We start from the raw sequence: 230,686 nt of genomic DNA, 5'->3' as shown, positions 1-230,686 counted from the left end.
TAGTCGCTTTCGACCCCGAGGTCGGTGAAGTAATCGGGCAGGCTCGACGTGTGGTTGAGCAGTTCGCGGATGGTGATCTTCGAGCCGTCGTAACCGTTCGCGTCGACCGCGCCCGGCAGCCACTTGGCAACTGAGTCGTCCAGCGACAGTTTCCCCTCACCCTCCAACTGGAGAAGCACGGTGGCCGTGAATGCCTTGGTGTTGCTGCCGATCCGGAACTTCGCCTTCGGGTCGGCCTCCGTCTTGGTGCTGAGGTTCCCGACGCCCGCGTGCACGTACTCCGTGGAGTCACCGCGGCGGATCAGACCGATCACACCCGGATAGCCGTCGGAGACGCCTTGCTCGGCACCGGCCTGGAGGATGCTCGACGGTGTCTCGTCGTCGGCCTGCGCAGTGTTCAGGGTGACACCTGTCAGCAGCACGCAGCTAAACGCCGCGGCGCCGGAAGCCACCCACCACCGACGGGCCGTCAGGGGCCTTCTGTGCCTGCCGTCGGACTGCTCCTCCTTCCCACCCGGAGAGGGAGATCCGGTGGCCTGGGACATGCTCAATTCCTTTTTCCCTTCTCGACGCCGGTCAGCCTCGGTGACCACCGGCTACAGGACGATGGCGCCCACGGCCCGCGAGCACCTGCCGCCGCTCGCGGGCTGGGCCGGTCGGGATTCCCACCGTGGTTTCCCGCTGCGGGTGTCCATCGGAATCTCCGCCACGAGTTCCGGCCGAGGGCCGCCTACTTGGCCGCCGTCTTCGGTGCCGGGCAGTCCCCGCCACGGTGATTCAGTCGGCGACGATGCCATCGATGCTGTTCAGAGCACAGCTCATGGGGCGGTCATATGTGACCGGTCGCCACTAAGCTTGTCCAACAGCGCGCTTGGCGGGGGAGGAGACTGGCACGTCATGGACGAACTCGGCACGCTGCTCCGTCCACTGCGGGTCCGCGCCGGGCTGACGCAGGAGGAACTGGCCGCACGGTCCGGGGTGAGCATCAGCACCATCCGCCGTCTGGAGACCGGGAAGTCCCGCGACCACCGGCTCAGCACGCTGAACCTGCTGGCGGACGCCCTGGACGTCGGCCCTGGGGACCGCCGGCGGCTGACCGCAGGGCTCACCAAGGCGGGCGGCGGCGACGCCGCCGGGATCCCCGTGGACTCCGAAACCGCCACGGACGCCAAGACTCCCGTGCCCGCCGGGACCTCCGTGCATGTCGAGCCCCCCGGCGTCCGCCCGCAGGTGCGGGAGGAGATCATCGCCGCCGCTGACGCACTCGGGAATGAGGTCAGGCGGCGCTGGCGGCAGGAGGTGGAGCAGCGCCGCATCCACGACCCGTTCCCCCTGCCGGTGCGCTGGCACCCCGCGCCCCCGGCCCTCACCGACCGTCCGGAGACCGTCCAGCGCCTCCCGCCGGGAGCCCCACCGCGCCCCATGGACCTGACCAGCCGGGAGGGGAGCGTGGCCGAGGTGTACCGGCGGATCCCCTCCGGGCGGCTGGTGATCCTCGGCCGGGCCGGTTCGGGCAAGTCGGTCCTCACGGGCAGGTTCGTCCTGGACCACCTGGCGGCCCGGACTCCCGCCGACCGGGTGCCGGTCGTCTTCAGCGTCGGATCATGGGACCCGACGGCCGTCGCGCTGCGGGACTGGCTGGTCGACCGCCTGGTACGCGACCACCCCCACCTCACCGCAAGCGCGCCCGGCGGGTCGAACCTGGCCGTCGCGCTGATCGACGCAGATCTCATCCTCCCGGTCCTGGACGGCTTCGACGAGATCGCGGAGGGCTTGCGGCGGGTCGCCCTCGAAACGCTCAACACCACCTCGATGCCGCTCATCCTGACCAGCCGCCAGGCCGAGTTCACCGAGGCCGTCCAGGACGTGGGCGCCCCGCTGGTCTGGGCCGCCGGCATCAGACTCGCCGAACTCACGCTCGACGACCTGGCCGCCTACCTGCCCCTGACAGCACGCCCGGCCGCCCGCCGCACCGGCCCGGGCGAGGAGCCCGTCGGCGGTGGCCGCACAGAGGACGGATCGGTCTGGGACGGCGTCCTGGCGGAACTCCTCGCCTACTGGGACGCCCACCGCGACCCGGCGCAGGTGCCGCTGGCCGTGGTCCTGCGGACGCCCCTCATGATTAGTCTGGCCCGGACCATGTACAGCGAGGCGTCCCGCAGGAACCCCGCGGAGCTGCTGGACACCGAGCGCTTCCCCGACGTGAGTGCCCTGGAGGAGCACCTCCTCGCCGGATTCGTCCCGTCCGTCTACCGGCGCCCCGTCGCCGAGCGCGCCCCCGGCCGCCGCAGCCCCGGACAGGGCCCGGCCCCGGAGCACGCAGAACGCTGGCTCGGCTACCTCGCCCACCACCTGGCCCGGCTCGGCCGCGAACAGCAGGACCTCGCCTGGTGGCAGATCGGTGCCTCGCTGCCGCTCGCCACCCGCATCCTGACCGTCGTGGCGGCCTCCGCGCTGTGCGTCTTCGTCCCCGAACTGCTCGTCTGCCTGGTCCTCCTGCCACAGGCGCTCGGGGAGACGCTGCTCCTGGCAGGGCTGACGGGGCCGATCACGGGGCTCGCGTTCGGGTGCGTGTTCTGCGTCGTCACTGCCTTCGGCCGCGAACCCTTCGAGCCGGCCCGGGCGCGACTGCGACTTCCCGGCACCGCGAGACGCCCCGGCCGCGGGACGGGGCGCACCTTCGCCGCCCGGTTCGGGACCAGCCTGCTGGGCGGTTTCCTCGTGGGCCCCGGATGCGCCTGCACCCTCACCCTCGACCACTGGCTGTACTACGGACAGCCGATGGCGGACGCCGCGGTGCTGAAGGACACCCTCATCGACATGCTGGCCTTCGGCCTGATCTTCGGGCTCGGTGCCGGGCTCGTCTTCGGGCTGCTGGCCACCCTGGAGACGCCCCTGGACATCGCCTCCGCCGCCACCCCGACGCGCCTGCTGGCCTCGAACCGCATGACCGTGGGCCGCCAGATCCTCGTCCTCGCGCCCGCGCTCGCCCTCACCATCGGCGCAGGCGGACAGCTCGTCGTCGACCTGCTCCAGCCCCTCTTCGGCCCGATGGCGTGGGGGGCGGGCAGCGCGCTGGTCTACGGCGTCGTCGGCGGAGTGGGCGGCGCGCTGGCCTACGCGCTGTCGTTCACCGCTTGGGGGCAGTGGCTGGTCCTGTGCCGCGTCTGGCTTCCGCTGACCGGCAGGCTCCCCTGGAACACTGCCGCGTTCCTGGACGACGCCTACAGCCGCGGTGTGCTGCGCCAGACTGGCGCGGTCTACCAGTTCCGCCACGTCCGGCTACAGCACCACCTCGACCGCTCCTTCCGCGAACAGCAAGTCCACCACGAGGCAGCCGCCTTCCGCACGGCACCGGTCGAGCAGACCGCCTAGACGGTGCGGATGACAGGGGCGGGTTTCCTGTCCGGTGTCCGGGCCGTCGATGAGGGTGCGGATGTCGTCCGGGTCCGAGGTCCAGATGATGGCACCGAGGCCGGCTGCCATGAGGTGGGCCAACGCGTCGGGATCGTCGAACGTCCGGTCCAGGAGCTCGCGGCGGCAAGGTCTGTACCCACCATTCCGTGATCGAGTTCATTCTTGGGATCTGGATGCCGCTGAGGACGACGTCGATCCCCGCGTCCTTGAGAACGGCGTCGCAGAGGTCGGGGAAATTGTTGCACCTGCCGTAGCGGCATGTGGTGTTGTCGAGGTACCACAGCACGAAAGGCTCCGTCTGCGATGTACCCCTCCGTCACACCGCCCCGCCAGGTCAAGATCGGCGCTGCTGCCGCGTTCGCCGGGACCACCCCGCGCGCTATCCGCCACTACCACCAGATCGGTCTGCTGCCGGAACCCGAGCGCGGTGGAGACGGCCGCCGCCGCTACGGCTACGACGACATGATCCGCCTGATGTGGATCCGCAGAATGGCGGACGTCGGCATCAGTCTGGACGACATGCGAGCTGCCTTCGACGAATCCGGGGACATGGAGGAGACCCTGGGCCGGCTGGAGGAATCCCTGGCTGCCCAGGAGGCCGACATCAAACGTCAGCGCGCGGCCGTCGGGCGCCTGCGGGCTGTGGGCAGCCCGCAGGGCCTGCTCTCCGAGCTGGTGACGGATCGGCTCAGCCACCTGCCTCCTGGCGCATTGCGCGCCTCCGACCTGGAGGCCCTGCTGGTCACGGAACGGATCTTCGGTCCGCTCGGCTCCGCAATACAGGCCGGCGTGTACATCGTGCTGGCCACTCGTCCCGACCTACGGGCCGAGGAGGACCGTCTCGACGAGGCCGAGGCCGCCCTCGACGACGGCGTCGACCCCGATGACCCGCGCGTCGAGGAAATCGCCGTACAGCGATACACCCACCACATGGCCCTCGTGCGGGCCGCCACGGCAGCCGGGCTGGACACGGCCGATGACGAGCTCTTCGAGACCTACGACGCCGACCTGACAGAGGAGGAGGACACGCGGATGGGCGTCTTGGAGGCGATCACCAAGATGCCCTACGACTTCTCTCCTGCCCGGATGCGCTGCATGGAGCGCGTGGCACAACTCGTCGGCCAAGACGCCTGCGCAGACAGTTGATCGCCTGTGCCCGGTACCGACCTGGCAGGCAGCCCATCGCGTCCACCTGTACGTGACCGGCCACATCAGGATCCGGTCAATCCGAAATCGAGAGTGACATCTCAACTGGCCGTACGTGGGGATTCCGGACCGGCCGCTGACACCCCATGCCCTCATCAGCCCTGAAGGGCTGGCAACTCCACGTGGACCGGCTGTCGTCGCGGGCGGTGCCGGCGCGACATCAACCAGCGGTGCGCGTGTGCACCGCGTCGGCCGAAGCCGAGTTATCGGTACGGGTTCCTCCGTCGAGGACGGGGTCGCGCTCTGCGGTGAGGTAGTCGTGGGCCCGGATCGCCAGCAGGACGGTGCCGGCCTGATCGCCGTCCTGGACGTGGGACTCGAGGAACGGGCGCAGTTCGTTTACCCGGTACTTGACCGTACTGTGATGCACGCCGAGATCGGCGGCAACCGCCTTGAGCCTGCCCCGGTGCCGCAGATAGGACGCCAGCGTGGGGAGTACCCATGCTCGCTCGGCCAGGCGACCGAGCGATTCCATACGGCCTTGTACGAAGCGGCGTGCCTGTTCGGGGTCGGCGACCAGCGCCGCCAGGGGCGCAAGCTCCTGGTAGTCACATACGCGGGTGGCAGCCCTGTCCAGCCGCCCCCCGATGTGCAGGGCCTGGAGCGCCTCGCGATGGCTCTGGCGTATCTGCGTCGTCCCTCTCGCAACCCCGCCCACAGCGACACCCAAAGGGGCGCGGGTGTGCACGAAGCGCTCCAGCCGGTGCAGAAGTTGGCGTCGTCCCCCCTGATGCACCGGGCAGGCAGCCAGGACACTGCGGTGACGAGTGGTCCAGTACGTCGCCCACGCTTCCCGGACGAGCCCTGCGGCCAGTTCGTCCAGGGACAGCCTGGTGGTGCTCGGCAGTACGTCGAGCACCACCACACAGTGGTCCGACTCCAGCACGTCCGCGTGATGGTGCTGCTCCCGGTACTGGTCGGCCAGGATGGCTTCGAACAGAGCGGAGGGGCCCGCTGCCGGTACCCGACTGGCCTGGAGAGCTTCGGTGGTGTGCGCCTCCTCGGTCGCGGTGGTCAGCCGGTCCACGAACTCGAGCATGCGCTTCGACAACGGAGCCACCAGTTCCTGATCGACCGGTAATGCGAGGATCTCCTGCCACACCGCGTGGGTGGCGATCCGGTAGGCGCGCAGCATGGCATCCATGCCCACGCCCTGTAGCGCCCGCCGCCTCCTCGCCTCCAGTACGGGAAGCAGCAGTTCCTCGTCTATGGGCCGGGCCAGGTCGAGTGCTTCGATCCAGCACCGTATGCCGGCGAGTGATACGGCCTTCATGTCCGCGAGCACCAACGGATCCGTGATGGCCGCGTACTGCGGGATCTGCGCCTTGTATGTCAGAACCATCCGCGCCACCAGGGAGTCGAGGCGAGGGCGGATCTGCTCGGCGAGTTCCCGTACCCCCGCCTGTTGCCGGGCCGACAGCGGCAGGGAGGTCTCGTACCCGGCCTCGTCGCCCTCGTAGCTGAGCGCCACCGATATCGCCCTTTCGACCACTCGGACCTCCTCTGAGGTCGGCCCGCGTGCCGGGCCTGTGCGTGCGTTGCCGTGGTGAGTCTTTCGAATGCACGGCAGGCTCGATCAGGGGACAACTACCCGTGTCCGCGTCATGGGGTGCTGTCGATGGGCGGTCGCTCGGCCGCGTCTGTCCCCAGACGGCGAGTTGGGCGCGGGACCGGAAGCCCAGTTCGGCCAGGACATTCTCGATGTGTCCTTCCGCGGTCCGCTGGGCGACGACCAACTTGCTGGCGGTCTCCTCGCTGCTCATGCCGAGGCCGACGAGCTCGGCCACCTCCCACTCTCTTGGGGTCAGACTTCGGGGAGTGGCCCGGCTCCCTGGGGCGGGGCGGCCGTCCGGCGGGTCGGCGTCGTGCCGGACGTCTGATCCTCGATGACATGTAGTCCACGCGAGGTTCGGTGGGTTCGGCCGCCCGCTGGCGGAGGAACAGCCGCTCAGCGCCGGCATGGCGGATTTTGTTGGCAAGTTCCCCTACTCGGATATATTGCCAGGCTTGCGGAACCGGCCAGGGCTGACGACGTGACAGAGCACGGCCGTGCTGTGCCTGCCTCGTGCGGGGGCTGCCATCCTGGGACCGCGGAGCGTCAGACCATTGCGGCCAGGTGATGGATGTGAAAGAAGTGTGCAGGCGAATATGCGGAAAGGGCGACCGGGGTGCCTGCTGATCTCACCCCTTTGATCGGCCGTCGCCGTGAGACGACTCTCGTCAGACGGCGACTCTCACTGTCGCGCCTGGTAACCCTGACCGGAGTCGGGGGCGTGGGCAAAACCCGGTTGGCTCTGGATACCGCTGCCAAGGTTGGCCGCATGTTCCCCGACGGGGTGCACGTGGTGGAACTCGCGACTGTCCGTGAGGGGGAGCTGGTTCTCTGGAACATTGCCTCCTGTTTGAGGCTCCCCGACAGGCCGGGACACGCGACGCTCGAGATGGTCGTGGATCATCTCCGTGACAAACAGCTACTGCTCGTTCTGGACAACTGCGAGCACCTCGTCGATGCGTGTGCCGCCACGGTGGACACGCTGCTGCGGGCCGCACCGGCGGTGCGCATCCTGGTGACGAGTCGGCAGGTACTGGGGATCACCGGAGAACAAACCTTCTCGGTGCCGCCGTTGCCCACCCCTGTCCCTGGCCGCGGCACTTCGGCGGGAGACCTGTCGCGGTACCCGGCCGTCGTCCTGTTCGAGCAGCGTGCCGCAGCCATTGTTCCCGGCTTCCAGGTGGGCCGCGAGAACGCCGAGGCGGTGACGCGTCTGGTACACGCACTGGAAGGGCTTCCACTGGCGATCGAACTCGCCGCGGCCTGGATGCGCACTCTGACGGTGCAGGAGATCCTCTCTCGCCTGGAGGACCGTTTCGGTCTGTTGCGGCTGGGCAGCCGCGCTGCCTTGCCACGCCAGCGGACGTTACGCGGCCTCGTCGACTGGAGCTACGAGCTGTGCACGGAGCAGGAACAGGCGCTTTGGGCGCGTGCGTCTGTCTTCTCCGGAGGCTTCGACCTGTGCGCCGCGGAAGCCGTATGCGCCGGCGAGGGCCTGGCCGCGGACACGATGGTCGAGGTGGTGAACGGCCTGGTGGAGAAGTCTGTTCTGAGCCGTTCCGAGCGCTATGGGCGGTCCCGCTACCGTATGCTCGAAACCATTCGCGAGTACGGCCAAGAGCGATTGTCCGGAGTCGGAGCCCTGACCCGTTTCCGCCGCCGCCACCGAGACCACTATCTCGGCCTCACCGCGCGGGCCGAAGCCCAGTGGTTCGGGCCCGAGCAGGAAGCATGGTTCGCGCGGCTACGTGGCGACCACCCCAACCTCCGCGTGGCACTGGAGTTCTGTCTACAGACACCCGGTGAGGCGACAGCAGGTCTGGCCCTGGCGGTGGCTCCGCGTCATTACTGGATCACCTGTGGCTCTTTGGGCGAGGGCAGGGACTGGCTCTCCCGCCTGCTGGAAGCCGACAGCGCCAACGGGGCAGCGTCCGCGATCCGTGCCTCGGCCCTGGCGACCCACGCCTACCTGGGAATTCTGCAAGGGACTGCGGATGACATTCTGGGGATCCTCGATGAGGCCCAGACCCTTGCCGTACGCATGGGGGACCGGTCCACTCTGGCCTGGGTATGCCACCACCGCGCGGTGGCCGCCACCTGGAACGGCGACATCGCCCAAGCCGCCGCGCTGTTCGAGCAAGCCGCGACCGCTCTGCGCGAGCTCGGCGACATCGGGGGCACCACCGAGTGCACGACGAAGCTGGCACTCGCACTTGCCTTCGTCGGAGATCTTCCCCGTGCTGCCGCCCTGTGCGATGAGTGCGAAGCGGTCATCTCGAAGCACGGTGAGTCGTGGCTGAGGGGGTTCAATCTCTTCACCAGGGCGCTGCTGTGCTGGCACAAGGACGAATTTTCGACGGCGGGGACACTGGCCCGGAACGCCGTTGGGCTGCTCCGCCCCTTCAACGACTGGTGGGATATCGCCATGTGCGTGGATCTCGCCGCCTGGAGCGCGGCCCGGACCGGCATGCCGGAGCGTGCGGCGGGCCTCTTTGGCGTGGTCCGGTCCCTGTGGGCATCGATTGGCGCATCCCTGCACACCGCGCCCTTCATGGCCGAAGCCCACGAGCGGTACGAGCGGGACGTGCGCGGAGAGCTGGGCACCAAGGCGTTCCAGCGGGCCGCCCGGCGTACGGCGGATCTATCCCTGGCAAACGCACTGGACTACGTCGTCGGTGATCAAGTGGCCGGTACTTCGTCGACCAGGCGGTCAGCCGAGCAGCACGGTCGGAGCGTCTCGCAAGCGCTGACCCGGCGAGAGCGGGAGGTGGCCGAGTTGGCCGCCCTCGGTATGAGCAACAGGGAGATCGCCACCAAGCTGGTCATCGCACAACGCACCGCGGAAGGGCACATCGAGCATGTCCTGGCGAAACTGGGCTTCCGGTCCCGCGCTCAGCTCGCCAACTGGGTACACCAACAGCACAGCGCGTCGGAGCGGCTGCCTTCCAACGGCACACCTCGTCGCGGCGGGTGAAGCCCGCTGCGGGCCGGCGCGGCGGCGTCCATCTTGCCGAACGCGTTCCGCGAGGTCCGCTCGCCCGGGGCGGTGAAGCATCCGGCGAACCGGCGAAGGGACAGCCGAGACGAGCCAGTCCCGCCTGATCGCAGCGCCTGCCCCACTCGACAATCGCGGTCAGGGAGTTGTGACCGGGCTCGTTCTCGCGCACGGCCCAAGCGTCGGCGGCGTCGCAGGCCGGTAGCGTAGGCCGCGCGGATCACGCGGATCACGCGGATCCACGCGCGTACACAACCACCAGGAACTCGCACCGCTGGCCATGCTGGTCGCCGATTCCGAGCAGGCACACCGCTTCGTGCAGGGCGTGAAATCAAACGAACTGCGTCCATTTCTCCAGGCTCACGCCGATAACGGCGACCAAGCCGGGGCCGCACTGCTGGCGGTCAGTGCCCACGCATACCTTGCTGGAGAGCCTGAGCTGTCCTCGATGGGCGAAGCGGTACCGCGAACTTGGCCTCGGCAGACGAAGTGATCAGGCCCACTTCTCGCTAGCGTCTCGCCCGGCGGTTGCTTCCCTATGCGGCGCTTCGTAGATCCGTCGATTGGACTGGTGTGAAGTGAAGATCAAGGTTGGTCAACTGTTGAGACATCTTCTGGTGGTGGCGGTCCGGAGACGGCTCGCCGCCGGGGTGGGCGTGGTCGCGCTGCTGGCGGCCGTCCTCACCGGCACGGCCGTCGGTACGGCCAGTGCGGCGCCCCAGACGGCGCGGGGCGCTGCCGCCGCTCAGGCGTCCACCGGATGGGTCTGCCCCGGCACGCCCATACCGGATGGTTATGTGGTCACCCTCCGTGCTGCGAACGGGTGCAATGGTGCGGGTGCCTGGTACATCCAGCCCGTGCATAACGGGATCTGGGTGTGTGCCACCTCGCCGATCCCCGCCGGCTATGTGGTCACTCTCCACACGGCCAATGGCTGCAACAGCAACATCGACACCTGGTTCCTGGAGACGGCCCGCGATGGCCAGTGGGTCTGTGCGGGCTCGCCGATCCCCTCCGGTTACGTGCTCACCGGCCACATAAGCAATGCTTGTGGCAATATCGGCTCGTGGTTCCAGCAACAGGCCCGCGCCGGCCAGTACATCTGCCCTGGCGTGGCCGCGCCGGCCGGCTTCCGCACCGATGTCTTTAACGCGAGCATGTGCAGTGGCCTCGGGGGCTGGCTCCTGGTCAGCGCCTGATCCGATCGGGATCCGCCGGGAGGCGCCGCGTGATGCGCGGTGCCTCCCGGCGTCGCACACGTGTGGTGAAACTCCGGCAGATCCCGCAGTGGCGCTCAGCGCACCGGGTTGCCCGAGCAGCGGGGCCGTCAAGGCTGGTCCGACCTGTACCGTGCACATTGAGGTGACGGCCCTGAGGCTTCCAGCCTGAGCGTTGGCGTGGCGGGATCGACGAGGAAGCGGTTTCGCGGCCGGTTGCGGAGCATCCCCGGGTTCCGCTACAGGCCATCGTCATCACTCACGTCCACGCATTGATCACGGACGGTTCATTCGGCGGCCGTTTCCTTTTCTGTGTTTTCGGGGGTTGTGGTCGCATGCGCCGGACAGGTGCCTGGAGCGCTGGCGTAACTCGTAGCCTTGGCCGCGATGCCTTGCTCACAGTGATCTGGTTGTGGAGCCGCGGCAAGCTGGACGGCGCGGCCGCGGACGACCGCACGGAGTCGGTCTGGACCGTGCCGGTCTTCGGCGACGACGCCGGCAACGTCGGCCCTGCCTTCTTCACGCGCAAGCGCCTGTCGGACATCACCACCTCAACGGCGACGCCGAGGTGTCGGGCAGCATCAGCGACCCGTGGTCCAAGCGCACCGCCACCCACACACGTCCTACGCGGACACCGAGGGGTACTACGTTCGGACCAAGGCCACCCACGATCGCACCAGGATCACCAGCGGCATCAGCCCGGTGGACAGGGTCCGCACCCAGACCACCACCTATGACGACTTCGGCATGCCCGCCACCGTCGAGGACGACGACGACGCGGTCAGCGGGCGACGAGACATACACCCGCAACTGGCCGGTGGTCGGCTACCGACCTCGCTGTCCAAAACGCGTACGACCAGGTCAAAGCGGTATGGGCGGCGGCCGGCATCCGATGCTGAGCACGCCTCTGGCCTGTCCGCCGGAGGAACCGCCGACGTGAGACCTATGCGGCACACATCCCATTTCCGCAGGCGGGCGGGGTGACCTGTGTTCTGTGGATTGGCTGGGCCTCTAATGCGGTTGGTCGGAGGGTCTGCTGACCGAAGTGTCGAAAAATGGTTGGCCGGCCGGCGGCCGCTCTGGTCAGATTGAGCGGGTGATCGCCACGTCGCCCCAAGGACCTGTCGAGCCTCCACGTATCGTTGCCGAGCTCGCGGCGGGGCAGCCGGTACGGGCCGTATGGGAGAACGAACTCGGCGGGTTGACCTTCCAAGTCGGTTTGGGGGATACGCGGCGGTTTGTGAAGTGGACGCCGGTCGGCAGCGGTATCGACCTTGCGGCCGAGGTGGCACGCCTGCGGTGGGCGGCGAGGTTCACCGTGGTGCCGCGGGTACTCGGTGAGGGCGCTGACGAAATGGGGTCCTGGATCATCACCCATGGCTTGCCCGGACGTGCGGCGGTGGACGATCGCTGGAAGCGCGACCCCGGTACCGCAGTACGCGCGATCGGCTCCGGGCTGCGGGTGCTCCATGACGCACTGCCCGTCGCGAACTGCCCGTTCGACTGGTCGGCCGAAAATCGCCTGGAGAGTGCGCGGTCACGAGCGGCGGCGGGCCTGACCAGTCTGGCGGACTGGCCTCCAGACCTTCAACACTTCGGCACGGTCGAGCGCGCGCTCGGCGTGCTCACTGACATCCCGCCCGTCGACCGGCTCGTCGTCTGCCATGGCGACGCCTGCGCTCCCAACACCCTGGTCGGTGACGACGGCACGTGCACGGGACACGTCGACCTCGGCACGCTCGGTGTCGCGGACCGCTGGGCCGACCTCGCTGTTGCCACATGGAGTACACAGTGGAACTACGGTCCGGGATGGGAAGAGCCACTGCTCGAAGCCTACGGAGTCGAGCCGGACCTGGAACGGATCATGTACTACCGGCTGCTGTGGGAACTGTCGGACTGAGCATCCCTCCGTGCTCAGGCCCACACGCTTCTGGCTTGTGACTTCATACACGCGTCACTGCCCACCCTACGGGCGCTTGGGTCACCCAACTTGCCCGCAACTTGCTCATGGACCTCGAAGACAGAGCTGGGTGCTTCCGGTTCCTCATCCGTGACGCCAGGCGCAGGACCAGGGAACGGATCGAGCGGATGGTGCGTGGGCGTCCGCGTCGTCTGGGTACGCAGGTCGCGGCATGGCGCCGCCTGAGCAGTTCACGATGCCGACCTCACGCTGAAGGACCAGCAGTTGGTGCCGAGAAAGTGTCACGGTGACAGAAGTTCTCTCGGAGTTCGGCGGTCCGCAGATGTCGAGAACGTGCCACCGGCGCGCCCAAGGCGGCGCCGCCCGCACCGTCCGCCTCCTCAAAAGGGGCCCCACAAAGATCGGTTCAGCGCCGGACGGCGGCGAGCCTGTGCGACCTGCTGGAGGAGGCGGTGCGGCAAGCGAGGCCCTTGGCCGGGCCCGTGGCGGGCTTACCACCAAAATCCATATCGCCGCGGAGGGTCGCTGCCGCCCGTTGTCCCTGCTCATCACGCCGGGCCAGCGGGCGGACTGCACACAGTTCGAGCCGGTCATGGACAAGATCCGCGTCCCTCGCAGGAGATCTGGTCGCCCGCGCCGCACGCCGGACAGCGTCGGAGCGGACAAGGCGTACAGCAACCGCAAGATCCGCAGCTCTCTCCGCAAGCGTGGGATCCGGCATGTGATCCCGGAGAAGAAGAACCACAAGGCCGCCCGCCCGCGCCGGGGTTCACACGGCGGACGGCCTCCGGGATTCGACAAGGTGCGGTACAAAGATCGCAACACGGTGGAACGGGCCATCGGAAAGCTAAAACAGTTCAGAGCCGTGGCCACCCGTTATGACAAGCGCGGATACGTCTACCTCGGCACCGTGACAGCCGCTGCCCTCCTCATCTGGCTCCGGTCATGACCCTCGCGGTGGGACGTTAATCAGTTGTCGTCAGCCCATGGGCGACGGATACCGTCGCGTTCATGGACGAACAGGCCCTGCTCGAGCGCTCCGATGGCCCAGTCACCCGCAGTCGGCTCATCCATGACCTGACCGCGCTCGGCCTCACCGACGGCGACATCGTGATGTTCCACACGCGGATGTCCGCCCTCGGGTACGTGGCAGGCGGCCCTCAGACGGTCATCAGTGCCCTCCGCGATGTCGTGGGAGAGCAGGGAACCCTGATGGTGACCTGCGGTTGGAACGACGCCCCGCCCTATGACTTCACCGACTGGCCGCAAGCCTGGCAGGACGCCCTGCGCGCAGAGCACCCCGCATACGATTGCGAACTCAGCGAGGCAGACCACAACAATGGACGGCTCCCAGAAGCACTGCGCCGCTGGCCAAGTGCTGTACGCAGCCGACACCCCGACGCCAGCTTCGCCGCACTCGGTGCGGCGGCAACCATGCTGATGGCCGACCATCCCTGGGACGACCCGCACGGCCCCGACAGCCCGCTGGCCCGGCTGGTCACGATGGGCGGCCGGGTTCTTCTCCTGGGCGCCCCGCTGGACTCTCTCACGCTCCTGCATCACGCCGAGGCGCTCGCCGAAGCCCCCGGCAAGCGATTCGTAGACTATGAGCAGCCGATCCTCGTTGATGGGGAGCGGGTCTGGCGGCGTTTCCACGACATCGACTCGGAAGACGGAGCCTTTGACTACTCCTCTGTAGTGCCTGAGAGACAGGACCCCTTCGAGGCGATCGCCCATGACATGCTCGCCGCCGGAATCGGCAGCATGGGCATGATCGGCGCCGCCGAAAGCTACTTGTTCGAAGCTGGCGAAGTCGTGAACTTCGGCATCACCTGGATCGAAGAGAAACTGGGCAAATCCCGGTAACCCGGCCAACGACAGACTGTTCACTCGGCTCTGTCCATGATCGACGAGACAAGACCTAGAGGCGCGACCTTCCCGTTGACGCGTCCGACGAGCCGGCCCTGGCTGTTCGGGGACGTCGAGTCCCTGTGTCTTTGCCGTCGGCGAACTATCCGGGGCCCGTAAAGCACGGACTGATGTCTCCGTTCGGGCGGCGACCGTCATCACCCGACCTCACGCCGGGCGAGCTTCTTGAGCTCCATGCGCGCGGCCGGTGTGGCCAAGGGGCCGCACCAGTACGGGTGTCCGGCGATCTGTCTCGACGGCTCGTGCAAACGTCGGCGGTTCCTCGTGGTGCTCGCCGTCGGACCGGATTCGGCGAGCGCCACCCAGGACGGGCAGTGCCGGGCCACCATCGGTATCTGGCGCTCGGCGTATAGCCCGGCAAGAACTGAACGTCGCCGATCACCGCGAATCCCGCCTCAAGCCGCCGCAGCGCAGTTGGGTTCTCCCCTCGCAGAGCAGCCCCGATCCGATCCATCCGCCAGTCACCGGTCATGGCCAGAACCTATACATCGAAGCCTCAAGCGGCACCGGCCGCGTCCTGATCCCATCACTTTCGGTTCCGGCTGCCGAGCGACAGGTGCCCGGGGCCGGGGCGTATACCGCGGTACCGCGCTTCGCGGAGGCCGTCCCCTTCACCGCCGGTCAGGCCGCGGAAGCGATGCCTGCCCGGCGGCCCGGGAAGATCCAGGGAGTGCGAGGTTGGTGGCGGTGTTCATGTTGTCGCGGTTCGCGACTGGTGACAGTTGAATGGGCGAACTCACCAGCATCCCCCCGTATACCGCCAAAACCTAAGCCAGTTTTAGCCATTAATTGGAAATTTGCTTATATCGGATGGGGGTGCATCGCATGATCGGACCCAGAAGCCATAGTGAGTGCCTCTCGGTCGGGGGATATCGATGAAGAAGCGCACCTACGCAAGCCTTGGCTCCGTCGGCGCCGCAGCCGTACTGTTCGTCACCGCCTCTGCGGCCTCCGCCAACTGGAGCAGCCACATCGACAGCACGGAAGTCGGGGCCGCAGCGGCTTGGGACTGTCCCTCACAGTCGATCTGCTTCTATACAAGCAAGTTCGGTCAGGGGAAACGCTGTGTCTGGCCGGCGCGGCAGAACGACCCCGACTGGACGAGCGGCGACCTGAAGTGCTCCTGGGCTTCTTCGGACCCCACAGTCAGGTCAATTCGTGTCATGCCCGCCCTTGGATCTGTCTCTTATTACCCTCGCAAGAACTACGGCGGCTCTCGCGGTTGCGTGAATGGAGGCGCCCCGGGCGCCAAGAAGTCGTTCGCCGCCGCGCAACGGGTTCTGTCGCACACCACCACCGGTTCCGGCTGCGAAATCTGAGTCCGGGCGTACCGCGTCAGGAGGCGGGTCGGAGGGGCGCAAGGGACACGTGCACGGTGCCCGGGCACCCGCCCTGACTCGCATCCTGCGGCAGCACATCGAAGACGAGGGGCTCTCCAAGCGGATGTGTTGGCCCGCCCTGTCTACGGCGAGGTGGGCGGGTGCGGGGAGCGGAGTACGAGGAGGGTGATCTCGCTGGGGGCGAAGACGCGGAACGGCGGGCCCCAGAAGCCGGTGCCGCGGCTGGTGTAGAGGAGGGTGCGGGGGCCGTGGTGGCTGAGGCCGGCGAGGGCGGGCTGGTCGATGCGGACGAGGTGGTGGAAGGGCCAGATCTGGCCGCCGTGGGTGTGGCCGGAGAGTTGGAGGTCGATGCCGGCGGCCGCTGCCCGGTCGATGAACTTGGGCTGGTGTGCCAGGAGCAGGACGGGTAGGTCGGGGTCGGCTCCGGTCAAGGCTCCGGCGAGGTGGGCGCGGTGGCCTGCCAGGCCGGAGGACTCGGCGGTGACGTCATCCACGCCGGCGACCACGAGGGTGTCGCCTCCGCGCTCGAGCAGCAGATGGCGGTTGCGCAGTGGCTCCCAGCCCAGCTCGTCCATCAGGTCGACCCAGCCCTGGGCCTCGCTGTAGTACTCGTGGTTGCCGGTGACGTATACCCGGGCCCGGGTGGCTCGCACGGTACCGAGTGGGGCGGCCTGGGCGCGGCGGCGTTCGGCCGTGCCGTCCGCGATGTCGCCGGTGTGGCAGACCAGGTCGGCGTCCAGAGTGTTCACCGTCTCGCATACCCGTGCCGACCAGCGAGCGCGATCGAGTGGGCCGTAGTGGGTGTCGGTGATGAGGACGACGCGGATGCCGTCCAACCCGGCGCCCAGCCGTGGGAGTTGCACGTCGAGTCGGCGCACGCGTGGCACGCGGCGGGCCTCGGCGTACCCCCAGGCGAGCAGTACGGCGGTTATGCCGAGGGCGGCCCAGGTGACGATTCGGGCCCGGTCCTGGCTCTCGCCGACGCCGGCCACGGTCAGGGCGAGCCGCAACAGGACGCCGGTCAGAACGGACCAGGTGAACAGGATCCAGATGGTGCCCAGCAGGGTGGCGCCGATGATCGCCGCCCGATCCTGCTGGCGGCGGCCGTGGCCGCGCACCAGCAGGAGCGGCATACCGATGAGACCGAGGGCGAACAGGGCGGTGCCGACCAGCGTGACGGGCAGCGGCCAGTGCTGGCCGGTGTGCAGGAGCACCCAGCAGGGCACGGCCCACAGCAGGACGGGGGCGATCAGGGGGATGTACTGCATCAGGCGGCGCAGTGGGCTCTGCCGCGGCGCTTGCGCTTCACCCTCGGCGGGCCGGGTGTTGCTGGTGTCGGTCACGCTTCCCCTCCCTGACCAGACTGCCGTCTCGCGCACTGTATCCGGTCGCCTTGGGCCGGCAGCCGCGGTCATGCGCTGGGGAGGGCGAGCTTGCGCAGGCGCTGGTCGCCGATCATGGCGAGCATGTCGGGCTGCTCGGGCTGCCAGCCCAGTTGCCGGCGGGCGTTGACAGAGCGGATGCGGCTGGAGGCGGCCATGATGAGGGTGCCGAAGGGGCCCCACGCCTGTTCGGCCTCTTCGACGGTGACGCTGCGGGCCTTGACGCCGAGGTCCTCGGCGACCTTCTCCGCGATCCAGCGGTTGGGGGTCTCCCCGGCCGCCGCGTGGTAGAGCCTTGCCGGGCGTCCCTTGTCCAGGGCGAGGCTGAACAGGCGGGCCACGTCGTCGATGTGGACGTGGCTGTAGGTGTTCAGCCCCTGCCCGATGTAGATGGCTGCCCCGGTCGCGGCGACCGACTGGTAGATCATCGACATATGGCCGTGGTCGCCGGGGCCCCAGATCTGACCGGGGCGGATGACCATCGCGCGCACGCCGTCGTCGGCGGCGGCCAGGACGGTGTCCTCGGCGGCCTTGCGGAAGCCGGCCAGGGGTTCGGGGATGAAGGAGTCGTCTTCGGCGAAGACGTCCGGGCTCCAGGCGCCCGCGGTGCGCTGCATCAGCACACCGCTGCCGGACAGGAAGATCAGCGACTTGCCCGTCCCGGCCAGCGCCCGCGTCAGGTCCTGCACGGTTGCGGTCTCCTGCTCCGGATCGGCCTGGGCGGCGTAGATGACCGCGTCGGCGCGCAGGGACGCCTCGACGGCGGTGGCGCGACGCGTGTCCAGATCGGCGGCGACGGGGGTGACGCCCTGGGATTCGAGGGCGTCGGCGGCCGCGTCGGTGCGGGCCAGGCCGGTGACCGTGTGCCCTTCGGCGGCCAAGTGACGTGCGAGGCTGCCGCCGACGAATCCGGTGGCGCCGATGACGAAGATGTTCATGACAGGGTCCTTCAGGCGGGAAGGGCGCTGCGCTCGCCGCCGTCGGCGAACAGGACGGCACCGTTGACGTAGGAGCTGGCCGGGCCGGCGAGGAACGAGACGATCTCGGCGATCTCGGCGGGGTCGCCGGCGCGGCCGCGGGCGTTGGTCGTGTCCAGGACCGCGATGTGCTCGCCGAACATCGCCTGGGTGCCCTCGGTGTGTACCGGGCCCGGCGAGACGGTGTTGACGCGGATACCGCAGGGCCCGTATTCGGTGGCCCAGTAGCGGGTGAGGATCTCCGCACCGGCCTTGGAGGCGCCGTAGGCGGCACCGACCGGGGCCGGCTGGCGGGCCGCGCTGGACCCGACGAGCACGATCGAACCCCCTCCGCGCTTGGTCATGCCGGGCGCCAGTGCGCCGACCAGAAGGAAGGGGGCGCGGGTGTTGACGGCGATGTGCCGGTCGAAACTCGCCGCGCCCGTCGCGGCGGTCGGGGCGAACTCGTACAGGCCCGCGTTGCTCACCAGGATGTCGACGGCTCCTGCCTCGGCGGCCAGCCGCAGCGTGTCCTCGGCGTCGGTGAGATCGGCGGTGACGAAGCGGGCGGCGCCGCCCTCGGCCGCGATCTCCTTCACCAGGGCCGCGCCCCGGGCCTGGTCCCGGCCGTGCAGCACGACCTCGGCGCCCTGGCGGGCCAGATTCAGGGCAATGGCCTTGCCTATGCCCGAGGTGGCTCCGGTCACGAGCGCGGTGCGGCCCCGCAGAGCGGTGCTGGTGCTGGTCATCGTCGTCCTTCGCGGGAGTGGACCGGGGCGTGCCGCGTCGGTCACGCGAGCGCCTTCCGATTACCCAATCCACTATGCATTGCAGATGTTCTGTCCGCAAGAACATCTGTGGGGAATCGCATTGTGGTAGGCTTCGCGGGTGAGCGCATCCATGTCGGAGAAGAAGCACAGCGGCGAGACCGCGGACCTGACGCTGGACACCGATCTGGGCTGGGCGATCCGCATGGTCTCCTCGGCATTCCGCAAGGTGGCCACCGAATCCGTCGCCACCCTGCCCGGAGGGGCGCGCGCCTACCTCGTCCTGGTCGCTCTCGCCGGCGGCGAGCCGCCCTCCCAGCTCGCCCTCGCCAAAGCCGTCAGCCTGGACCGGACCGTGATGACCTACCTGCTCGACGACCTCGAAGCGCACGAGCTGGTCACCCGCAGACCCGACCCCCGCGACCGCCGCGCACGCCAGGTCCTCCTCACCGACACCGGACGCACCCGCCTCGACGAGGTACGCCGGAACCTCGCGGCCGCCGAGGCGCGCCTGCTCACCGACCTGCACGACCACGACGCCCGCCAACTGCGCACCCTGCTCGCCCGCGTCGCGCAGACCGCACAGCGCGAATCCCTCGCGCCCGACGAATCCGACTGCTGACCAGGCGGCCCCTCACTCGCGACATCTGTCGGCAAACGATGGTTTTGTGGGGCGGGCGCTCGGGGCGCAGATGCACCGCGTCCGCCGGTTTCTGTACCAGAGCGGTGGCGTCCGTCCGGCCCCGCGGTAACGGGCACAGCGCCACCTGACCGGCGACGAGCGTGAGGAGATATCCGCCGTATCGCGGCTGGGGAGTCCGCCCGGCAACTGGCGAAGCTCGTCCAACGGCCCGCTCCGCGCGCGCTGGTGGCGGCCAAGCCGGCCCTGTGCTGGTCGCCAGAGCAGATCGCGGGCCGGCCGCGGCGCCGCTTCCCCGACCACGCCTCCATGCGGATCTCTCACGAAGCGATCACTCACCGCCCCTGCTCGCGCGGCGGGTGTGCCGGAGGCTTTCACGTCGGTGCCGGCCGTCGGACTCGGAGCCGTGGGCTACGACTTCGGGGCCTCACTCGCCGCGGCCGACGTGAACGACGACGGTTACGCGGACGTCCTCGCCGGGGTGCCCGGTGTCCCGGTGTCCCGGTGTCGGTGAGCCCGTTGGCCGAGCCGGGAAGGGTGGCGATCTCACCGTCGGCACCCGCGTCGGGTCGGTCGACGGCGAGGTCGGTGTAGCTGTCACCGTTGAGGTCACCCGCGGCGAGCGCTGTACCGCCCGTGCCGAGTAACACGTCGGGCGCGTCGGTGCGCAGCCCGCTCGCCGAACCGTGCGGCACCACGAGCGGGTCGGCGTCGCCCGTGGTGCCGAAGGTGAGGGCGACGTCCGTGTACGCCGGACCGTGGTCACGGAGAGACCGGTCTCCGCCGCCAGAGCCTGCTCAGTGGGCATCTTGCTGCCCTGAGGCCAGGTGCCGTCGAGGACTCTCCGGCGCAGTTCGGCGGCCAGGCGCCGGAACTTCAGTTCGCGAGCCGTCTGCGGGCGGGTGTCCACCATCCGTGCTCTCCCCACGGCCGCTGGTCTACGGGCCAGCGGTTCCAAGACATCATCGACGACGCCAGCGGGGCGTCATCGCTGTGCTTCCGCGAGCAGGTCCCAGGCGAGCAGGGCCACGCCCTGGCAACTGGCGGTGTCCTGCAACGCGGCCGGGACCACTTCGGGTGGTGCCTGGAAGGTCAGTCGCTCGGCGATCGCGGCCCGCAGCGGGACAAAGAGGAGGTCGCCCACCGCGGCCAGTTCGCCCCCGACGACGACCGTCCGAGGATCCAGCAGGCCGACCCCCGCCACGACGGCATCGGCGATCGCGGCGACCGCTTGTGTCCAGATCCGCCTGGCTCGGGGAGCTCCGTAGGCCGCGGCGCGCGCGGCGTGGACCGCGGTGGCGGTCGGGTCGCCGCTCGCGCGCGCCCATGCCTCGGCGATAGCGGGGACGGAGGCGACCGTCTCCAGGCAACCGACCGCCCCACAGGCACAACGCCTCCCGCCCGGGCGGACTCGGAGGTGGCCGAACTCGCCGCCGAAACCGTGCGCCCCGGATTCGATCCGGCCGTCGGTGACCACTGCACCCGCGATGCCGTCACCGAGGGAGAGGAACAGGAACCGGTCCTTGTCCTGGGCCGCACCCAGCCGCGCCTCTGCCAGTCCGGCGGAACGGACGTCGTGGCCGAGAGCGACCGGCAGGTTCCGCAGGGGTCGGCTCAGCAAGGAGCGCATCGGAACATCGCGCCAGCCCAGGTTGGCGGAGAACAGGGCCAGGCCGCGGCCCTCGTCGACAGCCCCGGGAACCGCGACGCCGACGCCGCGTGCCGCCTCCCCGTACTTCCGCAGTCCACAGCCACGCAGTTCGGCGATGAAGTCCAGGACACCCTCGGCCACCGCCTGGGCTCCCCGCTCGTGTCCGGAGGCGCGCCGCATGTGATCGAGCACGGTGCCGTCCCGTGCGATCAGGGCGGCTCGCGTGCCGGCTCTTCCGATATCGAGGGCGATGACGTGCTTCACGGTCGAGGACGTGCCGTAGGGCATGAAGGGACTCCCGGGGGCGACTCATCTGAAGGTGGCGCGAGACTCCACGCAAGCCACCCTGAAAGGAGGAATGCTCAAAGTTGATTGTTGCACCGCTATAACATGCAGTAAAGAGCAGAGGCGGCGCCGTCCCGTCCATGACCACCCATGACCACGAGAGCCGTGGACAAAGCGAGTTGTCCATGCGGGGCGACCACGGCCCCGTGGGCGAGGAGGGGCAGGCGAGTCAGCCGCGGCGCGGTTGCGGTCCGGCCATGGCCGCCTCGGCGGGAAGTGGTTCGCGGTGGTCGGCACGCAGACCGGCGAGGGAGATGTGCAGCAGCCTTTGCCACATATGCGGGCGGCACTCGTCGGTGACCTGCACGGCGTGTCCCAGGGAGACCAGCAGGAGCAGTAGGTCGTCGGTGGTCACGCCGGGGCGCAGCACGCCGGTGGCGCGGGCGCACAGTTCCTCGATGACGAGGCGAAGCTGATGGATGCCCTCCAGGTCGGGGACCGACCAGGTCAGTGCGAAGTTCTCCATGATCGCGCTGTGGCGTGCGTAGCCGGTCAGGGCTTGCTGGTAGAAGTCGGTCAAGGCCACCCAGGGGTCTTGGGCGTCGATGGCCGCTTGGCGTGCGGATTCCGCCCATTTGGAGAAGTCTCTGCGCAGGACCGTCTGGATGAGGTCTTCCTTCTTGGGGAAGTGCCGGTAGAGGGTGCCCATGCCCACTCCGCTGCGGCTGGCGATCTCGCGCACGTCCACCGTGGTGCCCTGTGCGGCCAGGACTTCGGAGGCGGCCTCGATGATCGCTTCCCGGTTGCGGATCGCATCCACGCGCGGCGCGCGGCGCCTGGTGGTGCCTTCCGGTTCAGCCACTGCCATGGGGCGAGCCTACCCCCGCTTATGCGGAGCATGTGCTCCGCCCTCGTGTTAGCTTTTGGGGAGCAAGTGCTCCGCATAGCGAAAGGGATGCCATGTCCGCCCTGTCCACGACCAGTGCGAACGATGCCACCGTGCCTGACGGCAACACCTGGAACGAGCGGATCATCGCCGAGTTCCGGGCGAATGCCGGGTACGTGTCCTGGAGCAGCGAAGAGGAGTTCGCCGCCGGCCGCCCCGTCCCGCCCTGGATGCCCGGTTTCGACGAGCGGGGCATGCCGCTCATCCTGGTGCACAACATCGGGGCCAAGAGCGGGCGCGAGCGGATCAACCCGTTGTTCTTCCAGCCGGTCGACAACGGCTGGGCCGTCTTTGGAACCCACGGCGGCAGTCCGCGTGATCCGGTGTGGTACCGCAATCTCATGGCGAACCCTCGGGTCACCGTCGAGGTGGGCACGGAAACCGTGTCGGCCGTAGCCCGGCTCGCGCAAGGAGAGGAGCGCGAGCGGATCTGGGCGAAAGAGGTGGCGCTCGTCCCGAAGTTCGCCGAGTTCGAGACAGCCGCGGGCAGGAAGATCCCCGTCGTCGTGCTGGAGCCCGGCTTTCCTGCGGCCAGGCACGCGCCGTCCTCGACGTGGCGACCTGCGTCAGCGGCAAGGTGAGCACCGGGCGGGACCTGCACGAATCAGGGACTTCCACACCAGGCCCCTCAACCAGGGAGAGGCACATGCCCCATCTCGCTCTGTACACGTTCGGCGTCCTGAAGTCGCCCCTCACCGACCCCGCACGTCTTATGCGGGAGTTCCACGAAAGCGGTGAGGCCGTTTACCGGGAGATCGGCCAGCACCCCGGATATATCGCTCAGGCTGAACCGGCGGACAACAGCCGGGGCACACTGTTCGACTGGAACTGGGGTGAATGGGGAGAGTTTACTGTTCCGGCCTGGTACGAGAAAGGCCGCACTGTGGAAACCACCGCCCTGATAGCGACCCTCTCCCTCTGGACCGACCTGCAATCCGCCTTCGACTCCATCTACACCGGTCTGCACCGCGCGGCGCTCAACAGGCGTTACGACTGGTTCGAGAGGACGGGACACCCGGGTTATGCGTTCTGGTGGGTTACCGACGGCACGATACCCACCTGGCAGGACGGGGTTACCAGGCTGGAACACCTCCACGATCACGACTACGCACCGTACGCCTTCACCTTCCACCACTCGTTCGATCCAGCCGGAACACCGACCAGGCTCAAAGGCATCCGTGATCAGGCTCCGGACCTGCGTGGATGATGTATTGACCCCCGCAGAGTTCGCGCACGGTCGCCATGTCGCTGAACGGGAGCAGCCGCTCACCGACGATCTGGTACGGCTCGCTGCCCTTTCCGGCGATCAGGACGATGTCGTTCCGGTCGGCGGCGGACAGGGCGTAGGCAATCGCCCGACGGCGATCGGTCAACCGCTCGAACGCCGTCCCGGTCGCCGCGAGACCTGGGGCGATCTGGTCCAGGATCGTCTCGGGATCCTCGTTGCGAGGGTTGTCCGAGGTGAGGACGCACAGGTCGGAGTGGGTCCCGGCGATCTTCCCCATCCGGGCACGCTTGGTGACGTCACGGTCCCCGCCACAGCCGAAGACGGTGATGACCCGGCCGGAGGCGAAGGCCCGGATGGTGGTGAGGACCTGGTCCAAGGAGTCCGGGGAGTGGGCGTAGTCCACGATCACGGACGTGCCGCTCGGGGTTTCGAATCGTTCGAGCCGACCCGGGATCGGAGGCATCCGGTCGAGTGCGGTGACCAGTCCCTCCAGGTCGTGCCCCAGGACGTGGCAGGCGGCCACGGCCGCCAGCGCGTTCGCCACCGAGAATCGGCCGGGAACCGGGATCGCCGCCGGATACTTGCGACCGTCGTGGTGGAGAGTGAACCGCGTACCGAAGGCATCCATGATGAGGTCGGTGGCCCGGTAGTCCGCCTCGGCGTCGAGGGCGTATGTGGTCACCGCGCCGGGCATCATCACCGGGATCCCGGCGCCCACCGGATCGTCGACGTTGACAACCGCGTGTCGGCACAGGCCCTGGAACAGGCGCAGCTTCGCGTCCCGGTAGTTCTCCATCGTTCCGTGGTCGTCGAGGTGGTCCTGCGTCAGGTTGGTGAAGACCCCGACATCGATGAACGAGTGGTCCACTCGGTGTGTCAGCAAACCCATCGACGTGGCTTCCAGAACCACGCTCCCGACCCCGCGGTCGCGCATGCACCCCAGCAGGTACTGGAAGTCCGGCGATTCCGGTGTGGTCAACACCGACCTCGGCATGGGGATCGGCTCGTCGCCGATCCGGTTGCCGGACGTTCCGATGACGCCCACCTTGGCACCCTCGGCGATCCGCAGGACGGACTCGACCATGTACGACACCGACGTCTTCCCGTTGGTGCCGGTGATGGCCACCATGTCCATACGCCGCCCCGGATCGCCGTAGTAGCGGGAGGTGACGACCGCGGCCGCCGTCCGCGTATCCGGGACCCGGACGACACACACCCCCGCGGCCGCGGCCCGGACCGGCGCCGGGAGATCCGGCGCTGTCCCGTCGACGAATACCGCCACCGCTCCGCGCGCGAGGGCGGGCCCAACCGACTCGGGACCGCCCTCACCATGGCCGGGCACCGCGATGAACAGCGACCCCGGCGAGACCCGGCGGGCGTCGAAGCACGCTCCCGCAGTGATCTCCGTATCGGGGTCGCCCTGAAGAATCTCGTGGTCGTGCCCGGCCAGCAGCTCGCTCAGCTTCACAGGAATCCTTATCGATGACGCGGCTCGTCCGGCCGTGCGGCCGTGCGGCCGTCGCAGGCAGACGGCGGGGCCGACGGCGCGCCGAAGCCGGGGGGCGGAAAGAAACGGGCCTGGCAACTACCGGATCGGGCCGGAGGCCACCACTCAGCCCGACAGGTGGAGTATCACGGGGAGACGGGGAGCGGACCGCGGCGAAAGAAATCCACGGTCAGGCGGCCCGGCCGGACAGGGGTCCGGCCGGACAGGGGCCGTGGGAAATCGCTAGCCGTGGCCGTGCAAGGCCCGGCAACTGGTCTGCGGCACCTCGGCGTAGAGGGCGGTGGAGCACAGCGTGCGAGGCGCCTGTCGGCACTCCCTCACCCTCACAGCACGCGTGCAACCCATGTGGTGAGTGTACGTCCAACGCAACGGTCCGAGATACGCGTAGGCGCCCGTCCCGAGGCAGCGGCGTAAAAGCGCTGTCGGATGCCACCAAGCGGTGCATGACGGAAGTGCAAGCGAAGCTGGCGTATGGAGGCGCTGTCGTGGGGACCATTTGGGGACCACGTCCGGGACACCGGCGCAGGCCGCCCGCTCGTCGGTCGCCGCTGCGACCGACCTCGCCCTCACCGGCCGGCCGGGACTTGTCGTCGGCCCTGACGGCCTGCCGCTCTCGCCACCGCGCCGGGCGACCGACCCTCGCCTGGCCGAGGCCGTCCGCACACTCAGCCGATGCCTCGCGCCGCCGACGGACGGAGACTGATGCAGCCCTCCCCTTGGCGGCCCGGCCACCGTGACGGCTGAACCGACACAGGGTCCGTGCCGTTGGGGCCGGGTCCGCGACGAGGCTGGCGCGGAACACGGTTCCGTCCAGGTTCAGTTGTCACGGGCGAGTCGGGGGCTGGTGGGCCGTCGGCGAAGCCGTGTGGTCCGTGCGTGCCGGGTCCGGGGCCAGCTCTCGCAGGAGGCCGGGGGAGAAGTTGCCGCCGGTGAGGACCGTGGCCAGGGAACCGGCACCGAGGTCGTGACGGAGTGCGGCGGCGATGCCGACCGCGCCCGAGGGTTCCAGGATCAGGCCCAGGGTGTCCCGCACCAACCGCAGTGCCCGCCGGATGTCCTCCTCGTCGACGAGAAGAACCTCGTCGACGACCTCGCGCATCCAGGCCACCGCCGCGGGCACCGGCACCCGTACGGCGATGCCGTCCGCCATGGTGTGCACCGGTCCCGTGGTCTCGGGCGCGCCGGTGCGCCAGCTCGTCGCCATGGCGGGGGCTCCCGTCGCGCACACCCCGATGATCCGGGTACGAGGTGAGCGGGCCTTCGTCCAGCAGCCGATGCCGCTGATGAGTGCGCCGTTGCCGACCGGGACGACGATCGCGTCGAGGCCGAGCGGGGCCAGTTCCACGGCGATGGTGCCGGCGCCCTCCGCGATGAGCGGTTCGTCGCCGTCCTCCACGAAGACGCACTCCGGGCGGGTGCCGGCGTACGCCCGGGCCGCGTCCTTGGCGGCGTCGAAGTCGGCTCCCGACAGCAGGACTTCGGCGCCCAGTTCCCGCATCCGCGCCACCTTGTTGGGGTTGGCGTCATGGGCGGCGAACACCGTCACCGGGATACCGCGGGCCCGTCCGACATACGCCATGGCCTGGCCGAAGTTGCCGGCCGAGGCGCAGACGACATGCCGCGCGACCGCCGCTTGCCGCAGAAAGAGGTCCACTCCGCGGCCCTTGAAGGACCGGAGCGGGTTGAGTGTCTCCACCTTGACCACGGTGTCCCGGCCGAGCGCGCGGGAGAGCGAGGGCTCCGAGAACTGGGGAGTGTGGAGGAAGACGGGGTCGATGAGACGGGCGGCCTCGTCGATGCCGTCAGGAGACAAAGGCGTTACGGTCATGACTCATCCTAAGTCGGCACCCGGCGCGGCCGAACTGGGCCCGGGGGACGAGATGGACGAATGGCAGAACGCCGTGCGGTAGGTCCGCTTCGTGGACTGCTGTGACCGGGACACCCCGGAGCGAAGCTTGTCGGCGTAGGACTGACCTTCATCACGCAGCGGATCGAATCCCGCCGTGACGAGGTGCGCCTGCGGCGTGTCCCGGGCGACCTCACCGTAGACGACCGACACATGCCACGGCCGACGACGGGGCCACGATCCCCTTGCGCCGGTACCGGCGGCAGGCGCCCAGGTCGGCAATCGCGCACGGGCACTGGGTGCCTTGTGAGCACCGGCCAGCGGCGAGCGTCCAGTTCGGGCGGGTCCGGGTCACGCAGGGCTCGTAGGGCGCCGAGTCGCGCGGTCGGCGGCTTCCCACAGGGCCGTGCCGAGCTCCTGGCTGTGGAGCTGGGCGGAACCCTTGGCGTGGCGGGTGTGGACGAAGTACGCGCCGTCAAGGGGCTGTTGGCGGGTGGCCAGTTCAATCAGCCGTTCGGCGCCTTGGCGAGGGGTGCCGATGAACGGGCGGGCGGCGGTCTTCAGGAGGCTGCCGGTGCGTCCCATGTACCGGCCGAAGTCCGAGGCGATGATGCCGGGGTGGAAGTCGCCGGCGTCCACGTCCGGGTTGCGGCGGTGGAACTCGCGTAGCAGCACTCCGGCGGCGAGCTTGGCCCGGGCGTAGGTACGGTGGCCCGACACACGCGGCTCTCCCGCGAGAGTGGCGGCGAGGTTGTACAGGGGAAGGACGGCATTGTTGTGGGACCGGGAGTTGGTCAGCAGGACACGGCCGGTACCGAGCTGCCCGGCCAACTGTGTCATCAGCAGCCACGGCGCCAGGGCGTTGGCCTGGAAGGAGGCGTCGATCCCGTCGTCGGTGAGGCGCGGGGGCATGACGCCTCCGGCGTTGAGTGCCAGTACGTCGATGTTCGGCACGGCGAGGGCCAGCCGCGCGGCCAGAGTGCGGGTCTGGGACAGGCTGGTGAAGTCGGCCGTGTAGGTGGGCGCGTGCAGTTCCTCGCCGATGGCCCTGGTGCGTTTCTCGTCGCGGCCTACGAGGTGCAGTGCGGCGCCTCGGGCGCTGAGGAGGCGGGCCGCCTCGGCGCCCAGGCCCGAGCTCGCCCCCGTCAGCACGATGGTCTTGCCCGTGAGGTTCATGGGAGCGTCATCCTTTCGGTGCGCCGCTGACCGAGAGGCGGTCGGCGGCGGGGCTGGGGGATTCGGCGGCGTCCAGCAGGCACTGGGCCAGGTCGGCGCGGCTGATCGCCAGGGGCGAGGGGGTTTTGATGTCGGGGCGGGCGGACCAGGCGGGTGAGGCGGGCTGGTCGGTCAGCGAGCCGAAGTAGGCGATGGTGAAGTCGAGTCCCGAGGCGGCGAGGATCGCCTCCGCGGTGTCGAAGTCCTGGTAGTCGCGGCGGATGAGCAGCCGGGTCAGCGCCTTGAGCGGCCACGCGGTGTGCTGTCGTGAGGCGCCGCTTCCCCAGGCCAGCGGCATGGCGATACGCCGTACCCGATGCAGATGCATGGCGGCCACCAGATTCGCGGTGGCCCGGGCCATCACCGCGGAGCCGGTACGTGCCTTGAGCCAGAGCGGATTGCCCAGTGCGCTGACGATCGCGTCCTGCCCGTCGACGGCGCGGCGTACGGCGGCCAGGTCGTCGCCCACAGCACCCTCCACGATGCGCGGCCCCGGCGTCTCGGCCTGCCCCGCACCCTGTCGTACGAGTGCGGTCACCTGGTGTCCGCGCTCCAGGGCGTGGGTGACCACTTGCCTGCCCAGGCCGCCGTTGGCGCCGACCACGAGGAGCTTCATCTCCGTCATCTCACTTCATCTGAACCCGTCCCACGTTTCAGCTTGCCTGAAACTCGGGGCGTAATCCCGCGCCGGGTCCGCTCGAACTGGAGACTGCCTGGAACTCCAGTTAAAGTCAAACTGAAACTTTCCGAGGAGGAACGAGGAGTCGTGACCGCCCAGCCCCCGCCCACCAGCACCGCCTTCCTGCTCGCCGCCCTGGGGCGGCGAGCACGCGAGGACGTCGAACGGGCACTCAAGCCGACCGGCTATACGCTGCGTCATCTCTCGGCCCTCGGCCACCTGTTGAGGGAGCCGGGCATGTCCTACAGCGAACTGGGCCGCAGGGCAGGGATCACCGCACAGAGCGCCCAGGCCACCGTCCGGCAACTGGAAGAGCGCGGTGCCGTCGAGCGCCGCACCGACCCCGGACGAGGCCGCACCGCGGAGCTCCACGTCACGGCGAGTGGCCAGGAACTCCTGCGGGCGGGGCGCGATGCCTACGCCGAGGTGGACGCCGTCCTGGAACGCGTGCTCGGGAAGCAACGGTGCCAGGACCTCACCGGGCTTCTCCTGTCGGCGTTGTCCGGGGGCTCTTCAGAGAGGGGCTGAGCTGGTCCGATCGCCCCCGTCAGGCCCCTTCGGGCTTGCGGGCCAGCAGGCAGGCTTGCGGTCTGTTCGCCATTCCGCCGGGCTCCTGTTCCAGCCTTGCGGTGACGACGAGTCCGGCCCGCTCCAGCAGGCCGACCATGCGCTCCAGTGGCAGGAGGTACGACTCGTAGGACACCGGACGGCCGTAGCCCTGGGTCGGCTGTAGCCGTTCATCGCCGACATAGTCTCCCCAGAGCAGGTAGCCGCCGGGCGCGAGCGTGCGGTGAAACTCGGCGAACACCGCCGGCAGCCACTGCGGGGGCGTGTGGTGGGTGGAGTACCAGGCCAGGATGCCGCCGAGCTCGTCGTCCCGCATCTCCAGGGCCGTCATCGAGCCCTCGGTGAACCGCAGGTCCGGATAGGCGTGCCGGGCCAGCCCGATCATCTTCGGTGACAGATCGACACCGAAGGCGGACACTCCCAGCCCGGCCAGGTGCGCCGTCACACGGCCGGGGCCGCATCCCAGGTCCGCGACCGGCCCCAGGCCAGCCGTCCGCACGAGCTCGGCAAACCCCGCCAGCATCGCACGTGACAGCGGGTCCATCGCGGCTGGAGGCGGGACGCGTTCGACGTAAGCAGCGGCGACCGTGTCGTACGACTCGCGCACATCGGTCAGAAACGAGGGCTCGGCCATGCGGGCGACCCTAGACCCATACGGCCCGCGCCACGCTCCCGCGAACCTGTGCCGCTCGAAGCGGGGAGTCGTAGCTCACCGCCCCGCCCGCTCCAGCTCCCCGCGCAGCTCCGCCGCGCTCCCGCAGCCGATCTCGGGGCGCTCCCGCAGCGCCGTGTCGATGACCTCCGCGAGGCGTCGTGGGATGGCCGGGTCGCGGCGGCGGATCGGGATCGCCGGCTCCTGGAGGACGACCTGCCAGGGGTCCTTGGCGCGCGGGAACTCGCGCGGGGTCCTTCCGGTCAGCGTGTGGTAGAGGCAGGCGGCCAGTGCCCAGACGTCCATGGCGGGGGTGGCCTTGCGGAAGTCGATGACCTGTTGGCGCGGCATGAACATCGGTTTGCCCGCCGCGGTGCCGGTGCGTGTCAGCCCGCTCAGGCCCGCCTGGTCAAATGCCTTTCCGATGCCGAAGTCCGCGATCTTCGCCGTCGTCGAGCCGTCGGTCTCCCGGTGCAGCAGGATGTTGGAGGGGCTCAGGTCGCGGTGGACGACGCCCTGTCCGTGCGCGTGTTCCAGGCCCTTGAGCGCCTGCACCGCGATGGGCACCGCCTCCTCGACCGGGAGTCGCCCGCCGCGTTCGGCGACGAGCCGGTCCAGGCTGCCGCCGGTGCAGAACTCGGTGGTCAGATAGAAGGTTCCGGATCCGAAGCCCGCGTCGTGCAGCGCGACGACGTGCGGATGCTTCATGGCCCGGGTGAGCGCCACCTCGCGCAGGAACCGGGCGCGCGCCGTCTCGCTCGCCGCCACCTTCGGCAGCATCACCTTCAGCGCCACCTCGACGCCGGTGGCCTCGTGCCGGGCCAGATACACCGCGCCCATGCCGCCACGGCCGAGCTCCCGGATCACCGAGTAGCCGCGGATGGCCCTGAGGTCGGCGCGGCCGCCGTGCGCCAGCTCGAGCAGCAGCTTGAGCACGGCGTCGGGCCGGGCCTGACAGGCGGCGCACAACAACTCGCCGGGGCGGCCGCCCGCCTCGTCGCCCAGCTCGCGCTCGCACTTGGCGCAGCGCGCGAGCCTCAGCGTGGCGACCTGGGGCCGTGTGATGTCGACGCGGAACACGGTGTCACCGAGGCGGATCCGGTCGCCGTCCTTGAGGTCGTGCTCGGGGTAGGAATCCGCGACGGCCTCCTCGGGAGTGAGGCCGCGGCGCCGCTGGCCGATCTTCTCGCCGTTGACGTACGTGCCGTTGAGGCTGCCGAAGTCGCGGATGCGGATGTCCGGCGGGTTGATATCGAGCAGGCAGTGGTGGCGGGAGACGGTCTTGTGGTCGGGGTCGTCGGGCAGTTGCGGCGAACAGTCGGTGGAGCGGCCGAGGACGCAGGTGGTGCGCTCCTCGAAGACGTACGCGCCGGGCTTGGCCCGGCCCTCGACGAGGGTGAGCGTGATGGTGGCCGAGGGCGTCACGGAGGATCGTCTCCTTGTGGGTGAGGGAGGACTTCGGAGGGCTTCGGGGGCGAGACGGTGGACGTGAGCGTGCCGCGTGCGGCGTCGGACCGTACGCGTCCCGCTCCGCTCAGTCGGCCGTCAGCTCCCAGTCGAGGTCCCAGAGCCGGATGCCGTCGTCTCCCGCCGTGACCAAGTTGCGCAGGTCGGGGGTGAGTTCGAGGTGCCGGATGCGTTGTTGGTGCCCTTCGAACACATGCAGGCATCGGCCGGTGGCGACCTCCCACATCCGTACGGTTCTGTCGTGGCCGGCCGAGAAGGCGAACCGGGCGTCGGGTGTGAACCGCACGGCCGAGACCCAGCCCTCGTGCCCCGCGAACTCGCGTACCGACCGCCTGGCACCGGCGTCCCACAGCCGGATCGGTTCGTCCTCGGCGCCCGAGGACATGACCTGGTGTGTGGACATGGCCAGGCGGCCGTCGGCGCTCAGACACGCCGACAGGATCGGTTCCCGGGGGCCGGTCCAGGTCCGCAGGCAGGCTCCGGTGTCGAGATCCCGCAGCCGGACCACGCCGCCTGAGTCGCCGACCGCCGCGAGCCGCCCGTCCGCGGACGTGGAGATCACGTTGACCGGGCCGTTCCCGGTGATCGTCGTGACGCAGCGGTCGTCGTCCAGGTCCCATCGGCGCAGGACACCGTCGCCGCTGCCGAACCAGGCGTACCTCCCGTCGCCGGTGAACCTGATGGTCCTCCTCATGTCCCAGTCCGGAATCAGCCGACGGCACTCGCCGTCCGCCAGTCGCCGCCGGATGACCGCGAGTGGCTTGGTGCCCTCGCACAGGACGTACTGGCCGTCGTCGCTCAACGCCACGCCGCCCACCCTGCCCGGGTGATCGTCGAGGACGCGTGTGCAGTCGCCGCTGTCCAGATCCCAGATCCGTACGGTGCCGTCGCTCTGCCCGCTGACGGCGAGCCGGACATCCGCGGCGACACCGATCGCCGTGATGGCGCCGAAGGAGAGGTGGCCGGCGTCCAGCGGCCGCGACCAGGCGGAGCGCAGCCGTACGTGGCGCGCCGAGCGGCCCAGTTCGTGCCAGGCGGCCAGGACCTGGGGCGCACGCTCGTATCCCGGTATCTCCCGTGCGCGGGTCAACAGGCCGAAGGCTGCCCGGTGTCGGCCGTTCGACATCGCCCGGTGTGCTTCGGCGAGCAGTTCCTCGGCCAGTCCGCCGAGCCGGCTGACCTCCGCGTACTCGCGCGGCTTGATCACGTGTGGTTCGGCGGCGTATCCGGTACCGGGCAACCGCCAGCGGTGCATGGGCAGTTCGGGATGCCCGCCGACGGAGCAGCCGAACCGGTCGTCGCCGTCCGGGAATCCGACGTGGTGCATTCCGTACGCGTCGGTGGTGAAGGTCCGCAGACACCGGCCGCTGCTCAGCTCCCAGATCTGAACGGTGTGGTCGCCGGTCGTTCCGGACAGCAGCAGCCGCCCACTGTCGCCGAAGGCCAGGTGACCGGCCGCGGCGGTCAGCCCCGTCAATGTACGCAGCGGACCGACCTGCCGGCCGTCCCCCACATCCCACACCCGGATCACCCGGTCGTCGCAGGCCACCGCGACCATCCGCCCGTCGGGACTGAAGCACAGCGCATGCGCCGCCGAGCCGGCGGCCAGCACCCGGCACCGGCCATCGGCCACGCTCCACAGCCGCGCCCCGTCCTCCTCGGCGGTGAGCACATGGCGCCCGTCGGCGCTCAGCTCGTACTGCGAGCCGTCCAGGTAGTTGGCCTTGAATGCCTCCCCGAGCATCCACCGGCAGGTCCCGGTCCGCGGTTCCCAGACCTGGACGCGCCCGTCCGCACCCTGCCACACACCGATGCGCCCGTCGGCGCTCAACCTGACCGGGCACCCCGTGGCGCGTGCGACGGAGCGCATGACACGGGTACACCTGCCCGCCCCGAGATCCCAGAACTGCACCGTGCCGTCGCGGCTCGTGGACAGCGCGTACGAGCCGTCAGGGGTGAGGTCGACGCCGAGCACCTGCGTGCGGTGGCCCTTGACCGCCGACCGCTGTGCGCCGGTCGCCGTGTCCCACAGCCGGAGCACGCCGTCCCAGTGGCCGCTGAGCGCGAGGCGTCCGTCGGGAGCGAACCGGATCGGCAGGTAGCCCATCACCTCGTGCCGGGCGAGCAGTTTCACCGGCGCGAACGGCAGCGCGAACGGCTCGCGGAACTCACGGGTGCCGGTGTGCCGGGCATCGGCCACGGTTCCGGAGGCCGCCACCCGCAGCGCCGCCCGTACGTCGGTGTCGTCGGGCCGTTCGCGCGCGAGGGTGTCGAGCAGGTCGTGTGCCGCCGCGAGGTCACCGCGTTCGAGGTGGACCCGGGCCAGAAACAGCCGCACCTGCCAGGAGGACGCACCGGACCCACCCGGGATCGCCTCCAACCGGGCCACGAGTTCCTCATCGGTGATCGCCCCCGTACGCCACCGGAACAGGCCACCGTTGTACACGGCCCCGACGTGGTGCGGGTCGACCGCGAGCGCCTGGTCGAAGGCATGCTCGGCGTCGGCGGGCCGGTTCAGGTCGAGGAGCGACAGGCCACGGTTGTTGAGTTCGTCGGCGCGCAGATCGGCGGCCTGCGAGATGGGACGCGGATACGCCGAGCCGGTCGCCTGCTCGTAGATCCCGGTCAGTACATCCGCGATGTCCGCCATCGAGGCCGGCCGGCGGGCCGGGTGCTGCCGCAGGCAGCGCCGGAGCAGGTGGGCGACTTCCGGCGGCGCCGCGACCGGATTCGAGGGGTCGGCCAGGTATTCCTCCAGTGCGAGACCCGCGACCGAACCAGCCGCCCAATGCACACCGCCGGTGAACATCTCCAGGACCGAGACCGCGAAACTGTAGACATCGCTGCGCCGCCCGACGGGCTCGCCCGCGAGCTGCTCCGGGGACGCGTAGCCGACCGTCATGCCGCCGAATGGCACCAACACGCTTTCACCCGGCGTCACTTGGAGTTCGGTCGGGGCCGTGGCGGCCTTGGACCGGGCGAGACCGAAGTCGGTGATCTTCGCGGCGCCCGTGCCGTCGAGCAGAATGTTGGCCGGCTTCACGTCCTGGTGCACCAGGTCTCTGCGATGGGCGTGTTCGAGCCCACGGGCCGCTTGGACCGCCGTGTCGAGAACACGGGCGAGGGCCTGCCGTGCGTCCCCGGCGTGGAGGCGCCCGTCGCCGATCCACTCGGCCAGGCTGCCGCCGTCGACGTACTCGGCGAACACGCGGGGGACACCGTCGATCACCCGCACGTAATGGCAGGCGCAGACGTTCGGATGGAGCCCGAGGGACACCCATGCCTCGGCCTCCCTGACGAACAGCTCCTGATCGCCGGGGCTCCGGAACAGCTCGGGCCGCGAACTCTTCACCGCCATGTCGATGCCCCAGGCGAGATGCCGTACCCGGTGCACGACGCCCATCCCGCCCCGGCCGAGCTCGCCGACCACCCGGTACCGGCCGTCGACGGTCTCGCCGGTCACCCAAACCGCCGGCGACGTAGGTGCGTTCACTGCGATTCCTCATCGTGATCGCGGCAGAAGCCGCCGTCCTGGAAGGCCCGGACGTGGAAGGCCCCGTTGTCGGATTTCGACGAGGGTCAGTATGTGATGTCGTCGATCCGGTGTCGATGTCTCGGGCTCACCGCGGGGTGCGGCAGCGCGCCGTTCACAGGCCCCGTGAACACGCGCTAGTCGCGTGTGATGTCCGAGTTCTGGATCAGGGCGCGGAATCCGGTCAGCAATGCGTTGAGGCCGACTTCGAACTCGTCGTCGCTGCTGACCTCCGCGAGGGTGTCGGCGTGCTGGACGAGCAGGGGGAAGGCCGCGGCGTCCCGGGAGCGGAACAGCAGGCGTCGGTGACGGCTCTCTCCGGGATCCGACATGTCCAGGCCGAGGTTGAGATGCACCGAGCCGAGGACGAAGGTGGCCAGCGACGATGCGGCGGCGGACGCGAGCCGGGGGCTGAGGCCGGCCCCGATGAACAGGTCGAGGGAGTATTGCATTCCGGCCAGCGAGTTGGGGCCGAGCCGCTCGGTCCCGCGGAGGAGCGAGGCCACGCCGGGGTGCCGGAGCAGGTGCTCGCGGAACAGGCGTGCGGACCACGCCGCCTTCTCGGCCCAGTCCGCGCCGTCGGGCGGAACCGCGCTCGCCACGGCGATGGCCCGGTCGATCAGCAGGGTCACCAGTTCCTCACGGTTGCGCACATGGCGGTAGAGGGACGCCTGCGTGCAGCCGAGCGCATCGGCGATGTTGCGCATCGTCAGCGCGGCCGCGCCACGCGTGTCGAGCAGGGTCATGGCCGCGTCGAGGACGGCGTCGAGGGTCAGTGATCTGCGCCGCCGCTGTCGCGCGGGTTCGCTCTCCCGGGCAAGCCACCAGGCCGCCGTGCCCGGCCTCGGTTCCGCCTGCTGGTTCTTCCGCGGGTCCTCCGGCGGCAGTTCGCCTGCCGTGGCTTTCGTCATCGGTTCATGCACCGGACAAGGATAGGCGTTAGGCGAACTCCGATCACTTAACATAAGCTAACGGCGTTCGCATAGCAGCGGAAGGTCGACGAAGGGGTCACCATGCGCGCAGTACGCAACACCGATCAGGGCATCCTCGTGGCCGAGGCCGACGAACCGGAGGTGCCCGGGGTACGCCTCACCGTCGCCTCGGCGGGCATCTGCGGGACCGACGTGAACTTCGCGGCCGGTGGCGTTCAGGGCTACACCTATGGTCACGAGTTCGCCGGCACTGCCGCCGACGGCCGGTGCTACGCCGTCGAGCCCACGGTCTACTGCGGAGAGTGCGACCAATGCCGCGCCGGCCATGTCCAGCGGTGTGCCGCCCCGGAGCACGGAACGCTCGGGATATTCCGGGACGGCGGCATGTGCGACGCGGTGACGGTCCCCGAGAACATGCTCGTCCCGCTTCCGGACGGCCTGGACGTACGCGACGCCTGCCTCGTGGAGCCGGCGTCAGTGGCCTGGCACGGTGTCCGCAGCGCGGCGCTCACACCGGGGGAGCGGGTGGCAGTCGTCGGCGGCGGCAGCATCGGGCTGCTGGCCGCGGCCGCGGCCCGGCAGCGCGGCTTGGACGTCGATATCGAGGTGCGCCACAAGCACCAGAGGATCGCGGCGGAACGCCTCGAAGTCGGCTCGGCCGAAGGCGTCTACGACGTCGTGATCGACGCCGCGGGCAGCGAGACCGGTCTCGCCCGGTGCGCCGAACTGGCCCGCCCCGGCGGTCGCGTCGTGCTGCTGGGCGTATACCAGCACACCATTCCCATCCCGGGCATCGTCAGCCTGGTCAAGGAACTCACCTACGTCCACTCCATCGCCTACAGCCGGCACGACGGCATCCGCGACGCCGAACAGGCGGCGGCGCTGCTCGCCGGCAATCCCACGATCGCGCAGGCCGTGATCACCCACCGCTTCCCCCTCGACGAGGCCGCGGAGGCGTTCCGCGTGGCCGGTGACCGGGCCTCCGGAGCCATCAAGGTCGTCCTTCACCCCTGACGGCGGCCCGCTCGGCAGCGGGCCGGACACCAGCACGGCCGGAGCGTGGCTCATCCGCCCGCCCCGGCCCGTCACCCCCGCGCCGTCGGCAGGGCCCGCCCGGGGGCATGTCATTCGCCCGCGGCGTCCTCGGCCTCCCAGCGCAGCAGGTCGCCCGGCTGGCACTTGAGCACCTCGCAGAGCGCGGCGAGCGTCGTGAAACGCACCGCCTTGGCGCGGCCGTTCTTGAGTACCGCCAGGTTGGCGGGCGTGATCCCCCCGCGGAACCCGGCGTGACCTGTGCGGTCACAGCACCTGGCCGAGTGGATTCCAGTCGAACCAGCCTCGGGAGGTGTCGTAGAGGTTCGTGGGTTCGTCGCAAGTCTGGGATGTCGAGATCTGGAGGGCGACGGCATCCGCGCGCGCCGCATGGTCGTCCGCCAGAACCACCAAGATCAGAACCGAAGACAGCATGAGCACGGGAAGAACTCGTCCGCGGCGTGCGCGTGAGACGGCCAGTGCTGCCACGGACACCACGAGGCCGGCGAGCAGGAGCCACCGGTTCACGCTTGCTTCCCGGTCGAGTCGTGTGGACAGCTCTACAAGGTCATCGCAGAGTATGTACGTCTCCGGTCCACCGAACAGCGACAGACAGCGTTCGAGGACGGCGGCCAGCACGATGAACACCCCAAGGGCCGGCAGCAGACTCGGATCTCTCTCCGACTCTGCCCCCGACCCCGTCCTGACCTGCCGCGCAACCCCCATTGCCCCGTACCCTTCGACTGCCCGGCGGAACATCCAGCCGAGCGCAGAGATTACCGCCACATGTGCGTCGGCCGACCTCGCTCCCGCCCGCGCCCAGCACATCCACAAACCCGGTCGACGGCCACTTGGTTAGGATGACATGTAGGGACTGATCCCGATGCTCTGGCCAGGGGGATGGCCAGGCTGGTGAGTTCGGGCCGCGGGCTGATGGCTCCGGCGGAGTCGTGCAGGTCAGGGGCGGATGTCCGGGGGGCGGCTTGAGGGTGGGGCGGCGTTGCTACCGCGGGTCGACCGGGCGCGGTGGGCGGGTGACCGGCCGGTCGGCGGCTGCGGTGCTGCCCCCGTCGCTGCGCGTGTGGCTCGGGCCGATCGCGGCCCTCGCCGCGCTGGTGGTCGTCGTGCTGGGGGTCCGGTATGCCGGGGACAGCGGGCCCGGCATGGTGGACGCGCGGATCTGGGCGGCGGTGGACACTACGGGGTCGCCGTGGCGGCATGTCGCCCTGGCCATGGACTTCTTGGGGGAGCCAGTGGGGGCGGCGACGCTGGTCGTGGCCGCCGTGACGGGCTGTCTGCTGCTTCGGCGTCCTCGCGCCGCGGTGCTCGTCGTCGTCGGCGTCGGCCTGACCGTGGGGACGGCGACGCTGCTCAAGCACGTGGTGGGACGCACCATCCACGGCGCCGACAACCTGTCCTATCCGAGCGGGCACACCGCCTTCCTCACCGCGCTCGCCCTCGCGGTGGCGCTGCTCGCGACCGGCCGGCTCGGCCCCGGCAGGACGGTCGGCACGTCACTCGTGCTTGGCGCGGGGCTGGTTGCCGGCGTTGCCATGGGCTGGGCGCAGGTCGCCCTGGGCGCGCACTACCCGACCGACGCCCTCGGCGGCTGGTGCACCGCGCTTGCGGTGGTACCGGCGACCGCGTGGCTGGTCGACCGGATGGCCGACCGGCTGGTCGATGGGATGGCCGACGCCGGTCGGCGGGAGCGTCGCTGACGTCACATCACGTGACGTCACGCCAAGCGGCGGAATACGGGCTTCACCGGTCGTCCGGCCAGCCAGGGGGTGGGGTCGGCGGCGTCCAGTGCCTTCCGGTACACCGCACATGCCTGGGCCACCACCTCGACGGTGTGATCGATGTCGGCGTCGCCGAGCGCGCTGCTCACCACGAATGACGGGGCCAGCACCCCGCCCGCGAGGAGCCGGCGCAGGAACAGGGTGCGGTACCGCTGCGACGGCTGCCGGTTCTCGTCGAGGGTGGCGAAGACCAGGTTGCTGGCTCGGCCCCGGACGACGAGGTGGTCGCCGACGCCCATGGCGGCCGCGGCCTGCCGGACGCCCGCCGCCAACCGCTCGCCGAGGGCGTGCAGTCGGGCGGTGATGGCTTCCTCGGCATAGGTGGTCTGCACGGCCATCGCGGCTGCCAGGGAGTGCGTCTCCGCGCCGTGCGTGGTGGACAGCAGGAACACCCGCTCGCCGGAGTGCCGCAGTCCGCCCCGCTCCATCAGGTCGCGGCGCCCGGCCAGTGCGGAGACGGCGAATCCGTTGCCCAGCGCCTTGCCGAACGTGGAGAGGTCGGGGACGACGCCGTACAGGCCCTGGGCGCCCGCCTCGGACCAGCGGAAGCCGGTGATCATCTCATCGAAGATCAGTACGCAGCCGTGCCGGTCGGCCAGCGCGCGCAGTCCGGCGAGGTACCCCGGAGTGGGGTCTCCCCTGCTCGAACGAAGTTGAGAGCTTGGGGAAGGCTCGGTGTGGGTGGCGGGTTCGAGGATCAGGCAGGCGACCTCGCCGGCGTACCGGGTGAGCAGCTCCTCCGTGGCGGCCAGGTCCCCGTACGGGAACGCCACGGTGAGGTCGGTGGTCGCCGCCGGAACACCGGCGGACATCGGTGTGGTGCCGATGAACCAGTCGTCGACGGAGAAGAACGGATGGCCGGCGCAGATGGCCACCCGCGGGCGCCCGGTGGCGGCGCGGGCGAGGCGCACCGCGGCGGTGGTGGCGTCGGAGCCGTTCTTCGCGAACTTCACCATCTCGGCGGTCGGCACCGTGGCCAGGAAGCGCTCCGCGGCCTCGACCTCCACGATGGACGGCCGGACGAAGTTGCTGCCGCGGTCGAGTTCCCGCCGCACCGCCTCGTTCACACGCGGGTGGGCGTGGCCGAGGCTGACCGACCGCAGGCCGGAGCCGTACTCGATATAGCGGTTGCCGTCGATGTCCCACACATGGGCACCGCGGCCGTGGCTGATGACCGGGGCCAGGTTCTCGGGGTACTGGTCGTCGCCCTTGGCGTAGGTGTGCGCGCCCCCGGGGATCATGGTGTGCAGCCGCTCGTTCGCCGTTCGCGACCGAGGCAGGTCAAGCTCTTCGGTGGCCGCGCTGTCTTCGGTGTCCACGGGGACCTCAACTCTCGCTGTGCTTGCGGACCTCGGCGAGGCTCGGCGCCTCCCGGTCCCGCTGGGACATCGATGTGACCGGCAGCGGCCAGGGAATGGCGAGCTGCGGGTCGTCGAAGGCGATCGTCACGTCCTCGGCCGGATCGTGCGGGCGGTCGATCCGGTAGGAGGTGTCGGCGGTTTCGGTCAGCGCCTGGAAACCGTGCGCGCACCCCGCCGGGATGTACAGGGTCGTCTGCGTCTCGCCGGACAGCTCGAAGAAGGCCCGGCCCAGGTAGGTCGGCGAGTCCGTCCGCAGGTCCACGACGACGTCGAAGATCCTCCCGTACGAGCACCGCACCAGCTTGGCCTCACCGGCGCCGGAGCGCAGGTGCAGGCCGCGCAGTACGCCCCGGACCGAGCGGGACAGGCTGTCCTGGACGAAGGCGTCCGGGTCGAGGCCCACCGAGCGGACCACGTCGGCGTCGAAGGTGCGGCAGAAGAAGCCACGTTCGTCGGCGTACGGCGTCGGCTCGAACAGGTACGCACCCGTGATCGCCGGAACTTCGATCGCTTTCATGGAGCCTCCTGGCGGGCGTGGGTGTGGGCATCGGCGTGGGCATGGGCGTGGTCGGGCGCCGGGAACAGGGCCGCGGTCAAGGCGGTGAAGTGCTGCTCGAGTTGCCGGGCGGCGGCCAGGTTCCGCTCGGTGAGGGTCTGCCGCAGCTCGGCCGACCGCTTCTCCAACGTCCGGAACTGCTCGAGCAGCCGGTCGGCGTCGACCTCGCGCGCCGGGTGGCAGTACGCCCCGAGGCCCATCCGCGCCATGAGCGCGTCGCTCTTCGCCGCGTAGCTGAGGGCGAGCACCGGTGTGCCGGTCTTCAGCGCGCAGATCAGGTTGTGATATCGGATCGCCACCACGGCATCGGCAGCCGCCATCTCGCTCATCAGGTCGGCCAGTGAGGCCGGTTCGGCAGCGGTGACCAGCGGTGAGCCGACCGCGTCGAGGATCGCGGCGACCACCGACGCATCGCACTCGTCGCCGGTGAGCAGCCGGACCGGCCTGCCCTCCTCGACCAGCGCACGGACGAACCGGATCGTCCCGTCGAGGTAGCGCCGGTATATCTCATCGGCCCGGGCACGGTCGTCGTTGCCGCCGTGGAAGTCCATGACACCGACGCAGACCGGGCCCGGCGGGCCCGACGTGGTCGACGGGTCCGAGGCCGCGCTCGCCCGTGGCGTCGGCAGGGCGAACGCCAGGTCCGGGTGGACCTCGTCGCGCGCGGTGTCCACGCCCATCGCCCGCATCGCGTCGCGGGACTGGGTGTCCCGGTAGGACCGGTACGCGGCCAGCCGCGCCGACCAACGCACCAGGGCCCGGGTGGGCCGGTTGCCGATCTCGGCGGCGCCGACGCCGACCAGCGCGACCCGGGTGTGCAGCAGCCGCCCACTGGCGCAGAGCAGGAACAGCGAGTACGGGAAGCCCCACGGCCGCAGCGGCAGCGTGGCCTCCAGGACGCCCATGCCCGGCACGATCACCACGTCGTGCCGGCGCACCCAGGCGGCGGTGCGGAAGACGTCGACGAGTTTGCCCAGGCCCTTCCCCGCGATCGCGCCCGCGCGGGACGCGGTCCGGTACTCGCCGCGGTACCAGTGCAGCCGTGTCGCGGGGATCCGGAACCGGGCCGTCACGGCCTCGGGTCCGCCGCACAGCGCGTCCACGACCGCCTCCGGGTGCTCGGCGCGGAGGTACCCGAGGACGGCCTCCAGCGAACCGTCGTTGCCGAGGTTGCCGGAGCCGAGCAGGCCGAACACCCCGACGCGCACCGGATTTTTGTCCGCGGACGTCATGCCTGCCTCCCCTCGCGGCCGGCGACGAGGGCGTCGACGGAGACCGTGAGCAGGGCCGGGTCGACCGGGGCGCGGTCCTCGACCCGCTCGCCGGCGCCCGGCCGGACCCGGCTGGTCATCCATGCGGCCAGGTGGCGGTAGCACGCGCGGCGGTCGGCCGGGGGCAACGGCGCCCGCCGGATCGCCGAGGCGAAGCCCCAGAGGTACTCGGCGAGCAGCCGGGGCGTCGGGTGCAGCGGGCCCGCCCGGCGCGGGTCCAGGTTGACGCACCGGGAGCGCTTGGACGGGTTCGCCCGCTCGGCGCGGGTGGGGTGGTCGCGGCGGAAGTACAGCAGCTCCGGCACCTGGTGGAAGGGCCCGTGCAGGGTGATCTCGGCGACGAAAGTGCGGTCCGCGTGGTGGTAGCTGTCCATCGGCTTCACCCGGCGCAGCACATCGGCCCGGATCACCCCGTAGAAGTCGTCGCCACCCGGCTCGAACAGCAGACTGCGGAAGCGCTCCGGCGGGTGCGGCGAGCCGGTGGCGAGCGTGTACTCGTAGGGGACCTTGACCTGGCCGTCGCCGTCGATGACCGCCTGGTCGGCGTGGGCGAGGATGACCTCCGGCCGTTCGTCCAGCGCCTCCACGCAGCGCCGCAGCAGGTCGCGGCCGTACAGGTCGTCGTGCGAGGCCCACTTGAACAGCTCGCCGCGGCATTCGGCGAACACATGGTTGTGGTTCGGCGTGGCGCCGATGTTCCGGGGCAGCCGGAGGTAGCGGATGCGTGAGTCCCGCGCGGCGTACTCGCGGCAGATGCCCTGGGTCCCGTCGGTTGAGGCGTTGTCGGAGATGACCAGCTCGAAGTCCTCGTAGGTCTGGCCGAGCAGGGCGTCGAGCGACTCGGCGAGGTACTCCTCGCCGTTGTACACGGGCAGGCCGATGCTCAGCCTGGGTCGGTCGGTCATGCGGTCCTCACTTCGGGGATGGGGGAGTGGTGGTGCTCGCGCAGGGCGGACCGCAGTTGCAGCCACCACACGGCCGAGCCGCTGACGGTCGCGGCGGCGACGCCCCAGGCCGAGCCGGCCGTGCCGGCCACGGCCGCCCCGCCGAGCCCGCCGCCGACATAGCAGGCGGAGGCGAACAACTGGCAGCGCAGGCTGCGCCGGGCCGCGCCGAGCGCGCGCAGCCCGGCCGCCGCGCCGGTGCCGAGGCCCGCTCCCGCGACGCTGAGGGTGATCTGCACGATGAGCTGCGAGGAGGAGTGCCAGACGCCGCCGAGTGCCAGCTCGCCGAGCCGGCCGGGCATCAGCAGCAGCGCCGAGCCCCAGAGCAGCGCTCCGGCGGCCTGCCCCCCGCCGAGGAGGAAGCAGAACCTGCCCAGTTGATGCGGGGCCTGCCGCAGCACCCGTGCCGCCTCCGGGACGGTGACCAGCGAAAGCCCCATCAGCACCGCCAGGAACGGGCCGAGCAGGAGCTCGGCGCCCCGCACCGCTCCCACCGCGCCGACCCCGACGATCACGCCGAGCCCGTACGCCCGCACCTGGCTGGCGCCGCTGAGGCTGACGTTCTCGACCAGGTACCGGTAGCCGAGATCGCGCTGCTCGCGAAGCCAGCCACGGGCGTCGGTCAGCCGGGGCCGGATGCCGGACTGGAGGCAGCCGTACGCCGCCGCCACCGTGGCGGACGCGCCCCAGGCGAGCAGAAACGCGGCCACGCTGCCCACCCGGGCCGCCACCACCATGGCCGGGACGAGCGCGACGCCCCACACCACGTCGTTGACGAACGCCTTCCGCCCGGTGCCGGCGGCGAAGAACGCGAACCGCCAGGCGTCCTGGAGCAGCAGCCCGGGCAACATGACACCGAGGGCGGCGAACGCGGGCCCCACCCGGCCGCCGAGGCCGAGCCCGGCCATCAGACACACCGCGCCGATGGCCGCACCGACGCCCAGTGCGGTACCCGTCGACCGGGCCACCGCCCCGCGCCACGACGCGTCCGGCACACCGCTGAAGCGCACCACGAGCGGGTCGGTGGCAAGGCCGCGGGAGACGTTGAGCACCACGCCGTAGGTCACCCAGGCCAGGCTGAACACGCCGAACGCGGTCACCCCCAGCGAGCGGGCCACGTAGATGCCCACCACGAAGTTGCTCACGCTGGAGGCCGCCTGGTCGGCCAGTCCCCAGGACAGCCGGCCGACGAGGGCCCGCTTGGCGGACCGGGCCGGTGGCGCCGTCTTCCGCGGATTCTCCCCCTCGGTGGTCATCGGCCTCATGCCTTGATCAGCCCGGCGCCGTGCAGCGCGTCGGCCGCGTCGGCGACGGTGGCGAACGGGAGCCCGGACCGCTCGGCGACGTCCAGCAGGCTGTGCTCGCCGTCGGAGAGGTTGAGCACCCAGAGCATGGCCATCTGGGCCTGCTTGGTGTCGCTGCGGCCGCCGAGCGCGTCGTACAGCCCGCGCCGGCCCAGTTGCGGTTCGCCGTAGGGGCTGAGGTTGAGGTACCGCCGGTTGCGGTCGAGGACGGCGAACGCCTCGCGGCAGACCGTGAGGGTGTCCGCCATCGCCTCCGGGGAGACGAAGTCCAGGTTGTCCGCCGAAGTGTGGTACTCGGGGTACCCGGCGTACGGAGTCCGGGTGAGTGAGCCCACGCCGAGATTGAACCCGGGTGAGCAGTACTGCCGCTCGTCGTAGCCGTACGGAGTGAACTCCTCGACGTGGTGCGGGCGTTCGGAGGCGGTCAGCACATGCCGCAGCACCCGGTCGATCTCCGCGTCGCCGCGCCTGCTCTGCTTGTACGTCAGCCCGCCCGGGTCGCCGGCGCAGGCAAGCACCAGCCCGTGCTTGACGTGCTCGATCCGCTCCGCGTTGCGGGCCAGCCAGGTGATCGCCCCGATGGTGCCGGGCGCGTAGATGAACCGGTAGGTGTAGTACGGCGTTTCCCGCGCCAGCGCCCGGGCCAGGAACGTGGCCACCGCGATGCCGGCCAGGTTGTCGTTGGCCAGCGACGGGTGGCAGACATGGCAGGAGACGATCACCTCATCCGGGACCTGCCCGGGGACCACATGCTCGGCGTAGGTGAGGTGGCCGTCTTCGAGGGTGGAGTCGATGCGTACCTCGTACTCGCCGTCCGGCAGCGCGTCCAGGGTTTCCTGGGCCAGACAGAATCCCCATTCCGGCTGGTAGTAGCTGGTGCGGTAGGGAACCCAGCTCGGGTGGTCCGGCAGGGTGTGCAGGTGCGCGCGCAGCTCGGCCAGCGGCATGGTCGTCGACACCGGCACGCTGTAGCCGAGCACATGCAGGCTGGACGCGGCGAAGTCGACGACCCGGTGGCCGGTGGAGTCGGCGATGTAGGCGTCCCGGATGTTCCACTCCCGCGGCACCGTCCAGTCGAGCACCTGAGTCCCGGTCGGCACCTCGCGCACCTGGAGCGGGATGTACTCCCCGACGATGTCCAGGGTGGCGCGCACACCGTCGCCGGTGATGCTGCGGCAGAGCGGGTACATCCGCTCCACCAGCGCGTGCATCTCCTCGCCGGTCGAGGTCATCGGCGCCACCGCAGGGTGTTGTCGACGGCGCCGGTGTCGGACGCCGCGCGCAGCACGGCGAGCCGGGTGAAGCGCTGCTCGAAGTCCTCCCGGGTCAGCCCGAACTTCCGGTAGGCGTCGGCGAGTTCGAGCGCGCCCCGCTTCACCGTCCACTCGCAGTCGAAGCCGGGTACCGCGGTACGGAACCGGGCGAAGTTCACCCGGTAGGACCGCGGATCGGCACCGGTCTCCCCGGTGATCACCACCTTCGCGCCGGACACCGCCTCGGCGACCTGCGCGGCGATCTCGGCGACCGTGACGTTGTTGGTCTCGCTGCCGATGTTGAACGCCCGGTCGTGCACCGCTTCCCGCGGCGCGGTCAGCGCGGCCGCGAAGGCCCGTGCGATGTCGGCGGCGTGCACCAGCGGGCGCCACGGGGTGCCGTCGGAGAGCACAAGGACCTCGCCGGACAGGAGCGCGTGGCCCACCAGGTTGTTCAGCACGATGTCGGCGCGCAGCCGGGGCGAGTAGCCGAAGGCGGTGGCGTTGCGCATGAACACCGGGCTGAAGTCGCCGTCGGCCAGCGCGTGCAGATCGTCCTCCACCCGCACCTTGGACTCCGCGTACGGCGTCACCGGGCGCAGCGGGGCGTCCTCGGCCACCAGCTCGTCACCGCCGGCGGCGCCGTAGACCGAGCAGGTCGACGCGTACAGGAAGCGCCGCACTCCGGCGTCCCGGGCCAGCCTGGCCAGCCGTACGGACGCGTGGTGGTTGATGTCGTAGGTGAGTTCCGGCGCCAGCGAGCCGAGCGGGTCGTTGGACAGCGCGGCCAGGTGGATCACGGCATCGACCCCGGCCACGTGTTCGGCCGTGATGTCGCGCAGGTCCACCCGGTGCCCTGCCGGGTCCGCGGGCGGCTCGCCCAGCACACAGTCGGCGAACAGGCCGGCGTCGAGGCCGACGACCTCGTGCCCGGCGGAGCTAAGGACCGGGGCCATCACGGTGCCCAGATAGCCCTGGTGTCCGGTCAGTAGTACGCGCATGGTTCAGCCCCCCAGGTTGAGCGTGAGTTTGGTGACGGCGAACGCCTCGGCGTAGCGCGCGTGGCATTCGATGCCGCGGATCCGGGCAAGGCCGAGGAATGCCTCCCGGTCGTACCAGGGCCGGTGCCGCTGCGAGGGGTAGTGCTCCTGAAGCAGCCGCACCTTCTGCTCGGCGGTCCCCGGCGACAGCGGCTGGTAGGCCGCCGGACGGCCGAGATCGCCGTCCCACTTGACGATCTCGTAGCCGAGCACCAGGTGGTCGCGGAACGCGGTGGTCATCAGTTGCGCCAGGCCGCGGTGGTCCTGGTGCGCGTCATCGGTACGCGGGGCGAGGACCAGCTCCGGCTCGGTCCGCGCGCGCAGCTCCTCGACCGCGGCCTTGGCCTCTTCCCAGTGCGCGGGCATCCGCCCGTCCGGCAGCTTGAGCACGGTCAGCCGCAGATCGGCGCCCGGGCAGAAGGCGGCGAGTGCGGCCCGCTCCTCCTGCTCCCGGTCGGTGCCGCCGCCGGAGAGCACCAGCGCGTCGATACGGATGCCCGGTCGCGCGCCGCACAGCGTCAGCAGTGTGCCGCCGGCGCCGATGGCGATGTCGTCGCAGTGCGCGCCCACCGCGACGATCCGGTCCAGGGGCCCGGCCCCGAGCCGGATCATGCGCCGACCCCCGCGCCGTCCCGCTCCCATACGGCCCACGGCCGGTCGCCCCGGGCGTAGGCGGCGTCGAGCCCGGCCCGCTCCTTCACGGTGTCGGTCGGCTTCCAGAAGCCGCGGTGCTGGTGCGCCACCAGCCGTCCGCGCTTGGCCAGTTGGGCGCATCCGTCGGCGACCAGATCCCCGTTCTCCGGTATGTGGTCGAAGATCTCCTGGCGGAGCACGAAGTAGCCGCCGTTCTCCCACAGTGGCAGTTCACTCACCGCGGTGATGCCACCCACCAGGCCGTCCTCGCCCAGGTCCACGCAGTGGAACGAGGACTGCGGCGGCACCACCATCATCGATGCCCCGGCGTCGCGCCGGGCGAAGTTCTCGATCATCTCCGGCAGCGGGGCGTCGGTGAGCACATCGGCGTAGTTGGCGAGGAACATCTCGTCCCCGTCCAGGTGGTGCCGCACCCGGCGCAGCCGCTCCCCGATCGGGGACTCGATACCGGTCTGTGCGAAGGTGATCGTCCAGTCGGCTATGTCGGTGGACAGCAGCTCGGTCCGCCCGCCCCGCAGCACGAAGTCGTTGGACGTCGTCTCCTCGTAGTTGAGGAAGAAGTCCTTGATGTGGTGGGCCCCGTAGCCGAGACACAGGATGAACTCCGTGTGCCCGAAGTGCGCGTAGTAGCGCATGACATGCCAGATCAGCGGACGCGGCCCGACCATCGCCATCGGCTTGGGCACATCGTCCGCGGCACCGCTGCGCATCCGCATCCCGTAACCGCCGCAGAACAGGACGACCTTCATGGCTTGACCTCGACAATGCTCAGTTCCGGGATGGGGAAGACCAGCCGGCCGCCCCAGGCGTGGATGAAGGACAGTTGCTCGATCAGCTCGTCCCGCAGATTCCACGGGAGGACGAGGACGTAGTCGGGCTTGTCGGCGGCTATCCGCTCGGGCGGCAGGATCGGGATACGGGTGCCCGGGGTGAACCTGCCGTGCTTGTAGGGGTTGCGGTCGACCGTGTACGCGAGCAGGTCGGGCCGGATACCGCAGTGGTTGAGCAGGGTGTTGCCCTTGCCCGGGGCGCCGTAGCCGACCACCGTCTCGCCGCGCTCGGCCGCCTCGATGAGGAACCGCAGCAGGTCCCGGCGCACCTTGGCCACCCGGGCGGAGAACTCGGTGTACCCGGACAGCTCCTGGAGCCCGGCTGCCTCCTCCCGGGCCAGCACGTCGGCCACCTGCCGCGTCGGCTCACCGGCCGCCTCGACGGGCCGGGCCCACAGCCGGATGGAGCCGCCGTGTGTGGGCAGCAACTCGACGTCCACGAGGGCGAGTCCGCCGCTCGCAAGGGCCCGGATCGCGGACGCGACCGTGTAGTACTGGAAGTGCTCGTGGTAGATCGTGTCGTACTGGTTGTCCTCGATCAGGGTCAGCAGATGCTGCACCTCGATGGAGACCCAGCCGTCGTCGGCGACCAGGGCGCGCAGCCCCCGGGTGAACCCGACCACGTCGGGGATGTGCGCGTACACGTTGTTGGCCACGACCAGGTCCGCCGGGCCGTGGTCGGCGCGGACGCCCGAGCCGGTGGCCGGGTCCAGGAACTCGGTGAGCGTGGGCACCCCCGCCTCCCGCGCCGCGGCGCCGACGTTCACCGACGGCTCGATGCCGAGGCACCGGATCCCGCGGTCCACCACGTGCCTGAGCAGGTATCCGTCGTTGCTCGCCACCTCGACCACGAAGGCGTCGGGGCCGAGCGGAAGCCGCCGTACGGCGTCGGCGACGAACGTGCGCGCGTGCTCCACCCAGGAGGTCGAGTAGGACGAGAAGTACGCGTACTCCTTGAACGTCTCCTCCGGCGTGATCAGCGGCGGGAGCTGCGCCAGCCAGCAGTCGGCGCAGACCCGCAGGTGCAGCGGGTACGCCGGCTCCGGTTGATCCAGTTGGTCCGCGGCCAGAAAGCTCTCACATGGTGGCGTCGCCCCGAGGTCGACGACGCTCGCCATGGCTTCCGAGCCGCAGAGTCGGCATCGTGTCATCTACTGTCCCCATCCCCCCTGCTCGCGCGGGTGTCCCCGCCGCGAGCCAGTGCTGACCGACCCGCGATCGCGGTGCGGTACCCCTCCACCAGGCGCTCCAGCCCGACGGCCGGGCTGAAACCCTGTTCGTAACGGCGCCGGGCCGCCTGCCCCATCTCCCGGCCCAGGGCCCGCTCGGTCGCGATCCGGCGTATGCCGGAGGCGAGCGAGGCGGACTCGCCCGGCCGGTGCAGCAGCCCGGTCACCCCGTCCTCGACGAGTTCGACGAAGGCGCCGTGACCGGCGGCGACGGCCGGGACCCCGGCCGCCATCGCCTCCACGACCACCAGGCCGAACGCCTCCAGCCACGTCGAGGGAGCCACCACGGCGACCGACCGCGCGATGGCCTTTCGGCACTCCGCCGGGTCCAGCAGGCCGACGTAGCGCACATCGTCCCGGCCCGCCGCCCAGGCGGTCACCTCCCGCTCCAGCGGCCCCGTGCCGGCGATCACGAGCGGGACGCCCACACCGCCGCCCGCCGTGATCTCGTCCCACGCGGCCATGAGCAGCCGTACGCCCTTGGCCTCCGCGAGCCGGCCGAGATAGAGCAGATGCTCTCCGCCGCCTGTCCGGCAACTGCCCGGCTCCGGAACGAAGTTGTGCTTCACCGCCAGCCGCTCGGCCGGCATGCCGGACCGCACCAGGACCTCGCGCTGCGCCGCGGAGATGCAGAAGAACCGCTCCACACCGGACCACCACCGCCGCCGGTTGACGGACAGGCTGACCGCGAGCGGCACCGTCGCGAGGCGGGAGCCGCGGTAGCAGCCGTGCCGGACGGCGGGCAGCGGCGCCGATCCGACGCACTCGGTGCACGGCCGGCCGTCCCGCTGGAGTGTGCCGGGCGGGCAGACCTGGGTGTAGTTGTGCAGCGTGGCGACGGCGGGCACGCCGACGTCGGCGCAGGCGGCGAGCACCGCGGGGGACAGGAGCGGGAAGACGTTGTGGATATGCACCACATCCGGCCGCTCGGCGCGCAGCCGGGCGGTGAGCTCCGCGCGGACCGCCGGGTTCCATGGCACCAGCAGCGGCACCTTGGCCTTGCCGAGGAGGGACCGGGCGGCGATGTCGTCGCTGCGCCGCTCGAACACCTCGACCCGGTGGCCGGCCGCGCGCAGCAGCGCCACCTCCTGGTCGACGACCTTGTTCTCCCCGCTCGGCTGCGCCGAGGCGTATCGGTTGTGCGCCACCAGGACGTGAAGGCCGTGCATGCTCAAGGAACCTCCGATCTACGGGCCCAGCGAGGGATGTGCCGTCGAGGGGCTTCGGGCGCCGCGAGCGGAGTCGCCGCGGCGGGTGCCGCCAACAGCGAGGCGGCCAGGGCCAGATGGAGCAGATACGGCGAGGCGTCGCCCAGCCCGGCCTCGGTGTACGACGCGATGGCGCAGTAGCTGATCAGGAAGATCGCGCAGGCCCGCTCCAGCGACGGTGGCCGCAGCAACGCGACGCCGCCCAGCACGATGATGATCGCCGAGACGAGGGTGACGCCGATCAGACCCTGCTCGTGGTAGACGGCCAGCCAACTGTTGTCGATCGGCAGCCCGCCGAACGACTTGTCGCCCAGGCCCATGCCGAACAGCTTCTCCGAGGTCGACCGGGGCGCGGCCAGGAGGGCGTCCCAGACCTTGGCCCGGCCGGTGAGGTTGGAGAAGTTCTCCTTGCTCTGTCCGCGAAGGAACCACGCCTGGAGCGCGGAGGCGAACGCCACCGCGGCCACCGCGGCGCACAGCACCGCCCAGGCGAAGAACCGGCGGGCGGCGGCGCTGGTCAGGACGAGCGAGCCGATCGCCAGCGCCAGCCCGATGAACAGGCCGAGCGTGGCGGTGCGGGTATGGGTCAACGCGAGCAGGACGAGTGAGGGCACGATGACCACCGCGGCGCTCGCCTTGTCGGTCCGGCGGCCCAGTAGGAGCAGTGCGGTGAGCCCGATGATCACCGCGGCGTACTGTCCGATCTGCGGCGGGGTGAGCGGCCACAACGCGCCGACCAGCCGCCCGCCGTACAGCTCGGGCAGGGCCGCGCCCGGTGAGACGACCAGTCCGGCGGCCACCGATCCGAGCACCGCGAAGTACATCCGGATGTGGTGCCGGACGAAGGCCGGGCCGCCGTCCCACCAGCGGCTGAGCAGCCACAGCGTGCCGACGAAGAGGGCCAGCCGGGTGCAGCGGAACAGCGCACCGAACCCGGACTCCAGATCCGCGCTGGAGATCACGCTCGGCACCAGCAGCAGGGTGAGCAGGAGCAGGCAGGCGCTGGCCCGGATGCGCAGCCGGAGATTGACCGCGAGCGCCAGCGCGAACGCGGCGACCAGCGCACCCATGGTCACCATCTGGATGAGGGAGCGGGGCAGCGGGACGATGGTCTTCGCCCCGGCGGAGCCGAGCGTGTTGAGGATCAGCAGCCCCCAGACCGTCCCGACGGTCTTCGGGGTGTGCGACGCGTGGTCGGTGCTCATCTCAGCCACCGTCCCGTGCCCGGAAGGTGCTGCCCGCGTCCTGCTGGTACGGCGTGCCCTGCCACTGCCAGGTGTCGAGTGTCCGGCTCGGGTCGTGGGCCACGAATTTCCATGGCCCGAGGTAGACGTTGTCGTGCCAGCGGTTGTGCTGCTTGCGGGTGATCGCCTCGGCCACCCGCTCACCCTGGTACGGCGACCAGTCCGGATAGGTGCCGTAGTTGGCCAGCACCGCCATGCGGTCGCACTTCCCCGCGCAGTCGACGGCGGACTTGTCCAGCACGAAGCGGTTCTGGTGGATGTCCACCCGCTGGGTCTTCCACCGGCAGTCGGCGTAGAGCGGTGCGGTGGCGATCGCCGGCCGTGCGCAGCGGTGGGTGTTCTTCACCAGTAACGTGCAGTCACCGGAGGAGGTGTTGGCCGGGCTGTTGCAGAACCGGTCGGCGTTTTCCCACAGGGTGATCCCCGACCAGTTGTCCGCCAGCACGTTCCGGTAGATATCGATCTTGTCCGTGCGGGCCCGGATCCGTGGTTCGCCGCCGGACTCGGACAGGTAGATGGCCGGATACGGAAAGGTGTCGCCGCGGTCGGCGTAGCCGCGGCCCTCGACCCAGTTGTTCCGCCGGATGGTGTTCTTCCGGATGACCGCGTTGTAGCTGGTCTCATAGATCAGCGCGGCGCCGTCGTTGGCCTCGAGCAGGTTGTTCTCGATGCGGAAGTCGTTGTTGTTGGTGTCCGCCCACAACCCTGTGCCGCGGTTGTCGTGCACCCAGTTGCCCCGTACGTCGGCGCCGTTGACGGCCCAGAACTTGATGCCCCCGGTGCAGCCGCAGCCCTCCCGCCGCCGCTCCCAGTCGCCGGTGTTGTTGCCCACGATCTCGTTGCCCTCGACCACCAGACCGCTGATACGGCCCTTGGCCTTGTACGCGTTCATGCCGTACTGACCGTTGTCGCGCAGACAACTGGCGCGGACCTGCTGGCGGGCACCGGCCATCAGCCCGGCCCCCGAGTTGTTCCGGATCGTCGTGTGCTCGATCACCCATCCGTCGGCCGAGTCATGGTTGACCACGCCCTCGTCGTGCGGCGCGACGAAACCCCGCACGGTCAGATAGCGGATGGTGACGTCGCGGGCGGTACCGCCGAACGCGTACTGGTTCTTCTTCCGGCCGTCGAGCACCGCGCCCGGCGCACCGAGGTAGCGGTCCCCCTCCTTGGGGATGACCTGGGCGTACCGGTCCGGCTCGAGCCTGTGCTTGCCGGGCCGAAGCCAGAACGTGGTGTTCCGGGGGCTGCTTTTCGTTTTCGCGGCCAGGTCACCTGCCACCGCGGGGTCGACCGTCACCGCGCCCGCCGGCGCCTTCGCCGGCCCGGCCGCGGGCTTGGCGCACACCCGGGCCACGGACGTGGCCGGCCCAGCGGTCGGCTTGGCCCGGGCACCCGGCGTGCTCTCACAGCCCGTCGCCGTCAGCAGGGCCAGCGCCAGCGGTGCCGCCAGCGCCCAGTGCCGCCTCCTGATCCCCACGCGCCCCCCTAGCCGCGGAACCTGAGCACGGTGGTGAACTCCCCCGACAGCGCGGTGCCGTCGGCGAAGCCGGTGCCGACCAGCGTGGTGGCGGGTTCCTTGCGCCCGAATCCGGCGGAGTACCAGCCCAGCGGCGGGTCACTCTCGCCGCGATGCGCCCGCCAGGACAGTTGCCCGGGCAGGTCGAGCACCGCGGAACGCCCCTCGCCGTCCCGGATCCAGGTGAGCACCGCCCGGTTCCCCACCAGATCCGCGGCGATCGCCGGGCCGAGGTGGAACGCCAGCCGTACGTCCCGGCGCGGGCCGCGCACCTCGTCGACCACCCTCAACTCCCGTTTCGCGGAGGTCAGTTCCACCCGGCGGCGGTGCATGGACCGCTGGTAGCCGTCGTGCTCGGCACACCAGCGGGCCGTCCCTGCGTCCGAGGTGTCCGAGGTGTCCGCGGTCAGGACGCGGCTGCGGGCATGCCGGGTCCACAGGAACGGGCCGCCGGAGACGGACTGGTCACCGCCGTCCACTTGCAGGGTGTTGTGGCCGAGGGTGGACCGGAAGTACTGCCGCCACTTTGGCTGCCCGTGGTAGCAGAACGTCCCCGGGTCGGCGAGCACATCGACCCCGTCGTGCCGGACCTCCACGGACAGCGCGTCCGCGTGGGCATGCGCGGCGATGGACAGGAAGCCGTGCGGACCGCCGTCGCAGCGGCACCAGATCTCTCCCGGACCGCGCAGGATGGTGAGCCCCGCGTCGGCGAAGTGGCCTGGTCGGCTCGGCGGGCGGAGCACGACCGGTGCGGCCGCGATGTCCGGGTACGGCCGGATGAGCGCGGCCAGCAGCGGGGTACGCACATCGGTACCGGTCACCTCCGGCCACCAGGCGAGCCGGCCGAACACGGCGTCCCCGGTGGCCAACAGCGAGGCCCAGCGGTCGGTGCCCGCGCCGTCCACGACCAGACCGTGCCCGTCGTCCGCGTCCCCCTGGCGCGGCGGACGCAGGTGGCTGTCCACGACGGCCGCGAGCGCGTCGGTCATCCGCAGCAGCACCAGCCGGATGGACGCGGGGACCGGCACGCGGGCGGCATCCGCCTCGGCCACCGCGGCCAGGCCCAGCTCCAGTACCAGCCCGTGATACTCGGTGGCCAGCTCGCGGTTGAGGCCGGAGTCGAAGGTGTTGCCGCGCAGGTGCCGCTCCAGCGACCGCAGCGCACCGGCCCGCCAGCGCGCCGAGGAGGGGAACCAGCCGAACGCGCAGGCCGCGGCGAACTGCCCGGCGGCCTCGGCGATGACGTGGTTGTTGGCCGAGGATCCCCGGCTGGGGAAGGCGGCCAGCCAGCGCTGGTGGTGCCAGATCTGGTTCAGCGCCACCGGGTTGCCCTCGAACAGCCCGGCCACGCCCGGCCAGCCGTCGAGCAGCCGGCGGATCCACACCCAGGACAGCAACCGGATCCCCAGCTCGATGCCGCTGATCCAGTGCACACCGCGCAGCGGTGGGTTGGCCGCCCACCACGACCGCAGGTGCGCGGCCACCCGCTCGGCGTACCGCTCGTCCCCGGTGATCGCGTAGGCGGCGGCGAGCACGGTGAGGTACTGGTGCCGGGACAGCTCCCAGATCTGCTTGATGTCCCCGACCGCGTCCTCGTTCCGGTACGGCAGGTTGAAGGCGTAGCCCCACGGAGCCCGGCGCCCGGTCTTCGGGTCGTACCACCAGTCCGGGTCGGCCAGGTCGTCGCGGACCACCCCGAAGTACTCGGCGTGCCCGTACATCAGCCGGTCCGCCTCGGCGATCAGACGCTTCGCGGCGTCCGGTGGCACCGCGGCGATCGTCCCGGCGGGCAGTACCGCGGTGAACCGGGCGCCGGTCACGCTTGGGCAGTCCGGCCGCGCCGACCGCCACCGCCGTCTGCGCACCGCGTCGGCCACCCGGCCCGCGACCTCCCGCGGTCCCATCCGGGACAGCCGCCGCAGATACCAGCTCGCGGTCATGGTCATCGCGCCCTCGCCAACGTCACCGGCGCACCGCCGGCCAGACCGGTCCGCACGGCGAGGGTGGCCGCCGTGGTGGCGACCAGCGACTCCAGCGGCACCGGCATCGGCCCGCCGGTCCGCACGGCCTTGATGAACGCGGCCAGCTCGGCGGACTGGCCCTTGTCCCGGGCCTTGGGCAGCCGCGAACTGATCCACCGCTTGCGGCCGCCGTCGTAGACAGCGGCACGGACGAAGTCGTCGAGCCGCAGCGCCTTGCCATCGGCGACCAGGTCCAGCGTCTCCTTGGGAAAACCGGCCGGGCCGGTGGTGACGTAGCTGATGGTGGCGGTGGACCCGTCCGGGTAGCGCAGCACGATCTGGAGGTCCTCGTTGCCGGACGTGGCGACCGCGTACACCGAGACCGGGTCGGAATCGAGCAGCCAGCTCGCCGTGTCGATGAAGTGTCCGCCCTCCCCGGCGAACCGCGAGCCCTCGGTGCCCTGCTGGAGGTACCAACTGCCGTGCGCGAGGCGGCCCGCGTTGACCAGGTAGCGGAGGTTCGCCGGACCGGTCCGGGTGCCGAGCCGCCTCTTGGCCTCCTGGAGCAGCGGCGCGAACCGGCGATTGAAGCCCACCTGGAGCCGGTCGTTGCCGGACTCCTCCACCGCCGCGAGCACCCCGGCCAGCTCGTCCTCGGTGAGGGCCAGGGGCTTCTCCACGAACACGGGCTTGCCGGCCAGCAGTGCCCTTCGGGTCAGTTCGGCGTGTGAGCTGTGCCGGGTGACCACGAACACCGCGTCGATGGACGGGTCGCCGAGCACGGCGTCGAGATCGGTGGTGGCCTCGGCGAAGCCGAACTTCCGCTGCGCGTTGGCCGCGGACAGCGCCGTCGTGGTGACGACGGTCGACAGCACGACTCCGTCGCGCGGTGCCAGATGCGGCAGCAGCATCGACGTCGCGTAGTTTCCCGCGCCGACGAACGCGAGGCGCACCGGCGTCGGGATGGCCCGGGCCGGGGCGGACGCGCCAGCGCCGCGTTGCTTCACCGCGGGCACGGCCACCGCCGGAGCCGCGGCCTCCGCTGTTTCCCGCGCGGGTTCGGGATACCGGAACAGCACGGCCACGGCCTTCAGGTCGCCGTCCTTGAGGCGCTGGTACGTCTCGACGGCGTCGTCGAAGTCGGCGACGTGGGAGACCAGCGGCTCCACGTCGACGCTGCCGCGGGCGAGGAGATCGAGGAAGCACGCCAGGTTGCGGCGCTCGGTCCAGCGCACATAGCCGATCGGGTAGTCCCGCCCCTCCAGCTCGTACTCCGGGTCGTAGCGACCGGGGCCGTAACTGCGGGAGAACCGGACGTCGAGCTCCTTCTCGTAGTACGCGTTCCACGGCAGGTCCAGGCGGCACTTGCCGATGTCGACGACCCGGCCGCGGTCCCGGCAGAGCCGGGCGGCCAGCTCGACGGGCTGGTTGCTGCCGCCGCCGGCGGCCAGATACACCTGGTCCACGCCGTGACCGCCGGTGAGCTCGGCGACGGCGGTCTCCACGGTCGCGGACGCCGGATCGCCGCAGGCCGCAGCACCCAGCCGCGCGGCGAGCCCGCAGCGCCCCGGGTCGGGGTCGGCCCCGACGACGCGGACTCCCGAGGCGGTGAGGAGCTGCACCACCAACTGCCCGATCAGCCCGAGGCCGATGACCAGGGCCACCTCGCCGAGCCGGGACTCGCCCCGGCGCACGCCCTGCATCGCGATCGACCCGACGGTGCCGAAGGCCGCGTGCCGCGGCGCGAGGCCGTCCGGCACCCGGGCGTAGAGGTTCTTCGGCACCCAGTTCAGCTCGGCGTGCAGCGCGTGCTCATTGCCGGCGCAGGCCACCAGGTCGCCGACCTTCACATCGTCGACCCCGGCGCCGACCTGCTCGACCACCCCGCACAGCGAGTAGCCCAGCGGCGTATAGGAGTCCAGCTTGCCCATCACCTTGCGGTAGGTGGCGGGCACCCCGTTGGTGGCCACGCTCTGCATGACCTTGGCCACCTGGTCGGGCCGGGAGCGGGCCTTGCCCAGCATCGACATGCCGGCCTCGGACACCTTCATCAGCTCGGTCCCGGTGGAGATCAGCGAGTAGGCGCTGCGGACCAGCACACCGCCCGGCTTGCACCCCGGCACCGGCACATCGAGCACCGCCAGCTCGCCGCTCTTGTAGTTCTGCACAACCTGTTTCACCCGAACTCCTCCGAATTCCTAAGCCGTTAACCGAGTGCTCTGGCCGGACCCGGAGGTCGCGTCGCGATACCAGTACTCGAGGGTCAGCACATGCCACAGATGCTTGGAGAAGTCCCGCTGTCCGGCGGCGTCCTCGGCGACCATCCGCGCCAGCGCGTCGCGGCGCAGGAACCCGGACCGGACGAGCACCCCGTCGTTGACCACCTCGCGCACCAGCGGTGCCAGATCCCGGCTCATCCAGGCCCGCAGCGGGGCGCTGAACAGGCCCTTGGGCCGGTACACGATCTCCCGCGGCAGGATCGAGGTGGCCGCCTCCTTGAGGACGGCCTTGCCCTGCCGTCCGACGATCTTGCGATCGCCGGGCACCGCGAACGCCGCCTTGACCACCTCGACGTCCACATACGGCACCCGCACCTCGGTCGAGGCGGCCATGCTCGAGCGGTCCGTGTACGCGAGGTTCAGGCCCGGCAGGAACATCCGGGCGTCGCCCAGACACATGCGGTTGACGAAGTCGTCGAGGTCATTGTCCTGATAGACGTCCGCATGTTCGGTCAGCACGTCCTCGACCGTCCCGGCCAGGTCCGGGTCGACCAGGGCGAGCAGCTCGTCCTGGTCGTACATGGTGTAGCTGCGCCGGAACGCGGTCTCCTCCGGCAGATCGGCGAAGGAGAGGAACCGCTTCGCGAAGCGCACCGACCGGTACCCCCGGCGGGACGTGGCGACCGGCAGCCGGTCCACGGCCGCGGACACCCCGCGCCGCAGCGGCCTCGGGACGCGCTGGTAGCGCAGCGCGAGGACGTTGGCCAGGTGCTTGCGGTACCCGGCGAACAGCTCGTCGGCACCCATCCCCGAGAGCATCACCTTGACCCCGGCCTCCCGGGCGGCCGAGCAGATCAGAAAGGTGTTGATCGCGGCCGGATCGCCGATCGGCTCGTCCAGGTGGTACGTCATCTCCGGCAGCAGGTCGAGCACGTTCGGAGCGATCTCGATCTCATGCAGGTCGACGCCGAACCGCTCGGCCACCCGCCGGGCATGGCGCAGGTCGTCCGGCATCGCCTCGAACCTGGCGTCCTCGGCGCGGAACCCGATCGTGTAAGCGGAGATCCCGGGCTGGTCGCGGGCGGCCAGCGCGGTCAGATAGCTGGAGTCGAGACCGCCGGAGAGGAAGGTCGCCACGGGTACGTCGGAGAGCAGATGGCGCCGCGTCGACTCCTCGACGATGGCGGCGACATCCGGCCGCTCGCCGGCCCGGGCCCGCTCCCGCCCCTCGGCGGCGACGTCCCTCAGGTCCCAGAACCGGCCGCGCTCCACCCGGCCGTCGGCCCGCAGGCGCAGCCAGTTCCCCGGCGGCAGCTTCTCCGCCTCGCGGAACGCGCACCGTGAGTCCGGCACCCAGTAGTACAGCAGCGAGGCCACCAGCGCCGCATGGTCCACCTCCAGCGACCCGCCGGTGGCGGCGGCGAGTGCCTTGAGCTCGGAGGCGAACACCAGGCCCGCACCGCGCCGGAGCAGGAACAGCGGCTTGATGCCGAGCTGGTCGCGGGCGAGCACCAGGTCGCCGGTGCGCTCGTCGAAGATCCCGAACGCGAACATGCCGCGCAGCCGGGGCAGACAGTCCGTGCCCCAGCGCCGCCAGGCTTCGAGCAGCACCTCGGTGTCCGAGGTACCGCGGAAGCGCACCCCGGCGGCCGTCAGTTCGGCACGCAGCTCGGGCGCGTTGTACAGCTCGCCGTTGTACGTCAGGGCGAGGCCGTCCGAGACCATCGGCTGGGCGCCGGTCCCGGACAGGTCGACGATGGCCAGCCGGCGGTGGCCCAGGTGCACTTCGCCGTCACCGGCGGGGTGGCTGTACCGGCCGGACCCGTCCGGACCGCGGTGGGCGAGGGTGTCGGTGAGCCGGTCGGTCACGACCTTCCCGTCCGGCCATCGGTAGGTGCCTGCGATGCCACACATGTCCTACTGCGCCTCCTGGTCGCTGTCCGGGACCCGTGCGGCCCACATCGGCGGCCGCTCCGTCCGTAGCCGGCCCTTCACGTTCTGCCGGGCGGGCCGCTCGCCATGGCCCCGCAGCGCGATATGCAGCCCGTCCCACAGCGTGCCGTCGGTCCGGTCCCGCGGATCGGGGTCGATCAACACCACACCGATCACCGGAATGCGCTGGTCCGCGAGCTGCCGCGCCACGGTGTGCAGCCATGCGGCGCTGCCGTGCCCGGCACGCACGACGAGCACGGTCCGGGTGCCGAGGTACTGGAGGTCGGTCCACGCCGTGCCGGGCGCCACCGAGCCGACTCCGAGCCGGCGCTCCTGATCCGGCATGGCCGCGGCCTGCTCGCCGCTGACCACGGCCGGGTCTCCTGGCTTCGCGCGGCGGCCCGCGAGCTGCGGGCCGGGCAGACCATCGACGATGACCACCGGGCCGTCCGCCGCCAGTGCCCCGGCGACGTCCAGGGCGATCGCGCTCGTGCTGCGCGCACAGCCCAGCTCCAGCAGCGACACCGGTTCCGCACAGTCGCGCACGGTGCGGGCCAGGGACGTGGTGAGCCTTGTCCGGGCCGCCCGGGTGCGTCGGCGCTGCCACAGCCCGCCCGTCCGGCGGGGCAGCTCCGCGATGACCGAGGCGCCGAGGTTCGCCGCGATCTCCCGGCGCAGCACGGGGCGGTCCGCCACCACCGTGCCGACCGCGGCCAGCGCGAGCCCGAGGACGAGCCCGAGGACGAGCCCGACCGCGGCGTCGGTGACGGCGGCCTTGGGCAGGGAGTACCGCACCGCGCGCGGGGCGTCCACGATCTGGGTGCCGGAGACGACCTGGGGTGTGCCGGTGCGCGCCTCCGCGGCGCGCTGGTCGAAATCGGCGATCCGCGAGTTGAGTTCGGCGCGGCGGGCGAAGAGCGACTCGGTGCCCGCCGACGCCTTCGGATCGCTGTCCGGCGATCGCTCTCCGATCTCCTTGTTGACCCGGGCGAGCTCGCCCCGCATGCGGTCACGCTGATCGAGCAGGGCCTTGGCTTCGGCCTTCGCGGTTTCCCGCATCCGCCGCACATGGTCCGCGACGAACGTGTCGGCCAGCGCCTTGGCGCGGGCCACCGCTTGCGCGTCGCTGTCGCCGGTCACGGTGATCTGGAGCAGGTTGTTGGTCAAGCCGGTACCCCGGTAGTCCTGCATGAAGTCCTCGGGTTTTTCCGGGGACTTGAGGGACTGGAGGGCCTTGTCGGCGATCCGCGTGGTCTGAAGCAGTGCGACGTCGGTACGGATCAGCGTTCCGGTGTCGTTCGGCTGGTCCTCCTTGTGCGCGACCAGCACCTTGGTCACCGCGGTCGGCGGCGGCGGAAGCAGGACCGCCACCGCCGCGCCGGCCAGCAGCCCCAGCAGCGCCAGGGAGCACCACAGGCGGCGGCGCCTGCGCACCGCCACCACCAGTGCCTGGAGGTCCAGCAGCGGAGCGGAGGCCGACGACTCCGAAGTCTTGCTCGTCGTCACACCGAACCTCCCGGCGCGTGGCCGCGAGCCGTGAGCGCGGGTGTGGCGGCATCCCGGGGAGGGCCGGCGGACCGTGCCGGACGGGCCCGGACCGTGGCGGCGACGACGATGCCGACGACCTCATGCCTCGCGTCCGCACACGCCTCGGCGACGTCGGCGAGCTCCTCCGCGGTCCGCGTGCCCGCGCTGAGCACGACCAGGGCACCGGACTCGGCGTCGCGGTCCGGCACCACCGGCTGGGACACCGAGACCGCCACCACCCGCAGCATGGGGTATCCCCTGCTCGAAGAGGTCGGGGAAGCATCGCTCTCGGCCTCGGCGACGAGCTGTCCGGCGGCCCGGCGGGCGACCTCGTCGCCGTCCGGGACGACAACCAGCAGCCGCCGGGGGCCCGGCAGTTGGTCCCGGAGGCGGGCGCACACCCGCCGGTAGCGGAGCTGCCTGCTCGCCTCGTCGCCGGACGTCCGCGGGGTCGGCAGGTCCCACCGGATGTCGACGCCCAGCAGCCGGCGGATCCGGGCCCGCGGGCCACGGCCTTCCGGCCGCCGCGCCCGCCGTTCACCGGGTACGTCGACGGTGCCCAGCAGCGGGGAGCCCAGCGCCGCGGCGATCTCCGGTCCGGTGCGCGGTCGGCGGCTCACCCGTGCGGCGGCGAGATGGCCGATGACCGCGATCAGGAAGAACAGCAGCGCCCCGGCGACGATGAACTGCGTCCTGGTCGGCGCCGCCTCGCCGGTCGGCCGGGCCGCCGGCCCCATGACGACCATGGTGCCCCTGTTGGTCGCCGGGTCGGCCTCGTCCAGCTTTTTCACTGCCTCCTGAAGCGCGGTACGCAGCTTCGCCAGCTCGGTGCGGGCCTGCACGCCCTCCACGGTCCGCCCCGGATCGGCCGCCTCGGCCAGGTCGGTGATGCGGCGGTTGGTCTGCACCACCATCTTCCGCAAGTCCTCGGGCCCGGCCGCCGTACCGGGGTCGGTGTTGTCGCCCGCGAGCCGCGCGGCGAAGGTGACGAACTGCTGGGCCACCTGGTCGGAGAGCTGCCGGGCACGCTCCGGGGTGTCGGCCGTACCCGAGATCTTGATGATGTTTCCGTCGGCGGCCTTGGCGCTCACCCGATCCCGCAGCCCGCTGCCGCCGACCCCGGGCCAGCCGAGTGTGGCGGCCACCCGGTCGACCACCACCGAACTGGTCGCGATCTCCGCCTGGGTCAGCAGCTCGCGCTCCTCCCACTGCCCCGGCAGCAGTACCGATGCCGACGTGGTGTACCGCGGCGGAAACAGCAACGAGGTGCCGTAGCCGACGAGCGCACCCACCACGGCGAGGACGGTGAGCAGCCGCCAGCGCCGACGGAGCATCCGCCCGATCGTGACCAGGCGTATCGTGTCATCGCTCAACGGTGCGGCCTCTTCCTCGGCCGCACCGGGTCGCCCGCCGACACCGGAGTGTGGTCGCGGCAGGCGGCGGCGTAGGCGGCGAGCAGCGACGCCTGCGAGTTCCGCCAGGAGAGCGGCCCGCCGATCCGCTCCTGGCCGATCTTCCCCATCCGGGCCCGCTGCTCCGGATCGTCGAGGAGCAGCGCGATGAGCCCCGCGAACGCGGCCTCGTCGTTGGCGGGCGCGTAGACGGCGGCGTCACCGGCGGAGACGCGCGCCTCCTTCAGGTCGAACGAGACGATCGGCCGGCCCATCACCATGTACTCCAGGACCTTGTTCATGGTCGACACGTCGTTGAGCGGATTGCGCGGGTCGGGGGAGAGACACACATCCGCGGTGGACAGATAGCGCACCAGGTCGGCGTCCGGGATACGGCCGGTGAACCGCACCTGCTCGGAGAGCCCGAGCCGCCGGGACAGCTCCACCATCGCGTCGAAGGCGTCGCCGGCGCCGACGAACACCGCATGCCAGTCGGTCCGTCCGAGCTCGTCGCGCAGCTTCGCCAGGGCCCGCAAGGCGTAGTCGACGCCGTCCTGCGGGCCCATGACGCCCAGATAGCACAGCAGATGGGGCTTGCCGCGCTTCAACTCCGGTTCGGGCGGCACCGGTTGGAACCGGTCGGTCCGAGGCGCGCTGCGCACCACGAAGACGTCCTCAGGCCGCTTTCCGCCACGGCGCAGCGCGACGTCCCGGTAGCTCTCGTTCGTGGCGAGCACGATGTCCGCGGCCCGGTAGGTCCGCCGTTCCAGCGCGCACACGGCGCGGTAGAGCAGGTCCTCGCCGCGGTTGAACCGGGAGAGGTACAGCTCGGGTACCAGATCGTGCTGGTCGAAGACGAACCGCGCGCCGCGCCGCTTCAGCCACCACGCCGCCAGGAACAGCAGGTCGGGCGGATTGCAGGCGTGGACCACATCGACCGGGCCGACCTTGCGGGCCAGCCGGGCCGTATGCCACAGCGCCGATCCGTACTCCCGCAGATACCCGGCCGGTCCTCCGGTGGCCGCGCGCAACGGGTAGCGGTGGATCCGCACCCCGTCGATCTCCGCCTCGGGCTCCGTGTCCCGCTTGTCCCCCCGGGGACAGATGACGTGCACCTCCCAGCCCGCCTCGCGCAGCGTCGTGCACTCCTGCCACACCCGCCGGTCGAACGGCACCGACAGGTTCTCCACCAGGATCAGCGCGCGACGGTTCAGCGCGCCACCGCCGGTCGTGTCACCAAGCAAGGCCCATGTACCCCGGTTCGGCCCGGCGCGCCTCGGCGTCGGGAAGGCGGATGAGATCGACAAGCACCGGACCGTCGCCCTGCGGCAGCGCCGACAGCACGTCCGGATCCCTGGTCCCGACCAGGCACACCTCGGCGTGCTCCAGCACCTCGCCGACGGATTCCGCGAGCAACTGCGCGAGATGCGGCAGCCGGTTCTCGATGTACTCGCGGTTCGCCCCGATCAGCCGGGAGAGGTTGACGTTGGCGTCGTAGATCCGCAGGTCGTAACCCTTGCCGAAGAGCCGCTCCGCCAGTTCGACGAGCGGGCTCTCGCGGAGATCGTCGGTGCCGGGTTTGAAGGACAGCCCGAACATGCCTATCCGGCGCTTGCCGGTGCGCTCGACCAGGTCCACCGCGCGCTGGAGATGGTCGGAGTTGGAGGGCAGTACGTGGGCGAGAATGGGAACCGAGACATCGGCCCGCTGCGCCGCATAGACCAGGCTGCGCAGATCCTTGGGCAGACAGGAGCCGCCGAAGGCGAAGCCGGGCCGCAGATAGGCGGGGCTGATGTTCAGCTTGCGGTCGGCCAGGAACACGTCCATCACCTGGTGCGAGTCCACCCCGAGCGCCTGGCACACCGAGCCCAGCTCGTTCGCGAAGCCGATCTTGAGGCCGTGGAACGCGTTGTCCGCGTATTTGATCGCCTCGGCCGTCGGGACCGGCACCCGGAACACCTCGCCGGGCACGCCGTCGTACAGCGCCATCACCGCGTCGCCGCTCGCCGGGTCGAGCTCGCCGATGACGGTCTTGGGCGGGTCGAAGAAGTCCCGCACGCTCGTGCCCTCGCGCAGGAACTCCGGGTTGACCGCGACCCCGAAGTCCACCCCGGCCGTGCCGCCGACGTTCTTCTCCAGGATCGGCACCAGCAGGTTCAGGCAGGTGCCCGGGAGCATGGTGCTGCGGAACACGACGGTCTGCCGGCCCCCGTGCCCGGCCCCCTCGGCCAGCGCGGCGCCGATCTGCTCGGTGACCCGCTCCAGATATGTGGTGCACAGGCTGCCGTTGGGCTCCGACGGCGTGCCCACGCAGACCAGCGACACCTCGCTGTTCCTGATCGCCTCGCGGACGTCGCCGGTGGCGCGTAACGCTCCGGTCCGCACGACCTCGGCGATGAGCTCGCCGATCCGCTCCTCGACCACCGGCGCCTTGCCGTCGTTGACCAGGTCCACCTTCACCTGGTTGACGTCCACCCCGATGACCTCGTGCCCCATGCCGGCCAGGCACGCGGCCGATACACAGCCCACGTAGCCGAGCCCGAAAACGCTGACTCTCATGCCCCGTCTCTCCCCCCAGGCAGGCCCTCGCGGCCTGCGGTCCGCGCGCCGGTCGGTCGACCTGCGCGCATCAATAGGCCCCCTGCCCGTGCAGCACCGCACGCAGCGTCTTCCACAAGATCACTGTGTCCAGGGCCAGCGACCAGTCCTCCACGTACCGCAGGTCGAGGCGGACCGCCTCCTCCCACGGCAGGTCGCTGCGCCCGCTGATCTGCCACAGACCGGTGAGCCCGGGCTTGACCAGCAGCCGCCGCCGGATGTCCGGGCCGTACGCGGCGGACTCCTCCGGCAGCGGAGGCCGCGGGCCGACGAGCGACATCGATCCGGTGAGCACGTTGAAGAGCTGCGGAAGCTCATCGAGCGAGTACCGGCGCAGCACCGCTCCCACCCGGGTCACCCGCGGATCCCGGCGGACCTTGAACAGCAGACCCGCGCCCTCGTCGCGGTCGGCCAGCTCCGCACGTGCCCCGTGGGCCCCGGCGACCATGGTGCGGAACTTGAGAATGGTGAACTCGCGGCCGTCCTTGCCGACTCTGCGCTGGCGGTAGAACGCCCCACCCCGACTGTCCACCAGCACAAGCAGTCCGACGAGCGCCATCAGCGGCGCGAACAGCACCAGCAGGACCGCCGCGCCCACCCGGTCGACAACCCCCTTGATCGCCCGGCGGCCCCCGGTGAAGGTGGGCATGCTGACCCGCAGCAGCGGGATTCCGAGCACCGCGTCGACGTGCAGCCGCGGCCCGGCCACCTCCATCAGCACGGGGGCCACGACCATCTCGGCATCGCTGCCCTCGAGATTCCAGGCCAGCCGCTGCAACCGGTCCGGTGACCAGTGCGGATCCGGTGTGACCGCGACGACACGGTAGCCGTCGTGGCGGACGTGCTTGGCGACGTCCGTCAGCCGGCCGACGACCCGCACTCCGTCCAGGTGGTCACTGTCGGGCCCGCGACCGTCCGTCGTGCACACCGCCTCCACCCGCCAGCCGAGGTGCGGGAACTTGCGGGTCCGGGTGATCAGATCGCGCACGGTGGCCGGGCTCCCGGCAGCGAGTACCGGTCTCAGACACCGTCCTTCCTTGCGCTGTTTGTGCAGCCAGAGGCGGAGCACATACCGCGCGGTCATGGTGATCAGCGCGATCGCGGGGATCGCGACGAAGATCCAGAGCTTGATGTTGCGCGAGGTCAGAGCGATCCCGCCGAGCGCCAGGACGACGGTCGCCGTGAACAGTGAGCGGCCGAGCCGGCGGAATTCCTCGGCGCCCTGGCCGAGCACGGCCGGAGCCCATGACCGGCTCACCGCAAGCGCCCCCAGCACCAGCAGCTCGGTGCCGAAGGCGAGAATTCCCCACTTCTCGTGCCAGTTGGCCGCGTCCCGGGCCCCGAAGAAGTTGCCGATTGCCGCCACCACGAAGGCGGTGGCCACGGTATCGCTGGTGATCACGGTACGGCGGTACCGCTGCTCCCAGTTGCTCGCGGGCCGGCTGACTGCCCCGTTCGCCAGACGCCCGCGCACTGACGAAAACGGGCTGACTAATCCCCCTCGCCGCACAGAACCCCCCCAGGTCCCCAGTGGTTCGACGTGTTCGCCTAACACTGTTCCTCCCCCTCGGGAGGCCCCCCCTCCCGCACTGTTCCTCCCCTCGGGAGGCGTTCCTCCTCGCGGGAGGCCCCCGCCCCCGTGAGTGACATCCCGGATAGCGCAGCGCTACGTGGACACCCGAGACCCCACCCGGACGGGTGCGGACTCGCATGTCTTGCCAGACGCTGGAGGTGCGTGGGAACCCGTCGAAACCTCGGGTGCTCCCCACACCCAAGGCCGCCCCTCTCGGGCTCCCGAGAACTGACCAACCCCACGTCCGGCACCCGGGACGCGCCTGCTGGCCGCCCGTAGCGCCGGAGTTGTAGATCATTATTTGTCGCTCGTGTCCAACATGTGAAGCACGGGTCAATCTAGAACATGAGGGCCTGTCTGAAGAAGAGTTGTGTGCAATTTGTGCTCAAAGTTTGAAGCCGGATCCACCGAACGGTGACTGCCCGCGGGGTCTTGGCGCCGAAAACGGGCCTTGTGGCCTGTGATGACGGGAGTTCTCCGGGCTGCCGGCACCGGGCAACCCCGAGGCGTCTGTCCACACATCCAGCCTCTGTGTGCACTCCTCTACGTCGATGGCGGTGCGATGAGTTACCGCCGCGGAGTGATGTGAGGTGCTGCGCGTCGCTTCCGGAGTACTACTGCCTCGCGGTGATCACCGGCGCCAGCGCCGGGATCGGCGCCGCGATCGCACACCGTTTCGCCGCTGCGGGTGCGGCGGTCGCTCTGCTCGGCCGGCGATCCGGGCTGCTGGACGACCTCGCCGCGACCCTGCGGGCGGAACACTCCGCCGAAGTCCTCCCGGTCGCGGTCGATGTCGCCGGCCCCGCCGCGCTGACCGCCGCCGCGTCGACGATCCGTGCCACCCTGGGCCGTCCCGATCTGGTCGTCGCCAACGCGGGGGTGATGCTCGGAGCGCCGTTCGACGAGGCGGATACGGCCGAGTGGGACCAGATGATCGATGTGAACCTTCGCGGTCTGCCGGCGACCGGCCGGGTCTTCATCGCGGACCTGCTCGCCGCGGCCGAGGCCGGACGGGTCGCGGACCTGGTGAACCTCGGCTCGACCGCGGCGGAAGTGATTTTCGCCGACTACCCGGTCTATGGCGCGACCAAGGCGGCGGTCACCCAGCTCACCCGCAACCTGCGTGCCTCTCTCGGCCCTCGCGGCGTACGGGTGCGGTCCGTCGACCCGGCCTTCGCCGTCACCGAGCTCGGCTCCGACATGACGCACGAGGCCACTCGGGTCGGGCTGGACGAGATGCGGTCGGCCATCACGACCATCACCGCGGAACACGTGGCCGATGCCATCACGTTCTCGGTGGCGGTACCGGGCCGGGTCGACATCGCCGAGCTGACAGTGGTTCCCACTGAGCTCGGCTGAGAACGGCGGGTGGGCGCCCTCGGCGCGGCCTTCCGCCGGGACACGATGCGGTGGCCGGTCAGGCGGTGGCGGGGGTCATCGGTCGCTCGGGCTGTGCCGGGATCCGGCGGTGAATGTCCTCGAGCAGGGCCCGCATCGCCATGCGGAAGATCTCGGCCTGGTGCTCGCCGATGAAGGAGGTGTGTCCGAACACCTCCAGGACGACCATGCCGTGCAGATGGCCCCATGCGCCGAGCAGGAGCGCGGTCGCCGGGGGCGGCAGGGTTTCCGGGCCGTGCGGAAACAGGGGTTCCAGATGTGCCTCAAGAGCCGGCGAGAGCCCCCGGGTGTCGGCCGCGGCCAGTTGTGCCGTGGTGAACCCGTCGAACATCTCGTACTGGAATATCTCGCACATCCGGCGCATCGCCTGCGTGGTCGGGCCGTCGTGGGGCGCCGCGTAACGAGGCAGCGGCGCTCCGTAGAGCAACTGAAATCGCTCGACGTGGGTGATGGCCCATCGGCGATAGCCCTCGGTGGCGGCCATGAACCGCACCTCGGCCGATTCGTCCGCCGCTGTGTCGACGGCTGCCGTCACGGCGTCTGCCAGGTCCCGGTACGCCTTGGTGACGAGCATGGTGAGGAGGGCGTCCCGGTTGGGAAAGTAGTGGTAGAGCCCCTGGACCGTCATGCCCAGGTTGCGGGCGACGCCCCTCAGGGACAGGGCGTGCGGCCCGTGTTCGGCGATGTAGCGCTCGGCGGCCTCCACGATCTCCTGGGTGGCGACGGCCCGGCGCCGCTGGCGCAGGGATGGCACAGCCGTCGTATACGGGTCAGCGGACATGCGGCGATCCTACGACGGCCCCTCCGACGAGGTATCGGAATGCGGCGCCACGTTGAGACGCCGAACATGGCGGCCCGAATTTCCTCACAGGTGTCAGGTAAATCTCCTACTGCTCAAACGGCGACGGTCTCACTAGCGTCGTGCTCGGCGACGAAGAGCGCGGCACCGCACCCCCTCTGACGGGGTGAAGGGGCTCTGTGACGCATTGCGTCGGCTCCTGCCTGGCTCCTGCCCGGCCGACGCCCCTCGCCTATTTCGCAGAACGCACTGAAGGAGATCCTCCGTGTTCGAACGTATGGCCGAGCTGGCGATTCGCCGGTCCCGGCTGGTGCTCATTGTCGCCGTTGTGGCCGTGGCTCTTATGAGCGCGGTAGGTGCGGGTGCCTTCGACAAGCTGAAGGGCGGCGGCTTCGACGACCCCGCCTCCCCGTCCACCCGAGCGGCGGAAGTCATCGACGACAAGTTCGGCGGAGAGACGAACCTGGTCCTGCTGGTCCGCTCCGCCAAGGGGCGCGTCGACACCCCCGCCTCCCGCGAGAGTGGCCGGGCCCTGGTGGCCGACCTCAAGCAGGAGAAGGAGCTCAGCAACGTCGTCTCGTACTGGGAGACGAACAGCCCCGACCTCCGTTCCAAGGACGGCCGCGAAGCCATGGTGCTCGCCCATGTGACGGGCGACAGCACGGAGCAGCGGGACAACGCCCAGAAGATCCTGGACGCCTACACCGGCACCTACGAGGACAGCCTCACCGTCCAGGCCGGAGGAGGCGCCGCCGTAGGTGCCGGGCTGTCGAAGCAGGTGGTCGACGATCTGGTCCTCGCCGAGGCGATCGCGATACCGCTGACCCTTGTACTGCTCCTGTTCGTCTTCGGCAGTGTGGTCGCGGCCCTGCTGCCGCTGGCCATCGCGGTCATCGCGGTCATGGGCTCGTTCGCCCAGCTCTTCCTGCTCGGCAGCGTCACCGATGTCGCCGACACCGCGACCAACCTCACCACCGCCCTGGGCCTCGGACTGGGCATCGACTACGCCCTTTTGATGGTCAGCCGCTTCCGGGAGCAGCTCGCGGCCGGGGTGAGCGTGGACGACGCCGTCCGGCGGACGGTGCACACCGCGGGCCGCACCGTCGCCTTCTCCGCCGCCACCGTCGCGGCGGCCCTGGCGGCACTCCTCGTGTTCCCGCAGTACTTCCTGCGCTCGTTCGGCTTCGCCGGAGTCGGTGTCGTCGCCATCGCCGCCCTGAGCACCCTGTTCGTGATGCCGGCCCTGCTGAAGGTGCTGGGGCACCGGGTCAACAGCGGGCGGCTGCCGTGGGTGAAGTCGCGGCGCGCCGGTGCCCACCAGGTGCCTCTGTGGGGACGACTGGCGCGCGCCGTCATGCGGCGGCCCGCGCTCACCGCACTGCCCGTCCTCGCCGTGCTGCTGTTTGTGGCGAGTCCCCTGCTGAACATCACCTTCGGTACGCCGGACGAGCGCGTGCTGCCCGAGGACGCCGAGAGCCGCCAGGTCTCACAGGTCCTTCGGACAAAGTTCGGCGGCAGTGACGACTCTGCCCTCCACATCGCCATCGACCAGGCCGTGGACAAGGCCCCGCTGGCGTCGTACGCGGGCCAACTGTCCAGGCTCGAGGGCGTCGAGCGGGTCGAGACCAGTACGGGGACCTACACCAAGGGACAGTCCGCGGCGACCGGCCCGGCCAACTCCGCCTTCGGCAGGCCCACCGCACAGCGGATCAGCGTGGTGAGCGGCCTGACACCGAAGTCGGACGCGGCCCAGAGTCTGGTCGAGCAGGTGCGCTCGGTCACCCCGCCCCCCGGGACCCACCCCCTGGTCGGGGGAACGGACGCGGTGCTCGTCGACGCCAAGGATTCCATCGCCGACAAGCTCCCCGTGGCCGTGGCCCTGGTCGTCCTCACCACGTTCCTGCTGCTCTTCCTGTTCACCGGCAGCATCGTGCAGCCGCTGCGCGCACTGCTCCTCAACCTGATCAGCCTGGGCGCCACCCTCGGCGTGATGACCTGGATCTTCCAGGACGGCCACCTCTCCTCACCGCTCGGCTTCACCGCGCAGCCGATGGAGGTGTCGATGACGGTGCTGATGTTCTGCATCGCCTTCGGCCTCTCGATGGACTACGAGGTCTTCGTCACCAGCCGGATCAAGGAGCTGCACGACCACGGGGCCGACAACGAGACCGCCGTGGTCAACGGTCTGGGCCACACCGGACGCATCGTCAGCGCGGCTGCCTTCCTGCTCGCGGTGAGCTTCTTCGCCTTCGGCACCGCCAAGATCAGCTTCATGCAGATGTTCGGTCTCGGCAGCGGACTGGCCGTCCTCCTCGACGCCATCGCCGTCCGCGGTGTCCTCGTCCCCGCCGCGATGCGTCTGCTCGGGAAGACGGCCTGGTACGCGCCCGGCTTCCTGCGCGAGCTCCATATGCGGTACGGCCTCGGCGAAGGCGGCCCCGAGCCGACATCCGCACCCGGACCCGTGGCAGCGGCTCCGACCCGCACCGAGGACTCGGCCAGGGTCTGACCAGGGCCTGTATCGGATCCGTGGGCACAGCCACTCGCTCATGTCCGCTACGGGGGAGGGCGCCCGTAGCGGACCGCGAGTGCGTCGTGTCCCGTGGCCACGGTCCGGGGTGGTGCTAGCGGCTGATCGTGTCGAGGGTGGCGTCGAGGTCGGTGGTGCGGGGCCGGTTGTGGGGCAGTTTGGCAAGCAGCATGGCCATGCCGCAGGTGTCGGTGAGTGCGGAGAAGACCAGGCCGCCGCCGATGGCGGCGGACAGCCAGCGGGCGGGGCGGTAGCGGGTGCCCAGGGCGAGGCCGGTGACGACGAGGGAGCCGGCGGCGAGGCGGACCTGACGTTCCATGGGCCAGGCGGCCTTGGTGGTGCCGTCGCGGTGGACGGGGTGGCCGTGCTGGATCCAGGCCGTGGTGCCGCCGGTGAGGGTGGCGGCGGGGATACCGGCGGCGGCGAGCCGTTCGCAGGCGGTGGTGGAGCGGTTGCCGGAGGCGCAGACCATCAGCAGCGGGCCGCGGACGGCTGCGGCCTTGAGGGCGGGCAGGGCGATGTCGAGGTGGTCGAGGGGGATGTTGTGGGCGCCGGGGAGGCGGCCGGAGGCGTATTCGCCGGGGGTGCGGACGTCGATGACGGTGTAGTGGTGCAGTTCCTCGGCGGCCTGGGCGGGGTGGAGGGCGGTTGCGGTGTGCATGGGGCGGACGTTCCTTCTCGGTAGCTGTGCCGAACGGACTAGAATACCTGCGGGGGTATCGATAGCAGGAGGCAGTGTGGAGCTGGAGATGGCGGCCGACGAGCTGAAAGGTGTGCTCAACCGGCTGCGACGGGCTCAGGGGCAGATCGCCGGGATCATCAAGATGATCGAGGACGGCCGGGACTGCGAGGACGTGATCACGCAACTGGCGGCGGTGTCCCGGGCGCTGGACAGGGCGGGGTTCGCGATCATCGCGACGGGTCTCCAGCACTGCGTGGCCGAGGGCGGGCAGCCGACCGCGGACCGGCAGCAGATGCGGGCGCGGCTGGAGAAGCTGTTTCTCTCCCTCGCCTGAGGTGTGGGTCGTGCTTGCCTGAGGTGTGGGTCATATCAGGGCGTCCGGCGGGGCGGTCGAGGCCGACCCGGACCAGTTCCCGCTGGGCGGCAGCGATCTGCCCGGGGGTCTCGGCGAGGAGGGTGACGGGCTTGCCCCAGGGGATCAGCCACGCCAGGTAGGTGGCGAGCTTGCCCGCGCCCTCGAAGTTGAAGGTGCCGGCCACATGGCCCTCGGCGAAGGCGACCCGGCTGCGCAGGTCCACCACCCATTCACCCGCCGCCAGCCGCCCGGCGATCTGTGCGGCGTCGGCGGGCTCGGGCGGGGTGAGGTCCACGGGTGCGGGACCGGCGGCGTTGGCCGGGCCCATATGCGTGTAATAGGCGGGCACGTCCTCCAGCCCGGCCAGTGTGCGGGCGACGAAGGTGTCCACGTCCAGGGTGAACGCGTCGTTGTTCGCGCGCTCCTCGCCGATCGTGGTGGCGTCCCCCCTCCGCCTGGGCGGACGAGCAGAAGCTGCCGACCCCGTGCGTCGGCAGCACGGGCACCTCGTCGTCGAGTTCATCGGCGAGCCGGTGGACGGAGGCGTGCTGGTCGCGCGCCAGGTGCTCGGTCAGCCGGGGTGCCACCAGGTCCGGGCGGCCCACCGAGCCGATCAGCAGCGAGCCGCCGGTGAAGACCGCCACCCCCCCGGCCGTCCTCCGTCAGCAGGTAGGAGGTGTGGTGCGGGGTGCGGCCGGGAGTGGCGATCGCCCGCAGCGTCAGGTGCCCGTCCACGTCCATCGTGTCACCGTCGGTGACGGGAGTGCGGGCGTAGGAGACCTCCGCGGCGGCCGGGACCAGGTAGCGGGCGCCGGCCAGCCGGGCCAGTTCCAGGCCGCCGGTGACGTAGTCGTTGTGCACATGCGTCTCCGCCACATACGCGATCCGCACCCCCCCGCCGGGCCGCGGCGGCCACCACCTGATCCACGTCGCGCGGCGGATCCACGACGACCGCGGCACTCGGACCGCCGGCCAGATAGCTGCGGTTGCCCAGGCCCTCGAACTCCAGGGTGTCGACGAACAACACGGGTATGACTCCTCTCCGTAAGGATTTACCCCCGGGGGTATCTGCTCCGCACTCTAACAGAGGTACCCCTGGGGGTATTTATTCGGGCGGAAAGCGCCTACGGCCGCTGTGAGACCGACCACAGGGTCCGGCGCCCGTCGGATGGCGCCGCCGGGCCGTGAGCGAGGCCGGAGAATCCGCCTCCCATCAGGCGCGATACAACAGGGACGGCGGCGATTGGCGGCGGCGCGCCACCCTGCCGCGCGGCCACGGGCCCGGACCACCGACGCCCCGGAAGACGAGCGGCTCCGGTTAACGCTGGGTAAACTGCCTGTTCGGCGTATGCGGGCGTCGGTTCGACCGGAGGGGGCGGAACATGTCCGTCCGGCCACCGGTGCCCGCGATTCGAGCCGGCCGCTGGACGGCCGAGCCGAGTGGTCGCCCTCGCGGAAACCATCAGCCGCGAGCGGGTGTTCGGGACCCGGCTCAGTGTGGAGCCGGATGGCAGAGGCCGATGGTCCGGGTCGACCGGGCGGTGTCGCCGAACATTCGGTTCACCGACTGCGGAGAGGCCGGATGGCCGTAATAGACGAGTCCCAAGCACTGATCGACGAGCCCCGAGCACTGATCGACCCGCTGCTCGCGCCCGGCGAGGAGGGGCCCGCGGCACCGCCCGCCCTCTTCCCCGGACACGGCGCCCACGCCGAGCGCACCCTCATGGACGTCCTCGGGGAGACGGCCCGGCGCCACCCGAACGCGCCCGCCGTCGACGACGGTACGGCGGCACTCAGCTACCGTGCGCTCCTCGCCGAGGTGGAGAGGGTACGGCTGCGGCTGGTCGAGGCGGGCCTCGGCGTCGGTGACCGGGTGGGCATCCGAGTCCCGTCCGGGACCGCCGATCTGTACGTCGGGATCCTCGCCGTGCTGGCCGCCGGCGCGGCCTATGTGCCGGTGGACGCGGAGGACCCGGACGAGCGGGCCGAGCTGGTCTTCTCCGAGGCCGCGGTGAGCGTGGTCCTCGGCGACGGGCTCGAGATGACGGTGCGCGCCGAGCCGCACGGCGTCCCCGGCCGCCCGGGGCCCGGCGACGACGCGTGGATCATCTTCACCTCCGGATCGACCGGCAAGCCCAAGGGCGTCGCCGTCACCCACCGCAGCGCGGCCGCGTTCGTGGACGCCGAGGCCGGGCTGTTCCTGGCCGATGAGCCCATGGGGCCGGGCGACCGGGTGCTGGCCGGGCTGTCGGTGGCCTTCGACGCGTCCTGCGAAGAGATGTGGCTCGCCTGGCGCAGCGGCGCCTGCCTGGTGCCGGCGCCCCGGTCGCTGGTGCGCACGGGCGTCGACCTCGGCCCCTGGCTGGTCGAGCAGGAGATCACCGTGGTCTCCACGGTCCCCACGCTGGCGGCGCTGTGGCCGGTGGAGGCGCTGGACGACGTACGGCTGCTGATCTTCGGCGGCGAGGCGTGCCCGCCGGAACTGGCCGAGCGGATGGCGGTCGAGGGCCGCGAGGTGTGGAACACCTACGGTCCGACCGAGGCCACTGTCGTCGCGTGCGCCGCGCAACTGACCGGCGAGGGCCCGGTGCGGATCGGGCTGCCGCTCGCCGGCTGGGAGCTGGCGGTCGTGAACGCCCGGGGCGAGGCCGTGCCCATGGGCGAGGTCGGCGAGCTGGTGATCGGCGGGGTCGGGCTGGCCCGGTATCTCGACCCGGCGAAGGACGCCGAGAAGTACGCCCCGCTGCCGTCGATGGGCTGGCCGCGGGCGTACCGCAGCGGTGACCTGGTGCGCGCCGAGGAGGAGGGGCTGCTGTTCGTCGGCCGAGCCGACGAACAGATCAAGCTGGGCGGCCGCCGGATCGAGCTGGGCGAGGTGGACTCCGCGCTCCAGGGGCTGCCGGGCGTGGCGGGCGCCGCGGCCGCAGTGCGGACGACCAAGGCTGGCCACCAGTTGCTGGTCGGCTATGTCGTGCCCGAGGACACCGGTACCGGCTTCGACCAGGCGGACGCGCTGGAGCGGCTGCGGCAGGCGCTGCCCGCCGCGCTGGTGCCGCTGCTCGCGGTGGTCGGCACACTGCCCACCCGTACCTCCGGCAAGGTGGACCGGGCGGCGCTGCCCTGGCCGCTGCCGGGCATCGGCACGGACGCTCCGGCGGACGAGCTGACCGAGACCGAGAGCTGGCTCGCCGAGCTGTGGGGCGAGGTGCTGGGCACCCCGGCGGGCCGGCCGGACGCCGACTTCTTCGCGGCCGGCGGTGGCAGCCTCGCCGCCGCCCAGCTCGTCTCGCGGATCCGGGACCGCTACCCCAGCGGATCGGTCAGCGACATCTACCAGAACCCGCGGCTTGGCGCGCTCGCCCGGACGCTGGAGGAGTCGGGCGGCGAGACGACGGCACCGCGCACCGTACGGCCCGCGACCAGGCGTACCGGTGTCGCGCAGACGCTGCTGATGCTGCCGCTGCTGACGGTCGCCGGGCTGCGCTGGGGCGTGGCCGCGGCCGCGGTCTTCAATGCGCTGAACCTCGTCGGTGCCGCCCCTTACGCGCCCACCGTCTCCTGGTGGTGGATCCTGCTCGGCTGGCTGTTCTGCGTCTCGCCGCCCGGCCGGATCGCGATCGCCGCGGGTGGTGCGCGGCTGCTGCTGCGCGGTCTGAAGCCGGGGACGTACCCGCGCGGCGGCGGCGTCCATCTGCGGCTGTGGACGGCCGAGCGGCTGGCCGAACTGAGCGGTGCCACCGGCCTGTCCGGCAGTTGGCTCACCCACTACGCCAGGGCGCTGGGCGTGCGCGTCGGCGACGATGTCGATCTGCACGCGCTGCCGCCGGTGACCGGGATGCTCAAGCTCGGCAAGGGCAGCGCGGTCGAGCCCGAGGTCGATCTGTCCGGCCACTGGCTGGACGGCGACTGCTTGCGGATCGGCCGGATCCGGATCGGCGCGGGCGCCACGGTCGGCGCCCGCAGCACGCTCTTCCCCGGCGCCCGGATCGGCAAGCGCGCCGAGATCGCCCCGGGGTCCGGGGTGACCGGTGCGGTGCCCGCGGGGCGCCGCTGGGCGGGCGTGCCGGCGGCCAAGTCCGGCAAGGCGGCGCACCGCCGGCCCGAGGGCCGGCCGGTCCGCACCCGCCGCTGGGCGTTTGTGTACGGGCTCACCTCGCTGGGGCTGAGCCTGTTGCCCGCACTGGCGCTGCTGCCCGCGCTCGCCGTCATCACGCTGTTCGTGCGGGGCACCCGCGACGCGGGCACGGCGCTGCTCCACGCGCTGGCCGCCGTGCCGCTCGCGACGGTGACCGGAATGGTGTGCTATGCGCTGTTCGTCCTGGCCGGGGTGCGGATGCTCGGCCTCGGCCTGCGCGCGGGTCACCATCCCGTCCACGGCCGGATCGCCTGGCAGGCATGGGCCACCGAGCGGTTGATGGACATGGCGCGGGTGCATCTGTTCCCGCTGTACGCCAGCCTGTTCACCCCGGTGTGGCTGCGGGCGCTCGGCATGAAGGTCGGGCGCGGGGTCGAGGCGTCCACCGTGCTGGCCCTGCCGTCGATGACCACCGTCGGCGACGGCGCGTTCCTCGCCGACGACACCATGGTCGCCTCCTACGAACTGGGCGGCGGCAAGCTGCGGATCGCGGAGTCGCGGGTCGGCAAGATGGCGTTCCTCGGCAACTCGGGGATGGCCGTGGGCGGCAGTTCGGTGCCCAAGCGCGGTCTGGTCGGTGTGCTGTCCGCCGCGCCCAGGGGTGCCAAGGCGGGCAGCTCATGGCTCGGGATGCCGCCGATGAAGCTGCCGCGGGCGGCCGAGGAGGGCGACCAGAGCCGTACCTACCGTCCGGCGCGGCGGCTGAAGTGGGCCCGCGGCGCGGTCGAGCTGTGCCGGATCGTCCCCGTGATGGGCGGCGCGGCGCTCGCGGTGCTGGTGCTGGCCGCCTTCGGGACCCTCGCCGCACGGTGGGGATTCGCCGCGGCCATGGCGGCCGGCGGGGTGCTGCTCCTCGCGGGCGGTCTGGTCGCCTGCGCCGTGGCGGTGCTGGCCAAGTGGCTGCTGATGGGCCGGTTCCGGGCGGCCGAACGCCCGCTGTGGAGCTCGTTCGTATGGCGCAACGAGCTGGCGGACACCTTCGTGGAGGTGCTGGCCGTCCCCTGGCTGGTCGGGGCCATCTCCGGTACCCCGCTGATGAACTGGTGGCTGCGGGGGCTCGGCGCGCGCATCGGGCGCGGGGTGTGGTGCGAGACGTACTGGCTGCCGGAGGCCGATCTGGTACGGATCGGCTCGGGCGCCAGCGTGAACCGGGGATGTGTGGTGCAGACCCATCTCTTCCACGACCGGATCATGCGCATGGACCAGGTGGTGCTGGAGGAGGGCGCCACCCTGGGCCCGCACGGCATCGTGCTGCCGGGCGCCACGGTCGGCGCGTGTGCCACGGTGGGTCCGGCGTCGCTGGTGATGCGTGGCGAGACGCTGCCCGCGGGCACGTCGTGGCTCGGCAACCCGATCGCGGCGTGGAAGCCGGAGAAGGCGCGGGACATGCGGAAGACGGAGGGTACGGCGAAGTGAGCAGGGGCAAGAGCGGCCGGGCGCAGGCCGCGCCCGGCGGCGTGGCGGGGGCGGACCGGTCCGGTGACTCGTATCTGCCCGGGCACGGCAACGGCGGCTACCGGGTGACCCATTACGACCTGGAGCTGACCTACCGTCCGAACACCGGCCGGCTCTCGGGCCGCGCGCGGATCTCGGCGGTCGCCGAACCGGTCGCCGAGCAGGTCGCCGAGCCGGGCGCCGCCGGCGAGCCGCTGTCCGGGTTCAGCCTCGACCTCGGCGCGTTCCGGGTCGACGGGGTGCTGGTCGACGGGGCCCGCGCGGCCCGCTACACCCACCGGGCGGACAAGCTGCGCATCCGCCCGGCGCGCCCGCTGCCCGCCGGGGCGCCGTTCACCGTGGAGGTGCGGTACGTCGGGGTGCCCCGGCCGGTGAAGACCCGGCACTGGGGTGACCTGGGCTGGGAGCAGTTGGAGGACGGGGCGCTGGTGGCGGGCCAGCCGATCGGCGCGCCGTCCTGGTTCCCGTGCAACGACCACCCGGCCGACAAGGCGTCGTACCGGATCGAGGTGACCGCGCCGTCGCCGTACACGGTGATCGCCCCCGGGACCCTGGACTCGTGCACGGTCAGCGCCTCCACCACGACCTGGGTGTACGAGCATCCGGCGCCGATGTCCAGCTATCTCGCCACCGTCCAGATCGGCCTTTACGACTTGGTCGAGCTGACCGACGCGGCCGTGAGCCCGGTGCTCCAGCGGGCGGCGGTACCGCCGCGGCTGCGCGACCGCTTCGACCACGACTTCGCCCGCCAGCCCCGGATGATGGCCGCCTTCGAGGACCGCTTCGGCCCGTATCCGTTCGACGAGTACGCCGTGGTGGTGACGGACGACGAACTGGAGGTGCCGGTCGAGGCCCAGACCCTCGCCATCTTCGGCGCCAACCATGTCGACGGGCAGCGCGGCTGTGAGCGGCTGGTCGCCCATGAGCTGGCCCACCAGTGGTTCGGCAACAGTCTGAGCGTCGCCGACTGGCGCCACATCTGGCTGAACGAGGGCTTCGCCAAGTATGCCGAGTGGCTGTGGTCGGAAGCCTCCGGCAGCGTCCCCGCCGCCGTCATCGCGGCCCGCACCAGGGCCAGGCTGGCGGATCAGCCGCAGGACCTGCTGGTCGCGGACCCGGGCATGCCGCGGATGTTCGACGACCGGGTCTACCAGCGGGGCGCACTGACACTGCACGCGCTCCGTACGGTCCTCGGCGACGACACGTTCTTCGCGCTGCTGCGGGAATGGACGGCCACGTACCGCCACGCCACCGTCACCACCGAGGAGTTCACCGCTCTCGCCCGCCGCCGCGCCACACAGCCTCTCGACGCACTGTTCACCGCCTGGCTCCACACCCCGCGCCTGCCGGAACTCCCCGGCCCCAGGTGATCGGCCCCAGACGGCATGGACTACGGCCGCGGGCCGCTCCCGGCGGGGCGGGAGCGGCTTACGCGGAGCGAAAGTCGATGACGGGGATGACGGGGATGACCTGGTGCTAGGCGTCGGCGACGGCTCGTAGGGGGCTGAGGGCGGCGGCACGGCGGGCGGGCAGGGCGGCGGCGACCGCGCCGACGGCGAGGGAGAGCAGGACCACGAGGGCCAGGGTGGGCCAGGGCGGTGAGAAGGAGTACTGCGGGATCGCGCCGTTCATCAGGCCGCTGACCTTCCACGATCCGAACAGCCCGCCGGCCAGTCCGAGCAGGGTGCCGAAGGCGGCGACGCAGACGGCCTCCAGGCGGATCATGCGGCTGATGCCGGAGCGGTCCATGCCGATGGCGCGCAGGACACCGATCTCACGGGTGCGTTCCGAGATCGACATGGCGAGGGTGTTGATCATGCCGAGGGCGGAGATCAGTACGCCGATGGCGAGCAGCCCGTACATCATGGTCATCAACTCGCCGGCCACGCCGGCCTGTTCCTGGACGAGCTGGTCGCGGTCCTGGACCTTGAGCAGCGGGCTGTCGCTCACGGCGGCGCGCAGGTGCTTCTCCAGGTCCTTGGACACCGCGCCGTCGGTGGTGCGGACCAGGACGCGCTGCACGGAGTGGGGCAGGTAGCTGTCCTTCTGCACATCGGCGCGACTGCCGAGGACGTCCTGGGCGGTGGGGTTGTCCTGGTAGACGCCGACGACGGTGTACGGCCGGTCGCGGTCGCCGGTTCCGGGGCCGATGCTCGCCTTGATCCACTCGCCCGTGGTGACGCCGTGGTCGTGGGCGAAGCTCTGGGAGACGGCGACCCTGCCGGGGCCGAGGTCCTTGGCGGAACCGCTGAGGAAGTGGAGCTTCATCACGTCGTCCACGCTCTTCGGGGCGACCCCGGAGATGTCCTTGGCGTAGGCGCCGGCACTGATGACGGAGTCCGCCACGGCGGAAGTGGTCCGCACACCGGGCACGTCGGTGACGCGCTGGATGAACAGCGAGACGGCGGCGAAGATCAGGGGCAACCGCTCGTAGCTGTGGGTCCTTCCGCCGATGTAGACGGACTGCTGCTCGGCCTGGGCGCTACCGGTGGTGGCCTCGGCGCGGTCGGCGGGCAGGACGGCGGTGATCCGGTCGGCGAGTTCGAACTGGCTGGTGCCCGGCTTGGCGGTCAGGTCGATCCGGTTGTAGTGCCCCGGGGCGGCGAACAGCTTCTGGGCGGTGGCCTTGTCGAGCACGGCCAGGTTGCCACCGGCCTTCACCTGGCTGTCGTTGGAGGACACCAGGCCCACCAGGCGCTTCTTGAGAACCGGTCCGTCCTTGGCGAGGGTGACGGTGTCGCCGAGTACGTAGCCGCCGGCGGCCGCGGTGCCGCGGTCCAGCGCCACCTCGCCGCTGTTGCGGGGGGCGCGGCCGGCCGTCAGTGGGTAGCGGCTGTCCTTGCCGTCGGCACCCGGAATGTAGGAGTCACCGAACTTGCCCTGCATGCTGTCGGCCCGCATCGGTGTGCCGTCCTTGGCGGACGGGGTGACCGAACCCTCCGCGGCCGGGCGGACGGAGGCGACGCCGGGGACGGTGGACAGCTTGCTTACCAGAGTGTCGTCCAACGCACTGGACTGCTCGTTGAGGGAGGCACCCGGAGGGTCCTTCGGCATCACTCTGACGGCGATGTCCGCGAAGTCCCGGGACATGGCGGCGCGGTAGGCGGCGGTGGTGGAGTCGGCGAAGACCAGGGAGCCGGTGATGAACGCGACGCCGAGGCAGACCGCGAGCACGGTCATGATCAGACGGGCCTTGTGCGCAAGGACGTTGCGCAGGGCTGTTCGCAGCATGGTGAGCTTTCGACGGGGGAGAGAAGGACGACGGCGGGCTGACGGGTTCGGTCAGGAAACGCGGCCCTGGGCCTCGAACGCGAGCATCCGGGCGAGTACGGAATCGGCGGTCGGGGCGTCCAGCTCGTCCACAAGCCGGCCGTCGGCCAGGAAGACCACCCGGTCCGCGTAGGAGGCGGCCAAGGGGTCGTGGGTCACCATCACCACGGTCTGGCCCAGTTCCCGCACCGAGTCGCCCAGGAAGCCCAACACCTCCGCACCGGAACGGGAGTCGAGGTTGCCGGTCGGCTCGTCGGCGAAGACGATCTCCGGCCGGGAGGCCAGGGCGCGGGCCAGGGTTGCGCTGGAGGAAGGGAAGGCGTGTGACATGGAAACTCCGCCGGGGGTACGACGGCCCGCGAGGAGTTCCGCGAGCCGGTGGACGTATCCATCCTCACGGCCCTGAACTGCGGAAACATCGTGCTGGAGGCGGGAGTTGGTCTCGGTCGAAGGGTCGGCTTCCGCCGGCCTTTCTCTGCCAAAGGTCAGGGACCCGGCCGGGAGACCTCTGCCTTGGGGGAGGAACGGAGCGGGAACGCCACCGGCGGCCGGGCGGCGTGGATACGGCATGGCCCGGCGGGCGGTCGCGTCCGGAGGCCAGGTTGGTCCGGAGGCCAGGTCGCGTCCGCCTCGAAGGTGCCGCCGAGCAGCTCGACCCGTTCGCGCAGGCCCGGCAGGCCGCGCCCGGTCCCGGCCTCGCGCGGCGCCGTGGCCGGGAGGGGGGACGCGCCGTTGCGGACCGTCACGCCCACCGTCCGGTCGTCGTGCTCGACCCGCACGGTGACATGGGAGGCCGCCGCGTACCGGTGCACATTCGTCAGGGACTCCCGCACCACCCGGTGCACCGCGCGCCGCACCTGCGCCGGGCGCATGTCGAGGTCGGGGCCGCGCCATTCCAGCCGCACGGCGATCCCGCCGTCGCACGACCCCGCGACCAGCGCCTCGACATCGGCCCGGGTGCCGGTGGCGTCGGTGAACGCGTCAGGACCGGTGTCCCGGCCGAGCGGACCGAGAACCCCGAGCGCCTGACGCAGTTCGCGCATCGCGTCCCGGGTGGCGCCCCGGACCAGGACGGCCTCCTCGCGCAGCTCGGAGTCGGCCTCGCCGAGGGCGAGTTCCAGGGCGCCGGCATGCAGCGAGATGAGACTGAGCCGGTGGCCCACCAGGTCGTGCATCTCCGCGGCGATCCTGGACCGCTCGTGGGTGCGGGCCTCGCTGTCCGCGGACCGGCGGGCTCGCTCGGCCGCGTCCCCGCGTTCGCGCAGCGCCCGCAGCAGCCGGGCCTGCTGCCCGTACACCGTCCCGACCAGGCCGGGTACGACCACGGCGGTCACCGCCAGGACCAGCCCGAGCTCCAAGCCGTATGCGGCGGCCCGGCCGGTGCCGAGTGAGGGACCGGTCGCGGTCGCGGACGCCATGATCAGCAGACTCGCGCCGCCCAGCAGCCGGACCCGATGGCGCGGACGTACCGTACCGATCGCCACCGTGTACGGCGGCGGCCGCCGTCACCGGGCCGACGACGGGCGCCGCCCCGGCCAGGACGGCGAGGACCAGGAGCGCGGCGTCGGGCCGACGCCGCCGCAGTGGGAAGATCGCGATGGCGACCGGGATCACGGAGAGCTGGAACGTGGCGTGCGGCAGCTCCCATAGCCGCAGGGCGACCGCCCACAGGCACAGGGCGGCCACCGCAACACCGGCCGTCTCCCCAACGACCCGGCCACATCGTCCCGAAGGCGTGGGTGATCTTCGACTCGGTGAATCCACCCGGTACCCGACGGTCGGCCGGGGCGTCGGCGTCACCCAGGGCGGCGATGGCCGGCGCGGCGACCCCGGCCAGGCTTATGGCCAGCAGCGGCGCCATCACCAGCGCTGTTCGTCGTCGGCTGCGTCGGCGTCGGCCATGCGGAGACGTCATGGGAAAAGCTCCTCCCGGGCGGCGATGATCGACCGTCCCGAAACGGTGAGTGGTACTCAAGGAACCGGTCGGGGGGCGATCCGGGTTGCCTCACACCGCCGTGTCCAGCGACTCCCGGATCCGGGCCGCGGCCGTCCGCAGGTGGTGCAGGGCGAACCGGGCGGTCGACGTGGGGACTCGGCCGACGGGTACGGTCACCCCGACCGTCTGGCCTACCATCTCCAGCGCGGTGGGCAGAAGCGCCAGTTGGTCGTCCTCCTGTGCGACGAGCTGTGGCAGCGCGGCCACCATATGGGTCTCCCGCAGCAAGGTGCGCAGGGTCAGGATCGAGGTGCACTCCACCCTGTTCTCGGGCAGCGACAGCCCTCGCCGCCACAGGGCGTCCTCCAGTTCGTGACGCAACGCCGTCTGGGTCACCGGCACCACCCATGGGTAGTCCAGCAGGTCCTCCAGAGCCGGTGCGCCATGGGACAGCACCGGGTGGCCGACGCCGGTGACCAGCCGGATCGGTTCCTGGTAGAGCGTGTGCTGCCGCAGCCGGGACTCTTCCGTCGGCACCAGCCTGCCCAGGGTGAAGTCCAGCCGCCCGGCCAGCAGATCCTGGGTCAGCAGGTCGGGCGTGGCCTCCCGGACGACCACCGTCAGGCGGGGACGCTCCGCCTTGAGCGCGGCGATGGCCCGGGGAAGCAGCACATTGGCCCCGGCCAGGTGGGTGCCGATGGTCACCGTGCCCGCCGTACCGGCGGACAGTTCGGTCATATGCCGCCCGGCCTGGCGCAGCTCGGCGACCACGGTCCGGGCGTGGTCGAGGAACGCGCGTCCATGCGGCGTCGGCGTCATGCCGCGCGGGCCCCGTTCGAAGAGCTCCACCCCCAGCAGCGACTCCAGCTCGCGCAGGCCACGGGTGAGCACGGGCTGCGTCACATGCAGTTGCTCCGCGGCGCGCATCAGGCTCCCCTGGTCGTCGATCGCGGTGAGCATGACGAGGTGGCGCAGCTTCAGCTTTCCCTTGAGCAGGTCGTCGGGCCGCATGGATGTCTTCCTCGCCTTCGTCACCAGCAGCTATGTCGGTCGGACATGGCTCCGAACCGAATAGGCATTATCCAGGCATGCCGCGTTCCCGCAATGCTCTGTTCACCGGAGGCACAGCCGACGGCGAACGCTTGGAGGTCATCGGCACATGAACGACGTACAGCCCGCACCCCGGCAGGGGCGGGGGCCCGCGCACTATGTCGGCGGACGGTTCGACGACTCGGGAGCCCGCTTCCCGCTCGTGTCACCGGCCGACGGAACAGAGATCGGCTCCGTCCCGGAGGCCGATTCCCTCACGGTCGACCGCGCTGTCCGTGCCGCACGTCAGGCTCTCGCCGGTCCGTGGGGCGACACCACGGCCGAGGAGCGGTGCGCGGTGCTGCGTCGTATCGCCGACGGCATGCAGGCCCGTTTCGAGGAGTTCGTCGCCGCCGAGGTCGCCGACACCGGCAAGCCCGCCGCACTCGCCCGCGGCGTCGACATCCCCCGCGGTATCGCCAACTTCCGCGCGTACGCCGACCTGGCCTGGGGCCGCGCCGAGCGGTCGTTCGCCACGCCGACCCCGGACGGCGCGGGCGCCCTGAACTACACGGTGCGCCGCCCCCTCGGCGTGGTCGCCGTGGTCTCGCCGTGGAACCTTCCGCTGCTGCTGCTGACGTGGAAGGTCGCCCCCGCGCTCGCGGCGGGCAACGCGGTCGTCGCCAAGCCCTCCGAACTCACCCCCTCCACCGCCACCCTGCTGGCCGAGGTCATGGACGAGGCCGACGTCCCGTCGGGCGCCTTCAACCTGGTCCACGGTTTCGGCGAGAACAGCGCGGGCGCCTTCCTGACCGCCCACTCCGACGTGGACGCGGTCGCCTTCACCGGCGAGTCCGCCACCGGTACCGCCATCATGCGGGCCACCGCCGAACGCCTCGCCCCCGTCTCCTTCGAACTCGGCGGAAAGAACGCCGGGATCGTCTTCGCCGACGCGGACTTCGAGGCCGCCGTCGAGGGGACGGTCCGCTCGTCCTTCACCAACGCCGGCCAGGTCTGCCTGTGCACCGAGCGGGTCTATGTCGAACGTGGCATCTACGACGACTTCGTCCAGGCGGTCGCCGAGCGCGCCCGCGAGCTGCGCCTGGGCCTGCCCTACCAGGACGACACCCAGATGGGCCCGCTGGTCTCCGCGCTCCACCGGGACAAGGTCCTCGGCTACTTCCGTCTCGCCAAGGAGGAGGGCGCGAAGATCCACGCCGGCGGCGGCGTGCCGGTCTTCGGCGACGAACGCGACGGCGGCTTCTTCGTGGAGCCCACCGTGCTCACCGGCCTCGGCCAGGACGCTCGCGTCGTCCGCGAGGAGATCTTCGGCCCCGTCTGCCACATCGCACCCTTCGACGACGAGGCCGAGGCCGTACGCCTGGCCAACGACAGCCCCTACGGGCTCGCCGCCACCGTATGGACGACCTCGCTCTCCCGCGCCCACCGCGTGGCGCCCCGCCTGCACTCCGGAGTCGTCTGGGTGAACTGCTGGAACCTGCGTGACCTCCGGACTCCCTTCGGCGGTGTCAAGGCGTCCGGCATCGGCCGCGAGGGCGGCGAGCACTCCCTCGACTTCTTCTCCGAGCCCGTGAATGTGTGTGTGAAGCTCTGATGACCGCCGAGAACACAGGAACCGCCGAGCCGATGAGCACCGTGACACCGGACGTGGCCACCCTGGCGCGCACCCTTGACGACGCGGCTCTGCGGGCGCGCGCCGTCCCCCGCCTGACCGACACGGCCGACCTCGACGTCGAGGCCGGGTACGCCGTGCAGCGCGCCCTGGTCGAGCGGCGGCTGGCCCGCGGCGAGCGCATGGCCGGCGTCAAGCTCGGTTTCACCAGCGAGGCCAAGATGCGCCAGATGGGTGTGGACGATCTGATCTGGGGCCGGCTCACCGACGCCATGCGCTTCATCGACGGCGCCACCGTCCGTCTGGACCGGTTCGTCCACCCGCGCATCGAGCCGGAGATCGCCTTCCTGCTCGGCAGGCCGGTCACCGGCCACATCTCCGACGAGGAGGCTGCCGCCGCCGTCACGGCCGTGGCGCCCGCGTACGAGATCATCGACTCCCGCTACGAGGGGTTCCGCTTCTCCCTGCCGGACGTCGTCGCGGACAATTCCTCCTCCTCGGGCTTCGGCGTCGGACCCTGGCGCGAGGTGCGCTCCTTCGACCCCGTGACCGGGCTCGCCGACCTCGGCATGGCACTCGAGGTCGACGGACGCGCCGTCGAGACCGGCAGTTCCGCCGCCATCCTGGGCCACCCGCTGCGCTCGGTCACCGCCGCCGCCCGGCTCGCCGCGGACGCCGGGCTCGTGCTGGAGAAGGGCTGGGTCGTGCTCGCCGGAGCCGCCACCGCCGCCGTGCCCCTGGAACCCGGCCGTCAGGTGAGGGTGAACGCGGGGCGGCTGGGATCCGTCGACATCATCACCGAGGGGGAGCGGGGCCGATGAGCGAGCAGCACACCGTGTCCACCGGCGCCATCACCGTGAACGGCAAGGCCCGCCCCCGCGGACGCTTCCCGCATATGCGCCGCGCCGGAGACTTCGTCTATGTCTCCGGAACCAGCTCACGCCGCCCGGACAACACCTTCGTCGGCGTCCAGGTCGATGAACTCGGCACCACCCGACTGGACATCGCCGCCCAGACCCGCGCGGTCATCGAGAACATCGGCGACCTCCTCGAAGCCGCCGGCGGAAGCCTCGCCGACGTGGTCAGCGTGACCACGTACCTCGTCAACATGAACGACTTCGGCGGCTACAACGACGTCTACGCCGAGTTCTTCGACGAGAACGGCCCCACCCGCACCACCGTGGCCGTCCACCAGCTTCCCCACCCCCACCTCCTCATCGAGATCTCCTGCGTGGCGTACCTGCCCCGCATCCGCACGGAAGGCTGACACATGGTCATCAAGCACGACCTCAAGCCGTTCAACTTCCAGCAGTGGATCGACGATCACCAGGACCTCCTCAAGCCGCCCGTCGGCAACGTCCAGATCTGGGAGGACGCCGACCTGATGGTCACCATCGTCGGCGGTCCCAACCAGCGCACCGACTTCCACGACGACCCGGTCGAGGAGTTCTTCTACCAGCTCAAGGGCAACATGGTGCTGCGGGTGATGGAGGAGGAAGGCCGGCCCCCGGTCGATGTGCGGATCCGTGAGGGCGACGTCTTCCTGCTCCCCGCACACGTGCGGCACTCCCCGCAGCGTCCCGAGCCGGGCAGCATCGGCCTCGTTGTCGAGCACGCCCGCCCCGAGGGCGCGCTGGACGGCTTCGAGTGGTACTGCACCGAGTGCCACCACCTGGTACACCGCTCCGAGGTCGCGCTGATCTCCATCGTCGACGACCTGCCGCCGCTGTTCGCCGCGTTCTACGGCGATGAGAAGCTCCGTACCTGCGGGCACTGCGGGGCCCCGCACCCCGGCAAGGAATGGCCCGAGCATCTGCGTCCCGTGCCGCGCGCCCCCGAGCGGTGACACCACCGCCCCCACGTCTGCCGAGCCTGAACGGAGCACCAGTGACCGTCGTCGATGTCCACGCGCATGTCTTCCCGCGCATCTCCCGCACCGAGTCCCGCATCCTGGACGCCGAGAACGGCCCCTGGCTGCGCGAGGACGAGGGCGGGGCCGGGATGATGATGAGCGGGACCACCGAGTACCGCCCGGTCGGCGTCGAACTGTGGGACGCCGCGACGCGGATCGAGCAGATGGACCGCCAGGGCGTCGACATCCAGGTGGTGTCCTCGACGCCGCTGATGTTCGGCTACAGCGCGGATGTGTCCCGGGCCGCCCATTGGTGCGAACTCGTCAACGACCGCATCCTCGGCCTCTGTTCCCACGCCCCCGACCGGCTCGTGCCGCTGTGCCAGGTGCCGCTCCAGAACACCGAGGCGGCCTGCGAGGAGGTCACCCGGGCGATGGCCAAGGGCCACGCGGGCGTTCACATCGGCAACCACATCGGCGACCGGAATCTCGACGACGGCGCGCTCCGTGAATTCCTCGCGCACTGCGCCGGCGAGAACGCCGCGGTGTTCGTCCACCCCTGGGACATGCTCGCCCCGGAGCGGATGCCGAAGTACATGCTGCCCTGGCTCGTGGGCATGGCGGCGGAGACCCAGCTCAGCATCCTCGGACTGATCCTCTCCGGCGCCTTCGAGGAACTGCCGCGGAACCTCCGGCTCTGCTTCGCCCACGGTGGCGGCAGCTTCCCGTACCTGCTCGGCCGGGCCGACAACGCCTGGCACCGGCGTGACATCGTCCGCAAGGACTCGCCCCAGCCGCCGTCGGCCTACCTCGACCGCTTCCACCTGGACTCGGCCGTCTTCGACCCCGGCGCCTTCAGACTCCTGGTCGATGTGATGAGCCCCGAGCGGGTCATGCTCGGCACCGACTACCCCTTCCCCCTCGGCGAGGAGGAGCACGGCGCCCTCGTCCGCGGCAGCGATCTGTCCCCGGCCGACCGCGATCTGATCCTCGGCCAGAACGCCCTGAAGTTCTTCGGTATCGGCAGCCCCCGCGACGGCATGACCCAGGCGCGGGCATGAGCGGGACCGAGGCGACGGCCTGGCCCGGGCCCGGCGCCTGAAGGCCGCCACCACCCACGAGCGCCTCGACGGTCCGATCGCCGGCGCAGCGGATAAGTCCGAGTCGTAGTAAGCCAGCCCCCCACATCTCGCCGCACCCGCCCCACGGGCGGGTGCCCGTCCCCCGAGGTGAAGCCCGCATGACTCCGACCGACAGCAGAACTTCCGGTAGCCATCAGGCCAGGCGTGTCGCCTGGGCCGCCTTCATCGGAAGCGCCATCGAGTGGTACGACTTCTTTCTCTACGCCACCGCCGCGGCGCTGGTCTTCAACGCGCAGTTCTTCCCGTCCGCGGACCCGGCTGTGGGCTCCATCGCCGCTTTCGGCACGCTCGCCGCCGGCTTCGTCTCCCGGCCGCTCGGCGGTCTGGTCATGGGTCACTTCGGTGACCGCTACGGGCGCAAGAACACCCTGATCGCCTCTCTGTTGATCATGGGCCTGTGCACGGTCGCCATCGGCCTGATACCCACCTACTCCGCCATCGGCGTGGCGGCGCCGATCCTGCTCACGCTGATGCGTGTGATCCAGGGCATCGGCCTCGGCGGCGAATGGGGCGGAGCGGTCGTGCTGACCCTCGAGCACGCACCGGAGAACCGCCGCGGCCTCTACGGCGCTGCCCCGCAGATGGGTGTGCCCGCGGGTCTGATCGCCGCCAATCTCGCGGTGCTGGGGCTCACCCGCGCTCTGGGCGAGGACGCCTTCAACTCCTGGGGCTGGCGCATTCCCTTCCTGCTCAGCCTCCTTCTGGTCGCTGTCGGCATGTACCTGCGGCTGAGTATCGAGGAGAGCCACGCCTACAGCGAACTCGCCGAGCCCGCCGTGCGGCAGAAGCTCCCGGTCGCCGAAGTCCTCCAGGAACACTGGCGCTCGGTCCTGCGCGCCTGCTTCGTCGTCGTCGGCAACTCCAGCGTGGCGTACGTCTTCATGACCTATGTGCTGTCCTACGGCAAGCAGACCCTGCACATCGACGCGACCTTCCTGCTGCTGAGCGTGATCGGCGGTGCCGTGATGTGGCTGGTCTCGGCCCCGTTCTGGGGACAGCTCGGCGACCGGTGGGGACTGCGCAGGCTGTTCCTGACCGGCGGGTACATCCGGGTCGCGTGGGCGCTGGCGTTCCTGCCGGTGGTGGACACCGGGAACAAGCCGCTGATCTTCGTGTTCATGCTGTCGATGGGCCTGGTCCTGTCGATGACCCATGCCTCGGTGGGCGTGATGACGGCCCTCATGTTCCCGCTGAAGGTCCGTTACACCGGTTCCTCCGCCGCCTACCAGATCGGCTCGTTGCTCGGCGGCGGCATCACTCCGCTCGTCGCCGCCTCCCTGATGAAGGCCACCGGTACCTCGATGAGCATCACCCTGTACATCCTGGCCGTCGGCCTGATCAGCCTCGCCGCCACCAAGGGGCTGTCCAAGGACGACGTCGGCGAGGGCGTCAGCGCCGCCGAGCGGGAACCGCAGCCGCAAAAGGTCTGATGACAGCCGGAAAGGACAATCATGGAGCTCGTCATTCTGGGCAGCGCCGGCGGTCCACAGCCGCATCCCGGCAAGGCTGCCCCGGCCACCGCGGTCGTCGTCGACGGCGACATACACGTCATCGACTGCGGCAATGGTGTGGGACGGCAGATCGTCTCGGCCGGCCTGGAGCTGACCGATCTGCGGTCGGTCCTCGTCACCCATCACCATGTCGACCACAACGCCGACCTCGGCGCCCTGGTCCACCTGGCGTGGACCGCGCCCCGGTGCGAGCCGGTCGACGTCTACGGGCCCGCCCCGCTGGAGTCGATGATCAAGCAGTACCTCGAGCTCAACGAGCCCGACATCAGCCACCGCGAGGGCCTTGGCCGGCCGGCCCTGGCAGGTGTCTTCCGGCCCCATGAGGTCTCCGGGCCCGGCACCGTCCACGAGGCCGACGGCGTACGGATCAGCGCCGCCGTCGCCACACATCCGCCGATGCCCTCGTTCTCCTACCGCGTCGACGCTCACGGAGGCTCCGTGGTCGTCTCCGGCGACACCGCCCGCTGCGACGAGGTGGTCGAACTCTCCCGGGGCGCCGACGTCCTCGTCCACGAGGCGTACTCCCCGGACCACCTCGCCGAGTTCATGGCGGGCTCCAACACCAGGATCGAGCGCCTGCGACAGCACTTCGCGCAGGCCCACACCAGCGCCGAGGACGCGGGCCGGGTCGCCGCCGAGGCCGGAGTGCGCACCCTCGTCCTGTGGCACCTGATCCCATGGCAGCTCTCCGACGAGGAGTACGCCGCCCAGGCCGCACGGACCTTCGACGGGGAGATCGTCGTGGCACACGACCTCCAGCGCATTCCCGTCTGACTCCGCTCATGGAACCTGGCCCCGCACTCTGCCCGGGATGCCGCGGACAGGTGACGGCGCCCCTCCCGCGACTGGGAGGGGCGCCGTCGGGTGTTCCGCCGTCGGAGCGGGTGGGGTCAGCCGTCCAGCATTCCCGAGGTGTCGATGACCTGACGGATCGCCCGGCCCGAGGCCAGCTCCTCCATCGCCGTGTTGATGCCGGTCAGCGGCAGGGTGCCGGTGTGCATCCGCTCCACCGGCATCCGGCCCGCCCGCCACAGCTCCAGGAACCGCGGAATGTCGCGGCGTGGTACCGCGTCGCCCATGTACGAGCCCAGCAGGGACTTGCCCTCGCCCGCGAACGTCAGCGCCGGAACCTCCAGCACCCGGTCGGGGGCGGGCAGGCCCACCGAGACGGCCCTGCCGCCCCGGGCCACGGCCGTCAGGCATTCGGCCATCACCTTCGGGCTGCCCACTGCCTCGACGGCCAGCTCGGCACCGCCGGAGGTGAGGTCATGAATCGCCTCGACGGCCTCGCCGGGGGCGTAGGTGTGGCTCGCGCCGAGCTGGAGCGCCAGCTCGCGCTTCTCCGGTACCGGGTCGACCGCGATGACCGGGTACCCGCCCGCCGCGTGGGCACCCAGCACCGCGGCCAGGCCCACACCGCCCAGACCGTAGACCACCGTCGACTGGCCGGGGCGCAGGGACGCGGTGTTGACGACGGCTCCGGCGCCGGTCAGGACCGCGCAGCCGAACATCGACGCCACCGTGAACGAGATGTCCCGCGGGATCGGTACCACCGACTCCTGGGCCAGCACCGCGTGCTCGGAGAACGCGGAGACGCCGAGCTGATGGTGGACCGGGTCGCCGGAAGCGTCGGTCAGCAGCGACGGGCCGTGCAGCAGCGCACCCGACCCGTTCGCCGCGGCGGCCTGTGCGCACAGGGCGGGCCGGCCTGCCGCGCAGTCGGCGCAGAAGCCGCAACTGGGCACGAAGACCAGGGCCACATGGTCACCCGGGCGGACCCGGGCGACGCCCGGTCCGGTCTCCTCCACGACGCCCACCGCCTCGTGCCCCAGCGCCATCGGCAGCGGGCGGACCCGGTCGCCGTTGACCACCGACAGATCCGAGTGACAGAGCGAGGCGGCCGCGATCCGGACCAGCACCTCGCCCTCGCGCGGGGCGCCCAGCTCCAGCTCCTCCACCTCGACCGGGCGGGTCTCGGAGTAAGGGCGGGCGGTCGATATGCCGCGCAGCACCACCGCACGGGTCTTCATGCCCGCACCTGAGGCCGCGGGGCGCAGCGCAGTACGTCACGGCTCTCCAGCAGCGGGACGACCTTGCCGAGCACGATCTCCTCGAAGTGCGAGGTGGCGCAGTGTGCGGTGAAGGCGGCCTCGGAGACGTACTCCTCGTACAGCACGATCGCCCGCGGGTCCTCGGTGCCCTGGTGGACGCGGTAGCCGAGATTGCCCGGCTCCTGGCGGGACGCGGCGGCCATCGCGTCGAGCAGGGGGAGGACGGTGTTCTCCTCGCCCTCCTTGGTGCGGTAGCGGGCGACGACGACGTATGACATGGGGGCTTACTCCTGGGAGGGGGCGGCAGGTCGCTTCAGTGCGGAGGGCGGCACCGGCGGCAACTGGTCGCGGCGCAGATGCCAGAGGCGGGCGTCGGACGTGGCGGTCGCGGCCGACCCGAGGGCCAGCGCGAGCGCCACGTCCGCGGGGGTTTCCACGAAGCCCGCGGCGACCGAGGGGGACATCGCGCGCTGTGCCCGCGCGGTCATCCGGCCGATGATCGGCGCGGGCATGATCTCGACCAGGTCCGGTGTCCCGCGCGAGATCGCGTCCAGGGAGCGGGACAGATTGGACCGGTCGGTGACGAACACCTTCATCATCGTCAGCAGGCCCAGCGGCCGGCCCTTCTCGATGAGGGAGAGCCGGGTGCTGACCACGCCGTGCGCGCCCAGGCTCTTGATGTAGTCCAGCGCGCCCCGGTCCTGAGCGAGACCGGGGGTGCTGTCCACGTTCACGAACACGGTCTTCCCCGCCCGGACCAGTGCCGGCACCACCTTGGGCAACTGCCCCACGGTGAACGAGGCGAGAATGCACACCTTGGCCGGTGCGGTCAGGAACTGCCGCAGCGGCTCGGTGCCGATCACCGACGCGACGACCGGCACCTCGGCGAAGGCGGAGGCGAGCCGCGGCACGAGCGGGGCACCGGAAGGGGACGGGGAAGGGGCCATGGTGAGGACCTGCCTGGGGAAGGAGGGGAGACGTGGCTGATCAGGTCAGTTCAGCGGGGATGCGCCGAATCGACTGGGAAGGCCCAGCTTGCCAGGGTTGAGAATGCCCGCCGGGTCCAGGGCCTGCTTCACCGCGACGAACGTCGCGAAGCCCGCCCCGAGGGATTCCTCCAGGTAGGGGCCGCGCAGCAGACCGCAGCCATGGTGGTGGCTGAGCGCCGCCGCGTGCTTGATCAGTACGGCGTTGGCCGCGTCCCACACCGAGCGGTACCAGTCGCGGCGAGACTCGGGCGCCACATCGCCGCGCAGCGAGAAGTAGACGCAGGCGCCGTCGGTGTACGCGTGGGACTGGTGGGCCGAGGCGGCCAGGGTGCCCGGCACCGACTGGATCGCGGCGACCACCTCGTCGTAGATCACCGGGAGGTCGGTCCAGGACGCGGCCATCTCCAGGGTGTCGGCGACGAAGCCCGGACCCGGCTTGAAGCCGTCGGCGGACTTGCCGACCAGCATCCGCTCGTCCAGCCAGCGCTCGAAGACCGCCTTGCTGTCCAGCTCGGGGCCGTACGCCGCGCAGACCTCGGTGGCCACCTTGATCGAGGCATCGACGATGGCCGGTTCCCCCTCGTCGGCGATGAGCAGCAGGTTGGTCTCCGGGTGGCCGAAGTGGGTGCCGGACTCCAGGGTGTCGTACAGCCGCAGGACGGCCGGGGTGGCACCGCGCTGCATGATCCTTCGGCAGGCGTCCAGGCCCTCCGCGAAGGTGGCGAAGCCGAACGCGACGGCGCTGGCGTACTGCGGCAGCGGGTGGACCCGCAGGCGCGCCGAGACGATGACACCGAGGGTGCCCTCCGAGCCGACGAACAACTGGCGCAGGTCCGGGCCGACCGCGGCGCGGGCGTAGTCGCCGTAGGTGGCACGGGTACCGTCCGCGTGCACCACGTCGACGCCGACGACCATGTCCTCGATCTTGCCGTAGCGGGTGGAGAGCTGACCGGCGCCGCGGCAGGCGATCCAGCCGCCGACCGTGGAGACGGCGAAGGCGGACGGCCAGTGGCCGGTGGTGACGCCGTACTCCTCCTGGAGGTGCTTCTCGAAGAGGTCGCCGAACATGCCCGCCTGGACGTCCACGATGTTCGACTCGGCGTCGAAGTCGGTGATCCGGTTCAGCCGGCAGACGTCCAGGACGACGCCGCCGAAGACGGGGAGCGCCGCGCCCGTGACATTGGAGCGGCCCGCGGAGGGGGTGACCGGGATGCCGGCCTCGTGGCAGATCCGCAGCACGGCCGCGACCTGGTCGGCGTCGGCCGCCTCGACGATCACGGCGTTCGGGGTGGCGGGACGGCCCTCGGTCTCGCCGATCATCGAACCGGCCCACCAGTCACGGGTCCGGGTGACGACCTCGTGGCGGGAGGTGTGGACGGTGTGCGCGGCCTCGCGCAGCGCCTCGACCACGCTCTCGGGGACCTCGACCGGGTTCACCTGGAGGGCGGCCTCGCCCGCCCCGATCGGGGTGTTGCGCGCCCACTTGGCGGAGCTGGGGGCGCCGACGGTGTAGTCGCCCCGGTTGAACGGGTGGGTGATGGTCTGGCGGCTGATCATGCTGCTGCCCCTTCGAGGAGTACGGACTTTTCGTGGTGGACGGCCGCGAGGTACTCGGCGACCGAGCGGTCGACCTCGGCCTCCGAGAGGTTCAGTTCCTGGCCGAGGATCGCGCCGACGGCCTCGGCGGCGTCGAGGGAGGCGTCCCGGGCGAACAGCCGGGCGCGCGTCCGGCGGGAGAGGACGTCGTCGACCGAGCGGGCCAGCTCGGCGCGGGCCGCGTAGACGACCTCGGCCTTGGTGTAGGGGAGTCCCGCCACGATCGGCTCGGCCAGCGCCGGATCGTCCTGGATCAGGTCGCCGACGAAGCGGGCCTCGGTGCCGAAGCGCTCGCCCAGGTGCGCGGCCAGGCCACCGGACGCGGCGACGGCTTCGGCGTCGTAACCGGCGCCGCCGAGCAGCGGGAGGTCGGTGGTGCGGCTCTTCCCCCTGCGGCCGAGGACGGTCATCACCTTGTTGATGACCAGCTCGCCCATGTGCCGGCTGGTGGTGAGCTTGCCGCCGGTCACCGTCACCATGCCGGTGCGGCCGACGGTGATGTGGTGGTCGCGGCGCATATCGAGCGTGGCGCCCTCGCCGCCGCCCACCAGCGGGCGCAGACCGCCGATGGAGCCGACCACATCGTCCGGGGTGAGCTTCCCCTCGAAGGCGGTGTTGGCCCCGTCCAGCAGGAAGTCCATCTCCTCGCGGGTGCAGTGCACATCGTCCGGGGAGCCCTGGTAGTCCTCGTCGGTGGTGCCCAGCACGACGCTGTTGCCCCAGCGGGTGCAGGTCGCGCGGCGGGCCCGGCCGGGGATCGGCACGGTCACCGTGCAGTTGATCCGCACCTTGTCCCAGGGCACCACGATGTGCACACCCTTGGCGGGGCGGACCTGCGGCCGGTGACCGTCGTCCGCCTTCGCGTCGAGCTCGTCGGTCCACACCCCGGTGGCGTTGACGACGGCCCGCGAGCGGATGTCGAAGGTGTCGCCGTCCGCCGTGACCCGGGCACCGGCCACCCGGTCCGTCTCCATCAGCAGGCCCTCGGCCCTGACACCGTTGAGGATCGTCGCACCGAGCGCGGCGGCGGTGCGGACGATGGTCAGGACGAGCCGGGCGTCATCGGCGCGGGCATCGAAGTACATCAGCCCGCCGCTGAGGTTCTCCGCGCGCAGGGTCGGCGCCTGCGCGAGAACCTCGGGGACGGTGAGCCGCTGGTGGAGCTTGCCGATCCGCCAGCCGCCGACCAGGTCGTACGTCCACAGCAGACCCTCGAAGCCCTTGGCGAGCCGGGCGTCGAAGATGCCGTCCTTCTCCAGGATCGGGAAGAGGAACGGCAGCCGGTGCACCAGATGCGGCGCGTTCTTCCGGAAGCGGTGGCGCTCCAGGAGCGAGTGGCGGACCAGATTGACATTGCCCTGCTCGATATAGCGCAGACCGCCGTGCACCATCTTCGAGGACTTCGACGAGGTGCCGGAGGCGAAGTCGTCCTTCTCGATCAGCGCCGCGCGCAGCCCGCGCGAGGCGGCGTCGAGCACGGCATACGCACCGGTGATGCCGCCGCCGATGACAAGCACGTCGTAGGTGTCGTCGGCCAGTTGGCGCTTGATGGCGGCCCGGTCGAGCAGCAGCGGCGTCCGACGGGTCGCCGCGGCGGTGCGCCGCGGTTTCCGGGCGGGCATGGTGATCACAACATCAACTCCTGGTGTTTCGGTACGGCGGCCGCGTGGTCGGCGGGCCGTCAGTGCGACGGCCGGTGGGCCGTCAGTGGGGGGTGTGCGGTTCGGGCGGGCCCTCCCGCAGGGGGAGCAGCCCGGGGTCGTTCAGATGGGCGATCAGCACATCGCGCCAGGCGGCGCGCAGTTCGCCGCGCTCGGCCGCCGTGATCGACGGCTCGAATACCCGGCCCTGTGGCTGCGCCTCGACGATCTCTTCGAGCGAGGGCCACAGGCCCTGGGCGACACCCGCCAGATAGGCGGTGCCGCGCAGGCTCGCGGTGGCGGAGTCGGCGACCCGCTCCAGCGGCAGGCCGGTCAGATCGGCCTGGATCCGCAACAGCGGGTCGCTGCCGGCGACACCGCCGCCCACCCGGAGCCGGGTGAACGGGGTGCCCATGGTGTCGGCGACCCCGTCGATCAGATCGCACACCGAATGCGCGATCCCTTCGAGCACGGCGCGGGCGAGATCGGCGCGGGTGGTGGCGAGGGTGAGCCCGGTGAGGGACGCGGTGGCCTCCGGATGCCAGACCGGCGTACGGACCCCGGCGAGCGCCGGGACGAAACGCGGGGTGCGGCCCGGCCGGGTGGGGACCCGGCCCGCTTCCTCACCGAGCTCCTTCGGCGACGCGAACAGGCCCAGATCGTCACAGAGCCAGCGCAGCGCCGAACCCACGGTGGAGGTGTATGCCTCCAGGCTGTAGTGGCTGATGTCGCCCTGCCGCCGGCCGGGCTGGGCGAGCACCCCGGAGATGTCCGGCCGGGGCAGGGCGGGCGTGGTGCCGGTCGCCGCGTCGACGAAGGCGCCGGTCCCGTACATGCACATGCCCTGCCCGACGGCGAGACCGCCGAGCGCGACGAGTGCGGCGTGCTGGTCGCCCATGGAGGCGGCCAGTGGGACGGTGATCCCGAGGGCGGCCGGGTCGGTGGTACCGAATCCGGTGTCATCGGAGCGGAGCTCCGGCAGCAGGTCGAGGGGGAAGCCGAGGTGGCTGATCCACTCCTCGTCCCAGGCGTGCCGCTCCAGCAGATAGCCACCGGTGGACGCGGCGTTGGTCGGCGTGGTGGCGTGGACGGCGCCGCCGGTGAGGCGCCAGATCAGCCAGGTGTCGACGGTGCCGAAGAGCAGCCGGCCCCGGCGGTGCGCGGCGGCCACCTCGGGGTGCTCGGCGATCTGCCGGGCGGCCCAGAGGAACGGGGCGCGGGCGCCGACCGGCCGGCCCTGCCGGGCCAGCAGGACGGCGTCCCACTCCGCCTCGTAGGCGGTGAGCTCAGGGGCGTACCGGCGGTCCTGCCACACCACCGCGGGCAGTAGCGGCTGCCCGGTGACCCGGTCCCACAGCATGGCGGTGGCCCGCTGGGTGGAGAGTGCGACGGCGGTGATCTCGATGCCGTCCTCGCGTGCCCCGCCGACGGCCCGGCGCGCCACCTCGAGGGTGGCGGTCCAGATCTCCATCGGGTCCTGCTCGACCGAGAGGTCATTCGGATGGCTGACCTTGATCGGCCGGTAGAACACCTCGTGGGTGGCGCCCGAGTCGAGCACGACTCCGGCCCGGGTGCCCGTGGTGCCCTCGTCGATGGACAGCACACCACGCCGTGGGGCGGCGCCGGGGAACGTCTGGGTCATGGCAGCTCTTTCATTCGAGCACCGCGAGCGAGCCGTGCGGAGGGAACGGATATGGAGGGGAACGGATGTGGAGGGGACGGATATGGAGGGGACGGAAGGCGGACGGGAAGGGATGGGGAAGCTTTGGGGAAGGGACGCACACGGAGAGGAGAGGGCCACCGGGCGGTGCGCCGGGTCCGCGGTGGGTCAGCGCGCCGTCACGGAGAGCGCCGCGGTGGCGGCGTCGCGGTCCTGCCCGGCGACCTCGTCGGGCGAGGCGGCCTTCGTCGGATCCCACTTGATCACCAGGCAGGTGATCAGGCCGAGCAGCGGCACGACGGACAGCGTCAAGAAGGTGTCGGCGAGTCCGAGCGAGTCCTTGATCTGCGGGAAGACATACAGGCCGGCGACACTGCCGAAGCTGCCGACCATCCCGGTGACACCGGTGCCCAGGGCGCGGACATCGCTGCTGTACGAGAGCGCCGCGATGGACTTGCCGTTGGCGCCGGGGCCCGCGGAGTGGCAGAGGATGAACAGCACCGGCAGCAGGAAAGCCACCGCCATGGGCACCTTCTCGAAGGTTAGTCCCATCGCCACCAGGGCCACGAAGACCCCGGCGAAGCCGGCGGCGGAGCTGAGCCGCAGCCCGAGGCGGCGGCCGAAGTACGCGGACAGCAGTCCGCCCGCGATACCGAAGGCGTTGAAGACCATCGAGCCGATGGTGGCCTTCTCGAAGCTCTCGCCGAAGATCGTCAGGCTGATCAGCGGGAGGTACCAGCCGACCGCGAAGTACTGCATCGACTGCCCGAGCGAGATCGCCGAGGAGAGGATCGTGCGCGGCAGATACTCGCCCTTGAACAGCAGCCCGGTCTGGCGGAACCCGATGACGGGTGCCTCGGCCGCGGTACGGGTCACCGTGTCGGGCGTACCGACGACCGCCTTGATCCCGTAGATCCGGTCCAGGTTGGTGACGGACTCCTCCAGCCGGCCCTTGCTGGCCAGCCAGGTGGGGCTCTCCTTGAGCATCAGCGCCTGGCTGAGCAGCAGCGCGACGGCGACGACCGCGGCCGAGCCGACCGACCAGCGCCAGATGTCCGAGCCGACGTCCAGGTTGAAGAAGAGCAGGGCCAGGGCGAGGTTGCTGGTGGTGGCGACGTACCAGACGGCCTGCCACAGGTTGAGCCGCCCGCCCAGCTTCGCGGGCGTGTACTCGGCGAGCAGCGCCATGGCGACCGCGAAGTCGACGCCGTACGCGACACCCACCATGACCCGGCCGAGCCACACGACGGTGAAGTCACCGGCGAACGCGGCGAGCAGGGCGCCCGCGATGGCGAACACCTTGGCGATCAGCAGCGGGGGGACGCGGCCGATGCGGGTGGCGAGCCAGCCCCCGAGGGGGTTGAAGATGATGGCCAGCGCCGGAGCGGTGGCCGTGAGGATCGAGACTTGGGTGCTGGTGAGCTCCATCTGGGTCGTCATGGGTCCCAGACCGGCGCTCAGCGCCGCGTTCGAGTAGGCGTCGAGGAACAGCCCGCCGAACACGAGGAACCAGATGATCTGCGCCCGGCCGGTGATCTTTCCCAGCCCATCGATGAGCGCAACGACATCGGCGACGCCTTTGACGCTCGTACGTTGTGCCATGAATCCGCCTTCGGGGAAGACCCATCGGCGGCACGGGGAGCGAAACAGGCATCACAAAACCACCGACAGGTGGTCTATGTCTGTGCCTGTCAAAACTCTGCGGAAAGCGCCGCAGCACGTGAACTGCTGAAACTGCCCGATTGAGCAGTGCAGCGAGACTAAGAACGAGCCCTGACGAACGTCAAGAGGTTCCGGCCAGGTTACCGAAACGTGACGGGCCGGATTCAGGGGCCTCGCGAGCGCACCGGCCGGTGGACGGCAGCCGCCCTCCGATCCGGCCAAAGGGAGGACTCGGCAGCCCAGGTCCGCCTGGCCTCGGAGCGGCTGTGGCCCGGAGTGCCTAGGCTGTCACCGCTGCGGAAGGGCGGTGCCATGGATGCTGACTCCCGGACCAGGGCCGCGATCGAGGAGCACTGGCGGGCCTCGGAGCGCGGGGACACCGAGGCCGAGCACGCCATCTACGCCACGGACGCGATCCTGGACTACCCGCAGTCGGGTGAGCGGTTCCGGGGCCGGGCGACGATCTCGGCGCAGCGCGGCGGGCACCCGGCCGACCGGCACTTCACCGTCCAGCGGATCACCGGCCAGGCGAATCTGTGGGTGAGCGAATGCCTCATCACCTACGACGGTGTGCCTTCGTACTCGGTGAGCATCATGGAATTCGCCGGCCGGCACGTGGTGCACGAGACGCAGTACTTCGCCGACCCCTTCGACGCGCCCGCCCGGCGGGCCGCGCTCGCGGAGCCGATGCCGGGCCGGACCATCGCCGAAGCCTGATCCACCACGGCACCGCGGTCAGGTCATGCCGGTGCGTGGGTGAGCTCGTGGGCCCGCTGCCACAGCCGGGCGGCGAGGTCCGGGTCCGCGGCGGGGGCGCGCAGGGGCTCCGGCTCGAGCCGGTTGTAGAAGACGTTTCTCAGTTCGCCGCGGTCGGTGGTGGCGATCTTGATGATCGGCTCGGCGCCCTCCTCCGGTGACTGGGTCAGGCGCCGGCCGATCCGGCTTGCCTTTGCCGCGGTGATCAGTGCGGAGTCGCGGTCGAGGCCGGAGCGGACGGTGCCGGGGTGGAACGCGACAGCGGTCATGGTGTCCGGTGCCCGGCGGTTGATCTCGGCGGCATGCAGGACACTTGCCAGCTTCGAGGCGTTGTACGAGCGCATCTGTGCGTAACGGCGCCGATTCTGGTCCAGATCGTCCGGGTCGAGCCTGCCGAACCGATAGAGGCTGGAGCCGGTGTTGATGACAAGGGCGGAGGGAGCCCGCAGGAGCTTCTCCTGGAGAAGCGATGTCAACAGGAAAGGCGAGAGGAAATTGACCTGCACGGTCAATTCATGACCGTCTGGCGTCGTTTGGCGCTTGGGCGAAACGACACCGGCGTTATTGACCAGGATGTCGATCCGCGGAACGCGGGAAATCAGATGCCGAGCGAGTTCGCGTACTTCGCTGAAGCGCGCGAAGTCCGCGGGAAGGGCGGTGCCGCCGACCTCGTCGGCGACAGCGCGGGTTCTGGTCACCGCGCGGCCCACGACGACGACTGACGCACCCCTCGCGGCCAACTGCCGTGCCGCGGCCGCGCCGACGCCGGAACTGGCGCCGGTGACGACGGCGGTCAGGCCGTCAAGTGTTTCTGCTGCCATGGACCGGACGCTAGGTCCCGCGTCGCGGCTGAGGAAGTGAGCCGTGACCCTGGTGCTGCGGGCACCAGGGTCCTGGGGTCGTTCCGGCCTACTCTTGCCCTCATGAACGACCGCACCGCGAATCTGCTGGGCGATTATCTGCGCGCTCGTCGCGAGGTGCTGCGCCCTGCGGATGTCGGCCTTCTTGAGACCGCACGTCGGCGCGTGCCCGGCCTGCGCCGCGAGGAAGTCGCGACGCTCGCCGATATCAGTGTGGATTACTACCTCGGTCTGGAGCAGGGACGTGACCGGCGGCCGTCCGTGGAGATCCTCCGGGCGCTCGCCGAGGCTCTACGGCTCGACGAGTCCGCGACCACGCACTTGTTCGCGCTGGCCCATTCTGTCCCGCGTTCGGGCGGGCGTGCTCACCGTCATCGGGTTTCTCCCACCCTGGCCCGGCTGATCGACTCCTGGCCGGCCACGCCCGCGTTCGTGCAGACGCAGACGTTCCTGGTGCTGGCGGCGAATCCGCTGGCCCAGGCCCTCTCGCCCGCCCACACACCGGGGAACAACCTCCTGCGGACCGTGTTCCTGGACCCGGACGACTTCCCGGTCGAACCGGACCCGCGTCCGGACTTCGTGGCCTGCCTGCGCGGGCTGGCCGGCGCGGACGTCGACGATCCGGACCTGGCGGCGCTGGTAGCCGAATTGTCCATGCGCAGCGAGAGCTTCCGACGCCTTTGGGCCAGGCACGATGTCCGGGGCCGCACCAATGGCAGGGCCACGATCGCTCACCCACGGGTCGGTCCCCTCACCCTCGAGCTCGAACGGTTTCTCGTGCCCTCCGCACCCGGCCGGCAACTGGTGGTCTATTCCGCGGAGCCGGACAGCCCGTCGCATGAGGCACTGCGTCTGCTCGCGGAAACGGCCGACTGAGGCAGTGCGCGAAAGCCGGCTCGACCAGCCTGACCGGGCAGTGTGAGCGCGCTGGGACGGCTTTATACGCATCAGGTGTTCTCGCCTCCGATAAAGCCTTCGCGTGTGCCGCCGTCCGGATGATGAGGTGGCACGGTGACCAACCACGATGAGGCGGCGGCTGTCCGTCCGTTGACCCTGGCTTGGGCGAACCGGCACCTGGAGGCCGGTGAACGGATCGTCGGAACCGAGGCGCTGCACGGCGGCATCACTGCCGAAATGCGGCGGCTGACCATCGGCACTCGGGACGGCGGCACCCGTGACCTGGTGCTGCGGACCTTCGTCGACCCGTTCTATGTGGAGCACGCCGAGGACTGGCTGAACCGGGAGACCGGCGCCCTGACCCTGCTCGCGGGGAGCGGTGTGCCTGCTCCCGGGCTGGTCGCGGTTGACCCGACCGCCGCGCAGTGCGAGTACCCCTCGCTCCTGATGACCCATCTGGCGGGCCGGGCCGTCCTGGACGATGAGGGAGTGGAGGCCCGCGTCCCTGTGCTGGCCCGTCAGCTCGTGGCGATCCACGCGCTGCGACCCGCCGTACGGCCCCGCGAGTACGTGGCGTTGACGACCGCCGACACCGTCGTGACTCCCAAGAGCGCCGACGCGGCGGTATGGGCCGCGGCGATCGACGTGATCCGCGAGCCCGCGCCGCCCTATGAAGGGCGATTTCTGCACCGGGACTTCCACCCCGGCAACGTGCTGTTCGACATGCCGCCCGCACATCCGGCAGGTGCCCGGATCACCGGCGTCGTCGACTGGGCAGGGGCCTGCCGGGGCCCGGCGGATCTCGATGTGGCGCACTGCTCCACCAATCTCGCGCTGCTGCACGGCCCGGCGTGGGGGCAGCGGTTCGCCGAGGCGTACGAGGAGGCCGGTGGGGTGCTGGCCGCGGCCGCGCGCGAGCGGCTGTACTGGCGGGTGCGGGACGGCCTGGCGTTCTCGGAAGAGCTGCGATTGGTGGCGCGGTCATGGCGGGAGGCGGGGAGGGCAGAGCTGACGACGCGGGCCGTGGAGGAGCGGCTGGACGCCTATGTCACCGTGCTGATGGACGCCCTGGCCTGAACATCAAGCCTCAAGCCGGTGGGGCAAAGTCACATCGCCCTCGGGCCAAAGTGAGGATTACGGGACTAGCCTTGGGTGGCATACTTTCCGGCTTCCTCGGGGCCGTAAGGGCGGCTGATGGGTGTTTGTATTCCGCTGCCTTGGAAGGCTGCCTCAGAAGTCGGCGCCGTGGGAGTGGGCTCGCTGTGCGTTCGCTACGGAGAGTTGTAACCCCCGGTAGCGGGCGGGTGTTGGGCTGAAGAATCGCGTGATCTGCCGCACATTTCAGTGAGGTTATTGCGACGCCCGTGTTTCTGCCACATGACGCATTCATATCGCGGGCACTCCCGCGTCGTGCGGTGTTTCAGTGGATGTCTCGGGGTGGCATCCGGCGTGCGTAGTTTTCGGTATTCCAAAGGGGATGGTCTGCATGGCGAGAGGTGGGTTGTCACTCTCAGTGACGAGTTGACCGCTTGTCATGACCCCCAGTTGACTATCGATCATCCCTCCCCCACAGGAGACCCTCATGCGGACGCCCGCCACCCCTGCGCCGTCAGAGGCACCGGCAGACGCCGTCCTCGCGGTCAACCCGCTGCATCGCCCCTCGCCCCGCCTCACCGCCGCGGCCGGCCGGGCAGGCGCCCTCGGCGTGCTCGAACTGTCCGAGCGCCGCCGCGATGCCATCGAGGTTCTGCGTCGCACCGCCCGCTGGTCCGGCGGCCGTCCCTTCGGGGTCCGGGTCCGTCCCGGCTGCCCGCTCGGCGTCGCGGACCTTCCCGAGGACGCCACGACCGTGCTGCTCGCCGACCCCGCACGGACCGCCGCCGACTTCCCCGGGCGCCGTGTGCTCGTCGAGGTCACCAGCCTCGCCGGGGCCACCGACGCCGTTCGGGCGGGCGCCGCCGGGCTGCTGCTGCGCGGGAGCGAGTGCGGCGGCCGGGCGGGTGAGCTGAGCACGTTCGTCCTGCTGCAAGGGGTTCTCGCCGACCCGGGGATCGCCGTGCCGGTCTGGGCGTGGGGCGGCATCGGCCCGCGTACGGCCGCCGCCGCGGTCGCCGGTGGAGCGGCGGGCGTGGTGCTCGACGTCCAGCTCGCGCTGCTCGACGAGGCCGAACCGGACGCCGAGACCGTCGAGGCACTTGGCTCGCTGGACGGTTCCGAGAGCGTCCTCGTCGACGGGGTGCGCTTTCTGCGCCGCCGCGGGCCGCAGGCCCCCGAGCCGCCCGCCGACAGCGCCGCCGCCGAACGCGCCTTCGCCGCCACCGATCCGCTGCGGCGCCTCCTGCCGGTCGGTCAGGACGGCTACCTCGCCGCTTCCTTCGCGGCCAGGTCCGCCACCGTCGCCGAGGCGGTCCGAAGGGTCCGCGACGCGATCGGCCGGGCCGCCGTCGACGAGCGGGCCGCCGCCGCGCTGGCCGAGGGCTCCGCCGGGGCCCGCGCTCTCGGCACCCGACTGCCCGTCGCCCAGGGCCCGATGACCCGGGTCAGCGACGAGCCCGCGTTCGCCGCCGCCGTGGCGGCCGACGGCGCCCTGCCCTTCCTCGCCCTCGCCCTCGCCGACGCCGCGCGCACCCGGGCCATGCTGGAGCGCACCCGGGACTCGCTGCCCGAGGGCGCCTCCTGGGGTGTGGGCATCCTCGGCTTCGCCGACGAGCGGGTAAAGGAGGCCCAGCTCGCCGTCGTCCGGGAGCTGAAGCCCACGCACGCCGTCATCGCGGGCGGCCGTCCCGCACAGGCCGCCGCACTGGAGGCGGAGGGCATCTCGGCCTTTCTGCATGTGCCCTCGCCGGGGCTGCTGCGGCAGTTCCTCGCGGCGGGCGCCCGCAAGTTCATCTTCGAGGGCGCCGAATGCGGCGGTCACATCGGGCCCCGCAACAGCTTCCCGCTGTGGGAGGCGCAGACCGAGGTGCTGCGCGAGTTCCTCGCCGAACAGGGCCCCGCGGCGGCCACGGAGCTGACCGTGCTCTTCGCCGGCGGCATCCACGACGCCCGGTCGGCCGCCATGGCCGCCACCGTCGCCGCCCCGCTGACCGAGGCGGGCGCCGCCTTCGGCGTGCTGATGGGCACCGCCTACCTGGTCACCGCCGAGGCGGTCGGCGCCGGCGCCATCCGGCCGCTCTTCCAGCGGCGGGTCCTCGCCGCCGACCGCACCGACCTGCTGGAGACCGCTCCGGGCCACGCCACCCGGTGCGCGGCCAGCGAGGTCACCCGCGACTTCGCCGAGCTGCGGGACGAACTCATCGCCCAGGGCGTGCCGGACCGCGAGATCTGGGAGCGCCTGGAGCGGTTCAACGTCGGACGGCTGCGCATCGCCTCCAAGGGCGTCGAGCGGGTCGGGGACGAACTGCGCGCGGTGGACGAGGAACGCCAGGGCGCCGAGGGCATGTTCATGGCCGGCGAGGTCAGCGTGCTGCGCGCCGAGGTCACCACCGTCGCGGCGCTGCACCGGGAGGTGACCGAGGGCGCCGCCGCCTGGCTCGCCGAGCGCGCCGCCACGGCCCCCGCCCCGGCCGCCGAGGAGGCGCCCGCGCCGCTGCGCGTCGCCGTGGTCGGCATGGCCGCGATGTTCCCCGGCGCCCGCGACCTGGGCGAGTTCTGGGCCAATGTGATGTCCGGCACCGACAGCGTCACCGAGGTGCCCGCCGAACGCTGGGACCCCGAGCTGTACTACGCGCCGGACGGCGACGGCGAACGCACCCCCTCCCGCTGGGGCGGCTTCCTGCCCCGGATCCCGTTCGACCCGCTGAGCTACGGCATCCCGCCCGCCTCCCTGCCCAGCATCGAACCCGTACAGCTCCTCGCCCTGGAGGCCGCCCGGCGCGCACTGGCCGACGCCGGCTACGAGGGGCCGGAGGCCGACCACCGCCGCACCTCGGTGATCTTCGGCGCCGAGGCGGGCAGCGACCTGGCCAACGCCTCCACCCTGCGCACCGTGCTGCCCGCCTACGTCGGCACGCTGCCGCCCGGACTGGAGGAGCAACTGCCCAAGCTGACCGAGGACTCGTTCCCCGGCATGCTCGCCAACGTCATCGCGGGGCGCATCGCCAACCGGCTCGACCTCGGCGGCGCCAACTACACCGTGGACGCGGCCTGTGCCTCCTCGCTCACCGCCGTCGACGCCGCCTGCAAGGAACTCGTCACCGGCACCAGCGACCTGGTGCTGTGCGGCGGCGCCGACCTGCACAACGGCATCAACGACTATCTGCTCTTCTCCTCGGTGCACGCGCTGTCGCCCTCCGGCCGCTCGGCCACCTTCGACGCGAGCGCGGACGGCATCGCCCTCGGCGAGGGCGTCGCCTGCGTGGCCCTCAAGCGCCTGGCCGACGCCGAACGCGACGGCGACCGGATCTACGCGGTGATCGACGGCGTCGGCAGCGCCAGCGACGGCCGTGGCCTCGGCCTGACCGCGCCCCGCCCCGAAGGCCAGCGCGCCGCCCTGACCCGCGCCTACGCCAACGCCCGGATCTCCCCGGCCGAGGTCGGCCTGATCGAGGCACACGGCACCGGCACCGTCGTCGGCGACCGCACCGAACTCGCCACCCTCACCGAGGTGTTCCGGGAATACGGGGCCGAGCCCGGCTCCTGCGCCATCGGCTCGGTCAAGTCGCAGATCGGGCACACCAAGTGCGCCGCCGGACTGGCCGGACTGATCAAAACCACCCTCGCGCTCTACCACGGCGTCAAGCCGCCCACCCTGCACCTGGGCAACCCCAACCCGGCCTGGCAGGCGGACACCAGCCCCTTCGCCTTCCACACCTCCACCGCCCCCTGGGCCGTCGAACCGGCCGACCGGATCGCGGGCGTCAGCGCCTTCGGCTTCGGCGGCACCAACTTCCACGTCGTCCTGCGCGCCCACGACCAGGCGCCCGCCGCACACGCCCTGGACGCCTGGCCGGCCGAGCTGTTCACCTTCCGCGGCCACCAGGAGCAGGCCGCCGTCAAGGCGGTCCGCGCCCTGCTCGCCCTGATCGACCAGGACGGCGGCCACGCCCGGCTGCGCGACCTCGCGCGCCACGCCGCCCACCGCAGCGACCAGGCCGCCGTGCGCGGCGAACCCGTACAGATCGCGGTGGTCGCCCGCTCGGCGGCCGAACTGCCGGAGCTGCTGCGCCGGGCCGCCGAGGGCGACCACGCCCCCGCCGACGGCATCCACCTCGCCCGCGCCGTGCCGCGGGAGGTCGCGGAGGGACAGCTCGCGCTGCTCTTCCCGGGCCAGGGCAGCCAGCGCCCCGGGATGTTCGCGCCGCTCTTCGCGGCCTTCCCCGGCCTCCACCGCCATCTGCACCTCGGTGCCCGCTGGGCCGACGCGCTCTTCCCGCCGGCCGCGCTCGACGCCGAGACCGCGGCCCGCGCCAAGGCCCGGATCACCGACACGGCCGTGGCCCAGCCCGCCCTCGGCATCACCGCGCTCGCCGCCACCGAACTGCTCGGCTCGCTCGGGGTGCGCCCCGCGATGGCCGGCGGCCACAGCTACGGCGAACTCGCCGCGCTCGCCGCCGCCGGAGTGTTCACCGCCGACGAACTGCTCGCCGCAAGCGCCGCCCGCGCCGAGGCCATCCTCGGCCGGGTCCCGGAGGGCGACGCGGGAGCCATGGCCGCGGTCGGCACCTCCGCCGACCGGGTCGAAGAGGTGCTGCGCCTCGCGGACCTGGCCGGTGACGTGGTGGCCGCCAACCACAACTCGCCCGCCCAGACGGTCATCTCGGGCCCCAGCGAGGCGGTCGCCGCCGCCGTCGCGGGGCTGAAGGACGCCGGATACAGCGCCAAGCCGCTGAGCGTGGCCTGCGCCTTCCACAGCCCGCTGCTCGACGGCGCCGGTGCGGACTTCGGCGGCCACCTCGCGGGACTGGAGCTGCCGGCCCCGGCCTTCCCGGTCTGGGCCAACCGCACCGCGGCCCGCTACCCCGACGATGCCGAGGGCATCCGCGCGGAACTGGCCGCCCAGCTCGGCTCCCCGGTCCGCTTCGCCGAACAGATCGAGGCGATGTACGAGGCGGGCGCCCGGGTCTTCGTCGAGGCCGGGCCCGGCCGGGTGCTCAGCCGCCTGGTGGCGGACGTGCTCGGGGACCGCCCGCACCGCACCGTACCGCTGGAGGACGGCCGCGACGGCGGACTGCCCGCCTTCCTGACCGCGCTCGCCCAACTCGCCGTCAGCGGCACTCAGTTGCGCACCCGGCCGCTGTTCACCGGCCGCGACACCGTCGATCCCGCCACCGCCAAGGCCGTCCGGCGGGCCGGGTTCACCGTCGACGGCCATCTGCTGCGCCGCGCCGACGGCGCCTTCCCGCCGCACGCCCTGCTCCCCGCCCGACCCGTGACGGAGTTCACCGTGTCCGACCCGCGTCACCTCCCCGCGCCGGCCGCCGGCCCCGAAGCGCTGATCGCGGAGTTCCTCCGCAGCAGCCGGGAGATGGTCTCCGCCCAGCGCGACGTCCTGCTCTCCTACCTGGGAGCACCCGAACTTCCGCCCGGGACGACGACGCGGCCGGCCGCGCAGGCGATACCCGCGGCACCCATAGTCCCGGCCGTCGCCACCTCGTCGGCCATCGCCCCGGCGCCCGTCCCCGCGCCCGCCGCCGCGCCGGGTGTCTCGGTCCTGGACACCGTTCTCGAGGTGGTCGCGGGACTTACCGGCTATCCGGTGGACATGCTGGAGCCGGATCTCGATCTGGAGGCCGATCTCAGCATCGACTCCATCAAGCGGGCCGAGATCGCCGGTGAACTGGCCGCCCGGCTGGGCGTCACCGCCGAGGGCGGCGAGCGACTGGAGGAGCTGAGCGGCGTCCGTACCGCCGAGGGCATGGCCTCGCTCCTGGCCGCCCGGCTCGGCACCCCCGCCGCCGTCCCGTCCGCCGCGCCCGCCCCCGCCGCGCCCGCCCCCGCCGTGGCAGGCGCCCCGGCCCGTGATGTGCCGGTCCTGGACACCGTTCTCGAGGTGGTCGCGGGGCTCACCGGCTATCCGGTGGACATGCTGGAGCCGGATCTCGATCTGGAGGCCGATCTCAGCATCGACTCCATCAAGCGCACCGAGATCGTCGGCGAACTCGGCGCCCGGCTCGCCCTGGACGCCGCCCGGGCGGACCTCGAAGCGCTCAGCGGCGCCCGTACGGTCGCCGCGCTCGGCGCACTCCTGGAGGCGGCCCTCGGCTCCGCTCCGGCGCCCGCCGAGGCCCCCGCCGCCACTCCCGCTCCCGCCGTCGACGGACCACGCCCGGAGATCATCGCCCCGCAGCGGCTGCTGTTCGCCGAACACGTCCTCGAACCGGTCACCGCCCGCCCGAAGCCCGGCCGCCGGGTACAGCTCCTCGGCGGCGGCGAGACCGCCATCGAGCTGTCCGCGCTGCTGGCCGAGGCGGGCGTCGAGACCGAGCTGGTCCCCGACGGCGAACCGCCCGCCGCGGGCGAGGAGACGGTGGTGCACCTGACGCCGCTGGACGCCGAAGGACCCGTACTGCCCGAAGCCTTCGCCCTCTACCAGCGGGTCCTCGCCGCCGGGCCGCGTCGCCTGCTCGCCGCCGACCGGCGGGGCGCCGGGGCGCCCAGCGGGCTGCGCGGCTTCTTCCGCACGGTGGCCCGCGAGTACCCCGATACCCACGCCACGCTGGCCGAGGTCCCCGACGGGGCGAGCGCCGCCGAGGCCGCCCGCGCCCTGTTCGCCGAACTCGCCGCCCCCGAGCCCGAGCCGGTGGTGCTGCTGGACCAGGGCGGCGGGCGCCGCGCCCCGCGCCTGGCGCTCACCCCGCTCGGCTCGATCGCCACCAGCGGCGCCGGACCGGCGGGCGACGGCGCCGCCGAGGCCGAGGCCGTCGGGCTCGACCGTGAGTCGGTGGTCCTCCTGGTCGGCGGCGCCCGGGGCATCACCGCCCGCTTCGCCCGCACCCTCGCCGCCGCGGCCCGCTGCCGCCTGGTCCTCTTCGGCCGCACCCCGGAACCCGCGGCCGCCGAGGACCCGGCCACGGCCGGCGCCACCGACCGTGCCGCGCTGCGCGGCGCCCTGCTGGCCGCGAAGCTCACCACCACGCCCGCCGATACCGAACGCCGGGTCTCGGCGATCCTCGCCGAGCGCGAGGTACGCGCCACCCTGGCCGCCCTGCGAGAGCTGGGCGCCGAGGTCGAGTACCAGCGGGTGGACGTGATGGACACGGAGGCCGTCGGCGCCGCGGTCAAGGAGGTGTACGCCCAGTACGGACGGCTCGACGGACTGGTCTACGCCGCCGGGCTCATCGAGGACAAGCTGATCGCCGAGAAGACCCCGGAATCCTTCGCCCGGGTCTTCACCACCAAGGCCGACGGCGCCGCCACCGTCCTGGACGCGGTGGACCGGCTGCCGGTGAGCCCTCGCTTCGCCGTCCTCTTCGGCTCCATCGCCGCCGCCCTCGGCAACCGCGGCCAGAGCGACTACGCCGGCGCCAACGACGCCCTGGAGGAGCTGGGCCGCCGCTGGTCCGGTGCCGAGCGGCGCGGTCTGACCGTGCACTGGGGCCCCTGGGCCGCCTCCGAGACCGGCGGCGGCATGGTCGGCCCGGAGCTGATGCGCTCCTACGCGGCCCGCGGCATCAAACTGATCGACCTGGAGGAAGGCCCGCTCAGCCTGTTGCGCGAACTCGCCTATGGCGCCCCGGACGAGCACACCGTCGTCTACACCGCCTCCGGCTGGTGACCACGATGCCCACCCCCGAACCCCTCGGCGGGCCCGAGACGCAGGGTGAGCCGGTCGCCGTCGTCGGCATGGAGGTCTTCCTCCCCGGTGCCCCCGATCTGGCCGCCTACTGGCACAACATCGCAGCCGGCGTGGACGCGATCACCGAGGTGCCCGCCGACCGCTGGGACCCGCTCTTCTACGACCCGGCGGCGGCCAGCGACCCGGCCGCCGGGCGACGCAGTGACCGCTTCTACTGCCGTCGCGGCGGATTCGTCGACAGCGGCGCCGAGTTCGACCCGACACGCTTCGGGATCATGCCGAAGTCGGTGCCCGCCACCGACCCGGACCAGCTCATCGCGCTCGACGTGGCGTACCGCTCGCTCCAGGACGCGGGCGGCGAGTCCGTGCTGCCCGCCCGCCGCGAACGCGCCGGGATCGTACTCGGCCGCGGCGGGTACCTCACGCCGGGCCTGGTCCGGCTGGACCAGCGGGTCCGTACCGCCAACCAGCTCGTGCACACCCTGCGCGAGCTGGCTCCGCAACTCGACGAGGCCCAACTGGAGTCGGTGCGCGCCGGGTTCTGCGAACGGCTCGGACCCGAGGAGCCGGAGTCCGCGATCGGCCTGGTGCCCAATCTGGTCGCCTCCCGCGTCGCCAACCGGCTCGATCTGCGCGGACCCGCCTACACCGTGGACGCCGCCTGCGCCTCCTCGCTGGTCGCCGTGGACCACGCGGTACGCGAACTCACCTCCCGGCGGTGCGACGTGATGCTCGCGGGCGGGGTGCACCACTGCCACGACCTCACCCTGTGGAGCGTCTTCACCCAGCTCGGCGCGCTGTCCCCGAGCCAGCGCAGCCGCCCGCTGCACCGGGACGCGGACGGCGTCCTGATCGGCGAGGGCACCGGCGTGGTCGTCCTCAAGCGGCTGGCGGACGCGCGGCGCGACGGGGACCGGGTCTACGCGGTGATCCGCGGCACCGGAGTGGCCAGTGACGGCCGCTCCGCGAGCCTGTTCAACCCCGACCCGGGCGGTCAGATCCGTGCCGTCCGCCAGGCGTGGGAGGCCGCCGGGCTCGACCCGCGCGCCGCCGACGCGCTCCAGCTCCTCGAGGCGCACGGCACCGCGACGGCCGCAGGCGACGGGGCCGAACTCCGCACGGTGGCCGAGGTGTTCGGCCCCGCGACCGCCGGGCGCGCCGTCATCGGCTCGGTGAAGTCGCAGATCGGGCACACCATGCCGGCCGCCGGCGTGGCCGGTCTGATCAAGGCGGCGCTCGCCCTGCACCACGAGACGCTGCCGCCCACCCTGCACTGCGACGACCCCAACCCGGCCCTCGAAGCGACCCGGTTCACCCCCCTCGCCACCGCCCGCCCCTGGGACGAGGTCGCGGGCGGCGCCCCGCGCCGGGCCGCGGTCAACGCCTTCGGCTTCGGCGGCATCAACGCGCACGTGATACTCGAACAGCCCGCCGCGGTCCGCGGCCGCCGCCCCCGGGTGACCGTCGGTGAGCCGGAGCGCGTGCTGCGGCTGGCCGCCCGGACCCCCGGGGAACTGGCCGCCCTGCTCGACGCCGAGGACGGCGCGGTGCTCGCCGCGAGCCTGCCCGAGACGGGCTCGCCCGCCGCGGGACCGGTGCGGCTCGGCATCGTCGACCCCACGGCACGCCGCCTGAAGACGGCGCGCCGGGCGGTCGGCAAGGGCGAGCCCTGGCGCGGGCGGGGCGATGTGTGGTTCACCCCGCGCCCGGTGCTCGGCCCGGCCGGTGGGCGCACCGCCTTCGTCTTCCCGGGCCTGGAAGCCGAGTTCACCCCGAAGGTCGACGAACTCGCCGCCCGGCTCGGCCTGGACTGGTCCTACGACCAGGAGGCCGAGGTCGGCGACGTGGGCCGGCACGGCGCCGCCGTCTTCCAACTGGGCCGGCTGCTCGACACCGCGCTGCGCCGCCTGGACGTGGCGCCCGACGCGGTGGCCGGGCACAGCGTGGGGGAGTGGACCGCGATGGCGGCGGCCGGGGTGCACACCGCCGGGGAGGTGGACGCCTTCCTGGCCGGTTTCGACCCGGACGCGCTGCGGGTGCCCGGCCTGGCCTTCGCCGTCCTCGGCACCGCCGCCGACCGGGTCCTGGACCGGCTCGCCGGCCGCGAGGACGTGGTTCTCAGCCACGACAACGCCCCCAACCAGTCGATGATCTGCGGACCGGAGGAGGCGGTCGCCGACCTGGTGGACGGCTTCCGCGCGCAGGGCGTCATCGCGCAGGTGCTGCCGTTCCGCTCCGGCTTCCACACCCCGATGCTCGCCCCCTACCTGGACCCGATCCGTGAGGCGGCCGAGCGGTACACCCTGCACCCGCCGCACACCGCCCTGTGGTCCGCCACCGTCGCCGCGCCCTTCCCGGCCGAACCGGAGGCGGTCCGCGAGCTGTTCGTACGCCATCTGCTCGAACCGGTCCGGTTCCGCGAACTCGTCCTGCGGATGTACGAGGCGGGCTTCCGGGCCTTTCTGACCCTGGGCGCGGGCCAGCTCGGCTCCCTCATCGACGACACCCTCGCGGGCCGCGATCGGCTGGTGGTTCCCGCGCACTCCACCTCCCGCGACAGCCTCGCCCAGCTTCGCCGGGTGGCGACCGCGCTGTGGACCGAGGGCGCAGACCCGGACGTCACCCCGCTCAACCCTCCTGCTGATCGGGCTCGGGCGAGTTCGAGCATCCGTCCGGTACGCCGTGCGGGGATGAAGCTCGACCTCGGCGGCGCCCTGGTCTCCCTCCCCGCCGCCGGGCACGGTCTCCTCGTCACGACACCGGACCGCACCGCGCGGCCCTTGCGCCCGGCCGTCCCGGCCGCCCGGACCGAGGCCCACGCCGACGCCGACGCGCTCGACCGGCCCGGCCGCGCCGGTGGACACCACCCGGTGGCCGCCGAGTTCTCCGCGCTGCTCACCGACACCAACGCCGTCGCCGCGGAACTCCTCGACGCGCTGGGGCAGCGCCGCGGCCCCCGTGTCCCGGCGCGGCACCGGCCGCCGACCCCGCGATCCGGTGCCGTCGCACCGCGGGCGGTCGGCCCGAACGGCTCTGGTGGTCCGAACGGCTCCAGCGGCGCCGACGGCCTCGCGACCGTCCCCGCCGCCCTGCGGATCGACGTGGACCGGATGCCGTACCTCCGCGACCACTGCTTCTTCCGGCAACGGCCAGGCTGGCCCGACGAGGCCGACCGGTGGCCGATCGTGCCCGCGACCACCGTCATCGACCACCTCGTCCGGATCGCGGAGGAGGCGATGCCCAGCCGGAGCGGACAGCGGGTGGTGGCCGTGCACAATGTGCGGCTCCAGAAGTGGATCGAGGCCATGCCCGCCCGTGACGTGCCCGTCGCGGTGCGCCGCTCGGCCCCGGACCGGATCGAGGTCGGGCTCACCGGCTTCGCGGGCGCCGAGGTCCGGTTCGCCCCGGGACCCGCGACCCCGCCCGCCGTATGGCCGGTGGACCCGGCCGCCGAACGTGTCCCCGAACTGGCCGCCGAACAGCTCTACACCGAGCGGTGGATGTTCCACGGCCCCGCCTTCCAGGGCGTCACCGAACTCACCGCGATCGGCGAACGGCATGTGCGCGGCGTCCTCACCGCGCCCGGACCACCCGGCGCGCTCCTCGACAACGTCGGCCAGCTCCTCGGCTACTGGATCATGGCCACGCTGACCGAACGCACCACGGTCTTCCCGGTCGGCATGGCCCGGATCGACTTCCACGGCCCCGAACCGGCCGCCGGGACGGCCCTGGACTGCCATATCCGCATCCGAGAGGTCACCCCCACCACCCTCACCGCCGATATGCAGCTCGTCCACGCGGGCCGCGTCTGGGCCGAGTGCACGGGCTGGACCGACCGGCGCTTCGACACCGACCCCGGTATGCGGCTGATGGACCGCTTCCCCGGCCGGAACACCCTCTCCGAGGAGCGCACCGGGGGATGGAGCCTGGCCCATGAGCGCTGGCCCGATCTCGCCACCCGCGACCTGATCATGCGCAATGTGCTCGGCGGCGCCGAACGCGACCGCTACGCCGGCCAGCCCCCGACCCGTAAGCGCCGCCATCTGCTCGGCCGGATCGCCGCCAAGGACGCGGTCCGCAGGCTGCTCTGGGCGGAGGGCGCGGGCGACATCTACCCGGCCGAGATCGCCCTGCACAACGACGCGGCCGGGCGGCCCGTGGTGACCGGTGTGCACGGCCGCGCCATCGGTCCGGGCCTGACGGTCTCCCTCGCGCACAGCGCCGAGGCGGCGGTCGCCCTGGCCCGCCGCGGACCCTGCGGTATCGACCTCGAAGAGGTCACCGCCCGGCCCGCCGCCGCCGTCGCGGCGGCCTGCGGCCCCGAGGAGCGCGCGCTCCTCGCCCGTACCGTCGCCGCGGGCGACGAGAGCGAAGACCTGTGGTTCACCCGGTTCTGGGCGGCGAAGGAAGCCGTCGCGAAGGAGCGCGGTACGGGGCTGCGCGGACGACCTCAGGAGTACCGGGTCACCGCCGCCCGTCCCGGCCTGCTGCGGGTGGAACACGCGGGCCGCGCCTGGGAGGTGCGCTGCGATCAGGTGGCGGCCCCCGCGGGGCTGCCCGAACGGAACTATGTCGTCGCCTGGACCACGGGCGGCGCCGAGCCAGTCAGTCAGGAGAGCCAGCATGACCAGTGAGGCGGCCACCCCCACGGCCCTCAGCACCGATGAGGACACCGTCCTCGCACAGATCGCCGCGACGCTGCGCGAGCTGCCCGACGCCGGTCTGGAGGATGCCGAGATCAGCCGCGAGACGCTGTTCCACGACGATCTGGAGCTGGAGAGCATCGACCTGGTCACCCTCGCCGGCCTGCTGCGCGAGCAGTACGGCGAGCGCGTCAACCTCGCCCTGTTCATCGCGGACCTGGAACTCGACGAGATCATCGCGCTGACGGTGGGCCAGCTCGCCGACTACGTCACCGCCTCGCTCCGCGCCACCGAGGAGAGCTGACCGGATGGCGAAGACACCCACCGGCGACATCACCACTCATGTGCAGCAACTGCGCGCGGGCGCGGCCGCCGAGGGCGAGCCCCCGGTGGTCGTCCTGGTGCACGGTCTGCTCACGGACTCGCTCGCCAGCTACTACTTCACCCTCGGCCCGGCACTGTCCGCGGCGGGCATGGACACCGTGATGTACGACCTGCGCGGGCACGGCCGCACCGACCGGCCGCGCACCGGCTACCGGCTGGAGCACTTCGTCGAGGACCTGGCACTGCTCCTGGACGCCCTGGGCGAGCACCGTCCGGTGCATCTGGTCGGCAACTCCTTCGGCGGCACCGTCGCCGCGGGGTTCGCCGCCTGGCACCCGGACCGCACCGCCACCCTCACCATGATCGAGTCCGAGCCGCCGGTGGCCGCCTGGGCCACCCATATCGCGGACGGCCTGGCGCACGCCCGCCGTGACCTGGTCCACGACCAGGCCATCGAGTGGATCAAGGAGCGCTACGGGGCGCACACCGCCCGGCTCTCCCGCACGGCCGCGCGCATCCTGGAGACCACCACGCTGGCCGAGGACGTCCCGGCCGGGCGGCTCATCGACGACGACCTGTCCGCGCTGCGCTGCCCGCTGCTCGCCGTCTTCGGCGCCGACTCCGGGCTCAGCGCCCAGGTGCCGGAGCTGGAGGCCAAGGTCGCCCAGTGCCGCACCGTGGTCCTCCCGGACCAGGGCCACTCGGTCCTGGTCGAACAGCCCGGCCGCACCCGCGACCTGGTCCTGGACTGGGTGCGCGAGCACCACGCGCGCCGGTCGGGCGCCTGGGCCGGAGCGGCCGGATGAGCCGCTTCCTCCTGGTCGCACCGCCGCTGACCGGGCATATCAACCCGCTTGTCGCGGTGGCGGCCGAGCTGACCGCTCGCGGCCACGAGGTCGAGTGGTGCGGCTACGCCGACCGCATCCGTGACGCGGCCGGACCCACCGCCGTGGTCCACGAGTGCGCCCTCCCCGAAGCCGGTGAACTGGTCCGCCCGCCGACCCTGACCGGACCGGCCGCCTTCCGTTTCCTCTGGGAAGCCTTCTTCATCCCGCTCGCCGAGGCGATGGCGCCCGCCGTGGCGAGCGCGGTGCACGCCTTCCGCCCGGACGCGGTCGTCACCGACCAGCACGCGGTGGCCGGCGCCCTGGTGTGCGAACGCCTCGGCGTCCCGTACTTCACCTCGGCCAGCACCTCGGCCGAACTCATCGACCCGCTGGCCGATCTGCCCAAGGTGGCCGCCTGGCTGACCGGCCGGCTGGACGCGCTGCGGGAGGCGATCGGCGACCCGGCAGCCACCCACGACCCGCGCTTCTCCCCGTACGGCGTCCTCGCCTTCACCGGTCGGGAACTCCTCGGCGACGCGGCCGCCCTGCCCTGGGAGCGGGTCCACCTGGTCGGCCCGGCCATCGCCGACCGGCCCGGGGACCCGGACTTCCCCTGGGACGCCCTCGACCCCTCCCGCGAGCTGGTCTTCGTCTCGCTCGGTACCGCCAACACCGACGCCGGAGCACGCTTCCTCCACGAGGCCGCCGGGGCGCTGGACCTGCTCGCCGAGCGGGTGCAGGGCGTCGTCGCGGACCCCGGCGGCCAGCTCACCGACCCGCCGCCCGGCATCCTGGTGCGCCCCTACGTCCCCCAGCTCGAACTCCTCGGCCGGGCCAGGGCGGTGGTCAGCCACGGCGGCCACAACACCGTCTGCGAGGCCCTCTGGCACGGGCTGCCGCTGGTGGTCGCCCCGATCCGGGACGACCAGCCGATCGTGGCACGCCAGGTGGCCGAGGCGGGCGCCGGTATCCGGGTGCGCTTCGGACGGGTGGACGCCCCGAAGCTCGCCGAGGCGCTGCGCACGGTCCTGGACGACACCGGCGGGCACCGCACCGCGGCGGCGGCCATCGGCAGGTCGTTGCGCGTCGCGGGCGGCCGGCAGGCCGCGGCCGACCACCTCGAACAGCTCGTCACGGCGCACCCGGCGGCAGCCGCGGGCCGCTGAACGCATCCCCCATCCCGGAGCACCCCATGACCACAGCCCACCCGATGCCTCCGCGGGAGGCGCCGAGCCCCGCGCCCGACGAGCCGCCCGCCCCCGGCATCCGTCCGCTGCGGGCCCTGCTCCAGCAGGCCCGCCCGTACCGGTTCGTCCTCCTCGGCTCGCTTCTGCTCGCCCTGGCCGCCAGCGGCTGCGGGCTCGTCCAGCCGCTGGTGGCGCGGTCGGTCCTGGACGCCCTGGCCGATGACACGGCGGTCACCGGGGCGCTGGTCCTGCTCGGCGTCCTGGTGGTGGGGGGCGCCGTCCTGACCGGACTCCAGTCCTGGTGGCAGCAGCGCACCTCGGAGCAGGTCGTCCGCTCCATCCGCCGCGACCTGGTCTTCCGCCTCATCCGCCTGAAGATCCCCGAGCTGGACCGCCGCCCACCCGGCGATCTGGTCGCCCGGGTCACCTCCGACAGCGCCCTGGTGCAGAACGCCGCCACCCAGGGCCTGGTCATGATCACCAATGGGCTGCTGACCGTCGTCGGCGCCATCGTCCTGATGGGCACGGTCCACCTCGGCCTGCTCGGCGTCACCCTCGCGGTCCTGCTCGGCACCGGTGCCCTCCTCGGACTGATCCTGCCCCGCATCCGCGAGGCCGTCGCCCGCGCCCAGAGCTCCGTCGGCGCCATCGGTGCCGCCCTGGACCGCTCACTCGGCGCCGCCCGCACCGTCAAGGCCAACGGCGCCGAATCCCGGGAGACCGCGCGCGCCGAGGCCGCCGTCGAGGAGGCGTACCAGGCGGGTCTGACCGGCGCCAAGTATGTCGCCCTGGTCCAGGTCCTCTCCGGTGTCGCCATCCAGGCGGCCTTCCTGGCGGTGCTCGGCGTCGGCGGCGCCCTGGTGGCCTCCGGGGACCTCGACGCCTCCCAGCTCATCGCCTTCCTGCTCTATGTCTTCTACCTGGCCAGCCCGATCGCCTCGCTCCTCGGCGGCCTCGGCATGCTCCAGCAGGGCCTCGGCGCCATCGTCCGTATCGAGCAGGTCAGGCATCTGCCGGCCGAGGACGACGTGGACGACGTGGCCGACGTGGACCTCACCGAGCGGGTGGCCCCGGCCCCGCACACCGGGCGGTCGACACCGGCGCCACCGGTCGAGTTCGACGGCGTCCACTTCGCCTACCCGGGGCGCGGCCCGGCCCTGCGCGGCATCAGCTTCACCGTGCCCGGCGCCACCCGTACGGCCCTGGTCGGCCTCTCCGGCGCCGGCAAGACCACGATGTTCGCGCTGCTCCAGCGCTTCTACGAACCGCGGGCGGGCGCCATCCGGATCGGCGGCCAGGACATCGCCCGGATGTCCCGCGCCGAGGTCCGCCGCCGCATCGCCTACGTCGAGCAGGAGTCCCCGGTCATGGCGGGCACCCTCGGCGACAACCTCCGCTACGCCGCGACCGGCGCGGGCGAGGAGGACATCGCCGAGGTACTGCGCCTGACCCGGCTCGACTCGCTGATCGCCAGGCTGCCCGACGGCCTGGACACCGAGGTCGGCAACCGCGGCGTCACCCTCTCCGGCGGGGAGCGCCAGCGCCTGGCCATCGCGCGTGCCCTGCTGCGCAGGCCCGAGGTACTGCTGCTCGACGAGGCCACCGCCCAGCTCGACGCCAGCAACGAACAGGCCCTGCGGGAAGCGGTGGACCAGGCCGCGCGCCGCTGCACCGTCATCCTGATCGCCCACCGTCTGTCCACGGTCACCGACGCGGAGCAGATCATCGTCCTGGAGGACGGCGGGATTCGCGCCGCGGGCTCCCACGGCGACCTGGTCGGCGCCGACGCCCTCTACCGTGAACTCGCCGCCTCCCAGATGCTCGTGCCCGCCGTGGACGACCGGCCGCCGGGCCCGGACGCGCGTCTGGCGCTGTGAACGAGCGCCCCGGGCCCCTCGAGGGACGAGGGGGCCCGGGGCCGTATGCGAACGGTGGCCGGATCCGTCGGGTCCGGCCACCGTCTCGTCGGTTCTGCCGCCGTCAGCCGGTGATGGCGTTCAGGGCGGGCAGATAGCCGTCACGGTGCCCGGCCTGGTTCGGGTGGTAGGACTCGTTCAGCTTGTCCCACTCCAGGCTCGTCACCCAGGTGGTGTTCCCCGAGCAGATGGTGTGCGGGTCGAAGGCCGGCCGCGGGTCGAGGAAGGTGAAGCCCGCGTTCGCGGCCTGCTGCGCGAGGACGCCGTTGAGGACGTCGGCCGCCGAGTTGAGCGCGCCGCGCTCGGTGTCGCTCAGCCCGAGGATGCCGCAGTTGCCGCCGATCTTGTACAGCCGGGGATACCCCACCACGACCACCTTGGCGCTCGGCGCGGCCCCCCTGATGGCCGCGTAGGTGCCGGACAGCGTGCCCGGCAGAACACCGGTCGCCGCCGCCTTCGCGGCATCCACCCCGGCGACGCAGTCCTTGTCGTCCAGGGTGAGGATGCAGTTCTGGAGAACGCTGACGAAGCCCACGTCGTTCCCGCCGGCCTGCACCGTCACCAGCGTGGCGTCCGCGCTGAGCTGGGGCACCTGCCGGCTCTTGACCTCCGCGGCGGTCGCCCCGGAGCAGGACGCCTCCACGAAGGAGTACGAGGTGTGCTGCGCCGCCCACAGCCGGGGGTAGGACAGCGGCCCGCGCCGGCAGGCGTCATTCGGGTCGTCATAGGTGCGGGTGCCGGGCGCGACGGCGTACGAGTCGCCGAGCGCGATGTACTTTCCGGCCGCCTCCGCCCCGGTCGGAACAGCCTGTGCGGCGGGGGCCGCGGTGACGGCGAGACATACCGCCGCCATCGCGGTGAGAAGAGACGTCAGTGGTCTGCGTGCGCGGATAGGGCGCATGCGAACTCCCGTGAGAGTGGGGGAAGTTTGACTCCACTGAAGTAGCATTCCAAGGATTCGGAATCGATAACTCCACGGAAAGGCAAGGGTGTTCCGCAAACAGCGGAAGACATCTTCAGTCAGGGTCGGACACCGACCCATGCGAGGGGAGACCGGTCAACGATGTTCAGTCTGGTACGGAGCAGAGTGAGGACGGCCGCGTTCGCGCTCACGGCGGTCGCGGCCTTAGCCTTCGGCGGGACCGCCGCGACGGCCGCGACCGGCACGGCGGCGGCCCCCGCTCCCGCTCCCGCGAAACAGGGGCCGACCTCGGTGGCGTACGTCGAGGTGAACAACAACAGCATGCGGAACGTCGGCAAGTACACCCTCGCGGGCGGCGGCAATGTCTTCGACGTCGCCGTGATCTTCGCGGCGAACATCAACTACGACACGGGGACGAAGGCGGCGTATCTGCACTTCAACGAGAACGTGCAGCGCGTCCTCGACAACGCCGCCACGGAGATCCGCCCCTTGCAGCAGAAGGGGATCAAGGTCGTCCTCTCGGTGCTCGGCAACCATGAGGGCGCGGGCTTCGCCAACTTCCCCTCCCAGCAGGCGGCTTCGGCGTTCGCGAAATCACTGTCGGACACCGTGGCCAAGTACGGCCTCGACGGCATCGACTTCGACGACGAGTACGCCGACTACGGCAACAACGGCACCGGCCAGCCCAACGACAGCTCGTTCGTGCACCTGGTGACGGCGCTGCGCGCGAACATGCCGAACAAGATCATCAGCCTCTACAACATCGGCCCGGCCGCCTCCCGCCTGTCCTACGGCGGCGTCGACATCTCGTCCAAGTTCGACTACGCCTGGAACCCGTACTACGGCTCCTGGCAGGTTCCCGGCCTGGCACTGCCCAAGTCGAAGCTGTCCCCGGCGGCTGTCGAAATCGGCCGGACCTCCCAGAGCACGGCCGCGAGCCTCGCCCGCCGCACCGTCAGCGAGGGCTACGGCGTCTATCTGACGTACAACCTCGACGGCGCCAATCGCAGCGCCGATGTCTCCGCGTTCACCAGGGAGCTGTACGGCAGCGACGCCGTCTACACGCCGTAGGGTGACCGCACGCCCGGCACGCGGACGGCGATCCACCCGCGTAGTGGAGCGCCGTCACGCCGCCCGCGCCGCCGCGGAGGACCTTGGTGAGATCGGCGGCGGCCGCGGCAGGCGGGAGTACCGGGCGGCGGATTCCCGGTGCTCTGGTGGAGATGGGCCGAGGTCATGTGGAGCTTCTCGTGACCGGTGCGGGCGCGGGAGACTGTCCGGAGCACGGCGTCGGGGGCACCTCCCGGCGGTGGCCGGCGGAGAGACCGGTGTGCGCGGCCAGCAGGGCGAGGACGCGGGCGCTCAGGGTCCGGGGCACGTCCGTAGTGGCCGGTGTTCTCCTGGTGGTCGAGCAAGATGGACGCGCTGCCGGACGTGGCGTCTTGCAAGGCGGCACAGAGTTTCCAGGCGTGCCAGGGACGCACCCGGGCATCGTTGCCCCCGGTGATGAAGAGGACGGCCGGATAGTTGTCGCCGTCCTGCACGTGGTGGTACGGGGAATACGTCATGAGGGACCGCAGTGAGTCGGGAGCGGTGGGATCCCCATACTCCTCAAGCCATAGTTTTCCCAGGCCGCCCTGGTCGTAGCGGGCCATGTCCGTGAGCGGCGCCGCGCAGGCCACGGCGGAGAAGAGTCGAGGTGAGCGCACCAGGGCGGCCGACAGGACGAGGCCCCCATTGCTGGCGGCGAGTGCGGCGAGCTGTCCGGGGCCCGCCTCGCCCAGTTCCTGAAGCGCATTGCCCGCCGCGCACAGGTCATCGACGGTGTCGGACTTGCCTGCCCCGCGCCCTGCCGCTGCCCAGTCCGGGCCATACTCGCCGCCTCCCCGGGCATGGACCCAGGCGATACGTCCGCCCGCGGCGAGCCACGCGGCGACGATCGGGTCCCAGGAGGGCTCCAGAGGTACGCCGAAACCTCCATAGACCGTGATCAAGGTGGGAATTGGCCCCTGCCGGGCTTCGGACGGCGGATCGCAGACCGTGACGGGGACGGAGGTGCCGTCGCGACTGGCTGCGGTCACGGTGCGCAGGGTCGAACAGCGAGTTGTCGGCACAGCCGAGGCCGCCGCGGTGACGCGCCGGCCGAGTGCGCCGTACCGAGGGTCATCGGCGAGGATCCAGCACGCGTTACCCGGCTGTCCCTCGTGGTCGTAGGTGGCCGGACCTAGACGCAGCCGGGCATGCCAGGTGAAGGGCTCGCCATCGTCGGTGTTCGGCTTCCCGGGGCCGGCCGACGTGGCGTACATATCGCCGTCCGTGGCCACACGTCGGACTTCGAGTCGGCGGGTGGTACCGATCTGGCTGAGTACGGCGAGTCGGAGCTCCGTGTTCGGCCCCATGACGCGCAGGGCCCGGATGCTTCCCGCCGCGGTGGCCGCCTGCCGCGCCGGTGGGGAGCCAAGCGGTGAAGACTCGAGAGGGACGGATCCAACCGGGACGGGTTGTGTCACGCGACCCTGGGCAGCGCGGGTGAGGTCCAGTGCGGACAGGGTGAGGTCCTCGTCGGCGATGTACAGTCGGCCGGCGCCCAGGGCGAAGGCGGTGATCCGTAGGTCTTCGAGGCGGAGTCGTTGCCAGCCAGGAGCGTCCTGGCCGGTAATGCGCGTGCACCACCAGCGTGGCTGGGATGCGTCGGGTGTCCGGGTCCGCAGCAGTAAGTGGCCTTCAGGACCGGTGTGCAGGGACAGCCGTGTCGCCCCCACGACGGGGAGTCCGACGGTGCGGGTCGTGCCGTCGCGGAGGTGGTGCGCGCGCAGGGTGTGTTCGGTGCGGGTGCCCGCGGAGTACAGGAGCATCGGGCCGACGAACGCCACGGAGGTGTGCGGTGCGGCGTCAGGGAGTTGCCGTGCTTCCTCCCCCGTGGCGACCGGGACGATGAGAAGGCCGCCGTTCTCGTGTCCGCCGCGGTGGAGCTGCGCGACGACCACCCGCCCCATGGGGTCGGGCCGCCAGGTCGCCAGGCGGTTGACGGACGAATCGCCACCCGTGTCCAGCAGCACCCGGTCGCGGCCATCGCCTGCCGAGGCGGTCAGCCGCTCACCACCTGCCACGGTGAGTTCATGCCGGAACAGCGTCCCTCCGGCCTCGGCGGGCGGGGTGAGCAACCGGCCTGCCGCAGCGGCTTCGACCTCGGTCAGACAGCGTTCCCAGATCGTCTCCGCTGCCTGGTGCTGCTGGCTGTGCCGGTGCAGCAATGCCTCCTGGGCCGTCAGCCACGAGCGCGTATGAGGGGAGGATGGGTCCTCCAACCACCGATACGGGTCAGGCACGGGTTCGGCGTCCCCAACCTGTGCGCCATCGTGAGTCGTCGACGCGCGGTCAACCACGCCACACCTCCACACGTCTCGCTTCGGCTGCCCGGGCCTCGTGGGGTAGTGCCCCGTACTGGGCCGCCACGAAGGCCCCGCTGATGGCGAGCAGGACGACGGCGGTGGCGGCGCAAGTCACCGTGGGAGTGAGACCGAACGTATGCGAACTCGCCCCGGCCAGGACCGGTCCAAGGGGGGCGACGGCCTGCGAAAGGAAGCCACTGCCGCTGTGCACTCGGCCCTGGAGCTGTGGTGGAGTGATGCGCATCTGCGTAGCGGAGATGACCACGGTGATCACGGGTCCGGCCGCCGTGGCCAGGGCCAGCAGGGGGGCGGCGGCCCAGGTGGCGCGGACCGTCGCGAACCCGAGCAGCGCCCCGGCGACGACAGCCGTGGAACACGCGATGCTCGGTCCCGGCGGCAGACGTCGTGCCACCGGCGCTGCGACGAGAGAGCCCACCAATGCGCCGGCCCCCAGGGCGGCGGTCTGTACACCGACGCCGAGGTCGCCCGCTCCGGAGTCCTCGGCCGAGGCGATGATGACGATCAGGAGCCCGTTGAAGACCAGGTTGAGCACGGTCGCGCTGAGCGCGCCATAGCGCAGGAACGGAGAGCGCCACAGGAAGCGGAGCCCCTCGACCGCGGCTTTCATGGGGGGTTGGTCCTCGCTCCTGGCGCCGGCGCCCGCGGGCAGCAGGGCGACGCAGCCGACCGCCACCAGGTAGGTGCCGGCATCGGCGGCGAACACCCAGGCGGCATCCACCCTGAGGAGGACGCCGCCCGCCAGTGGCCCCGCGATCATCGCGACACCCGCGCGGCTCTGAATCAGAGCCAGCGCTCGGGGAACCAGGTCGGCGTCGACGAAGTTGCGTATGGCCACGTTCTCCGCAGGAGCGAGTGTGCTGCCGACCGAGCCCAGCAGAAACGCGGCCACGAGAAGAGCGTTTGTCCCGGAGGCGTTGGAGGCTTCCAGGATGGAGAGTGCCCCGAGCACGAGCGCGCCGATGGTGTTGCAGGCCAGGAGCAGCGTCCGGCGTTCGTACCGGTCCGCGAGGACCCCGGCGGGTAGCCGCGCCAGAACGATTCCGAAGGACAAAGCGGTGCTGATGAATCCCGCCTGGCGGACGTCTCCGCTGTGGTTTCCACATCGTCAGAACCAATGCGGTGGTCACCGACACCGTGCCGGAACCACTGATGAGAGGTCCGACCGACTCGGTCGTCATCGCGGCGATTGCCAACGCTGCACACACCAGCAAAGAACACAGGGAGCGGCGTAGTCTGATCCGGCCTCGCTCCCCCAGGTACTCCCGCCTCATCACAGAGAGAGACGCTACTGCCCGCAGGCTTTCGCGTCACAGGATTGTCATCGAGCTTCCACGTACGGCAGGCAGAGCCCCTAGGTGCAGGAGCGCTGGTACGCCAGGTGCGGGAACAGCTCATTCCACTTCGCCCTTCCGATGTTCGCGGGGCGCGTCCGGCACAGTCGCTCGTACACCGCGTCGGGATCGAGGTCCAGCAGGAACGTCCGTGGCGCGCCACCGGATCCGCTCGTATCGCCGGGCGTGACGAGCAGGCGGGGACGCTCGCCCGGCAGGAAGCCGACTTGCTGCGCGAAGGGCAGCTCGAGATATGCCGGGGTCTCCCACCGGCCGGTGTCACGGGCCTTCCAGAGCCGGTACGGCTGTTCGGTCACCACCCACTTGCCGTCCGGGCTGGTGGTCACCGACTTGATCTCCCTCTCCAGCCGCAGACTGTCCACGCGACGGACCTCACTCGGATCCGTCACATCCCACACGAGAACCTGTCCGCTGGCGAGCACGGTGGCCAGTTCGCGCCGCTTGAGCTGGAAGTAGTTGGTGGGGGCTGCGGGCAGCCGGTCGCCCTCGACCGGGTGCTTCATATCGGACATGTCCCACAGCCGCAGCTCGCCCCCTGACTCCTCGGTCATCAGGATCTGTGCGGAGCGGATGTAGGCCGCTCCGGAATGGAGATAGGCGTCCTTGATCAGGGCGGCCTTCGCGGGCCGTGCCGGGTCGGCGACGTCCCACAGCCGCAGGTCGTCTTTCTCCCTCACCGCCAGCGTCCGACTGTCCAGCCACCACAGGATCCCCTCGAGCGCGCGGAGCGGTACCGTCATCTCGCCGCGCTTTCGTGGCCGATGGATGTCGCGGATGTCCCAGAGCTCGACGGTGCCGCGGGTGCCGCCGAGGGCGAGCAGCGTGCCGTCGGGGCCGAGGGAGGGGAGCACATCCGATCCGTGGAATCGGAATTCCCTTCCCGGGACCGGTTCGGAACCCGGCTCGGTGCCGAACTCCCACATGCGGAAGGCGTTGTAGTCCATGCCTTCCGTCCAGAGGTGGCTCAGCAGGACGGGTTTCTTCCGTCCCGGCAGGAACTGTTCGCCCTCCCACAACCGCGGCAGCTCGAAGCGCACGCGAGGCGCATTCGGGCCGGTCACGTCCCAGACCTTCGCACGCTGCCTCGCCTGCTCGGCGGGCTCGGTGAGAAGGAGCTTCCCGTCACGGCTGTACGGGCGGCCCTCGGCGGTCAGCCCGGGTGGCGTCCCCGGTACGGAAGGAGCGTCGGACCGGTCCCTCCACAGCCTGATCTCACCGCGGAAATCCCCGGCGGCGAGCGTCTTGCCGTCGGGGCTCCAGGCCACGGACTGCACCGGTTCGGAGGCCGGATACGACGGCAGGGCCGCCAGTGTGCTCGTCAGCTCGGACACGGCGCCCACCTCCCGCATCAGTGCGGATGAGCCGTTGTTGTCGGCCGCGGCCAGCACCTTTCCGTCCGGCCGGAAGGCCAGGGAGGGACTGCCCCCGCCCCACTGGGCGTCGTACTCACCCTTGCTGATCGCTGTGAGCTTCCCTTCCGGCCCGACCGACCACCACCGCAGGCCATCGGCGCCCACCGCGGAGACCAGATCCCGTTCGGGGTGATAGGCGACCGCCGTTACCGAGGGCGCCTCGGCGGTGTCACGCAGCACCGGCCGCGCCGGATCGCGGACGTCCCACAGGCGCACATTGGCCGGGCGGGCGGCCCCCTCCTTCCCCGGCTCGTCCGATCTCCCGTTTCCCGTGGTCAGATACCGGCCGTCGCGGCTGAAGGCTATGGAGATCACGTCCGTGTCCGCCGCCTTCATCTCCCGGCGGGACACCGGCCGGGCCGGGTCGGTCAGGTCCCAGAGCCGTACCAGTCCGTCCTTCCTCCCGGCGGCCAGGGTGCGTCCATCGGGACTGAACGCCAACGAGAAGGTGGTGTGCGACGATATGGACCGCTCTGCCAGCTTCCTGGGCTCTTTGAGGTCCGAGACGTCCCATACGGTGAGTCGCTCGGCGTTCTGGACGGCGACGATGGGCTTTCGGGGATGGTGGGCGAGTGTCGCGTTGCCATCGGCGTATTCACCGAGCGGCACAACAGCCTCCGGGCGTGGGCCGGAAGCGGAGCCCAGGTCCCACAGCGCCAGTTGTCCGGGCTGCCCGCTCTTCTTCTCTCCCCGCCGCAACGTGGCCGCCAGGCTCCGCCCGTCGGGGCTGAACGCCAGGTTGAGCACCACGCGGGAGGCTCCCGCCAGCACCGTGGGCCGGCGGGCCACGTAGGAGGCGTAGAGGCCGGTCCGCGTCTCCGGAACCTGCGCCATCCGGTAGGCGGCAAGACTGAGTTGAAACGCCGCCAGGGGGTCGCGTTCGCGCAGTTCATCGGCGCGAGCCACCAGTTCCCGGGCGGTCTCCACAGCCTTCCTGTGCTCCGCGTCGTCCGAAGCGCGGTTGGCCCGTACGACCGCGAAGCCGAGCACCAGCGCCAAGGCGACCAGCAGGGACACTCCGGTGCGGAGGCGGACCGCGTCACGTCGGCGCGCCGAGACGCTCGCGGCGAGGAAGTCCCGCTCCACCCCGCGCAGTTCCAGGATCCGCCCGCCGTCCTCGATCCTGTTCCGTACGGCCGTCAGATGTTTGCCGGTGTAGAGACCGCTCGGCGGTCTGCCCGCCTCGTCCCAGGCGTCGGCCGCCTCCGCCAGGCTCCGATGGGCGAGCAGCGCCTCCAGGTTCTCGTTGATCCAGGACCGCAGCGCGGGCCAGCCGTAGAGCAGCGAGTCATGACAGAGCTGGGCCCGGTCGTCGTCGACCACGACGAGGCGCGCGTCTATGAGTCTGCCGAGCAGGACCGTATTGCGCTGCCGGTCGCGTTCGTTCGCGGCGGCGACCAGGTCATCGGTACGGACCCGGCGGCGCACCGCCTTGCCCTCGGCCCCGACCAGGTGCACCAGGCGCAGCAGCAGTGCGCGCAGTGCGGGCCGGTCGGCGGGCTCCAGGGAGGCGTGGACACGCTCGGCGGTCTGGGCCACCGAGCCGCGGATACCACCGGTGGAGTGGTAGCCGGAGACGGTCATGCGACCGTGACGGCGCCGTGTCCAGGTTTCCTGTAGGGCGTGGGCGAGGAAGGGGAGCGCGATGGCGTCGCCACCGGTGCTGGTGTCCTGTTCCCACAGGTCCCGCAGGAGCAGTTCGGCCAGCCCGTCCTCGAGCTGGAGACCGGCGTGGTCGGCGGGGCCGCGGATGACGGACAGCAGTTCGTCGTCGGTCATCGGCGCCACGGTGAACTGCCCGTCCCGCAGGATCCGGGCCAGCCGGGGGTCGCCCAGAAAGTGCCCGTAGTAGTCGGCGCGCAGGCCCAGGACGATGCGGGGGCCGTCGTCGCGCCGCGCGGATATGGACCGGATGAACAGGTCCCGCTCTTCGGGATCCTGGCACTGCGTGAAGATTTCTTCCATCTGGTCGACGATCAGCACGCCGGGTGCCCGACGGGAGTCCTCCGCCGGGGCGGGGAACCGTCCGGCTCCCAACTCCGCGGCGATCTCCCCGAAGGGCCGGCCGACCGCGTCCGCCCACTGGGCGACGAGTTCCCGGAAGGGCGCCGCTCCCGGCGCCGGGAGCAGCAACACCGGACGGCGAACCTCCGGCGACGCTCCCAGGCCGGCCCTCAGCAGAGAGGACTTGCCCACCCCCGAGGGTCCCACCAGCACGACGGGGCCAGGCGGCGCGGTGGGCGCGGCTCGGTCGAGCAGTGCGCGGGTCAGCTCGGCGCGGCCGAAGAAGAGGTGACGTTCCTCGGGCAGGAAGGGCCGCATACCCGGGTACGGGCAGACTCCGCCGCTCTCGTGGGGTAAGGGCTCTGGTCCGGGTGCGAGTGCGTACCGCGGGTTGGGGGCGATGACGAGGTCACCCACACGTCCCACGCCGTCGGCGTGCGGCCGCGCCGGGCCGCCATGGAATCTCTGGTCGAGATGGCGGTAGACATCGCCGAGAGTGAACCTTTTCGGACCTGCCGTGTCCCCTTCTGTGAGCAGCCGCAGCAGCTCGCCGCTGAACAGCGTGTACCGCGCGCCTTCAGGAGCGAAGGACGCGGCGTAGTAGGTGGCGGATGTCAGCAGGAAACTGCCGATCGGGCGTGCGGCGAGGTAAGGATCGCGCCGAGCGCCCTGGGAGGCCGCCTCGGCGAGCCCGGAGAAGCAGCAGTCCAGAATGACCACCGGGCTCGCGGGGGAGGCGCTCAGTAACTTTCTGACCTCGTCGTACGGCACGGCGTACGCCGTGCTGTCCGCTGATGCGCTTGCCGCGGTCGCCAGGTACAGCCCGTCCTCGGGGCCGAGGAGACCGTGGCCGGCGAAGAAGAAGACGACGATGCCGTCCTCCGGCACCCGGGTCGTGGCCCGTTCGACGGCGGCCAGCACGTCTGTCGGATTGGCCGGGTCGGTGAGCAACTGGATGTGGTCGGGATTCATCCCGCAGACGGAGCCCAGGACTTCGGCCATGGCCGCGGCGGATCGTGGGGCACCGGGGAGGTCCGGTAGTCCGGAGCCTTGGGGGTGCCGTCCGGTCCCGATCACGACGCCGTACGCGTGGGGCCCGGCCAGGCCGGTCACGGTCGACTGCTCTCGCGGGCTCATCCCCGGTTCCGGTACTGGTCGTCCGGGGCCGGAGCCGGCTCCGGCCGGTGGTCCGGTTCTGTCGCCGGCCCCGTTGCCCGCGGGCTCTGGTCAAGCGCGTCCGCGACCCGCTGCGCGAGGTCACCCGCGCCCTGCGCGGTCAGGCCGCGCACCCGCTCGGAGGTGACCGTTACCTGCGTACCGTCGGGCCGGGTGATGGTGACGGTCTGATTGCCGCGGCGGTTCTGGAGCCAGGCCACGACCGCCGCCGCGAGCGCGGCGGTCAGTCCGCCGGGGGCGAGCAGTACGGGCAGCAGTTCGGCCGTCGCGCCCATCGTCCCCGCCGGGGGTTCGGCCGCGGGCTCCCGCCCCAGGCGGCCGCGCAGTTGGGGATCGCGGATGAGCCAGCGCCGCAGATCGCCGGCCGCACCGCTGCCACCGCTGACCGATAAGACGACTCTCATGTCCCACCCCCGCCGAGTGACTACGCCGTCACTCGGTGAGGGTATCGTCCGTCTGCCGACGGGTCACTGGGAAGCGATACGGGCACCCCGGCCCGAGTTGGGGCCGGGGAGCGGGGTCGGCGGTCTACCCGAACAGTGCGCTGTAGCCGTTCAGGGCCGGCTGCCCGCCGAGGTGGGCGTAGAGCACCTTGGCGTCCTTGGCGATCTCGCCTCGGGTGACGAGGTCGATGAGGCCCGCCATGGACTTGCCCTCGTACACCGGGTCGGTGACCATGCCCTCGGTCCGCGCGGCCAGCCGCATCGCGTCCATGGTGGACTCGTCCGGGATGCCGTAGGTGCCCGCGTGGTAGCGCTCGTCGAGCAGGATCTCGTCGTGGGCGAGCTCCCGGTCCAGGCCGATGAGCGACGCGGTCCCGCGTGCGATCCGCGCCACCTGGTCCCAGGTCTCCTTCGGCTTGGCCGAGGCGTCGATGCCGAGGATCCGCCGCGGCCGTCCGCCCAGCGCGGCGAATCCGGCGATCATGCCGGCCTGGGTGCTGCCGGTGACCGAGCACACCACGATGGTGTCGAAGAAGACCCCGAGCCGCTGTTCCTGCTCCGCCACCTCGTACGCCCAGTTCGCGAAGCCCAGCCCGCCGAGCCGGTGGTCCGAGGCGCCGGCGGGGATCGCGTAGGGCTTGCCGCCCGCCGCCTCGATCTCCGAGATGGCCTGCTCCCAGCTCTCCTTGAACCCGATACCGAACCCGGCCTTCACCAGCCGCACGTCCGCTCCGGCGAGCCGGGACAGCAGGATGTTGCCGACCTTGTCGTACACCGCGTCCGGCCAGTCGACCCAGCTTTCCTGGATCAGCACGCACTTGAGCCCCGTCCGGGCCGCGACCGCCGCGACCTGGCGCGTGTGGTTGGACTGCACACCGCCGATCGACACGAGCGTGTCGCAGCCCTGCGCCAGGGCATCGGCCACGAGGTACTCCAGCTTGCGCGTCTTGTTGCCGCCGTAGGCGATGCCGGAGTTGCAGTCCTCGCGCTTGGCCCAGATCTCCGCGCCGCCCAGGTGCTTGGTCAGACGCTCCAGACGGTGCACCGGCGACGGGCCGAACAGCAGCGGGTAGCGGTCGAAGTCGTTGAGGGACAAGGGATTCCTCCGATCAGTGAATGCCGAGCCTGCGCCGTGCGAACACCACGCTGAACAGGCTGAGCACGGCCAGGAACATCAGGTAGAAGGTCGGCGCGAGCTTGCTGCCGGTCACGTCGACGAGCCAGACGATCACCAGCGGCGTTGTGCCACCGAACAGCATCACGGCGATGTTGTAGCTCACCGCCAGGCCGGTGGCCCGGCTGGTGACGGGGAACAACTCCGCCATCATCGCGGGCAGCGGGGCGAAGTAGCCGGCCTTCAAGACGCCGATCAGGAACATCACGCCGAGTATCACCGTGAAGCCCGGGGCGGCGACCAGGAACGCGAAGCTCGGGTATACCAGCGCGAGGATCAGCGCCGCGAAGATCAGCATGATCCGGGTGCGGCCGAACCGGTCCGACAGATGACCCACCACGGGAGTCAGGCCGCTCAGCACGATCCCGGTGACCAACGTGGACGCGAATCCGGTCGAGGCCGGCAGGTCCAGTTCCCGCACCGCGAAAGTGGGCATGTAGGTGATGAGGTAGCTGATCGCGGTGGACACGGCGAGCGCGCCCATGGCCACGAGCATGCGGTCCTTCTGGGTGCGGAACGTCTCCTTCACCGGCGCGCGCTCCAGGTCCGCGGTCTTGACGAACTCACCGGCCTCGTCGACGTAACGCCGGATGTAGTAGCCGACCGGGCCGATCAGCAAACCGAAGAGGAACGGGATGCGCCAGCCCCACGACTCCAGCTTCGCGTCGGACAGAGTGGCCGTGAGCACCGTGCCGAACACCGACGCGAGCAGCGTCGCGAGCCCCTGGCTCGCGAACTGCCAACTGGCCATGAAACCGCGCTTCTCGGGCATGTGCTCGACCAGGAACGCGGTGGCGCTGCCGAACTCACCGCCCGCGGAGAAGCCCTGGACGAGCCGGGCGAGCAGGATCGCGATCGGCGCGACAAGCCCGATCTTCGCGTACGGCGGCATGGTCGCGATGACCAGCGTCGCGACCATCATGAGCCGGATCGACAGCATGAGCGCACGCTTGCGCCCGGCACGGTCGGCATACGCGCCGAGCACGAGTGCCCCAACTGGACGGACCACATAGGCCACCGCGAACGTGCCGAGCGTCAGCAGCAGCGACACGGTCTCGTCGGCGGTGGGGAAGAACTGTTTCGAGATCGTCGCGGCGAAGAAGCCGTAGACGAGGATGTCGAACCATTCCAGTGCGTTCCCGATGGACGCGGCGACGATGACGCGGTGCACCTTCACCGGCGCTTCGGGGGAGACCGTCCGTGTGGTCATGGGCGGCTCCTCACCGGAGAGTCCTCGCCGAGGTCCCAGAACAGGCCGGCCATGATGCGCAGGCTCTCCCGCGCCACGGGGGCCAGCAGGTGCTCGTCCGGGGCGTGCTGGGCGCAGGCGGGGTAGGAGTGCGGGACCCACAGCGTGCACAGCCCGAGCTCGCCTGCGAAAGCGTCGTTGGGAAGGCTGCCGCCGAGGTTCGGCAGCAGCGCGGGTTTTGTGCCGGTGGTGCGGCTGATCGAGCCGAGTGCCCAGCGCACCCAGGGGTCGTCCGGGTCCGTCCGGGTCGGCGGCATGGTCGGGCCGGTCTCGACCTCGACCATGGGAAAGCCGTGCTCGTCCAGGTGCTCGCGGAGGATGCCGCCGAGCTTGTCGACTTCGGTGCCGACCACGGACCGGAGCTGGAGTTGCGCGTGTGCGCTGCCGGGAATGGCGTTGACCGGGTTGTCCGGGTTGCCGGCGGCGAGCGAGAGTACCTCGACGCTGTTCCAGCCGACGAGGCGCTCGGCCGGGGTGAGACCGGGTTCGCCCCAGCCGTCGTCGATGGCCGGATCGTCCGGTCCGCCGCCGACCGCGATGTCGCGCAGGGCCTCCCGGACGTTCTCGGGGATCTCCCGCGGCCGCAGACCGGAGACGAGGATGCGGCCCCGGGCGTCGACGATGGTGGCGAGCGCGCCCGCCAGCACGGTCGCCGGGTTGCGCAGCAGACCGCCCCAGTTGCCGGAGTGGTAGGAGCCCTCGCGCAGGTCGACCCGCAGCGTGAACGGAGTGGAGCCGCGTGAACCGAGAAACAGCGTCGGCCGCTCCGCGGCCACGCGTGGCCCGTCGGACGCGATCAGCACGTCGGCGGCGAGCTCGTCCCGCAACTGGGCGCAGACCGTGCGCAGGCCCGGCGAGCCGGACTCCTCTCCGGTCTCGACCAGCACCTTGAGGTTGAAGCCGAGTCGGCCGCGCACGCGGAGCACTTGCTCGAGCGCCGCGAAGTTGATGGTGTGCTGACCCTTGTTGTCGGCGGTGCCGCGGCCGTACCAGCGGTCGCCCTCGACCACGACCTGCCACGGATCGAGGCCGGGCCGCCAACGCTCCGGCTCGCCGAGGACCACGTCTCCGTGGCCGTAGACCAGCACCGTGGGCAGCTCACCGCCCTCGTGCCGGGTCGCCACCAGCAGCGGGTAGTCACCGGCGGGGTTGTCGAGGACGCGCGCCTCGCAGCCCAGTCGGCCGGTGAGCGCCGGGGCCAGCTCCTCGGTGAGGTAGGAACGCAGCGCCGGCGTCCCGGCCCGGTCCTGGCTTTCGGTCGCGAACGCGACCCGGCGGCCGAGGACGGCGAAGAATTCCCCGGAATCGTAGTATTCGATGGCACGATCGATCACGGCAGCACGAGTCATCGTTACCCTTAACTTCGGAAACGTGCAATTTACAATGCGTCCGGCCGGTGCGCCGAGTTTACGGAGCGGCGATAGAGCGGACAATTGCACGTTTTCGAAGGGTGTATTGCCCTGGCGGCAACGGCTACGGTCGGCCGCTTCCCCGCCACCCTCGGTGGGCGCGCATCGCGCTGGAGTACATTCTCGGAATGCATCTCCTGCCCACGTCGCTGCGCTACTTCCTCGAGGTCGCGCGCACCGGTTCGATCAGCGAGGCATCGGAGCACCTGCACGTGGCCACGTCGGCGATCAGCCGGCAGATCGCGAAGCTGGAGCAGGACGTCGGGGCGCCGCTGTTCGAGCGCCAGCCGCGGGGGATGGTGCTGTCGGAGGCGGGCGAGATTCTCACCGCCTACGCCCGGCGCAGCGCGCTCGAGGCCGAGCAGGTGCTCGCCGACGTGCACGGCGTCGAGGCCCTGCACCGCAGTACCGTCAAACTCGCGAGCTCCGAGGGTTTCGCCCACGATTTCCTGCCGGCGGCTATCACCGCATTTCGGGAAAAGCATCCGGGGGTTCGGTTCCGGCTGAATGTCACCGGGCCGGCGGCGGCGACGCGGCAGGTGATAGACGGCACGGTGGACCTGGCCGTCACTTATAGCCTCGGACCGGAAGGGGGAATCAAGGTCGAGTATTCGCGCCAGCAGTCGATCTACGCGCTGATGCCCGACGATCACCCGCTGGCGTACCGGGAGTACGTCGAGCTCGCGGACCTGATCGAGTACCCGCTCGCGCTGATGGACGAGGGGACCACGATCCGGCAGCTCTTCGATGTCTGCGTCGCCCTGGAAGGGCTGAGTTTCGAGCCCGCGCTCGTCAGCAACTACTCGGGTGCGCTGCAAAGTTTCGCGCGGCTGCGCGGTGGGGTCACCCTGGTCGGTCCGCTGACGGTGCGGCGGCGGCTCGGTGCCGACCGCCTGGCGATCGTTCCCATCCGCAACCCGGAGCTGAGCCGCCGGAGCATGCAGATCCAGTCGATGGCGCGGCGCGCGCTGCCCGCGGCGGTGCGGGCCTTCCTCGCGCACCTGATCGAGCAGATTGGTGATGACCTTCGCACGCAGACAGATGACCACGGACGACGGGCTGAGGACCGAGGGTAGGCTCGACCCCGGCCGCGTGGTCGCGAACACGGAGCGAACGGATGGCGAGGAGCGGGATGGCTGTCACCGAACCGGGCGAACAGAACCGGGCCCGGGGCCGACGTAACCCTGAGCAGGTGAAGGCAGACATCCTCGCCGTTGCCACGGCGGAGTTCGCGGAACGAGGTCTCGAGGCCGCGAGCGTGAATGAGATCGCCGCCAAGACCGCTACGACCAAGCGGATGATCTACTACTACTTCACGAGCAAGGAAGGTCTGTATACGGCCGTGCTGGAACGGTCGTACCGGCAGATGGCCGAGACGCTGCTGTGCGAAGTGGGGCCCGCGGACCTCGACCCCGTCGCCGCTCTGCGGCGGCTCGCGGAGCAGACCTTCGATCACCACGACACGCACCGTGAGTACGTCCGGCTCGTGGTCGGCGAGAACATGTTGCACGGGGCCTATATCCGCCGCTCGGGGGAGCTGCGAAAGCTCTGGGCCCCGATGCTCGACATCGTCGCCGACATCCTGCGCCGCGGTCACGAACAGGGAAGTATCCGCGACGACGTCGATCCCATCGACGTCCAGGTCCTCATCAACAGTTTTTCGCTCTTCCACATCACGAACCAGTACACATTCGACGCCCTGTACGACTACGCGCTCGACGGGGCCGAGGCCCGCGCACACTTCCGCCGCATGATCGGTGATGTGGTGACGCGTACCTTCGCTGTCGCCCGCTAGACCGAACCTTCCACGAAGGGCCCGCCGCGCTCTGCTGCACGGCGGGCCCGGTTCGTGTGTGCCGTTTTCGAGTCCAGGGGGTTAACGAGACTTTGGTCCAGGTGGTACAAAGTCCTTGTGTGGGCCGCCGACGCAGGTGGCCCAGACGATGCACGACCACGTCATGAGCCTGTCTGTCGCATCGCCAACCCGCCTGTGGCCGGCATGTCGCGTGATCGCGGAAGCGTGTCACGGCGGACGTCCACCCCTTACCGCGTCCCGCCTCGCTCCCGCGTGTCGGTGCCGGTCGTTCACCGGCCCCGATCTCCATGTTCGTGCCTTATGTACTCTGCCCCCTGCGGTGTCGCAACGGGGGTGAACGCGCCTGGAAAGGCTCAGCTATGCCCCTTTCGCCCCCTTCTGTTCCATCCGGCGATGCCACGTGGAGCGAGGCCAAAGCCCGCCATGCCGCCCGTGCCAGCTTCCTCGGCAGCATGCTCGAGTACTACGACTTCTACGTCTACGGGTCGGCCGCGGCGCTGATCTTCAACGATGTGTTCTTCACCCGCGCCCACGGAGCCATCGGCACGCTGGCCTCGCTCGCCACCTTCGGCGTCGGCTATGTCGCGCGCCCGGTCGGAGGCATAGTCCTCGGCCACTTCGGGGACCGTGTCGGGCGCAAGAAGGTCATGCTCTTCACCCTCGTCCTCATGGGGGTGTCCACCTTCCTCATCGGGTGCCTGCCGTCCTACGACAGCATCGGCATACTGGCCCCTGTCCTGTTGGTACTGCTCCGGCTCGCACAGGGATTCTCCGCCGGTGGCGAGCAGGCGGGCGCCAATTCGCTCACCCTGGAACACGCGCCACCGAACCGCCGCGCCTTCTACACCAGTTGGACCCTCACCGGGACCCAGGCCGGCTTCATCCTCGCGAGTCTGATGTTCCTGGCCGTCTCCACACTTCCGGACCGGCAGCTTTTCACCTGGGGCTGGCGCATCCCGTTCTGGGCCAGCGCCGTTGTGGTCGTGGTGGCCTACTGGGTGCGGCGGCGCCTGGAGGAACCGCAGGAGTTCACGGAGCGGAAGGAGGACGACCGGACCGCGCGACTGCCCGGGGTCGCCGTCCTGAGGTCGCAGCCGTGGGATGTGCTGCGGGTGGCGCTGTGCCAGTTCAATTCCGTCGGCGGCAGCATCTTCTCCGTCTTCGCCCTCGCCTACGCGACCGGGGACACCGTCGGGCTGTCGCGGACCACCATGCTGTGGGTGGCCATCTTCGCCAACGCCTGCGCTCTGGTGATGCAGCCGTTCCTCGCGCTGCTGTCGGACCGGGTCGGCCGCAAGCCGGTGTTCATCGGCGGAGCACTCGGCTTCGCCGTGACCATGTTCCTGTATCTCCACGCACTGTCCACCGCGAACATCCCCTACATCTTCTGCGCCGCTTTCCTCGTCACCTCGTGCTTCTTCAGCGCTCTGAACGCCACGTGGCCGTCCATGTACGGTGAGTGGTTCAGCACCCCCGTGCGCTACTCGGGAACGGCGATCGGCACGCAGGTCGGCATCGGCTTCGCGGGCTTCGCGCCCACCATCGCCTACGCGATTCTCGGCGACGGCCCAGGCGGCTGGGTCCCGGTCGCGCTCCTTGTCGCCTTCGCCATGGTCGTCGCCGCGGCCTCGTGCGCGACCGGCAGGGAGACGTTCCGGACCCCCATGCCCGAACTCGGCAAGCCGCTGGAGCCCGCTGCCGAGCGGACCCCGCAGCCGTCCGTCACCGGATAGACCGCAGCGCGCATCACCCCTGTCCCGCCGTGTGCCGGGACCGTCTTCCGAAGGAATCGAGCAACCCCTATGAAGCAGAAAGTCCGCGTGGGCATCATCGGATGCGGCAAGATCGCGCTGAATCACGCGAAAGCACTGCTCGCCAATGACAACGTCGAACTGCTCGGCTGCGCCGACGTCGATGGCGCACGGGCCGCGGAGTTCGCCGCCAGGTTCGGCATCCCCCACGCCTACGGCAACTCCGCCGAACTCATGCGCTCCGGCATCGACACCGTCACCGTGTGCACCCCCCACCCGACCCACGAAGCCACCGTCGTCGAAGCGGCCAGGCACGGCCTCAACGTGCTGTGCGAGAAGCCGATCTCCATTTCGCTCGCCGAAGCGGACAGCATGATCGACGCCGCCGAATCCGCGGGTGTCACCTTCGGGGTCCTTTTTCAGCGGCGCTTCTGGGAAGCCTCGCGACGAGCCCACCAGGCCGTACGGAACGGCCGCATCGGCACCCCCGTCTTCGCGAGCGTGGCCCTGCGTCTCGGGCGCGACGCCGCCTATTTCAACTCCGATCCTTGGCGGGGGACCTGGGACGCCGAAGGCGGTGGCGTATTGATCAATCAAGCCATCCACTACATCGACCTGATGCAGTGGTGCGTGGGTTCGCCGGTGGTACGGGTCAGCGGCAGCATCGCCACGCTCAAACACGGTGACCACATCGAGGTCGAGGACACCGCCGTGGCCACCCTCGAGTTCGCCAATGGCGCTCTGGGTGTCATCCAGGCCGGCACCACCTTCGCCCCCGGCCTCGGCACACAGGTACTGGTCACCGGGGACAACGGCGCCACCGTCGGCATCACCGAATTCCCCGAGGGCGAACCGGCGTTCAACGACATCTGGACCGTTGCCGGAGAGGAGAGCTACCGGTCCGTCCACTCCACCGAGATCGACTCCGACCCGCCCCTCGCCACGATCCACGAGGGACTCACGCCCTACCACGCCCTACAGATCGACGACTTCATCGACGCCGTCGTGCACGGCCGCGAGCCACTGGTCACCGGGCGCGAAGCCAGGAAGGCCCTCGAGATCGTCCTCGCGATCTATGAATCCGCCCGAACCGGCCGGCCCGTGCCCCTCGGCGCGGCAGAGACGATTCACCGTTGAAAGGCAGCCCCGCACCATGACACATGACCAACTGGCCCTGGGCGCCATGACCTTCCGCGGGCGGGACTTCGAAGCTTCCCTGGACGCGGTACAGCGCAGCGGATTCCGCGCGATGGGCATCTCGGTGGCGCAGTGCATGGCGTGCCTGGAACACGGCATCCCGCCGGAGGCCATCGCCGCAGCCCTCGGCGAGCGCGGGCTGCGAGTCGCGGAGCTCGAACTGATCCGTCTCGGTGAGCGCGGCATGACCACGCACCTCAACGCACTCGTCATCGACCTGATCGACATTCTGAGCCCGGACCGGGTACATGTCGCGGCGTTCTCAGGGACCGTGGAGGACGTGAAACGGGAGTTCGCCGTCCTGTGCGAGCGGATCACCACCACCGAAGTCGCCTTCGAGTTCATGCCCTACAGCACCGTCCGAGACCTGCCCACCGCCGTGGACCTGGTACGCGGCGCCGGTTCCCCGAGAGCGAAGCTGGTCGTCGATGTGGTGCACTTCTTCCGCTCGGGCGCACACGTCACCGAACTCGGCCCCGACGTACTCGCCCTCACCGCCGGCCTCCAGTTGTCCGATCTCGTCCCCAGGCCCGGTGTGGACCTGGCCCGCGAGGCCCGGCACTTGAGGACGTTTCCGGGAGATGGCGTACTGCCGCTGGCGGACTTCCTGCGTGCGGCTCTCACGGCCGCCGGCGGGACGCCCCCGCCCGTGACGATCGAACCCGTTTCGGACGCGCTGGAGACATTGCCCGTGGCATGGGTGGCCGAGCGGGCCATGCAGTCGACCGCGCGTCTGCTCTCAGAAGTGGGCTGGCCGCGGTAGGCCATCCACGACCAGGACCGACCATCCCACCCCCGACGACGGAGAACACGATGATGCGAGCCGCAGTACTGCACGGCCCGAACCTGAACCGGCTCGGTAAACGCCGCCCCGATAAATACGGGCATACGACACTTGCCGACATCGAGCGCGACATCGATGACACCGCCGCCCGGCTCGGTATCGCCGCTGAGCACTTCCAGTCCAACCACGAAGGGTCACTCATCGACTGGCTCCATGAGCGCCAGGACGGCCTTGACCTCATCGTCGTGAACCCCGCCGGTCTCACGCCCTACGGTTACTCACTGCTGGATGCCCTCAACGACACCGGCCTGCCCATCGGCGTTGTGCACATCTCTCCATTCGGAGCCATGGATGGAAGGACGCGCCAGGACATCTTCGCCGCGTCCGCGACTGTCTATGCCTCAGGAATGGGGTGGCGCGGCTACTCACACGCTCTGGAGGCGCTCAGCACCAAGATCAAGGGGATATGAGGACCGCGGGTGCGGACACCTCGTCCGCGCCCGCGGCGATCACCCGGCCGATGGCGCGGCCGCCTCCGGGGGCTCGATGTGTGACCGGCCTTCCCGCCGGCCCGCGCCGCGGAGCGGGACGCAGGCGCAGGATGACGTCCTCGTCCCGCAGGTCACCGATCCGCGGCGGCACCAGTGTGCCGTTCAACCGAAGCCCGGCACGCGACGCCGGCGTTGAAGGCGGACGTGAGGTCGTGGGCGAAGACGACGGTCGCACGGCTGTCATCGCGCAGGAGCGATGGGAGCGTTTCGAGGGCGCGCACGGTCGAGGTGACCGTACGGGCGGCGACGGGCGCGCTTGCCGAGCCGGTCGGACGCAGGACGCGACCGGGGTGGGGAGCGGTGGCGGCCGGAGGCAGGAGTCGACAGTTAGGGGTTTGGCCTGGTCGCGCCGTTTCCCACACTCGCGGCATGAACAACTACACGTGCGCCCATTGCGGCAACGTCGGTCTGGCGGAAGGTTTCATCGAGGACGCCGGTGAGCACTCGCGCGGATACGCGCGCTGGATCGAGGGCGCGATGGAGCGGGGATTCTTCGGGAGTGCCAAGCGGACGGACCGTCCCCGGCGGCAGATCGTGGCGTTCCGCTGTCCCGAGTGCGGGCACCTCGAGCTGTTCGCCACCGAGGAGGTGTAGTCGGCCCTCGTCGTCCCGGACGTCCATGCGGGGGCGGTCCGCTCTTCGGGTCCGCGGGGGCGTGTCCGTCACCTGCGACGGTCCCTGGGGCGGTGGAGGTGGCCGCGGGCGACGAGTTCGACGGTGCAGGCGACGGCGACCGCCTGGATCGCCATCAGGGCGACGAGGACGAACAGTTGGACCGCACCCGCGGCGGTGGGGCTGGCGCCGCCCAGCAGCATGCCGACAAAGGCGCCCGGGAGGGTCACCAGTCCAACGGTGCGTGTCTGGTCGAGACCGGGCAGCAGGGCATCCGAGGCGGCCGGGCGGGCGATCTCCATCCGTGCGTCCCGGTCGGACAGCCCCAGGGCCAGGCCCGCCTCGAACTCGCCGTGCCGCAGGCCGAGTTCGTCCAGTGCCCGCCGTCCCGACAGCACGGTCGCGGTCAGCGCCCCGCCGATGAAGATCCCGGTCACCGGAATCAGCACGATGCCCTTCAGGGGCACCAGGCCGGTCAGCAGCAGCAGGCTCACGACCGGCAGCACGCTCAGCGCGATGGGCCACAGTGCCAGCCACCACGACCGGTCCGGTGTCAGCCGCCGCCCGGCGGTCCACACCGCCACGCCCAGCATCAGGGCCAGGAAGGCCAGCGTCGCGAGGGTCGAGCCCACCACCTTCGTGATGACCGTGGAGACGGCGGCCAACTGGAGCGCGGCACGCACACCGGCCAGCAGAACCTGCCGGGCCCGGTGGGTGTGCACGTCCGGCGACAGATGGAAGAGGGCAACGGCCGCGATCGCGGCCAGGAGAAGGACGACCAGCAGTACGGCCAGCGTGGTGTTGACCGGCAGAAGGGAGGAGGCTGCGTTCAGACGCATGGTGCTGGCTACCTTCCGTGACGGCTTCCGCTCTCGTCCGCGGAGCCTCCGGCGACCGGCCCGGCCCCACTGTGCGGTGTCATCGGCATGGACCCGGGCTCGAGGGCATCCACGGCCGGTAGGTCAGGGGCTCGCCTCGCCTTGGGCGACTTCGACGTTGTGGTGAAAGGTGAGCACATCGGTCGCCGCGGCGCCCGCCGACAGGAGTGCGCAGACGGCGAGGAGCAGCGCGGTCCAGCGCCTGGCCGGGGCCGGGCGTTCCGCGGGCGCCAGGAGCGCGGCGACGCGCTGGGGGACCGGGCCGCCGGTCGCCCCGGAGGCGAAGTCCGGGCGGGTGGAACGGGAGTCGTGGCCGGCCAGCGCGGCGCGGGCGATGGCCTTGGCCGTGAGGTGCCGGTCGCCGACGGCACCCGCGGCGGCCTCGTCGGCGGCGCGTTCGGCGGCGAACCGGATGTCGGTGCGCAGCCCGCGCAGGGCGGGGTGGCAGTGGGCGGCGATTTCCGCGGCGGCGAGGAAATAGTGGTGGCCGCCCCGGTTGTGGGCGCGTTCGTGGGCGAAGAGGGCCTCGCGCTCGGCCGGGCCGAGGCTGCGCAGCATGCCGGTGGTGACGACGATGCGCTGCGGGCGGCCGGGCAGCGCGTAGGCGTCCGGGTGGGGCGAGTCGATGACGCACAGGTCGCCCACGGCAGGGCGGGCTTCGGCCTGGGTGCGGGCAGCGCGGAAGGCGCCGACCTGGCGAACGGCCGAACGCCCCAGAGCCCACGCGCCGACGGCGAGCGCGCCGGTGGCCAGCGAGGCCGCGGGCAGAATGAGCAGGTCGGAGGGGGTGCGCAGGGGGTGGACCAGCTCGCCGAGCGCCGCGAAGAGCGGAAACCTGAGCAGCCCGGTCAGCACAAGGGCGCCCAGGGCGGCCACACACGCACCGGCCAGCACCAGGGCGGAGCCGGTCAGTATCCACAGCGCGGTGACCGGGTCCAGGCGGGCGAGGGCGCGCCGGGCCGACGGCGGTGCCGCGAAGGGCAGCAGCAGGGGCACCAGCAGCAGGGCGATCACCGCTCGTCCCCCTCCAGCAGCCGCCGCAGCACCTGCTCGTCGTCGGCGCTGAGCTGGGCGACGAACCGGGCCAGAACCGTCTCCCGGTCGGTGTCCCGCGCCAGCTCCCCGTGCATGCGCCGGGCGGTGAGCCCGGGGGCGTCCTGGACGGCGAAGTAGGCATAGCCGCGGCCCAGCCGCTCGCGCCCGACGACGCCCTTGTCGTGCAGGCGGGACAGGATCGTGGTCACCGTCGTACGCGCCAGGCCGACACCCAGCTCGCGCTGCACACGGCTCGGGGTGAGCGGCTCGCCGGCGGCCCACAGGGCCGCCATGACGGCCGCTTCCAGCTCGCCCGCCGGACGCCGTTCGTCCTTCTCGTCGGTCATCGGAACGTTCCTCACCCCGCCATCGTCTACAGTTCAGCAGACCGTCTACAGGATTGTAGTCAATGGGGTGCCGTCTCGGCCGCACCCGTCCGTCCATCCAGTATGAGAGGGCTCGCGTCGATGGCCGCACCCCCCCTTCGCCGAAGCATCGCAGCTCGCGGTGAACATTCTCAGCGCCCAGTCCCTGCTGTCCGCCTTCGGCGTGGTGGGGGTCGGTGTGGTGCTGTTCGCCGAGACGGGCCTGCTGATCGGCTTCTTCCTGCCAGGTGACTCGCTGCTGTTCACCGCCGGACTGCTGTGCACCGGGTCCGCGGGCCCGGATGTGCGGCTGTCCCTCGGCCCGCTCCTGATCGCCGCCGCCGTGGGCGCGCTCGCCGGTGCGCAGTGGGGGTATCTGCTCGGCCGGAAGGCGGGCGGAGCGCTGCTCGCCCGCGGTCGCTCGCCCCGGCTGCACGAAGGCGCCGAACGGGCCGAGGAACTGTTGGAGCGGTACGGGTACGCGAAGGCGATCGTGCTCGCCCGTTTCGTACCGGTGGTGCGCACGGTGCTGAATCCGCTGGCGGGCGCCCTGGGCGTACCGGCCCGGACGTTCACGGTGTGGCGGATGGCCGGCGGGCTCGTGTGGAGTGTGGGCCTGACACTCGCCGGGTACGGGCTCGGGTCCTCCATTCCCAGCATCGACACCTACCTGCTCCCGGTGATCGCCCTCATCGTGATCGTGTCGCTGATCCCGCTCGCCGCGGAGCTGTACCGCTCCCGCAAGGCCAAGGCGGCGAGCCGATGATCCTCGCCGCCACGGCGGAGCGGGCCTCGGACTGCCGCTCGCACGGCGCCTGGCCCGCTCAGCCGGTGGTGAGGTCCTATGACAGCGGGCACCCGCCCGGTGCGAGGTTCATGGTCCGCCTGCCGTCCGGCTGACCCGGCGACCCCCTCCCTCGTGACGGGCGGACCGGACGCATCCGGAACGGCTGCCGACCGCTCACGCCCCCCGCTCGCCGAGCCGCTCCGGCTCGATGACGTCCTTCCGCGACACCGCCAGATACGCCACCAGACCGAGGATGACCGCGAGGAACAGCACGCTGGTGACCACGGTGCCAAGGCCCCGGCCGCCGTCCCCGGTCGGCTGGGAGAGATAGTCGCCCACCGAGGCGCCGAGCGGGCGGGTGAGGACGTACGCGATCCAGAAGCTCCACACCGCGTTCAGGTCGAGGGTGAAGCGCGCCACCGCGACGGCGACGATCACCAGGGCGAACATCACCGCGGACAACCAGTACCCCAGGTTCATGCGCTCGGCCACCAGGTCGCCCGCCGCGGTACCCAGCGCGAAGGTGAACAGCACCGCGAGCCAGTAGAACGACTCGCGGCTCAGGGAGTCGATGCTGTGGATGGACAGGGTCCGCTCGCGGCGGTACCAGACGGTGAACACGATCGCGAGGACGACCGCGAACACCGTGGTGCTCGTCGTCAGCGGTACGCCCATGTTGTCCGTGAGGTTGTCACTGATCAGAGTGCCGACGACGCTGATCAGGGCCACGGCGAGCCAGTACACGCCCGGCCGGTACGCGGTGGTGCGGAACTGCACGACCAGCACTATCGCCAGCACCGCGCTCATCAGCAGCGACACACCGGTCAGGCCCAGGCCCAGCTTCTCGTTCAACATATCGGCCGCGGTCTCACCCACGGTCGTGCACAGCACCTTGATCACCCAGAAGTACACGGTGACTTCGGGCACCTTGTTCCAGCGGAGGCGGTGACCGGACGAGGCGGTGGCAGGGCCGCGGGCGGTGGCGGTCTCAGGAGTTTCGGATGTCATGAGGCCCGACCGTGTCAGCCAATCCCTGAACACATCCTGACTGCCGTACGGCGCCGCTACGGGGGCACGGCCGGCAGGCGGACCACCAGGAGCGCCCCGCCGAGGCCGCCGTCCTCCGGCGCCGGGTCCTGGTCGGCGTAGGCGGTGCCGCCGTGCGCGGTGACGACCTTGCCGACGATGGCGAGACCGAGGCCCGAACCGCCGGCCTCGCGGGACCGCGCCTCGTCGAGCCGGGTGAAGCGCTCGAAGACCCGCAGCCGGTCCGCGGCCGGAATGCCGGCTCCGTCGTCGCCGACGGTGAGTTCGACGGTGCCCTCGCGTTCGCCCAGGGTCACCCGTATCCGCTGGTCGGCGTGGCGGCGGGCGTTGTCCAGCAGATTCCGTACGACACAGCGCAGCGACTCGGTGTCCCCCCGCACCCGCCCGGCCGAGACCCGCCGGGCGTCGATGTCCGCGCGGGCCAGGGAGCGCTGCCGGCGGACTTCGGCCAGCACCACCTCGTCCAGGTCGATGACGCGCGCGGCCTGTGACCGCGACCGGGCGGGGTCCTCGCTGCGCGCCAGCGCCAGCAGCCCCTCGACCAGGTCGTGCAGCCGTACGGTGTCCTCCAGCAGGGCGGCGGCCACCCGCGGGTCGCGTTCGGGGTCGGGGTAGTGGGACATGACCTCGAGCTGGGCCCGCAGGGCCGTCAGCGGGCTGCGCAGTTCATGCGCGGCGTCGGCGACGAAGCGGCGCTGGGCGACGGAGGCGTCGTCGAGGCGGGCGAGCATGTCGTTGAGGGTGACGCCGAGGGCGTGCACCTCGTCCTGGCAGGCGGGCAGGTCGAGGCGGCGGTGCAGATCGGTCGCGGTGATGTCGGCTGCCTGGCGGCGCAGGGTTTCCACCGGGCGCAGCGTGCGGCCGGCGGTGAGCGAGATCGTCCACGCCACCAGCGCCGTCAGCGCGGGCACCCCGATCGCCAGGCCGGTGGTCAGGCTGGAGAGGGTGTGCTCGGCCTGGGCCAGGGACACCCCCACGACGATGGTGGCGGGCCGGTCGCCGATACGGACCGGTCGGGCCTGCACCCGGAAGTCGCCGCCGTCGCCGATGCCGAGGTTTTCCAGGGTGGCGGGATGCCCCGCGAGCACCCGTGGGGGAAGGGGGTTCGGGAAGCCGCTGGGACTGCCGGGGCGTGTGTCGTAGTCGGAGCTGGCCACCACCTTCCCCTGGGGGCCGAGCACTTCGACGACATCGTCGTCCCCTCCGTTGGAGGGGATGAGGGGGCCGAGCCGGTCGTGCTGGATGAGGGCGGTGACATCGGAAAGCCGCTGGCGGGCGGTGCTGTCCCGGTCACTCCACATGGAGTGCTGGAGACCGAGCAGCAGTCCGAGACCGGCCGCGACCATCGCGAGGGCCAGAACCATCGTGGCCCACATGGTGACCCGGGTCCGCAGGCTCAGCTTCCGGGTCAGCCGCCGCACCCGGCCAAGCGCCGGGCGCCCGACGGGGAGGCGCCGGGGCATTCAGCCGCCCTTTCCGTCCAGCCGGTAGCCGACGCCGCGCACGGTCTCGATGGCGGACCGGCCGAAGGGGGTGTCGATCTTGCGCCGGAGGTAGCCGACGTAGACCTCGACGATGTTGGGGTCGCCCTCGAACCAGGCGTCCCAGACCTGGGCGAGCAGATCGGTCTTGCTCACCACCGTGTCGGGGTGGCGGAGCAGGAACTCCAGCAGGCCGAACTCGCGCGGCGTCAGCTCCAGGCGCTCGTCGCCACGGCCGCACCGATGGGCGGCCGGATCCAGCCAGAGATCACCCGCACGGAGTACCGGAGACCGCTGCGGGGCGCTGCGGCGCAGCAGCGCGCGGATCCGGGCCAGCAGCACCACGAACGAGAACGGCTTCGTCAGATAGTCGTCCGCACCGAGGTCGAGGGCGTCCGCCTCGTCGTACTCGCCGTCCTTGGCGGTCAGAATCAGCACGGGGGTGGTGATGCCCGCGGCGCGCAGGGTCCGGCAGACGTCATAGCCGTTGCGGCCCGGGAGCATCAGGTCGAGCACGATCACGGCGTAGTCGTTCTGCCTGATCAGGCCGAGGGCCTTCGCGCCGTTCTCGGCGATGTCCACGCCGAACCCCTCGGCGCGCAGCCCGCGGTCCACGGCGAGTGCGATGTTCTGCTCGTCCTCGACCACCAGCACCTGCACGCGGCATCACCTCATGACCGTACCGACGGGGCGCCCGGAAGACTGAACCTCGATTGTGAGTCTAGAGGCCGGACCGCAGGTCGGCCCCGCGTCTCTCAGCGGGCTCTCAGGTTCTTCTCAGCGCTCACTCAGCGCTCTCAGTGTGTGCACAGCCCGTACCCGGCACAGTGGAGGGTGCCTGCTTCGCACAGGCGTCGAGTCCGGCCGACGGACCCGCACCATTCGACGAAAGGCGCCCACCGTGGCACCGACTTCCGCGCCGGGGCGGACGGACGAACATCCGCCCCCCACTCTCAGTACCACTCTCAGAACCGCTGTCAGTACCGCGCCGAAGCCCGCCCCGTGCACCTCCGAGCCCCGCACCTCCGAGCCCCGCACCTCCGAGCCCCGCACCTCCGAGCCCCGCACCTCCGAGCCCCGCGTCTCCCGCCCAGCTCCCACCGGACTCTGGGCCCTGATCATCGCCGGGGGGTACGCCGCGGGCCTCGCGGCGGACGCCCTCGGCGTTCCCGCCCCCTACCTGCTGTCCGCACTGCTGGTCGGCGCCGTCCTGGCCCTGTGCGGAAGGGTCCGCGACCGGCTCCCGGCGCCGGCCAACCGGGCCTCCCAGGCACTGGTCGGCGCCCTCATGGGCAGCTATCTCAGCCCGTCCGCCCTCGTCTCCGCCGCGCCCGTCGCGCTGCCGCTGACCGTGGTCACCGCGGCCACCATCGCGCTGAGCGTCGCGGTCGCCCGGTTCCTGGCCCGCGGTGGCCGCATCGGCCGGCCCAGCGCCGTCCTCGGCATGGTGCCCGGCGGTTCGGCCGCGATCGTCACCTGTGCCGATGAGCTGAACGCCGATGTGCGGCTCGTCGCGTTCACCCAGTACCTGCGCGTCGGTCTCGTCGCCACCACCGCCCCGCTGGCGGCCCACTGGATGACCTCCGCGGCCTCCGCCGCGGGCGGCCATCCGGCAGCGGGTGGCGGCGCCGGATCCGGCCTCCTCCACATCGTCGCCGGGTCGGACCAGCTCACCGGCCTGCTCACCCTCGCCGCCATCGCCGTCGTCGGCTCGTGGGCCGGCCGGCGGCTGCGGGTGCCCACGCCGCTGCTGATCGGCCCGATGCTGGTCGCCCTGGTCGCGACGCTCAGTGGCGCCGTGCCCGGCTTCGCGCCCGTCGGAGTGCTCCAGAACATCGTCTTCGTCCTTGTCGGCCTCGACGTGGGCGTACGGTTCACCCGCCGGACGCTCCTCAGCGTGCGGCGCCTGCTGCCCCCGATCCTGGTCTGCATGACGGTCCTCTGCCTCGGCTGCGCCGGGCTGGCCTGGGTCTTCGCCCGGGTGACGAGCACCCCGTTCACCGACGCCTACCTCGCCACGACCCCCGGAGGGATCAACGCGGTGCTCGCCACCGCGGTCTCCTCCCATGCGAACGTCGCCCTGGTCTCCACCGTCCAGAGCCTGCGCCTGCTGGTCGTCGTCCTGGTGACCCCGCTGATCACCCGGCGGCTGGCGGCCGGCCGACCACCTGTCCCACTCACCGCATGACCGCCGGGAACCCGATCCTGTTTCCCGGCCGCAGGTGGCTGTCGACTCACGCTTCGTCGTCGCCGGAGCCGGGCGCGCCGGACCATGCGGCGGGCAGGATCTCGCCGACAGGCCCGCGCCGCACACATCGGCCGCCCTCGAACAGCGCGGCCTCCTCGGTGAGCGCACGGACCGCGGGCAGGTCGTGGCTGATGAAGAGCAGGGCGGTCCGGGCCGGGGCGAGAAGGCGGGGCAGTGCGTCGAGGACCTGGCGGCGGGAGACGGTGTCCAGCGCCGAGGTCACTTCGTCGCAGACGAGCAGGGCCGGACGTGCGGTCAGCGCCCGTACCAGTGCGCAGCGCTGGAGCTGGCCGCCGGAGAGCCGGTCCGGGGTCCGGTGCAGCAGCGCCGGGTCGAGCCCCAGCGCATCGGCGGCCTCGATCGCCTCCGCCGTCGCCTCCTTGCGGCGCAGGCCACGCAGCAGCCGTGCGGTGTCGGCGAGTTGCGCGAGTACGGGACGGTGTTCCTCGAAGGAACCGGCGCTGTTCTGGTGCACGTACTGGATGGCGCGGCGCTGGGTGGGCGTACGCCGGTCGATGCGGCGGGGGAGCGGTCGGCCGTCGAGCCGTATCTCGCCGCTGGACGGGGTGGTCAGCCCGGCCAGCGCCCGGGCGAAGGTCGTCTTGCCCGAGCCGGAGGGACCGAGCAGCGCGATCGTGTCGCCGGGCGGGAACGCCATCGACACCGGCCCGGCCAGTGGATCGCCGGACCGGCGGCGTACGGCGATATCGGTGGCGGCGACCCCGGCGCGGCTCTCCGGCGCCGGGCCGGGTGTGGCCGGGCCCGGCCCCTCGGCCGTCGCTCCACCTGCGGCGGTGTTGCCTTCCGCGGCGAGCAGTTCCCGGGTGGCCCGGTGGCGGACGGCCGGAAGCCCGGTGGCGGTCGGTCCGGTGGGGGTTGGCCCGGCGGCGGTCGACGCCTTGGCGGTCGGCTCGGTGGCGGTGGGCGCTGTGGCGGTCGATCCGGTGGCGGTGGGCCTGTTGCCGGGTGCGGCGCCACCGGCGCCGAGGACGTCCGCCGTCGGGCCGTCGTCCACGGCCCGGCCGTGTTCCAGCACGATGACGCGGTCGGCCGTCTCCCGCACCAGTCGCAGATCGTGACTGAGCAGCAGCACGCCCGCGCCGTCGTCCGCGAGCGCCCTCACCGTACGGCCCAGGGCCTGTGCCAGCGCCGGGTCCAAACCGCTCGTCGGCTCGTCCAGCACCAGCAGCCGGGCCCCGGTCACCAGGGCGGAGGCGAGTGCCAGACGCTGCTGCTGGCCGCCGGAGAGCTGGTGGGGGAAGCGGCGGCGTACGGCCTCCCACTCCAGACCGGCCAGGGCGAGCGCCCGGCGCGCGGCGGGCTTGCGGGCGGACCGCTCCGGATGTCCGAGGGCGGCCAGCTCCGTCAGCGCACCGCCGGCCCGGCGTATCGGATCGAGGACGGTCTCCGGGTGCTGCGGCAGATGCGCGGCCCGGCCGGCCCGGGCCGCGGGGCGTCTGGCCGGGGCCAGGAGCAGCAGGTCCGTGCCCGCCAGCAGGACGTGTCCGGTCAGCCGCACGCCGCTGCGGGAGGTGCCGAGTGCCGCCAGGCCGAGCGTCGTCTTGCCGCTGCCCGACGGGCCGACGACGGCGGTGACGGCGCCGGCCGGAACGGTCAGTCCGACCCGGTCCAGCAGCGGACGCTCCGCCCCGGCGGCATGTGCCGAGATCTCCGGGATGTGCAGCAACGGCACATGGGCGGTACCGGTCACCGGCCTCTCCTCTTCCGCGCGGTGCCCGCTCCTCACCGGCCGCTCCTTCTCCGCGCGAGCACGCGGTCCACCAGCAGGTTGCCGCCGACGCACAGCGCCGTCAGCAGACCGGCGGGCACCAGCACCGCCGCCGGCTGGGTGAACAGGGTGTCGCTGTTGCGCTCGATGAGCACCGCCCAGTCCGGCGAGGACACGGGCAGCCCCAGGCCGAGGAAGTTGGCGGATGCCAGCAGGTACAGCACCACGGTGAACCGGCCGCCCGCGTCCGTGGCCAGCGGAGCGGCCAGCTCCCGGGCCAGGTGCCGAAGATGGATGTACGCCCAGCCGCGCCCCTGCATCCGCAGTGCCTCGACGACCGTCCGGGTGCCCGGTGCGAGCGCGGCTCCGCGCACCAGGCGCGCCACCGCCGGGATTTGGAGCACCCCGGCGACCGTCACCAGCCAGTACCAGTCGCGGTGTCCCGCCGCCGCCAGGGTCATCAGCACCAGCAGTCCGGGGAAGGCGAGCAGCAGGTCGAGGCCGCGCATCACCGTCTCGTCCAGGCCGCGTCGCGGTCCCGCGGCCAGCAGCCCCAGCGGCACCCCCGCGGCCAGGCCGACCAGCAGCGCGCCCAGGGCGCTGCCCAGGACCGAGCCGCCGCCGTGCAGTACGAGCCACAGCACATCGCGGCCCAGGATGTCCGTACCGAGCGGATGCCCCGCGCCGGGCGGCTGCGACGGCAGCGCGTCCCGCGCCGACGGCGCGTCCCCGGCCAGCCACGGCCCCAGCAGGGCCACCAGCACCGGCACACCGAGCAGCACCAGACCGATCCACGGACGGCGGGGCCGGCCGGAGCCCGCGGCGTCGGCCTTCTCCCGTACGGTCACGCCCTCCCGCGAGGTCACGCCCTTCCGCCGGGTCATGCCGTCACCTCCCGGCGTGGGGCCAGCCGGTGGGCGGCCAGGTCGCCGAGAAGGTTCACCACGATCGCGGTCCCGGCGAACAACAGCGCGTATGTCTGCACCTGGGGCATGTCCCGGTTCTGCACCGCCTCGACGAAACCGCTGCCCAGCCCGCGGAAGCCGAACACCGCCTCCACCAGCACGGCACCGCCCAGCAGCCCCTCCACACAGCGGGCGAACTGCTGCGCGGCGGGACCCAGGGCACCTGGCAGCACATGGCGCAGCACGACCGTCCGCTCCCGCATCCCCAGCAGCCGCAGATGCTCGGCGACGGGCCCGTGCCGCTCGGCCGCCACTCCGGCGCGGATCTGCCGGGCCAGATCGCACAGGTGCCGGGCGGTCAGCACGGTGACCGGCAGCACCAGTACGGACGGCTGGGCCAGCAGCGCGGCCGTGTCCATGCCGACGGCGGTGGCCGGAAGCAGCCCGGCGGCCAGCGACACCGAGGCGACCAGCAGCAGCCCGAGCACGAACTCCGGGACGGCGTGCAGCACCACGGCCGCCGTGTTCAGCGTCCGGTCGAGGCGGCTGCCCTCCCGCAGCCCCGACACCGTGCCCAGCAGCGGCGCCAGCACGGTGACCAGCACCAGCGCCGGTACGCCCAGCAGCAGCGTCACCCCGACGCGGCGGCCGATGTCATCGCCCACCGGCACCCCGGTGGTCAGGGAGTTCCCGAGGTCGCCGGTGAGCAGATTGCCGAGCCAGTGCCCGAAGCGGGCCCAGGCGGGCTCGTCCAGCCCCAACTGGGTGCGCAACGCCGCCACCTGCTCGGGCGTGCCGAGTTCACCGCGGAGGACGTCGGCCGTGTCGCCGGGCAGCAGCGAACCGACCGCGAACACGGCGACGAGTACCACCAGGCACTGGAGGACGGCCAGCAGCAGGCGCCGCAGAACGTAGGCGCGCACGTCAGCCGATGCGGACCCGGTCGAACCGCGCCCAGTCGTGCGAGTTCGGCGGTGCGGCGCGCAGGCCGCGGACCGATGTGCGGATGGCGTCATTGGCATCGGAGAACGCCCACACCAGCAGCCCGGACCCGTCCCGGGCGAGCTTCTGGGCGCGGGCGAGCAGCGCCAGCCGGTCCCGCTCGTCGCGGGTGGTGCGGGCGCGCTCCAGCAGCGCGTCGAACCTCTCCGAGGCGTACTGCGTCTGGTTGCGGGCCGCTCCGCCACGGACCCGCTGCTGGAGGAAGTCGGAGACGGGCAGCGTGGAGGAGGTGTTGAAGGCGGCGACCCCGTTGGTCTTGATCTCGCTGAAATAGGTGCTGGAGGCGCGGGTGTTGGCGGTCAGCCGCAGCCCCACCTCGCGCAGTTGCTGTGCCATCAGGTCCGCGGCCGGCTCCCACGCGGCGTCGACCGAGCTGGTCTCCACGGTGATCTTCAGCCCGTCCGCACCGGCCTGCTGCACGAGCTTCCGCGCCTCGTCCACGTCCCGCTCGCGGGGCTCCAGGACGTCGGGGTAGCCGCGCAGGCCCATGCCGAACAGGTCGTTCCCCGGCTCGCCGTGCCCGGCGAGTGCCACGCGCACCAGCGCCTCCCGGTCCAGCCCGAGCTGCACGGCGCGCACCAGCCGCGGATCGTCGAACGGCTTGCGGCCGATGCGCAGCAGCAACTGCTGGGCGGTGGCCCGTTTCACGGTCAGCAGCCGCGTCGAGCCCTCCGCCTTCAGCCGGTTCACGGAGGCACCGGCCATGTCGGCGGCGTAGTGGACCTGTCCGGACAGCAGGGCGTTGAGCCGCGCCGACTCCTCGTTGGCGGGGACGATCTCCAGCTCGGCGATGTGCGGGGCGCCGTCCCAGTGGTCCGCCCAGCGCCGGTAGCGGGCGGTGCCGCCGGGGGTGAACGAGACGTAGGTGAAGGGGCCCGAGCCGACGGGCTTGCCGAAGTCCGTCGTCCCGTCGGGGATGATCTCGGTGCCGGGCCCGGCGAAGACGGTGGGGAACTCGAAGTTCGGAGCCTTCAGCGTGAAGACGACGGACCGTTCGCCGTCGGGCCTGCCGGCCCCGAAGTCGATCGCCGAGAGCAGCACCTGCGAGGGGGACCCGGTGCCGGGGTCGGCGGCGCGGCGGTAGCTGTAGAGGACGTCCTTCGCGGTGACCGGCTTCCCGTCGTGGAACTCGGCCTCGCGCAGACGTATGCGCCACCGGGTGCCGGACGCGTCGCTCTCCCAGGACTCCGCGAGCCGTTCACGGACGGACATGTCGTCCGCGTAGGTGCCGAGCGTGTCGTACAGGGCCTTGGCGCGGGCCTGGTCGACGAAGTTCGGGGCGACATGGGGATCGAGGGTCTCCTGCGAGCCCCCGGCCGTGAACGCGGCGCGGAACCGGTCGCCGCCGCCCCCGTCCGTCCCGTCCGCGCCGCACCCGGTGAGCAGTCCGGAGGAGGCCAGCGCCAGGGCGCCTCCCGCGGCAAGCACCGCTCGTCTGCCGGGCTCCGTCGGGTGCGCCCGCTCCGTCCGGGCATGCGTCGTCACAGCCGATCCTCTCCGGGGTGTCCTCGCCCCTGCCGTCGGACCGGCGACGGGTCAGTCTCCTGGCTCCCGGATCGTCGCTCACCTCCGCCTTCCCATCCGCGGCCGCGGACAGTGACGTGCTGGAGGACCGCTCCCCGGTCACAGTGGCGGGACCGCGCCGGACTCGCACCGGCTTCCTGGTCCCCGTCGCCTCGTGCCCTCATTGTGGCGCACCCGGCGACGGGTCCAGGAGCAGGGGCTCGTTCCACGGAGCGGCTTCTAGCGGTCGGTGAGCGAGCGGCGCCTTCGGCCTTCCGTACGCCGACGGCTGTTCGCCGAGCCGCCGGTGGCCGGCCCGTGACCGGTGAGGAGAACCGTGAGGGCCGCGACCGCCATCACCGGGGTGAGGGCGACTTGGGGGAGCGCGACCGCGAAGCCGTAGAGGCCGATGGCCGCTCCCTGGCGGCCGCGTGGGGCCAGCGCGGTCGCGGCGGTGGATCCGCAGACGGTGACGATGCCGAAGCCCCGCTCCGCGCAGGGCTGTGGTCAGCAGAATGGGCAACAGATGGTCGCTGGGGGCCTGTAGCGGGGCGCGCAGGCCGAGCGGGAGGGCACCGAGGACGAGGGTGCGGGTCCAGCCGAGTACGCGCAGCGCCGTTTTGACGCAGAGCTGGGTCAGGACGGTGGTGGCCATCGGGACGGCGGTGACGAGTCCGGCACCGAACTCATCCGCTCCTCATGATCAGATGGCAGATCCCGTCGTCGCGGACACCGAGACGCCGAGGGTGTCGGCCTACCGCGCGGTCGTTCGGTTGACCTCGCGCGGTCGGCGGTGACCCGACCGTCTCGCCAGGTGGGCGGTCTTGGCCATGAACGCGACACGCGGTACGGTCGGTGCGATATCGACGACGGTAAGACGGAAGCCGGTGGGAATCCGGCACGGTCGCGCCACTGTGAACCAGGGGTCCCGGATGGGATCTGTGGTGAGTCAGACCCGTAGCCGTCGTCCTGTGCACCACCGAGATGGGACGCGAACTCCCTTAAGGAGGGCCTGGTCATGGCGCAGCATGTCGCGCAGCCCACTGCCACCACCCCCGAACTGCCCGCCACGTTGCCGCTGAAGGCGATAGCTCCCTGGGCGGTCTTCTTCGGCATCCTGATGCTGGTCCTGCTGTATTTCGTCGGCGCCGAGCAGGGCGCCACCGCCGTTGTCTCCGGTGAGAACGTTCATGAGTGGGTGCATGACGCCCGTCATCTGCTCGGTTTCCCCTGCCACTGATGTGAGGGACGCCGCACAGTCATGAACTCCGCAATGGTGAGAAATCTGCTGATCCGGGGCATGCTCGCGGGTCTGGGGGCCGGTGTGCCGGCCCTGGTCGCCGCCTATTTCCTCGGTGAGCCGAACGTGGACCGTGCGATCAGCTTCGAGGGGGCCCACGCTCCCGCGCATGAGCATGAGGTCGAGCTGGTTTCGCGTGGTGTGCAGTCCACGGCCGGGCTGGCCACCGGTGTCCTGGTCTATGGGATCGCCTTCGGTGGTATCGCCGCTCTGGCGTATTGCGTGGCCCTGGGCCGTGTCGGCCGTTTCACGCCGCGGGCCACCGCGCTGTTGCTGTCGGGGTGTGCGCTGCTGGCGGTGTATGTGGTGCCGTTCCTGAAGTATCCGGCCAATCCGCCCGCGGTCGGTAACGCCGACACGATCGGTAAGCGTACGGCGCTGTACTTCCTGATGATGGTGCTCAGTGTGCTCCTGGCGGTGGGGGCCACGATGGTGGGCAAGCGGCTCGTGCCGAGGTTGGGTACCTGGTATGCGACCGTGGTGGCGGTGGCGGCGTTCGCCGTGGTGATCGGGGTGGCGTTTGCCTTCCTGCCTGTGGTCAATGAGGTGCCGGGGGACTTTCCCGCCACGGTGTTGTGGCGGTTCCGGTTGTCCGCGCTGGCCATGCAGGTGATTCTGTGGGGTGGGTTCGGTCTTCTCTTCGGTGAGCTTGCCGAGCGGTTGCTGAATCCCAGGCCCGCGACGGCCGATGAGAGCCGGACGGTGGCAACCGCCACGAACTGACCCTCGAGGAGTACGAGTAGCTGATCGCGAGCCGTCGCATGACCACGCAGCAACGCCGGATTCTCGTCATCGGTATCGGAGCGGGGGATCCCGACCATCTGACGCTCGGGGCGGTGAAGGCGATGGGCCGCGCCGACGTGTTCTTCATCGTCGGCAAGGGAGACGTCAAGTCCGCACTCACGGACCTTCGCCACCGCATGCTGGACGAGGACGCGCGGGCGCCCCACCGGGTGGTGGAGGTGGACGACCCGAGCCGGGACCGGCGTCCGATGGACCGGGGCGACTACACCTCCGCCGTCCAGGACTGGCGCACCCGTCGCGCGGACATCTTCGAGCGCCTGCTGCGCGAGGAGATGACGGCCGAGGAGACCGGTGCGTTTCTCGTCTGGGGCGACCCGTCGCTGTACGACAGCACCCTCGGGATCCTCGCCGACATCGAGGCACGCGGCTCCGTCTCCGCGAGCGTCGAGGTCATCCCCGGCATCAGCAGCGTCTCCTCGCTCGCCGCGCGGCACCGCATTCCCCTGAACCAGGTGGGGCGGCCGGTGCACATCACCCCGGCCCGCCGACTCGCCGACGTGGGCCAGAACGACGATGGAGACATCGTGGTGATGCTCGACGCACACGAGTCGTTCACCCAGGTCGAAGGGGACGACGTATGGATCTACTGGGGCGCCTACCTCGGCACGCCCGACGAGCTGCTGATCGCCGGGCCACTGCGCGAGGTGTCCGACCGGATCCGGCAGGTGCGGGCCCAGGCGCGTGACCGGCATGGCTGGATCATGGACACCTATCTGCTGCGCGTCGTGGAGTAGTCGGCCCGCGTGGGCGCCCGAGGTGGACGTGGGAAACAGGCCGGGGGCGGGAAGCGCTGCGCCGGTGTTTCCCGCCCCCGGTCCGGGAGCGGCCGCCGGACCCTCGATTTGAGCGGTCAGCCCTCGGGGTGCAGCAGGCCGCGCCGGTAGGCGGGGACGAGGTGGCGCGGCACCCGGTGTTCGCGGCCGTCGATGGTGATCGTCACCAGTTCCGGTGTGCTCGCCTTCCACTGGGCGCGGCGGTGGCGGGTGTTGCTCCGGGACATCTTCCGCTTGGGCACGGCCATGTCGTCAAGGGTCCTTCGCTGTTTTCGGCAGGTGGTCAGCCGCAGCGTATATGAAAATGGGTACCGTTTCCATGTAGTCTTCGTGGTGACACTGTGACGTCGTCATCCAGGAGGAGATGTGCCGCTGGTGCTGCTACGGGTGCGCAGAACCGCCCACGCCGTCGTGACCGCCCTTGCCCAGGCGGCGGAGTGAGCGCCGGCGCGGACACGGGCCGGGGCCTGCTGGGCCTGGTGTGCGGCAACACCCCGGAAGTCCGGGGGCGCGTACTGGACCTGCTGCGGGGTGCCTCGCCCGACGCGCTGGTGCTCTCGGTCTCGGTCCACGCCGACGGGACGGGGCGGTACCCCTTCGTACAGCGTTTCGTCATGGGCGGTGCGGAACGGCGGCGCGCCTCGCTGTGTCAAGGAGCCACCGGAGACCCGGCGGTGATCATCCGGCAGGATCTGGACACCATCGCCCGGACCGCCTCACGTCCGCATGTCGTGCTCGCGCTCCCCGACACCGTGGACACCGCGCCGTTTCTCGCCGAGCTGTGGCGGACCCCACTGGGCAGGACTGAGCTGTCGCATCACTACGAACTGGCCCCGACCGCCGTCGGCGTGGACCCCGGGCGCCTGCTGAACGATCTGCGCTGTGTGCACCGTGCCACCCGGGTCTTCGGCCACGACCCGAATGCCGCGCCCCTCACGGTCGCCGAAGCCGCCGCCCGCCAGTTGGAGGCGGCCCAGGTGATGGTGGTGCGGGGCGGGCCGGGGGAGGGGGACGGCCGCCGGGAAGGGTGCCGCGCCCTGCTCGGCCATCTCAACCCGTCCGCAGTGGTCCATGTCGACTCGGACGACGCCGATGTCACCGCGCTGACGGCTCTGGCGCGGTCCGACTCCGGCTGGAGCACGGCCGGACCGGCCGACCGTCTCGACATCGTCGCCCCCGTCGTACGCCGCCGCGGCGTCGACCACGGCGTGTCCTCGGTGTTGTGGCGGTCCCGGCGCCCGCTGCATCCCGAGCGGCTGGCGGCGAGCCTGCCGCGCGTCATGCCGTCGGTGGTGCGCAGCCGCGGACACCTGTGGATGGCCACCCGCCCGCGGACGGTCATCTCCTGGCGCTCAGCCGGGCGCCACCTCGAACTGCGGGAGGCGGGAGGCTGGTTGGCGGACGAGGACACCGCGGCATGGCACGCCGCCTCGCCCCAGCGCCGGACGCTCGCCTCGTGGTACTGGGACGACTACTACGGCGAACGGCGCAACGAGATCGTCTTCACCGGTGCCGACCTGGACCCCGACCGGCTGCGGGCCGCGCTGGACGCCGCCGTACTCGACGACGGTGAACTGGCCCTCGGCACCGAGCGCTGGGCCCGCCTGCCCGATCCGCTGCTCGGCGAACGGTCATCGGGCGACCGCCGCTAGGGTGTGGCCGCGGATGCCGCCGATACGACGAGTGGTGTGAGGGGAGGCGTAGTGGATCGGGATGCCGACGTCGCGCCACCGCTGCCCGAGGGCCCTGCCCACGACCGGAGGCCGTCGGCCGCACAACCCGACGGGGGTGGCGGCCTGCGCGTAACCGTACGTGTCGCCTCTCATGCGCTGATCGCGGGGCTGCCCGTGGCGGTGCTCGGGGTCGTCGCCATCGTGCTGGGGCCGGAGATCTCCGCCGGGCTCGACAGCCGGGCGGTGGCGGCGTGGCGGACGGTGTTCACCGCGATCGTCGTCCAGGGGGTGCCGTTTCTGCTGCTCGGCACCTTGGTGTCGGCCGCGATCAGCGCTTTCGTGCCGGCGTGGGTGTTCACCCGGGTGCTGCCGCGCAACCCGGCGCTCGCGGTGCCGGTCGCGGGGGTGGCCGGGGCGGTGCTGCCGGGGTGCGAATGCGCGTCGGTCCCGGTGGCGGGCAGTCTGATGCGGCGCGGGGTGACCCCGGCGGCGGCGCTGGCCTTTCTGCTGTCGGCCCCCGCCATCAACCCGATCGTGCTGATGGCGACGTACGTGGCCTTTCCCGGCAACCCCTGGATGGTCGCGGCCCGTCTCGTCGCCTCGCTGCTGACCTCCATGGCGATGGGCTGGCTGTGGCTCCGCCTGGGCCGCGAGGAGTGGCTGCGCGCCCCGAAGGGACCCACCGGGCACACCGCCGGTGCGAGCCGGGCGGAGGAGTTCCGGGTCTCGCTCCAGCACGACTTTCTGCACGCCGGAGGGTTCCTCGTGGTCGGCGCGGCGGCCGCGGCCACGTTCAATGTGACGGTGCCGCACTCGGTGTTGCGGCTCTTCTCCGACTCCGTGTGGTGGTCGCTGCCCATGCTGGGGATGCTGGCGGTGGTCCTCGCGGTGTGCTCCGAGGCCGATGCGTTTGTCGCCGCCTCGCTCACCGGGTTCCCGCCCAGCGCCCGGCTCGCCTTCATGGTGGTGGGCCCGATGGTCGACCTGAAGCTGATCGCGCTCCAGTCGGGCACGTTCGGGCGGGCTTTCGCCCTGCGCTTCTCGTCGGCCACCTGGGTCGTGGCGGTGTTGTCCAGTGCTCTGGTGGGGTGGTGGCTGCTGTGAAACGCAACGTCCAGGTGCTGCTGCTCCTGTTCACCGGTGTCGGTCTGCTGCATATCTCGCTGCTGACCGATCTGTATCTGCGCTATGTGCGTTCCGGCCTGCGGCCGGCGCTCATCGCCTCGGGGGTGCTGTTGATCGTGCTCGGCGCGGTCAGCGCCGCCCGCGACGGCTTTCCCTTCAACCGCCCGCGTACGGACGACGACCACGGTGGCCACCATGGCGGTGGCCACGATCACTCTCAGGGGCCGCGGATCGCCTGGCTGCTGTACGTACCGGCGCTGACCATCCTGTTCCTCGCGCCACCCGCTCTCGGCTCGTACACCGCCGCCCGCGACGAGGCGAAGGCCAAGGCCCCCGCCGCCGGAGACAGCCTCTTCGCCGCCCTCCCGCGCAGCGGGACCGTCGAGTTGTCGCTCAGCGACTTCAGCTCCCGGGCGGTCTGGGACACCGACGGCACCCTCAAGGGGCACACCGTGCGCCTCACCGGCTTCGTCACCCCCGGCCGCCACGGCACCTGGTACGTCAGCCGCCTGGCCATCAGTTGCTGCGCCGCCGACGCGACGGTGCGCAAGGTGCGGGTGCACGGGGCCGCGGCGCCGCCCGCCGATGCCTGGGTCACCGTCACCGGCACCTGGCACCCCACCGGCAAGGTCGGGACGGACGACGCGAGCCCGGCCCTGGACGCCACGTCCGTCAAGCGCGTTCCCGCGCCCAAGGACCCGTACAACGACGCGGTGGCGAGCCGGCCGGGCCGCTGAAACGGGCCGGTAAGGCGGGCCGGAGAAGGGCGGGGCCCCAGACCGTCGGTCTGGGGCCTTCCGCGTCCCGGCGTCGGCCAGGGGCGTGGTCAGTGGTCGTCCCAGTGGCCCTCGTGCTGGGCGTGGCGGTGGCCGTCGTGGACGTAGTCCACATGATTGCCGTGCGGTACGGCGACATGTCCGCAGTCGGCGCTGTGCTGGTGGTCGTGGCCTTCGTGGACGGTGTGGCCACGGGGCTCGCACTCGTCGACGTGGTCGTCGTGTGCCCGGTGCAGATGGCCGTCGTGGACGTAGTCGGTGTGGTCGTCGTGCGGGACCGCGACGTGGCCGCAGCCGCTGCCATGCTGGTGGGAGTGGCCGGTGTGGGGAGCGTGTGTGGTCATGGGGGCACCTTCTCTCTCCCCCCTGGCCCATTCTGCACTCGTGCCACCGATGAGCGTGGCCGCAATAGGCCACGATGTGGCCGCGCCGGTCTCAGCCGGGCAGGAAGTCCCTCGCTACGCGCGCCGCCACCCGCTCCAGCAGGGGCCCCGCCTCCGCGAGGCAGCGGGGGATGTCGGGCTCCAGTTCGGTCAGGGCGTAGGCCCGGTGGATGCCGACGGCGTGCAGGGCGGCCGGGTCCAGGGACAAGCGGCCGCAGACGGCGACGACGGGCAGGCCGCGTGCGCGGGCCCGGGAGGCGACACCGGCCGGTGCCTTGCCGTGCAGGGTCTGGGCGTCCAGGGAGCCCTCACCGGTGATCACCAGGTCCGCTTGTGCCAGGGCCTCGTCGAAACCGAGCAGGTCCAGCATCACCTCCACTCCGGGGCGAAACCGCGCCCGCAGCGCGGTGAGGGCGCCGAAGCCGAGGCCGCCGGCCGCCCCGGCCCCGGGTTCGGCGGCCATGGCGAGCGCTCCGCACGTTCGCGCGTAGTGGCGCAGGGCGTCCTCGAGGATGTCCACCTCCTGCGGGGAGGCGCCCTTCTGGGGCCCGTAGACCGCGGCCGCGCCCTTCGGCCCGAGCAGCGGGTTGTCGACGTCGCTGGCCAGCACGAGGTCCACCTCCGCGAGCCGGGCATCGAGGCCGGACAGGTCGGCCTTCGCGAGCCGGGCCAGCGCCGCCCCGCCGGGGCCGACCAAGGCGCCGGACGCCTCCAGGAACCGCGCGCCGAGCGCGGACAGCATCCCCGCGCCGCCGTCCGTCGTCGCACTGCCGCCGACACCCAGGGCGATCGAACGGGCCCCGGCGTCCAGCGCGGCGCGCAGCACCTCGCCGGTGCCGTACGACGTGGCGGTGAGCGGCGCGAAGACGTCCGCCGGGAGGTGCCGCAGCCCGGACGCCTCGGCCATTTCGACGACCGCGGCGCCGTCCCGCAGCGCGTAGGCGGCGGTCACCGGCTTGCCCACGGGTCCGGTCACGCGTATCTCGTGTCGGCCGAACCCGGCCACGGCCGCCGCCTCCACCGTCCCGTCACCGCCGTCGGCGACCGGTACGGACGCGACCGACGCGTGGGGGGCCGCCCGCCGGAGCCCGGCGGTGAGCCGTTCGGCCACCTGGGCCGCGGTCAGCGACCCTTTGAACTTGTCCGCCGCGATCAGTACCCGCACCCGCTTTCCTCTCCTTCCGGGCCGGGCGGCGGTCCGCCCGGCGTCGTCCGCCGCGCGCTCAGGGTGCTGTCGCCACCAGGCCGCGTACGCGGTCGGCCACGAACGGCTCGCACTCCTCCAGCGCCTTGGCCAGTCCGTCCGGATCGGTCAGCGGGCGCCGGTGGACGATGTCCCGCGCCCGTTCCGGTGCCGCGCCGCACTCGGTGACCAGGACCTGAACCGCCTGAGCCGCGGGCAGCAGATCGAACCAGCGCAGCCCGAGCGCGCCCAGCCCGGCGGGCGTGGGCTCGCCGAAAAGCTGGAGCCGTGCCAGGCCACCGTCGGGATAGATGTCGAGCTTGACGTGGCTGACCGGGCGGGAGGCGTCGATACGGAAGCGGTGCCGGGTGTCCCGCTGGAGCCGGGTGCGCGGCAGCAGGTCGAACCAGGCCCCGGGATCGTCCGGCTCCGCCACCGTGGCGTCGATGCCGCGCAGCCGTGCCGAACCCGGGGAGTTTCCGATGAAGTACGAGGTGTCGACGGCGGCTTGGGTGAGGACTCCGCGCACGGCGAGTTCGACGATCATCCAGTCGTTGCCGCCACCGCGGCGCCGGCGGGTCTCCCATCCGTCGCCCATCACCCGGGGCAGCCCCGGGGAGAGCACATTGTTGGGCGGGGAGTAGAAGCGGTCACTGGCGTCGACGACGCGGCCGCCGTTCTCCACCGCGCCCAGGTCCCAGGCCGAGCCGGCGAGGAACCGCGGGTCCGGGACCACATCGCCGTGGACCCGTAGCCGGGCCACCCCGCCGTCGGGGTGGATGTTGAGACGGACATGGGTGAAACGGCGGTCGGCCTCGACCTCGAAGAGATGCCGGGTGTCTCCGCTCAGGGGGCTCGGCGGCACGATCGGCACCCATGCGGCTTCTTCGAGTTCGGCTGGTGTGGGGTAGCCCTCGACGGCACACGCGTCGAGCGAACACGACTCCGGGTAGTTGCCGGTGAAGTGTGCCGTGTCGACGACGACACCGCGGATCACGCCCGGCGCGCCGAGCCGTACGACGGCCCAGTCATGGTCGCCCGCCTCGTATTCGGGGCGGCGGCGCCGGGTTTCCCAGCCGTCCATGATCTGGCCCTTGTGTCCGAAGGTGTGGGGCTGGAACACGGGTGCCGCGGGGCGCAGCAGGTTCTCCTTCTCGGCGAAGAACTCGTCGTTGGCCGCGACGACACCGCCGCCGAGGGCGCGGGCGGTGAGGTCGGGAAGCTGGGTGAAGTCGGGAAGCCGGGTGAAGTCGCTCATGTTCTCTCTCCTGTTCCCGCGGGTCAGCCGAGGGCCATACGGAGTGCCGTCGGGGCGTGGTCGGGGGCGGTGGCCACGTCCTCGAACTCCGTGACGTTGTCGAGTTCGGTCCCCATGGACACGTTCGTGACGCGTTCGAGGATGACCTCGACGACCACCGGCACCCGGTGCTCGGCCATGAGCTTCTTGGCCTCTTCGAGGGCGGGCGCGATGCGGTCCGGCTCGAAGACGCGGACGGCCTTGCAGCCCAGCCCCTCGGCGACCTTGACGTGGTCGACGCCGTAGCCGCCCACCTCGGGGGCGTTGACATTGTCGAAGGACAACTGGACGCAGTAGTCCATGTCGAAGCCGCGCTGCGCTTGGCGGATCAGACCGAGGTAGGCGTTGTTGACGACGATATGGAGGTAGGGGATCTGGAACTGGGCGCCGACGGCGAGTTCCTCGATCATGAACTGGAAGTCGTAGTCGCCGGAGAGGGCGACGACGGTGGCGTCCGGATCGGCGGTCGCGACCCCCAGGGCGGCGGGCACGGTCCAGCCCAGCGGCCCGGCCTGACCGGCGTTGATCCAGTGCCGGGGGCGGTAGACATGGAGCATCTGCGCGGCCTGGATCTGGGAGAGGCCGATCGTGGAGACGTAGCGCGTATCGCGCCCGAACGCCTTGTTCATCTCCTCGTAGACCCGCTGCGGCTTGACCGGCACCTGGTCGAAGTGGGTCCTGCGGAGCAGGGTGGCCTTGCGCCGGCGGCAGGTGTCGGCCCAGTCGTCGCGGTCCCTGAGCGCTCCGGCGGCCTTCAGCTCCCGCGCCGCCTCGACGAACAGCTCAAGCGCGGGCCCGGCGTCGGAGACGATGCCGTATTCGGGCGCGAAGACCCGGCCGATCTGGGTGGGTTCGATGTCGACGTGGACGAAGGTACGGCCCCGGGTGTACGTGTCGAGGCCGCCGGTGTGGCGGTTCGCCCAGCGGTTGCCGATGCCGAGGACGAAGTCGGACTCCAGCAGGGTGGCATTGCCGTAGCGGTGGGAGGTCTGGAGACCGACCATGCCCGCCATGAGCGGGTGGTCGTCGGGGATGGCGCCCCAGCCCATCAGCGTGGGCACCACCGGCACCCCGGTGAGCTGGGCGAACTCCACCAGCAGCTCGGCCGCGTCGGCGTTGATGACGCCGCCGCCGGCGACGATCAGCGGCCGTTCGGCGGCCTGGAGCAGCTCGAGAGCCTTGTCGATCTGGGCCCGGGTGGCGGCCGGCCGGTGGACCGGAAGCGGCTGGTACGTCTCCAGGTCGAACTCGATCTCCGCCATCTGGACATCGATCGGCAGATCGATCAGCACCGGACCGGGCCGCCCGGAACGCATGAGGTGGAACGCCTGCTGGAAGGCGCCGGGCACCTGCGCGGGCTCCAGCACCGTCATCGCCATCTTGGTCAGCGGCGCCGCGATGGAGGCGATGTCGACGGCCTGGAAGTCCTCCTTGTGCAGCTTGGCCACCGGTGCCTGACCGGTGATGCACAGGATCGGGATCGAGTCCGCCGCGGCCGAGTACAGCCCGGTGATCATGTCGGTACCCGCGGGGCCGCTGGTTCCCACGCAGACCCCGATGTTCCCGGCCTTCGCCCGGGTGTAGCCCTCGGCCATGTGCGAGGCCCCCTCCACATGCCGGGCGAGGACATGGGTCAGGCCGCCGTTGGTGCGCATCGCGGAGTAGAAGGGATTGATCGCCGCACCGGGCAGGCCGAAGACATGGGTGGTTCCCTCACGCTTGAGGATCTCCACCGCCGCCTGGGCCGCGGTCATTCGAGCCATGAGGATGCTCCTGTCGATTGGTACATCGGGGGTGGGTTCACTGGGTGGCGCGGCCGGCCAGCCGCTCGACGCCGCGCAGCAGGGCGGAGTGGTCGAGCCCGCCGTCGCCGTAGGCGCGGGCCGAGGCGACCAGTTGGGCGACGAGAGCGCCGACCGGCAGGGGCGCCGCCACGGCCCGTGCCGCGTCGACGACGATGCCCATGTCCTTGTGGTGCAGGTCGATACGGAAGCCGGGCTTGAAGTCGCGGTCGAGCACCGCCTGCCGCTTGCGGGCCAGCACGGTGGAGCCGGCCAGGCCGCCGCCCAGGACCTCCAGCGCCGCCTTCAGGTCCACGTCGGCGTTCTCCAGGAAGACCACGGCCTCGGCCAGCGCCTCCAGATGGATGGCGACCATGAGCTGGTTGGCGGCCTTGACCGTCTGCCCGGCCCCGTGCGGGCCGACGTGCACGATGGTGGTGCCCAGTGCCTCGAACACCGGCCCGGCAGCGGCGAAGTCGTCCGGGTCGCCGCCGACCATGATGGACAGCACCCCCTCGATGGCGCCCGCCTCGCCGCCGGACACCGGGGCGTCGAGCGTACGCAGGCCCTTGTCCCGCGCGGCGGCGTCCACCTCCAACGAGGTCTGCGGGGTGATGCTGCTCATGTCGATCAGCAGGGTGCCCGGCCTGGCGTGTTCCAGGACGCCGCCCTCGCCGAGGACGACCTCCTTCACCTGCGGGTCGGCCGGGACCATGGTGATCACGACCTCGGCCTCGCGCACCGCCTCGGCGATGCTGTCGGCGCCCCGGCCACCGGCCGCGGTCAAGGTGTCCACGGCCGCGCGGCCGCGGTTGTAGCCGGTGACGGTGTGTCCGGCCTTCACCAGGTTGGCGGCCATCGGGCCGCCCATGATGCCCAGGCCGATGAAGGCGATGTTCCGGGAAGTGGCGCTCATCGTGGGTTCCTTCGTGTCGTGCGTGTCGTGCGTGTCGTTCGGTGTCGTTCGCTTCGTCCGGGTCGTCGTGGTGGTCCGCACCAGCGGGTCCCGGTCAGGCGTCGCGGTCGCTGCCGCGCCGCTCGAAGGGGAGCCACCCGAAGCTGTCCGCGCTCGGGCCCTCGGGCTTGTACTCCAGGCCCACCCAGCCCGCGTAGCCCGTGTCCTGGAGGCGCAGCAGCAGCCCGTCGAGGTCCAGCCGCCCGGTGCCGGGCGCGCCCCGCCCGGGTGCGTCGGCGATCTGGACATGGCCGATGCGGTCGGCGTGGGTGGCGATCACCCCGGCCACGTCGTCGCCGTTGACGGCCAGGTGGTAGAGGTCGGCCAGCAGACGGAGGTTGCGGCTGCCGGACTCGGCCGTCACCCGGTCGATGACGGCGATCGCGTCCGCCGCGGTGAGCAGCGGGTACGCCGGGGCGCCGCTGACCGGCTCCAGCAGGATCGTGCCGCCCACGCGCTCGGCGGCCTTGGCGGCCAGCGCCAGGTTCTCCACCGCCAGGTCGTCCTGCTCCGCCGGGGCGGTGCCGTCGACCCGGTTGCCGTACAGCGCGTTGAACGAACGGCATCCCAGTTGCTCGCCGATCGCCACGGTGACGTCGATGTTGTCGCGGAACTCCGCGGCCCGGCTGGGCCAGGACACCAGACCGCGGTCGCCCCCGGGCATGTCCCCGGCGAAGAAGTTCAGGCCGGTCAGGCGGACCCCGGCGGACCGCACCGCCCGTACGAAGGCGTCGACCTCCGTGTCCGTCGGCACGGCCGTCGGATAGGGCCACCAGAACTCGACCGCGTCGAACCCCGCGGACTTCGCGGCGGCCGGGCGCTCGAGCAGCGGCAACTCGGTGAAGAGCATCGACAGATTGACCGTGTGGGGAAGTCGGTTGTTCATCAGTTCTCCCGGCCGAGGGTCTTCAGGTACGGACGCCAGCCACCGAAGTCGCTGATGTCCCGGTGAACGCCCTTCTCCAGCTCGCCGCGGCGAAGAACCATCGAGAAGGACGAGGAGCCGTCCTGGAGCCGGATGATCCCGAACTCCAGCTCCGGCGGCTCGGTGGGCAGCAGGTGGTCGCGCAGCACCTCGTCGGGGACGTCGTAGACCTCGCCTTCCACCGTGGTGCCGACAGCGGGGTCGGGCAGCAGCCCGGGGCAGACGTCCCGGATCGAGAACAAGCGATAGCCGGGGGCGGTGCGGGTCCGGGCCACGAGGGGGGCTCCGCGCAGATGGTGATGGAAGGGGCCGCCCTCCATCGCCTGGCCGTTGAGGAACATGCGTGCCATGGGGTCTCCGTTCTCGAGGGGGGAGAACTTCTGCGATGTGGATAGTATTTTCTGCAATACGGAATAACAACCCCCGCTCGCCACTCGGTCCGGGCGCCATCGCCCCACGCCCCGCACTTCGGTGGCAGACTCATCGGCGCGGGTGGCGACGTCCGGACGGACGGGTGGCACGGGGACGTGCGAAGCCTTGACAGGCCCTCGTGGCGGACCTATACATCTGCCAATCGAAAAATAAATTCCGCATGGCGAAAAGCACTTCGGCCCCGTCTCATCCACCACCGTGGCCTTGGTCAGGGGCCTCGGTCGGCAGTAGGCGATCCGCCGAGGTGCCGCCTCTTCCACGCCATGCGCGGCGTCCCAACGGCCCCGTCCCCACCGCCTCGCGTGGGACGTGCCACCCACCCCAGACGGCGTCGCCCCACCAGCGGAGTACGGCCCGTCCCAGGAGGTTCTCGACGTGAAACCCATCCATCTGCTCGGCGTGATCCCGTTCCTCGGGATCCTCGGGGGAATCTTCATCGCGAACCGGGTGACGCCCTACGTCCTCGGTATGCCGTTCAACCTCTTCTGGCTGGTCATGTGGGTCGTGCTGATCTCCGCGACCATGGCCGTCATCTACCACCTGGACCCGGCGAACCGGGAGGAGCACAGCTCATGATCGCCCTCGCCGTCATCTTCGCCTTCCTGCTCGCCGCCCTGGGCCTGGGACTGCGCGCCCGCCGTGGCAGGTCCATGGATCTCGAACAGTGGTCGGTGGGCGGCCGCGGCTTCGGGACGGTCTTCGTCTTCCTGCTGCTGGCCGGCGAGATCTACACGACCTTCACCTTCCTGGGCGCCTCGGGATGGGCCTACGGCAAGGGCGCGCCCGCGTACTACATCCTCTGTTACGCCTCACTGGCCTACGTCCTGTCGTACTGGCTGCTCCCGGCCGTGTGGCGCTACGCCAAGCAGCACCGGCTGATCTCGCAGTCCGACTTCTTCGTCGCCAAATTCGACAGCCCGCTGCTCGGCGCGCTGGTGGCCCTCGTCGGAGTCGTCGCGATGGTGCCCTATCTCGTCCTACAGCTCAAAGGGCTGGGGATCATCGTGTCCGTCGCCTCCGACGGCCGCGTCTCCTCCCACTGGGCCATCGTGATCGGCACAGTGGCGCTGACCCTCTATGTGACGATCTCGGGCATCCACGGCTCGGCCTGGACGTCGGTGCTCAAGGACGTCGCCATCCTCGCGGTCGTCCTCATCCTGGGCATCTACCTGCCGCTGCACTACTACGGCGGCGTCGGGGAGATGTTCCACGCGGTGGACAAGGCCCACCCCCAGCTTCTCACCCTGCCCTCCAGCGGCATGAGCGCCTCGTGGTTCGCCTCCACCGTGCTGCTCTCGGCGGTCGGCTTCTATATGTGGCCGCACACGTTCAGCGCCTCCTACAGCGCCCAGAACGAACGCGTCTTCCGCCGCAACGCCATCTTCATGCCGCTCTACCAGCTCATCCTGCTCTTCGTCTTCTTCGCCGGCTTCACCGCGATCCTGGTCGTGCCCGGCCTCAAGGGCGCCGACGCGGATCTGTCCCTGCTGCGCATCACCACCGCCACCTTTCCGTCCTGGTTCGTCGGCATCGTGGGCGGCGCCGGGCTGCTCACCGCGCTGGTCCCCGGATCCCTGCTGCTCATGACCTCCGCGACCTGCCTGTCGAAGAACGTCTACCGCCTCGCCCGGCCCGACACCAGCGAGCAGCACATCGGCCGCCTGGCCCAGTGGCTCGTCCCCGCCCTCGCCCTGATCTCCCTCTACTTCACCTTCAACGGCGGCAGCTCGATCGTCTCGCTGCTGCTCATGGGTTACGCGCTGGTCACCCAGCTCTTCCCGGCACTGCTGGCGAGCCTCGCGGCACGGCAGTTCGTCACCAAACAGGGAGCGGCGGCGGGCATCGTCGTCGGCGTCACCACGGTCGCCGTCGTCACCCTCTCCGATGTCACGGTGGGCAGCCTCCTGCCGGGGCTCCCGCAGGCGGTGAAGGACCTCAACGTCGGCATCATCGCCCTCGTCCTCAACACCGTGGTCATGGTGGCCGTCTCCGCCGTCACCCGCACCGAGAGCCCCGCCCCCGCCACCACCGCCGCCCTGCGCCCCGAACCCGAAGCCACGGCCGGCACCGGCTGACCCGCCCCCCCCTTGGGCCGGAACCTCATACGGAGGCCCCGGCCCAGGGCCGCACTCGCTACTCGGCGGCGTCTTCCCGTAGTCGTTACGCCGGGTCGATGCGGGAGACGCTGCCACCTATGGCGAGCACATACAGCTCGCCACTGCCGCCCTGCACGAACGAGACGACCTCGCCGCCGCCCACTCCGAGGTCGTTCACGCCGGTCACCTTGCCGTTCTCCATGACCAGAGAGCGGACGGTGCCGTCGCAGTAGTCGCTGAACACATACTGGCCCTTGAGGTCCGGGATCGCGTTGCCTCGGTAGACATAGCCGCCGGTCACCGAGCAGCCCAGATTGGTGCGGTCGTACTCATGGACCGGCGGCACGTGGTTCGCGGGTTCCGTGCCGCCACGGAACGGATGGGTGCCCTCCATCTGGGACCAGCCGTAGTTCTCGCCACCCTTGCTGTTCGCCGGGGCCCAGTCGATCTCCTCCCAGTCGTTCTGGCCGACGTCACCGATCAGCAGGTCGCCGGTGCCCGCGTCGAAGGAGAACCGCCACGGGTTGCGCAGCCCGTACGCCCAGATCTCGTCCCTGGCGTTCGGGTCGTCCACGAACGGGTTGTCCGGCGGGATCGCGTACGGGTCGCCGCCGCTCGGGTCGATCCGCAGAAGCTTGCCGAGCAGTGTGTCGAGGTTCTGCCCGTTGCCGTGCGGATCGCCACCCGCGCCCCCGTCGCCCAATGCGATGTAGAGGTAGCCGTCGGGGCCGAACTTGATGTCGCCGCCGTTGTGGTTCGAGTACGGCTGCGTCTGAGTGAGGACGGTGCGCCGGGTCTCCGGCTGGATCTTGCCGTCCCGCATGGCGAACTCGTCCACCGTGCTGGTGCCTTCGAGGTTTGTGAACGAGATGTAGAAGTGCGCGAATCCCTTGTCGAACGCGATACCCAGCAGGCCGCGTTCACCGTCGGTGGTGGTCTCGTCGGAGATGTCGAGGACGGGTTCGCCCAACCCCTGATCATCCAGAACCCTTACGGTGCCCGGCCGTTCGGCGATCCAGACCGTGCTTCCGGGCCCGGCGGCGCCGGCGGTCGGATTCTGCGCCGTGGCCACGTTCTTGAGCGCGACCTTCGCCACCGCCTGCCGCGGTGCGGCGGGCTCCTCGGCGGACGCCGTGGTCAAGGCGAGGGAAGCGACGAGGCAGATGGTGCCGATGATCGCCGAATTTCTGGTGCGAACTTTCACCGTGATCCTCCTAGAGGCGGTGAATCGGGAGGTCACCCGGCTGCTTGGGCAGGTTCAGGGGGTGTCGCCCGCGCCAGCACGCAACCTGGGTGGGGGGATGGTGTGCTACTGGCTCTGGATGAGAATACTGGGGCGGACAGGCTTGGTATAGACCAAGATTTTGACTTTCTGGCTCGTCGAGTGTGCTGCGGTACGACCGCAGGACAACCTGCCCGGATCGTCTCGCGCGATCGCGCGTATGACACTCTGGCCGCATGAGCATGAGGTGGAACGGTGACGCGTACCAGTCGCGGTTCGACCGCATCGCCGCCGAAGGAGGGGACATCCACGGCGAAGCCGCGCTGGTCCGCTCCTTTCGGCCCGCCACGGTTCTCGACGCGGGTTGTGGCACCGGCCGGGTGGCCATCGAGCTGGCCCGGCACGGGATCGAGGTGGTGGGTGTGGACACCGACGCGTCGATGCTCGCCACCGCCCGGCGGCTGGCGCCGGAGATCCGCTGGTACCAGCGGGATCTGGTCGACCTCGATCTGAGGTTGTCGTTCGATGTCGTGGTGCTGGCGGGCAATGTCCCGCTGTTCACCCCGCCGGGAACGGAACCGGCCCTGGTGGCCGGGGCGGCGGCGCATGTGCGTCCGGGCGGCCGTCTCGTCGCGGGTTTCGCCCTGGACCGCGGTTACCCGCTGGACTACTACGACGCGCACTGCCGTGCGGCGGGGCTCACCCTCGAAGCCAGGTACGCGACATGGTCCCGCGATCCCTACACCGACGGGACGTATGCCGTTTCCGTGCATGTCAAGCCCTGAATGCCCGCTGCCGGGCCGGAGGGGAACCGGGAGTTCCTACGGCGTGGGAGTCATACCGTGTCGTAGGGCGGCGGCGATGCGCACGGCGGCTTCCCGTCCCTCGGCGATCGCGTGCGCGACACGTCGCGGAACCACGGCGTCGCCGACCGTCAGTACCAGGGGGTTGGCGCAGTCCGGGGTGGCGCGTGGGCGGCGTTCCCCCACGACGACGACCTGGTCCGCGGGCACGGTGGTGATCCGTCCGGAGGTGTGGTGGGCGAGGGCGACACCCTCGGGGCCGATGCCGGTTGCCGTGCACAGCGGCATGATGTCCAGTTCGCAAGCGCCCGACAGCCGTTGCAGCAGTTGGACGCGGCTCTCGGGCGGGATGGCTCCGGCGAAGGCCGTTCCCGGGGTGACGAAGGTGATGCGGGGAACTCCGGCGGCCACGGCCAGTTCCACGACATCGCACCCCGGCCACCAGCCGAATCCATCGTCGGCCACCAGCACATGGTCGGCACCGGCCAAGGACGGAACTCCCCGCGCCAGCGCGGCCGACGACACCATGGCCCCCGCTTCGGCCAGCGGTGAGGTCTCCGCCGCGCCCGTGGCCAGCACCACGGCGTCGAATGCGGCGAGTTCACCGCCCGGCTCCACGCTCCGCCTCAGACGTACATCGACGCCCTCGGCGGACAGCATCCGTTCGTAGAAGCCGAGCAGGGCGGCCCAACCGGCGCGGTGCGGCGCCTGAGCGGCCGTGGACAGTTGGCCGCCAAGCCGGTCGGCGGCCTCGAAGAGGACGACATCCGCCACCCCGGCGCGGGCGAGACTCAGGCCGCACTCCAGGCCCGCGGGCCCGCCCCCGACGACGGCCACGCGCCGTCCGGTGACGCGTGCCGGGTCCCATGCGCGCACCAGGGGTGCGGCGGGCCGGCGCGGTTCGCCGGGCGGCGCGAGGTCCGGGTTGACCACGCACAGCAGTACCGGGTCGAACGTCCGGCAGTCCTCGTTGCAGGCCACGCAGGGCCGCACCTCCGCCTCGCGTCCCGTGAGCACCTTGCGCGGCAGGTCCGGGTCGGCGATGAGGGCGCGCGCCATCCCCACCAGGTCGGCTCCGGCCGCCAGGGCGTCACCGATCGCGGCCGCGGTGCGGAAGGCGTGGGACGCCACCAGCGGCCGGGTGATGAGCGACCGCAGTCGCGCCAGGTCGTCCAGCACCGGCGGGCGCTCGGTGGCCATGTCACGGACGTATGTGGTGCGTACGCCGACGGTGACGTTCACGTAGTCGGCCAACCGATCGACGGCGGGAAGCAGTTCGGCCAGTTCGTCCGGGCGCGGTGCCACATCCTCCGACGCGTCGACGCTGAACCGGACGCCCAGCAGCGCGGTGGTGGACAGCCCGCGAATCGCGGCGATCACCCGTTCCAGCACCTCGAGCCCGTCACGGCGCGGGTTCGTACGCGGCGAGAGGAACTGCTCCAGCAGGTAGCCATGGGCGGCGTGGAGTTCGATCCCGTCGAACCCGGCCTCCAGGGCGTGGGCGGACGATACCCGGAACGCCTCCACCACCTCGTCGATCTCGCCGCCGAGCAGAGCGCGCGGCGCTGTCGGCTCTCGGGGAGACCGTACGGCCGAGGGAGCGGCCGGTGCGTAGTACGACTGGGCGCCGAGCGTCTCCCGGCCCAGATGGACAAGCTGGCAGACGGCGACCGCGCCTTCGGCGTGTATGGCGCTGACCCGCGCTCGCAGCGGCTCGACCGCCTCGGGGCGGTGGAGCTGAAGGATGTTTCCCTGCCGGGGCGCGGACTCCGCCGCCACCGTCGTACCGCCGCAGATCAGCAGCGCCGCGCCACCGGCCGCCAGACGGCCCCAGTACTCGGCGTCGCCGCTGAGCGGTATCCCGTCCCGTACGAAACCGCTGGCGTGGGCGGTGGCGACCAGCCGGTTGCGCAGGGTCAGCGAACCGATGGTCAGCGGTGCGGCGGCGGGTGGAAGGTGTGATGTGACCACGGCGCCTCACTCGCATTGTTGAACCTAATCGAATTCAAAGTTAGATGTGATGTCGGGTGTCGTCAATCACGAGTGCGGAGTACATGAAAGAGTTGTTGACGATCCGACGTAGCGCATCTAACGTTCAAACTGAAGTTGATTCAGTCGGTCGCCGACCGGTCGGGCGGGGTGCGGGTGCGGGGTCGCTCGGGCTGCTCGTGTGCTCCTCCTCACACCGTCCTCGCCTCCGGTGATTTACTAGGACGTCCTACTATCTCTTCAGTCAGTGCCCTGACCTGTCTGGGAAGGCCCTCATGAGCGATCTGCACCGTCCTGCGCATCCCGTCCGCCTGGTCACCGCTTCGGCGCTGTTCGACGGGCATGACGCGTCGATCAACATCATGCGACGGATCTTCCAGTCCCAGGGCGCGGAGGTGATCCACCTCGGTCACAACCGGTCGGTGCGGGAGGTCGTGGACGCGGCGCTGGAGGAGGACGCACACGGTGTCGCGGTCTCGTCCTACCAGGGCGGTCATGTGGAGTACTTCGAGTACCTGGTGGAGTCGCTGCGCGCCCAGGGAGCCGAGCACGTCCGCGTGGTGGGCGGTGGCGGCGGCGTCATCGTGCCCGAGGAGATCGGCCGGCTGCGCGACAGCGGAGTGACCATCTTCTCCCCGGAGGACGGGCAGCGGATGGGCCTCGCCGGGATGGTCAACTCGGTGATAAAGGACTGCGACTTCGACCTCTGGGACGGCAGGCCGGCCGACACCGCCGCCGTACTCGCCGGTGACCGGTTCGCGATCGCCCGCGCGATCACCGGCGCCGAACTCGGCAAGCTGCCCCCGGACTTCCTGGACCAGCTCCGTACCGCCGCGGCGGCACGGGTCACACCGGTGCTCGGCATCACCGGAACCGGCGGCTCGGGCAAATCCTCGCTCACCGACGAGCTGGTGCGCCGGTTCCGCGTCGACCAGCAGGACAAGCTGCGGATCGCGGTGATCGCGGTCGACCCGACCCGCCGCCGCGGTGGCGGTGCGCTGCTCGGTGACCGGATCCGGATGAACTCCCTGGACGGGAACCGGGTGTTCTTCCGGAGCCTGGCCACGCGGAACAGCCGTGAGCTGCCGGAGCACCTGGCGGACGTGATCGACGTGGTGAAGGCCGCCGGGTTCGACCTGGTGATCGTGGAGACGCCGGGCATCGGCCAGGGCGACGCGGCGATCGTGCCGTTCGTCGACACCTCGATGTATGTGATGACACCCGAGTTCGGCGCCGCCTCGCAGCTCGAGAAGATCGACATGCTCGACTTCGCCGACGTCGTGGCGATCAACAAGTTCGAGCGGCGCGGCGCCAAGGACGCGCTGCGCGACGTGGGCCGCCAACTGGTGCGCAACCGCGAGGCGTTCGGCATGCGGCCCGAGGACATGCCGGTGTACGGCTCATCGGCGGCCACGTTCAACGACGACGGCGTCACCGCGCTGTACCAGCACCTGAAGGGCACCCTGGCCGAGAAGGGGCTGCCGCTGACCGAGGGCAGGCTGGCGCCCGTCGATGTGCGTCACTCCTCCGGCATCCGGCAGGTGGTTCCCGCCGAGCGGGTGCGCTACCTCGCCGAGATCGGCGCGCTGGTCCGCGGCTACCACGCCGAGACCGACCGGCTGGCCGAGTCGGCCCGGCGGGTGCAGCGCCTGGAGGCGGTCGAGGGCGAACTCGTCCAGGTCGGCTCCGACGCCGGGAATGTGCGGTCGCTGCTCGAGGACGCCCGCCGGCAACTCCCGCACGAGGTCACGGAACAGCTCGGCAACTGGCCGGCCGTCGTGGCCTCCTACTCCGGCGACGAGCAGATCGTGAAGATACGGGACCGGGAGATCCGCACCACGCTCACCCGCGAGTCCCTGTCCGGCAACAAGATCCCCCGGGTCGCCCTGCCCCGCTTCACCGACCACGGGGAACTGGTGCGGTTCTGGCGCCGGGAGAACCTGCCCGGCCACTTCCCGTTCACCGCCGGGGTGTTCCCCTTCAAGCGCGACGGCGAGGACCCGGCGCGGATGTTCGCGGGCGAGGGCGACCCGTTCCGCACCAACCGGCGCTTCAAGCTGCTGTCCGAGGGCCAGCCGGCCACCCGGCTGTCCACCGCCTTCGACTCCGTCACCCTCTACGGCCGTGACCCGGACGAACGCCCGGACAACTACGGCAAGGTCGGCACCTCCGGAGTGTCGGTGGCGACCCTGGAGGACATGAAGACGCTCTTCGACGGCTTCGACCTGGTGGCGCAGACCACCTCGGTCTCCATGACGATCAACGGACCGGCCCCGGCCATCCTGGCGTTCTTCCTCAACACCACGATCGACCAGCAGATCGAGAGGTTCCGTACCGCCGAGGGCCGCGACCCGTCGCCCGAGGAGACGGCCGAACTGCGCGCTCATGCGCTGGGCAGCGTGCGCGGCACCGTGCAGGCCGACATCCTCAAGGAGGACCAGGGCCAGAACACCTGCCTGTTCTCCACCGAGTTCTCCCTGCGGATGATGGCGGACATCCAGGAGTGGTTCATCGCCAACAAGGTCCGCAACTTCTACTCGGTGTCCATCTCCGGCTATCACATCGCCGAAGCCGGTGCGAATCCCATCAGCCAGCTCGCCTTCACCCTGGCCAACGGCTTCACCTATGTCGAGGCGTACCTCGCCCGGGGCATGCACATCGACGACTTCTCCCCGAACCTGTCGTTCTTCTTCTCCAACGGCATGGACCCCGAGTACTCCGTCCTCGGCCGGGTCGCGCGCCGCATCTGGGCCGTGGCGATGAAGGAGAAGTACGGCGCGAACGAGCGCAGTCAGAAGCTGAAGTACCACGTCCAGACCTCCGGCCGCTCGCTGCACGCCCAGGAGATGGACTTCAACGACATCCGCACCACCCTTCAAGCACTCATCGCGATCTACGACAACTGCAACAGCCTGCACACCAACGCCTACGACGAGGCGGTCACCACCCCCACCGAGGACTCGGTCCGCCGGGCCCTCGCCATCCAGCTCATCATCAACCGCGAGTGGGGGCTGGCGATGAACGAGAACCCCCTCCAGGGGTCCTTCATCATCGACGAGCTGACCGACCTGGTGGAGGAGGCCGTCCTCGAGGAGTTCGAGCGGATCAGCGAGCGCGGCGGCGTGCTCGGCGCGATGGAGACCGGCTACCAGCGCGGCCGTATCCAGGACGAGTCGATGCTGTACGAGCAGCGCAAGCACGACGGCACCCTGCCGATCATCGGCGTCAACACCTTCCGCAACCCGCACGCGGACACCGCCGAGCCCGACGCCATCGAACTGGCCCGCGCCACCGAGGAGGAGAAGCAGTCCCAGTTGGCGCGGGTGCGGGACTTCCAGGGCCGCCACCACGAGACGGCCCACGCCGCGCTGGACGCCCTCAAGGACGCGGCGGTGAGCGACCGCAACGTCTTCGCCGTCCTCATGGACGCCGCCCGGGTCTGCTCGTTGCAGCAGATCACCGACGCGTTCTTCGAGGTCGGCGGCCAGTACCGCCGCAACGTCTGACCGGCCCGGCATAGCCCCATCGGCACCCCCGGCACACCCCCCAACTCATCGGAGAGAACCTCAGATGGATCCCGTCACCCGTCTCGGCGTTGTCGGCTGCGGCCTCATGGGCTCCGGCGTCGCCGAAGTCGCCGCCCGCCACGGCATCGATGTCCGTGTCGCCGAAGCCACCCCGGACGCCGCCGAGGCGGGCCGCCGTCGTCTGACCGCCTCCCTCGACCGGGGCGTACGGCGTGGCAAGCTCGGCGAGGAGCAGCGCGACCAGGCCCTCGCCCGGCTTTCCTTCACCCACGACCTCGGTGACCTGTCCGACCGCCAGTTCGTCATCGAGGCCGTCGCCGAGAACCGTGACATCAAGACCGACGTCCTGCGCGCCCTGGACAAGGTCGTGGCAGACCCGGCGGCGATCCTGGCCACCAACACCTCCTCGATTCCCATCGTCGACCTGGCGGTGGCCACGGAACGGCCCGCCCAGGTCATCGGCATGCACTTCTTCAACCCCGTGCCCGTGCAACAGCTCGTCGAGGTCATCCCCGCTCTCACCAGCAGCCAGGAGACCGTGCGGCGCACCCACGACATCGCCGAGCAGCTCGGCAAGCAGGCCATCCAGGCACCCGACCGCTCCGGTTTCGTCGTCAACGCCCTCCTGGTGCCCTACCTGCTCAGCGCGGTGCGCATGGTGGAATCGGGCTCCGCGCGCCCGGACGACATCGACCAGGGCATGGAACTCGGCTGCGCCCACCCCATGGGGCCGCTCCGCCTGCTCGACCTCATCGGCCTGGAGACCATCCAGGCGGTGGCCGAGTCGATGTACGAGGAGTTCAAGGAGCCCCTGTACGCACCGCCCGCCCTGCTGCGCCGCATGGTCGCGGCAGGCCACCTCGGCCGTAAGAGCGGTCGTGGCTTCTACACCTACGACGGCTGAGTGCGACCCCGTGGCGCTGAGTAGCCGCGTCCCCCCGATGCGATTGACTGGGGCCCGCAACGACGGAACGACGCGGACTTCATGGGGGCCACGCGGTGAAAAGCAACGACACTCCACTCATACCGGACGCGGTGTGGCTGGAGCAGCGGCTGGGCGAAGGCTCGCTCTGGCGGCCGGACGAGGCCGGTCTGCCGGTTGAGCTGACCGACGCCCAGTCGAGGGAGTTCCTGCTCACGGTCGGTTTTCCCGCCGTCCGTCTCGACGTCGTACGGATCGACACACGGCACCTGCGGGACGAGGGTGGGCTGGAACCGTTCGACGCCGACGAGATCTACGGAAACCGCTACCCCGACGACGACTCCCCGCCCAAGAACTTCTGCTTCACCGTGGCCACGCGGTATGACCAGCACCTGATGCTCGAAGCGGCGGACGGTGGCATCACCCACTACGACCCCAACGGGTGGGACCACGCAGACGGGTGGCAGGGACCGGCCGCCGATTCCCTGCCCCGGCTGGCCGTACTCCTCGGGCTGATCGCCGAATCGGGCAGGGCCCTGGAATCGGCCGACGAGGCGGTGCGGGCGGCCGCCGTCACCGATCTGCGGGAGCGCATGATCGACCTGGACTCGGATGTGGACGAATCCGGGTTCTGGGGCGAGATCTTCGAGGATCTGGGATAGGGCCTTTCTGACGGATCTCCGCGGCGTCGCACGGAGATCCGCCAGAAGGACCCCAGGAGCGGGTCCGGTCGGTCAGGCGGTCGGCTCGGACCTGGCACCGGCGGTGCGTCCCGTGCCCGTGGGGTTGCCGCTGTGCCGCATGCTGTGGAGGCTGAGGCCGAAGGGGCCATCAGCCGGTCGAGGACGGTCCGGCCCGCTGCCTCGGCCCGGCCCGACACCAGGATGGAGTACGCCCTGTGATCCCCACCGATCTCTACCCCGCCGACCGTCTGGAGCGCGCCCGGGAGGCCGCCGCCGGTGCGGGCCTGGACGCGCTGCTGATCAGCCCCGGCGCCGACCTGCGCTATCTGACGGGTTACCACGCCCTGCCCCTGGAGCGGCTCACCTGCCTCGTACTCCCCGTGGACGCCGAACCCTTCCTTCTCGTACCGGAGTTGGAACGACCCGCCGCGCTCGCCTCCCCGGCCGGGAACCTCGGCATCGAGATCACCGGCTGGGCCGAGACCGAGGACCCATATGCCCTCATCGCGGCCCGGCTTCCCACCGGGATGGCCCGGGTCGGCGTCGACAACCACATGTGGGCCGAGAAGACGATCGCCTTCCGCACCGTGCTGCCCGATACCGACCAGGCACTCGCCGGAGAGGTGCTCGGCCAACTGCGGATCCGCAAGACCCAGGCCGAGATCGAGGCGCTGCGCCGGGCGGGGGCGGCCATCGACCGGGTGCACGCCCGCATGGGCGAGTGGCTGCGCGCCGGACGCACCGAACGCGAGGTCGGCCGGGACATCGCGGAAGCCATCACGGCCGAAGGCCATGTACGGACCGACTTCGTCATCGTCGGCTCCGGACCCCACGGCGCCAGTCCCCACCATGAGCTGTCGGACCGGGTGATCCTGCCCGGCGACCCCGTGGTGGTCGACATCGGCGGGACCACCGAAGACGGCTACTGCTCCGACTCCACCCGCGACTACGTCGTCGGCGAGCCGCCGGCGGAGTACCGACGGCTGTACGAGGTGCTGCTGACCGCCCAGCGCGCCCAGACGGACGCGGTGCGGCCCGGTATCACCGCCGAGCAACTGGACGCGATCGGCCGGGACATCATCACGGACGCGGGCTTCGGGCCGAACTTCATCCACCGCACCGGCCACGGCATCGGGCTGGAAACCCACGAGGACCCCTACATCGTGGCGGGCTCCACCCTCCCCCTGGAGCCCGGCATGGCCTTCTCCGTCGAGCCGGGCATCTATCTTCCCGACCGGTTCGGAGCCCGCATCGAGGACATCGTCATCTGCACCGACGACGGCGGTGAACGGCTCAACCGCACCAGCCGTGAGCTGGTCGTACTGCCGTGACCGTCCGGTACGGTCTTCAGCCGCTGCCACGCCGTATGCCCGTGCGGCCGATCCGGTCCGCGCGAGCGGCGCCGCACGGGTATGCCTTCTCGACGGCCTTGCCGTCAGGTGCGGGTCAGTCGTAGCCGCGCTGGGCGGCGTTGCGCTGCTGTCGGCCGCCGGCCGCGCAGTTTCCGCGGTGGACCGCGCCGCCGCGGGCGTCGGCGACGCGACGTGGGCTCGCCGTCGCACCGGCGCTCGGCCGGTACGCGCGGAGGGGATGGCGCGAGCCGCCGGGCGCTGCGCCATTCAGGGTAATTCGGGGTGCTTCCCTGGCGTTTGCGGTGTGTCGCGCGCCTACTGGTGCTACAGACCGGTGGGTTCCCCATCTGCCGGGGGACGGCGACCCGGGAATGTTCCCGTGCGGATCGCCGTAAGTGCGCACCCCCCCGCACCCCCCAGCCTCCGATGCACCGCCCCGCGCGCTCGCAGTCGCGCATGGCGAGTAACGGCCCACCATTCCAACCGCTTTGGAGGGCCCGTCATGGCTACACCCACTGTCACCCTGGTCACGGCGTCACCCAACCCCGCGGTCTCCGGGCAGTCGGTCACGCTCACCGCCACCGTCATCCCGCTCGGCACCGGAACCCCCACCGGCACCGTCACCTTCGTGGTCAGCGGTGGCCCCACCCTGACCGGGACGCTGTCGGGCGGGACCGCCTCGGTCACCGTGAGCGGCCTGAGCGGCGGCACCCACATCGTCACCGCCACCTACAACGGCGACGCCAACTTCACCTCGTCCACCGGCACCACGGCCGTCCTGGTGATCCCGGCGTCGACGACGACCACGGTGACCTCGGCGCCGGACCCCTCGACGCTGGGGCAGCCGGTGACGTTCACCGCCACGGTCACCCCGGTCGCGCCGGGCGCGGGTACCCCGGCCGGCACGGTCACCTTCATCATCGGCGGCAGCGGAGGCGGTACGTTCACCCAGCCGCTGTCCGGCGGCATGGCGACGCTCAGCCTCAGCACCCTCGGCGTCGGCACCCACACCGTGGTCGCCCTCTACAACGGCAGCACGGACTTCCTGCCGTCCACCGGCACCGACACCCACACGGTGAACCCCGGCCCCGCGGCCACGACCACCACACTGACGTCCTCGGCCAACCCGTCCGTCTTCGGTCAGCCGGTCACGTACACCGCCACGGTCACGCCGAACCCGCCCGCGACCGGCACCCCGACCGGCACGGTCACCTTCACGATCACCGGCACCGGCGGCGGCACATCCACCCAACCGCTGACGGGCGGCACGGCGACGTTCACCACCAGCGCCCCGGGTACGGGGTCGCACACCGTGACGGCCACCTACAGCGGTGACACCAACTTCGCCACGTCGTCCGCGTCGCTGACCCAGACGGTGAACAAGGCGGATACGACCATCGCGGTCAGCTCCGACACCAACCCCGCCCCGGCGCTCCAGGCGATCACCTACGCCGCCTTCGTGGGCCCCGTCGCCCCGGGTGCGGGGACCCGCACGGGAACGGTCACCATCACCATCACCAACGTGCTGAACCTGATCACCGTCAGCGGGCCGGTGGACTCCACCGGGTTCTTCTTCGCCCACGTCGGCGTGAGCGCGGGCACCTACAGCGTCACCGCGTCCTACTCGGGTGACGACAACTTCAACGGCTCCACGAGCCCCACCTACACCCAGGTCATCACCTGACCGGTCAGCACCGCACCGCACTGAGCCCCGCCACCACCCGAGGGGTGGTGGCGGGGCTCGGCCGCGCGTGTGCGGCCTACGAGACCGGGCTGGGTATGCGGTGCCTCCCGCGCCCGGGATGATCGCCCCCGCGGTCTCGGGCTGCGCCAGACCGGCGCGCTCGAGGGAGGCGAACCGCATGTCCATGGCCGACAGCAGTTCCGCACCGCCACCGCGGGCCAGCCCGCACACCTTGGCAATCGTGATCCGCGGCAGCGACCTGAGGCGTTCGTGGAGCCGCATCATCGGGTTCAAGGAGGGTCGTCAGCCAGATGATCGCGGATCCTGCCCGGCGGTGCTTCGCGGTGCAACGTCGTGACGACGACGCTGTGATCGGTTCGACCAGCGGGGCCAGAATCGCTGCCAAGAGGACCGCATGAGGGGTGGGATACCAGGCGATCGAGGACGTGGCGGGCACGGTCGCCGAGCTGGTGGAGGAGGGCAAGGTCCGGTATCTCGGCCTGTCCGAGGCGGGCCCTGACACGGTCCGCCGGGCCCACGCCGTGCACCCGGTGACGGCGGTCCAGTCGTCGTACTCGGTATGGAGCGCGTCGTGGGAGCCGCCCGCCGCCGGGTCCTGGTCGGTGGCGGGCGGCTCGTACGACGCCGCCCAGCTACCCCGCTACTCCCGCCGCGCCGAGGCGCACCCGCACCGCAGTGCTGCCCAGGCGGGGGATGTCCACCAGGATGTCGTCGCCGTCGAGCGTGGCGGGGCCGTCGGGGTCGCCGAGATAGGTGGCGCGCTCGGCGCCCGCGACCGGGAAGCCGCACCTGAGGCGGACCGTGCGCGGCTCCGTGACGAAGGACTGGAGCCTCACCAGCAGGTCGACGCCGTCGTCACCCGGCACCGGGGCCACGTCGCGGACCGCGACGCGCGTGTCGTCCACGGAGAGCAGCGCGCGTTCGGCCGGGCGGTCCGCGTCGGGGGCACCGTGCGCCGGGACGCCGATCAGCGGGTGGTCGACCTCGTAGGCGGTGCGCAGCGCCAGGGCGTCGGCGTCGATGCTCTCGCCGTCGCGGCGCACGCCCACCGCGTAGCGGAAGGTGGTGTGGAACGCCTGCTGGGACGGGAAGTTGGTGTCCCAGAGGTTGTTGTGCACCCAGGAGTAGACCGTGCCGGGCCGGCGCGGTGCGGTCGAGTCGGGGAAGGGCGCGTAGGGCAGGGCGATGGTCTCCGGCTCGACCAGCGGCGCGTCCCGGGTGATCCAGGCGACGGGGCCGCCGTCGTCCGCCAGGGAGACGAACGACCGCACGGCACGCATGTGCTGGGGTGCGCCGGGCACATGGGCGAGGCCGGTGCCGGTCAGTGCCCCGGTGATCTCGTAGTGCACCGTGGGCCGCGTCAGCGCGAAGGGGAACGCGAGGTAGGCGCTCTCCTTCGTCATGGTGGCGGGCTTGTCGAAGCGGTTGTCGATCACCAGGTGGGCGTCGTCACGGCCGAGGCTGAGCGTGGTGCGGGCCCGGCGGACGCCGTCGGCCGCGTACTCGTAGGTGAGGCGCCGGCCGAGGGCGTCGTCGACGCGTTCGAGGAGTATGGCGGGGCGGGCCAGGGTCCGGGAGCCGAGGAGTTCCAGCTCCTCGCTCACGGTGGTCTTGTTGGCCTGGTGGTTGTAGCCGCCCGCGGTGGTGTAGGTGTCGTAGACGTAGCCGTTGAAGCCGACGACGGCGTCCTGGTCGACGAGTTCGCGGCCGGTGGCCTTTTCGACGAGGCTCGCCACACAGGCCGTGGTCAGGTCGACGCGGACGCGCAGATGGTCGTTCTCCAGGATCAGGTCGTCGGCGGTGGGCAGCGGGACGGCGCGGTTCCCGCGCTTCTCGCCCTCCTCGTCCTCCTCGCCCCCGTCCAGGCGGAGCGCGGCGGGGGAGGTCACCGCCTTGCCGCCGTCCGTGCCGGTCACCGTCACATCCAGCCGTACGAGGCCGAACGGCGGCACATCGGGCACCTGGATGTGCAGCCACCGCCCGGCGTCCCGGTGGACCGGGTTGGTCTGCGCCTCCTGGACCAGCGGCAGTTCGGCGCCGGTGCGGCCGTCGGTCACCGACACCGTGCTGGTGAGCGGGACCCGGCTCTCGCGCAGGAACACCGTCACGACCGAGGTGCGGGCCACCGCCGTGGTGTTGACGGCCCAGTACGTCACATCGGCGCCGGCCGCGGTGGGCAGCAGGGCGCCGAGTGCGGCCGAGGCGTGGTCGAGGAAGGTGTCGGCGTCGTTGTCGCCGTGCAGCGCGTATCCGTACTTCCAGTGCCACTGCTGCTCGCCCGACTCGCCGCCCGCGTCACCGTGGGTCCACGGGTCGGCGGCGCCCCAGGTGTGCTCGTTGAACAGGGACACCGACCGGTACACCTGGTCGGCGCCGCCGCGGGCGGCCGCGGCCAGATCGGCGGTGGGCGCCGCGGGGGAGGCCAGGGCGGCCATGCCGTAGAGGGTGGTGGCGTCGGTGACGGTGGACTGGGCGCGGCGCACCATGGCCTGGGGCCGGGCGCCCGAGCCGACGCCCTCGACCCACCAGTCGCCCCAGTCACCCTCGAAGGCGGGGATGGCGTCGCCGAGCCGGGCCTCGGCGTCGGTGAAGAAGTCGGTGTTGGTGGACAGCCGCAGCCTGGGGCTGTCCCATGTCTCGTTCCAGCGGCGTACGGTCTCGGCGAGGATCAGCCGCGGCGGCGCGTTGTCCCCGAAGTGGCCCTGCACCCTCAGATGCAGCACATCCCACGGGTAGGGCTCGCGCTCGCCCGGCGAGGGGGACGGTGAGCCGAGGAGCTCGGGCGGGATCGGGTAGGGGTTGGTCGCCAGCGACGTCAGATAGGCGGGCAGCAGGTCGTCCACCATGGCGTAGGAGGTGTCGAAGCCCAGCACCGGCCCTTCCATATAGGCCAGGCCGTGGGGGCTGTCGGTCATCCACACCAGCACCTCCTTGCCGGACGGGGCGCGCCACCGGAACAGGCGCGGCAGCCGTGCCCCGCCGTTGGTGGTGGGCACCGAGCGCCCGGCCCAGTTGTGCGCCACCGACAGATAGCGCACGCCCAGCGGGGACAGGGCGTCCGGCAGCCCGGCGACGGAGCCGGGCACATCGGTCTGCATGGCCGAGTGGAACTCGATCCCGTAGGTGTCCCGCACCCGGCGGGCCAGCCGCAGCAGTTCGTGCAGTTCGTCGGTGGAGCAGGTGTCGCTGTGGAGGTTGTACGGCATGGCGGTCAGCTCGATCTGGCCGGCCCGGACCCGCTCGACGAACTCCGCGACCCGCTCCGGCGGCCGGACGGCGGCCCACTGCTCGAACGACCACAGCGACTCCACGGCCCACCGGAACCTGGCGTCATCGGGCCAGCCGTCGGTGGTACGGGTCAGATCGAGGCAGGAGTCGAGGAAGGCGACGTGTTCGCCGAGGACGGTGCCCTGGGGATCGGTGTAGCCGATGTCCAGATGCGAGTGGTGGACCAGGTGGATCGTCCAGTCCCGCGGTGGTTCCAGCGCGAAGGCGAGCACCGCCGACGCGTCGCCGTTGCGGGCCTGGATCCGTACGTCGCGGCGGTCGGTCTCCAGCGGGAGCATCAGGCGTGGCCCGCCGGGCGCGGGCAGCACCTCGACGGGCACCCGGCCACGGCCGGCGACCTCCACCTCGAAGGTCCAGCCGCCGGTGTCGGGCGTGTCGCCGGAGACGAGGATGCGCACGCCGCGCCGGGCGCCGGTGTCATCGCGGCGTACGAGGTGTTCCGGCAGGGCCCGCAGTTCCACGCCGCCGGCCCGCGCGGTGGCGGCGACGGCCAGGCCGATCATGCTCGTCCGGGCCTTGTCGGTGGACCAGCGGCGGTCGCGTACGAGGGCGCGCGTCGTCATATGTCTTCTCTCCCAGGGTGGTTCGGTTCAGGCCGTGAGCCGCAGGCTGTTGACGAAGAAGCGCTGGAACACGAAGAAGAGGATCACGGTCGGCAGCGACGCCAGGAGCGCGCCGGCGAGCACGACGGGCGGCCCCACCGTGGAGTAGTTGCCGCCGAGGTCGGCCAGTGTGGCCGTCACCGGCCGCACATTCGGGCTGAGCGACAGGGTGATGCCGAACAGCAGGTCGTTCCAGATCCAGGTGAACTGGAAGATGAACGCGGCCAGCAACGCGTTCCTGGCCAGCGGCAGATGGATCCGCAGGAACATCGACAGCCAGTTCACGCCGTCGAGCTGGGCCGCCTCGGAGATCTCCCTTGGCACGGTGAGCATGAAGTTGCGGTTGACGAAGAACGCGAAGGGGATGGTCAGCGCCACATAGATCAGCAGCATGCCGTACTGGGTGTCGTAGAGGTCGGTGGCGGCGTACCCGGTGAACAGGGGGGACAGAAACGTCTGGAGGGGCAGCACGGTGCCGGTGAAGATGAACCAGAACCAGAATCCGGGCCGCCGTACCGGCATCACGGTGACGGCGAACGAGGCGAGTGCCGCGATCAGCACCGCCACCGCCGCGCCGATCACCGCGTACAGCAGGGTGTTGAGCAGTCCCCGCCCGACGTCGGCGCTCTCGAACGCGGCGCGGATGTTGGCGAACAGCCCGGGGGAGGCGAACCACCACCGTGGCGATCCGGTGTACTGCTTGGCCGGGGTGAAGGCGTTGACGACGACCAGCCAGGTCGGCACCAGCCACAGCACGGAGACCAGGATGACCAGGGCGCCACGTACCGTCCTGCCCGTCATACGGCGTCCCCCGACCGCTGTCGCACCTGTTGCCGCAGGTAGAGCCAGGAGGCGGCGATGACGACGACCGTCAGTACGACGGAGACGGCCGCGCCGTAGCCGTACCGGTTGAGGGTGAAGGTCTGCCGGTACATCGTCAGCGCGAGCGTCTCGGAGGCCGTTCCGGGGCCGCCCTGGGTGAGCAGCCACACCATGTCGAAGGTCTTCAGGCTGTTGACGATGGACATGCCCACCACCACGACGGTCATCGGCCGCAGTTGCGGCACGATCACACGCAGAAAGAGCTGGAGGCCCTGCGCGCCATCGATCCGGGCGGCCTCGATGGTCTCCGGGGGAATGGTCTGGAGCCCGATCAGGAACAGGATCAGCGAGGCCCCGGTCGCCTGCCACGTCGTGGCCACGATCATGACGAGGGTGTTCATCGGCCAGTGCAGCAGCCACTCCTGCTGCCAGCCGCCGAGCCCCACCGCGGCCAGCGTCTGGTTGACCGCCCCGTCGCTCTTCAGCAGGAACGTCCACAGCAGCGCCGTCGCCGAGCCGGAGAGCGCGTACGGGATGACCACGGCGGTGCGGGCCACCGCGCCCCAGCGCACCGAATGGGTCAGCACCGCGAGGAGCAGGCCCAGCAGTACGGGAAGGACCAGCGTGCCCACCACCCAGAGCACGGTGTTCAGCAGCGACCGGCCGAAGTCGGGGTCGGAGAAGAGCGCGGTGTAGTTGGACAGGCCGACGAAGCGCGCGGTGATGCCGTTGTCGTCGAAGAGGCTGCGCCATGCGGTGACCAGGAAGGGCACGACCAGGAGCAGCAGGACCAGCGCCACGGCGGGGGCGAGGAACGCGCCCACCCAGGCGGCGGCTCGGTGGCGATCGGAGCGCGGGCCGGGCACGGGGGCCTCGGGGCGGCGCGGCCGCGCTCGGCCGGCCGCCTCCTCGGCAGTGGTCAGGACGTCCACATCTTCCACTCCTTGTCGGCTCGGTGCTGCATGTTCGTCAGGGTCTTCGTCGCCTGCGCCGACGTGGGGTCGATCATGAAGGCGCTCAAGTCCTGGACGTTCCCTTCGATCAGTACCGGGGGCGACGCCTCCCAGTAGCGGATGGCCTGGGTCGGCCGGTCCCGTCGCACCTGGGCGGCGACCTGGCGCACCGTGTCCACCTTCGGCACGACGCCCGGGTCGGCGGAGGTGTCCCGCAGGAATCCCGTCCACGCCGTCTGGACCGCCGGGTCGAGCCAGGAGCGTGCCACGGCCAGGGCGGCGTCGCGCTTGTGGGCGTTCGCCGATACCGCCAGCACACCGCTCTCCACGAGGACCGAGGGGGCGCCGCCGGGCGGCGGGGGCAGCAGGAACGCGCCGAGGTCGGCCTCCTTGACCCCGGTGTCGAGGAACGCCCCGGTGTTCCAGGTGCCATAGAGGCACATGGCGGTGCTGCCCCGGGTGAACTGGCCCGGTACGTCCGTGGACGAGGCGTCGGGCGAGGAGAACGCGCCCCGCCGGTACAGATCGCTCCACAGGACCATCGCGCGCCGGCACACATCGTCGGTGTACGAGGCCCGGCCCGCCGCGAGGTCGAGGTAGAAGCGGTGGTCCAGCCCGTTGACGAGCTGCTGGAACCAGATCGAGGACTCCCAGGTGGTGGCGCCGCCGGAGGAGATCGGGGTGATGCCCTCGGCGTGGGCGGCGTCCACCACGTCGAGGAACTGCTGCCAGGTCCTCGGCACCTCCACCCCGAGCCGCTTGAAGACGGACCTGCTGTGGAAGACCACGTAGTACGACTTGTAGAGCGGGACGCCGTACTGCCGTCCCTCGTGGCTGAAGGTCTCGCGCAACGCGGTGTCGTCGCTCCAGCCGCGCCGGGCCGCCTCGTCCCAGGCGTCGGTGACATCGGCGAGGATCCCGGCGCGGGCGATGTCGCGCAGCCGGTAGCCGTTCCACCACTTGATGAGATCGGCCGTGGAGTCGGTCTGCGCCGACATCCGCACGATCTGCTGGTAGTTGCTGACGTTGGGAACCGCCCGCGGCGCGAGCCGGAAGCCGGACAGTGGCCGCAATTGGCTGCCCGCCGCCCGGAAACCCGGCGCCCAGGTGGGGTTGTCGTTGAACACCGAGACCACGTCGGCCGGTGCGGGCCGGCTCATCGAACCTCGTGCGCACGCACTGAGCGCGAGACCGGAGACGGCTGCGAAGGAGGAGGCCAACACCCGGCGGCGGCTGGTCCCCTGTGGCATGTCGATCGACCCCATCTGAGACCCCCTCGTCACGGAATCACCGACCTGATAAGTTATCGGTAACGTACAGGCGTGCAGGTGGTTTGAAAAGACGCGCGTTAACGTATCTCACGGGATTGGTGACATGGGCGAGGCTCCGCAGGTCAAGGCGAAGGCACCGCAGAAGGCACCGCGGTACGATCCGGCACCGTGCTATCCCGTCCTCGCCGACACGGTCGCCGTCGGCTGGGCCGACGCGGCCGGGACGCTTCCGAAGGGGACCCGGGTCCTCGCCGTGGACGGCCCCGCCGTACTGGACTGGGCCGCCGTCGCCGCCGGGCTGCGTGCGGCGTTCGACGATCGGCGCACCCCGGTGGAGTTCGCGGACGTCCGCACGGCGGTGCGCGACTGGGAGACGGTACGGCGGCTCACGGACTCCGAAGAGCTGCGGGACGACCCCGACTTCGCGCGGCTGGCCGGGGGAGAGCTGTCCGACCTGATGGACCCGCGGGCCCTGGCGGGGCTCGCAGGCCCAAGGGAGATCGGTGCGGGTGAATCCGGCCCGGGGGAGGGTGGCCCGGGGGAGGGCGGCGCGGGAGAGTCAGGCCCGGGGGAGGGCGGCGCGCTGCGCATCCTGCTCGGGCCCGGCGCCGCGCTCGCGGACGCCGACGTCCTGTGGTGGGCCGATCTGCCCAAGCGGTACGCGGAGGCGGCGGTCAAGCGTGGCCGGGGCCGCCACCTCGCGGCGCCCGAGGATGAGCCGCCGACCCTGCGGCGGCTGCTCTACATCGACTGGCCGCTGCTCGACCGCCATCGCGACCAGATGGCGGGGCGGATCGACCGCTGGATCGACGTTACCGATACCGTCGCCCCGACGTCGATCGGCGGGCAGGCGCTGCGCGAGACCTGCCGGTCGCTCGCCACCCGCCCCTTCCGTACCCGGCCGACCTTCAACTCGACGCCGTGGGGCGGACACTGGGGACAGGAGACGCTCGGTCACAACCCGGACGCGGAGAACACCGCCCTCGGCTACGAGCTGATCGCGCCGGAGAGCGGTGTCCTGCTCGGCGACGACGCCTCCCGGTGTGTGGAGGTGCCGTTCCAGCTCGTGGTCGCGCTCTCCCCGGTGGATGTGCTCGGCCCCGCCGTGCACGAGATGTTCGGCACGTCGTTCCCCGTGCGCTTCGACTACCTCGACACCGTCGGTGGCGGCAACCTCTCCGTCCACTGCCACCCCAGGCCCGACGACATGCGTGATGTCTTCGGCTGGCCGTACACCCAGCACGAGACCTACTACCTGATGCACGCCGGGGACCACAGCAAGGTCTTCCTCGGACTGCGCGAAGGCGCCGACGTCGAGGCGTTCCACCACAGCGCGCACGCCGCCGACGCACACGGCACACCGTTCGACATCGAGCGGTATGTGCAGGTGTTTCCCGCCGAGGCCGGACAGCTCTACCTGGTCCCGGCCGGTACGCCGCACGGCAGCGGCGAGGGCAATGTCGTCCTCGAAGTCAGCGCCACCCCCTACCTGTACTCCCTGCGGTTCTACGACTGGCTGCGGCGGGACGCCGCGGACCGGCAGCGCGCCGTGCACGTGGAGCACGCCTTCCGCAACCTCGACCCGGCGCGCTCGGGGGCCGCGGTCGCCCGCGAACTGGTCCAGCGGCCCCGGCCGCTGCCCTCCGGCGACGGCTGGACGGAGGAGTTGCTCGGCGCGCTGCCGGCGATGTTCTTCCAGGTGCACCGGATCGCCGTCGAGCCGGGCCGGACCGCCGAGCAGCGGACCGACGGCCGCTTCCATGTGCTGACCGTGGTGGACGGGCAGGGCGCGGTCATCACCACCGCCGCCGGGCACCGGCACTCCGTACACTATGCGGAGACTCTCGCAGTCCCGGCGTCCGTCACCTCCTACCGCGTGCACAATCAGGGGCCGGAGCCGGTCCGTCTGGTGAAGGCACAGGTGGTATGAGCGCACACTCGGGTTCCGAACCGGCCCTCACCATGCGGGACGTGGCCGCGCGGCTCGGCGTCAGCCCGATGACCGTCTCCCGCGCGCTGCGCGGTCAGCGTGGTATCGGCGAGGCCACCCGGCAGCGGGTGCTCGCCGAGGTGGAGGCCCTCGGCTACCGCCCCAACAAGCGGGCCCGGGAGCTGCGTTCGGGCGGCCCGAACGAGCTCATCGGCCTGGTCGTGACCAACCTGGCGAACCCGTTCTACTCCCAACTCGCCGTGGGCCTCGAGCAGATCTGTGTGGGCTACGGCGCACGGGTCATGCTCGGCAGCACCGGGGAGGACCCGGCCGCCGAACGCGAGGTGGTGGCCGACCTGGTGGACCGCGGTGTGGACGGCCTGGTCGTCGTCCCGGCCGGGCATGACCACAGCCACCTCGCCGGAACACGGCTGCGCGACGTCCCGGTGGTGCTCGCCGCCAGCCCGCCGATGGGCATCGACGTGGACTGCGTCCTGGTCGACGACTTCGGCGGCACCCGGGACGCCTGCCGCCGGCTCATCGCCCGCGGCCACCGCCGTATCGGCTTCCTCGGTCTGCCGCCGTCGCTGTGGACGGGCTCCGAGCGCTTCCGCGGCTATGCGGTGGCGCTGGAGGAGGCGGGCATCGCGCTCGACGAGCGGTACGTCAGCCGGCACCGGAGCGACAGCGCGCTCGCGGAGCAGGCGGCCCGCGCCATGCTCGCCCTGCCGGACCCGCCGACCGCGCTGCTGACCGCCAACAACCGGAACACGGTGGGCGCGCTGCGCGCCCTGCGGGACCGCGCGCGGGACCAGGAGCCGGTCGCCCTCGCGGGCTTCGACGACATCGAACTCGCCGACATGCTGCACCTGCCGCTCACCGTCGTCTCCTACGACCCGGTCGAGGTCGGCCGGGCCGCGGCGACGCTGCTCTTCGAGCGCCAGGCGAGCACCGCCCCGCAGCCGTCGCGGCGCGTGACGATCGCGACCACACTTGTCGACCATCCGGCGCCGCGGTAGGCGCCGATGACGGTTTCCGGAGGTCCCGTGCCGCCCAGCGTTATGCCGTCCACCGTCGTGCCGCCTCCCCTCGTGCCCGTCCTCGAAGTGGGCGGTTCCCATGTCACCGGGGCGGCCGTCGACCTCGACCGGGCCCGGATCGCCGACGGCACCAGGCGCCGCCTGCCGCTGGCGCCCGACGTCGGCCCCGAGGACTTCCTCGCCGCACTCGCCGAGACCGCGGGCGGCGTGCTCTCGGCGACCGCCCGCGGCGCGCGTGCGGTCCGCGGCACCTGGGGCATCGCGGTCCCGGGGCCGTTCGACTACGCGCGCGGCATCGCCCGCTACCACGGCGTCGGCAAGTTCGCCTCGCTGGACGGCCTCGCCGTCGGCGAACTCCTGACGCCCCGGCTGAACCCGCGCCCGGCCGGGCTGCGGTTCCTCAACGACGCCTCCGCCTTCGCGCTCGGCGCCCGGCACACGGTCCACACCGGAAGCGGGCGCCTCGTCGCGATCACACTCGGCACGGGGATCGGCTCCGCGTTCCTGGACCGGGGGAGGATCGTCGAGGACGACCCGCGCGTGCCGCCCGAGGGCCGCGTCGACCTGCTCACCGTGGACGGCCGTCCGCTGGAGGACACGGTCTCCCCCCGGGCCATGACCGCCCGCTACACGGACCGCACCGGCCGACCCGTCGACGGGCTGCGGGAACTGACGGCCCTCGCCGTGGCCGACACCACCGCCCGCGACATCATCACCTCGGCCCTGCGCACCCTCGGCGACACCCTCGCCCCCTGGCTGACCGCCTTCGAGGCCGACACGGTGGTCTTCGGCGGCTCCATCACTGCCGCATGGCCCCTGATAGGCCCACCCCTCCACGCCGGTCTGACCCACCACGACCCGCGGCTCGCACGACTCACCCTGTCGGTACGCGACGACGGCGAGGACCAGGCCCTCCTGGGCGCGGCGGTGTTCGCGGCCCGCCGCGCGTAGCGCCCGCCCACCCGACTCGCACATGGACCGCGGACCGGACCGGGGTATCAGGGGCGGGTCCGGCACAGTTCCTGGTCCACGAGTGTGCTCATGGCCTGCTGGGTGTCGTCGCCGCCGTCGCTGGTGACGTACACCACGGCGGTCCGGGTGCCGTCTCGGGTGGCGCCGGCCCAGGTGTGATAGCCGAGCAGTTCGCCCGGGTGGCCGAAGTAGCCGCCGCCACAGGACAACGGGATCTCGCCCAGACCGAGTCCGTACCTCACGCCCAGTTCGGGCGCTGGTGTGGTGGTCGTCATCTCGTCGAGCTGTGCCGGAGCCAGCAGACGGCCGCCGAGCAGTGCGGCGTAGAACCGGTTCAGGTCGTGCGTGGTGCTGATGATCGAGCCGGAGCCGGCGGCCATGCTCGGATTGAGCGCCGTGACGTCGAGGCTGGTGTCGGTGGAGAAGGCGGCGTAGCTGTGGGCGTGCGGGCCCGGGATGGACGGGGAGGCGCCGGGCGTGCTGGTGTTCCTCAGGCCCAGCGGGCGGATGATCCGGGCGTTGACCTCCTGTGCCCAGCTCCGGCCGGTGACCTCATGGATGATCATCGCGGCGAGAATGTAGTTGGTGTTGGAGTACGACCAGCCGTCGCCCGGCGGGAAGTCGGGCCGGTGGTTCATCGCCAGCGCCACCAACTCCTGCGGGGTGTAGGTGCGGAACCGCTCGGCCCGATAGCCCTCCGCGCTGTTCAACGCGGGTATCTCCGGCAGGACGTCATGGATGCCGCTGGTGTGCTGGAGCAGTTGCCGCACGGTGATTCGGCCGCCGTCGTTGTCGTTGCCCTGGACCACTCCCGGTAACCACTGCTCGACGGTGTCCTCCAGGGACATGCGCCCCTCGCCGACGAGTTGCAGCACGACCGTTGCGGTGAAGGTCTTGGTGGCGCTGCCGATCCGGAAACCGCCGTTCCGTGGCATCGGCCTCCCGGTGCCCACCTTGGCCGTCCCGGCGCGTGCGCTGTCATGTCCGTCCGGTGACGTCACCTCGGCGAGCACACCGACGGCCCCGGTGTCGTGGACCGCGTCCACCCGCTGTTGGAGCGGATCGGTCTGCCGAGGCTTCGCCGCCGCCGGTCCGGTCGAGGCGGCGAGGAGGACCGTGGCCGCCAGGCCGGTCAGGGCGAGCCGGCCCCGTCGGTGTCTTCCCAGCATCTGCATGGTGAGCCCTTTTCTGTTCGGGTTGCCCCGCTCGTTGGGGGGCCGCGCAGGCCGCGCCCGCGGCTGTTTCGTCCCCGGAGCCGGTGGTCTGCGACCATCCCACCAGCGGAGCGGGGATCGGCCCATCCGGTCGTCCCCCTGACATGCCGATGCGCTGCCCTCAGGGCAGTGGCTGGGGTTACCCCCCGTGGACATGCTCGAGGCTTCCTCCAGAGGGCATCGGGGAAAGCCTTCGCTCGTCCGGACGACATGCCCCGCCGCACCCGGGTGGCGCGGCGTGCCACGCCACCCGGGTGCGCCCGCGCCTCGCGCCTAAGGTGACGCCCGGAGGTGGAGCATGCGAGTGGGGTTGCACACGCTCGGGATCGGTGACGGTGCTGGCCACCGGCGTACTCCTGCTGCCCGAGCACAACCCGGTCCTGGTCGCCAAGCGGGCCGCCACACTCGATGTGCTCTCCGCCGGGCGGTTCGGCCTAGGGGTCGGGGTCGGCTGGTCGGCCGAGGAATTCGCGGCGCTCGGAGTCCCGTTCGCCGGGCGCGGGCGGCGCGCCGAGGAGTACCTTGCGGCGATGCGCGCTCTCTTGGCGGCGTATCCGGCCTCCTACGCGGGGAGTTCATCCGCTTCGAGGCGATCCGGGTCAACCCGAAGCCCCCGCGCGGCGGGCGGCTGCCGGTCATGGTCGGTGGCAACAGCGACGCCGCCTTGCGCCGGGCGGTCACGCTCGCCGACGGCTGGTACGGCTTCAACGTCCCGGTGGCCGACGTCCCGGCGCGGATCGCCGTTCTCGCCGACGAGTGCGCCCGCCACGGCCGTGCGTTCGACGAGCTCACGGTCGCCGTCGCGGTGAGCGACGGCACCCCGGAACACCTCCCCGCACTCGGCGCGGCGGGCGTCACCGAACTCGTCCTCGTCGGCGCTCCGCCGCCCGCTCCCGACGCGGCGGCCACCTGGGTCGCGGAACTCGCCCGGACCTGGACCCGCCCGGCGGCATAGCCAGGGCCGAAAGGGTGCCGGAGTCAGGTCTGTGCCGGCCCTGGGATGCCCAGTCGGTCGGCCACGGCGGTGAGTGCCGTTCCCAGGGGGAGGGCGACCCGGGTGACGGCGTGCTGGTCGCCGCGGGTCGGGTCCAGGTTGACGATCAGCACCGGCTTCCCGGCCTTGGCCGCCTGGCGGACGAACCGGAGCCCGGACATCACCGTCAGTGAGGAGCCCAGGACCAGCAGTGAGGTGGCCTCACGGACCAGCTCGCGGCAGTGCTCGACCCGCCGCGGCGGAACGGCTTCGCCGAAGAACACCACGTCCGGTTTGAGGATGCCGCCGCAGACCGTGCAGGGCACCACGCGGAAGTCCCCGACCTGCTCGTCGGTGAGGTCGGCGTCACCGTCCGGGTTGATTCCGGCGGCCACCGGCGCGAAGCCCGCATTGGCCTCCTCCAACCGCCGGGCCAGCTCGCGGCGCGGGCTGACGGCGCCGCAGCCGAGGCAGACGACCCGGTCCAGGCTTCCGTGGAGTTCCACGACGCCCTCGCTGCCGGCGGACTGGTGCAGGCCGTCGACGTTCTGGGTGATCACCCCCGAGAGCAGGCCGTGTCGCGCGAACGCGGCCACGGTCCGGTGCCCGGCGTTGGGACGGGCCCGGCCGAAGGTGCGCCAGCCGAGGTGGCTGCGGGCCCAGTACCGGCGCCGGGCCCGGGCGCCACCGGTGAAGTCCTGGTAGGTCATCGGGGTATGCCGGCTCAGGCTCCCGCCCTCGCCCCGGTAGTCGGGGATGCCCGACTCCGTGGAGATGCCCGCCCCGCTGAGCACCAGCACCCCGCCGGTGCTCAGCGCGTCGGCGACCGGAGCCAGGTCCGTGGTGCCCGGCGGCAGGTCCTCGACGGGGGTCCAGCTCAAAGTGGGGCGCATGCGCATGCCGCCAGGGTACGGAACCGGCCGCCGCCATCCACTGCCGCCGTCGATTCCCGGGCAACGCGGCGGAGCGCGTGGTGGCACACCGTATGACCGCCGCGATACCGAAAATGGCCGGAAGCCTCAGCCGCGTATGGTCACGCCGTGGCGCGTACGCAGTCGGCGCAGCTCCCACAGGGAGAGTCCGGTCACCGAGAGCGGGCCGCCGAACAGGGAGCAGAATTGAACCCACAGCGGCCCGCTCGGCATACCGCTCCCGGTCACGTTGAAGACGGCGGTCACCCAGACGATCACCATGGTGATCACGGCCGGCAGCGCGGCGTGCACATAGGCGGTGTTGAAGGCGGAGCGCGCGACGTAGGCCGAGGCCAGGAAGAAGAACGGCAGCAGCCACAGTACGAACCAGAGCGCCGGGACGGCGGCCACGAACAGCCATACCCCGTGCAGTCCGTGCAGCAGCGTGGTGCCCAAGATCAGGTATATCGAGCCGGCGAGGACGGCCACGGTCAGGACGTACCAGCCGACGGTCTTGAACGGGACGCCGAGCCGGGAGCGCAGCAACCGCCGCCGCTCCGCGGGCGCGTAGCGGATGAAGAGGGCGATCACCACCGGTCCGGCGATGATCAGCAGGACCGGGGTCAGGATGAGCTGGGCGACGCTCTCATTGGCCTTGCCCTCCAGGCCGTCGTCCGACCCGTACACGTAGTAGAGCGCGATCGTCGCGAGGACGCCGATCGCCGTGCGGGTGATCTGGACGCGGTTGACCACGGGATCGTGCACGCGCCCGCCGCCGTCCTGGTCGAACAGTCGTCGCGCGGCCCGGTGCACCGAGCGGGCCAGGGGGACGATCAAGACGAGGAAGGGCACCCGCCGGTACCCGCGCCGGCCCCTGGGCGCGGGCCGGTAGGGCCCGGGTGGCGGGGGCGGGGGCCCATAGGGGTTCGGTGGCGGCGGCCCGTACGGATCCGGCGCCGGCGGCGGCCCGTACGGATCGGGTGCCGGTGGCGGCCCCCAACGGTTGCCTCCCTGCCCGGGGCCGTTCGGCGGACCCCATCCCCCCGTTGCCATCGCGTTTCCTCCTCGCCCCCGCGGCCCATGCGTTCGACCGCTCATTTTTCGCCAGTGGCCGGGGAATTGTAAGGCACGCAGTTGAAGTCCTGCCGGGTCGCTCGGGGCAGGGGGGTTCATTCCCTTGCCAGCGCCGCCAGCACGGTGGCGGCCAGCGCCGCACGGGTGACCATGCCCGACACCGAGGTGTTCTCCGAGCGGGCGTGTGCGCCCGAGCCCACCGCGCCGATTCCGTCCAGGACCGGTGTGCCCCGGGCCACCACGAAGTTGCCGTCGCTGGCTCCGCCGACCGACGCCTCGGGCAGGTCGTGTCCGAGCAGTGCGGCGCACCGGCGGGCCAGGCCGGCGAGGGCGGCGACGCCTTCCGTACGTTCGAAGACCGGGCGGTTCCAGCCTCCGGTGACCTCCACGCGGGTCCGTGGGTCGACGGGACGCACCGCGGCGAGGGCCGCTCCGAGGCGCTTTTGTTCGGCGGCGGTGGCGACGCGCACGTCGATGCGGCCGACGGCGTGCCCCGCCGTGACGTTGCTGCGGGTGCCTCCCTCCACCACGCCCACGTTCAGCGAGGTGCCCGCGTCCGGGGCGCGCAGGTCCGTCAGACGCAGGATCTGGTGGGCGAGTTCGTCCACGGCGCTGGCTCCGGCGGTGGGGTCCAGACCGGCGTGGGCCTCGGTGCCGGTGACCGTGACGGTGAAGAGTCCGACGCCCTTGCGGGCTGTCTTGATCGCGCCGTTGGCGGCGGCCTCGAAGACCATGGCGAGGCGGCTGTCGCCGGCCTCGTCGACGATGGCGTCGCGGGAGGCGAGGCTGCCGGTCTCCTCGTCGCCGTTGAGCATCACGGTGCAGGCCGGGCGGGGCAGATCGAGGGAGTCGAGGGCGCGCAGTGCCCAGACCGCCTGGACCAGACCGGCCTTCATATCGAAGACGCCGGGGCCGCTGATGTGGTCGCCGTCCCGCCGGAAGGGCCAGGTGTCGAGGGTGCCGGTCGGCCAGACGGTGTCGTAGTGGCCGAGGAGAAGGACGGGGCGGTGGTCCTCGGCGGTGGTGTCCCGGGCAGGGTAGCGGCGGACGAGGATGTCTCCGGCCTCCTCGCGCGCCAGGGTCTCCTCCGCCTCCGGTGTGCCGAGGCGCCGGTCGAGCCAGTCGCGCAGCCAGCCGAGGCAGGTGTCCAGGGCGGCCAGGTCGTCGCTTGCGCTGCCCTGGGAGGTGTAGTCGGCGAGGTCGGCGACCATGTCCTCGCGGTGGGCGTCGAGCCACCGCCGCACCGCTTCGGCCTGTTCGGCGTCGAGCGGGAGCGGGAGCGGGAGCGAGGGCGCGGGGGGCTGGGCCAGGCGGTCCAGTTCGTCCAGCCGTGACTCCGACATGTCCTGTGCGGCACCCTCCAGTTGGCGCAGACCGGTCACGACCGTGTGCAGCAGAGTGGTGGGCAGACCTTCGCGCGCCGCGTGCTGGAAGACCTCGGTGTAGTGCGTGGGGGCTTCCACGGGCCGGTGGCGCACCGCGAGGTCGCGCCAGATACCGCTGCGGTCCTTCGTCTGGGTGCGCAGCCATGCGGTGAGCCGGTCGAAGGCGGCGTTCTGGGCGGCTGGGTCCGTCCCTTGCCGGAAGGGGTGCGGCTCGAAGGCGTCGAACGCTTCCAGGGTGACGCCGAGGCGGTCGGATACGGCGAAGATCTCGCCGGTGAGCGCGGCCATGGCGGGGCGGTGCCGGTCGATGAGGTCGGCCATGGGAGCGTCCGCGAGGGCGGTGGCGGCGAGCATGGCGCCGAACCCGGCCTTGGCCCACAGATATCCCTCGACGTTGTCGCTGGCCACGGCCGGGCCCCAACTGTGCAGATGGGCCACCAGATCCCGGACCCTCGGGCTGACCGGCGCGCCGTTCGGCTCGCCGATGACGAGGGCTCCGGCGCCGCCGTCCAGGACGACGCCCGGTTCGATGACGTCGGCGAAGATGTTCACGAAGGCCGCGACGGTGCGGGCGGCCCCCAGACGCCGGGCGATCAGCGACTCGTTGAAGCCGTTCTGAAGGGAGACGACGTAGCCGTCCGGGGCCAGGCGGGGTGCGATCCAGTCCAGCGCGGTGCCGGTGGCCTGCGCCTTCACGGCCAGCAGTACGCGGTCTAGGGTGCCGGTGAACTCGTCCGGGGTGGTGGCGGTGACCGGCACGCTCTCGCGGGTGTCGCCGCGGGCGACGACGAGTCCGCGGGTGCGGATGGCGTCCACATGGGCGCGGTCGGTGTCCACGACGGTGACCGGGTGGCCGGCCCGGGCGAGGGCGAAGGCGAGGGTGCCGCCGATCGCTCCCGCGCCGACGACGGTGTATCCGGGCCTGACCGGCTGGGCGTCGTTCATCGGGTTGTTCGTCCTTCTTCCCTGCTCGTGGTCGTGGTCGCCGTGGTCGCGGTGTTCGCGGTCACCGGCCCCGGGGCGGGCGGCGCAGTGGCGCGGGTGTCGTCGGGCTGCCAGATGCGGGGCAGGTGCAGGGCGCCCGTGCTGGATCCGCCGTCCACCCGCAACACCTCGCCGGTGATCCAGGAGGCATCGGGGCCGGTGAGCCAGCGCACCGCCCGGGCGATGTCGTGTGGTGTTCCCGGGCGGCCCAGTGGGTTGGTGCCGATGGCCTCGGCGTACTGGGCGGAGACGGGGTTGCAGTCGCTGTCCACCGGGATGAAACCGGGGCTGACCGCGTTGACGCGGATGCCGTGCGCGCCCAGTTCCAGCGCGGCGGCACGAGTGGCCATCTCCAGGGCGGCCTTCGAGCTCGCGTACGGGCCTCCGCCGGGGCGGGCGCGCAGCGCGGAGCCGGAGGAGATGTTGACGACCGCACCGGGCCGTCCATGGCGGATGGCGAGCCGGGCGAAGGCTGCGGTGGCCAGGACCGGGGCGCGCAGATTGACGGCGAACAGCCGGTCCCAGGCCATCGCGTCCACGTCGGCCATGTCGAGGGAGGGGTAGACGCCCGCCGCGTTGACGAGGACGTCGATGGGGCCGTGCTCCGCCCAGGCGGCCTCGACGAGGGCGGTGGGCGCGTCGGGGTCGGCCAGGTCCGCGGCCCGTGGCGCGGTACGGGTTCCCACCCGTGCCCCGGTCGGCCGGAGCGCGGCGAGGTCGCGGTCGACGAGGGTGAGGAACGCGCCCCGGGCGGCGAACTCCTCGGCGATCGCCCCGCCGATGCCGCCCGCGGCGCCGGTGACGAGGACGTGGGTCATCAACTGAACTCCTTGTCCTTGGTCTCCGGCATCGTGAGGTAGACCACGAGGGAGATCAGTGAGGCCGCCGATACGTAGATCCACAGCAGATCGCTGTGGCCGCTCTCGTGCATCCACGTCGTCAGATAGGGCGCGGTGCCGCCGAAGAGCGCGACGGCCAGGGCGTACGGCAGGGCGATACCGGTGGCGCGCACCTCCGGTGGGAACTGCTCGGCCATGATGACGGCGCAGTTGGCGGAGTAGCCGAGGATCAGCAGCATGCCGACGAGCTGGACCAGGAACAGGCTGAGGAAACTGTTGCTCAGCAGATGCAGCAGGGGCCAGGCCAGGACGACGAAGCCGCCCGCGAACCCGGCCATGGTCGGCTTGCGGCCCAGCCGGTCCGAGACCACGCCCACGAGCGGCAGCGCGATGACGAAGACGACCAGACACAGCGTCTGGGACAGCAGCGCGGTCTTCAGCGGGATGCCGGTGGTCAGATTCGCGTACGTGGGAAGGTAGTTGACCCAGATGTAGTACGTGAGGGTGCCCGCCACCGTGATGCCCGCGACGCGCAGCGCGGCCCCGGGGTGCTCCACGAACATGGCCTTGACGGGATTGGTGCGGGTGCGGCCGGAGCCCCGCACCTGGGCGAAGGAGTCGGTGTCCGCCACCGAGACCCGCAGCCACAGGCCGACCAGCCCGAGCAGACCACCGAGGATGAACGCCACCCGCCAGCCCCAGGAGTGCAGGGCGTCCTCGCTCAGCGCCGACGTGGCGAGGGTGCCCAGGAGGGAGGCGACGAGCACACCGCCGGCGACCGACACCTGCTGCCAGGACCCGGCGAACGCACGCCTGCCACGGGCCGCCGACTCGACGAGGAACGCGGAGGACGAGCCGAACTCGCCACCGGCGGAGAAGCCCTGCACCAGCCGGGCGACCAGCAGAAGCAGCGGCGAGCCGATGCCGATGGTCTCGTAGGAGGGAGTGATCGCGATGACGAATCCCGCTGCCGCCATCAGACCGACCGTGAGGGTCATGCCCTTCTTGCGGCCATGGCGGTCGGCGTAGGCGCCGAGGACGGCGGCACCGACCGGGCGCATCACGAACCCGACGGCGAAGACGGCGAGCGTGGACAGCAGGGCCACCGCGCCGTCGCTCTTCGGGAAGAACTCATCGGCGATGATCTTGGCGAAGATGGAGTACAGGGCCCAGTCGACCCATTCGACGGTGTTGCCGATGGTCCCGGCGACGATGGCCTTGCGCTGGGCGCCGCTGAGCCGGGGCGTGGCGGGGGCGGCGCCGTCCTGGCGCAGGGGGCCGGTGGGCGTGGCGGATCCGGTGTTCATGGTGTGTGCTCCGGAGTGTCGGCGGCGAAGCCTGATGTGGTCCGGCCGTGCAGCACATCGCGGGCCGTGTCGGCGAGCTGCGCGTGCGTGGCGTACCAGACGCCGGGGTGAGCGGCGATGTGGTCGAGAAGCTCCCGCAGCGCCACCAGACGCGAGCGGTGGCCGATGACATGCGGGTGCAGGGTGAGCTGGAAGACGCCGCCGTCCCGGTAGGCGGCGTCGAACTCGTCGGTCCAGATCTCCCGTACGTCGCGCGGCCGGCTGTGCGGGCGGGCGGACCCGTAGCGGTCCATGGTGAAGTACGGGGCGTCGTCCCGGATCCAGTCGACGGGGATCTCCACCAGGCCGGTGGGCCGGCCGTCGGCGACGATCTCGTACGGCTCGTCGTCGGCCATGAGCGAGGAGTCGTAGGCGAAGCCCAGTTCGAGCATGATGGCGAGGGTCGAGTCCGAGAAGTCCCAGGACGGGGTGCGGATGCCGACCGGGCGGTGGCCGGTCAGCGTGGCGAGGGTGTCCAGGGCGCGCGCCGTGAGGTCCTTCTCGTCCGCGCGGCCCAGCAGCATGTTGCGCTCGTGGATCCAGCCGTGGACGGCCAGTTCATGCCCGTCACGGGTGTAGGCGCGGGCCTCCTCGGGGTGGACGAGGGCGGAGACGGCCGGCATGAAGAAGGTCGCGGGGACGCCGTAGCGGGCGAGGAGGTCCAGGATCCGCGGGGAACCGGCGCGGGCTCCGTACTCGCCCTGGGCGAGCAGACCGGGGCTGGTCCCGCCGTCGCGCAGCGGGATCGTCTCGTGGTCGGCGTCGAAGGAGAGGGCGACCGCGACGCGGGCACCGCCGGGCCAGCGGTCCGGGACCAGCCGCCGCCCGGCGCGGACCGCGTCGACGTGGCCGCGCCAGGTGCTCTCGGGCCAGCGCCAGCTCTCCGAGGGCAGGCCGAAGTCGTCTGTGGGCATGGTGATCTCCACAAGGATCGGGGGACGGGAAGAGGGCGGTTGAAGGTACGGCGGGGCCACCACCGGGCGGTGACGGCGGGGCCACCACCGGGCGGTGTGCCCGGCAGCCGGCCGGGGGCTCAGACGGTGCGGACCATCCGGTGCCAGGAGTACTTCAAGGTGGCGAGGTGCAACGTCACATCGGAGGCGATCAGCCCGGGCAGCGCCCCGATGACCTCACTGGTGTAGCGGAGCAGATCGGTGCGACGCGGCAGAACCATGTGTCCGACGAGGTTGAAACGCCCCGTCGCCGCGCCCAGGAACTTGGTTCCCGGATGGCGCGCGAGCTGCCGCCCCGCGGCCTCGAGCCGGTCGGGCTCGATCGACAGCCACACCATGAACTCGGCGTCGTACCCGAGCAGGGCCGGTTCGACCAGCGTCCGGAACTGGAGGATGCCGCGGGAGATGAGCCGGTCCATGGCGCGTGCGATACCGGCCTCGGTGTGGCCCAGGCGCCGGGCCAGGGCGCTGACCTGGGCCCGGCCGTCCTCCTTGAGCGCCGCCACGACCTCCTGCTCCAGGGCGGTCAGCGCTTTTGGCGCCCCGTCCCAGTCGTCGCGGTCGCACGAGGACGCGAGGGAAGCGGGCCGCAGGTCCGCGGCCGCCTCGGCGGGCAGCAGCCCGGTGTCCCACATCGACGCGGAGGTGAACGCACGGATGACGGCGACCGCCTCGGTGCTGGTGATCAGATCGGCCCCGGGCAGGTCGGTGAAGAGCATCCGCATCATCTCCTCGTTGTCACGGGCAACGAAATCGACGATGAGATCGGCCGCGCCGGTGACGACGGCCAGGAAGCGCACATCCGGGCTGACGGCGAGCTGATCCGCGAGATCCAGCCCGCGACCGGGCCTGGCCTGCACCCGGACCAGCATGGACGAGCCCTCCCGGGTGCGGTCCAGCTCCAGCGTGCCGACGACCCGCAGCACTCCCCGCTCGCGCAGGGCCTTGTAGCGCCGCTGGGCGGTCGTCTCGCTGGTACCCACCCAACGGGCCACCGCGCACCACGGGGCACGACCGTTGAGCTGGAGCGCCGCGATCACGCAACGGTCCAGGTCATCAATGGTGTCCACGGGTGCTTGGTGGGTCATGGGGCGGACGCTAATGAGCGCGTTTCCACTCGTCAATGAGGGAATCCTGCATCGCTCCAGGTCACAGCCGGGCGATCCGGCACCCCGCACATCACGAAGGCGTAACACCCGCAGATCTGGCGCGCATGAACGGACGAGGCGCGGTGTGACGGATTACGTCACCCGGAAATCCAAAAAAGTTCACCCTCGCCGTCCGCGGCGCGCACCGGCGTGCTTCCCTCCTCTTCCCGGGCCGGGAAGTCAGTGCATGGGCAGCAACCGTGTGGCGGCCGCGGTGATGGTCCGCGCGGCGTGGGTGAGCACGGGGATCTCGCCGGCTCCGCGGCGGGTCACGGCCATGATGCGGCGGGCCGGGGCCGGTTCACCGTGCAGCGGGAGACGTGCCACCAGCGATTCCTCGCTCAGTTGCGCCAGGCGCGGTACGAGGATGACGCCGAAGCCGTGGGCGACCAGGGCGGTTCCGGTGCCCCACTCGTCCGCGTGGTGCGCGATATGGGGCGTGAAGCCCGCGCTCATGCAGGCGGCGAGCACCAACTGGTGGTAGGTCGTGCCCGGGTTGCCCACGATCCACGGCTCGCGTGCGGCGTCGGCCAGTGTGACCCGCCGCTGCCGGGTCAGCGGGTGGTCCCGGGGGACGACCAGGTCCAGCGGGTCGTCCAGCAGCGGCCGCTGGTCGAAGCGCCGGTCGGTCATGGGCGGTGAATCGGCGGTGACGACGAGCAGCGCGAGGTCGGCCTCTTCCGAGAGCAGCAGGTCGAAGCAGCGGTCGGGCTCGGCCTCGATGATCCGCACCGTGAGATGGGGATGGGCGTCCCGCAGGTCGGCCGCCGCGGGAGGCAGCAGACGGCTGGCGGCGGTGGAGAACCCGCACAGGGTGACCTGTCCCGTGGGCTCGGTACCGGCGGCGGCCAGCTCGGCTCGGGCGAGTTCCCACTGTTCCCGAAGGCGCTCCGCGTGGCGCAGCAGGACGCGGGCCGCGTTCGTCAGGCGGATGCCGCGGCCTTGCTGCACCACCAGGTCCGCTCCGACCTCCTCGGCGAGCCGGCGCAACTGGTAGGAGACGGCGGAGGGGGTGTAGTGCAGCGCCCGTGCCGCGGCGGTGACCGAGCCGTGCTCGGCGACCATCTGGAGGATCCGCAGCCGGGAGTCAATCATGAAAACATTTTGCACGGTGAGGCCGGGAATCGTTTGATTTTCCTTGCCTCTCTCCGGCCGCACACTGACTCACGTGACGGAGCGGCAGACAGTCTCGGATCGGGCGGTACGAACCGCCGTACTCCTGGTGATGGTCCTGACGGCGGGCGCCTATCTCCCCAGCCCGCTCTACCCCGACTACCAGCGTCTCTTCGGCTACGACGACCTGGTCATGACCCTGCTCTTCGCGACGTTCGCGCTGGCCAGCGGCCCGGCGCTGCTGCTGTGCGGACCAGCGGCGGACATCGTCGGCCACCGGCCGGTGCTACGGCTGAGCGTGCTGCTCGCCGCCGTCGGCTCATGCTGCTTCCTGCTCGCCGACGACCCGGTCTGGCTCTTCGCCGGCCGGATCGGCCACGCGCTGGCCCTGGGCGCCGCGACCGGAGCGGCCCAGGCGCTCATCACCCGGCACCGCGGCCCCACCGCCCGCATCGCCGGACCGCTGCTCGCGAGCCTGGCCTTCGCGGCGGGCACCGCCGCGGGGCCGGTGGTCTCGGGCCTGCTCGCCCAGTACGCACCCGGAACGCTGACCACTCCCTATGTACTGCATCTGGCCCTGCTGGCGTGGGTGTGGCATCGGCTGGACCGGATCGTGCCCGCGCCGACGGCCACGCGCGGAGGAGGGGCGCGATGGCGGTGGCGCCCCACCCGCCCGCATATCCCACCGGCCCTCCGCACGCTCTTTCTCGTCGCGGGGCTGGGCGGGTTTCTCGCCTGGGCCGTCGTCGGCATCTACCTCGCCCTGCTGCCGGCACTCCTCGAGCGGACCCCGCACGGCGACCATCCGGCCCTGACCGGCGGAGTGCTCGGAAGCATCCTGCTCTGGTCCGTGCCGGCCCAACTCGCCGGGGCGCGCTGCACCCCGTACACCGCCCAGCGGTTCGGCCTCGCCGGGCTCGCCGGGAGTCTGTTGCTCCTCGCGTCCACCGGGGCCTCCTCGCTGCCCGCCACGCTCGGCTCCACGGTCCTCGCCGGTATCGGGCACGGGCTCGCCTACAGCGGCGCCGCGCGAGCGGTCGACGCACGGACACCGGCCGGGCAGCGCGCCGGGATCGGGGCCGCCCTGTACCTGCTGTTCTACTGGGGATCCGGGGCGCCCGCGGTCGCCGTCGGGCTGTTGTCCGCCTGGATGCCGCTCACCGTGGCGGTGACCCGCCTTAGCTGGACCGGAGTCGGCCTGACCGCGCTCGCCCTGCTGGCCACCCACCGCCTCGCCTCCTCCGAGCGGCGTCGCACGGGAGCGGGCATCCCTTCGGTCCTGTCGGTCCCTTCGGGCCCTTCGGTCCACCGGGCTGAGCAGGCGCTCCGTGATCCCGCGTCCTGAGGCGGTGGCCGGGTGCCGGAGAGGTTCAACCTCACCCGGATCGAGGAACCGCTCGACGCCTACGACGCCGAAGGCCACGCCGACCTCGCGGCCACGCTCGACACCCCGGTGGCCACCGGCGAGATGCTGACCAGCTTTGGCGAGCACGCGGCGCTCATCGAGGCCGGATCCTCCGACTTCGTGCAGCCCGACGCGCCCCGGGCGGGCGGTATCACTCCGTTCCTCCAGATCTCGGCGCTCGCCGACTACAAGGGCCGGGCGCTGGCACCGCACTTCGTGATGGAGATCCACGTCCACCTGTCCGCCGCCTACCCGCGCACGGCGTGGGTGGAGCACTTCGAGTGGCTGGAGCCGATGTTCGACGAGCGCCTTGAGCTGAAGGACGGCCGTATGGTCATCCCGAACCGTGGCGGACTCGGCCTCTCCCTCAGCGAGCAAGCCGCCGCGTGGACCACGGAGTCGGCGGTGTTCGGCAGCGGCACCTGAGCCGACAGCCGTCCCGGCCACGCCCCGGGGACATGAAGCAGGGTGCCGCCCGTCCGGGCGGACTCGGCATCGTCACCGCCACGCCGACATAAGTACAAGACCGGAGGTCGGCGGCCCCCGCACCATCCCCGCTGGGCACGCGCCCACCGGTCGACCCGGAGGTGGCCCACGCCTGGCGGCGTACGCTCACCGGCCGGGGGCGGGTGCGGGTCGAGCGCCTGGCGGAGGAGGTGGGCTGGAGCCGCAAGCGCCTGTCGGCCCGCTTCCGGTCCCAGCTCGGCATCACACCCAAACGCGCCGCCCGACTGGTGCGGTTCGACCACGCGGCCCACCTTCTCGCGGCCGGTCACCCCGCCGCGGGCGTGGCCACCGAGAGCGGCTACGCCGACCAATCCCATCTCCACCGCGAGGTCAAGGCGTTCACCGGGCTCACCCCCACGGCCGTGGCCACCGCGCCATGGCTCGCGATCGACGACGTGGCATGGCCGGCTTCCTCGCCGACCCGGAGGCCATGCTCCGGCAGGGATCCGGCATAGGCGTCGACCTTGCCGAGTCTCGGCCACCCACCGGTCGCTGGTAGTAGGTCCCGCGCCTCATGCGCGCTGTGAGCCCGCTGGCTAGCGTCGGCTCCCATGCAGACGGGATACGTTCGTCGCCAGGCGGCGGAGCGAAGGCGCGACACACTGGACCGGCTCGTCACCGAGCGGGATGTATGGGTGTCGACGGGGCATCCTGAGCGCGGACCGCACCAGGTGCCACTGTGGTTCCTGTGGGATGGGCAGGCCGTTTGGATGTGCACCAGTGCCACTTCGGTGACGGCGCGGAACCTCCGCGAGGAGCCGCGCGTGCGCCTGGCACTGCCGGACACCTTCGATGTGGTGCTGCTCCAGGGCGAGGCGGAGTGCTTCCCGGATCAGGAGGTCCCCCAAGACGCGGCCGAGGCGTTCACCGCCAAGTTCGGGTGGGACCCTCGTGCGGAGGAGGGGCCCTTTCTCTACGTCCGCGTGGTGCCGAAGACGGTGCTCGCCTGGCGCGGCGAGCCGGAACTACGCGGGAGAGCCATCATGCGCGACGGGACGTGGCAGGAGTAGCCGCCGCCTCCGGGGAGGCGGCGCTCACGGCGATGGCGGCCAACCGCACTCAGTGGTCAAGTACCGCCCCGTACCGGGCCGTTGACAAAGTCGATGGGCAGTAGAAATCTGTCGTCAAGGCACTGCAAAAGATAGACGAAATTACTCAACTCTTGCACTGCGGCTGGCTCGGCCTCCTCACCGCGACATCGTCCGGGCCCGCTGAACACCGTCATCGTCCACCAGGCGCACCGCTCCCTCATGCCTGCGTGCTCCCTGCCCCGAGAAACCCTGCGCGTCGGTGGGCGGCGGGTGGCGGGGCCGGTCGCGGGCGCTCAGGGGAAGGGATCGAGAGGGCCTCATGAGAAGAAGACAGCACGGTCGGCGGTTGGCCGCCGGGCTTGTGACGGCGGGTCTGCTCACGGTCGGGCTGCTGCCCGTGGCAGCCCATGCCGCAGGGGGAGCGAACCTGGCGCTGGGCAGGCCGGTGACGGCCAGTGGGGCCCACGGCTCCTACCCGGCGAGCAATGTCACCGACGGCAGCCAGTCCTCCTACTGGGAGGGGCCCGCGGGCTCGTTCCCACAGTGGGTGCAGGTCGACCTCGGCAGCACGGCGGACATCGACGAGGTGGTCCTGAAGCTCCCCGCGTCCTGGGAGTCCCGCACCGAGGGGGTGAGGGTGCAGGCCAGCGCCGACGGCCGGAACTTCACCACCGTGGCCGCCGACGCGCGCAAGGACTTCTCGCCGTCCTCCGGCAACACCGTGGCGCTCGACGTCACGGCCGAGGCGCGGTACGTGCGCGTACAGGTGACCGGCAATACGGGCTGGAACGCCGCCCAGCTCTCCGAGGTGGAGGTGCGCGGGGAGGCCGACGGGGAGGACCCCGGGGACCCGCCCGCGGGCACCAATCTGGCCCTGCGCAAGCCGATCGAGGCGTCGTCGACCACCCAGAGCTACATCGCGGCCAACGCCAACGACGGCAGCACCGCCAGCTACTGGGAGGCCAACGGCCAGTACTCGACGCTGACCGCGAAGCTCGGCGCCGACGCCGATCTGACCGGCGTCGTCGTCAAGCTGAACCCCGATCCCGTCTGGAGCACCCGGTCGCAGAGCATCCAGGTGCTGGGGCGGCCGGCCGGTGGGTCCGGTTTCACCTCGCTGAAGGACCGGGCCGACTACACCTTCAGCCCGTCGCAGAACAAGAACATGGTGACCATCCCGGTCACGGGCCGATACGCGGACGTACGGCTCCAGTTCTCCGGAAACACCGGCGCCGGCGGGGGACAGGTCGCCGAGTTCGAGGTCGTCGGCACGGCCGCGCCCGCGCCCGATCTGACCGTCACCGATCTCTCCTGGTCGCCCCAGTCGCCCTCCGAGACGGACGCGGTCACCGTCGAGGCCACGGTCCGCAACGCCGGGACGGCCGCCGCGCCCGCGACCACGGTGAACGTCAGCCTGGAGGGCGCGGACGCGGGCAGTGGCGCCGTCGACGCGCTCGCGCCGGGCGCCTCGCTGAAGGTGCCGGTCAAGGTCGGCAAGCGCCCCATGGGCAGCTACACCGTCTCCGCCGTCGTCGACCCCACCGACACGGTCCCCGAGCTCGACAACACCAACAACAGCCGCAACGCCGCCACGAAGCTGGTCATCGGCCAGGCCCCCGGGCCGGACCTGGAGGTCACCGGCATCACCACCAACCCCGCCAGCCCGGCCGTCGGCGCCAAGGTCACCTTCACCGTCGCGGTGCACAACAGGGGCACCAGCGCGGTGCCCGCCGGATCGGTCACCCGGCTCACCGTCGGCGGGACCACGCTGAACGGCACGGCGGGCACCGTCCCGGCCGGTGGCACGACCACCGTGGCCATCAGCGGCGAGTGGACCGCCACCAGCGGGGGAGCGACGCTCACCGCGACGGCCGACGCCACCGGCACCGTCGCCGAGACCAACGAGGACAACAACACCTTCGCCCGCTCCCTCGTGGTCGGGCGCGGCGCCGCCGTGCCGTACACCGAGTACGAGGCGGAGGACGGCCGCTACGACGGGACGCTGCTGAAGGCGGACGCCAAGCGCACCTTCGGGCACACCAACTTCGCCACCGAGTCCTCCGGGCGCTCATCGGTCCGGCTCGACACCACCGGCCAGTACGTGGAGTTCACCTCCACCACACCGGCCAACTCGATCGTCGTCCGCAACTCCATCCCGGACGCGGCGGCCGGTGGCGGCAAGGAGGCGACCATCAGCCTCTACGCGGACGGGAAGTTCGTCCGCAAACTCACCCTGTCCTCCAAGCACAGTTGGCTCTACGGCACCACCGACGACCCGGAGGGCCTGACCAATCGGCCCGGCGGCGACGCCCGGCGGCTGTTCGACGAGTCCCACGCCCTGCTCACCGACTCCTACCCGGTCGGTACCAAGTTCCGGCTCCAGCGGGACACCGGTGACGACGCCGCCTTCTACATCATCGACCTGGTCGATCTGGAGCAGGTGGCGGCACCGGCCGCCAAGCCCGCCGACTGCGTCTCCATCACCGACTACGGGGCCGTGCCGGGCGACGGTATCGACGACGCGGACGCCATCCAGCGCGCCGTCACCGCGGACCAGGAGGGCCGGATCCCCTGTGTGTGGATCCCCGCGGGCCAGTGGCGCCAGGAGAAGAAGATCCTGACCGACGACCCGCAGGATCACGGCCAGTACAACCAGATGGGCATCCGGGACGTCACCATCCGCGGTGCCGGGATGTGGCACTCCCAGCTCTACTCGCTCATCCCGCCCCAGGAAGCGGGCGGCATCAACCATCCCCATGAGGGCAACTTCGGCTTCGACATCGACGACAACACCAAGATCTCCGACATCGCCATCTTCGGCTCCGGCACCATCCGTGGCGGTGACGGCGGCGCCGAGGGCGGTGTCGGGCTCAATGGCCGCTTCGGCAAGAACACCAAGATCACCAACGTATGGCTCGAGCACGCCAACGTCGGCGCCTGGGTCGGCCGCGACTACTCCAACATCCCCGAGCTGTGGGGGCCCGGTGACGGCCTCGAGTTCAGCGGCGTACGGATCCGCAACACCTACGCCGACGGCGTCAACTTCACCAACGGCACCCGCAATTCGACCGTATACAACTCCTCCTTCCGTAACACCGGCGACGACTCACTCGCCGTCTGGGCCAACAAATACGTGAAGGACACCTCGACGGACATCGGCCACGACAACCACTTCCGCAACAACACCATCCAACTGCCCTGGCGGGCCAACGGCATCGCGGTCTACGGCGGCTACGGCAACACGATCGAGAACAACCTGATCTCCGACACCATGAACTACCCGGGTCTCATGCTGGCCACGGACCATGACCCGCTGCCCTTCTCGGGCCAGACGCTCATCGCCAACAACGGCCTGTACCGCACGGGCGGCGCGTTCTGGGGCGAGGCGCAGGAGTTCGGCGCGATCACTCTGTTCGCCCAGGGGCAGGACATCCCGGGGGTCACGATCCGCGACACCGACATCCATGACTCCACCTACGACGGCATCCAGTTCAAGACGGGCGGCGGCACGATGCCCGGCGTCCGGATCGAGAACGTCACCATCGACAAGTCCAACAACGGATCCGGGATCCTCGCGATGAGCGGGGCGCGCGGCAGCGCCACGCTGACGAACGTGACGATCACCAACTCGGCCGAGGGCGATGTGGTGAAGGAGCCCGGCTCGCAGTTCGTGATCAACGGCTCCGCGAACCGGTCCGCCGCATCCGTATCGCGCGACTGAGCGCCGCTCCACAGAACGCACCGGCTCAAGCCCGTGACCAGCGGATCTTCCGATCCGCTGGTCACGGGCTTGACCTTGACACGGTGATAACGTGTGTTCTGGGTGCAGGAGGTGGCCCCGATCAACACGTCAATCGGAACCCCGCAGAACACCCGCGTGGCCAACGCCCTGAGCGCCGACGACTCGTCGGTCCGGCTTCAGGCGGCCCTGACGGTCGGCTCGAACCCCGACCCCGGTTTCCTGGAGCCGCTCGTCGAGCGATGCGCGGTCGAGCCGGACTTCTTCGTACGGGACATGCTGTCCTGGGCGCTGACCCGCCTCTCGCCGGAGATCACCCTGCCCCGGATCCGCCGGGAACTCGACGCCGAGCGCACTCAGGCCCGCAGCCAGGCGCTGCACACGCTCTCCAAGATCGGCGACAAGTGCGCGTGGGCCTGGATCACCCGCGACATGCTGCGCGACGCGGACGACGAGGTCGCGCGGACCGCGTGGCGCGTCGCGGTCGTCCTCGTACCCGAGGACGAGAAGAAGCACCTGGCCGACGAACTGGTCACGCAACTCGGCCGTGGCGACCGCGATATGCGGCTGAGCCTGAGCCGGGCCCTGGTCGACCTCGGCGAGGTGACCGAGCCCGCCCTGGAGCGGGCCGCGGCGGACCCCGACCCGGCGGTGGCCACGCACGCCCGCGCCACCGAGCTGCTCCGGCAGGACCCGGAGACCGGATTCGACGCGGCCGTCGAAGAGGCGAAGCGAGTGGTCACACTTGGCCCGGAGCGGGCCGCTGCCGCGGAGGCGGCGAAGGCCGCGGAAAAAGAGGTCACGGATTGCTGATCGGCGAGGTGGCCCGGCACTCGGGGGTGAGTGCCCGGATGCTCCGGCACTACGACGCCCTCGGGCTGGTGCGCCCGACCGGTCGCACCGTCGGCGGCTACCGCGAGTACTCCGCCGAGGACGTCCGCAGGATCTTCCATGTGGAGAGCCTGCGGTCCCTCGGGCTCTCGCTCAAGCAGATCGGGCGCGCGCTGGACGACCCGGCCTTCACCCCGTCCGCCCTGGTCAGCGACCTCATCCAATGGACGGAAGACCGCTTGGCGCGGGAAGCGGAGCTGCTCGAGCGGCTGCGCGCGATCGATGCGTCGGCGCCCACCGGCTGGCAGGACGTCCTGCGCATCGTCGAACTCATGCAGGGGCTCAACTCGACCAGCGCCGCGCGCAGGCAGCAGGCCGTCCTGGCCCGGCCGGGGGAGGTGCCGGTTCCCGCCGAACTGCTGGCCGGGGCGGTCCTGGCCGAATCCGACCCCAACGTCGCGGGCGCCCTGCGCTGGGCGCTCGCCCGGTCGGGCGGCGACGGCGTGGCGATGCTGGCCGCCGGTGTGCACTCGGAGGACGTCGACATCCGGCGGCGCGCGGTGCTGGCGATCGCCGCGATCTCCGAGGCCCCGGGCGCGACCGCGGTGCTCGCGGACGCGCTCGGGGACCCGGATCCGACGGTGCGCGGACAGGCCGCTCTGGCGTTGGGCAGGCGTGGCGTGACCGCGGCCGTGCCGACCCTCGTCGCCATGGTGGTCGAGGGCTCCAACGATGTCGAAGCGGCAGAGGTTCTCGGAACGCTGTCCCAGGACCCCGGGTGCGCGGACCGCGTCACGACCGCACTGGCCGACGGACTCGCCGCTCCCACCGCGGACTCCGCGACACGGATCCGCCTGGCCCAGGCGCTGGTCGAGCTGTCGGGGACCACCGCGGGGGAGGTCCTGCGCCAACTGACCCACGACGACGACCGCGCTGTCGCCCTCGTCGCCTCCTCCTTCGTCGGACTTCTCGAAGAGCGGAGGCGGGACTGTCACAAACCGCGAGGCCGTCTTGTCCTTTCCATGGACAGTCCCTGTTTGGAGGAACACATGAGTGGTGAGCACGCACACCTGCCACATGGCGTCGAGGTGATCATGACCCTGCCGGGGGCGGCGGACCGCATTCCGGCCGGTGCCGAGGCCAGGACCGTCCGGGTCACCCTGGCGCCCGGTGACCCTGGCGCGCCGCCGCACCGGCACCCCGGACCGCTGTACGGCATCGTGACCGAGGGCGAGATCCTCTTCGAGCTGGAGGGGGAGGCGCCTCGGGTGCTCAAGGCCGGTGACGCCCTGTTCGAGCCCGGGGGAGAGGTGATCCACTACCAGGGCGCCAACAACCTTCCGGACGCGCAGTCGCAACTGGTGGTGACCATGTTCGCGCCTCCCGGTACCCCCGTTCTGACCGTGGTGAGCCCGGAGGAGCTGGCCGAGCGACGGCACCTACGGGTGACCGGCTGAAAAGCCCGGTCACCCGTGTGCGGGGGAGCCGGAGCACATGGCCGTGGCCCGGCTGCCCCGCCCCCTCGACGGACACCCGGCAGGACGCCCTACTCCGGTGCCTGGAAGCCGCCGATCTTCTGCTCGAGCAGTTCGGCCAGCCGCAGTGGGGTGCGGTCCTCGAACATCGGACCGATGAGCTGCACTCCCACCGGCAGACCCTCGGGGGACCGGCCCGCTGGTATGGCGGTGGCGGGCAGACCGGGCATGGTGGCCACACCGGCCCAGACAAGCTGGTCGAGGTACGGGTACTCGACGCCGTCGATGTCCAGCCGGCGTTGCATCGAATCGGGGTTGTGGTCGTGCGGGAACGCGGGAGTGGGCGTGATGGGACACACCACGGCGTCGAACTCGGCGAAGAGCTGCCGCCAGCCGTGCCGGTGGAGCTCGCGACGGCTGTTCGCCGCGACCCAGTCGCGGTGGCTGAACACCGTGGCGCGCAGCCGCACCGCATGGAGGCTCTGGTCGTCCGCGCTCAGTGCGGCGGCGCTGGTCCGTAGCCGCTCGTACGCTTCGACGGGGAAACGTGCGACCAGGCTGGAGAACAGCAACTGCGTGTAGAGCGTCGAGGCTTCGGCCAGATCGGGCAGCAGCGGACTGTGCCGTTCGACGCGGGCACCGGCGTCGGCGAGCGCGTCGGCCACCCGGTTCACACCCGCCCGTACGGCGGACCCGGTCGCAATGAGCGGATGCTCGTCGAGGACCAGGACCCGGAAGTCGCGGAGCCGCTCATGGCGCGCGGGCGGCAGGGCCACCTCGTGTGCCACACCGAGCGTCAGCGGGTCCGGTCCGGCCATGACGTCGAGCAGCAGCGTGAGGTCGCGGGCGGTGCGCGCCATCGGACCGACGACGGCGAGGTCATGGTCGGTCGGCAAGGCAGGCGCGGGCGGCGGGACCATACCGCGGCTCGCCGCCAGCCCGAGTGTCGGCTTATGTGCGTAGACACCGCAGAAATGCGCGGGGGTACGCAATGAACCGGCGATGTCGGAGCCGATGGACAGCGCGCCGAATCCGGCCGCCAGAGCCGCCGCCGATCCGCCGGAGGATCCACCCGGCGTACGACCGTGATCCCACGGGTTGTTGGTGGTGCCGTAAATCTCGTTGAAGCTCTGCACATCTTGCAGACCCACGGGCACATTGGTCTTACCGAGCACCACCGCGCCCGCGGCCTTGAGCCGCGACACCTGCACCGCGTCCTCGGCCGGCATGAAGTCGCGGTGCGGCGGCATGCCCCAAGTCGTGGGCAGCCCGGCGACGTTGTAGGACTCCTTGACCGTCACCGGAATGCCGAGCAGCGGCCGGTCCTCACCACGGGCGCGCGCCTGGTCGGCACCGCGCGCGGCGGCCCGCGCACGGTCGAAGTCCGGCACACAGATGGCGTTGATCGCCTTGTCGTCCCGCTCGATACGGGCGATCGCCAGGTCGGTCAGTTCCACCGAGGTCACTTCACCGGCACGCAATGCGGCCGCGAGTCTTTCGGCCCTCTGAAAATTCCACTCCATAAATCCGACCGTAACGGCCTCTTGAACAGGCCATAAAACACTCCTCAGCGCAACGGGATGGACGCCTGATAACGCATCAAATTCCTCTTGCCCGGCGGCGGAGATTCCCGGGAACCCGGCAGCGGAGCCGAGTCAGGCGATTCGGCCGGCCGGGCCGGGGTCGTTGGGATGTGGCTGTACGGCGGTGACCACCGCGGTCATCCAGGGCCACAGGGGCAGGGTCCCCAGCACCTTCGCGCGCAGCTCCGCCTCGCTGTCGGCGCGCCACACACCGATGCTGCGGAGCTCACCCACCGGGCGCCACAGCCGGACCAAGTGGCCCGCGGCGGCGAGCTCCTTCGCCCGGGTGGACTCGTCCGCGCGGCGTCGGCCGACCTCGGCGGGATCGGTGCCCTCGGGGACGGTGGTGGTGAGCTCGACCAGGAACTCCTTCATGGTCTTTTCCTTTCCGTGGGGTAGGGGGTCTCGGGGCGGTCGGGCGGAACCGTCCGTGAGGGCACCGTCGGGTGTGTACCGCGCCGGGCGACGGGCCTGCGTCCAGCGGACTGATCAGGCGGCGGCCTTGAGCGCGGTGGCCATCCGGACCGCGCGCCCGGCCTGGATACGGGCGGCCGTGCGCGTGGTGTCGTCGACGGGGTTGGTGCCCTGGGCGTCGACGTGGGAGGTGCCGTAGGGGTTGCCGTCGTTGAACTTGGCCGGGTCGGTGAAGCCGGGGCTGACGGTGATGCCGCCGAAGTGGTGGATGGAGTTGTAGAGGGCGAGGAGGGTGGACTCCTGGCCGGCGTGGGCGGTGGCGCTGGAGACGAAGCCGCTGTAGACCTTGTCGGCCAGCTTGCCCTGGGCCCAGAGGCCGCCGAGCGTGTCGATGAACTGCTTGAGCTGCGCGGAGACATTGCCGAAGCGGGTGGGGGTGCCGAAGAGGACGGCGTCGGCCCACTCGATGTCGTCGGGGGTGGCCTCGGGGACCTCGGCGGTGGCGGCGTGGTGGGCGGCCCAGGCGGGGTTGGAGTCGATGGCCGCCTGGGGAGCGAGCTCGGCGACCTTGAGCAGGCGTACCTCCGCGCCGGCCTTGACGCCCGCGTCGCGGAGCTCCTTGGCGATCTCGGCGATGGTGCCGGTGGACGAGTAGTACACGACGGCGAGCTTGACGGGGGTGGTCACAGTGACTCTCCACTTCAGGGGGATACGGTGCATGCGGTCGATAGTCGACCGACTGGCTAGAGATTAGTAGACCGGTCGTCTAGTCGCACCCACTGGCATGGAACCGCAGGGGACGGCCAGCCCCCGGGCGTCCGGCGGGACGCCCGGGGGCTGTGGATTCCCGGTATAGACGATCGGTCGTACACTTACCGCCATGGGACGCACCAGTGATGCGAAGGAGAAGATCCTCGACGCCGCGCACTCGCTCATCGAACTGCGTGGCTACTCGGCGCTGGGCGTCGCCGAGATCTGCAAGGCGGCCGGCGTTCCCAAGGGCAGCTTCTACTACTTCTTCGAGTCGAAGGAGGCTCTTGCCCTGGCCGTCCTCGACGAGCACTGGCATACGCAGCGCGACGACTGGGCCCGGGTCCTCCAGGACGACGACGCGGAGCCGCTCTCGCGGCTGCGCCGGCTGTTCGAGCAGACCCAGGCCGGGCTGCGCGCGGGCCAGCAGAGCTGTGGAACGGTCTCCGGGTGCATGTTCGGCAACCTCACCCTGGAACTGAGCAACCAGACCGAGCCCATCCGCGCCCGCCTTCAGCAGATCTTCGACGCCCAGGTGGAGATGGTCGATACGGTCATCACCGAAGCCCGGGAGCGCGGGGAGGTCACCGTCGCCGACACCGGTGACGCCGCCCGGTCGGTCGTCGCCCAGCTCGAGGGCCAGGTGCTGTTCGCCAAGCTCTACAACAACACCCGGCACCTCGAAGCCCTGTGGGACAACTGCCTGGCGCTGCTCTCCGCGCGCCCGACGGACATGGCGGCCGTCAGCTCCTGACCAGTCCGGGAGCGACCGGCCGGGGCCGTCGGTCGGCGAACAGCCTGGTACCGGCGTAGTACCCCACCGCGCCCACGATGAGCCCCACGAGCCAGGACAGGTCGGCGCCGCCGAGGGACCGCACCAGCGGGCCGACGTAGACGCTGCTGTTGATGAACGGCAGTTCGGCGGCGATCGACACCAGGTAGACGAGCACCGCCCACCAGGTGAAGGTGCCGTACCGTCCGTTCTTCGTCAGCAGTTCGGGAATGTCGTAGTGGCCGTGGCGGACGAAGTAGTAGTCGGTGAGGTTGATCGCGGTCCACGGCACCAGCAGGTAGAGCACGAACAGGGTGATGTTCTGGAACGTGTCCAGCAGACTGCCGCTGGACAGGATGGCAAGCGCGCTGGCGAGGGCGGCGAAGCAGATGACGAAGATCGCCCGGGCGGTCGCGGTCGAGCGCACCCTGCCCTCCGCGGAGAGCGCGCTGAGCGCGGTGAGAAACGCACCGTAGGGACCCTCGGCGCCCGCCGGGACCAGCCCGAGGAGCAGCGCCGCGACCACGAGCCCGCCGAACGAGGGGAAGCGGTCGGCCAGGAACCCGATCGCGTCGGAGTTCACCGCGTCGCTGTTCACCGTCGCCGCCATCGCCCCGATGACCATCGTGAGCGCGCCACCCACGGCCGAGCCGAGGTAGGTGTAGCTGAAGGTAACCCGGGTCGGAGTGTTCTCCGGCAGATAGCGGGAGTAGTCGGACACGTAGGGCGCCCAGGTGACCTGCCAGGCGACGCACACCGAGATCGCGGACACGATCACACCGAGGGAGTGCGTGGCGGGGCCGGGCGGATGGCTGGGCAACTGGGGGAGAAGCCGTACGAACAGCGCGAGGAACGCCACCCCCGAGATCACCGCGACCACCCGGCTGGCCGCGTGGATCAGCCGGTAGCCCACCAGGGGGATCAGCAGCAGCACCACGTTGAACACCACGATCCCCATGGCTTTGGGCAGATGCGCCCAGGTGGCGATCGCCTGCCCGGCGACGAGGCTGCCCTCGACGGCGAAGCCGAGGTACATCAGCACGACCATGACCGAGGGCAGCAGCGCGCCGTAGAAGCCGAACTGGGCGCGGCTCTGCACCATCTGCGGCAGGCCGAGTTGGGGCCCCTGCGCGGAGTGGTAGGCCATGAACAGCGCACCGACCAGGTTTCCCACCAGGATGCTGATGATCGACCAGGTCAGGCCGAGTCCCATCCCGACCGGCACCGCACCGATGACCAGGGTGTTGATCTGGACGTTGTTGGAGAACCACAGGGCCAGTTGGTGCCATGGCCTGCCGTGGCGTTCCGAGGCCGGGATGTGTTCGATCGTGCGCCGCTCCAGCGCGAACGACGGGTGCTGTTCCATCACATCTCCCGGGCGCCGTCGACGGCCTCGGCGATCGCGGCCAGCGCCGCGGCATGCTCGGCGCGGCCGTCCCGGGGGTGCGGGAGGCTGGAGAACTTCACGATGACGACGTTGCGGACCGGGTCGAGCCAGAGGTACTGGCCGAAGATGCCGATGCCGAAGAAGGTGCCCGCCGAGTCGCCGGGCGCCCACCACTGGTTGCGGTATGTCCCGTGCGGATAGATCGATCCGAGATCGCGGTCGGGCAGCACCGCCGTCCGGCCGCCCCGGCGGGTGGCGCGGATCCACTCCTCGGGAATGACCTGGCGGCCCGCCACCCTGCCGCCGTCGAGCACGCACCGGCCGAACCGGGCGAGATCACGCGCGGTGGCGTGGATTCCGGCGCAGGCGTACGGGGCGCCCACCGGGTCCAGGGTGATCACGGCGTCGTGTTCGGCACCGATCCGGGACCAGATCCGTTCGCCGAGCAGCTCCGGATAGGGCCTGCCCGCGGCGCGCTCCAGCACCCAGGCGAGTACGTCGGTGGTGGCCGAGCAGTACTGGAACCGGAGCCCGTGCGGGCCGTCGGGGGCCAGACCGGCCAGGAAGGCCCGCACACCGTCGGGGTCGCCGTCGTGGCGGGGCCGCCAGCCCGCCGCGCGGTCCCCGATCCGCACCTGTGATCGCGGGTCGTCGTAGTCCTGGCTGTAGTGCAGCGCCGCGGTCATGTCCAGCACGTCGCGCACGGTCGCCGTCCCGTACGCCGATGACGCGAGTTCCGGAACGTACGACCGCACCGGAGCCGACACATCCAGCGCTCCCTCGGCCACCAGGCAGCCCGCGGCCATGCCGGCGATCGACTTGGAGATCGACATCAGCGCATGCCGACGGTCCGGCGCCGCCTCGCCGTAGTAGCGCTCGAACAGCAACTGATCGCCCCGCAGCACGACGATCGCGTCGGTGGCCGTGCGCGCCAGGAACTCGTCCACCGTCGAGGAACCGTCGGGGGCCGCTATCGGCACCTCGCCCAGTTGGGTCCCCGCCGGGGTGAACCGGCGGCTGGCGGCCTGGCCGTGCGGGATCACCGCGGTGTCCAGGAGCCGCCCGACATGGTTGAACGACCACCGGTTGACCGGCGGCTCCAGCCAGTTCTTCACCGTGGCCGGGATGCCGGGAGAGGTGCCGGCCGATGTGGCCCCCTCCCCGCCGGGGCTGGTCGGGCGCCTGCGCGAAGGCGCGGTGTCGGTCTGCTCGCTCACAGGCTCGCTCATGACTGTGGCTCCTGGTCCGGAGGGGGCGTTCAGTGCGGCACCACTCAGCGTCGCGAACTCGCATCATGCTGTCCAATACCGATTGCACCGCCGATCCCATGCTGGTTCGGCATAATGCGGCGGGTGGAACTCAAACGCATCCGCTACTTCCTCGAAGTGGTCCGCGCCGGCACCGTCACCGCGGCGGCGGAACGGCTGCACATCGCCCAGCCGGCCATCTCCCGGCAGTTGCGCTACCTGGAGACCGAACTGGGACTCGTCCTGTTCGACCGGATCGGGCCGCGACTCCGGCTGACCAGCGCGGGTCGGCAGTTCGTCGGGGTCGCCGAGGATCTCGTCCGCCGAGCCGACCGGATCGAATCGGCGGCGCGGCAGATGGCCCGCGGCGAGCTGTCCCACGTGGCCGTGGCCGCCGCCCAGACCACCATCACCGAGGTGCTCGCACCGTTCGTCGCGACGCTGGCCCCCGATGATCCGTTCATCTCGGTGCGTGAGGTGCCCGCGGACCAGATCCACAGCACCGTGCGCGAATCCGCCGATCTCGGCCTCGCCGCGGGGCCGGCCGACGATCCGACGCTGACCTGGCGCCCGCTGACCGACGTTCCGCTGCGGGCCTATGTCGCCCCCGGCCACCGCTGGGCGACCGAGGGCCGACACGCGATCACGATCACCGAGCTGGTCGCCGAGAAGCTGTTGCTGCTGACCCGGGAGCACCCGGCGCGCGTGATCCTGGACCGGGCGGTGTCCCAGGCGGGCCTGACCTATGAGCGGGTGGCCGAAAGCGGCAACGCCCTGATGTGCGAGGCGCTCGCGGCAAGCGGTTTCGGCGTCGGTGTCATCACCGACCTGCCCCGGTTCGGCGGCCACCCGCTGCTGATCGATACCGGCGCACGGGCGACGCTGCGGCTGTCACTGCACGCCTGCTGGTCGCCGCACCACTACGCGGCGGGCGCGCTGGCCGCCGTCGTGGACCGCCTCGCCGAGTTCGCCGGGACATACGTCCACGACACCGCATGGCGAACGGGGCCGGGGGCGCCGGGCGGGCCGAGCTGATCAGTTGTGCTTTCGCGGGGCGGGTGGCGTTCCACGGGGCCTCAGCGGGGGATGAAGCGGTCGATCAGCAGGGCCAGGCGCTGGGGGACCTGGTCGGCGGGCATGCGTCCGGCGCGGGTGAGGGTGACCAGTCCGTGCAGCGCGGCCCAGAACGTCTCGACCAGCAACCCCGGTGCATCGGAGCCCGCGTGGTCCTGGAGCGGGTCCAGCAGGGCCTGGTACGCCTCGCGCAGCGGGGCGGGGGTGGCCTCGTCGGCGAAGGGCAGGCCGTTGTCGAGGCTGAACATCGCGTCGTACAAGGCGTGGTTGCGCTCGGCGAAGTCGGTGTAGGCGTGGGCCAGCGCGGTCACCGCCTCCCGGTCGGTGGGCCCGTCCGGCACCGCGGCCCGCAACGCGGTCTTCAGCTCGGCGAATCCCTCCAGCGCGACCGCTCCCACGATCTCGTTCCTGCTCCGGAAGTGGCTGTAGAGCACGGGCTGGCTGTACTCGATCCGCTCGGCGAGCCGACGCGTGGTGACCGCGTCCCAGCCGTGGGTCTCGGCGAGTTCGCGGGCCGTTGAGACGATCAACTGGTGGCGGTTGGCCCGCTCGCGTGCCTTGCGTTCGTGTACTGACATGACCCGATCCTAGCATCGCTAGACAATCGTGCGTCGGCAGGTCTATCGTCGCATCAGATTCTAGCGGTGCTAGGAATCAGTGCCGGGAAATCTTTGGAGGGGACATGCAGGACGTACTGTCAGTCGTCACGCTCGTCGTGGTCGGAGTGATGGTGGGCGTGGAGTTCGCGGTGGCGGTGTTCGTCAACCCGATCCTCGACCGGCTCCCGAACGACGGCGGACTCGACGCCCGCAGCGACGGAGCGCGCGTCCTGGGCAGGGTCATGCCGTTCTGGTACATCGGCTCGGTCGTCCTCGGCGCGGTGTGGGCCGCGGCGACCTGGGGTGACGCGGGCGCTTCGCTCGTCACCGCGGGCACGCTCCTGCTCGTGCTGAGCGTGGTGATGTCGATCACCCTGCTCGTGCCGATCAACTCGCGCGTCGCGACCTGGTCCCGCGAGGGCGTGCCCGCGGACTGGAGGCAGCAGGTGGTGCGGTGGGACCGGTTCCACTATGTGCGCGTGGGCGTCATCGTGCTCGCCTTCACGCTGTTCGCCGTCGCCCTCGTCCGGGGCGCATGACCAAGGCGCTGTGTCAGGTCCGGAGGTAGGACGCGCCATTGAGGTCGAGCACGGCTCCGGAGGACCACGCGGCCTCCGGAGAGGCCAGGTACAGCACGGCGGCGGCGACCTCCTCGGGCGTCCCGACCCGCCCGAACGGGCTCTGGCCCCGTAGCTCTTCCCCGGTGGGACCGGCCATCTTGGGGGCCTGTCGTTCGGTCGCGACGAACCCGGGGGCCACGGACGCCACCGAGATCGCGTGCGGCGCCAGCGTCACGGCCATCGACTGCCCGAAAGCGTGCAGCGCGGCCTTGCTCGCGCCGTACGCGGGGAAGTCGGGCTCGCCCCGGAAGGCGCCGCGGGAACCGATGTTGACGATGCTTCCGGTCGCGCCGCGGTCGATGAGATGCCGGGCGACGCAGTAGGTCATGTTCGACGCGCCGAGCAGATTGACGTCGATCATGCGGTGCCAGATCCGCTGCCAGTCCGCGTAGGACACATCGGCCACGGAGTGCCGGTTCTCGGCGGACGGCGCGATGGCCGCGTTGTTGACCAGCACATCGACCCCGCAGAGTGCCCGCACGGCCGTCTCCACGATGTCCTGCGCCGCCTGTGGATCACCGAGATCGCCGCCGAGCAGGCAATGGCCGGAGCCGGGCAAGCCGCGCAAGGTGTCCTCGGCATCCGCGCGGCCCGTCGCGTAGTGCACCCCCACCCGGTCGCCGCGCTCGGCGAACGCATGGGCCACGGCCCGGCCGATGCCCCGCGACGCACCTGTGACCAGCACCCGCCTCATCGCGCGAACCCCTTGGACTCGCCTCGGAACGCCTTGCGGACGGGTATGGCCAGATGTACGGCAGGACGCACGGACATGGGGCGGCTCCTCGGCTCGGATGGCTTCAGACCTTGCAGCACCGCATCGGCTAATGTCAACATTCGACATGCCCAGCGCACCGCTCCCCAAGGCCGGCCGCCGCGGACTGGCACAAGAGGCCGCCGACCTCATCCGCGAGGCGATCTTCGCCGGCCACTTCCCGCCCGGATCGCCGCTGCGCGAGGTCGAACTCGCCGCCTCATTGGGGGTCAGCCGCGGATCGGTACGCGAAGGACTCGCGTTGCTCGAACGCGAAGGGCTGGTCCGGAGCGCCTGGCACCGGGGCACCACCGTCATCGACGTCACCGAGCGGGACGTCGAGGAGGTCTACGCCGTACGCGCCGCGCTCGACCGCCTCGCGGCGACGAGCGCGCAGGGCAACGCGACCGCTGAGCAGTTGACCGAACTGGACACCCTGGTCCAGGCGATGGCGGAAGAGAGCGGCGGCGAGGCGTCCGGGGCGAGGCTGCTCGCGCTCGACATCGCCTTCCACGACCTGATCTACGCGGCCGCGAACAACCGCAGACTCGACGCGGCATGGCACGCCGTACGCTCACAGATCTATCTCTTCCAGCTCCGCCGTATCGCCCTCGGCTATGAGCACTACCGGGCCCGGGTGGTGGACGAACACCACGAACTGGCGACGCTCCTGCGCTCCGGCGACCGCGAGACCCTGGCCCGGCGCGCCGAAGAACACGTCGACTCCGCCCGCCGCAGTCTCCTCACCGGACCGCACCCCTGACCGGCCCGGATCGCGGTCCGCCGGGCGGGGGGCGGGGGAGACTCCTTCTCGTTCTCGTTCTCGTTCTCGCCCTCGTTCTGGTTCTAGGACGCGGTCTCGGGTGCGATCAGTGAGCGGGCCACCGCGAGCGCCGCCGCGTGGCGTTCCGCTTGACGGCCGCCCAGTTCGCGGCCGCGTGCCGCGGCCATGACCACAGCGGACAGGGCCAGCCGTCCGCGCATCATGCCCTCGGGCCCTTCGCCGGTGGCCAGTGCGCGGATCAGGTCGCCCAGCCGCCGCTGGAGTGTGCGCGCGGCGGCCAGGCCCCGCAGGGCGTGCTCATTGACCTGGGCACACACCAGCGAGGCACCGTGCTCGCCGCGGACCAGGGCGTCGAACTCCTCGACGGCTCGGATGCGGGTCGCGGCGGACGGCGGGTGGGCGCGTGCGGACTCGATGACGGCGTCGAGTGCCGGGAGCAGTTCCTCGTAGGAACTGGTGAGCAGCTCCTCCTTGTTCGCGAAGTGGTGCAGGACGGCCTGTCTGGTGACCCCCGCCTGCTTGGCGACCTGAGTCAACGAGGTCAGCTCGTAGCCCTGCTCGGTGAACATCTTCAGCGCGATGGCCCGCACGCGCCGACGGGTGTCGGTACGCCTTCGATCGGCTTGCTCCGGCATATTCAACTGCCTTACTTGTAAGTCAGATATTCTGAACGCATGAATGGCACAGAGAGCAACATACCCGCTGGTGGGAGCGGAATCGACGCCTCCTCGCCGATCCTCGACGAAGGGCTTACGGGGCGGCGCGCGCTGGTCACGGGCGGGAGCCGCGGGCTCGGCGCGGCGATCGTGCGGCGACTCGCCGCGGCGGGCGCGACGGTGTTCGCGGCGGCCAGATCGGTGCCGCCCGAGGGTTCGCTGCCGGCGCGGTTCTTCACCGCGGACCTCGCGGACCCCGACGGGGCACGGCAGTTGGCGGAGCGGGTGCGCGAGGCGGCCGGCGGGGTGGACATCCTCGTCGACAACGCCGGCGCCGGCAGCGCCCCGGAGGACACGCTGACCCGGCCGCCGGCGACCTGGCAGTCGGACCTGGAGAGCAATCTGCTGTCCGCGGTCCGGCTGGACCAGGAACTGGTCCCGGACATGGTGGAGCGCGGCTCGGGGGTCGTGGTGCATGTCTCGTCCATCGCGAGCCATCTGCCGCAGCCGGGCCAGGCCGCCTACGCGGCGGCCAAGGCCGCGCTGAACAGCTACAGCCGATCGCTCGCGGCCGAGGTCGGCCCGGCCGGGGTGCGGGTGGTGTGCGTCCTGCCGGGCTTCATCGCCACCCCGGGGGCGATCGCGCACCATCAGAAGATCGCCGACAGCCAGGGGGTTTCCCTGGAGGAGGCGCAGCGCGGCCTCGCGGCGCGGTTGAACGTGCCGATGAACCGCCCCGGAACCCCTGAGGACGCCGCCGAGTTGGTCGCGTTCCTGGTGTCGGAGCGGGCGCGCTGGCTCACCGGATCGCAGTTCCGTGTCGACGGAGGCATCCTCGCCCAGGTGTAGTCCGACCGGTGCCACAGCGGCTCCGCGCCCAGGGGGCGCTCAAGGATATTTCCACTATATGTGTCCTTGTCCGGTGGTTCACTGGGCTCAGGCGTGCCCGCGGGGGCACGGGGCCGAGGGGGGACCACCGGATATGGCCACGCCCATCGTCACCGCACTGGCGGTGTATGAAGCCGGCAAGAAGGCGTACGAGGCATGCCAGGGCATCGTCGCCTTCGTCAGCCTCGGCAGTCACACCCCCACTCCCGAAGAGCAGATCCTGGCCCGGCTGGAGGTGCTGCACCAGGATTTCGTCGCCCTCCAGGGGCGGTTCGACGAGGTGCTCGAGGCCGTGAAACAGGCGGTCAGAGTCGAGCAGCAGGCGTATGTCCTCAATCTGCGGCGCGATCTGGAGGGGCTGCGCGGGCGGGCCCGCACGGCCACGGACGAGCTGAGCGCCTGGGTCGCCGACGGGCGTAAGGACCCCCTGCTGCGGTCCAACGCGGACAACAACTCACGGCTGGCGGCGAATACGCTGCTGGAGGGCGACTCCTACTTCTACCGCCCGGATCCCAATGCGCCGGAAAGCGTCTTCGACCACCGGCTGGCGTATATCGCCTACGTCTATGTGCTGACGGTCCGCTTCGGTGTGATCGCCGGGCTCAATCCGCAGTACCGCGAGGACCGGCTGGCCCGCGAGGAGCTGACCCGGCACGCGGCGCGGCTGGACTGGGTGTTCCAACACGCCGACCAGGCCATCGAGCCGCATACCGGCGGCGGTCCCGACAACCGCGGCAGCTACTTCCTGGCCCACCAGTGCGTGGACCACATCACCGGCTACGACACGGGGCACACCGAAGTCGGCTGGCGTCCGGGAGGCCAGGCCGAATACGACGACGCCCGCGCCTACTAAGCCGATCAGTTGCGCGCCGATATGCGGGTCAGGACGGGGCTGGCCAAACTCATGGGCCTCCACGACACCGTGGCGTACTGGGCCAAGGACCCACGCACACCCGGATGGTCCCCCTGGACCCCGGTGGAGGTGCCGGACGGCATCGTGTCCCTGGCCGCGGCGTCGGACCGGCCGGGGCACACCGTGCTGGTGTGGCGGGACCCGGACAAGGGACAGCTCCGCACCACGTCCTACGACGCCACCTCGGCCGCACCGGCCTGGAAGCCATCGGCGGCCATCAGCGCGGAGAACCTGGTGCGGAAGGAACCCACGCCGCGCGCCGTGTCATCGGGGCCGGGCCTGATCACCGTGGTGATGCGGGGCAAGGAGGGCGGCATCTACGCCACACGCACCGACCCCACCCGGCCGACCGGATGGCTGGACGCCCCGGTCAAGGTGAGCGGCGACACCACCGATGTCTCGTTCGGCGAGGCCGCCGCCGCACCGGGCTCGGTCGTCGTGATGTGGCAGGACAATGGCACCGGCACACTGATGGCCGCGTTCCAGAACGCCAAGGGGGCATGGGGGCCACCGCAGGCGGCGACCCCGGCAGGCGCCATTTCGCTGAACTCGGACCTCGCGGTGGCCTGTCCGGCGCCCGGGGTGGTGCTGGCCGTGTGGACCATGAACAACCGCACACTGCACAGCGTCACCTACGATTCCCACGCGCCCGGCCCCGCGTGGAGCGCACCCGCCCAGATCGCCGAATTCCCCGGGAAGGACTTCGCGTCGTCCATCCACGCCATGGGCACCGGCGACGGAAAGGCCGATGTGGTCTGGCAGGGCACCTTCGGGGCCATGTGGAACCTCCACTACGACGGCGGCTGGAGCGCCCCGGCCGAGATCACCCCACAGCACCTCACCAAATGGGGCTATCCCTACACGATCGTCCCCGCCGTGTCCGGGGACCGGCGGCTCAACTGGTTCTGGCAGGGCCGGGACAGCCGCGTGCAGACCATCTACCGGGATCCCCAGCAGCCCCAGTGGTCGGCGCCGCAGCGGCTCGGACAGCCCTGGTGGTCGTACGCCGAACTGGCCGCGGTGCCGTCGTCGGCCGGGAGCGTATCGCTCTACCGGGTCGACTTCGGCAGCGAGATCGGCGAGGTGCCAAGGCTCCAGACATGCTTCTACGACACGGCCACGCCGACGGCGTCGGCCCGCATCGCGGACGCCCGAGCGCTGGTGGCGCGGGCCCAGACCCTCTGGAACCTGCCCGGCCCGGCGCGCGAGGAGGCCAACGCGCGGGCGGCCGACGCGATCGCGGTGGCCCGCGAGGCTGTGGCCCTGGACTCCGGCTTCCGCGCGACACTCGCGCAGTGGCTGGTGTTTCCGACGATCCCGTACCTGCGGCAGTCCGGCGGGAGGGACCAGGCGCTCGCGCGGGCGCGGGAAGCCGTGGACATCTTCACCGCGCTCAACGCCACCGATCCCGCGGCGTATGGGCCGAAGCTGGCGGCGAAGAAGCTCGTCGCCGATATCCAGGCCGAAACGCAGTCCGCCGATGTCCAGTCCGCAGATGCCCAGCCCGGCTGAGGCGTCCGGGGGCGCGCCGGGCGTCAGCTCCGGTCGCGGCTGCCCGTGGCGTGGGGGCTCCGGTACGCCGTCGGCGGTTGGCCGAGGAGCTTCTTGAACGCGGCCGTGAAGGCGGCGGGGTTGTCGTAGCCGAGCTGGGCCGCGATGCGGGTGACGGGCATGCCCGCGGTGAGGTGCTGAAGGGAGTGCAGGACGCAGGCGCGTTGCCGCCATTGCGAGAAGCTCAGGCCGGTGCCGCGCTGGAACAGGCGGGCCAGGGTGCGTTCGCTGATGCTGAGGGCAGCGCACCAACGGGCGGGCGGATCATGGATATCCGGCTTCCGCAGGAACGCCTCGCACAGGCCGCGCAGCCGCGGATCGGAGGGCAGCGGCACATCGAGCGGCAGCGGGGTGAGGTTCTTGAGCTCGTCGAGGATGAGGGCCGCCACCGCCGCGTCGCGGCTGTGCTCCGGGTAGCGCGGCTCCATCTCCACGGCCTCCAGGATCAGCGCCCGCAGCAGCATGGAGACATCGACGGCCTGACAGCGGGCCGGGAACCACGGCACGGCCGCGGGCTCGATGTAGAGGCTGCGGGTGCTGACACCCGTCATCGTGACCTGATGCCCGGTCGCGGGCGGGATCAGCACGGCGCGGGCGGTGGGTATCGTCCAGCTTCCGTCCGCCGTCTCGACCCGCATCACACCGGTGGCCGCGTACAGCACCTGGGCACGGCGGTGCTCATGCCAGACGAGCAGATGGCCCTGGGGGTAGTCGGTGCCGATGGCCAGCACGGCACGATCGAGGTCGTCCACCTCCGCGACCCGGATGTTGCGCATACCGCGAGGCTACGCGGGACCGCGCGCCCCTGTCTGCTGCGCGTAGGAATATGGCAATCCGTCGATTGCCCGCCACGCCTGGTGGTCCCTAGCGTTGGACCAGTGCTGACCTCGTTCTCCACTCTCCTCCTCCTCGGATGCCTGACCGGCATCACGACGGTGCTCTTCGGCTTCGGCGGCGGTTTCATCACGGTCCCCGTCGTCTACGGCGTTCTGACCGTGACGGCGTCGCCGGGAAGGGACGCGGACGCCATGCACATCGCCGTGGCGACCTCGGCGGCGGTCATGGTCGTCAATGCCGCCGCGGCGGCGCTGGCCCAGTGGCGGCAGGGCCGACTGCGCGGCGCGTACGTCTGGCCGCTGGCGGCGTTCATCGCGGTCGGCGCCGTCGTCGGATCCTTCGCGGCCACCTTGATCGGCGGCACGGCGCTGCGCCTGCTGTTCGCCGCCTACCTGCTGGTGACCATCGCCGACAGCCTGCTGCGGAAGGGCTTCCTCTCCGTGGCGCATCAGACGCGTCCGGAACCCCTGGGGCGGCGCACCACCACCCTCGGCGGCATCGGTATCGGCCTGGTGGCCGCGGGCCTGGGGGTGGGCGGCAGCGTCATGACGGTTCCGCTGCTGCGCCGCAGGGGTCTCCCCATGGCCGAGGCGACCGCCATGGCCAACCCCCTCAGCGTCCCCGTCGCCCTGGCCGGAACCCTCGTCTACGCGCTAGCCCCCGCCACATCCGCGGGCCCGGGACAGCTCGGCTACGTCGATCTCACCGCGGGCGCGGCGCTGCTCATCGGATCACTGCCCACCATCGCCGTGGCGCGGCGCGTCACCGGCCGGGTCCCGGACCGGATCCACTCCGTCGCCTACATCGTCCTGCTCCTGATCGTGCTGGTCGTGATGGTGTGGATGGGAGTCTGACGCGTCTGACGCGCCGGTCTTCCGGACAGACCTCGTCGGTGCGAAAGCGCGGCGGCTCAGCCCGCGTTCTGCGCGCCGAAACGCAGGCCGTCGAAGAGGATCGCCGTGATCTGCACGGCTTCGTCCTGCCAGCCCTCCGTGGTGTGCATTCCGCAAATGCTCCCCAGCGCGCGCAGCAGTGTGCGTCCGCTGACGCCGCCACGGATGGTGCCGGCCGCTGTACCCGCTTCGAGCAACTGATGGAGGGCCTGTGCCATCCGCGTGCGGGCGTCATCGAAGATCGGTGAGTCCGTCGCCATGATGCTCTCCAGCGCGACGGCCATTCCCTTGCCCACGGCCGCGTGCTCCACGAGCAGCAGCAGGAAGTGGCGCAGGGCCTCGTCCGGGGCGTGAAGGGCAAGGAGTTCCGCGGGGGCCGCGCACAACTCGTCGACCTCCTGGCGGTAGACCTCCTCGACGAGGGCTTCGCGTGTCTCGAAGTGGCGGTAGAGCGTCCCGACCGCCACTCCGGCCCGCCGGGCGATCTCTTCCACGTGAGCGTCGGCCTCGCCGGTGAGGAACGCCTCCCGCGCCGTGGCCAGGAGCGCCTCGCGGTTGCGGCGCGCATCGGCGCGCATCGGACGTGACGACGGCAACGGTGCCTCCATAAGGTGAGTCGGGTTCCGTTTATGTATAGTTTCCGGAGTCCGGTTCACTTTACTGGAGGGGTACTCCCATGACAGTTCCGGAAGAGGGGCTCAGCGGCCTTCGTGTGCTGGTCACCGGCGCCAGCCGTGGTCTGGGCGAGGCGACCGCCCGTCGATTCGCCGCCGCGGGCGCGAGGGTGCTGACCGCCTCGCGCAGCGCTCCTCCGGAGGATCTGCCGGCCACCTTCATCCCCGCGGACCTCGCGACGGAGCAAGGAGCGGCGGAGCTCGGCCGACGGGTCATCGACAGCGTGGGCGGGGTGGATGTCCTGGTCAACAACGCGGCCGCCGCGAGCGCTCCGATGCCGACCCTGAAGCGGTCCGACGCGTCGTGGCGTGCGGACCTCGAGATGAACCTGCTCAGTGCCGTCCGGCTCGACCGGGCCCTGGTCCCGGGGATGGTTGAGCGGGGTTCCGGCGTCGTCGTGCACGTTTCGTCGATCGCGAGCCGACTGCCGCAGCGCGCCGAAGCGTCCTACGCGGCGGCCAAGGCGGCGCTCAACGCCTACAGCCGCGAGCTGGCGACCGAAGTGGGAGAGCACGGCGTGCGGGTGGTGTGTGTCCTGCCGGGTTTCGTGGCCACCGAGGGCGCCGTCCAGCACCTCCAGCGCATCGCCGACCGGCAGGGCGTTGGCCTGGCGGAGGTACAGCGGCAGATCGTGGATCACCTCAACGTGCCGATGGGCCGGCCCGGCGATCCCGAGGACGTGGCGGAGATGATCGCCTTCCTCGCGTCCGGCCGCGCGAAGTGGCTCACGGGCGCCCAGTTCCGGGTGGACGGCGGCATCATCCCCGTGGCGTAGGCCCAGGGCCGGGC

The 230,686-nt window shown here is 71.2% G+C and carries 181 protein-coding genes, 16 pseudogenes and 2 riboswitches (1 of these 199 running past the window's edge); of the genes and pseudogenes, 86 read left to right on the top strand and 111 right to left on the bottom strand.

Annotated elements, in window-relative coordinates; genetic code table 11:
- Positions 1-545, bottom strand: partial view of a serine hydrolase domain-containing protein gene (locus ACK1X7_RS10055; protein WP_385143091.1) — the beginning only. It extends 679 nt beyond the left edge of the window; the window shows 545 of its 1,224 coding nt (coding positions 1-545); its start codon is at positions 543-545; its stop codon lies beyond the left edge, outside the window.
- A 352-nt stretch (positions 546-897) separates the two neighbouring features.
- On the opposite strand from ACK1X7_RS10055, the gene ACK1X7_RS10050 reads away from it, so the two are divergent.
- Together ACK1X7_RS10050 and ACK1X7_RS10045 are read left to right on the top strand one after the other, a co-directional pair.
- Complete coding sequence (locus ACK1X7_RS10050; protein ID WP_413114978.1) at positions 898-3,375, top strand: helix-turn-helix domain-containing protein; 2,478 nt, start codon at positions 898-900, stop codon at positions 3,373-3,375.
- A gap of 345 nt (positions 3,376-3,720) precedes the next feature.
- A complete protein-coding gene (locus ACK1X7_RS10045; RefSeq protein WP_413114977.1) occupies positions 3,721-4,563 on the top strand; it encodes a MerR family transcriptional regulator in 843 nt (280 codons plus the stop codon).
- A 220-nt stretch (positions 4,564-4,783) separates the two neighbouring features.
- Here ACK1X7_RS10045 and ACK1X7_RS10040 read toward each other — a convergent pair whose 3' ends face one another.
- Together ACK1X7_RS10040 and ACK1X7_RS10035 are read right to left on the bottom strand one after the other, a co-directional pair.
- Positions 4,784-6,115 carry a PucR family transcriptional regulator gene (locus tag ACK1X7_RS10040; protein ID WP_385143099.1) on the bottom strand — a complete coding sequence of 444 codons (1,332 nt, stop codon included), beginning with the start codon at positions 6,113-6,115 and terminating at the stop codon, positions 4,784-4,786.
- A gap of 166 nt (positions 6,116-6,281) precedes the next feature.
- A pseudogene (locus ACK1X7_RS10035) lies at positions 6,282-6,584 on the bottom strand (response regulator transcription factor); the annotation flags it as partial.
- A 312-nt stretch (positions 6,585-6,896) separates the two neighbouring features.
- On the opposite strand from ACK1X7_RS10035, the gene ACK1X7_RS10030 reads away from it, so the two are divergent.
- The 4 genes and pseudogenes from ACK1X7_RS10030 to ACK1X7_RS10015 form a co-directional block, all read left to right on the top strand.
- The gene (locus ACK1X7_RS10030; protein ID WP_390796000.1) at positions 6,897-9,149 is read left to right on the top strand and encodes an ATP-binding protein; all 2,253 of its coding nucleotides are present in this window, start codon (positions 6,897-6,899) and stop codon (positions 9,147-9,149) included.
- 599 nt (positions 9,150-9,748) lie between these two features.
- Positions 9,749-10,369 (top strand): hypothetical protein, encoded by a 621-nt coding sequence (locus ACK1X7_RS10025; RefSeq protein ID WP_413114976.1) that lies wholly within the window; start codon positions 9,749-9,751, stop codon positions 10,367-10,369.
- A gap of 1,114 nt (positions 10,370-11,483) precedes the next feature.
- Positions 11,484-12,287, top strand: coding sequence for an aminoglycoside 3'-phosphotransferase (locus ACK1X7_RS10020; RefSeq protein WP_413114975.1), 804 nt, complete (start codon positions 11,484-11,486; stop codon positions 12,285-12,287).
- A gap of 6 nt (positions 12,288-12,293) precedes the next feature.
- Positions 12,294-12,442: pseudogene (locus ACK1X7_RS10015) on the top strand (integrase); the annotation flags it as partial.
- Here the strand turns inward: ACK1X7_RS10015 and ACK1X7_RS10010 are convergent.
- Positions 12,442-12,546: pseudogene (locus ACK1X7_RS10010) on the bottom strand (helix-turn-helix domain-containing protein); the annotation flags it as partial. The pseudogenes ACK1X7_RS10015 and ACK1X7_RS10010 sit on opposite strands and share 1 nt — an antisense overlap.
- Positions 12,547-12,630: 84 nt before the next feature.
- Here ACK1X7_RS10010 and ACK1X7_RS10005 point away from each other — a divergent pair.
- Positions 12,631-13,257 carry an IS5 family transposase gene (locus ACK1X7_RS10005; RefSeq protein ID WP_413116863.1) on the top strand — a complete coding sequence of 209 codons (627 nt, stop codon included), beginning with the start codon at positions 12,631-12,633 and terminating at the stop codon, positions 13,255-13,257.
- A gap of 62 nt (positions 13,258-13,319) precedes the next feature.
- Positions 13,320-14,174, top strand: a complete 855-nt coding sequence (gene aac(3) / locus ACK1X7_RS10000) for an aminoglycoside 3-N-acetyltransferase (protein WP_390795998.1) — start codon at positions 13,320-13,322, stop codon at positions 14,172-14,174.
- Positions 14,175-14,583: 409 nt separating this feature from the next.
- Here aac(3) and ACK1X7_RS09995 read toward each other — a convergent pair.
- A pseudogene (locus tag ACK1X7_RS09995) lies at positions 14,584-14,709 on the bottom strand (diadenosine tetraphosphate hydrolase); the annotation flags it as partial.
- Between the two features lie 403 nt (positions 14,710-15,112).
- Between ACK1X7_RS09995 and ACK1X7_RS09990 the strand changes: the two are divergent.
- Positions 15,113-15,556, top strand: coding sequence for a peptidase inhibitor family I36 protein (locus ACK1X7_RS09990; RefSeq protein ID WP_385143117.1), 444 nt, complete (start codon positions 15,113-15,115; stop codon positions 15,554-15,556).
- A 143-nt stretch (positions 15,557-15,699) separates the two neighbouring features.
- Here the strand turns inward: ACK1X7_RS09990 and ACK1X7_RS09985 are convergent, their stop codons facing one another.
- The 3 genes from ACK1X7_RS09985 to ACK1X7_RS09975 form a co-directional block, all read right to left on the bottom strand.
- Complete coding sequence (locus tag ACK1X7_RS09985) at positions 15,700-16,920, bottom strand: metallophosphoesterase (protein WP_385143120.1); 1,221 nt, start codon at positions 16,918-16,920, stop codon at positions 15,700-15,702.
- A 68-nt stretch (positions 16,921-16,988) separates the two neighbouring features.
- Positions 16,989-17,897, bottom strand: a complete 909-nt coding sequence (locus tag ACK1X7_RS09980; RefSeq protein ID WP_413114974.1) for an NAD-dependent epimerase/dehydratase family protein — start codon at positions 17,895-17,897, stop codon at positions 16,989-16,991.
- An 11-nt stretch (positions 17,898-17,908) separates the two neighbouring features.
- On the bottom strand, positions 17,909-18,664 hold the full coding sequence (locus tag ACK1X7_RS09975; protein WP_385143125.1) for an SDR family NAD(P)-dependent oxidoreductase: 756 nt from the start codon (positions 18,662-18,664) through the stop codon (positions 17,909-17,911).
- A 139-nt stretch (positions 18,665-18,803) separates the two neighbouring features.
- On the opposite strand from ACK1X7_RS09975, the gene ACK1X7_RS09970 reads away from it, so the two are divergent.
- Both ACK1X7_RS09970 and ACK1X7_RS09965 read left to right on the top strand, forming a co-directional pair.
- Positions 18,804-19,304, top strand: a complete 501-nt coding sequence (locus tag ACK1X7_RS09970) for a MarR family winged helix-turn-helix transcriptional regulator (protein WP_385143128.1) — start codon at positions 18,804-18,806, stop codon at positions 19,302-19,304.
- Positions 19,305-19,704: 400 nt separating this feature from the next.
- A complete protein-coding gene (locus ACK1X7_RS09965; protein ID WP_413116862.1) occupies positions 19,705-19,836 on the top strand; it encodes an FG-GAP repeat protein in 132 nt (43 codons plus the stop codon).
- A 46-nt stretch (positions 19,837-19,882) separates the two neighbouring features.
- Here ACK1X7_RS09965 and ACK1X7_RS09960 read toward each other — a convergent pair.
- The 4 genes and pseudogenes from ACK1X7_RS09960 to ACK1X7_RS09945 all read right to left on the bottom strand — a co-directional run.
- Positions 19,883-19,972, bottom strand: a pseudogene (locus ACK1X7_RS09960) (hypothetical protein); the annotation flags it as partial.
- 110 nt (positions 19,973-20,082) lie between these two features.
- Positions 20,083-20,235 (bottom strand): annotated as a pseudogene (locus ACK1X7_RS09955) (GntR family transcriptional regulator); the annotation flags it as partial.
- A gap of 72 nt (positions 20,236-20,307) precedes the next feature.
- Positions 20,308-21,261: an ROK family protein gene (locus ACK1X7_RS09950; protein WP_390792475.1), complete on the bottom strand. Its 954-nt coding sequence runs from the start codon at positions 21,259-21,261 to the stop codon at positions 20,308-20,310.
- A 226-nt stretch (positions 21,262-21,487) separates the two neighbouring features.
- Complete coding sequence (locus tag ACK1X7_RS09945; protein WP_385143134.1) at positions 21,488-22,126, bottom strand: TetR/AcrR family transcriptional regulator; 639 nt, start codon at positions 22,124-22,126, stop codon at positions 21,488-21,490.
- A 92-nt stretch (positions 22,127-22,218) separates the two neighbouring features.
- On the opposite strand from ACK1X7_RS09945, the gene ACK1X7_RS09940 reads away from it, so the two are divergent.
- On the top strand, positions 22,219-22,785 hold the full coding sequence (locus tag ACK1X7_RS09940) for a nitroreductase/quinone reductase family protein (RefSeq protein ID WP_413114973.1): 567 nt from the start codon (positions 22,219-22,221) through the stop codon (positions 22,783-22,785).
- Positions 22,786-22,850: 65 nt separating this feature from the next.
- On the top strand, positions 22,851-23,411 hold the full coding sequence (locus tag ACK1X7_RS09935) for a DUF3291 domain-containing protein (RefSeq protein ID WP_390792476.1): 561 nt from the start codon (positions 22,851-22,853) through the stop codon (positions 23,409-23,411).
- Here ACK1X7_RS09935 and ACK1X7_RS09930 read toward each other — a convergent pair.
- The 5 genes from ACK1X7_RS09930 to ACK1X7_RS09910 all read right to left on the bottom strand — a co-directional run bounded on the left by ACK1X7_RS09930 (position 23,371) and on the right by ACK1X7_RS09910 (position 28,625).
- Positions 23,371-24,900 (bottom strand): UDP-N-acetylmuramoyl-L-alanyl-D-glutamate--2,6-diaminopimelate ligase, encoded by a 1,530-nt coding sequence (locus ACK1X7_RS09930; protein ID WP_413114972.1) that lies wholly within the window; start codon positions 24,898-24,900, stop codon positions 23,371-23,373. The two genes, ACK1X7_RS09935 and ACK1X7_RS09930, sit on opposite strands and share 41 nt — an antisense overlap.
- A gap of 862 nt (positions 24,901-25,762) precedes the next feature.
- Entirely contained in the window at positions 25,763-26,767 is a 1,005-nt protein-coding gene (locus ACK1X7_RS09925; protein WP_385143142.1) for a threonine ammonia-lyase, read from the bottom strand.
- Positions 26,768-26,770: 3 nt separating this feature from the next.
- Entirely contained in the window at positions 26,771-26,998 is a 228-nt protein-coding gene (locus ACK1X7_RS09920) for an alpha/beta hydrolase fold domain-containing protein (RefSeq protein WP_413114971.1), read from the bottom strand.
- A gap of 138 nt (positions 26,999-27,136) precedes the next feature.
- Positions 27,137-27,961, bottom strand: a complete 825-nt coding sequence (locus tag ACK1X7_RS09915; RefSeq protein ID WP_385143148.1) for an SDR family NAD(P)-dependent oxidoreductase — start codon at positions 27,959-27,961, stop codon at positions 27,137-27,139.
- A 7-nt stretch (positions 27,962-27,968) separates the two neighbouring features.
- A complete protein-coding gene (locus ACK1X7_RS09910; RefSeq protein WP_385143151.1) occupies positions 27,969-28,625 on the bottom strand; it encodes an NAD(P)-dependent oxidoreductase in 657 nt (218 codons plus the stop codon).
- 141 nt (positions 28,626-28,766) lie between these two features.
- On the opposite strand from ACK1X7_RS09910, the gene ACK1X7_RS09905 reads away from it, so the two are divergent.
- The gene (locus ACK1X7_RS09905) at positions 28,767-29,207 is read left to right on the top strand and encodes a MarR family winged helix-turn-helix transcriptional regulator (protein ID WP_390792480.1); all 441 of its coding nucleotides are present in this window, start codon (positions 28,767-28,769) and stop codon (positions 29,205-29,207) included.
- A 19-nt stretch (positions 29,208-29,226) separates the two neighbouring features.
- On the opposite strand, the gene ACK1X7_RS09900 is transcribed toward ACK1X7_RS09905, so the two are convergent.
- The 4 genes from ACK1X7_RS09900 to ACK1X7_RS09885 form a co-directional block, all read right to left on the bottom strand.
- Positions 29,227-29,880, bottom strand: coding sequence for a class I SAM-dependent methyltransferase (locus tag ACK1X7_RS09900; protein WP_385143156.1), 654 nt, complete (start codon positions 29,878-29,880; stop codon positions 29,227-29,229).
- Positions 29,881-29,955: 75 nt separating this feature from the next.
- A complete protein-coding gene (locus tag ACK1X7_RS09895) occupies positions 29,956-31,323 on the bottom strand; it encodes a protein kinase domain-containing protein (protein ID WP_413114970.1) in 1,368 nt (455 codons plus the stop codon).
- Between the two features lie 109 nt (positions 31,324-31,432).
- On the bottom strand, positions 31,433-34,858 hold the full coding sequence (locus ACK1X7_RS09890; RefSeq protein ID WP_390792482.1) for a protein kinase domain-containing protein: 3,426 nt from the start codon (positions 34,856-34,858) through the stop codon (positions 31,433-31,435).
- A gap of 176 nt (positions 34,859-35,034) precedes the next feature.
- Complete coding sequence (locus ACK1X7_RS09885) at positions 35,035-35,820, bottom strand: TetR/AcrR family transcriptional regulator (protein WP_385143165.1); 786 nt, start codon at positions 35,818-35,820, stop codon at positions 35,035-35,037.
- A 90-nt stretch (positions 35,821-35,910) separates the two neighbouring features.
- Here ACK1X7_RS09885 and ACK1X7_RS09880 point away from each other — a divergent pair, with 90 nt between their 5' ends.
- Positions 35,911-36,843 carry a zinc-dependent alcohol dehydrogenase gene (locus ACK1X7_RS09880; protein ID WP_385143169.1) on the top strand — a complete coding sequence of 311 codons (933 nt, stop codon included), beginning with the start codon at positions 35,911-35,913 and terminating at the stop codon, positions 36,841-36,843.
- A gap of 110 nt (positions 36,844-36,953) precedes the next feature.
- Here ACK1X7_RS09880 and ACK1X7_RS09875 read toward each other — a convergent pair.
- Both ACK1X7_RS09875 and ACK1X7_RS09870 read right to left on the bottom strand, forming a co-directional pair.
- Positions 36,954-37,106 (bottom strand): annotated as a pseudogene (locus ACK1X7_RS09875) (helix-turn-helix domain-containing protein); the annotation flags it as partial.
- 22 nt (positions 37,107-37,128) lie between these two features.
- Positions 37,129-37,509 carry a hypothetical protein gene (locus ACK1X7_RS09870; RefSeq protein ID WP_385143180.1) on the bottom strand — a complete coding sequence of 127 codons (381 nt, stop codon included), beginning with the start codon at positions 37,507-37,509 and terminating at the stop codon, positions 37,129-37,131.
- 386 nt (positions 37,510-37,895) lie between these two features.
- Between ACK1X7_RS09870 and ACK1X7_RS09865 the strand changes: the two genes are divergently transcribed.
- Positions 37,896-38,579: a phosphatase PAP2 family protein gene (locus tag ACK1X7_RS09865; protein WP_413114969.1), complete on the top strand. Its 684-nt coding sequence runs from the start codon at positions 37,896-37,898 to the stop codon at positions 38,577-38,579.
- Positions 38,580-38,596: 17 nt separating this feature from the next.
- Here the strand turns inward: ACK1X7_RS09865 and ACK1X7_RS09860 are convergent, their stop codons facing one another.
- The 21 genes from ACK1X7_RS09860 to ACK1X7_RS09760 all read right to left on the bottom strand — a co-directional run bounded on the left by ACK1X7_RS09860 (position 38,597) and on the right by ACK1X7_RS09760 (position 66,211).
- Complete coding sequence (locus ACK1X7_RS09860) at positions 38,597-39,979, bottom strand: glutamate-1-semialdehyde 2,1-aminomutase (protein WP_390792485.1); 1,383 nt, start codon at positions 39,977-39,979, stop codon at positions 38,597-38,599.
- 7 nt (positions 39,980-39,986) lie between these two features.
- Positions 39,987-40,538, bottom strand: a complete 552-nt coding sequence (rfbC, locus tag ACK1X7_RS09855; protein ID WP_385158721.1) for a dTDP-4-dehydrorhamnose 3,5-epimerase — start codon at positions 40,536-40,538, stop codon at positions 39,987-39,989.
- Complete coding sequence (locus tag ACK1X7_RS09850; protein WP_413114968.1) at positions 40,535-41,809, bottom strand: polysaccharide pyruvyl transferase family protein; 1,275 nt, start codon at positions 41,807-41,809, stop codon at positions 40,535-40,537. The genes rfbC and ACK1X7_RS09850 overlap by 4 nt, the downstream gene beginning before the upstream one ends.
- Positions 41,806-42,753, bottom strand: a complete 948-nt coding sequence (locus ACK1X7_RS09845) for a glycosyltransferase family 2 protein (RefSeq protein ID WP_385140357.1) — start codon at positions 42,751-42,753, stop codon at positions 41,806-41,808. The genes ACK1X7_RS09850 and ACK1X7_RS09845 overlap by 4 nt, the downstream gene beginning before the upstream one ends.
- A complete protein-coding gene (locus ACK1X7_RS09840) occupies positions 42,750-44,048 on the bottom strand; it encodes a hypothetical protein (RefSeq protein WP_413114967.1) in 1,299 nt (432 codons plus the stop codon). The genes ACK1X7_RS09845 and ACK1X7_RS09840 overlap by 4 nt, the downstream gene beginning before the upstream one ends.
- Positions 44,049-44,053: 5 nt before the next feature.
- Positions 44,054-45,337, bottom strand: a complete 1,284-nt coding sequence (locus tag ACK1X7_RS09835; protein ID WP_413114966.1) for a DUF4910 domain-containing protein — start codon at positions 45,335-45,337, stop codon at positions 44,054-44,056.
- Positions 45,325-46,350 carry an NAD-dependent epimerase/dehydratase family protein gene (locus ACK1X7_RS09830; RefSeq protein ID WP_413114965.1) on the bottom strand — a complete coding sequence of 342 codons (1,026 nt, stop codon included), beginning with the start codon at positions 46,348-46,350 and terminating at the stop codon, positions 45,325-45,327. The genes ACK1X7_RS09835 and ACK1X7_RS09830 overlap by 13 nt, the downstream gene beginning before the upstream one ends.
- 3 nt (positions 46,351-46,353) lie before the next feature.
- The gene (locus tag ACK1X7_RS09825) at positions 46,354-47,001 is read right to left on the bottom strand and encodes a PIG-L deacetylase family protein (RefSeq protein ID WP_385140343.1); all 648 of its coding nucleotides are present in this window, start codon (positions 46,999-47,001) and stop codon (positions 46,354-46,356) included.
- A complete protein-coding gene (locus ACK1X7_RS09820) occupies positions 46,998-47,792 on the bottom strand; it encodes a glucose-1-phosphate cytidylyltransferase (RefSeq protein WP_385140340.1) in 795 nt (264 codons plus the stop codon). The genes ACK1X7_RS09825 and ACK1X7_RS09820 overlap by 4 nt, the downstream gene beginning before the upstream one ends.
- Positions 47,789-49,024 carry a class I SAM-dependent methyltransferase gene (locus ACK1X7_RS09815; protein ID WP_390792488.1) on the bottom strand — a complete coding sequence of 412 codons (1,236 nt, stop codon included), beginning with the start codon at positions 49,022-49,024 and terminating at the stop codon, positions 47,789-47,791. Before ACK1X7_RS09815 ends, ACK1X7_RS09820 begins: the two co-directional genes overlap by 4 nt.
- Positions 49,021-50,271, bottom strand: coding sequence for a glycosyltransferase (locus ACK1X7_RS09810; protein WP_413114964.1), 1,251 nt, complete (start codon positions 50,269-50,271; stop codon positions 49,021-49,023). The genes ACK1X7_RS09815 and ACK1X7_RS09810 overlap by 4 nt, the downstream gene beginning before the upstream one ends.
- A 2-nt stretch (positions 50,272-50,273) precedes the next feature.
- A complete protein-coding gene (locus ACK1X7_RS09805) occupies positions 50,274-51,515 on the bottom strand; it encodes an O-antigen ligase domain-containing protein (RefSeq protein WP_385140330.1) in 1,242 nt (413 codons plus the stop codon).
- Between the two features lies 1 nt (position 51,516).
- The gene (locus ACK1X7_RS09800; protein WP_385140327.1) at positions 51,517-53,034 is read right to left on the bottom strand and encodes a right-handed parallel beta-helix repeat-containing protein; all 1,518 of its coding nucleotides are present in this window, start codon (positions 53,032-53,034) and stop codon (positions 51,517-51,519) included.
- An 8-nt stretch (positions 53,035-53,042) separates the two neighbouring features.
- On the bottom strand, positions 53,043-55,019 hold the full coding sequence (locus ACK1X7_RS09795) for a heparinase II/III family protein (RefSeq protein WP_413114963.1): 1,977 nt from the start codon (positions 55,017-55,019) through the stop codon (positions 53,043-53,045).
- A complete protein-coding gene (locus tag ACK1X7_RS09790) occupies positions 55,016-57,214 on the bottom strand; it encodes a bi-domain-containing oxidoreductase (protein ID WP_398160641.1) in 2,199 nt (732 codons plus the stop codon). The genes ACK1X7_RS09795 and ACK1X7_RS09790 overlap by 4 nt, the downstream gene beginning before the upstream one ends.
- Before the next feature lie 18 nt (positions 57,215-57,232).
- Positions 57,233-59,167, bottom strand: a complete 1,935-nt coding sequence (asnB, locus tag ACK1X7_RS09785) for an asparagine synthase (glutamine-hydrolyzing) (RefSeq protein WP_413114962.1) — start codon at positions 59,165-59,167, stop codon at positions 57,233-57,235.
- Positions 59,168-59,170: 3 nt separating this feature from the next.
- On the bottom strand, positions 59,171-60,691 hold the full coding sequence (locus tag ACK1X7_RS09780) for a Wzz/FepE/Etk N-terminal domain-containing protein (protein WP_390792492.1): 1,521 nt from the start codon (positions 60,689-60,691) through the stop codon (positions 59,171-59,173).
- Positions 60,688-62,085, bottom strand: a complete 1,398-nt coding sequence (locus tag ACK1X7_RS09775; RefSeq protein WP_385140311.1) for a Wzz/FepE/Etk N-terminal domain-containing protein — start codon at positions 62,083-62,085, stop codon at positions 60,688-60,690. The genes ACK1X7_RS09780 and ACK1X7_RS09775 overlap by 4 nt, the downstream gene beginning before the upstream one ends.
- Positions 62,082-63,347: a glycosyltransferase family 4 protein gene (locus tag ACK1X7_RS09770; protein WP_385140308.1), complete on the bottom strand. Its 1,266-nt coding sequence runs from the start codon at positions 63,345-63,347 to the stop codon at positions 62,082-62,084. The genes ACK1X7_RS09775 and ACK1X7_RS09770 overlap by 4 nt, the downstream gene beginning before the upstream one ends.
- Positions 63,337-64,662: a nucleotide sugar dehydrogenase gene (locus ACK1X7_RS09765; RefSeq protein ID WP_398160645.1), complete on the bottom strand. Its 1,326-nt coding sequence runs from the start codon at positions 64,660-64,662 to the stop codon at positions 63,337-63,339. Before ACK1X7_RS09765 ends, ACK1X7_RS09770 begins: the two co-directional genes overlap by 11 nt.
- A gap of 70 nt (positions 64,663-64,732) precedes the next feature.
- On the bottom strand, positions 64,733-66,211 hold the full coding sequence (locus tag ACK1X7_RS09760) for a sugar transferase (RefSeq protein WP_413114961.1): 1,479 nt from the start codon (positions 66,209-66,211) through the stop codon (positions 64,733-64,735).
- Positions 66,212-66,859: 648 nt separating this feature from the next.
- Here ACK1X7_RS09760 and ACK1X7_RS09755 point away from each other — a divergent pair.
- Positions 66,860-67,633 (top strand): SDR family oxidoreductase, encoded by a 774-nt coding sequence (locus tag ACK1X7_RS09755; RefSeq protein WP_413114960.1) that lies wholly within the window; start codon positions 66,860-66,862, stop codon positions 67,631-67,633.
- Between the two features lie 58 nt (positions 67,634-67,691).
- Here ACK1X7_RS09755 and ACK1X7_RS09750 read toward each other — a convergent pair whose 3' ends face one another.
- Entirely contained in the window at positions 67,692-68,453 is a 762-nt protein-coding gene (locus ACK1X7_RS09750; protein WP_385140296.1) for a TetR/AcrR family transcriptional regulator, read from the bottom strand.
- Positions 68,454-68,736: 283 nt separating this feature from the next.
- On the opposite strand from ACK1X7_RS09750, the gene ACK1X7_RS09745 reads away from it, so the two are divergent.
- A complete protein-coding gene (locus ACK1X7_RS09745; RefSeq protein ID WP_413114959.1) occupies positions 68,737-70,980 on the top strand; it encodes an MMPL family transporter in 2,244 nt (747 codons plus the stop codon).
- 115 nt (positions 70,981-71,095) lie between these two features.
- Here the strand turns inward: ACK1X7_RS09745 and ACK1X7_RS09740 are convergent, their stop codons facing one another.
- Positions 71,096-71,662 carry a rhodanese-like domain-containing protein gene (locus ACK1X7_RS09740; RefSeq protein ID WP_385140290.1) on the bottom strand — a complete coding sequence of 189 codons (567 nt, stop codon included), beginning with the start codon at positions 71,660-71,662 and terminating at the stop codon, positions 71,096-71,098.
- Between the two features lie 76 nt (positions 71,663-71,738).
- On the opposite strand from ACK1X7_RS09740, the gene ACK1X7_RS09735 reads away from it, so the two are divergent.
- Entirely contained in the window at positions 71,739-72,017 is a 279-nt protein-coding gene (locus tag ACK1X7_RS09735; protein WP_385140287.1) for a metal-sensitive transcriptional regulator, read from the top strand.
- Between the two features lie 46 nt (positions 72,018-72,063).
- Here ACK1X7_RS09735 and ACK1X7_RS09730 read toward each other — a convergent pair.
- A pseudogene (locus tag ACK1X7_RS09730) lies at positions 72,064-73,065 on the bottom strand (MBL fold metallo-hydrolase); the annotation flags it as partial.
- Between the two features lie 555 nt (positions 73,066-73,620).
- On the opposite strand from ACK1X7_RS09730, the gene ACK1X7_RS09725 reads away from it, so the two are divergent.
- The gene (locus ACK1X7_RS09725; RefSeq protein ID WP_413114958.1) at positions 73,621-77,589 is read left to right on the top strand and encodes a Pls/PosA family non-ribosomal peptide synthetase; all 3,969 of its coding nucleotides are present in this window, start codon (positions 73,621-73,623) and stop codon (positions 77,587-77,589) included.
- On the top strand, positions 77,586-78,998 hold the full coding sequence (locus ACK1X7_RS09720) for a M1 family metallopeptidase (RefSeq protein WP_398160657.1): 1,413 nt from the start codon (positions 77,586-77,588) through the stop codon (positions 78,996-78,998). The genes ACK1X7_RS09725 and ACK1X7_RS09720 overlap by 4 nt, the downstream gene beginning before the upstream one ends.
- 106 nt (positions 78,999-79,104) lie before the next feature.
- On the opposite strand, the gene ACK1X7_RS09715 is transcribed toward ACK1X7_RS09720, so the two are convergent.
- The 3 genes and pseudogenes from ACK1X7_RS09715 to ACK1X7_RS09705 all read right to left on the bottom strand — a co-directional run bounded on the left by ACK1X7_RS09715 (position 79,105) and on the right by ACK1X7_RS09705 (position 82,316).
- Positions 79,105-80,859: an ABC transporter permease gene (locus ACK1X7_RS09715; RefSeq protein WP_413114957.1), complete on the bottom strand. Its 1,755-nt coding sequence runs from the start codon at positions 80,857-80,859 to the stop codon at positions 79,105-79,107.
- Between the two features lie 51 nt (positions 80,860-80,910).
- Positions 80,911-81,279, bottom strand: a pseudogene (locus tag ACK1X7_RS09710) (hypothetical protein); the annotation flags it as partial.
- A 104-nt stretch (positions 81,280-81,383) separates the two neighbouring features.
- Complete coding sequence (locus ACK1X7_RS09705) at positions 81,384-82,316, bottom strand: sensor histidine kinase (protein ID WP_413114956.1); 933 nt, start codon at positions 82,314-82,316, stop codon at positions 81,384-81,386.
- On the opposite strand from ACK1X7_RS09705, the gene ACK1X7_RS09700 reads away from it, so the two are divergent.
- Positions 82,315-82,548 carry a hypothetical protein gene (locus tag ACK1X7_RS09700; RefSeq protein WP_390792497.1) on the top strand — a complete coding sequence of 78 codons (234 nt, stop codon included), beginning with the start codon at positions 82,315-82,317 and terminating at the stop codon, positions 82,546-82,548. The genes ACK1X7_RS09705 and ACK1X7_RS09700 overlap by 2 nt on opposite strands.
- A 355-nt stretch (positions 82,549-82,903) precedes the next feature.
- On the opposite strand, the gene ACK1X7_RS09695 is transcribed toward ACK1X7_RS09700, so the two are convergent.
- Complete coding sequence (locus ACK1X7_RS09695; protein ID WP_361504104.1) at positions 82,904-83,845, bottom strand: LysR substrate-binding domain-containing protein; 942 nt, start codon at positions 83,843-83,845, stop codon at positions 82,904-82,906.
- Positions 83,846-83,993: 148 nt separating this feature from the next.
- On the opposite strand from ACK1X7_RS09695, the gene ACK1X7_RS09690 reads away from it, so the two are divergent.
- The 7 genes from ACK1X7_RS09690 (at position 83,994) to ACK1X7_RS09660 (ending at position 90,775) form a co-directional block, all read left to right on the top strand.
- On the top strand, positions 83,994-85,478 hold the full coding sequence (locus tag ACK1X7_RS09690) for a 2-hydroxymuconic semialdehyde dehydrogenase (protein WP_413114955.1): 1,485 nt from the start codon (positions 83,994-83,996) through the stop codon (positions 85,476-85,478).
- Positions 85,478-86,317, top strand: coding sequence for a 2-keto-4-pentenoate hydratase (locus ACK1X7_RS09685; protein WP_385140266.1), 840 nt, complete (start codon positions 85,478-85,480; stop codon positions 86,315-86,317). The genes ACK1X7_RS09690 and ACK1X7_RS09685 overlap by 1 nt, the downstream gene beginning before the upstream one ends.
- Positions 86,314-86,763 carry a RidA family protein gene (locus tag ACK1X7_RS09680; protein WP_361504096.1) on the top strand — a complete coding sequence of 150 codons (450 nt, stop codon included), beginning with the start codon at positions 86,314-86,316 and terminating at the stop codon, positions 86,761-86,763. The genes ACK1X7_RS09685 and ACK1X7_RS09680 overlap by 4 nt, the downstream gene beginning before the upstream one ends.
- 3 nt (positions 86,764-86,766) lie before the next feature.
- Positions 86,767-87,342, top strand: coding sequence for a 3-hydroxyanthranilate 3,4-dioxygenase (locus ACK1X7_RS09675; RefSeq protein WP_385140260.1), 576 nt, complete (start codon positions 86,767-86,769; stop codon positions 87,340-87,342).
- A gap of 41 nt (positions 87,343-87,383) precedes the next feature.
- On the top strand, positions 87,384-88,409 hold the full coding sequence (locus ACK1X7_RS09670; protein WP_385140258.1) for an amidohydrolase family protein: 1,026 nt from the start codon (positions 87,384-87,386) through the stop codon (positions 88,407-88,409).
- Between the two features lie 179 nt (positions 88,410-88,588).
- On the top strand, positions 88,589-89,920 hold the full coding sequence (locus ACK1X7_RS09665) for an MFS transporter (protein WP_385140256.1): 1,332 nt from the start codon (positions 88,589-88,591) through the stop codon (positions 89,918-89,920).
- A 21-nt stretch (positions 89,921-89,941) separates the two neighbouring features.
- Positions 89,942-90,775 carry an MBL fold metallo-hydrolase gene (locus ACK1X7_RS09660; RefSeq protein WP_413114954.1) on the top strand — a complete coding sequence of 278 codons (834 nt, stop codon included), beginning with the start codon at positions 89,942-89,944 and terminating at the stop codon, positions 90,773-90,775.
- Positions 90,776-90,891: 116 nt separating this feature from the next.
- Here the strand turns inward: ACK1X7_RS09660 and ACK1X7_RS09655 are convergent, their stop codons facing one another.
- From ACK1X7_RS09655 to ACK1X7_RS09625, 7 genes are all read right to left on the bottom strand, one after another.
- Positions 90,892-92,031: a zinc-binding dehydrogenase gene (locus tag ACK1X7_RS09655; RefSeq protein WP_413114953.1), complete on the bottom strand. Its 1,140-nt coding sequence runs from the start codon at positions 92,029-92,031 to the stop codon at positions 90,892-90,894.
- Positions 92,028-92,330, bottom strand: a complete 303-nt coding sequence (locus ACK1X7_RS09650) for a putative quinol monooxygenase (protein ID WP_216344191.1) — start codon at positions 92,328-92,330, stop codon at positions 92,028-92,030. Before ACK1X7_RS09650 ends, ACK1X7_RS09655 begins: the two co-directional genes overlap by 4 nt.
- 6 nt (positions 92,331-92,336) lie before the next feature.
- The gene (locus ACK1X7_RS09645; RefSeq protein WP_385140253.1) at positions 92,337-92,999 is read right to left on the bottom strand and encodes a glycerol-3-phosphate responsive antiterminator; all 663 of its coding nucleotides are present in this window, start codon (positions 92,997-92,999) and stop codon (positions 92,337-92,339) included.
- A 45-nt stretch (positions 93,000-93,044) separates the two neighbouring features.
- Positions 93,045-94,598 carry an FAD-binding oxidoreductase gene (locus tag ACK1X7_RS09640; protein WP_385140250.1) on the bottom strand — a complete coding sequence of 518 codons (1,554 nt, stop codon included), beginning with the start codon at positions 94,596-94,598 and terminating at the stop codon, positions 93,045-93,047.
- Positions 94,595-96,268 carry a glycerol-3-phosphate dehydrogenase/oxidase gene (locus ACK1X7_RS09635; protein WP_361506558.1) on the bottom strand — a complete coding sequence of 558 codons (1,674 nt, stop codon included), beginning with the start codon at positions 96,266-96,268 and terminating at the stop codon, positions 94,595-94,597. The genes ACK1X7_RS09640 and ACK1X7_RS09635 overlap by 4 nt, the downstream gene beginning before the upstream one ends.
- A gap of 73 nt (positions 96,269-96,341) precedes the next feature.
- Positions 96,342-97,919 carry an FGGY family carbohydrate kinase gene (locus ACK1X7_RS09630; RefSeq protein ID WP_390792502.1) on the bottom strand — a complete coding sequence of 526 codons (1,578 nt, stop codon included), beginning with the start codon at positions 97,917-97,919 and terminating at the stop codon, positions 96,342-96,344.
- A 186-nt stretch (positions 97,920-98,105) separates the two neighbouring features.
- Positions 98,106-99,539 (bottom strand): MFS transporter, encoded by a 1,434-nt coding sequence (locus tag ACK1X7_RS09625; RefSeq protein ID WP_413114952.1) that lies wholly within the window; start codon positions 99,537-99,539, stop codon positions 98,106-98,108.
- A 372-nt stretch (positions 99,540-99,911) separates the two neighbouring features.
- Here ACK1X7_RS09625 and ACK1X7_RS09620 point away from each other — a divergent pair, with 372 nt between their 5' ends.
- Complete coding sequence (locus ACK1X7_RS09620) at positions 99,912-100,316, top strand: nuclear transport factor 2 family protein (RefSeq protein ID WP_385140241.1); 405 nt, start codon at positions 99,912-99,914, stop codon at positions 100,314-100,316.
- Between the two features lie 23 nt (positions 100,317-100,339).
- On the opposite strand, the gene ACK1X7_RS09615 is transcribed toward ACK1X7_RS09620, so the two are convergent.
- Positions 100,340-101,176 (bottom strand): SDR family NAD(P)-dependent oxidoreductase, encoded by an 837-nt coding sequence (locus tag ACK1X7_RS09615; RefSeq protein WP_413114951.1) that lies wholly within the window; start codon positions 101,174-101,176, stop codon positions 100,340-100,342.
- 102 nt (positions 101,177-101,278) lie between these two features.
- Here ACK1X7_RS09615 and ACK1X7_RS09610 point away from each other — a divergent pair, with 102 nt between their 5' ends.
- The 8 genes from ACK1X7_RS09610 to ACK1X7_RS09575 all read left to right on the top strand — a co-directional run bounded on the left by ACK1X7_RS09610 (position 101,279) and on the right by ACK1X7_RS09575 (position 119,707).
- Positions 101,279-102,091 (top strand): helix-turn-helix domain-containing protein, encoded by an 813-nt coding sequence (locus ACK1X7_RS09610; protein ID WP_413114950.1) that lies wholly within the window; start codon positions 101,279-101,281, stop codon positions 102,089-102,091.
- A gap of 135 nt (positions 102,092-102,226) precedes the next feature.
- On the top strand, positions 102,227-103,189 hold the full coding sequence (locus ACK1X7_RS09605; protein ID WP_390792504.1) for a phosphotransferase family protein: 963 nt from the start codon (positions 102,227-102,229) through the stop codon (positions 103,187-103,189).
- 505 nt (positions 103,190-103,694) lie between these two features.
- Complete coding sequence (locus ACK1X7_RS09600; RefSeq protein ID WP_413114949.1) at positions 103,695-110,828, top strand: SDR family NAD(P)-dependent oxidoreductase; 7,134 nt, start codon at positions 103,695-103,697, stop codon at positions 110,826-110,828.
- Positions 110,829-110,833: 5 nt separating this feature from the next.
- On the top strand, positions 110,834-115,483 hold the full coding sequence (locus ACK1X7_RS09595; protein WP_413116861.1) for a beta-ketoacyl synthase N-terminal-like domain-containing protein: 4,650 nt from the start codon (positions 110,834-110,836) through the stop codon (positions 115,481-115,483).
- The gene (locus ACK1X7_RS09590; RefSeq protein ID WP_385143286.1) at positions 115,473-115,796 is read left to right on the top strand and encodes an acyl carrier protein; all 324 of its coding nucleotides are present in this window, start codon (positions 115,473-115,475) and stop codon (positions 115,794-115,796) included. Before ACK1X7_RS09595 ends, ACK1X7_RS09590 begins: the two co-directional genes overlap by 11 nt.
- 4 nt (positions 115,797-115,800) lie before the next feature.
- On the top strand, positions 115,801-116,622 hold the full coding sequence (locus tag ACK1X7_RS09585; RefSeq protein ID WP_385143289.1) for an alpha/beta fold hydrolase: 822 nt from the start codon (positions 115,801-115,803) through the stop codon (positions 116,620-116,622).
- Positions 116,619-117,809 (top strand): glycosyltransferase, encoded by a 1,191-nt coding sequence (locus ACK1X7_RS09580; protein WP_385143292.1) that lies wholly within the window; start codon positions 116,619-116,621, stop codon positions 117,807-117,809. The genes ACK1X7_RS09585 and ACK1X7_RS09580 overlap by 4 nt, the downstream gene beginning before the upstream one ends.
- A gap of 26 nt (positions 117,810-117,835) precedes the next feature.
- Positions 117,836-119,707, top strand: coding sequence for an ABC transporter ATP-binding protein (locus tag ACK1X7_RS09575; protein WP_385143295.1), 1,872 nt, complete (start codon positions 117,836-117,838; stop codon positions 119,705-119,707).
- Positions 119,708-119,810: 103 nt separating this feature from the next.
- Here the strand turns inward: ACK1X7_RS09575 and ACK1X7_RS09570 are convergent, their stop codons facing one another.
- Positions 119,811-120,599 (bottom strand): SGNH/GDSL hydrolase family protein, encoded by a 789-nt coding sequence (locus ACK1X7_RS09570; RefSeq protein ID WP_385143298.1) that lies wholly within the window; start codon positions 120,597-120,599, stop codon positions 119,811-119,813.
- 210 nt (positions 120,600-120,809) lie between these two features.
- Between ACK1X7_RS09570 and ACK1X7_RS09565 the strand changes: the two genes are divergently transcribed.
- The gene (locus tag ACK1X7_RS09565; RefSeq protein WP_385143301.1) at positions 120,810-121,739 is read left to right on the top strand and encodes an endo-beta-N-acetylglucosaminidase H; all 930 of its coding nucleotides are present in this window, start codon (positions 120,810-120,812) and stop codon (positions 121,737-121,739) included.
- Here ACK1X7_RS09565 and ACK1X7_RS09560 read toward each other — a convergent pair.
- The 7 genes and pseudogenes from ACK1X7_RS09560 to ACK1X7_RS09530 all read right to left on the bottom strand — a co-directional run bounded on the left by ACK1X7_RS09560 (position 121,727) and on the right by ACK1X7_RS09530 (position 134,240).
- Positions 121,727-123,997: a prolyl oligopeptidase family serine peptidase gene (locus ACK1X7_RS09560; RefSeq protein ID WP_413114948.1), complete on the bottom strand. Its 2,271-nt coding sequence runs from the start codon at positions 123,995-123,997 to the stop codon at positions 121,727-121,729. The two genes, ACK1X7_RS09565 and ACK1X7_RS09560, sit on opposite strands and share 13 nt — an antisense overlap.
- A 49-nt stretch (positions 123,998-124,046) precedes the next feature.
- Positions 124,047-125,153, bottom strand: a pseudogene (locus ACK1X7_RS09555) (MFS transporter); the annotation flags it as partial.
- 279 nt (positions 125,154-125,432) lie between these two features.
- A complete protein-coding gene (locus ACK1X7_RS09550) occupies positions 125,433-129,986 on the bottom strand; it encodes a caspase, EACC1-associated type (protein WP_413114947.1) in 4,554 nt (1,517 codons plus the stop codon).
- On the bottom strand, positions 129,983-130,429 hold the full coding sequence (locus tag ACK1X7_RS09545; protein ID WP_385143312.1) for an effector-associated constant component EACC1: 447 nt from the start codon (positions 130,427-130,429) through the stop codon (positions 129,983-129,985). Before ACK1X7_RS09545 ends, ACK1X7_RS09550 begins: the two co-directional genes overlap by 4 nt.
- A gap of 124 nt (positions 130,430-130,553) precedes the next feature.
- Positions 130,554-131,564, bottom strand: a complete 1,011-nt coding sequence (locus ACK1X7_RS09540; protein ID WP_385143313.1) for a 1-aminocyclopropane-1-carboxylate deaminase — start codon at positions 131,562-131,564, stop codon at positions 130,554-130,556.
- Positions 131,565-131,577: 13 nt separating this feature from the next.
- Positions 131,578-132,852, bottom strand: a complete 1,275-nt coding sequence (locus tag ACK1X7_RS09535; RefSeq protein ID WP_413114946.1) for an MFS transporter — start codon at positions 132,850-132,852, stop codon at positions 131,578-131,580.
- Positions 132,849-134,240, bottom strand: coding sequence for a M20 family metallopeptidase (locus tag ACK1X7_RS09530; RefSeq protein ID WP_413114945.1), 1,392 nt, complete (start codon positions 134,238-134,240; stop codon positions 132,849-132,851). Before ACK1X7_RS09530 ends, ACK1X7_RS09535 begins: the two co-directional genes overlap by 4 nt.
- Before the next feature lie 188 nt (positions 134,241-134,428).
- Between ACK1X7_RS09530 and ACK1X7_RS09525 the strand changes: the two genes are divergently transcribed.
- The 7 genes from ACK1X7_RS09525 to ACK1X7_RS09495 all read left to right on the top strand — a co-directional run bounded on the left by ACK1X7_RS09525 (position 134,429) and on the right by ACK1X7_RS09495 (position 140,993).
- A complete protein-coding gene (locus ACK1X7_RS09525) occupies positions 134,429-135,376 on the top strand; it encodes a LysR substrate-binding domain-containing protein (RefSeq protein WP_385143321.1) in 948 nt (315 codons plus the stop codon).
- A gap of 116 nt (positions 135,377-135,492) precedes the next feature.
- Entirely contained in the window at positions 135,493-136,095 is a 603-nt protein-coding gene (locus ACK1X7_RS09520; RefSeq protein ID WP_361507929.1) for a TetR/AcrR family transcriptional regulator, read from the top strand.
- A gap of 473 nt (positions 136,096-136,568) precedes the next feature.
- On the top strand, positions 136,569-137,849 hold the full coding sequence (locus ACK1X7_RS09515) for an MFS transporter (protein ID WP_385143324.1): 1,281 nt from the start codon (positions 136,569-136,571) through the stop codon (positions 137,847-137,849).
- A gap of 69 nt (positions 137,850-137,918) precedes the next feature.
- Positions 137,919-139,004 (top strand): Gfo/Idh/MocA family protein, encoded by a 1,086-nt coding sequence (locus tag ACK1X7_RS09510; RefSeq protein WP_385143327.1) that lies wholly within the window; start codon positions 137,919-137,921, stop codon positions 139,002-139,004.
- 16 nt (positions 139,005-139,020) lie between these two features.
- Positions 139,021-139,827 carry a sugar phosphate isomerase/epimerase family protein gene (locus tag ACK1X7_RS09505; RefSeq protein ID WP_413114944.1) on the top strand — a complete coding sequence of 269 codons (807 nt, stop codon included), beginning with the start codon at positions 139,021-139,023 and terminating at the stop codon, positions 139,825-139,827.
- A 50-nt stretch (positions 139,828-139,877) separates the two neighbouring features.
- Complete coding sequence (locus tag ACK1X7_RS09500; RefSeq protein WP_385143333.1) at positions 139,878-140,318, top strand: type II 3-dehydroquinate dehydratase; 441 nt, start codon at positions 139,878-139,880, stop codon at positions 140,316-140,318.
- Between the two features lie 450 nt (positions 140,319-140,768).
- Positions 140,769-140,993 carry a hypothetical protein gene (locus tag ACK1X7_RS09495; RefSeq protein ID WP_390792513.1) on the top strand — a complete coding sequence of 75 codons (225 nt, stop codon included), beginning with the start codon at positions 140,769-140,771 and terminating at the stop codon, positions 140,991-140,993.
- A gap of 68 nt (positions 140,994-141,061) precedes the next feature.
- On the opposite strand, the gene ACK1X7_RS09490 is transcribed toward ACK1X7_RS09495, so the two are convergent.
- The 3 genes from ACK1X7_RS09490 to ACK1X7_RS09480 all read right to left on the bottom strand — a co-directional run bounded on the left by ACK1X7_RS09490 (position 141,062) and on the right by ACK1X7_RS09480 (position 143,271).
- Positions 141,062-141,850 carry an ABC transporter permease gene (locus tag ACK1X7_RS09490; RefSeq protein WP_390792514.1) on the bottom strand — a complete coding sequence of 263 codons (789 nt, stop codon included), beginning with the start codon at positions 141,848-141,850 and terminating at the stop codon, positions 141,062-141,064.
- 123 nt (positions 141,851-141,973) lie between these two features.
- Positions 141,974-142,903, bottom strand: a complete 930-nt coding sequence (locus ACK1X7_RS09485; protein ID WP_413114943.1) for a M48 family metalloprotease — start codon at positions 142,901-142,903, stop codon at positions 141,974-141,976.
- The gene (locus tag ACK1X7_RS09480; protein WP_211126575.1) at positions 142,900-143,271 is read right to left on the bottom strand and encodes a BlaI/MecI/CopY family transcriptional regulator; all 372 of its coding nucleotides are present in this window, start codon (positions 143,269-143,271) and stop codon (positions 142,900-142,902) included. Before ACK1X7_RS09480 ends, ACK1X7_RS09485 begins: the two co-directional genes overlap by 4 nt.
- Before the next feature lie 160 nt (positions 143,272-143,431).
- On the opposite strand from ACK1X7_RS09480, the gene ACK1X7_RS09475 reads away from it, so the two are divergent.
- Together ACK1X7_RS09475 and ACK1X7_RS09470 are read left to right on the top strand one after the other, a co-directional pair.
- Entirely contained in the window at positions 143,432-144,055 is a 624-nt protein-coding gene (locus ACK1X7_RS09475; protein WP_390792516.1) for a DedA family protein, read from the top strand.
- A pseudogene (locus ACK1X7_RS09470) lies at positions 144,033-144,189 on the top strand (ATP-binding protein); the annotation flags it as partial. The gene ACK1X7_RS09475 and the pseudogene ACK1X7_RS09470, both read left to right, overlap by 23 nt.
- A 61-nt stretch (positions 144,190-144,250) precedes the next feature.
- On the opposite strand, the gene ACK1X7_RS09465 reads toward ACK1X7_RS09470, so the two are convergent.
- The 3 genes from ACK1X7_RS09465 to ACK1X7_RS09455 are packed head-to-tail and all read right to left on the bottom strand — an operon-like array spanning position 144,251 to position 147,264.
- Positions 144,251-145,084: a hypothetical protein gene (locus ACK1X7_RS09465; RefSeq protein WP_385143345.1), complete on the bottom strand. Its 834-nt coding sequence runs from the start codon at positions 145,082-145,084 to the stop codon at positions 144,251-144,253.
- A gap of 56 nt (positions 145,085-145,140) precedes the next feature.
- The gene (locus ACK1X7_RS09460; RefSeq protein WP_385143348.1) at positions 145,141-146,586 is read right to left on the bottom strand and encodes an ATP-binding protein; all 1,446 of its coding nucleotides are present in this window, start codon (positions 146,584-146,586) and stop codon (positions 145,141-145,143) included.
- A complete protein-coding gene (locus tag ACK1X7_RS09455; protein ID WP_390792517.1) occupies positions 146,587-147,264 on the bottom strand; it encodes a response regulator transcription factor in 678 nt (225 codons plus the stop codon). It abuts the gene before it with no gap.
- 241 nt (positions 147,265-147,505) lie between these two features.
- On the opposite strand from ACK1X7_RS09455, the gene ACK1X7_RS09450 reads away from it, so the two are divergent.
- Complete coding sequence (locus tag ACK1X7_RS09450) at positions 147,506-148,792, top strand: AbrB family transcriptional regulator (RefSeq protein ID WP_390792518.1); 1,287 nt, start codon at positions 147,506-147,508, stop codon at positions 148,790-148,792.
- Between the two features lie 46 nt (positions 148,793-148,838).
- On the opposite strand, the gene ACK1X7_RS09445 is transcribed toward ACK1X7_RS09450, so the two are convergent.
- From ACK1X7_RS09445 to ACK1X7_RS09430, 4 genes are read right to left on the bottom strand one after another with little or no spacing between them, the layout of a single operon-like run.
- Positions 148,839-150,563, bottom strand: coding sequence for an ABC transporter ATP-binding protein (locus ACK1X7_RS09445; protein ID WP_413114942.1), 1,725 nt, complete (start codon positions 150,561-150,563; stop codon positions 148,839-148,841).
- A gap of 32 nt (positions 150,564-150,595) precedes the next feature.
- Positions 150,596-151,465, bottom strand: a complete 870-nt coding sequence (locus tag ACK1X7_RS09440; protein WP_390792520.1) for an ABC transporter permease — start codon at positions 151,463-151,465, stop codon at positions 150,596-150,598.
- Entirely contained in the window at positions 151,462-152,409 is a 948-nt protein-coding gene (locus ACK1X7_RS09435) for an ABC transporter permease (RefSeq protein WP_413114941.1), read from the bottom strand. Before ACK1X7_RS09435 ends, ACK1X7_RS09440 begins: the two co-directional genes overlap by 4 nt.
- 1 nt (position 152,410) lies before the next feature.
- A complete protein-coding gene (locus tag ACK1X7_RS09430; RefSeq protein ID WP_413114940.1) occupies positions 152,411-153,973 on the bottom strand; it encodes an ABC transporter substrate-binding protein in 1,563 nt (520 codons plus the stop codon).
- 32 nt (positions 153,974-154,005) lie between these two features.
- Positions 154,006-154,205, bottom strand: a riboswitch (cobalamin riboswitch).
- Positions 154,206-154,826: 621 nt separating this feature from the next.
- Positions 154,827-154,971, top strand: a riboswitch (cobalamin riboswitch).
- 38 nt (positions 154,972-155,009) lie between these two features.
- On the opposite strand from ACK1X7_RS09430, the gene ACK1X7_RS09425 reads away from it, so the two are divergent.
- The 3 genes from ACK1X7_RS09425 to cobF are packed head-to-tail and all read left to right on the top strand — an operon-like array spanning position 155,010 to position 156,829.
- Complete coding sequence (locus ACK1X7_RS09425; protein WP_014058848.1) at positions 155,010-155,231, top strand: CbtB domain-containing protein; 222 nt, start codon at positions 155,010-155,012, stop codon at positions 155,229-155,231.
- Positions 155,232-155,252: 21 nt separating this feature from the next.
- Positions 155,253-156,014, top strand: a complete 762-nt coding sequence (locus ACK1X7_RS09420; protein WP_390792521.1) for a CbtA family protein — start codon at positions 155,253-155,255, stop codon at positions 156,012-156,014.
- Positions 156,015-156,052: 38 nt separating this feature from the next.
- Positions 156,053-156,829 (top strand): precorrin-6A synthase (deacetylating), encoded by a 777-nt coding sequence (cobF, locus tag ACK1X7_RS09415; RefSeq protein WP_413114939.1) that lies wholly within the window; start codon positions 156,053-156,055, stop codon positions 156,827-156,829.
- A 116-nt stretch (positions 156,830-156,945) separates the two neighbouring features.
- Here cobF and rpmF read toward each other — a convergent pair whose 3' ends face one another.
- Complete coding sequence (gene rpmF, locus ACK1X7_RS09410; RefSeq protein WP_361511039.1) at positions 156,946-157,116, bottom strand: 50S ribosomal protein L32; 171 nt, start codon at positions 157,114-157,116, stop codon at positions 156,946-156,948.
- 189 nt (positions 157,117-157,305) lie between these two features.
- Between rpmF and ACK1X7_RS09405 the strand changes: the two genes are divergently transcribed.
- The 3 genes from ACK1X7_RS09405 to ACK1X7_RS09395 are packed head-to-tail and all read left to right on the top strand — an operon-like array spanning position 157,306 to position 160,403.
- Positions 157,306-158,520 carry a GTP-binding protein gene (locus ACK1X7_RS09405; RefSeq protein WP_390792523.1) on the top strand — a complete coding sequence of 405 codons (1,215 nt, stop codon included), beginning with the start codon at positions 157,306-157,308 and terminating at the stop codon, positions 158,518-158,520.
- Positions 158,521-158,571: 51 nt separating this feature from the next.
- Complete coding sequence (locus ACK1X7_RS09400; protein ID WP_385150989.1) at positions 158,572-159,645, top strand: permease; 1,074 nt, start codon at positions 158,572-158,574, stop codon at positions 159,643-159,645.
- Positions 159,642-160,403, top strand: a complete 762-nt coding sequence (locus ACK1X7_RS09395; protein ID WP_385150986.1) for a TIGR03943 family putative permease subunit — start codon at positions 159,642-159,644, stop codon at positions 160,401-160,403. Before ACK1X7_RS09400 ends, ACK1X7_RS09395 begins: the two co-directional genes overlap by 4 nt.
- A gap of 89 nt (positions 160,404-160,492) precedes the next feature.
- On the opposite strand, the gene ACK1X7_RS09390 is transcribed toward ACK1X7_RS09395, so the two are convergent.
- The 7 genes from ACK1X7_RS09390 to ACK1X7_RS09360 all read right to left on the bottom strand — a co-directional run bounded on the left by ACK1X7_RS09390 (position 160,493) and on the right by ACK1X7_RS09360 (position 167,316).
- Positions 160,493-160,786 carry a hypothetical protein gene (locus ACK1X7_RS09390; RefSeq protein ID WP_216340503.1) on the bottom strand — a complete coding sequence of 98 codons (294 nt, stop codon included), beginning with the start codon at positions 160,784-160,786 and terminating at the stop codon, positions 160,493-160,495.
- A gap of 91 nt (positions 160,787-160,877) precedes the next feature.
- Complete coding sequence (locus ACK1X7_RS09385) at positions 160,878-161,990, bottom strand: glycerate kinase (protein ID WP_385150983.1); 1,113 nt, start codon at positions 161,988-161,990, stop codon at positions 160,878-160,880.
- A gap of 58 nt (positions 161,991-162,048) precedes the next feature.
- Positions 162,049-163,266, bottom strand: a complete 1,218-nt coding sequence (gene alc / locus ACK1X7_RS09380) for an allantoicase (protein ID WP_390792524.1) — start codon at positions 163,264-163,266, stop codon at positions 162,049-162,051.
- Positions 163,267-163,289: 23 nt separating this feature from the next.
- The gene (gene gcl / locus ACK1X7_RS09375; protein ID WP_385150981.1) at positions 163,290-165,068 is read right to left on the bottom strand and encodes a glyoxylate carboligase; all 1,779 of its coding nucleotides are present in this window, start codon (positions 165,066-165,068) and stop codon (positions 163,290-163,292) included.
- A 37-nt stretch (positions 165,069-165,105) separates the two neighbouring features.
- On the bottom strand, positions 165,106-166,002 hold the full coding sequence (locus ACK1X7_RS09370) for a 2-hydroxy-3-oxopropionate reductase (RefSeq protein ID WP_382950555.1): 897 nt from the start codon (positions 166,000-166,002) through the stop codon (positions 165,106-165,108).
- Between the two features lie 94 nt (positions 166,003-166,096).
- The gene (locus tag ACK1X7_RS09365) at positions 166,097-166,927 is read right to left on the bottom strand and encodes a hydroxypyruvate isomerase family protein (RefSeq protein WP_390792525.1); all 831 of its coding nucleotides are present in this window, start codon (positions 166,925-166,927) and stop codon (positions 166,097-166,099) included.
- Positions 166,927-167,316, bottom strand: a complete 390-nt coding sequence (locus ACK1X7_RS09360) for an allophanate hydrolase-related protein (RefSeq protein ID WP_385150974.1) — start codon at positions 167,314-167,316, stop codon at positions 166,927-166,929. Before ACK1X7_RS09360 ends, ACK1X7_RS09365 begins: the two co-directional genes overlap by 1 nt.
- A gap of 457 nt (positions 167,317-167,773) precedes the next feature.
- Here ACK1X7_RS09360 and ACK1X7_RS09355 point away from each other — a divergent pair, with 457 nt between their 5' ends.
- Entirely contained in the window at positions 167,774-167,974 is a 201-nt protein-coding gene (locus tag ACK1X7_RS09355) for a DUF3311 domain-containing protein (protein ID WP_216340496.1), read from the top strand.
- Positions 167,971-169,473, top strand: coding sequence for a sodium:solute symporter family protein (locus ACK1X7_RS09350; RefSeq protein ID WP_385150971.1), 1,503 nt, complete (start codon positions 167,971-167,973; stop codon positions 169,471-169,473). Before ACK1X7_RS09355 ends, ACK1X7_RS09350 begins: the two co-directional genes overlap by 4 nt.
- A gap of 85 nt (positions 169,474-169,558) precedes the next feature.
- Here ACK1X7_RS09350 and ACK1X7_RS09345 read toward each other — a convergent pair whose 3' ends face one another.
- The gene (locus tag ACK1X7_RS09345; protein WP_413114938.1) at positions 169,559-170,698 is read right to left on the bottom strand and encodes a PQQ-dependent sugar dehydrogenase; all 1,140 of its coding nucleotides are present in this window, start codon (positions 170,696-170,698) and stop codon (positions 169,559-169,561) included.
- Between the two features lie 260 nt (positions 170,699-170,958).
- On the opposite strand from ACK1X7_RS09345, the gene ACK1X7_RS09340 reads away from it, so the two are divergent.
- Positions 170,959-171,501 (top strand): class I SAM-dependent DNA methyltransferase, encoded by a 543-nt coding sequence (locus tag ACK1X7_RS09340; protein WP_385150998.1) that lies wholly within the window; start codon positions 170,959-170,961, stop codon positions 171,499-171,501.
- A gap of 36 nt (positions 171,502-171,537) precedes the next feature.
- Here the strand turns inward: ACK1X7_RS09340 and ACK1X7_RS09335 are convergent, their stop codons facing one another.
- Entirely contained in the window at positions 171,538-173,490 is a 1,953-nt protein-coding gene (locus ACK1X7_RS09335; RefSeq protein ID WP_413114937.1) for an FAD-dependent oxidoreductase, read from the bottom strand.
- Between the two features lie 293 nt (positions 173,491-173,783).
- Between ACK1X7_RS09335 and icmF the strand changes: the two genes are divergently transcribed.
- From icmF to ACK1X7_RS09310, 5 genes are all read left to right on the top strand, one after another.
- Positions 173,784-177,014: a fused isobutyryl-CoA mutase/GTPase IcmF gene (gene icmF, locus ACK1X7_RS09330; RefSeq protein ID WP_413114936.1), complete on the top strand. Its 3,231-nt coding sequence runs from the start codon at positions 173,784-173,786 to the stop codon at positions 177,012-177,014.
- A 64-nt stretch (positions 177,015-177,078) separates the two neighbouring features.
- Positions 177,079-177,939 (top strand): 3-hydroxybutyryl-CoA dehydrogenase, encoded by an 861-nt coding sequence (locus ACK1X7_RS09325; protein WP_385158037.1) that lies wholly within the window; start codon positions 177,079-177,081, stop codon positions 177,937-177,939.
- A gap of 95 nt (positions 177,940-178,034) precedes the next feature.
- Positions 178,035-178,619 (top strand): hypothetical protein, encoded by a 585-nt coding sequence (locus ACK1X7_RS09320; RefSeq protein WP_390792529.1) that lies wholly within the window; start codon positions 178,035-178,037, stop codon positions 178,617-178,619.
- A gap of 236 nt (positions 178,620-178,855) precedes the next feature.
- On the top strand, positions 178,856-179,971 hold the full coding sequence (locus ACK1X7_RS09315; RefSeq protein WP_385158033.1) for a M24 family metallopeptidase: 1,116 nt from the start codon (positions 178,856-178,858) through the stop codon (positions 179,969-179,971).
- A 523-nt stretch (positions 179,972-180,494) separates the two neighbouring features.
- Complete coding sequence (locus ACK1X7_RS09310) at positions 180,495-181,676, top strand: Ig-like domain-containing protein (RefSeq protein WP_413114935.1); 1,182 nt, start codon at positions 180,495-180,497, stop codon at positions 181,674-181,676.
- A gap of 144 nt (positions 181,677-181,820) precedes the next feature.
- Here the strand turns inward: ACK1X7_RS09310 and ACK1X7_RS09305 are convergent.
- Positions 181,821-181,958: pseudogene (locus ACK1X7_RS09305) on the bottom strand (enoyl-CoA hydratase/isomerase family protein); the annotation flags it as partial.
- A gap of 155 nt (positions 181,959-182,113) precedes the next feature.
- Here ACK1X7_RS09305 and ACK1X7_RS09300 point away from each other — a divergent pair.
- A pseudogene (locus ACK1X7_RS09300) lies at positions 182,114-182,275 on the top strand (aldo/keto reductase); the annotation flags it as partial.
- A gap of 54 nt (positions 182,276-182,329) precedes the next feature.
- Here the strand turns inward: ACK1X7_RS09300 and ACK1X7_RS09295 are convergent.
- From ACK1X7_RS09295 to ACK1X7_RS09280, 4 genes are read right to left on the bottom strand one after another with little or no spacing between them, the layout of a single operon-like run.
- Entirely contained in the window at positions 182,330-185,548 is a 3,219-nt protein-coding gene (locus tag ACK1X7_RS09295; protein ID WP_413114934.1) for an alpha-mannosidase, read from the bottom strand.
- 27 nt (positions 185,549-185,575) lie between these two features.
- Positions 185,576-186,388 (bottom strand): carbohydrate ABC transporter permease, encoded by an 813-nt coding sequence (locus tag ACK1X7_RS09290; RefSeq protein ID WP_390792532.1) that lies wholly within the window; start codon positions 186,386-186,388, stop codon positions 185,576-185,578.
- On the bottom strand, positions 186,385-187,341 hold the full coding sequence (locus tag ACK1X7_RS09285) for a carbohydrate ABC transporter permease (RefSeq protein WP_385141848.1): 957 nt from the start codon (positions 187,339-187,341) through the stop codon (positions 186,385-186,387). Before ACK1X7_RS09285 ends, ACK1X7_RS09290 begins: the two co-directional genes overlap by 4 nt.
- Positions 187,329-188,627 (bottom strand): ABC transporter substrate-binding protein, encoded by a 1,299-nt coding sequence (locus ACK1X7_RS09280; protein WP_413114933.1) that lies wholly within the window; start codon positions 188,625-188,627, stop codon positions 187,329-187,331. Before ACK1X7_RS09280 ends, ACK1X7_RS09285 begins: the two co-directional genes overlap by 13 nt.
- Positions 188,628-188,736: 109 nt before the next feature.
- Between ACK1X7_RS09280 and ACK1X7_RS09275 the strand changes: the two genes are divergently transcribed.
- The 3 genes from ACK1X7_RS09275 to ACK1X7_RS09265 are packed head-to-tail and all read left to right on the top strand — an operon-like array spanning position 188,737 to position 192,554.
- Entirely contained in the window at positions 188,737-190,563 is a 1,827-nt protein-coding gene (locus ACK1X7_RS09275) for a class I mannose-6-phosphate isomerase (RefSeq protein WP_398161375.1), read from the top strand.
- Complete coding sequence (locus ACK1X7_RS09270; RefSeq protein WP_361501523.1) at positions 190,560-191,582, top strand: LacI family DNA-binding transcriptional regulator; 1,023 nt, start codon at positions 190,560-190,562, stop codon at positions 191,580-191,582. Before ACK1X7_RS09275 ends, ACK1X7_RS09270 begins: the two co-directional genes overlap by 4 nt.
- A gap of 27 nt (positions 191,583-191,609) precedes the next feature.
- Complete coding sequence (locus ACK1X7_RS09265; protein ID WP_413114932.1) at positions 191,610-192,554, top strand: ROK family protein; 945 nt, start codon at positions 191,610-191,612, stop codon at positions 192,552-192,554.
- Positions 192,555-192,601: 47 nt separating this feature from the next.
- Here the strand turns inward: ACK1X7_RS09265 and ACK1X7_RS09260 are convergent, their stop codons facing one another.
- The gene (locus tag ACK1X7_RS09260; RefSeq protein ID WP_385141836.1) at positions 192,602-193,750 is read right to left on the bottom strand and encodes a serine hydrolase domain-containing protein; all 1,149 of its coding nucleotides are present in this window, start codon (positions 193,748-193,750) and stop codon (positions 192,602-192,604) included.
- A gap of 143 nt (positions 193,751-193,893) precedes the next feature.
- Between ACK1X7_RS09260 and ACK1X7_RS09255 the strand changes: the two are divergent.
- Together ACK1X7_RS09255 and ACK1X7_RS09250 are read left to right on the top strand one after the other, a co-directional pair.
- Positions 193,894-194,313, top strand: a pseudogene (locus tag ACK1X7_RS09255) (LLM class flavin-dependent oxidoreductase); the annotation flags it as partial.
- A gap of 113 nt (positions 194,314-194,426) precedes the next feature.
- Positions 194,427-194,744, top strand: coding sequence for a hypothetical protein (locus ACK1X7_RS09250; protein ID WP_413114931.1), 318 nt, complete (start codon positions 194,427-194,429; stop codon positions 194,742-194,744).
- Positions 194,745-194,767: 23 nt separating this feature from the next.
- Here ACK1X7_RS09250 and ACK1X7_RS09245 read toward each other — a convergent pair whose 3' ends face one another.
- The 8 genes from ACK1X7_RS09245 to ACK1X7_RS09210 form a co-directional block, all read right to left on the bottom strand.
- Complete coding sequence (locus ACK1X7_RS09245; protein WP_385116021.1) at positions 194,768-195,661, bottom strand: NAD-dependent protein deacetylase; 894 nt, start codon at positions 195,659-195,661, stop codon at positions 194,768-194,770.
- Between the two features lie 120 nt (positions 195,662-195,781).
- Positions 195,782-196,525, bottom strand: coding sequence for a hypothetical protein (locus ACK1X7_RS09240; RefSeq protein ID WP_385141830.1), 744 nt, complete (start codon positions 196,523-196,525; stop codon positions 195,782-195,784).
- Between the two features lie 317 nt (positions 196,526-196,842).
- Positions 196,843-199,077, bottom strand: a complete 2,235-nt coding sequence (locus ACK1X7_RS09235; RefSeq protein ID WP_390792536.1) for a 2-dehydropantoate 2-reductase — start codon at positions 199,075-199,077, stop codon at positions 196,843-196,845.
- A complete protein-coding gene (locus ACK1X7_RS09230; RefSeq protein ID WP_413114930.1) occupies positions 199,074-199,934 on the bottom strand; it encodes an SDR family NAD(P)-dependent oxidoreductase in 861 nt (286 codons plus the stop codon). The genes ACK1X7_RS09235 and ACK1X7_RS09230 overlap by 4 nt, the downstream gene beginning before the upstream one ends.
- Positions 199,934-201,262 (bottom strand): MFS transporter, encoded by a 1,329-nt coding sequence (locus ACK1X7_RS09225; protein ID WP_385141821.1) that lies wholly within the window; start codon positions 201,260-201,262, stop codon positions 199,934-199,936. Before ACK1X7_RS09225 ends, ACK1X7_RS09230 begins: the two co-directional genes overlap by 1 nt.
- Entirely contained in the window at positions 201,259-202,215 is a 957-nt protein-coding gene (locus ACK1X7_RS09220) for a polysaccharide deacetylase family protein (protein ID WP_398161381.1), read from the bottom strand. Before ACK1X7_RS09220 ends, ACK1X7_RS09225 begins: the two co-directional genes overlap by 4 nt.
- Before the next feature lie 119 nt (positions 202,216-202,334).
- Entirely contained in the window at positions 202,335-203,342 is a 1,008-nt protein-coding gene (locus tag ACK1X7_RS09215; protein ID WP_382950485.1) for an Lrp/AsnC family transcriptional regulator, read from the bottom strand.
- A gap of 240 nt (positions 203,343-203,582) precedes the next feature.
- A complete protein-coding gene (locus ACK1X7_RS09210; RefSeq protein WP_385141816.1) occupies positions 203,583-204,497 on the bottom strand; it encodes a LysR family transcriptional regulator in 915 nt (304 codons plus the stop codon).
- Positions 204,498-204,570: 73 nt separating this feature from the next.
- Here ACK1X7_RS09210 and ACK1X7_RS09205 point away from each other — a divergent pair, with 73 nt between their 5' ends.
- The 8 genes and pseudogenes from ACK1X7_RS09205 (at position 204,571) to ACK1X7_RS09170 (ending at position 213,485) form a co-directional block, all read left to right on the top strand.
- Entirely contained in the window at positions 204,571-205,860 is a 1,290-nt protein-coding gene (locus ACK1X7_RS09205) for an MFS transporter (RefSeq protein WP_413114929.1), read from the top strand.
- 12 nt (positions 205,861-205,872) lie between these two features.
- On the top strand, positions 205,873-206,346 hold the full coding sequence (locus ACK1X7_RS09200) for an enolase C-terminal domain-like protein (RefSeq protein ID WP_413114928.1): 474 nt from the start codon (positions 205,873-205,875) through the stop codon (positions 206,344-206,346).
- 140 nt (positions 206,347-206,486) lie between these two features.
- A pseudogene (locus ACK1X7_RS09195) lies at positions 206,487-206,882 on the top strand (helix-turn-helix domain-containing protein); the annotation flags it as partial.
- Between the two features lie 96 nt (positions 206,883-206,978).
- Complete coding sequence (locus tag ACK1X7_RS09190) at positions 206,979-207,437, top strand: pyridoxamine 5'-phosphate oxidase family protein (protein ID WP_385141807.1); 459 nt, start codon at positions 206,979-206,981, stop codon at positions 207,435-207,437.
- A 340-nt stretch (positions 207,438-207,777) separates the two neighbouring features.
- Positions 207,778-211,179 carry a CARDB domain-containing protein gene (locus tag ACK1X7_RS09185; protein WP_413114927.1) on the top strand — a complete coding sequence of 1,134 codons (3,402 nt, stop codon included), beginning with the start codon at positions 207,778-207,780 and terminating at the stop codon, positions 211,177-211,179.
- Positions 211,180-211,281: 102 nt separating this feature from the next.
- Positions 211,282-212,010 carry a HEAT repeat domain-containing protein gene (locus ACK1X7_RS09180; protein ID WP_385141865.1) on the top strand — a complete coding sequence of 243 codons (729 nt, stop codon included), beginning with the start codon at positions 211,282-211,284 and terminating at the stop codon, positions 212,008-212,010.
- A pseudogene (locus ACK1X7_RS09175) lies at positions 212,004-213,008 on the top strand (MerR family transcriptional regulator); the annotation flags it as partial. The gene ACK1X7_RS09180 and the pseudogene ACK1X7_RS09175, both read left to right, overlap by 7 nt.
- 42 nt (positions 213,009-213,050) lie before the next feature.
- Positions 213,051-213,485 (top strand): cupin domain-containing protein, encoded by a 435-nt coding sequence (locus ACK1X7_RS09170; protein WP_413116860.1) that lies wholly within the window; start codon positions 213,051-213,053, stop codon positions 213,483-213,485.
- An 89-nt stretch (positions 213,486-213,574) separates the two neighbouring features.
- Here ACK1X7_RS09170 and ACK1X7_RS09165 read toward each other — a convergent pair whose 3' ends face one another.
- The 3 genes from ACK1X7_RS09165 to wrbA form a co-directional block, all read right to left on the bottom strand.
- A complete protein-coding gene (locus tag ACK1X7_RS09165) occupies positions 213,575-215,026 on the bottom strand; it encodes an amidase (protein WP_413114926.1) in 1,452 nt (483 codons plus the stop codon).
- Between the two features lie 132 nt (positions 215,027-215,158).
- The gene (locus ACK1X7_RS09160; RefSeq protein WP_413114925.1) at positions 215,159-215,461 is read right to left on the bottom strand and encodes a muconolactone Delta-isomerase family protein; all 303 of its coding nucleotides are present in this window, start codon (positions 215,459-215,461) and stop codon (positions 215,159-215,161) included.
- 114 nt (positions 215,462-215,575) lie between these two features.
- A complete protein-coding gene (gene wrbA, locus ACK1X7_RS09155) occupies positions 215,576-216,187 on the bottom strand; it encodes an NAD(P)H:quinone oxidoreductase type IV (RefSeq protein ID WP_385141795.1) in 612 nt (203 codons plus the stop codon).
- 193 nt (positions 216,188-216,380) lie between these two features.
- Between wrbA and ACK1X7_RS09150 the strand changes: the two genes are divergently transcribed.
- Positions 216,381-217,004, top strand: coding sequence for a TetR/AcrR family transcriptional regulator (locus ACK1X7_RS09150; RefSeq protein ID WP_390792542.1), 624 nt, complete (start codon positions 216,381-216,383; stop codon positions 217,002-217,004).
- Here the strand turns inward: ACK1X7_RS09150 and ACK1X7_RS09145 are convergent.
- A complete protein-coding gene (locus ACK1X7_RS09145; RefSeq protein WP_390792543.1) occupies positions 216,994-218,388 on the bottom strand; it encodes a purine-cytosine permease family protein in 1,395 nt (464 codons plus the stop codon). The genes ACK1X7_RS09150 and ACK1X7_RS09145 overlap by 11 nt on opposite strands.
- A complete protein-coding gene (locus tag ACK1X7_RS09140; protein WP_413114924.1) occupies positions 218,388-219,638 on the bottom strand; it encodes a serine hydrolase domain-containing protein in 1,251 nt (416 codons plus the stop codon). The genes ACK1X7_RS09145 and ACK1X7_RS09140 overlap by 1 nt, the downstream gene beginning before the upstream one ends.
- A gap of 123 nt (positions 219,639-219,761) precedes the next feature.
- Between ACK1X7_RS09140 and ACK1X7_RS09135 the strand changes: the two genes are divergently transcribed.
- Complete coding sequence (locus tag ACK1X7_RS09135) at positions 219,762-220,691, top strand: LysR family transcriptional regulator (RefSeq protein WP_385141783.1); 930 nt, start codon at positions 219,762-219,764, stop codon at positions 220,689-220,691.
- 41 nt (positions 220,692-220,732) lie between these two features.
- Here the strand turns inward: ACK1X7_RS09135 and ACK1X7_RS09130 are convergent, their stop codons facing one another.
- Positions 220,733-221,308 (bottom strand): TetR/AcrR family transcriptional regulator, encoded by a 576-nt coding sequence (locus ACK1X7_RS09130; protein ID WP_385141779.1) that lies wholly within the window; start codon positions 221,306-221,308, stop codon positions 220,733-220,735.
- Positions 221,309-221,412: 104 nt separating this feature from the next.
- Here ACK1X7_RS09130 and ACK1X7_RS09125 point away from each other — a divergent pair, with 104 nt between their 5' ends.
- Positions 221,413-221,868, top strand: a complete 456-nt coding sequence (locus ACK1X7_RS09125; protein WP_385141776.1) for an anthrone oxygenase family protein — start codon at positions 221,413-221,415, stop codon at positions 221,866-221,868.
- 13 nt (positions 221,869-221,881) lie between these two features.
- On the opposite strand, the gene ACK1X7_RS09120 is transcribed toward ACK1X7_RS09125, so the two are convergent.
- Entirely contained in the window at positions 221,882-222,643 is a 762-nt protein-coding gene (locus ACK1X7_RS09120) for an SDR family NAD(P)-dependent oxidoreductase (RefSeq protein ID WP_385141773.1), read from the bottom strand.
- 145 nt (positions 222,644-222,788) lie between these two features.
- Here ACK1X7_RS09120 and ACK1X7_RS09115 point away from each other — a divergent pair, with 145 nt between their 5' ends.
- Positions 222,789-223,463 (top strand): GntR family transcriptional regulator, encoded by a 675-nt coding sequence (locus ACK1X7_RS09115; RefSeq protein WP_385141770.1) that lies wholly within the window; start codon positions 222,789-222,791, stop codon positions 223,461-223,463.
- An 83-nt stretch (positions 223,464-223,546) separates the two neighbouring features.
- Here ACK1X7_RS09115 and ACK1X7_RS09110 read toward each other — a convergent pair whose 3' ends face one another.
- Positions 223,547-224,119 carry a TetR/AcrR family transcriptional regulator gene (locus ACK1X7_RS09110; protein ID WP_385141768.1) on the bottom strand — a complete coding sequence of 191 codons (573 nt, stop codon included), beginning with the start codon at positions 224,117-224,119 and terminating at the stop codon, positions 223,547-223,549.
- 39 nt (positions 224,120-224,158) lie between these two features.
- On the opposite strand from ACK1X7_RS09110, the gene ACK1X7_RS09105 reads away from it, so the two are divergent.
- The 3 genes from ACK1X7_RS09105 (at position 224,159) to ACK1X7_RS09095 (ending at position 227,453) form a co-directional block, all read left to right on the top strand.
- Entirely contained in the window at positions 224,159-224,989 is an 831-nt protein-coding gene (locus tag ACK1X7_RS09105; RefSeq protein WP_385141765.1) for an oxidoreductase, read from the top strand.
- 133 nt (positions 224,990-225,122) lie between these two features.
- The gene (locus tag ACK1X7_RS09100) at positions 225,123-225,881 is read left to right on the top strand and encodes a hypothetical protein (protein ID WP_385141762.1); all 759 of its coding nucleotides are present in this window, start codon (positions 225,123-225,125) and stop codon (positions 225,879-225,881) included.
- A 9-nt stretch (positions 225,882-225,890) separates the two neighbouring features.
- Entirely contained in the window at positions 225,891-227,453 is a 1,563-nt protein-coding gene (locus ACK1X7_RS09095) for a hypothetical protein (RefSeq protein WP_413114923.1), read from the top strand.
- Positions 227,454-227,476: 23 nt separating this feature from the next.
- Here ACK1X7_RS09095 and ACK1X7_RS09090 read toward each other — a convergent pair whose 3' ends face one another.
- On the bottom strand, positions 227,477-228,268 hold the full coding sequence (locus ACK1X7_RS09090) for an AraC family transcriptional regulator (RefSeq protein ID WP_413114922.1): 792 nt from the start codon (positions 228,266-228,268) through the stop codon (positions 227,477-227,479).
- A 102-nt stretch (positions 228,269-228,370) separates the two neighbouring features.
- Between ACK1X7_RS09090 and ACK1X7_RS09085 the strand changes: the two genes are divergently transcribed.
- A complete protein-coding gene (locus ACK1X7_RS09085; protein WP_413114921.1) occupies positions 228,371-229,183 on the top strand; it encodes a sulfite exporter TauE/SafE family protein in 813 nt (270 codons plus the stop codon).
- A 56-nt stretch (positions 229,184-229,239) separates the two neighbouring features.
- Here the strand turns inward: ACK1X7_RS09085 and ACK1X7_RS09080 are convergent, their stop codons facing one another.
- Complete coding sequence (locus tag ACK1X7_RS09080) at positions 229,240-229,818, bottom strand: TetR/AcrR family transcriptional regulator (protein WP_413114920.1); 579 nt, start codon at positions 229,816-229,818, stop codon at positions 229,240-229,242.
- An 80-nt stretch (positions 229,819-229,898) separates the two neighbouring features.
- On the opposite strand from ACK1X7_RS09080, the gene ACK1X7_RS09075 reads away from it, so the two are divergent.
- Positions 229,899-230,672: an oxidoreductase gene (locus tag ACK1X7_RS09075; protein WP_385141747.1), complete on the top strand. Its 774-nt coding sequence runs from the start codon at positions 229,899-229,901 to the stop codon at positions 230,670-230,672.
- Positions 230,673-230,686: the final 14 nt, after the last annotated feature.

The sequence above is a fragment of the Streptomyces sp. CY-1 genome, assembly GCF_047218265.1.
Lineage (GTDB): Bacteria > Actinomycetota > Actinomycetes > Streptomycetales > Streptomycetaceae > Streptomyces > Streptomyces niphimycinicus.
The sequence above is the reverse complement of the archived record's forward strand: the minus strand, read 5'-3'. Positions and strand labels throughout refer to the sequence as shown.

Bases quoted from the DNA above. Each gene is read 5' to 3' on its own strand.
- ACK1X7_RS10050 (WP_413114978.1), top strand. From the start codon at position 898: ATGGACGAACTCGGCACGCTGCTCCGTCCACTGCGGGTCCGCGCCGGG.
- ACK1X7_RS10045 (WP_413114977.1), top strand. From the start codon at position 3,721: ATGTACCCCTCCGTCACACCGCCCCGCCAGGTCAAGATCGGCGCTGCT.
- ACK1X7_RS10005 (WP_413116863.1), top strand. From the start codon at position 12,631: ATGTCGAGAACGTGCCACCGGCGCGCCCAAGGCGGCGCCGCCCGCACC.
- ACK1X7_RS09990 (WP_385143117.1), top strand. From the start codon at position 15,113: ATGAAGAAGCGCACCTACGCAAGCCTTGGCTCCGTCGGCGCCGCAGCC.
- ACK1X7_RS09980 (WP_413114974.1), bottom strand. From the start codon at position 17,897: ATGAACATCTTCGTCATCGGCGCCACCGGATTCGTCGGCGGCAGCCTC.
- ACK1X7_RS09975 (WP_385143125.1), bottom strand. From the start codon at position 18,664: ATGACCAGCACCAGCACCGCTCTGCGGGGCCGCACCGCGCTCGTGACC.
- ACK1X7_RS09950 (WP_390792475.1), bottom strand. From the start codon at position 21,261: ATGCCCTACGGCACGTCCTCGACCGTGAAGCACGTCATCGCCCTCGAT.
- ACK1X7_RS09945 (WP_385143134.1), bottom strand. From the start codon at position 22,126: ATGGCAGTGGCTGAACCGGAAGGCACCACCAGGCGCCGCGCGCCGCGC.
- ACK1X7_RS09940 (WP_413114973.1), top strand. From the start codon at position 22,219: ATGTCCGCCCTGTCCACGACCAGTGCGAACGATGCCACCGTGCCTGAC.
- ACK1X7_RS09935 (WP_390792476.1), top strand. From the start codon at position 22,851: ATGCCCCATCTCGCTCTGTACACGTTCGGCGTCCTGAAGTCGCCCCTC.
- ACK1X7_RS09925 (WP_385143142.1), bottom strand. From the start codon at position 26,767: ATGACCGTAACGCCTTTGTCTCCTGACGGCATCGACGAGGCCGCCCGT.
- ACK1X7_RS09915 (WP_385143148.1), bottom strand. From the start codon at position 27,961: ATGAACCTCACGGGCAAGACCATCGTGCTGACGGGGGCGAGCTCGGGC.
- ACK1X7_RS09910 (WP_385143151.1), bottom strand. From the start codon at position 28,625: ATGACGGAGATGAAGCTCCTCGTGGTCGGCGCCAACGGCGGCCTGGGC.
- ACK1X7_RS09900 (WP_385143156.1), bottom strand. From the start codon at position 29,880: ATGGCCGAGCCCTCGTTTCTGACCGATGTGCGCGAGTCGTACGACACG.
- ACK1X7_RS09880 (WP_385143169.1), top strand. From the start codon at position 35,911: ATGCGCGCAGTACGCAACACCGATCAGGGCATCCTCGTGGCCGAGGCC.
- rfbC (WP_385158721.1), bottom strand. From the start codon at position 40,538: ATGAAAGCGATCGAAGTTCCGGCGATCACGGGTGCGTACCTGTTCGAG.
- ACK1X7_RS09850 (WP_413114968.1), bottom strand. From the start codon at position 41,809: ATGACGTCCGCGGACAAAAATCCGGTGCGCGTCGGGGTGTTCGGCCTG.
- ACK1X7_RS09845 (WP_385140357.1), bottom strand. From the start codon at position 42,753: ATGACCGACCGACCCAGGCTGAGCATCGGCCTGCCCGTGTACAACGGC.
- ACK1X7_RS09840 (WP_413114967.1), bottom strand. From the start codon at position 44,048: ATGACCACCGAGGGGGAGAATCCGCGGAAGACGGCGCCACCGGCCCGG.
- ACK1X7_RS09830 (WP_413114965.1), bottom strand. From the start codon at position 46,350: ATGCGCGTACTACTGACCGGACACCAGGGCTATCTGGGCACCGTGATG.
- ACK1X7_RS09825 (WP_385140343.1), bottom strand. From the start codon at position 47,001: ATGATCCGGCTCGGGGCCGGGCCCCTGGACCGGATCGTCGCGGTGGGC.
- ACK1X7_RS09820 (WP_385140340.1), bottom strand. From the start codon at position 47,792: ATGAAGGTCGTCCTGTTCTGCGGCGGTTACGGGATGCGGATGCGCAGC.
- ACK1X7_RS09815 (WP_390792488.1), bottom strand. From the start codon at position 49,024: ATGACACGATGCCGACTCTGCGGCTCGGAAGCCATGGCGAGCGTCGTC.
- ACK1X7_RS09810 (WP_413114964.1), bottom strand. From the start codon at position 50,271: ATGCACGGCCTTCACGTCCTGGTGGCGCACAACCGATACGCCTCGGCG.
- ACK1X7_RS09805 (WP_385140330.1), bottom strand. From the start codon at position 51,515: ATGAGCACCGACCACGCGTCGCACACCCCGAAGACCGTCGGGACGGTC.
- ACK1X7_RS09795 (WP_413114963.1), bottom strand. From the start codon at position 55,019: ATGACCATGACCGCGAGCTGGTATCTGCGGCGGCTGTCCCGGATGGGA.
- asnB (WP_413114962.1), bottom strand. From the start codon at position 59,167: ATGTGTGGCATCGCAGGCACCTACCGATGGCCGGACGGGAAGGTCGTG.
- ACK1X7_RS09765 (WP_398160645.1), bottom strand. From the start codon at position 64,662: ATGAGAGTCAGCGTTTTCGGGCTCGGCTACGTGGGCTGTGTATCGGCC.
- ACK1X7_RS09750 (WP_385140296.1), bottom strand. From the start codon at position 68,453: ATGTCCGCTGACCCGTATACGACGGCTGTGCCATCCCTGCGCCAGCGG.
- ACK1X7_RS09740 (WP_385140290.1), bottom strand. From the start codon at position 71,662: ATGCACACCGCAACCGCCCTCCACCCCGCCCAGGCCGCCGAGGAACTG.
- ACK1X7_RS09725 (WP_413114958.1), top strand. From the start codon at position 73,621: ATGGCCGTAATAGACGAGTCCCAAGCACTGATCGACGAGCCCCGAGCA.
- ACK1X7_RS09715 (WP_413114957.1), bottom strand. From the start codon at position 80,859: ATGCTGCGAACAGCCCTGCGCAACGTCCTTGCGCACAAGGCCCGTCTG.
- ACK1X7_RS09700 (WP_390792497.1), top strand. From the start codon at position 82,315: ATGATCAGCAGACTCGCGCCGCCCAGCAGCCGGACCCGATGGCGCGGA.
- ACK1X7_RS09705 (WP_413114956.1), bottom strand. From the start codon at position 82,316: ATGGCGTCCGCGACCGCGACCGGTCCCTCACTCGGCACCGGCCGGGCC.
- ACK1X7_RS09695 (WP_361504104.1), bottom strand. From the start codon at position 83,845: ATGCGGCCCGACGACCTGCTCAAGGGAAAGCTGAAGCTGCGCCACCTC.
- ACK1X7_RS09690 (WP_413114955.1), top strand. From the start codon at position 83,994: ATGAACGACGTACAGCCCGCACCCCGGCAGGGGCGGGGGCCCGCGCAC.
- ACK1X7_RS09685 (WP_385140266.1), top strand. From the start codon at position 85,478: ATGACCGCCGAGAACACAGGAACCGCCGAGCCGATGAGCACCGTGACA.
- ACK1X7_RS09680 (WP_361504096.1), top strand. From the start codon at position 86,314: ATGAGCGAGCAGCACACCGTGTCCACCGGCGCCATCACCGTGAACGGC.
- ACK1X7_RS09675 (WP_385140260.1), top strand. From the start codon at position 86,767: ATGGTCATCAAGCACGACCTCAAGCCGTTCAACTTCCAGCAGTGGATC.
- ACK1X7_RS09665 (WP_385140256.1), top strand. From the start codon at position 88,589: ATGACTCCGACCGACAGCAGAACTTCCGGTAGCCATCAGGCCAGGCGT.
- ACK1X7_RS09660 (WP_413114954.1), top strand. From the start codon at position 89,942: ATGGAGCTCGTCATTCTGGGCAGCGCCGGCGGTCCACAGCCGCATCCC.
- ACK1X7_RS09655 (WP_413114953.1), bottom strand. From the start codon at position 92,031: ATGAAGACCCGTGCGGTGGTGCTGCGCGGCATATCGACCGCCCGCCCT.
- ACK1X7_RS09650 (WP_216344191.1), bottom strand. From the start codon at position 92,330: ATGTCATACGTCGTCGTCGCCCGCTACCGCACCAAGGAGGGCGAGGAG.
- ACK1X7_RS09645 (WP_385140253.1), bottom strand. From the start codon at position 92,999: ATGGCCCCTTCCCCGTCCCCTTCCGGTGCCCCGCTCGTGCCGCGGCTC.
- ACK1X7_RS09640 (WP_385140250.1), bottom strand. From the start codon at position 94,598: ATGATCAGCCGCCAGACCATCACCCACCCGTTCAACCGGGGCGACTAC.
- ACK1X7_RS09630 (WP_390792502.1), bottom strand. From the start codon at position 97,919: ATGACCCAGACGTTCCCCGGCGCCGCCCCACGGCGTGGTGTGCTGTCC.
- ACK1X7_RS09625 (WP_413114952.1), bottom strand. From the start codon at position 99,539: ATGGCACAACGTACGAGCGTCAAAGGCGTCGCCGATGTCGTTGCGCTC.
- ACK1X7_RS09620 (WP_385140241.1), top strand. From the start codon at position 99,912: ATGGATGCTGACTCCCGGACCAGGGCCGCGATCGAGGAGCACTGGCGG.
- ACK1X7_RS09615 (WP_413114951.1), bottom strand. From the start codon at position 101,176: ATGGCAGCAGAAACACTTGACGGCCTGACCGCCGTCGTCACCGGCGCC.
- ACK1X7_RS09610 (WP_413114950.1), top strand. From the start codon at position 101,279: ATGAACGACCGCACCGCGAATCTGCTGGGCGATTATCTGCGCGCTCGT.
- ACK1X7_RS09600 (WP_413114949.1), top strand. From the start codon at position 103,695: ATGCGGACGCCCGCCACCCCTGCGCCGTCAGAGGCACCGGCAGACGCC.
- ACK1X7_RS09595 (WP_413116861.1), top strand. From the start codon at position 110,834: ATGCCCACCCCCGAACCCCTCGGCGGGCCCGAGACGCAGGGTGAGCCG.
- ACK1X7_RS09590 (WP_385143286.1), top strand. From the start codon at position 115,473: ATGACCAGTGAGGCGGCCACCCCCACGGCCCTCAGCACCGATGAGGAC.
- ACK1X7_RS09585 (WP_385143289.1), top strand. From the start codon at position 115,801: ATGGCGAAGACACCCACCGGCGACATCACCACTCATGTGCAGCAACTG.
- ACK1X7_RS09580 (WP_385143292.1), top strand. From the start codon at position 116,619: ATGAGCCGCTTCCTCCTGGTCGCACCGCCGCTGACCGGGCATATCAAC.
- ACK1X7_RS09575 (WP_385143295.1), top strand. From the start codon at position 117,836: ATGACCACAGCCCACCCGATGCCTCCGCGGGAGGCGCCGAGCCCCGCG.
- ACK1X7_RS09570 (WP_385143298.1), bottom strand. From the start codon at position 120,599: ATGGCGGCGGTATGTCTCGCCGTCACCGCGGCCCCCGCCGCACAGGCT.
- ACK1X7_RS09565 (WP_385143301.1), top strand. From the start codon at position 120,810: ATGTTCAGTCTGGTACGGAGCAGAGTGAGGACGGCCGCGTTCGCGCTC.
- ACK1X7_RS09550 (WP_413114947.1), bottom strand. From the start codon at position 129,986: ATGAGCCCGCGAGAGCAGTCGACCGTGACCGGCCTGGCCGGGCCCCAC.
- ACK1X7_RS09545 (WP_385143312.1), bottom strand. From the start codon at position 130,429: ATGAGAGTCGTCTTATCGGTCAGCGGTGGCAGCGGTGCGGCCGGCGAT.
- ACK1X7_RS09535 (WP_413114946.1), bottom strand. From the start codon at position 132,852: ATGACCACACGGACGGTCTCCCCCGAAGCGCCGGTGAAGGTGCACCGC.
- ACK1X7_RS09530 (WP_413114945.1), bottom strand. From the start codon at position 134,240: ATGACTCGTGCTGCCGTGATCGATCGTGCCATCGAATACTACGATTCC.
- ACK1X7_RS09525 (WP_385143321.1), top strand. From the start codon at position 134,429: ATGCATCTCCTGCCCACGTCGCTGCGCTACTTCCTCGAGGTCGCGCGC.
- ACK1X7_RS09515 (WP_385143324.1), top strand. From the start codon at position 136,569: ATGCTCGAGTACTACGACTTCTACGTCTACGGGTCGGCCGCGGCGCTG.
- ACK1X7_RS09510 (WP_385143327.1), top strand. From the start codon at position 137,919: ATGAAGCAGAAAGTCCGCGTGGGCATCATCGGATGCGGCAAGATCGCG.
- ACK1X7_RS09505 (WP_413114944.1), top strand. From the start codon at position 139,021: ATGACACATGACCAACTGGCCCTGGGCGCCATGACCTTCCGCGGGCGG.
- ACK1X7_RS09500 (WP_385143333.1), top strand. From the start codon at position 139,878: ATGATGCGAGCCGCAGTACTGCACGGCCCGAACCTGAACCGGCTCGGT.
- ACK1X7_RS09495 (WP_390792513.1), top strand. From the start codon at position 140,769: ATGAACAACTACACGTGCGCCCATTGCGGCAACGTCGGTCTGGCGGAA.
- ACK1X7_RS09490 (WP_390792514.1), bottom strand. From the start codon at position 141,850: ATGCGTCTGAACGCAGCCTCCTCCCTTCTGCCGGTCAACACCACGCTG.
- ACK1X7_RS09480 (WP_211126575.1), bottom strand. From the start codon at position 143,271: ATGACCGACGAGAAGGACGAACGGCGTCCGGCGGGCGAGCTGGAAGCG.
- ACK1X7_RS09465 (WP_385143345.1), bottom strand. From the start codon at position 145,084: ATGACATCCGAAACTCCTGAGACCGCCACCGCCCGCGGCCCTGCCACC.
- ACK1X7_RS09460 (WP_385143348.1), bottom strand. From the start codon at position 146,586: ATGCCCCGGCGCCTCCCCGTCGGGCGCCCGGCGCTTGGCCGGGTGCGG.
- ACK1X7_RS09440 (WP_390792520.1), bottom strand. From the start codon at position 151,465: ATGACCCGGCGGAAGGGCGTGACCTCGCGGGAGGGCGTGACCGTACGG.
- ACK1X7_RS09425 (WP_014058848.1), top strand. From the start codon at position 155,010: ATGGCGCAGCATGTCGCGCAGCCCACTGCCACCACCCCCGAACTGCCC.
- ACK1X7_RS09420 (WP_390792521.1), top strand. From the start codon at position 155,253: ATGAACTCCGCAATGGTGAGAAATCTGCTGATCCGGGGCATGCTCGCG.
- cobF (WP_413114939.1), top strand. From the start codon at position 156,053: ATGACCACGCAGCAACGCCGGATTCTCGTCATCGGTATCGGAGCGGGG.
- rpmF (WP_361511039.1), bottom strand. From the start codon at position 157,116: ATGGCCGTGCCCAAGCGGAAGATGTCCCGGAGCAACACCCGCCACCGC.
- ACK1X7_RS09390 (WP_216340503.1), bottom strand. From the start codon at position 160,786: ATGACCACACACGCTCCCCACACCGGCCACTCCCACCAGCATGGCAGC.
- alc (WP_390792524.1), bottom strand. From the start codon at position 163,266: ATGAGCGACTTCACCCGGCTTCCCGACTTCACCCAGCTTCCCGACCTC.
- gcl (WP_385150981.1), bottom strand. From the start codon at position 165,068: ATGGCTCGAATGACCGCGGCCCAGGCGGCGGTGGAGATCCTCAAGCGT.
- ACK1X7_RS09370 (WP_382950555.1), bottom strand. From the start codon at position 166,002: ATGAGCGCCACTTCCCGGAACATCGCCTTCATCGGCCTGGGCATCATG.
- ACK1X7_RS09365 (WP_390792525.1), bottom strand. From the start codon at position 166,927: ATGAACAACCGACTTCCCCACACGGTCAATCTGTCGATGCTCTTCACC.
- ACK1X7_RS09360 (WP_385150974.1), bottom strand. From the start codon at position 167,316: ATGGCACGCATGTTCCTCAACGGCCAGGCGATGGAGGGCGGCCCCTTC.
- ACK1X7_RS09350 (WP_385150971.1), top strand. From the start codon at position 167,971: ATGATCGCCCTCGCCGTCATCTTCGCCTTCCTGCTCGCCGCCCTGGGC.
- ACK1X7_RS09340 (WP_385150998.1), top strand. From the start codon at position 170,959: ATGAGGTGGAACGGTGACGCGTACCAGTCGCGGTTCGACCGCATCGCC.
- icmF (WP_413114936.1), top strand. From the start codon at position 173,784: ATGAGCGATCTGCACCGTCCTGCGCATCCCGTCCGCCTGGTCACCGCT.
- ACK1X7_RS09325 (WP_385158037.1), top strand. From the start codon at position 177,079: ATGGATCCCGTCACCCGTCTCGGCGTTGTCGGCTGCGGCCTCATGGGC.
- ACK1X7_RS09310 (WP_413114935.1), top strand. From the start codon at position 180,495: ATGGCTACACCCACTGTCACCCTGGTCACGGCGTCACCCAACCCCGCG.
- ACK1X7_RS09295 (WP_413114934.1), bottom strand. From the start codon at position 185,548: ATGACGACGCGCGCCCTCGTACGCGACCGCCGCTGGTCCACCGACAAG.
- ACK1X7_RS09290 (WP_390792532.1), bottom strand. From the start codon at position 186,388: ATGACGGGCAGGACGGTACGTGGCGCCCTGGTCATCCTGGTCTCCGTG.
- ACK1X7_RS09280 (WP_413114933.1), bottom strand. From the start codon at position 188,627: ATGGGGTCGATCGACATGCCACAGGGGACCAGCCGCCGCCGGGTGTTG.
- ACK1X7_RS09275 (WP_398161375.1), top strand. From the start codon at position 188,737: ATGGGCGAGGCTCCGCAGGTCAAGGCGAAGGCACCGCAGAAGGCACCG.
- ACK1X7_RS09270 (WP_361501523.1), top strand. From the start codon at position 190,560: ATGAGCGCACACTCGGGTTCCGAACCGGCCCTCACCATGCGGGACGTG.
- ACK1X7_RS09260 (WP_385141836.1), bottom strand. From the start codon at position 193,750: ATGCAGATGCTGGGAAGACACCGACGGGGCCGGCTCGCCCTGACCGGC.
- ACK1X7_RS09250 (WP_413114931.1), top strand. From the start codon at position 194,427: ATGGTCGGTGGCAACAGCGACGCCGCCTTGCGCCGGGCGGTCACGCTC.
- ACK1X7_RS09245 (WP_385116021.1), bottom strand. From the start codon at position 195,661: ATGCGCATGCGCCCCACTTTGAGCTGGACCCCCGTCGAGGACCTGCCG.
- ACK1X7_RS09235 (WP_390792536.1), bottom strand. From the start codon at position 199,077: ATGAACGACGCCCAGCCGGTCAGGCCCGGATACACCGTCGTCGGCGCG.
- ACK1X7_RS09230 (WP_413114930.1), bottom strand. From the start codon at position 199,934: ATGACCCACGTCCTCGTCACCGGCGCCGCGGGCGGCATCGGCGGGGCG.
- ACK1X7_RS09225 (WP_385141821.1), bottom strand. From the start codon at position 201,262: ATGAACACCGGATCCGCCACGCCCACCGGCCCCCTGCGCCAGGACGGC.
- ACK1X7_RS09220 (WP_398161381.1), bottom strand. From the start codon at position 202,215: ATGCCCACAGACGACTTCGGCCTGCCCTCGGAGAGCTGGCGCTGGCCC.
- ACK1X7_RS09215 (WP_382950485.1), bottom strand. From the start codon at position 203,342: ATGACCCACCAAGCACCCGTGGACACCATTGATGACCTGGACCGTTGC.
- ACK1X7_RS09210 (WP_385141816.1), bottom strand. From the start codon at position 204,497: ATGATTGACTCCCGGCTGCGGATCCTCCAGATGGTCGCCGAGCACGGC.
- ACK1X7_RS09190 (WP_385141807.1), top strand. From the start codon at position 206,979: ATGCAGACGGGATACGTTCGTCGCCAGGCGGCGGAGCGAAGGCGCGAC.
- ACK1X7_RS09185 (WP_413114927.1), top strand. From the start codon at position 207,778: ATGAGAAGAAGACAGCACGGTCGGCGGTTGGCCGCCGGGCTTGTGACG.
- ACK1X7_RS09170 (WP_413116860.1), top strand. From the start codon at position 213,051: ATGGACAGTCCCTGTTTGGAGGAACACATGAGTGGTGAGCACGCACAC.
- ACK1X7_RS09165 (WP_413114926.1), bottom strand. From the start codon at position 215,026: ATGGAGTGGAATTTTCAGAGGGCCGAAAGACTCGCGGCCGCATTGCGT.
- ACK1X7_RS09160 (WP_413114925.1), bottom strand. From the start codon at position 215,461: ATGAAGGAGTTCCTGGTCGAGCTCACCACCACCGTCCCCGAGGGCACC.
- ACK1X7_RS09150 (WP_390792542.1), top strand. From the start codon at position 216,381: ATGGGACGCACCAGTGATGCGAAGGAGAAGATCCTCGACGCCGCGCAC.
- ACK1X7_RS09145 (WP_390792543.1), bottom strand. From the start codon at position 218,388: ATGGAACAGCACCCGTCGTTCGCGCTGGAGCGGCGCACGATCGAACAC.
- ACK1X7_RS09140 (WP_413114924.1), bottom strand. From the start codon at position 219,638: ATGAGCGAGCCTGTGAGCGAGCAGACCGACACCGCGCCTTCGCGCAGG.
- ACK1X7_RS09130 (WP_385141779.1), bottom strand. From the start codon at position 221,308: ATGTCAGTACACGAACGCAAGGCACGCGAGCGGGCCAACCGCCACCAG.
- ACK1X7_RS09125 (WP_385141776.1), top strand. From the start codon at position 221,413: ATGCAGGACGTACTGTCAGTCGTCACGCTCGTCGTGGTCGGAGTGATG.
- ACK1X7_RS09120 (WP_385141773.1), bottom strand. From the start codon at position 222,643: ATGAGGCGGGTGCTGGTCACAGGTGCGTCGCGGGGCATCGGCCGGGCC.
- ACK1X7_RS09115 (WP_385141770.1), top strand. From the start codon at position 222,789: ATGCCCAGCGCACCGCTCCCCAAGGCCGGCCGCCGCGGACTGGCACAA.
- ACK1X7_RS09110 (WP_385141768.1), bottom strand. From the start codon at position 224,119: ATGCCGGAGCAAGCCGATCGAAGGCGTACCGACACCCGTCGGCGCGTG.
- ACK1X7_RS09105 (WP_385141765.1), top strand. From the start codon at position 224,159: ATGAATGGCACAGAGAGCAACATACCCGCTGGTGGGAGCGGAATCGAC.
- ACK1X7_RS09100 (WP_385141762.1), top strand. From the start codon at position 225,123: ATGGCCACGCCCATCGTCACCGCACTGGCGGTGTATGAAGCCGGCAAG.
- ACK1X7_RS09090 (WP_413114922.1), bottom strand. From the start codon at position 228,268: ATGCGCAACATCCGGGTCGCGGAGGTGGACGACCTCGATCGTGCCGTG.
- ACK1X7_RS09075 (WP_385141747.1), top strand. From the start codon at position 229,899: ATGACAGTTCCGGAAGAGGGGCTCAGCGGCCTTCGTGTGCTGGTCACC.